This window comes from Marinicella marina, from assembly GCF_030065545.1.
Lineage (GTDB): Bacteria > Pseudomonadota > Gammaproteobacteria > Xanthomonadales > Marinicellaceae > Marinicella > Marinicella marina.
Genome location: NZ_JASJNC010000010.1, coordinates 1 through 167,645, shown reverse-complemented (window position 1 = coordinate 167,645; position 167,645 = coordinate 1). Strand labels below are relative to the sequence as shown.

147 protein-coding genes and 10 tRNA genes are annotated in these 167,645 nt (G+C 43.7%); 65 read left to right on the top strand and 92 right to left on the bottom strand.

The features are described 5' to 3' along the window. Positions 1–93 precede the first annotated feature (93 nt). The 7 genes from QNI24_RS14725 to QNI24_RS14695 form a co-directional block, all read right to left on the bottom strand. Positions 94–405: a transposase gene (locus QNI24_RS14725; protein ID WP_267177686.1), complete on the bottom strand. Its 312-nt coding sequence runs from the start codon at positions 403–405 to the stop codon at positions 94–96. Between the two features lie 141 nt (positions 406–546). Then, positions 547–879, bottom strand: coding sequence for a hypothetical protein (locus QNI24_RS14720; RefSeq protein WP_267177165.1), 333 nt, complete (start codon positions 877–879; stop codon positions 547–549). A 110-nt stretch (positions 880–989) separates the two neighbouring features. Further along, positions 990–1,643, bottom strand: coding sequence for a hypothetical protein (locus QNI24_RS14715; RefSeq protein WP_267177166.1), 654 nt, complete (start codon positions 1,641–1,643; stop codon positions 990–992). 263 nt (positions 1,644–1,906) lie between these two features. Beyond that, entirely contained in the window at positions 1,907–2,728 is an 822-nt protein-coding gene (locus QNI24_RS14710; protein WP_267177167.1) for a hypothetical protein, read from the bottom strand. A gap of 501 nt (positions 2,729–3,229) precedes the next feature. Beyond that, complete coding sequence (locus QNI24_RS14705; RefSeq protein ID WP_267177168.1) at positions 3,230–3,859, bottom strand: hypothetical protein; 630 nt, start codon at positions 3,857–3,859, stop codon at positions 3,230–3,232. 300 nt (positions 3,860–4,159) lie between these two features. Next, the gene (locus QNI24_RS14700) at positions 4,160–5,725 is read right to left on the bottom strand and encodes an amidohydrolase family protein (protein WP_283708757.1); all 1,566 of its coding nucleotides are present in this window, start codon (positions 5,723–5,725) and stop codon (positions 4,160–4,162) included. A gap of 70 nt (positions 5,726–5,795) precedes the next feature. Continuing rightward, positions 5,796–6,953: a DJ-1/PfpI family protein gene (locus tag QNI24_RS14695; RefSeq protein WP_267177170.1), complete on the bottom strand. Its 1,158-nt coding sequence runs from the start codon at positions 6,951–6,953 to the stop codon at positions 5,796–5,798. A gap of 292 nt (positions 6,954–7,245) precedes the next feature. On the opposite strand from QNI24_RS14695, the gene QNI24_RS14690 reads away from it, so the two are divergent. The 5 genes from QNI24_RS14690 (at position 7,246) to QNI24_RS14670 (ending at position 12,122) form a co-directional block, all read left to right on the top strand. After that, positions 7,246–7,938: a response regulator transcription factor gene (locus tag QNI24_RS14690; RefSeq protein ID WP_267177171.1), complete on the top strand. Its 693-nt coding sequence runs from the start codon at positions 7,246–7,248 to the stop codon at positions 7,936–7,938. 3 nt (positions 7,939–7,941) lie between these two features. Continuing rightward, on the top strand, positions 7,942–9,222 hold the full coding sequence (locus tag QNI24_RS14685) for a sensor histidine kinase (protein ID WP_267177172.1): 1,281 nt from the start codon (positions 7,942–7,944) through the stop codon (positions 9,220–9,222). Positions 9,223–9,575: 353 nt separating this feature from the next. Then, positions 9,576–9,893, top strand: coding sequence for a hypothetical protein (locus QNI24_RS14680; protein ID WP_267177173.1), 318 nt, complete (start codon positions 9,576–9,578; stop codon positions 9,891–9,893). 174 nt (positions 9,894–10,067) lie between these two features. Further along, positions 10,068–11,828 (top strand): hypothetical protein, encoded by a 1,761-nt coding sequence (locus QNI24_RS14675; protein ID WP_267177174.1) that lies wholly within the window; start codon positions 10,068–10,070, stop codon positions 11,826–11,828. A 69-nt stretch (positions 11,829–11,897) separates the two neighbouring features. Further along, the gene (locus tag QNI24_RS14670; RefSeq protein WP_267177175.1) at positions 11,898–12,122 is read left to right on the top strand and encodes a hypothetical protein; all 225 of its coding nucleotides are present in this window, start codon (positions 11,898–11,900) and stop codon (positions 12,120–12,122) included. 88 nt (positions 12,123–12,210) lie between these two features. On the opposite strand, the gene QNI24_RS14665 is transcribed toward QNI24_RS14670, so the two are convergent. From QNI24_RS14665 to QNI24_RS14650, 4 genes are all read right to left on the bottom strand, one after another. Next, complete coding sequence (locus tag QNI24_RS14665; protein WP_267177176.1) at positions 12,211–13,533, bottom strand: hypothetical protein; 1,323 nt, start codon at positions 13,531–13,533, stop codon at positions 12,211–12,213. 44 nt (positions 13,534–13,577) lie between these two features. Next, entirely contained in the window at positions 13,578–14,585 is a 1,008-nt protein-coding gene (locus QNI24_RS14660; protein WP_283708756.1) for a hypothetical protein, read from the bottom strand. Further along, positions 14,572–16,506 (bottom strand): energy transducer TonB family protein, encoded by a 1,935-nt coding sequence (locus QNI24_RS14655; protein ID WP_267177178.1) that lies wholly within the window; start codon positions 16,504–16,506, stop codon positions 14,572–14,574. Before QNI24_RS14655 ends, QNI24_RS14660 begins: the two co-directional genes overlap by 14 nt. A 299-nt stretch (positions 16,507–16,805) precedes the next feature. Beyond that, on the bottom strand, positions 16,806–17,042 hold the full coding sequence (locus QNI24_RS14650; RefSeq protein WP_267177179.1) for a hypothetical protein: 237 nt from the start codon (positions 17,040–17,042) through the stop codon (positions 16,806–16,808). A gap of 199 nt (positions 17,043–17,241) precedes the next feature. Between QNI24_RS14650 and QNI24_RS14645 the strand changes: the two genes are divergently transcribed. Together QNI24_RS14645 and QNI24_RS14640 are read left to right on the top strand one after the other, a co-directional pair. Further along, positions 17,242–18,186 carry a hypothetical protein gene (locus tag QNI24_RS14645; protein WP_267177180.1) on the top strand — a complete coding sequence of 315 codons (945 nt, stop codon included), beginning with the start codon at positions 17,242–17,244 and terminating at the stop codon, positions 18,184–18,186. 24 nt (positions 18,187–18,210) lie between these two features. After that, positions 18,211–20,568, top strand: coding sequence for a beta propeller repeat protein (locus QNI24_RS14640; RefSeq protein WP_267177181.1), 2,358 nt, complete (start codon positions 18,211–18,213; stop codon positions 20,566–20,568). Positions 20,569–21,076: 508 nt separating this feature from the next. Here QNI24_RS14640 and QNI24_RS14635 read toward each other — a convergent pair. Then, a complete protein-coding gene (locus QNI24_RS14635) occupies positions 21,077–21,313 on the bottom strand; it encodes a hypothetical protein (RefSeq protein WP_267177182.1) in 237 nt (78 codons plus the stop codon). Positions 21,314–21,441: 128 nt separating this feature from the next. Between QNI24_RS14635 and QNI24_RS14630 the strand changes: the two genes are divergently transcribed. Both QNI24_RS14630 and QNI24_RS14625 read left to right on the top strand, forming a co-directional pair. After that, on the top strand, positions 21,442–22,812 hold the full coding sequence (locus QNI24_RS14630; RefSeq protein WP_283708755.1) for a hypothetical protein: 1,371 nt from the start codon (positions 21,442–21,444) through the stop codon (positions 22,810–22,812). Between the two features lie 171 nt (positions 22,813–22,983). Beyond that, the gene (locus tag QNI24_RS14625) at positions 22,984–24,507 is read left to right on the top strand and encodes a glycine-rich protein (protein WP_267177184.1); all 1,524 of its coding nucleotides are present in this window, start codon (positions 22,984–22,986) and stop codon (positions 24,505–24,507) included. A gap of 103 nt (positions 24,508–24,610) precedes the next feature. On the opposite strand, the gene QNI24_RS14620 is transcribed toward QNI24_RS14625, so the two are convergent. From QNI24_RS14620 to QNI24_RS14605, 4 genes are all read right to left on the bottom strand, one after another. After that, positions 24,611–25,666: a hypothetical protein gene (locus QNI24_RS14620; RefSeq protein ID WP_267177185.1), complete on the bottom strand. Its 1,056-nt coding sequence runs from the start codon at positions 25,664–25,666 to the stop codon at positions 24,611–24,613. A gap of 6 nt (positions 25,667–25,672) precedes the next feature. Beyond that, complete coding sequence (locus QNI24_RS14615) at positions 25,673–26,254, bottom strand: hypothetical protein (protein WP_267177186.1); 582 nt, start codon at positions 26,252–26,254, stop codon at positions 25,673–25,675. A gap of 92 nt (positions 26,255–26,346) precedes the next feature. Then, entirely contained in the window at positions 26,347–28,071 is a 1,725-nt protein-coding gene (locus QNI24_RS14610) for a tetratricopeptide repeat-containing diguanylate cyclase (RefSeq protein ID WP_267177187.1), read from the bottom strand. 188 nt (positions 28,072–28,259) lie between these two features. After that, on the bottom strand, positions 28,260–28,589 hold the full coding sequence (locus QNI24_RS14605; protein ID WP_267177188.1) for a hypothetical protein: 330 nt from the start codon (positions 28,587–28,589) through the stop codon (positions 28,260–28,262). 160 nt (positions 28,590–28,749) lie between these two features. Between QNI24_RS14605 and QNI24_RS14600 the strand changes: the two genes are divergently transcribed. From QNI24_RS14600 to QNI24_RS14570, 7 genes are all read left to right on the top strand, one after another. Then, a complete protein-coding gene (locus QNI24_RS14600; protein ID WP_267177189.1) occupies positions 28,750–29,019 on the top strand; it encodes a hypothetical protein in 270 nt (89 codons plus the stop codon). Between the two features lie 95 nt (positions 29,020–29,114). Further along, entirely contained in the window at positions 29,115–31,466 is a 2,352-nt protein-coding gene (locus tag QNI24_RS14595) for a TonB-dependent receptor (protein WP_267177190.1), read from the top strand. Between the two features lie 296 nt (positions 31,467–31,762). Then, positions 31,763–33,352 (top strand): peptide chain release factor 3, encoded by a 1,590-nt coding sequence (locus tag QNI24_RS14590; protein ID WP_267177191.1) that lies wholly within the window; start codon positions 31,763–31,765, stop codon positions 33,350–33,352. A 69-nt stretch (positions 33,353–33,421) separates the two neighbouring features. Further along, positions 33,422–33,498 (top strand) — tRNA-Met (locus tag QNI24_RS14585). A 105-nt stretch (positions 33,499–33,603) separates the two neighbouring features. Further along, complete coding sequence (locus QNI24_RS14580) at positions 33,604–34,095, top strand: chalcone isomerase family protein (protein ID WP_283708754.1); 492 nt, start codon at positions 33,604–33,606, stop codon at positions 34,093–34,095. Next, positions 34,095–37,118: an amidohydrolase family protein gene (locus QNI24_RS14575; protein ID WP_267177193.1), complete on the top strand. Its 3,024-nt coding sequence runs from the start codon at positions 34,095–34,097 to the stop codon at positions 37,116–37,118. The genes QNI24_RS14580 and QNI24_RS14575 overlap by 1 nt, the downstream gene beginning before the upstream one ends. Continuing rightward, entirely contained in the window at positions 37,115–38,380 is a 1,266-nt protein-coding gene (locus QNI24_RS14570) for an amidohydrolase family protein (RefSeq protein ID WP_267177194.1), read from the top strand. The genes QNI24_RS14575 and QNI24_RS14570 overlap by 4 nt, the downstream gene beginning before the upstream one ends. A 62-nt stretch (positions 38,381–38,442) precedes the next feature. On the opposite strand, the gene QNI24_RS14565 is transcribed toward QNI24_RS14570, so the two are convergent. The 22 genes from QNI24_RS14565 to QNI24_RS14460 all read right to left on the bottom strand — a co-directional run bounded on the left by QNI24_RS14565 (position 38,443) and on the right by QNI24_RS14460 (position 57,771). Further along, positions 38,443–40,347, bottom strand: a complete 1,905-nt coding sequence (locus QNI24_RS14565; protein ID WP_267177195.1) for a SurA N-terminal domain-containing protein — start codon at positions 40,345–40,347, stop codon at positions 38,443–38,445. Between the two features lie 142 nt (positions 40,348–40,489). Further along, positions 40,490–40,566 (bottom strand) — tRNA-Asp (locus tag QNI24_RS14560). 5 nt (positions 40,567–40,571) lie between these two features. Continuing rightward, positions 40,572–40,647 (bottom strand) — tRNA-Val (locus tag QNI24_RS14555). Between the two features lie 12 nt (positions 40,648–40,659). Next, entirely contained in the window at positions 40,660–40,932 is a 273-nt protein-coding gene (locus QNI24_RS14550) for an HU family DNA-binding protein (RefSeq protein ID WP_267177196.1), read from the bottom strand. 241 nt (positions 40,933–41,173) lie between these two features. Further along, positions 41,174–43,588, bottom strand: a complete 2,415-nt coding sequence (gene lon, locus QNI24_RS14545) for an endopeptidase La (protein ID WP_267177197.1) — start codon at positions 43,586–43,588, stop codon at positions 41,174–41,176. Positions 43,589–43,593: 5 nt separating this feature from the next. Then, positions 43,594–44,853 carry an ATP-dependent Clp protease ATP-binding subunit ClpX gene (clpX, locus tag QNI24_RS14540; RefSeq protein ID WP_267177198.1) on the bottom strand — a complete coding sequence of 420 codons (1,260 nt, stop codon included), beginning with the start codon at positions 44,851–44,853 and terminating at the stop codon, positions 43,594–43,596. A 158-nt stretch (positions 44,854–45,011) separates the two neighbouring features. After that, on the bottom strand, positions 45,012–45,614 hold the full coding sequence (clpP, locus tag QNI24_RS14535; RefSeq protein WP_283708753.1) for an ATP-dependent Clp endopeptidase proteolytic subunit ClpP: 603 nt from the start codon (positions 45,612–45,614) through the stop codon (positions 45,012–45,014). A 4-nt stretch (positions 45,615–45,618) separates the two neighbouring features. Beyond that, on the bottom strand, positions 45,619–46,923 hold the full coding sequence (gene tig, locus QNI24_RS14530) for a trigger factor (protein WP_267177199.1): 1,305 nt from the start codon (positions 46,921–46,923) through the stop codon (positions 45,619–45,621). Positions 46,924–47,105: 182 nt separating this feature from the next. Next, a tRNA-Leu gene (locus QNI24_RS14525) sits at positions 47,106–47,190 on the bottom strand. Between the two features lie 30 nt (positions 47,191–47,220). After that, positions 47,221–47,296: transfer RNA gene (locus QNI24_RS14520), tRNA-His, on the bottom strand. A 14-nt stretch (positions 47,297–47,310) separates the two neighbouring features. Next, positions 47,311–47,387 (bottom strand) — tRNA-Arg (locus QNI24_RS14515). 19 nt (positions 47,388–47,406) lie between these two features. Further along, positions 47,407–47,483: transfer RNA gene (locus QNI24_RS14510), tRNA-Pro, on the bottom strand. Positions 47,484–47,617: 134 nt separating this feature from the next. Continuing rightward, positions 47,618–47,695 (bottom strand) — tRNA-Arg (locus tag QNI24_RS14505). Positions 47,696–47,786: 91 nt separating this feature from the next. Continuing rightward, positions 47,787–47,877, bottom strand: a tRNA-Ser gene (locus QNI24_RS14500). 180 nt (positions 47,878–48,057) lie between these two features. Beyond that, a complete protein-coding gene (gene csrA / locus QNI24_RS14495) occupies positions 48,058–48,273 on the bottom strand; it encodes a carbon storage regulator CsrA (protein WP_267177200.1) in 216 nt (71 codons plus the stop codon). Positions 48,274–48,388: 115 nt separating this feature from the next. After that, on the bottom strand, positions 48,389–51,007 hold the full coding sequence (gene alaS / locus QNI24_RS14490) for an alanine--tRNA ligase (protein ID WP_267177201.1): 2,619 nt from the start codon (positions 51,005–51,007) through the stop codon (positions 48,389–48,391). 107 nt (positions 51,008–51,114) lie between these two features. Then, a complete protein-coding gene (kdsB, locus tag QNI24_RS14485) occupies positions 51,115–51,882 on the bottom strand; it encodes a 3-deoxy-manno-octulosonate cytidylyltransferase (RefSeq protein ID WP_267177202.1) in 768 nt (255 codons plus the stop codon). Next, on the bottom strand, positions 51,879–52,862 hold the full coding sequence (gene lpxK / locus QNI24_RS14480; protein WP_267177203.1) for a tetraacyldisaccharide 4'-kinase: 984 nt from the start codon (positions 52,860–52,862) through the stop codon (positions 51,879–51,881). The genes kdsB and lpxK overlap by 4 nt, the downstream gene beginning before the upstream one ends. Continuing rightward, a complete protein-coding gene (gene msbA / locus QNI24_RS14475) occupies positions 52,855–54,630 on the bottom strand; it encodes a lipid A export permease/ATP-binding protein MsbA (protein ID WP_267177204.1) in 1,776 nt (591 codons plus the stop codon). Before msbA ends, lpxK begins: the two co-directional genes overlap by 8 nt. A gap of 6 nt (positions 54,631–54,636) precedes the next feature. After that, positions 54,637–55,062 (bottom strand): ExbD/TolR family protein, encoded by a 426-nt coding sequence (locus QNI24_RS14470; RefSeq protein WP_267177205.1) that lies wholly within the window; start codon positions 55,060–55,062, stop codon positions 54,637–54,639. Next, on the bottom strand, positions 55,059–55,667 hold the full coding sequence (locus tag QNI24_RS14465) for a MotA/TolQ/ExbB proton channel family protein (RefSeq protein WP_267177206.1): 609 nt from the start codon (positions 55,665–55,667) through the stop codon (positions 55,059–55,061). Before QNI24_RS14465 ends, QNI24_RS14470 begins: the two co-directional genes overlap by 4 nt. Positions 55,668–55,785: 118 nt before the next feature. Beyond that, on the bottom strand, positions 55,786–57,771 hold the full coding sequence (locus tag QNI24_RS14460) for an SDR family oxidoreductase (protein WP_267177207.1): 1,986 nt from the start codon (positions 57,769–57,771) through the stop codon (positions 55,786–55,788). Between the two features lie 81 nt (positions 57,772–57,852). Between QNI24_RS14460 and QNI24_RS14455 the strand changes: the two genes are divergently transcribed. Continuing rightward, the gene (locus QNI24_RS14455) at positions 57,853–58,110 is read left to right on the top strand and encodes an acyl-CoA-binding protein (protein WP_267177208.1); all 258 of its coding nucleotides are present in this window, start codon (positions 57,853–57,855) and stop codon (positions 58,108–58,110) included. Positions 58,111–58,131: 21 nt separating this feature from the next. After that, entirely contained in the window at positions 58,132–58,758 is a 627-nt protein-coding gene (locus QNI24_RS14450) for a TetR/AcrR family transcriptional regulator (protein ID WP_267177209.1), read from the top strand. 12 nt (positions 58,759–58,770) lie between these two features. On the opposite strand, the gene QNI24_RS14445 is transcribed toward QNI24_RS14450, so the two are convergent. From QNI24_RS14445 to QNI24_RS14425, 5 genes are all read right to left on the bottom strand, one after another. Next, positions 58,771–60,372 (bottom strand): hypothetical protein, encoded by a 1,602-nt coding sequence (locus QNI24_RS14445; RefSeq protein WP_267177210.1) that lies wholly within the window; start codon positions 60,370–60,372, stop codon positions 58,771–58,773. Then, positions 60,369–61,916, bottom strand: coding sequence for a hypothetical protein (locus QNI24_RS14440; protein WP_267177211.1), 1,548 nt, complete (start codon positions 61,914–61,916; stop codon positions 60,369–60,371). Before QNI24_RS14440 ends, QNI24_RS14445 begins: the two co-directional genes overlap by 4 nt. A gap of 41 nt (positions 61,917–61,957) precedes the next feature. Then, on the bottom strand, positions 61,958–63,511 hold the full coding sequence (locus QNI24_RS14435; RefSeq protein WP_267177212.1) for a hypothetical protein: 1,554 nt from the start codon (positions 63,509–63,511) through the stop codon (positions 61,958–61,960). Between the two features lie 61 nt (positions 63,512–63,572). Then, positions 63,573–64,628: a saccharopine dehydrogenase family protein gene (locus QNI24_RS14430; RefSeq protein ID WP_267177213.1), complete on the bottom strand. Its 1,056-nt coding sequence runs from the start codon at positions 64,626–64,628 to the stop codon at positions 63,573–63,575. Continuing rightward, positions 64,625–65,437, bottom strand: a complete 813-nt coding sequence (locus tag QNI24_RS14425; protein WP_267177214.1) for an SDR family oxidoreductase — start codon at positions 65,435–65,437, stop codon at positions 64,625–64,627. The genes QNI24_RS14430 and QNI24_RS14425 overlap by 4 nt, the downstream gene beginning before the upstream one ends. A 77-nt stretch (positions 65,438–65,514) precedes the next feature. On the opposite strand from QNI24_RS14425, the gene QNI24_RS14420 reads away from it, so the two are divergent. From QNI24_RS14420 to QNI24_RS14400, 5 genes are all read left to right on the top strand, one after another. Beyond that, positions 65,515–66,693: an acyl-CoA dehydrogenase family protein gene (locus QNI24_RS14420; RefSeq protein ID WP_267177215.1), complete on the top strand. Its 1,179-nt coding sequence runs from the start codon at positions 65,515–65,517 to the stop codon at positions 66,691–66,693. Further along, positions 66,690–67,385, top strand: a complete 696-nt coding sequence (locus QNI24_RS14415; RefSeq protein WP_267177216.1) for a TetR/AcrR family transcriptional regulator — start codon at positions 66,690–66,692, stop codon at positions 67,383–67,385. Before QNI24_RS14420 ends, QNI24_RS14415 begins: the two co-directional genes overlap by 4 nt. Further along, positions 67,382–68,383 (top strand): phosphotransferase family protein, encoded by a 1,002-nt coding sequence (locus QNI24_RS14410; RefSeq protein ID WP_267177217.1) that lies wholly within the window; start codon positions 67,382–67,384, stop codon positions 68,381–68,383. The genes QNI24_RS14415 and QNI24_RS14410 overlap by 4 nt, the downstream gene beginning before the upstream one ends. Before the next feature lie 41 nt (positions 68,384–68,424). Then, entirely contained in the window at positions 68,425–69,177 is a 753-nt protein-coding gene (locus QNI24_RS14405) for a glucose 1-dehydrogenase (RefSeq protein ID WP_267177218.1), read from the top strand. 128 nt (positions 69,178–69,305) lie between these two features. Beyond that, complete coding sequence (locus tag QNI24_RS14400) at positions 69,306–70,535, top strand: DUF3011 domain-containing protein (RefSeq protein WP_267177219.1); 1,230 nt, start codon at positions 69,306–69,308, stop codon at positions 70,533–70,535. Positions 70,536–70,602: 67 nt separating this feature from the next. On the opposite strand, the gene QNI24_RS14395 is transcribed toward QNI24_RS14400, so the two are convergent. The 9 genes from QNI24_RS14395 to QNI24_RS14355 all read right to left on the bottom strand — a co-directional run bounded on the left by QNI24_RS14395 (position 70,603) and on the right by QNI24_RS14355 (position 79,735). Then, positions 70,603–70,959, bottom strand: coding sequence for a hypothetical protein (locus QNI24_RS14395; protein ID WP_267177220.1), 357 nt, complete (start codon positions 70,957–70,959; stop codon positions 70,603–70,605). Between the two features lie 33 nt (positions 70,960–70,992). Next, positions 70,993–71,733, bottom strand: coding sequence for a DUF6090 family protein (locus QNI24_RS14390; protein ID WP_267177221.1), 741 nt, complete (start codon positions 71,731–71,733; stop codon positions 70,993–70,995). A gap of 44 nt (positions 71,734–71,777) precedes the next feature. Continuing rightward, on the bottom strand, positions 71,778–72,521 hold the full coding sequence (locus tag QNI24_RS14385) for a hypothetical protein (RefSeq protein ID WP_267177222.1): 744 nt from the start codon (positions 72,519–72,521) through the stop codon (positions 71,778–71,780). Position 72,522: 1 nt separating this feature from the next. Continuing rightward, positions 72,523–73,290 (bottom strand): DUF6090 family protein, encoded by a 768-nt coding sequence (locus tag QNI24_RS14380; RefSeq protein ID WP_267177223.1) that lies wholly within the window; start codon positions 73,288–73,290, stop codon positions 72,523–72,525. Further along, the gene (locus QNI24_RS14375; protein WP_267177224.1) at positions 73,291–74,022 is read right to left on the bottom strand and encodes a hypothetical protein; all 732 of its coding nucleotides are present in this window, start codon (positions 74,020–74,022) and stop codon (positions 73,291–73,293) included. Next, on the bottom strand, positions 74,022–74,801 hold the full coding sequence (locus QNI24_RS14370) for a DUF6090 family protein (RefSeq protein WP_267177225.1): 780 nt from the start codon (positions 74,799–74,801) through the stop codon (positions 74,022–74,024). Before QNI24_RS14370 ends, QNI24_RS14375 begins: the two co-directional genes overlap by 1 nt. Positions 74,802–75,077: 276 nt before the next feature. Further along, complete coding sequence (locus QNI24_RS14365) at positions 75,078–76,400, bottom strand: hypothetical protein (RefSeq protein ID WP_267177226.1); 1,323 nt, start codon at positions 76,398–76,400, stop codon at positions 75,078–75,080. Positions 76,401–76,412: 12 nt separating this feature from the next. Continuing rightward, complete coding sequence (locus QNI24_RS14360; RefSeq protein WP_267177227.1) at positions 76,413–77,198, bottom strand: outer membrane lipoprotein-sorting protein; 786 nt, start codon at positions 77,196–77,198, stop codon at positions 76,413–76,415. Next, positions 77,195–79,735, bottom strand: coding sequence for an efflux RND transporter permease subunit (locus QNI24_RS14355; RefSeq protein ID WP_267177228.1), 2,541 nt, complete (start codon positions 79,733–79,735; stop codon positions 77,195–77,197). Before QNI24_RS14355 ends, QNI24_RS14360 begins: the two co-directional genes overlap by 4 nt. Before the next feature lie 117 nt (positions 79,736–79,852). Here QNI24_RS14355 and QNI24_RS14350 point away from each other — a divergent pair, with 117 nt between their 5' ends. The 3 genes from QNI24_RS14350 (at position 79,853) to QNI24_RS14340 (ending at position 83,629) form a co-directional block, all read left to right on the top strand. After that, positions 79,853–80,167, top strand: a complete 315-nt coding sequence (locus QNI24_RS14350) for an ArsR/SmtB family transcription factor (RefSeq protein ID WP_267177229.1) — start codon at positions 79,853–79,855, stop codon at positions 80,165–80,167. 129 nt (positions 80,168–80,296) lie between these two features. Then, positions 80,297–81,199 (top strand): dienelactone hydrolase family protein, encoded by a 903-nt coding sequence (locus QNI24_RS14345; protein WP_283708752.1) that lies wholly within the window; start codon positions 80,297–80,299, stop codon positions 81,197–81,199. A 243-nt stretch (positions 81,200–81,442) separates the two neighbouring features. Further along, positions 81,443–83,629, top strand: a complete 2,187-nt coding sequence (locus QNI24_RS14340; protein ID WP_267177231.1) for a carbohydrate binding family 9 domain-containing protein — start codon at positions 81,443–81,445, stop codon at positions 83,627–83,629. A 127-nt stretch (positions 83,630–83,756) separates the two neighbouring features. Here QNI24_RS14340 and QNI24_RS14335 read toward each other — a convergent pair whose 3' ends face one another. From QNI24_RS14335 to QNI24_RS14310, 6 genes are all read right to left on the bottom strand, one after another. Further along, entirely contained in the window at positions 83,757–84,347 is a 591-nt protein-coding gene (locus QNI24_RS14335) for a LysE family translocator (protein ID WP_267177232.1), read from the bottom strand. Positions 84,348–84,471: 124 nt separating this feature from the next. Next, positions 84,472–84,945, bottom strand: a complete 474-nt coding sequence (locus tag QNI24_RS14330; RefSeq protein ID WP_267177233.1) for a hypothetical protein — start codon at positions 84,943–84,945, stop codon at positions 84,472–84,474. Positions 84,946–85,069: 124 nt separating this feature from the next. Further along, positions 85,070–85,432, bottom strand: a complete 363-nt coding sequence (locus tag QNI24_RS14325) for a hypothetical protein (protein ID WP_267177234.1) — start codon at positions 85,430–85,432, stop codon at positions 85,070–85,072. 103 nt (positions 85,433–85,535) lie between these two features. Continuing rightward, positions 85,536–86,081, bottom strand: coding sequence for a hypothetical protein (locus QNI24_RS14320; RefSeq protein WP_267177235.1), 546 nt, complete (start codon positions 86,079–86,081; stop codon positions 85,536–85,538). A 119-nt stretch (positions 86,082–86,200) separates the two neighbouring features. Continuing rightward, positions 86,201–86,836 (bottom strand): signal peptidase I, encoded by a 636-nt coding sequence (gene lepB, locus QNI24_RS14315; RefSeq protein WP_267177236.1) that lies wholly within the window; start codon positions 86,834–86,836, stop codon positions 86,201–86,203. Positions 86,837–86,971: 135 nt separating this feature from the next. Then, positions 86,972–87,328, bottom strand: a complete 357-nt coding sequence (locus QNI24_RS14310) for a hypothetical protein (RefSeq protein ID WP_267177237.1) — start codon at positions 87,326–87,328, stop codon at positions 86,972–86,974. Positions 87,329–87,545: 217 nt separating this feature from the next. On the opposite strand from QNI24_RS14310, the gene QNI24_RS14305 reads away from it, so the two are divergent. Beyond that, positions 87,546–88,508, top strand: coding sequence for an integron integrase (locus tag QNI24_RS14305; protein ID WP_283708751.1), 963 nt, complete (start codon positions 87,546–87,548; stop codon positions 88,506–88,508). Between the two features lie 158 nt (positions 88,509–88,666). Here the strand turns inward: QNI24_RS14305 and QNI24_RS14300 are convergent, their stop codons facing one another. Genes QNI24_RS14300 through QNI24_RS14290 form a run of 3 tightly spaced genes read right to left on the bottom strand, consistent with a single transcriptional unit; the run spans position 88,667 to position 90,859 of the window. Further along, a complete protein-coding gene (locus QNI24_RS14300) occupies positions 88,667–89,224 on the bottom strand; it encodes a zf-TFIIB domain-containing protein (protein WP_267177611.1) in 558 nt (185 codons plus the stop codon). A gap of 56 nt (positions 89,225–89,280) precedes the next feature. Beyond that, the gene (gene radA / locus QNI24_RS14295) at positions 89,281–90,645 is read right to left on the bottom strand and encodes a DNA repair protein RadA (RefSeq protein WP_267177612.1); all 1,365 of its coding nucleotides are present in this window, start codon (positions 90,643–90,645) and stop codon (positions 89,281–89,283) included. Beyond that, a complete protein-coding gene (locus QNI24_RS14290; protein WP_267177613.1) occupies positions 90,638–90,859 on the bottom strand; it encodes a glutaredoxin family protein in 222 nt (73 codons plus the stop codon). The genes radA and QNI24_RS14290 overlap by 8 nt, the downstream gene beginning before the upstream one ends. A gap of 14 nt (positions 90,860–90,873) precedes the next feature. Here QNI24_RS14290 and QNI24_RS14285 point away from each other — a divergent pair, with 14 nt between their 5' ends. The 4 genes from QNI24_RS14285 to fghA all read left to right on the top strand — a co-directional run bounded on the left by QNI24_RS14285 (position 90,874) and on the right by fghA (position 94,596). Next, positions 90,874–92,253 carry an L-serine ammonia-lyase gene (locus QNI24_RS14285; RefSeq protein ID WP_267177614.1) on the top strand — a complete coding sequence of 460 codons (1,380 nt, stop codon included), beginning with the start codon at positions 90,874–90,876 and terminating at the stop codon, positions 92,251–92,253. 35 nt (positions 92,254–92,288) lie between these two features. Further along, positions 92,289–92,492: a hypothetical protein gene (locus tag QNI24_RS14280; RefSeq protein WP_267177615.1), complete on the top strand. Its 204-nt coding sequence runs from the start codon at positions 92,289–92,291 to the stop codon at positions 92,490–92,492. Positions 92,493–92,639: 147 nt separating this feature from the next. After that, positions 92,640–93,752, top strand: a complete 1,113-nt coding sequence (locus tag QNI24_RS14275) for an S-(hydroxymethyl)glutathione dehydrogenase/class III alcohol dehydrogenase (protein ID WP_267177616.1) — start codon at positions 92,640–92,642, stop codon at positions 93,750–93,752. 7 nt (positions 93,753–93,759) lie between these two features. After that, complete coding sequence (fghA, locus tag QNI24_RS14270) at positions 93,760–94,596, top strand: S-formylglutathione hydrolase (RefSeq protein ID WP_267177617.1); 837 nt, start codon at positions 93,760–93,762, stop codon at positions 94,594–94,596. Positions 94,597–94,656: 60 nt separating this feature from the next. On the opposite strand, the gene QNI24_RS14265 is transcribed toward fghA, so the two are convergent. Both QNI24_RS14265 and QNI24_RS14260 read right to left on the bottom strand, forming a co-directional pair. Beyond that, positions 94,657–95,961, bottom strand: coding sequence for a type II toxin-antitoxin system HipA family toxin (locus QNI24_RS14265; protein ID WP_283708750.1), 1,305 nt, complete (start codon positions 95,959–95,961; stop codon positions 94,657–94,659). Next, positions 95,961–96,305, bottom strand: coding sequence for a helix-turn-helix transcriptional regulator (locus QNI24_RS14260; RefSeq protein ID WP_283708749.1), 345 nt, complete (start codon positions 96,303–96,305; stop codon positions 95,961–95,963). Before QNI24_RS14260 ends, QNI24_RS14265 begins: the two co-directional genes overlap by 1 nt. A 331-nt stretch (positions 96,306–96,636) precedes the next feature. Between QNI24_RS14260 and msrA the strand changes: the two genes are divergently transcribed. Further along, positions 96,637–97,134, top strand: a complete 498-nt coding sequence (gene msrA, locus QNI24_RS14255) for a peptide-methionine (S)-S-oxide reductase MsrA (RefSeq protein ID WP_267177620.1) — start codon at positions 96,637–96,639, stop codon at positions 97,132–97,134. A 4-nt stretch (positions 97,135–97,138) separates the two neighbouring features. On the opposite strand, the gene QNI24_RS14250 is transcribed toward msrA, so the two are convergent. From QNI24_RS14250 to QNI24_RS14190, 13 genes are all read right to left on the bottom strand, one after another. Beyond that, positions 97,139–98,095 (bottom strand): TraB/GumN family protein, encoded by a 957-nt coding sequence (locus tag QNI24_RS14250; RefSeq protein WP_267177621.1) that lies wholly within the window; start codon positions 98,093–98,095, stop codon positions 97,139–97,141. A 103-nt stretch (positions 98,096–98,198) separates the two neighbouring features. Then, positions 98,199–99,827, bottom strand: a complete 1,629-nt coding sequence (gene pruA, locus QNI24_RS14245) for an L-glutamate gamma-semialdehyde dehydrogenase (protein WP_267177622.1) — start codon at positions 99,825–99,827, stop codon at positions 98,199–98,201. A gap of 132 nt (positions 99,828–99,959) precedes the next feature. Beyond that, the gene (locus QNI24_RS14240; RefSeq protein WP_267177623.1) at positions 99,960–100,934 is read right to left on the bottom strand and encodes a malate dehydrogenase; all 975 of its coding nucleotides are present in this window, start codon (positions 100,932–100,934) and stop codon (positions 99,960–99,962) included. A gap of 73 nt (positions 100,935–101,007) precedes the next feature. Beyond that, a tRNA-Pro gene (locus tag QNI24_RS14235) sits at positions 101,008–101,084 on the bottom strand. Between the two features lie 71 nt (positions 101,085–101,155). Then, entirely contained in the window at positions 101,156–101,509 is a 354-nt protein-coding gene (locus tag QNI24_RS14230; RefSeq protein ID WP_267177624.1) for a MerR family transcriptional regulator, read from the bottom strand. Then, on the bottom strand, positions 101,487–101,795 hold the full coding sequence (locus QNI24_RS14225; RefSeq protein WP_267177625.1) for an integration host factor subunit alpha: 309 nt from the start codon (positions 101,793–101,795) through the stop codon (positions 101,487–101,489). Before QNI24_RS14225 ends, QNI24_RS14230 begins: the two co-directional genes overlap by 23 nt. Next, positions 101,792–104,167: a phenylalanine--tRNA ligase subunit beta gene (pheT, locus tag QNI24_RS14220; protein ID WP_267177626.1), complete on the bottom strand. Its 2,376-nt coding sequence runs from the start codon at positions 104,165–104,167 to the stop codon at positions 101,792–101,794. The genes QNI24_RS14225 and pheT overlap by 4 nt, the downstream gene beginning before the upstream one ends. 11 nt (positions 104,168–104,178) lie before the next feature. Next, on the bottom strand, positions 104,179–105,177 hold the full coding sequence (gene pheS, locus QNI24_RS14215; RefSeq protein ID WP_267177627.1) for a phenylalanine--tRNA ligase subunit alpha: 999 nt from the start codon (positions 105,175–105,177) through the stop codon (positions 104,179–104,181). Positions 105,178–105,295: 118 nt separating this feature from the next. Continuing rightward, positions 105,296–105,652 (bottom strand): 50S ribosomal protein L20, encoded by a 357-nt coding sequence (rplT, locus tag QNI24_RS14210; protein WP_267177628.1) that lies wholly within the window; start codon positions 105,650–105,652, stop codon positions 105,296–105,298. A gap of 16 nt (positions 105,653–105,668) precedes the next feature. Next, complete coding sequence (rpmI, locus tag QNI24_RS14205) at positions 105,669–105,863, bottom strand: 50S ribosomal protein L35 (protein ID WP_267177629.1); 195 nt, start codon at positions 105,861–105,863, stop codon at positions 105,669–105,671. Positions 105,864–105,976: 113 nt separating this feature from the next. Further along, the gene (gene infC, locus QNI24_RS14200; protein ID WP_267177638.1) at positions 105,977–106,501 is read right to left on the bottom strand and encodes a translation initiation factor IF-3; all 525 of its coding nucleotides are present in this window, start codon (positions 106,499–106,501) and stop codon (positions 105,977–105,979) included. A gap of 79 nt (positions 106,502–106,580) precedes the next feature. Beyond that, positions 106,581–108,488, bottom strand: a complete 1,908-nt coding sequence (thrS, locus tag QNI24_RS14195) for a threonine--tRNA ligase (protein ID WP_267177630.1) — start codon at positions 108,486–108,488, stop codon at positions 106,581–106,583. 100 nt (positions 108,489–108,588) lie between these two features. Then, positions 108,589–109,317 carry a pyridoxine 5'-phosphate synthase gene (locus tag QNI24_RS14190; protein ID WP_267177631.1) on the bottom strand — a complete coding sequence of 243 codons (729 nt, stop codon included), beginning with the start codon at positions 109,315–109,317 and terminating at the stop codon, positions 108,589–108,591. 326 nt (positions 109,318–109,643) lie between these two features. Between QNI24_RS14190 and QNI24_RS14185 the strand changes: the two genes are divergently transcribed. Further along, complete coding sequence (locus tag QNI24_RS14185; RefSeq protein ID WP_267177632.1) at positions 109,644–110,399, top strand: hypothetical protein; 756 nt, start codon at positions 109,644–109,646, stop codon at positions 110,397–110,399. A 76-nt stretch (positions 110,400–110,475) separates the two neighbouring features. On the opposite strand, the gene QNI24_RS14180 is transcribed toward QNI24_RS14185, so the two are convergent. Next, on the bottom strand, positions 110,476–111,324 hold the full coding sequence (locus tag QNI24_RS14180; protein WP_267177633.1) for a tryptophan 2,3-dioxygenase: 849 nt from the start codon (positions 111,322–111,324) through the stop codon (positions 110,476–110,478). 369 nt (positions 111,325–111,693) lie between these two features. Here QNI24_RS14180 and pdhA point away from each other — a divergent pair, with 369 nt between their 5' ends. The 7 genes from pdhA to QNI24_RS14145 all read left to right on the top strand — a co-directional run bounded on the left by pdhA (position 111,694) and on the right by QNI24_RS14145 (position 118,161). Beyond that, entirely contained in the window at positions 111,694–112,776 is a 1,083-nt protein-coding gene (pdhA, locus tag QNI24_RS14175; protein ID WP_267177634.1) for a pyruvate dehydrogenase (acetyl-transferring) E1 component subunit alpha, read from the top strand. Further along, positions 112,718–113,749 carry an alpha-ketoacid dehydrogenase subunit beta gene (locus QNI24_RS14170; protein WP_458368013.1) on the top strand — a complete coding sequence of 344 codons (1,032 nt, stop codon included), beginning with the start codon at positions 112,718–112,720 and terminating at the stop codon, positions 113,747–113,749. Before pdhA ends, QNI24_RS14170 begins: the two co-directional genes overlap by 59 nt. Further along, positions 113,746–115,080, top strand: coding sequence for a dihydrolipoamide acetyltransferase family protein (locus QNI24_RS14165; RefSeq protein WP_267177636.1), 1,335 nt, complete (start codon positions 113,746–113,748; stop codon positions 115,078–115,080). Before QNI24_RS14170 ends, QNI24_RS14165 begins: the two co-directional genes overlap by 4 nt. Before the next feature lie 208 nt (positions 115,081–115,288). Continuing rightward, complete coding sequence (locus QNI24_RS14160) at positions 115,289–115,870, top strand: HvfA family oxazolone/thioamide-modified RiPP metallophore (protein WP_283708748.1); 582 nt, start codon at positions 115,289–115,291, stop codon at positions 115,868–115,870. Between the two features lie 16 nt (positions 115,871–115,886). Next, the gene (locus QNI24_RS14155) at positions 115,887–116,741 is read left to right on the top strand and encodes an HvfB family MNIO-type RiPP peptide maturase (RefSeq protein ID WP_267177559.1); all 855 of its coding nucleotides are present in this window, start codon (positions 115,887–115,889) and stop codon (positions 116,739–116,741) included. Beyond that, the gene (locus tag QNI24_RS14150) at positions 116,719–117,480 is read left to right on the top strand and encodes an HvfC family RiPP maturation protein (RefSeq protein WP_267177558.1); all 762 of its coding nucleotides are present in this window, start codon (positions 116,719–116,721) and stop codon (positions 117,478–117,480) included. The genes QNI24_RS14155 and QNI24_RS14150 overlap by 23 nt, the downstream gene beginning before the upstream one ends. A 15-nt stretch (positions 117,481–117,495) precedes the next feature. Next, complete coding sequence (locus tag QNI24_RS14145; RefSeq protein WP_267177557.1) at positions 117,496–118,161, top strand: HvfX family Cu-binding RiPP maturation protein; 666 nt, start codon at positions 117,496–117,498, stop codon at positions 118,159–118,161. Between the two features lie 29 nt (positions 118,162–118,190). On the opposite strand, the gene QNI24_RS14140 is transcribed toward QNI24_RS14145, so the two are convergent. Beyond that, positions 118,191–120,878 carry a serine/threonine-protein kinase gene (locus tag QNI24_RS14140; protein ID WP_267177556.1) on the bottom strand — a complete coding sequence of 896 codons (2,688 nt, stop codon included), beginning with the start codon at positions 120,876–120,878 and terminating at the stop codon, positions 118,191–118,193. 2 nt (positions 120,879–120,880) lie between these two features. After that, positions 120,881–121,408, bottom strand: a complete 528-nt coding sequence (locus tag QNI24_RS14135; RefSeq protein ID WP_267177555.1) for a sigma-70 family RNA polymerase sigma factor — start codon at positions 121,406–121,408, stop codon at positions 120,881–120,883. Between the two features lie 153 nt (positions 121,409–121,561). Between QNI24_RS14135 and QNI24_RS14130 the strand changes: the two genes are divergently transcribed. Both QNI24_RS14130 and QNI24_RS14125 read left to right on the top strand, forming a co-directional pair. Next, positions 121,562–125,464, top strand: a complete 3,903-nt coding sequence (locus QNI24_RS14130) for an Ig-like domain-containing protein (RefSeq protein ID WP_267177554.1) — start codon at positions 121,562–121,564, stop codon at positions 125,462–125,464. Between the two features lie 146 nt (positions 125,465–125,610). After that, the gene (locus QNI24_RS14125) at positions 125,611–127,767 is read left to right on the top strand and encodes an endonuclease (protein WP_267177553.1); all 2,157 of its coding nucleotides are present in this window, start codon (positions 125,611–125,613) and stop codon (positions 127,765–127,767) included. A 63-nt stretch (positions 127,768–127,830) separates the two neighbouring features. On the opposite strand, the gene dgt is transcribed toward QNI24_RS14125, so the two are convergent. After that, positions 127,831–129,327 carry a dGTPase gene (gene dgt / locus QNI24_RS14120; RefSeq protein ID WP_267177552.1) on the bottom strand — a complete coding sequence of 499 codons (1,497 nt, stop codon included), beginning with the start codon at positions 129,325–129,327 and terminating at the stop codon, positions 127,831–127,833. A gap of 134 nt (positions 129,328–129,461) precedes the next feature. Between dgt and QNI24_RS14115 the strand changes: the two genes are divergently transcribed. The 3 genes from QNI24_RS14115 (at position 129,462) to QNI24_RS14105 (ending at position 132,008) form a co-directional block, all read left to right on the top strand. Then, positions 129,462–129,902 (top strand): universal stress protein, encoded by a 441-nt coding sequence (locus tag QNI24_RS14115; RefSeq protein WP_267177551.1) that lies wholly within the window; start codon positions 129,462–129,464, stop codon positions 129,900–129,902. A gap of 120 nt (positions 129,903–130,022) precedes the next feature. Beyond that, on the top strand, positions 130,023–130,781 hold the full coding sequence (locus tag QNI24_RS14110) for an endonuclease/exonuclease/phosphatase family protein (RefSeq protein WP_267177550.1): 759 nt from the start codon (positions 130,023–130,025) through the stop codon (positions 130,779–130,781). Positions 130,782–130,784: 3 nt separating this feature from the next. Continuing rightward, complete coding sequence (locus tag QNI24_RS14105; RefSeq protein ID WP_267177549.1) at positions 130,785–132,008, top strand: phosphopentomutase; 1,224 nt, start codon at positions 130,785–130,787, stop codon at positions 132,006–132,008. A gap of 18 nt (positions 132,009–132,026) precedes the next feature. Here QNI24_RS14105 and QNI24_RS14100 read toward each other — a convergent pair whose 3' ends face one another. Then, positions 132,027–132,638, bottom strand: coding sequence for a rhomboid family intramembrane serine protease (locus QNI24_RS14100; RefSeq protein ID WP_267177548.1), 612 nt, complete (start codon positions 132,636–132,638; stop codon positions 132,027–132,029). Positions 132,639–132,949: 311 nt separating this feature from the next. Further along, entirely contained in the window at positions 132,950–133,849 is a 900-nt protein-coding gene (locus QNI24_RS14095; protein ID WP_267177547.1) for a LysR family transcriptional regulator, read from the bottom strand. Between the two features lie 115 nt (positions 133,850–133,964). Here QNI24_RS14095 and QNI24_RS14090 point away from each other — a divergent pair, with 115 nt between their 5' ends. The 3 genes from QNI24_RS14090 to QNI24_RS14080 are packed head-to-tail and all read left to right on the top strand — an operon-like array spanning position 133,965 to position 136,203. Then, positions 133,965–134,351, top strand: coding sequence for a DoxX family protein (locus tag QNI24_RS14090; protein WP_267177546.1), 387 nt, complete (start codon positions 133,965–133,967; stop codon positions 134,349–134,351). Beyond that, entirely contained in the window at positions 134,348–135,187 is an 840-nt protein-coding gene (locus tag QNI24_RS14085) for a pirin family protein (protein ID WP_267177545.1), read from the top strand. Before QNI24_RS14090 ends, QNI24_RS14085 begins: the two co-directional genes overlap by 4 nt. Before the next feature lie 29 nt (positions 135,188–135,216). Then, entirely contained in the window at positions 135,217–136,203 is a 987-nt protein-coding gene (locus tag QNI24_RS14080; protein WP_267177544.1) for a glutathione S-transferase family protein, read from the top strand. An 83-nt stretch (positions 136,204–136,286) separates the two neighbouring features. Here QNI24_RS14080 and QNI24_RS14075 read toward each other — a convergent pair whose 3' ends face one another. Together QNI24_RS14075 and QNI24_RS14070 are read right to left on the bottom strand one after the other, a co-directional pair. Beyond that, entirely contained in the window at positions 136,287–137,552 is a 1,266-nt protein-coding gene (locus QNI24_RS14075) for a hypothetical protein (protein WP_267177543.1), read from the bottom strand. Positions 137,553–137,567: 15 nt separating this feature from the next. Continuing rightward, positions 137,568–137,828 (bottom strand): hypothetical protein, encoded by a 261-nt coding sequence (locus QNI24_RS14070; RefSeq protein ID WP_267177542.1) that lies wholly within the window; start codon positions 137,826–137,828, stop codon positions 137,568–137,570. A gap of 198 nt (positions 137,829–138,026) precedes the next feature. Between QNI24_RS14070 and QNI24_RS14065 the strand changes: the two genes are divergently transcribed. The 3 genes from QNI24_RS14065 to QNI24_RS14055 all read left to right on the top strand — a co-directional run bounded on the left by QNI24_RS14065 (position 138,027) and on the right by QNI24_RS14055 (position 142,991). After that, on the top strand, positions 138,027–138,596 hold the full coding sequence (locus QNI24_RS14065; protein WP_267177541.1) for an ECF-type sigma factor: 570 nt from the start codon (positions 138,027–138,029) through the stop codon (positions 138,594–138,596). Continuing rightward, positions 138,593–141,448: a serine/threonine-protein kinase gene (locus tag QNI24_RS14060; protein ID WP_267177540.1), complete on the top strand. Its 2,856-nt coding sequence runs from the start codon at positions 138,593–138,595 to the stop codon at positions 141,446–141,448. The genes QNI24_RS14065 and QNI24_RS14060 overlap by 4 nt, the downstream gene beginning before the upstream one ends. 394 nt (positions 141,449–141,842) lie before the next feature. After that, complete coding sequence (locus tag QNI24_RS14055) at positions 141,843–142,991, top strand: DUF819 family protein (RefSeq protein ID WP_267177539.1); 1,149 nt, start codon at positions 141,843–141,845, stop codon at positions 142,989–142,991. Positions 142,992–143,059: 68 nt separating this feature from the next. On the opposite strand, the gene QNI24_RS14050 is transcribed toward QNI24_RS14055, so the two are convergent. The 3 genes from QNI24_RS14050 to QNI24_RS14040 form a co-directional block, all read right to left on the bottom strand. Next, positions 143,060–143,821 (bottom strand): glycerophosphodiester phosphodiesterase family protein, encoded by a 762-nt coding sequence (locus QNI24_RS14050; protein WP_267177538.1) that lies wholly within the window; start codon positions 143,819–143,821, stop codon positions 143,060–143,062. Further along, the gene (locus tag QNI24_RS14045) at positions 143,796–145,943 is read right to left on the bottom strand and encodes an acetyl-CoA hydrolase/transferase C-terminal domain-containing protein (protein WP_267177537.1); all 2,148 of its coding nucleotides are present in this window, start codon (positions 145,941–145,943) and stop codon (positions 143,796–143,798) included. The genes QNI24_RS14050 and QNI24_RS14045 overlap by 26 nt, the downstream gene beginning before the upstream one ends. 103 nt (positions 145,944–146,046) lie before the next feature. After that, positions 146,047–146,778 carry a TIGR04219 family outer membrane beta-barrel protein gene (locus QNI24_RS14040; protein WP_267177536.1) on the bottom strand — a complete coding sequence of 244 codons (732 nt, stop codon included), beginning with the start codon at positions 146,776–146,778 and terminating at the stop codon, positions 146,047–146,049. 362 nt (positions 146,779–147,140) lie between these two features. Between QNI24_RS14040 and QNI24_RS14035 the strand changes: the two genes are divergently transcribed. The 9 genes from QNI24_RS14035 to QNI24_RS13995 are packed head-to-tail and all read left to right on the top strand — an operon-like array spanning position 147,141 to position 154,548. Beyond that, the gene (locus tag QNI24_RS14035) at positions 147,141–147,617 is read left to right on the top strand and encodes a Na+/H+ antiporter subunit E (RefSeq protein WP_267177535.1); all 477 of its coding nucleotides are present in this window, start codon (positions 147,141–147,143) and stop codon (positions 147,615–147,617) included. Continuing rightward, a complete protein-coding gene (locus QNI24_RS14030) occupies positions 147,614–147,898 on the top strand; it encodes an MrpF/PhaF family protein (RefSeq protein ID WP_267177534.1) in 285 nt (94 codons plus the stop codon). The genes QNI24_RS14035 and QNI24_RS14030 overlap by 4 nt, the downstream gene beginning before the upstream one ends. Next, positions 147,898–148,227 carry a monovalent cation/H(+) antiporter subunit G gene (gene mnhG / locus QNI24_RS14025; RefSeq protein WP_267177533.1) on the top strand — a complete coding sequence of 110 codons (330 nt, stop codon included), beginning with the start codon at positions 147,898–147,900 and terminating at the stop codon, positions 148,225–148,227. The genes QNI24_RS14030 and mnhG overlap by 1 nt, the downstream gene beginning before the upstream one ends. Then, the gene (locus QNI24_RS14020; protein WP_267177532.1) at positions 148,227–149,243 is read left to right on the top strand and encodes a Na(+)/H(+) antiporter subunit B; all 1,017 of its coding nucleotides are present in this window, start codon (positions 148,227–148,229) and stop codon (positions 149,241–149,243) included. The genes mnhG and QNI24_RS14020 overlap by 1 nt, the downstream gene beginning before the upstream one ends. Before the next feature lies 1 nt (position 149,244). Then, a complete protein-coding gene (locus QNI24_RS14015; RefSeq protein WP_267177531.1) occupies positions 149,245–149,595 on the top strand; it encodes a cation:proton antiporter subunit C in 351 nt (116 codons plus the stop codon). Beyond that, positions 149,592–151,073, top strand: coding sequence for a monovalent cation/H+ antiporter subunit D family protein (locus tag QNI24_RS14010; RefSeq protein ID WP_267177530.1), 1,482 nt, complete (start codon positions 149,592–149,594; stop codon positions 151,071–151,073). Before QNI24_RS14015 ends, QNI24_RS14010 begins: the two co-directional genes overlap by 4 nt. Continuing rightward, positions 151,070–152,560 carry a monovalent cation/H+ antiporter subunit D family protein gene (locus tag QNI24_RS14005; protein ID WP_267177529.1) on the top strand — a complete coding sequence of 497 codons (1,491 nt, stop codon included), beginning with the start codon at positions 151,070–151,072 and terminating at the stop codon, positions 152,558–152,560. The genes QNI24_RS14010 and QNI24_RS14005 overlap by 4 nt, the downstream gene beginning before the upstream one ends. After that, a complete protein-coding gene (locus QNI24_RS14000) occupies positions 152,550–152,861 on the top strand; it encodes a hypothetical protein (RefSeq protein ID WP_267177528.1) in 312 nt (103 codons plus the stop codon). Before QNI24_RS14005 ends, QNI24_RS14000 begins: the two co-directional genes overlap by 11 nt. Further along, positions 152,848–154,548, top strand: coding sequence for a Na(+)/H(+) antiporter subunit D (locus tag QNI24_RS13995; RefSeq protein ID WP_283708758.1), 1,701 nt, complete (start codon positions 152,848–152,850; stop codon positions 154,546–154,548). The genes QNI24_RS14000 and QNI24_RS13995 overlap by 14 nt, the downstream gene beginning before the upstream one ends. Positions 154,549–154,657: 109 nt before the next feature. On the opposite strand, the gene QNI24_RS13990 is transcribed toward QNI24_RS13995, so the two are convergent. Then, the gene (locus QNI24_RS13990; protein WP_267177526.1) at positions 154,658–156,052 is read right to left on the bottom strand and encodes a cryptochrome/photolyase family protein; all 1,395 of its coding nucleotides are present in this window, start codon (positions 156,050–156,052) and stop codon (positions 154,658–154,660) included. Between the two features lie 98 nt (positions 156,053–156,150). Between QNI24_RS13990 and nhaA the strand changes: the two genes are divergently transcribed. The 3 genes from nhaA to QNI24_RS13975 all read left to right on the top strand — a co-directional run bounded on the left by nhaA (position 156,151) and on the right by QNI24_RS13975 (position 158,241). Beyond that, the gene (gene nhaA / locus QNI24_RS13985) at positions 156,151–157,356 is read left to right on the top strand and encodes a Na+/H+ antiporter NhaA (RefSeq protein WP_267177525.1); all 1,206 of its coding nucleotides are present in this window, start codon (positions 156,151–156,153) and stop codon (positions 157,354–157,356) included. Positions 157,357–157,504: 148 nt separating this feature from the next. Beyond that, a complete protein-coding gene (locus QNI24_RS13980) occupies positions 157,505–158,020 on the top strand; it encodes a DUF2975 domain-containing protein (protein ID WP_267177524.1) in 516 nt (171 codons plus the stop codon). Positions 158,021–158,022: 2 nt separating this feature from the next. Then, positions 158,023–158,241, top strand: a complete 219-nt coding sequence (locus tag QNI24_RS13975) for a helix-turn-helix domain-containing protein (protein ID WP_267177523.1) — start codon at positions 158,023–158,025, stop codon at positions 158,239–158,241. A 2-nt stretch (positions 158,242–158,243) separates the two neighbouring features. Here the strand turns inward: QNI24_RS13975 and holA are convergent, their stop codons facing one another. The 4 genes from holA to QNI24_RS13955 all read right to left on the bottom strand — a co-directional run bounded on the left by holA (position 158,244) and on the right by QNI24_RS13955 (position 162,821). Beyond that, on the bottom strand, positions 158,244–159,248 hold the full coding sequence (gene holA, locus QNI24_RS13970) for a DNA polymerase III subunit delta (RefSeq protein WP_267177522.1): 1,005 nt from the start codon (positions 159,246–159,248) through the stop codon (positions 158,244–158,246). A gap of 8 nt (positions 159,249–159,256) precedes the next feature. After that, complete coding sequence (locus tag QNI24_RS13965) at positions 159,257–159,742, bottom strand: LPS-assembly lipoprotein LptE (RefSeq protein ID WP_267177521.1); 486 nt, start codon at positions 159,740–159,742, stop codon at positions 159,257–159,259. After that, on the bottom strand, positions 159,739–162,180 hold the full coding sequence (leuS, locus tag QNI24_RS13960) for a leucine--tRNA ligase (RefSeq protein ID WP_267177520.1): 2,442 nt from the start codon (positions 162,178–162,180) through the stop codon (positions 159,739–159,741). Before leuS ends, QNI24_RS13965 begins: the two co-directional genes overlap by 4 nt. 116 nt (positions 162,181–162,296) lie before the next feature. Beyond that, positions 162,297–162,821, bottom strand: a complete 525-nt coding sequence (locus QNI24_RS13955) for a peroxiredoxin family protein (protein ID WP_267177519.1) — start codon at positions 162,819–162,821, stop codon at positions 162,297–162,299. Between the two features lie 198 nt (positions 162,822–163,019). Between QNI24_RS13955 and QNI24_RS13950 the strand changes: the two genes are divergently transcribed. Both QNI24_RS13950 and QNI24_RS13945 read left to right on the top strand, forming a co-directional pair. Then, positions 163,020–163,562 carry a lipocalin family protein gene (locus tag QNI24_RS13950; protein ID WP_267177518.1) on the top strand — a complete coding sequence of 181 codons (543 nt, stop codon included), beginning with the start codon at positions 163,020–163,022 and terminating at the stop codon, positions 163,560–163,562. A gap of 199 nt (positions 163,563–163,761) precedes the next feature. After that, the coding region (locus QNI24_RS13945; RefSeq protein WP_430539213.1) for a beta strand repeat-containing protein at positions 163,762–167,645 on the top strand (3,884 nt) is incomplete at its 3' end.

The window sequence follows — 167,645 nt, the reverse complement described above, 5'->3', positions numbered from 1 at the left end:
ACCAGTCATAAAAACCACTGGTTGAAACTCCCATGACTTTGCACAGGGTTTTTATGCTGTAATTTTTACTTTCAGCTCGGATGAATGTGTACTTCACTTGAGCTCTTTGGCAAAGTACACGGCGGCCTTTTTTAAGATTTTAACTTCCTCACGAAGGCGTTTATTTTCTTCACGTAACTTGGAAGCTTCACTCTGGTTTTCTTTAAGTGGCCTTCCTTTTTTGCCTGAGAAGGCTTTGTCACCTTTAGCCATCAACTGTTCTTTCCACTTGTATAGCTGATTACGTCTGATTCCTAGCTGTGTGGCTATTTCCGATGATGGACGTTCTGATTCATCCATCATCCGAATGGCTTCAAGTTTGAACTCCTTGGTGAAGGTTTTATATGGTTTTCTTTTTCTTGTCATTTGGATACTCCTGGTAGACTATTGTCTACTAATAAATGTATCCGTCAAACTATGGCAGGTTCAGAGCCGTTGTTTTTTAGTGGAGGTATTTCTCTGTGATGGGCAGCGCCCATCCTACTTGGGTAGATCAAAATCAATTTTTTATTTTTCTTGTTCTTCAGTACTTTTGTTTAAAGAGATTATTAAGCTGATAATAATCAAAACCACAGATGAGGAAAAATAAACACCTATCTCACCTGATGAGTAGATGTTGAATTGAAAAAAGATATTTAATAGAACATGAGCTGCGATCAGAATTAATGACAAGCTCTTGCCTGCATTGTTGTTGTAAATAGACAGAATGAGAGCAATTACAGATGCAATAATCAGAGGCCAACAAAATAGAAAAATAATTAGTCCAGTAGGGTCACTGGCCAAAGCTGGAAAAGATGCCAAGATTGCCGTTATTATCAGTGTTGGTTTCGCTTTATTCATTTTGGGTCAATGTGTCGTAGAGTTTGATATTGAACAATGTGGCTAGATGAAAACTCCATTTTATTGTGATAGACGATTGAGGGAACTTCATCATTATGATTTCTATGCGATCAGTCTGACTTATTTTTATTGTTGATGAGATTTAATATTTCTTTGTGTTCAATCAATCCATTTTTGTACTCGGCACATAGATCGTCTTTCACTTCTTTTACGTTCCATTGGTCACTGTAATAAACTAAATAATCTGGCGAAGTGGTCTTTATGGTTTTATGATTGATTAAATCAAATAAAAACAGTTCCTTTGACTCTATGCAATAAGTTTCAGTCGGTGAAAAGTCATAACTTGATTTTAGGTCGTATGCTATGAACTGGTTTTTGAAGGTATTTTTATCGTAAATTGTCTCGGTAGAACAATCCATGTCCTCTACTCGGTCGTTTTGCTGAGCATGAATTTCACTTTTTGAGTTAATGAACTTCAATTCATTGTTTTCTCGAAGTGCATAGACCCTAATTAACGGACTATCAAAATTATTCCACCGCAAAACATGCAATGAAATATTATTCTCATTATTGAAAAAAGTTTTTAACTGCATATTTGTTGCAGACAAATCAAACTGATGATCCAACTCAACTGGTATAATTTCTTTGTTCAGTAGTTTGTTTATTTTATTATCTGTGAAAACCTCACTACAGCGCCACACCGACCCTGCACCCAAACAATCTATAACGTTTAATAACAACAACAAAAGTATTAATAATTTCACTATAAAGCCTCCAGGCATTATTCAATCGCCTTCATTCTAAGTTACTCAATATTATAAGGCACTGTATCCTTTCTTTTATTCAGTGGAGGTCAGAGGTGTTTATTTTGATGGGAGTCATAGGTATGTGATGGGCAGAGCCCATCCTACCATGCTAATACAATTAATTTGTTTATAGAAATTTAAGGTTTAAGTGTTATCCTTGAGAACCTTTCCTAATCATATAAAAGGTATATAACCCCCACTTATTCATAATGAAAAATTATTTATTTCCTGTTTTCAAAAACTGTTTTCGCCTTACTTTTTAGCATTTCTTTAGATTCTGTACTTAATATACTTTTTTCTATTTCTTCATATAAAGTTTGAAGATTTTTTAATCTCTCTTTGGTTTCTGCAAAACTCTCAGGTTTTTCAATTATTGCTTTTTGTATCTCCATAATCCCAAAATAAAAACTACAACTATTATGATATTCATTTAAATCAATGATAGCTTCCCAACTTGAATACTTATCATAATATTCATCCATTTTTAGCTTAATTTTAGCCTTGATTGCACTTCTGGCTTTATTTGAAGCTTCAACTATGCTGTGCGCGAGTGTTTGCAAATATATTTTATTATTTATTTGAGCTTGTGTGCCGGAAGCAAATGCAGATGCAGCAGCAAAATTAGTCTTAGCTGCAGCTTTATCTGTTATTGTTGATAAAATGGCAGTCAGGTCAGCAAAAACACCAAATCCAAGATTCATCAAGTTATAGTTCTGAATGATATTTTCATGGTGTTCATTACAGTAAATATCTGAAGTTGACATCACACGACTAATAAATGAATTACGTTGGTTTTTTATATCATCATTTTGGCTATTTTTGGTTACTTCTTCACTGGCTTTTCCTCCACTGGTCTGACTTCCACTTTTCTGGCTTCCAATGGTTTCTTTATAATCTAAAAACTCTTTAATATAAGCATCAAAATCACTTTGACTAAGAATTATCGTCTCGGTATATAAATCTTCTGGACTGTAAGGATTTCTTTGGTTTTTAGTACATGACACCAATATTAATATAATCACTATGTGTAAAATAAACTTCATATTTTCCCCCGATGTAAAATACAACACATATTATTTATACTGTAATATACTATTTATTACCACGTTTTATTGCATATTCTTCCATATGAGCCATTTTATTTTTTTGTGTAGCACGCTATATAATCTTTCTAGAAAAGAAGTTTGGGTTCGGCTGGGTAGAGCTTGTGATGGGCAGAGCCCATACTACCTGGCTTGAGTCAATGGTGGGCAAAGCCCATCCTACTGTGTTTGTTATGCAAAATGGATGTCGGCCTTTAGCGGCAATTCTTAAGGGTTAAGCTATTTCAGCTTGATAAGAATCTCTTGATGGGCAGAGCCCATCCTACCTGGCTAGGTTCTATGGTGGGCAGAGTCCACCCTACCAAGTGAGGTTGTGCAGAATTGATTTACATTTCCTGCCGTTTTGTTCGGCCCCAATCCCGGATCGGGGTCCGGGATGACCTGAGGTGGCTCTGAGGTGGGTTGAGCGCATCCTGCTTGCTGCTCGCTTTTGTGCTGCTTTTAGTTTTCGGATTCGATGACTTCTATGTCGTTGAGTTTGACGCGACCGTTGGTGAATCTGAATTCATATTCGTAGGTGAATTGATGTAATTGTGTTCTTACGAAATCGCCTGGCACGTAGTCAGGCGAGACAAAAATCTCTGGCAGTCCGCTTTTTCCAATGGTGATGCGTCCTCCAGAGTATATTTTTACCGTGCTTGGGATGTGCCCCTTAATCCGTGAACCTCCGACTCGGATGTTATTTCGCCATTTTTCTCGATTCTCAAGAGCGGCTGCTTTACCGTAGTTCTCGATCAGTTCTGCCAGAAGGTTGGTTGCGTTTTTTTTCTCTTCGGCTGTTAGGTTGTTTTCAAGTGAGGTGATTAAGTCTTCAATACCCTCGCCATTATCAATCATATTCAAATCCACCAGTTGAAACCAGGCAAGTGCTTTCACCATTTCTTCTTTCTTCAGGTGTTTATAAGCGATGGCCGCTTGGGCGTAGGGGTTTCCCAGTTCAGCTGCTTTGATGAACATGCGCATGGCATCGTTGGGGTAGCCATCGGTTTCGTCTTTCATCGCTTGCTCTAAATAGGCTTGATCAGGCGGAATAAGCTTGCCATTGTCATTGAACCTCATTTCATTTGCCATGAGGTCACCACTAATGATTCCCAGAAATACAACACACAGTAATAACTTCATAATTGATTCTTTGGATTAATGAAAATGACAGTATGGTGCAAAATATCTGAATTTTTGCTGAATGGTGGTTAAATCTTAATAGGCAGGGTTTATTTGCTGAAAATTGTCACTTCTACAGTTGTAACTGAATGGAATTGGGTAAATCTTGGGGTTTTGGCTGTATTGTTGTGGTTAATTCAATTAAATAATTAACAGGGTCAGAGTCGTTGATTTTTGCAGCAGAGCTGTGAGGTCGATAATTAAAAGCAGTTAATCTGCGAGTTGCACCCGCATCAATGGGCTCATCAGCATCTGTACCAATAGTTTGGTGTTGAGGTGGATGGAGCTGGCCATTTCGGTGGTGTAATGATCCAGGGCCATCAGGGCCTGGTGGTCATAGAGGTGGCCATTGAACAGCACGGCTTCGATGGTTTGGGTGTTTTTGATGTTTTCTAGGGGGTTGTCATTCAAGATGACTAAATCGGCTCGCTTACCCGCCTCTGCGCTGCCGGTGATGGCATCGACGTCACTGAATTGGGCGGGCCACAAGGTGGCGGCTTTCAGTGCTTTGGCGGTGGGCATGCCAGCATCGACCAAATTCTGTAGCTCTTGATGGACGCTGAGGCCGCTGTAGACCAGGGTATCGATGTTGTCGGTGCCGACCAGGATTTTGATGTTGTTGGTGCGGGCTTGTTTGATGTGGGTTTCGATCAGTTCATAGTAATCCTGGTGCACAAATCTGCCTTGTTTATCCAAACCGTTGCTGGCTCTGTGTAAATCCGGTTGCCAGATCAGGGTTTTTACTAATGTGGGGATGTATTTAAGGTGGGCCTGATTCTCAAGATCAATGCCGCTGGATTGGGCACTCATTTTCAGGGTGGTCAGGGTTGGTACCCAGGCGGTTGGACTGTTAGCCATGGTTTGCATCAGTTGTGCACATTTTTGTGGGTCTTGGTGATTGATGATGTCTCTGATTTTATCGGCGTTATAGGCTGATATGGGGTCTTCCAGGTTTCGGAAAGCTGCGATGTCCTGATAACACTCAAAAGCAAACAAGCGGCCATGTTCTAGGCTGGTCATGTCGCTGTCCAGCGCTTGTTTTAAGCTTACTTTGAGTGGTTTGTGTCCGGCCAGTTGCATGCCTTTTTCAGCCGAAGCCTTAGCCAGCCAGCTGAATTGTTCGGTGCTTAATTCGCTGTAGGTTTTGATGAAATCGACACCTTGCTGGGCATAAAAATCCACCATTTTCTCAGCGTCATCGCTGGTTTTTAAGTGGAAGTATTCAGTAAAACCGGCGGGCACTTCGTTACCGCCGTTGGTTTGGTAGCTGCTTTGGCGGTGATACGCGGGAGACACGCCCTGCCCGGCTGCAGCCTGCTGTGACCACCTTCTTCGGTCATCCGGACAGGCCCAATATGAATCATCTTGATCTAAACAGCCAGACATGTCGCGCACGGATGTCACCCCATAGCGAATAAACAGGGGATGGTGTATGTAGGATGATATTTTCAAACTGTGGGTGTGCATGTCCCACAGGCCGGGCATCAAGTATTTCTCGCTGCCATCAATTAACTGATGTGCACGGAAGTCTTGCGGCCGCAATGCAGCATCAATGTGTTCAATGAGGCCAGCCGTAATGACGACGTTTTGGTTCATCCTGATGCGTTCATTCTCAACATCCACCACATGGATGTTAAGAATGAACAGGTCATTGTCAACGGCTTTTACCGCAGGCGTTTTCAGCGGCATGAGGTAAAAATACACCGCCAGTAAAACCATCACCACAACCACAGTCAGCAGCAAGAAAGCGGTTTTTTTAAGTGTTTTTAACGTCATCATTCACTTTCCTCTGCTTTTTTTTTGACTGTGATTGTTTAAGCATCATATTTACTTGAGCCCTGAGTGATTATAGTTGTTCCATCAAGGTTTGGGCTTCGGTTAAATCTGGGTTGTTGGCCACCAGATCTGTCAACAAACTTTTAGCCTCAGCTGTTTGTTGTAGTTTGAGGTGTGCTTTGGCGATTTGTAGGTCAAGTTTCGGGTGGTTCATGTCTTTTTGTGCCAATTGCATCAAGGTTAGAGCCTGTTGGTACTCGACATCCGATGCTGCTGCTGTGAAATACATGTAACCGTACATCCCCATTATCATGGGCTGATAACTGTCGGTGTTATCGCGGTATGTTTTGATGGCTTGTTCATTGCCCTTTAGAATCTCAGCGACCAGTTTCAGGGTCAAATCATCACTGTATTGGTTACCGCCATTTGGTGTGATGCCCATCGAAACCAACATGGCCTGAGCGGTGTCGACTGTTGAGGCTGGGTTTTGTCCGGTCACCAATCGTTGGTCAATGGCCACATGGCTCAGCATCATCGGACTGCTTTGAAACTGTGCCTTTCGCTCTTTGAGTTTATCTTCCAGCAGAAAATCAAAGTGTTTAACCCACTTTTTGCCAAAGGTTTTTTCTTCTTCATTGGTGAAGCCATTGACTTTTTTACCGGCGACCAAGTAACTGCCATCATCCAACTGCACATCGACCAAGGCTGCTGGTCCATGGCACACGGCGCCGACGCTGCCACCTGACTGATAAACCGAAGCGATGATTTGTTGAAGATTTGTATCATAAGGCAGGTCAAACATGGCACCTTTACCGCCGACTACAAACACCGCTGCATATTCTTGGCTGTTGACCTCTTTCAATGCCAAGGTATCAGCCAGCTGATTCATGGCTTTTTGATCTGCCATGAAGGTTTGGTTGTAGTCTTTTTTGGCGTCGTATTGATCGGCCTCAACAGCCCCACCCTGAGGACTGGCGATGTCCACAGCGACGCCGTTATCGCGGAAGGTCAAATAGGCTTTAGACAGTTCATCAAACTCAAAACCGGGTTGGGTTTCGCCTTGGTTTTCACCGTAGCCACTGAGTACCATCAGAACTTTTGGCTTATTTGGATCCAACTGAGCTTTAGCAGGTTCGGCTGCGGCCTGAAAACTGGGGCTAATTATCACCACCCACAAGGCAGCAAGCCATATCGATAAACTTTTATTCTTTCTACAAGTGCATGTCATTTGTCTGTTCCTGGATTGAAAATAACGACTTTATGACGCCATCTGTGAAACCCTTGTTAAGTGGATTTCACATTCATTTCACATTTTCGGGTGTGAACTGAGCGAACGAAACACAGGATGTAAGATGGCTGCTGACACTGAAAATTTCCTGATACCAGGTACTTACGTCAGAAAGTAATTATCTGGCTCTGCTTGGCTGTGCCTCAGTGTGCATGAGGTTATAATCAGGTCAATTGAGCCAATACAGTCCTGTGCTGTTGACCATAATCATAAGCCGAGACAACCATAACTGATGCAAGCTGAACACAATTTATCCGTATTAGTGATTGAAGACCAAAGAGAAATAGCCCATAACATCAGTCGCTATTTTGAACAGCTGGGTTACCTCACGGATTTCGCCTACACTGGCACACAAGGTTTAAACCTGGCTTTAGAAAACTATTATGATGTGATTATTCTAGATGTGATGTTACCGGGTTTGGATGGCCTGATGGTGTGTTCAGTGATACGCCAAAAATCCAAAAGACACATTCCGATCATCATGTTAACCGCCCGAGACACACTGGATGACAAGATTCAGGGATTTGAAAATGGCGCCGATGATTACCTGACCAAACCTTTTGAACTCAAAGAGCTGCACCTGCGTTGTCTGGCCCTGGCTAAGCGCAACGGCTTCAACAAAAGCAGCGTGATCACCATCGGTGATTTGTCAGTGGACTTACAACAACAAACCGCTCATCGCGGTGGTACTTTGCTTGAATTGCATGCCATGGGGTTCAAGCTGTTGGCATTAATGGCTGAGGCTTATCCCCGCGAAGTGACCCGCTCTGAAATCAGCCAAAAACTGTGGGGTGACGAGCCCACGGAATCAGATGCCATACGCAGCCACATTTACCAGTTGCGTACAGTGGTGGACAAACCCTTTGAACACGCCATGATCAAAACACACCACGGCATCGGCTTCTCACTGCAGGCAGCAGATTGAATCATGGTCAGCACCAATCAAACAACCAGCCTAAAAAACATCATCATCCGAAACTTCATTGGATTCGCGGTGTTCAGTGCTTTGTTGTTCAGCGCCGTTAATTTTACGATTGCTTATTCGATTGAAGATGAGTATTTTAATTTACACCTCCAAGCCGAAGCAGACTATTTGGCACAACACCACGCCGAGCATGGGGTGTGGCCAAAGCCCAGATTTTCTTACATGACTTTTTATGCCACCAGCACTGATTTCCCTGATGAGATCAACCGAATCCTGGCGGAAGAACCACAGCGGGTTGAGCTCAAAGGCGCCAATGGTCGTTATTTTCACATCCACCGCTTCAATCAGCACAAAGGGCCTTTTTTAATCTCAGAAGTCAGTGACATGTTGATGGTGCGATCGCACACTCGCTTTATCATAACGGCATTGATCATCATCGCTGCATTGGTCACGTTACTGGCCGTATACTTTGCCTTCAGGCTGGCGATGAGAACCGCCAAGCCGATGAGTCAACTGGCTGATTCCGTGGCCTTGTTGAAACCCAATAAATTGCCTGAAGACTTTCCATCCAACCAACCCGAGAATGAAGTCAGACAATTGGCTAAAGCCATTCAACAGTTGATCACACGGGTCACCTTTTTCATCAGCAGAGAACAGCACTTTACCCGCGACGTCAGTCATGAACTCAGAACCCCCATAGCGGTGGTCAAAAGCTCAGTTGAGTTACTGTTGCAACAAGCCGGACAACTGAACAAGCAACAACTGGAAACACTCCGTCAGATTGATTTTGCTTGCGTTCAGATGGAACAAACTGTGGTGACCTTGTTGTCGTTGGCCAGAGAGAAAACCCAGCAGCCTGTTGCTGCCATTAAATTATTACCGGTGGTTGAAAAAGTGGTTCTACAACAGTCAACACACCTGCAGGATAAAGCGGTTGATGTGGTTATTGATGTCACTGCAGAGGCCCAACTCCTGATGCAGGAGGCTGAACTGGTCATTTTATTATCCAACTTGGTTGGTAATGCCTTTCAACACAGCCAGGAAGGAAACGTCACCATCCGATTTCAGGGCAGTGAGCTGACCATCACTGACACCGGCAAAGGCATTGATCCCGCGCTTCAACCGCATGTCAAAGAACCTCTGATCAAAGGTGCCGACAGCTCGGGTTTTGGGATTGGCCTGTCTTTGGTCAACAGGCTTTGTGAGCATCAGAACATATTCTTTGAAATCAGCTCCAATGACCAAGTAACCACAGCCAGTTTAAAGAATATGCCTATTAAATAAATCATCAAAATCGATGGGGTCAGATCAATTAGGTTGTAGACGTTGATTGTTCCAGGGTGATGACTTTAATCAATCATTCAAAGATCAACGAAATAAAAGCCGCTGATCTTTTTTTTGCACTAAAAATCTAACAAAGCTTTGTTGAAATCCGCTAAAGAGATTAAAACCCGCACTGCCTGGCTTTGTGGTGATTGTTTTTTTGTTGCTGAAAATTGTCACTTCGGTTGTTGTTATTCGCTTTTTTACAAAATTTCAATGGCTTATGGCTGCATCAGTGCAATTAATTCACTTAATTACTGGGTGCGGGGGAATGGGTTCTATAATGGTTGGTTCACTTCACATCAGTTAAATCAATGAAAATAGCTTTATCGTTCATTTTGTTGTTGTCATTGGCTTCATCGTCATTGGCCACAACCACTGCCGCCAATAGCGATGCAGCAAAGCGGGTGAAAGCTAAGTTTCTGGTCAGTTACAAGGATATGTGTGTCACTGGTGGTCAAGAACAGCAGTTAGATCAAGCAACGATTGAAACAAAGTGTGCTTGCCAAGTGAAACAGTTTGATGAAAACCTAACGGGTGATGAAATCATCCGCCTGTTCTCATCATCAGACAAATACCTCTACCCCAAATTAAGAAACAAAGCCAACACTCTGATTAAGCAGTGTGGTTGAACTTCATATTAATTCATAGTGAGCAACAAGAAAGTGGACTTGGCTCAGCCTGGATAAAAATACTCAAAGTCTTAATTTTATTCTGATATTTGTGATTTTTAGGTTTTTTATAATATGAGTCAACACATTGTTATAAAATGCCTGTATAAGTAAAAAACTAGACGGATCTATATTATGAAAATAACAATCAAAAAACTGATAATATCACTATGCATAGTCTTAACGTTCAACGGCTTCGCCCAACAAGCACAACTCAGCCCAACCGAAATTAAAAGCTCAAGCAGTATCTCATTCGATACTAACTTAAGACCTGAACCTTCAGATAACTCGGTTGAGAGTAACTTAATTGGTAGAGCAGTATCTATTTCGAATAATCGAATTGCTGTCGGTGCACTGAGTACACAGAATAAAATTTCTACAGGTGCTGTCTACATTTTTGAATTTGATGGTAGTAATTGGACACAAACCGCAGAAATCACCCAGAATGACAGTCAAGATGATGATTTTTTTGCAGGGGCTATCAGCCTCGATGGTGATCGACTTGCTGTTGGTGCGTATGGTATGGATGAAACGGAAGTCAACGCAGGTGCTGTTTATGTCTATGTTTATGATGGAATGAACTGGATTTTAGAACAAAAATTCAGCCCAAACATACAAGTTCAAGATGAATACTTTGGTATTAGCATTAAACTCCAAGGTGATCGTATACTGATTGGTGCTACAAGCCTAAACAGCACCGGTGCAGCTTATGTTTTCGAACTTGAAAATGACAGTTGGACCGAACAACAAAAAATAATATCTACTGATATTGAACCCAGTGATTTGTTTGGTTTATCACTGGACCTAGACAATGATCGGGCAATTATTGGCGCCTACTACAACGACACTTTTAATGGTGCCGCTTATGTGTTTGATTATGATGGTAAAACATGGACAGAAACTGAAAAAATCACCTATGACCTATTCCCAGGCGCAGATTATTTTGGGCGTGCTGTCAGCCTCTCAGGTGATACAGCCATGATAAGTTCGACATTACATGATAATTCGGGTGGTGCTGTGTATGTTTATGAGTTGATTGATAATGAATGGCAACAAACACAAAGGCTTAACCGCTTGGTTGGTTCAAGTTTTAATGCATTCGGTGTTAATATTGATTTAAAAGATGACTTGGCATTGATTGGCGCACCCAGATTTGAAGATGATTTAATTGAATATGGGGCAGCCTATGTCTTTAAAAAAACAGGAACGAGCTGGCAACAAATTGCACTGGTTCGAGACGTCAATAGTGGTCATGGTGACAGATTTGGTCAAAGCATTGGCCTGAGCTCGGAAAAAGTTGTGGTTGGTGCCACTGTGGCCAACACCAACGGCCCCGCCTCAGGTGCTGCACAAGTGTTTGATTTAGATGATAAGTTGATTTTCCTCAATGGATTCAATGAAGCTGCACTCGATTGTTTCGGTGTGGAGCGTCCAATGGGGCTTATTCCCGTGAATGGCTCATATCAATTCTTTAATGATGGTTTTGGTTTTGGGGAGTCAACTAACAGCCGATTCTTAGCTCCGGTCAGCACCAATGAATACCTTTCATTGGCTGAATTTTCATTTTCCGATGCAGACACAAGAAGACGAATTGTTTTCAACGACGCGCCTACGTCCGAAAATCTCATAGATGAAGCCACCATATCAATCAGTCAATGTCCTGGAGATTTCACTGAGTCAGCAACGTGTGTCATACCAGTTAACAATAATAGTAATGTATTCTTCTCAACTCGACCTTCTGATCTTGGCGATCCCCTGTATTGTGTTTTAGATCCCGAAAAAAGCTATTACTTCAACTTGATAATGTCCCCTGATCCCTTTAACACAATTCCCAGCTGTGATGAGCCAACTGACACCCAGTGTTCTGCTTTTTATGCAGAAGCTTTAATGAACTGAAACTCATACAAAAGTAAAAAATGACTAAATAACAGTGAATGGCAAACTCTATATTCAATTTTGCTGTGGGTGAAAACTAAATTTCTGGTCAATTACAAGGATATGTGTATCACCGGTGGCCAAGAGCAGCAGTCAGATCAGGTAGCCACTGAAACCAAGTGTGCTTGCCAAGTGAAGCAATTCGATGAAAACCTAACGGGTGATGAAATCATCCGACTGTTCTCGTCATCAGACAAATACCTCTATCCCAAATTAAGAAGCAAAGCCAATAACTTGATTAAGCAGTGTGGTTGAACACTGAATGAGATTCTGAACCAAAGCAACTCACTGCCCTTCCCTCAATTCATCAAGCATTCTGGGTATCATTTCTTGGTTTATATTTTCAATTCGAACCGATGATATTCAGGCACCTGAACCGGTCGTTATTTTCAGATAAACCATCATAACAAAGCTTACCATCCTTGATAAAAGGTGCGCTTTGATCGAAATGGTTTAAGTATGGTGTGTATCCTTGTTGGGCTTTTTCAATGACTTTTTCGGCTGTGCCTTGTTCTGTTATGGCCTGCAGCAGTTGAATCTTCATGTTAAGTTCAAAAAAAGCGGTTTTCAGCTTGAGGTAGGTTCCTGAATGACCGTCTATGAACAGCTGGTGGATACCACTGGCTGTGTTGCGGATTTTGTCATCTGGGACTTTAAAATCAAATTGCTGGTGTTGGTTTTTAAATGCTTGGGCATCGAGTTCATCCAGAGCCAACAGCGGCTTAACTATATATGTGTAATCATTGTTGAGGCTTAAATTGGGCTTTGAGATTGCGATTATAGCTGCTGAATTTATTACACTTAATATTGGGTCATTCTCAGCTGATTGACCATAGAGGCGATCGTTGTAGGCCATCAGCATTCGATAATTTCTGGCTCTCTGAGCCATTAAAGTCGGCTTCAATGACATTTGTTGTTCAGTGAAGGGTGTCACTACGGCTTTTACAGTTGTTGCATCGATCTTCCTTTTTTGTATCAAAAAACTCAGTATGTCTATGCTCCTATTGAACATTTGAAGCGTAAATAATTTTGGCATTGCATTTTTTGAGGTTACCAGCCAACTTTTTAAAGTTTGGTGTTCTATCAATAGCTGATCGATTAATTGCCCCTTATCATTGAAGGCTTGTTGAATGACTGCCTGATGAAAATATTTTTGTAGGAAAGCCACATACCTCAGTTGCATTGAGGTGTTTTCTGCAAGAAATTGTGGAACTTGTTGGTAGTGCTGGTATTGGATCAGCTCAAGGTATGTATTCAGGTAGGCGCTGTCTTGATCGTTATGGCCTATTTGCTCTCCTGCCTTGAACTGTCGGTAACAATGTTCGTAACCATGCTGACAGGTCAACTCAATGTCTGGCACATGTAGTTCACCTGGCCTGGGTTCTCGCTGGTCGCCAAAGGGCTCAGCATTTTTGTATTCCAGCATGCTTTGGTATTCATCGAGACCTGTTTCATACGGGGTTTTTGAACCAGTCGCTAGGCCCATCAAATAGATATAGGCATTATTTTCAATCTGATCAGGGGTTTGGTGAGCCAGTATTTCTTTGACTTCTTCACGCAATTTATCATCCACTCCAATCAAAGCAATTGATTTACCCGTGTTCCAGATTTTTAAGAAAGCAGCTTTCTCTTCATCGGTGTAAGTGCGTTCAGCATTCAGATTCATGCTGATGAGCAACATAACAGGTGCCAGTATGTGAGCAACCTTTATCATTGGTAAAGTTCTGCGAATAATTCTTGTGACTTGATTTCTTTCTGCCACAGGCTTTCTATGGCGTAGTCGTAATTCATAATGAAGTCATCGTCTTCACTGTAAAAGTTAATTCCATCCATAAACCATTTGTCCTTGTTGTTGTTCAGTATATTCAGCACTTTGCGGCATTGATCAAGGTATGAAATAAAACCATCAACTGTCTCCACTAGTTGGTCCAATGTGTAATCTGGGGAATATATGAAGTTTTCTACTATTTGTTTATGAACTTTTGGAGGCAAGTCCAGTGGTCTCAATCGCTGATTAATCTCTGCTTCCATTTGTACCATCAGCGCTTTGTACTCAAGACTGGTATCGATTGTGTTTTGAATGATTTTTAGCCTATTTTCATAAACCACAGGGTCGGCTTTAAGCATGGATGGATCTAAAACATCTTTGACCATAAATTGTTCCAGATTGATGTACCAATTATCAGTGACTTGCATGATTTCTTTGAGGTAGTCTTGTTCAATTAACAACACTTCCTTATCAATGCCCTCTGCATTTTCTAGTTGTTTAGAAATACCAGAGAATAGATTTTCAGAGAATCGTTCATAAGCAACACCGGCATCATCGAAAGACAGGCGCTCATTTTTGATGGTTTCATCAAAATCAGTTACCGCTTGTTGCATCTCTTCAGCTGCTTGGTTAATTTGGTAAGCTTTGTAGTAGGATGTCAGCAGACTGAAAGATATATATAAGACCATCAAGTTAAAGCCCCACTCGCCAACTCGGTCGTTCTTCATTGAAAACAGCCAAAGCAGATAACCCACAATGATGCTTAGTATGGCTGCGCCTAGGATTTTGCCCAGGGTTCTACCAAGCAAATAACTGCTGAATTCATGAAAAGTAAACAGTAATATAAAAGCCAATGCGATGTAGCCAAATAAAAACACATAATTTAATTGAGTAAGAAAAAATGCTTTGTGCGGTGACTCCTTTAGTTCATTGAAGTTACTTTTTTCCATCATTCATTAACTTTTCAAGTGAAATTCTTTGCTGTTTTCTGTCTTGCCAAAAAACCAATTCATCATAATGTGTGATTCGATCGACTCCATCGTATTCATAGTGTGAAATCAGTTCACCCGTGTGAGAATCTATAAAGGTAATTTGATTGGTGCCGATAACTAATATTGGGTTATTGGGATCGTGGTTTTTCTGTGCCAACTGGAAGGCGTTTCGTCCCGTATTGATGAGTTGTTCATCGCTTAAATCTTTGGCATCAAAACTGGTGACATAACTGGTATTAATCCTCAACACAAAGACACGTTCACTGCCATTATTAAGAAATATGATGTTATCAGTGTCTTTAAAACTCTTTCCAGCATAAGACGTGTCATAACTTTCTGGGACTTTGATTGTTTTATTTTTCAAAACATTTGGGTGCTGCTGTCCAAATTTCAAACCGCCAAACCTGGATTTTTCAGTGGCGATTATTTTTCGTTCAGTCATGTCAGCCAACGCCAGTGCGGAGCCATGCTTTTCAGTTAAATAGAATTTACTCAAATCAGCGTTGGCATATGCCCCGGCGACGTTAAATGGAACAGCCAACTCAATGCGGTTTTCAGGTTTGAATATATTAAACTCAACAAACTTTTTATCGGCATGAACGATCAAACTTTCATCACCTGTCGTGCGATCCACCTCCACTAAATTATAATCACCTACTTTGTATTCGTTTTCAGTCAGAAGCGTAAAAATCCCTTTTTCAAGTTTGGCCACCTTCAAATGTTCACCATCCTCAGCAACTCCCATAACGACCCAAGCTTTGTTCTCACCGATGTCATGAGCAAACCCAGAATGCTTTGTGGTTTTAAAATCGCCAATGTATTCCAGGTCACTGAGGCGCAAAAACATCCGTCGAAATGTTGGGTCGTTTGATTCATATGCATAAGTGATTTCCAAAATGCCATCCAAATAATGAATGTCTTTGATTTTGGTTCTGACTGGAATTTCTTTGATCACACTGAAATCATCTGTGTCGATGATTTTCATAGTTGTTTTAATGAATTTACCTTTTACAGTTGAAACTTTTCGGGCCCAAATGTATTGACCATCTTGTGATGAAAGTGCCAAGCTATTCTTTTCAAGCTTTGTATCGTATTGTGTTAATTTTCCACTCGGTCCATCGATGGTGATGAATTTGGGTTGTTTTTTTCCAACCAAAGCCATTAATTGGTTGTCATTTTTATGGGTAAAAAATATGTCATATCCAGGGCCTGACTTAGTTTGTGATACGTGTGGTACATCAACGTCATGCAGCAACTCCAAACCTATTCTGTTGTAAATTTTTACTTTGGCTTTTTTCTTTGAGGTGCTGTGGTAATAAAATACATAGGGGCTGGATGGTGAGCCTGCCATTAATCCCCAATCCACATCCGAATCAGGCATGATTATTTTTTTGATTGTCTGACCAGATGCTTTCTCAGTCACTATCATGGTGCTTTTATAATCACGGTTTTTTTTAAATCGATTCAAGCTAATACTGATTTCATCTCCTGAATACTTTTCAAGGTCATAACCAGCATCAAATTGGCGATCATTTTTACCTTCAAATTCAATAGTTTGGGTGGCAAAAATTCTGACTGGTTTGCCATTCACTGTATGTGGTTTGAATTTAAACTTCAAAATAGCAGCAAGCGCAACCCTGTCATAAAGTTTTGCTGGTTTTGATTCAATGACATAAGGGTTTTCAACCGCACCTTTTTCGGTGATTTCAAACTTGATGGTGACGAAACCTTCTTCAATGTTATTGGCGTTCATGCCTTTGGGTAACTCAGGTGTAACACGCATAATTGGTACCACTTGCGTGACTACATCCTCTGCCGCGGCTGAATGGTTTGATAAGGTTACTGTCAGCAAAACTAATATAAAATTAATTCGATTCATCCATTTCATCCTTTAATAATCGAGGTGTCCATTCTACTTAATTAAAAAAATAGATGCGATGCTATATTGATGATTTTCATGCTTGTTGAGAAAATACTCACAACGTTTACAGTGTATGAATCACCATCATCTGAATATTTTCAGAACAATGAAATGAAGTCAATTTCATAATAGGCCCTTATTAAGCGATGATTTCATTCCCGGATAATAAGATCCAGCTGACTTCGGCTTATGCAGCAGCGTATTTTGTGGCATGTGGGTGCTGTGGCGAAGTCAGTTGGAAATGGCTTTAACTACCTTCAATTCAGTTCAATTAATTCGAGTTCTAAATCTTCATCATCTGTGGCTGATGTGATGCTTTGACCGTTGACGTCGATGTCGGCAAAGTTCAGGCCGGCAATCATCGACATGTTGATGCCCAGCTGGACGCCAGAGGCTTCCATGTCGTGGTGTATTTCTTGTTGGGTTTTTGATGCGGCAATGGCCAAGTACTGCGCGGTGGCTTGTGGGCTGAGCTTAATGACGAGTTGTTGCATGGCTGTTCTCTGTTATTTGAAAACTTGATTATCCCTGCGCCCGTTCGCAAAACTTGAGAATACAAAATTTTTTTTCATGACTATTTGCAGATTGTATTTTCACGCACAAGTGATAATATGAACATCGGATTAATTCGGAATTAAACTAGGTAAATTCCCAGAATAATCTTTCTTATCAACAATTTCAAAAGGAAATCCGATGAAAAAAATTATGACTTTATTAAGCATTTTTGGCATGAGTACTGCTGCCAACGCTGATGAGCCTGTTGAACTGAGGACAGGTATCATTCTTGACCAATCATCTCAGACTGTAGTTGCTATGTTACCTGAAAAAGGTATTACAGCTATTGATGTAACCAGCGGCGAGACCAAATGGTCTTCGGCGATCGCAGATAAACCTTTGGTCATTAAAAACGGCCAGATATTGAGCCAACAACAAGTCAATAAAAAAGGGTTGCTGGCGCTGGTTTATCAGTCCGTAAGCAATGGCAGTGTAACAAATACTGTTGAGGTAAATTTACCACGCGATGTGATGGCCAATGTGGTCAATACCACCGGCACAGATTTTAAAATTGCCATGAATCAAGCCAGTCAGGGTAATCAGCTCGAATGGTCTTTCAGGGGTAAGAAAGTCCGTGGTGCAGCGCCTGATGTTGATGAACTTATCAACCAAGGTGTGAACCTTAGCTCAAGCGAACCAGGCATCAAAACTGGTTTTATCGGTATTGATTTTAATAATGCAGCAGCCACAACCTCTGCCACAAACATAACCAGAAACAAGAATAGCAGAGCCATTGAGCAACGTGTTTTACCACAAATTACTGGACGCCAGTTCCTGTCGCAAGACGGCAAGCATGTTTTGGCCAGTGTTCGTGTACCCAGTGATAGAGAAATGAAATACAACTGGGGTATTTACACCCGTTCGGGAGAGTTATTAAGTTCTTTACCTGCTGATTATTCATATGCACCTTTTGTGGTTACTGGCAATCTGATGTTGTTCATTGCGCCTGAAACAGGTCGTGTGGTTGACAACAAGTTAACCAATAACGCGCCGATGTTAACTGCGATTAACTTGCAGAACCAACAAAAAGTGTGGCAAAACGCAGTGCGTTCAACCAAATATTTCGGTCAACTTCCACAATAACGTCAAACTACAAAGGATCTTAAAATGAATATAATCTCAAAAATAAAAATTCCTGTGATTGGTTTGACTATGCTGTTCACAGTCAACCAAACCATGGCACAAACCCTAACCAAAGAAGGACCCTCGCCTTTTGCTGGCGGTCAATCTGAGGCAGATAATGACAATCAAGTTGGAGCGGTTAATGCCATTGCGGCCCACCCTAGCAACCCAGATATCATTTATATTGGCACGGTCAATGGCGGTGTTTGGAAAACCACCAACGCAACCGTCAATACTTCCAACCCCAGTTGGACCTCACTGACCGATTTTCAGGCCTCTTTATCAATTCAGTCATTAGAGTTTGATCCAACTGATCAAACCAGTGAAACACTGGTAGCAGGTATTGGTCGGGTCAGTAGTTATGGCCGCCTCGGTGGCGCCAGAACTGGCTTATTACGAACCACTGATGGTGGTGCCAACTGGACTGCTCTGACCGCATTAACTGGCTTGAACATAGCTGGCATCGCGCCTCGGGGTTCGGTGATTGTGGCAGCAGTTGACAATGATGATTTTGGCTTCAACTGTAACAGTACAGGTATCTTCAGATCTACTGATACAGGTGCGACATTCAACCAAGTCACCAATGGTATTTCTGGAGGCAGTGTAGATGCACTGGCTTCTGATCCCAGTGATGACAGTATTTTATATGCCAGTATCGTGCGCGCGACCAGTGATTGTGGTGGCACTACAGGTATTTATAAAAGTACTGACACTGGCACCAGCTGGACTAAAATCAGTGATGCGGCAATCGACAGTGAATTGGTAGATTCAACTGGAACACATGTTGAAATTGCTGTGGGTGAGAACAACAATGTTTTCATTGGTATAGCGGCCAATGGCAGTCACAGCGGCATGTTTTATTCAGCTGATGGCGGTGCCAATTTCACCGCGATGGATTTACCAGGCACCATGGAGCCTGATGATTTCTTCGGTATCCACCCAGGTGGTCAAGCCTCGATTCATATGTCGATGGTTGCGGATCCAAACAATGACACATTGGTTTATATCGGTGGTGACCGACAGCCCTCTGATAACAACGATGGTTCAACAGGCGGTTTTTCGTTTCCAAACTCAATAGGTGCACAAACATTCAGTGGCCGCTTATTCCGTGGCGATGCTTCAGCTGAAAGCGGTTCACAATGGCAGCCTTTGACTCACGTAGGCACAGCCAACAACACCTCAGCTCATGCTGATTCACGTGACATGATGTTTGCGGCCAATGGCAACCTTTTAGAATCTGATGATGGTGGTATTTATGTCAGAACTTCACCAGAGGATAACACCGGTGATTGGTTTTCATTGAATGGTGACTTACAAAATACTGAAGTTCACTCAGCTGATTATGACAGCAATGCCGACATTCTTGGAGGTGGCGCCCAAGATAACTCACAAGGCAGTCAGATCATCTCTGGCGTGCCAGTTTGGGACGTCTTACTCGGTGGTGACGGCGGTGACTTTGATGTCGATGTGGACACACTGTCAGGCAAAGGACAATCGATAAGGTATACCAGCGCGCAAAACCTGGGTGGCTTCGTACAAGTTATCTACAATGCGGATAACAGTTTTGCTGGTTTCAGTTTCCCCGCATTGACAGTTGTCAGTGGTGATGACAACCCAATTCCACAGTTTGTACAACCTGTGGCTATTAACTCGGAAAACCCAAGTCGCATCGTTTTTGGCTTCAGTAACCGAGAAATTGATGGCGATAATGACGGTGATGATGGTGGTTTATATGAATCATTTGATCAAGGCACAACCATCAGTCAGTTAAGCCCCAATGGCATCCAGGCTTTTGCCTTTGGTCCGACCTCTATTGTGGCTGGTGCACCGGGCAATGAAGAACAGCTGTATGTTGCTGCTGATACTGATCTGTATCGACGCACCACTGCTGGACAGGATTTGGTTTCTGTGTTCAGTTCTGCTGATTTATTAGTAGGTGTTTCACAACACACTGTCAATGCTGATGAAGCAGCTATTGTTGAATTATTCGGCGGTGTTCACATCACTGACGACGGTGGTGATAACTGGACCGATGTCAGTGGTAACTTAGATACATTCAATCCTGGCAGGCTGTGGACTGTCGCGAGGGTGGCCAACCCATTTGGTGGAGATGATGCCCTGCTGGTTGGTGGCGATCGTGGGTTGTTCATCGCTGATGAAGCGTCAGGCTATACGCAATGGTCAATTCTGACCACTGATTTACCCAATGCCTTGGTGATTGGATTGAACTATAACCCAGCTAACAACGAGTTATTCATAAACACCATCGGTCGAGGCACCCTGTCATATGAAAATTTATTTGACGGTAATGACCTGATCTTTGCAGATGGGTTTGATGGTTAAATCATCTTAAGTATTGCAATAAATAAACAGCCAATATCTTCAGGTGTTGGCTGTTTTTTTGCAGCAAAATTAATATATCTTAGAGAAGCAAGTTGGCCGGAAAAGTTTGCTTGTGAACTTCAGACTGCGATCAGCGTTTTTTTATCTTTGGTATTTAATCCCAGCGCATGCATGGCGGTGTATACCGTCAGTTGAGAACGCTGCGGTATGTCCAGAAATCGTAGGGTTTGTCTCAGGAAATAGGCGCCTTATTACCAGAGTGTAAACAATACGCATGGCGTTTTTTTTACACGATTAATTTGGTCAAACCGGGCCATGCTCCAACATCATTACTACTCATCTAACACAGCTGAACGAATCTAATGTCACCTGATGCGATAATCAAGAGAGCTGGATGCCAGCCTAAGATTTAAAAAATCCAGCTGACTCCGGCTTATGCAGCAGCGTATTTTGTGGCATGTGGGTGCTGTGGCGAAGTCAGTTGGAAATGGCTTTAACTCATTTACTTTCAATTCAGTTCAATCAATTCGAGTTCTAAATCTTCATCATCTGTGACAGATGTGATGCTTTGACCGTTAATGTCGATGTCGGTGAAGTTCAGGCCGGCAATCATCGACATGTTGATGCCCAGCTGGACGCCAGAGGCTTCCATGTCGTGGTGCATTTCTTTTTGGGTTTTTGAGGCGGCAATGGCCAAGTACTGCGCGGTGGCTTGTGGGCTGAGCTTAATGACGAGTTGTTGCATGGCTTTATCTCTTAAGTAAAAATGTCATTATCTGCTGCGCTTTTCGCAAATCATGAGAATGGTTTTATGAATTTATTACTTTTCATGTTTTTTTCATGTTTTTTTCGGCTTTTTTTCAGGTATAAAAAATGGCGTTTATATACGCTGGTATTTTTTATCAAGAAGGAGTCTGTATGTATCAGCAAATATTAAAACAAGTCATTAGGGGCAGCCTGTTGCTATGCCTGTCAGGCGCATCAATCGCCGGAACACCCAACGCGCAAGCAACAGTTTTTGAGGTTGGTTTTGATGATTTGGTAGCGGGGACATTTTTAGGTGAAGGCGGTTCAAATGAAGGCGAACCGAGTGATTTAAGTGCATTAACGGCAGAGGTCTTTGAGGAAGGTCCCAATGATAATGCCATAATGGTTACCTATGAAACGCCCTCTAACAACGCTTCAAACCTGCGATGGGATTTCATAGGTGGTGATGAAATTACTGAGGGCTTGGTGCGAATAGCTTTTCAATTCACGCCTTCGGATTTAGATCGTTATAGTTTTGGTGTCAGAGAAGGCGGTGGTTCATCAAGGATTTTCTTGGGAATGAACTATTTCGACAACGGTACATTTTCAGCCAGTGATGCAGCTGGCAGTATCACTTTGATTGATAATAACTACGATGCTGATGTAGTTCAAAATATAGAAATTGAATTTGATATGGATGTGGGGACCAGTCAAATGACTATTAACGACATTGTTTTATTCTCAGATCGCGAGCACGGTATTGATGACCGTGGCGTTGGGCGCTTAAATACCGGTTACTCAGGTTCTGCAAACAACACACCTTTTACCTTAGATAACATTGAAGTGCGTGCGGTGATTGATTTACCTTTGGTATTGGATGTTGATCTTGAGGACAAAGTGCTAGGTGATGCCATTGGTACAGGCGGGCCTAATGAGAATGAACCTGTTACTATTTCATCGAACATATACACAGAAGTGGTTGAACTGGGGCAAGATAACCAAGGGCTTTACCTTGAGAAGTTAGCTGGTTCTGCTGTGTCTTCACGATGGGAATTTCTGGGTGGCAGTGAATTCTTAACTGGTTTGGTAGTGGTTGAAGTTGATATGTTGTTGGATGGCACTGGCAGGTATGTATTTAGACTGAGAGAGAATGGTACATCTGGCTCTTCATTTTTTAATATGTCCTTTTCAGAGACGGGAAATATTTCAGCCAGTGATGCCAATGGCTTTGTCGGTATTTTAGGGACCTACCAAGCCAATGAGTTGTTTGTTATTAAACTGGTGTTTGATATGGACACGGGTCGATACTCGGTATTTCTTGATGGTTTGATGGTGGTTGAAGACCGCGAACATGGCGTCACCTCTGGCAGAGGTATAGGTGCTGTGCTCGCTGGTTTCCAGTCCAATGCCATTGATAACAGTTCAATGATCATTGATAACCTGCAGGTTGGGGCCGAAGACTATTCTGACGTTATATTCAGTGATGGCTTTGAGTAAAATACAACTTTCTAAATGATTCAATCAGCACCCCTTTTTGATTATTAATTGGGGTGCTTTAACAGACAAATGTTTAATTGTTTTTTTGAATTTTCCTAGAATTTGATTTATTATTACAAATAATGCAAACAGGTGTTTGTATTAAATATCTATAAATAAAGGGGAAATAAAATGAAACAATTATCTGTGTTCATCACGGCTGTGCTGATGATGGCATTTTCTAATCTAGCCTATTCACAACAAACATTCGATTTCACTGGTGCGGCACAAACTTATGACGTACCCAACGATGTCAACTTACTCAAAGTAGAAACTTGGGGTGCCCAAGGTGGTGGTTCTGAGGCCTGTGATACCAATGAGAATCAAGACGATGGCGGCCTGGGTGGTTATGCAGTTGGCTATCTGATGGTGACACCGGGTGAAACATTAAATGTTTATGTCGGCGGCAAACCGGGTCAAGTTAATGGCACAGGCTCACCTGGCGGCTTCAATGGCGGTGGCGCCAGTGGCCAATACGGTGGGGCCGGAGGTGGTGCCTCAGACATCCGTATGGGTGGCAGCGCGCTGGAAGACCGTGTGGTGGTGGCTGGCGGTGGCGGCGGTGGTAACACCGGCTGTCCTGATCACGGTACTGGCGGTGCTGGAGGTGCTTTGATAGGCGGTGATGGCATTACATTTTTAAATCGTGTGCCTGGCCTCGGCGGCACCCAAATGGCAGGTGGTGCTGCAGGTGACAGCCCAGGAACTGCTGGCACCCTGGGTCAAGGCGGCGGTACATCAGGTGATGACTATCACATTGGTGGCGGTGGCGGTGGCTACTACGGTGGTGGCGGCGCCTATGCAGCAGGCGGTGGTGGTGGTTCATCATACATTGATGGCCTATTGAACGGCAGCACTGAAGGGGGTGTCAATACCGGTAACGGCAAAGTGGTTATTACCGCACTTGATCCTTATGAATTCACCGGTACACCGCAAGTTTACGAGGTGCCAGAGGGTGTAACATATGTCAAAATGGAGACATGGGGCGCCCAAGGTGGTGATTCTGAGGCCTGTAATGTAGCAGAAAATCAAGCCGATGGCGGCCTGGGTGGTTATGCCGCGGGCTATTTATCGGTCACACCTGGTGAGTTACTGTATGTTTATGTCGGTAATAAACCGGGTCAAGTCAATGGCACAGGTTCACCCGGTGGCTACAATGGCGGCGGCGCGAGTGGCCAGTACGGTGGCGCTGGTGGTGGTGCAACTGATATCAGACGCGGCGCCACAGAATTAACAGATCGCATCATCGTCGCTGGCGGTGGTGGCGGCGGTAACACCGGCTGTCCTGATTATGGCACTGGTGGCGGTGGCGGTGGCTTAACCGGTAATGATGGTGTGCAGTTAGAAGATTTTGTTGCCGGTCTGGGTGGCACTCAAATCGCTGGTGGTACTGGATCAGGTGACAATGGGTTTGATGGGTTTGGTGAAGATGGCTCTCTGGGCCAAGGCGGCAATGGCACCATTACCCCGTATCACTTTGCCGGCGGTGGCGGTGGCTACTATGGCGGTGGTGCAGCTTATGCTTCTGGCGCTGGCGGTGGTTCATCCTACATAGATGGACTAGATGCTGCTGAAACCATTGGCGCTGTGAATGCCGGCGATGGTTTCGCGCTGATTACACCAGTGGATTTGATTTTTGAGGATGGTTTTGAATAAACCGAATCAGAGTCACTTTGTAATACAAAAAACCCAGTGCTTCAACACACTGGGTTTTTTTGTGGGTGAATAAGTGATGAAAGGACTGGGTTAAAAGGTTCGTTCAGCGCTTTTTAACCTCGGTAATTAACCCCAATGCATGCATGGCGGTGTATACCGTTAGCGGGTAGCGCTGTGGTATGTCCAGTAGCCGTGCGGTGTGTCTCAGGGAATAGACGCCTCTGGACCATAACGAAATGATGCGCATGGCATGTTTGAATACAATCAGTTTGGTTAAATCAGGCCAGGCAGTGATTTTCACCGGGGCATTGAAGTTGGTGTCTTGGGGGATTTTCCCCTTGCTGGCATTGATGCTGCTGAGCCAGACAAAAGGTTCATAATCAAAGGGATACAAATTATCCAACCGGCCTTTTCTCAGTTTAGGAATAAACACCTGGGTGTCTTTATAAAATGGAATTTTATGGATGTTAACAATTTCATCAGCGCTCTTATCGTGGTAAATGATTTTATCTTGGGCATTGACGAAGAAGGTGCCGTAGACAGTTTTGATACAGGCTGGCTTTTTCTTTTTCTGTGATAACAAAAAACCTTTGCCAAGGTAATGAAAAAAGTAATTCTCAGGATTGAATAATACCGTATGCAATTCACCAGCTTCATCAAAATCAATATCTGTATTAAGGCCAACGTATTTTTGGGCATAATAACGGTTGGTCTCGAAGCGAATTTGTTCGGGATTAATCGCATTGGATAAGTGGGTGTTGTAAATCAACTTGGCAGATTTTTGTTTGTTTTTGCGTTGCATCCTGACTTTCAATGCGACATAAAATGCATCTTTGACACGAAACAAATATTCGCTCAAGTTACGGTTTCTGATTGGTTTGTGAATAACTGTGATTAGGTCAGTTTCTTTCCAGTCCGCCAGTTCAGTTAAAACAATCAGCGGTATTTCAGCAGTTTTCAAACGCTCAACCAAAGCTTCAATGGCTATGCCCTCATCGGCTTGTTCTTGGTTATAAAAACAAACATCAGCTTGCATGGCATCAGCGATGACCTCAATTTGATATCCGGGCTTGTTGAATCGGGTGAGTATGAGTTTTTTAGAAATTTGATCGAAGTTCTGAAAACTGATTGTAACTTGCTTGGTTTTGCTATCAGCCATGCTTTTTTATACCCCTTCGGACGAAGATTTTAAGGCAAAGGTTGATTTACCACGACTGCTGTCACTGATGCCAGGAGCCGCAAAATACAACAAAGACTCAACCAACAAACTCACTTCTTTTTTACTTTTAGGGTCAATACTGAAAACCGGTGCTGCTGCATCTAATTCAACCAAACAGGCCCTCACCTGCTCTTCAGCCAGTTTTACCGCGGTGTAATCTTGGCCTGAAACGGCCACAACCAGGGCATGGCGGCGCAGGTAATTAATGTGCTTGGCCAACATATCAGCAAAACCAAACAAAGCATCCTCACTGTCTGCATTCAATAGCACCATCATGCCTTTGAATTCTTTGTTGGTGGGGCGATTGATGTAGTCAAAAAGTTCTTCACTGTTACCGCCGTAAAAATCAAGGCGGTGATCTTCATCCACTTCCAAGGAACCGAAGCGCATGGGCACCACGATTTCAGTTTTTCGATCTGGACCGATGTATTTGTGTGTGATTTCGCCCTCAGGTCCAAAACTGATGCATTGAATCAACTGTTTTATGTATGTGGGTTCGCCAGTTACAACGATGTTATATGGTTTCATTAATGAAGTATTGGTGGGTTACGATTTTGAATTTCTCATCCTACTCAGGTGGGTTATTGTAAGGCTGAATCATTGATGCTGACAATATTTTTTTATTGGCTGATTGTCAGTTGGTTTCTACCATTAGATTTACTGCTATAAAGTGCTGCATCTGCTTCATCCAACCAAGCATCAATCGATGTCCACACTTGATAGGGACTGAGCCCTGCACTCGCTGTGATTGATAACTCTGGGTGCGAGTCAATGGTTATGTCATTGATTTTTTGTAACAGGTCTTCAATCAAAACCTTTGCTTCCTGACCACTTAGTTCAACCAACATGATGAGGAACTCCTCCCCACCCCAACGGGCACAGCATGCTCCTTTTGGTAACCATGCCAGCATGGTTTTTGACAGCTCAATCAAAACTTGGTCGCCCATTGCATGCCCATACTCGTCATTGATCTGCTTGAACCAATCCACATCCAGCATGACGGCATGTTGTTGTTCATTCTTTGTTGTTGAGTTGATCGCACTGTTCATTAAATTCATCATTTCACGCCTGTTGTATAGTCCAGTCAGTGCGTCGGTTTTGGCTAATTTTTCGTTGGCCTCTTTGGCCTCGCGCATGGCTTCCAAGGCATCTTGCGTGTGATGTTGTTGTTGGTGCAGTGCTGAGAGCACTTGTTTTTTGCTGCGCAATAAATAAAGTGCCACCAATAACATGATGATCAGCACGGCCAAACCTGCCATAGTTAACCTTTGGTTGGCTAAATAGAGTTTGTTTTGTTGCCTTTCAAACTGCAGTTGGTTGCGGGTTTGTTCAACATCATTAAGCGCCCTGACTTCATCCAGTTTCAGGGTCAGTATTTCAGCATTGATGGATTCTACCTGCTGCAAATTTTCTGCAGAAACAGTCAACGCTTTTTCATATTGATTGGTAGATTGGTACAGTTCAATCAGTGCTTTGCCCAAATTCAACTGTGATTGTGACAAGCCTTGTTCAGCTGCCATCAGGTAAGCACGTTGGGTGACACTGATAGACTCTTCAAAATCACCTTGTTGTTTAAGCATGTATGCACCAGCCTCTAAACACCAAACCAAATAACTTTTTAGGCTTTCTTCACTGGCATACGCTAAACATGCAGCATATGTCTCAGCTGCTTCGTCAAATTTATTGGTATCGACTAACAATTCAATTTTATTGACTGTGGCTGACATGTAAGTTGTGGGGCGGTTAAGTTCAATCGATAGTTGCAGGGCTGATTTCAGATATTCTTCAGCTTGAGGGTACTGCTTGAGCTCAATATGAACCGCAGCCAAGTTGTTGTTTACTTTGGCTATGTCATTCATCGACTTGATGGCCTTAAAATTTGCTAAAGCCTCGGTAAAAAAATTCAGCGCCAGTTGATGTTCACCGGAACGTAAGTGAATGGCAGCGATCATGTTGGTGACTTGGGCTTGGGCTGCTGTCAAACCATTGTCTTCTGATATGATTTTTGCTTTGAGTGCATAACTCATGGCTTGATCAAATCCACCCATGCGATAAAAGTTTTGTCCCATCAAACGCATAGTCAATTCTTTGATGCGGTTATCTTCTATTTCATCAAAAGCTGCTTCAACAGCGATTAAAACTGTTTGCGATTCTGCGAAGCGGTTTAAATAATACAGTGCTTTGGCTTTTATCACTTCAATGTGCCTGAGCGTTTCAATGTCGTATTTTGAAACTTCCATTGCATCGACTTTTGCCAACAACTGATCAGGCGCTTCATATGCCAAAGCATTGAGATTCTCAAACTGGATATTTTCCGAGGCACATAAAGGGCTTATGACAGTCAACAACACCAGGCACATCAAAATGTGTCGGGAACAGCTTGAAAAAATAATAATTATCGAGGTAGTAGTAAACCCTACGGCATTCATAATCCTTTGGTCTTTCTCTATTTACTTCTTGTGGGTAAAATCGCTTGTTCTTCATAATATCATATTTTTTTGCTGCTCAGTAAACATCAAGTTTGGTGTTTTCATCAACCAATACTTTTCAACATTTTCATACTGAAATTAAATATCACACACAAGTGACCTGGCGGATTATGACTGAGGGTGATGGGCTTGTGGGTTTGGGCCAGTTTAGAGGCCCGCACGTCCCTGATCAATTTATCCAATGCATACTTCTTTAAATCTTTTTTCTTGAACATGATGCTCTCACCACGCATGCCATCAAGCTGCCAGGTTTGGTAACAGGCTGGGATGTCGTTGAAGGTACCATGGTGCTCGAATTGAATGGTATTGGCCACCCGATCAACTGATTGATTGGGAATGTGTGGTTGTATTCTTGCTTGGTTTTTGGCTCGCATATGCTGCTCCTTTGTTATCTTTATCAATAATATAGCCAGCTTAGATAACGATATTCTCAAAACATGAGAACGGCCTTAAAAATAGGCCTAAAGTCATGAATTTGACATAAATACGACATCGTTTATTGAAAATATTCACAAATAACTCCAAAATGGCGGTATGAATACAAAACTGATTCACAGCATTATTTTTGCCTTGTTGTTGGCTCTGACTGCGCACGAAGCGCATTCGGCAGTGTCACACGATGTGGAAGCCTGTGAAGTCTGTATCCATGTCCAGTCAAATGATGATGCTGTGCCCGCCTCGGCAGCCACTTATTTGTCAATGGAAACCGCCATTGCCATCAAGTGTAGCGGCAACTTCAATGCATTCATCAAACCAACCACTCAACATACTGATCTCATACGTGGTCCACCACAACACTCATAATTCACAAATCAACAAAACCGATTAATTGATTGTGCCTAAGGGCATGATTTTGTGTATTTTTTACAAACCGACGTTTGTATTTTTGAGAGAACAACATGAGAAACTTGTTACTGTTAACCCTATTTATCAGCCCTGCTTTGTGGGCGCAAGACAGCAGCGATCTTAATGGTCGTATCACCAATAACCAAGACCAGGTATTCAGCAATGTCCTGGTTCGTATCCAAGGCACTGAACTTGAAACAACCACTGACCAAGCCGGTGAGTTTACTTTTGAAAACTTGGCAGAAGGTGCCTATGAGTTGGACATTGAAATCAACCGTGCCAAACATTACAACACCGACATCAACCATGACGGTCAAGCCTTGTCGATTAACATCGATGCCCTGCGTTTAGATGATTTGGTGGTCACCGCTAATCCACTTGAACACAACCAATTACGCATGACCACACCTGTGGCGATCTTGAGCGAAGAGGACTTGGTCTTGGATCGCGGTTTATCGATTGATCAAACGCTGAATCGCATCACCGGAGTGAATTCCGGTAGCTTCGGTGTGGGAGCGGGTCAAGTTGTGATTCGAGGTCAACAAGGACCGCGTGTTACCATCCTTAATAACAACATCACCAATCAAGATGCTGCATCTGTCAGCCCAGACCACTGGATCACCACAGAACCTCTGCTGGCCACCCAAGTCGAAGTTTTGAAAGGCCCCGGTACATTACTGTATGGCGGCGGTGCCGTAGGTGGTGTGGTTAATGTCGTTGATGAAGTGATTCCGACACAAAAGATTGATGGCATCACTGGCGGTATTGAAGGCCGTTTCTCTGACAGTACTTTGGGTGAACAAACAGGTGTTTTCACCATCAATGGCGCATTAAGCGACGAATGGATGGGTCACTTCAGTTATTTCAACAGCCAAACCGATGATTATGAAATTCCTGGCTTTGCTGAATCAGAAATTTATCATGAAGCCGAGGAAGGACATGATGAAGACCACGAGGAAGGTGAACACGATGATGAAAGAGAAGGAGAAGACTTCGGCGTGTTAGAGAACTCATCACTTGAATCAGATGGTTTCAATGTGGGCTTATCACGCGTCACAGACCGTGGTTACTGGGGTATATCATACTCTGACTATAACCGCAATTATGGCATCCCTGGTCATGAGCATGAGCATGGTGAAGAAGACCATGACCATGATGATAACGTGGCCAAAGGTGAAGACGATGATGACCATGAGCATGACGAAGAGGAAGAAGAAATTGTCCGTATTGATTTAGATAAATCAGTATTTAACATCAAAGGCCTACACCGCTTTGACGATGACAGTTTTATCCGTCAATTCAGAACCCATTACTCAAACACCGATTACATGCATGTGGAGTTGGAAGGTGATGAAATCGGCACCATGTTCGATAACCAGGCCGATGAATTCCGCTTCGAAATGACCCATGGCACTATCGGTGGCTTTGAGGGTGTTTGGGGTTTTCAGTGGACCAACCGTGATTTCTCTGCCCTGGGTGAAGAAGCTTATATTCTGCCTACTGAAACCCAAATCTGGAGTTTATTTGCCATTGAAGAGCGTGACTTTGATAACTGGCATGCTGAGTTTGGCTTGCGCTACGACAACCAAACCATCAGTTCTGATTTCTTCCCTGATTTTGATGACGATGCCCTGAGTATTTCATTGGGTGCTACTTTTGACTTAAACGATCACTGGACATTGCCCATCAATCTCACATCAGCCAGCCGCATGGCCACAGCTGAAGAATTGTTTTCTAACCAACCATTGGGTGAAGAGCTGGTGCCTCACTTAGCCACTGATGCCATTGAAATTGGTAACTTAGACTTAGAGCATGAAGTCTCGAACAATTTCGACATTGGTTTGAAATACCGCAACAATGGCTGGCGCTTCAGTGGTGCTTTGTTCTATAACCAACTGGATGACTACATTTTCTTGCGCAACACCGGTTTGGAAGAAGATGAAACCAGAATTTTTATTTATGCCCAACAAAACGCCACTTTCACTGGATATGAGTTGGACTTGGGCTACCAGTTTGAGGACAGTTTCGCTAACCAATGGGATTTCAGGTTATTTGCTGATGGTGCCGAAGCTGAGCTGAACACCGGTGAAAATGTACCACGCATTCCCAGTGAACGTTATGGCCTTGAGGTTAATTGGAATCGAGGCGCTTGGAATGTCGGCATCAACCACACCCGTGTGACTGATCAGAACGATGTGGCTGATTTCGAACTACCCACTGAAGGTTATGACTTATTAGACTTGAACGTTAATTGGGTCTACTACCATGACCGATTTGAGACTTTGGTGTTTCTGCGTGCTGATAACTTGTTGGATGAGGAAATACGTGAACACGCTTCGTTCATCAAAGACATTGCACCACGTCCAGGTCGCAGTATCACTGCTGGTTTCAGGCTGACGTTCTGATAAGCCAATTGTCCATTCAAGGGGCTGCCTGACATGGCAGCCCTTTTTTTTGCTAACAGATTTATGTTGATCTGATTCGAATTAAAAGCCATCAATCATATCGTCGGCTGAATATCTTAGCTGTTACTGCTGATAAAACAGCTGAATTCAGCATTAATTATTTCGAAACATTTATGGCTCCCAGGTAATCAGTACCACCGCCTGGAGAAAAGACCCAAAAATCTTCAGCAATCGGCCGTGCCAGCCAACGCGAACTCTGATAAAATGCGCGGCTTGATTCAATGAGGGCGTGTCACATGTCAGAGCAACAAGCTGAATATTTAAACCGCAGGACATTTGCGATTATTTCGCACCCTGATGCGGGTAAAACCACCATCACGGAAAAGATTCTGTTGTTTGGTGGTGCCATTCAGGTCGCTGGTTCTGTCAAATCTCGCAAAGCCGATCGACATGCCACTTCAGATTGGATGGCGATGGAACAAGAACGTGGTATTTCTATCACCTCCTCAATCATGCAATTCCCTTACAAAGGCCGCACCATGAACCTGTTGGATACACCGGGTCATGCCGACTTCTCTGAGGACACCTACCGCACACTGACTGCGGTTGATTCAGCACTGATGGTGATTGACTGTGCCAAAGGGGTTGAGGAAAGGACCATCAAACTGATGGAAGTTTGTCGCTTGAGAACCACCCCCATCTATACCTTCATCAACAAGTTAGACCGCGAAGGCAAAGAGCCGATTGATTTGTTGGATGAGGTTGAAGACGTATTGAAAATCAAATGTGCCCCCATCACTTGGCCAATTGGCATGGGCAAACGACTCAAAGGGGTTTATCACTTTATCAATGATGAAGTGATGTTGTATGAAGCCGGTAAAAACTACGAAACCCAAGAGGCTGTCATTATCAAAGGTTTGGACTCCAAGGAACTGGATGAGGCCTTGGGCACTGCTGCTGATGAGTTTCGTGAGGAAGTTGAACTGGTAGAAGGTGCATCGCATAAGTTTGATTTGGATGCCTACCTCAAAGGTGAACTATCACCGGTGTTCTTCGGTTCAGCGATCAATAACTTTGGGGTGCAACCGCTACTGGATTCATTTGCTGAGAATGCACCAGCACCACAACCACGCGCCACCACCGAACGAGTGGTTGAGCCGGATGAAAAAAAATGTGCTGGTTTTGTCTTTAAAATTCAAGCCAATATGGATCCCAATCACCGTGATCGCGTGGCATTCATGCGTATTTGTTCAGGGGTCTTTAAACAAGGTATGAAATTAAAAAATTCCCGCACCAACAAAGACATCAAAATACCCAATGCCCTGACATTCATGGCTGAAGAGCGTGGCACAGTAGAAAAAGCCTATCCTGGTGACATCATTGGCATCCACAACCACGGCACCATCAGTATTGGAGATTCTTTCAGTGAAGGTGAAGTCATGCAATTCACTGGCATCCCCAGTTTCGCTCCTGAGTTATTTCGCCGAGCCAGACTCAAAGACCCATTGAAGCTCAAGGCACTGCAAAAAGGACTGGCGCAATTGTCTGAAGAAGGCGCGACCCAGTTTTTTCGCCCATTAATCAGCAATGAGCTGATTCTGGGTGCTGTCGGTGTGTTGCAGTTTGAAGTGGTGGCTTACCGCCTGAAACGCGAATACAACGTCGAGGCGATATTTGAAAATGTAGAAACCCGCACCGCTTACTGGGTGGATGCCGACGATGATAAAAAGATGCAACAGTTCCGCAACAAAAATGAAGCGAATTTAGCTGAGGATGCACATGGTCACTTGGTTTATTTGGCACCATCAATGGTTAACTTACAGTTGGCACAAGAGCGTCACCCAGACATCAGATTCCACAACACCACAGAAACATTGAAAGTATAAAAAACCACTATTTATTTCAATTAAAATCTTGACAAAAAGCGTGATTGATAAGAAAATTCGCGCTCTCGTGGCTATATAGCTCAGCTGGTTAGAGCACAGCATTCATAATGCTGGGGTCGGTGGTTCAAGTCCACCTATAGCCACCACTTCTTTTTATCCCATTCACAGAGTGATTTTTAACTGATACGATTGTTAAATCAGCGCAGATGCTTTTATAATGATGTATGAGATTTTTTCTGCTGTCTGTATTAATGATCAGTTGCCAATCGGCCTATGCGACCCAATGGGTCAAACTGGGCGAAGCTGAAATCAGTTGGGGCTATAAAACGCCTTACCGAATCAATCTGATGGCACCCAAGGGCATACACGACCTACAAGACATCCGCAGTGGCACCCAAATGGTTCAATTTGAGATTGAATGGCTGGCTCCTTCGACCTCACAAGCAGAAATTCAAAAACACTTCAAAGCATTGATTGAGGGACAGTTAGAAGGTCCTGAATCAATCAAATTCAACCAAACAATCATCAATAGATTTTTAAACAAATTGCCACAAGCTGATCGTTTTGATCGCTGGCAGTTAACTTATTCTCCCGATGCAGGTACACAAGTCCAGATAGAAGGAGAAAAAGTTCACACCCTTATTGGCTCAGAAATCAACCGCGCCTTGCATCATGCGTGGATGTACCGTGACCCAGTGACCACCTCTAAACTTTTAACTCGCTTACTCAAATTAGGTAAATAATGAAACTTAAACTGAAACCATTTGTTTTGGCTGCGCTCGCGTGCAGCACAAGTGGTCAGGCAACATCAATTCCCACTGATGTCACCAATGGTAATGTGGATAACCGCAATACCATTATGGCCTTGACCAACGCCACCGTTCATTTGAACGCCAATAAAACCATAGAAAATGCCACTTTGTTGATCCAAAACGATCGCATATTAAATATTTCTAAAGGCAATAACCCACCCGCAAAGGCCACCATCAAAGACTACAGTGGCATGCACATTTATCCGGGCTTCATTAATCTTGACAGCAATGTAGGCTTGCCTGCTGCTGCCAAACGCGAAGCTTTCAGTTGGGGTGGCCCTGAAACCATTAACAGCACCACCCAAGGCGCTTACAACAGCAACGAAGCCATCAAAGCATCATACGATGCGGCAGAATTCTTCACCACCGACAGCAAAAGCAATAAAAAAATGCGAGCCCAAGGCTTCACCAATGCACTCAGCCACCGCAAAGACGGTATCATGCGGGGTACAGCGGTGTTGACCCATTTGGGTGACCAACCAGAGGAACTCAGTGTGGTAAAGGCTAAAGCAGCTCAACACTATTCATTCAATAAAGGTTCATCGAAACAAGATTACCCCATCTCTTTAATGGGATCAGTAGCACTGATTCGACAAACTTGGCTGGATGCTGAATGGTATGCACAACAAAATGACATGTTGGATTTTGATTTAGCCGCCATCAACACCAACAACAAGCTACCAAAAATAATTACCACAGCCAACTGGCAACAAACCTTACTGGCAGAAAAAATCGCCAATGAATTTGGTACCAAGTTTGTGGTGAAAACATCAGGAGACTCATACCAAAATCTGGCTGCCGTCTCAGCCACTGAACAAACTTTGATTGTGCCTTTAGGACAACCCAAAGCACCTCAGATCAATGATGAGTTAGACGCTTGGAATGTCAGTTATCGAGATTTGAAGAAGTGGGAAGTGGCCCCCTTTAACCCCGCTTTGTTGGAACAACAAGGCGTGTCTTTTGCTTTGGTACCCAGCTCATCTCCCCAAGGTTTAGACAGCTTTTTGAAAGACTTACGCACTGCACATGAGCATGGGTTGAGTGAGGCCGGCGCGTTACAGGCCATTACCTCAGTTCCTGCACAAATACTTGGCAGAAATGACCTGGGCTCTCTGGATGAAGGACACTATGCCAACTTTGTGGTAACCACCGCACCACTGCTGCACAAAGATGCAATGGTGGCTGAAACCTGGACCGCTGGCATCAGACACAGCATCAAAGGCCTGCCTAAAATGAAATCAGGCCATTATCAACTGACACAGGGTGATAAAAGTTATCAATTTAACTTAACCACTGAAAAAGGGAAAATCAAGTTAGCTGCCAGTGATGAAGAGGATGAAGTGAAATACAACATCAAAGCAGCTGGCAACTTTGCTACTTTGACTGTAACTGATGAGGATGATGAACAGCAGTTTTTTGGCGCCATTGATAACCGTGCGTTTGTAGCGGTTGATGCCGATGATTGGCAAATGACGCGATTGGGTGATGTCAAAGTATCCGACGATGATGATGCAGATAATGACAAGGCCAAGACCACGCCCAGTAGCAAAGAATTACCCAGCATCCCCTTCCCTTTCAATGCGTATGGCTTGATTGAAGGCGATGATAATGACTCGGTATTGATCAAAAATGCCACAGTTTGGACCAATGAAGATGAGGGCATTTTAACCAACACCGACGTATTGGTAGTCAACGGCAAAATAAAAAGTATTGGCAGTGACTTGTCTGCCAAACAAGAGCAGCGTGTCATCGACGGCACAGGCATGCATTTAACCAGCGGTATTGTTGATGAACATGCACACATAGCATTGCTTTCAGTCAATGACATTGCAGTTAACTCATCTATGGTCAGAATGAAAGATGCCATTAACCCACACGATGTCAATATTTACCGCAACTTAGCAGGTGGTGTAACCATGGCTCAGTTGTTACATGGTTCTGCCAACCCAATTGGAGGTCAATCGGCTTTGATCAAACTTAAATGGGGTGTTGAGCATCCTGAAGATTTATTGATAGATGGTGCTGAGGGCTTTATTAAGTTTGCTTTGGGTGAAAATGTCAAACGTTCACGCAACCAAGAATCCATCCGCTACCCCTTGACTCGAATGGGTGTGGAACAGGTTTATCGTGATGCCTTTACCCAAGCCCAGGCTTATGAGAAAGCTTGGAAAGATTACAACAAGCTCAGTTCACGGGCCAAGAAAAAAACCACAGCGCCACGCAAAGATTTGGTGATGGATGCCACTTTAGAAGTGATCAATCAAGAAAGGTATGTGTCCTGCCATTCCTATGTACAGTCTGAAATAAATATGCTGATGCACGTGGCTGAGGATTTTGGCTTTAATGTCAATACCTTCACGCACATCCTAGAAGGTTATAAAGTCGCTGATAAAATGAAAGCACATGGTGTTGGTGCATCTACCTTCTCAGACTGGTGGGCATTCAAATGGGAAGTCAACTACGCCATTCCCTACAACGCAGCCCTGATGAACAATGCAGGCGTTGTCACTGCGATCAATTCAGATTCAGCAGAAATGTCACGCCGCTTGAATCAAGAAGCCGCAAAATCAATCAAGTACGGTGGTTTATCGGAACAAGAAGCTTGGAAACTGGTCACCTTGAATCCAGCTAAATTGTTGCGTCTTGATGATCGCGTAGGCAGTATCAAAGTTGGCAAAGACGCTGATTTGGTGTTGTGGTCGGATAACCCACTTTCAATCTATGCCAAGGCTGAGAAGACTATGGTTGAAGGGGTGGTTTATTATGATCGTGAACAACAAGACGAAATTGAACAAACCATTGCAGCAGAACGCAGTCGTCTGATTGACTTGACCAAAAACAGCAAAGGTGCCAAGGCACCATTTCAATCCAAGCCGATGAAAACCTATGAATGTGAAAGCATCACTGGGCACCAACACATCGACCACCTATTCTTTACTGGAGCGGTTCAATGAAAAAAACAATAATGACAATGGGCCTGTCTTTGATGGCCTTAACTGCACAAGCTTTGACCCCAGCTCCTGGCAAAGAGGCTGTTGATAAAATCTTTATCAATGCCCACATCCACGTTGGTAATGGCAAAGTACTTGAAAACGCTCAACTGGCCATGAAAGACGGCAAAATTGTGCGTGCTGGTTACTACAAAGCCCCATTGACAGGCAATGAAATTGACTTAAAAGGCAAACACATCTACCCTGGCTTTATTTTAGCCAACACCAACCTTGGTTTGGCTGAAATCGATGCAGTACGGGCTTCTATTGATGGCCAAGAAACAGGCCAGCTGAATCCCAATGTACGCAGTATTGTGGCTTACAACACCGATTCAGAACGCATACCAACCATGCGCTTCAACGGTATTCTATTGGCACAAACCACTCCCACTGGCGGACTGGTCAGTGGCACCTCATCTGTGGTGCAGCTAGATGCTTGGAACTGGGAAGATGCTGCCGTTAAAATGGATGATGCCATGCATGTAAACTGGCCAGCTGAATGGGCCAATCGATTTGATTGGAGTACCTTCACCATGCAACTGAGACAAGACAAAAACTACCAACAAAAAGTTGAACAAATCAAATCACTGTTCAGCGACGCCAAAGCCGACAGCAGCAACAACAACATCAAACTTAATGCAGCCAAAGCAGTACTGGCCGGTAAGAAAAACGTCTTTATTCACAGCAACAACCCCAAAGCGATAATAGAAGCCATCCGTTACTTTCAAGCATTGGGCGTAAAGCACCCTGTTTTGGTGACGTCCCAAGGCGTAGAGCCAATCATTGACTTTATCAAAGCAGCTGGTGTTGGTGTCATTTTGGATTCTGTCCACGCTTTACCACAAACCACTGATGACTCAGTGGACAATGCCTATGCGCTGGCTGCAAAGCTGAATGAGGCAGGTATTTTAACGGCCTTGAGTTACCCAGGCTCGATGAGCTCTAGGAATTTGGCGTTCACTGCTGGTACCACGGTTGCTTATGGTAATGACAAAGAAACGGCATTGAGCATGATCACTTTGAATGTGGCTAAATTATTAGGCATAGATAAGGATTATGGCTCACTTGAGCTGGGTAAGAGTGCGACGTTTTTTATCAGTGAGGGTGATGCCTTGGACATGCGAGGAAACTTAATCAAAGAGGCCTATATTGATGGCAGGCCGATTGAGTTGCACACAAGACAACAACAGTTATACGAAAGGTACCAAGAAAAATACCAAGATTAAAAAATATTGGTAAACAAAAAAAAGGAGCCAATGGCTCCTTTTTTTAGGGTTTGAATAAATAATTAGAATTGATTGGCTTGACTCAACAAGTTCTCATTGATAACCACATCTGCGTTTTGACGCAGCGCTTGGATGATCAATTGTTGTTCGTTGGTTTTGATGTTACGAGTCAACTGAGCCGCTTCAGTTGTGATGTCTTCAATGGCATCTAAATCAGCTTCTTTGACTGCCAATAAATTAAGCACAACCGCATCATCTGCGTTACCATCTAATACATGAACTGATGTTTCACCCGCTGCTGGGCGACCCAGATCAAAAATACCTTTGGCCAAGTTAAAAGGTAAAGAGGAGCCGGTTCTTGTGACTGCTTCATTGGTAACTAACTCCAACTCTTTGGCTGTCGCCAGTTCGCTTAAGGTTGACTCACCACTCTCGACTTGGGTAAGGATTTCATTGGCTAAGGCATCTGCCGCTTCAGCGGCTTTTTGATTGGTCAATGCAACAACTATTGAATCCTTGACTTCTTCCAATGGCTTCAATGCCGCAGGTTTCAACTCATTCAAGTGTAAAAATGCCACGTGGGTGTCATTGATGTAAATCATTTCAGAATTCAAAGTGCCTTCTTTGACATTAACCGAGTACGCTGCTTCAATAAAATCTGGATTTGCTGCAATACCTTCACCACCAGCACGGGTGAATAACTCAGTGGTTTTAAGTTCATAACCATTGTTTTCAGCCACTTGCTCTAAACCACTTTGTGCATCCAATACATCGACAGCTAAACTGGCAGTAGTATCAACAAATAATGCATCTGCTTCTCTGGCTTGCAAAGCACTAACGATCTCATCTCTGACTGCTTCAAAAACTTCCAACTCTGGGGCTTTGATTTCATTCAATTGAATGATGTGGTAGCCAAATTGAGTTTTCACCGGGTCTGAAATGGTGTTTACTTCCATAGCGAATAATGCCTCATCAAATTCAGCAACCATGTCATCGGGAGAGACCCAACCTAAATCACCACCGTTAGATGCTGAACCTGGGTCTTGAGAATATGTTTCTGCCAATGTTGCAAAATCTTCTCCAGCAGCTAATTTAGCTTGGATTTCTTGTAGCAAAGTTTCAGCATCGTCATCATCATTGAGTAGAATATGAGCCGCTTTACGCTGTTCTGGTAGACCGTAACCTGCTTGGTTATCTTCATAGTATTGCAAGGCATCCGCTTCGTCTATTTCGATAGTGGCAGCCACGTCATCAGCCAATAATTCAATGTAATTAACTGACAGCATTTCTTCTGTCATGTATTGGCTCGAATTATCTTGGTAGTAAGATTCAATCTCTGCATCGGTGACCTCTACAGTTTCTTTGAACTGTTCGGGGGAAACAGTGATGTATTCAACACTGCGGGTTTGTTTGTTCAACTGAGCCATTTGTTTGGCTTCTAAAGGGGTAATGAATGATGATTGATCAAACATGCCAGAAAGCACTTGGCTGGCTTGTTCAGCTGCTAATTTAGCCTGAAGACTTTGTGCGGATTGGTTGGTCTGCGCCAGAAAGGCAGCATACAATGTTTTATCAAAATTACCGTTTGCATCTTTGAATGATGGCGCCTCTTCAATGGTTTCTCTGAGTTCTTGAGCGGTTACCGTGTAACCATTTTGGTTAGCAACCTGACGCAGAAGCTCGCTGTTTATCATTGATTCTAAGTAATTTCTTCTTAAGATTGGCGAATCAAAATAGCTGGGATCAAAACCCTCACCAAATTGTTGCAACATGCTTTGGCGGTAATTTGAAAATCCAGTTGTAAATTCTGAAAATGAAATGACTTCACCATTGACCGTAGCCAAATCATCACTGCCTGATTGATTGAAGTAATCTCCGACACCCCACAGGGCAAAAGCCATAATCAACAAACCCATTACTATGGTCATGAACAAACCAGAAGATTTTTTTCTAATCCAAGTTATCATAATAAATCACTCTTGAAATTTTTCTAATTTTGAACTGTTAATCAGTCACTAAAGTATGAAATTGATTGATTACAGTTCAACAGAGCCATGCTCTTTTTTGTTATAAAAAAAAAGGGTGTCTTAATGACACCCTTCTCTTGTGTGGCGGAGCGGACGGGACTCGAACCCGCGACCCCCGGCGTGACAGGCCGGTATTCTAACCAACTGAACTACCGCTCCGAATCTGGTGGGTGCTGAGGGGATCGAACCCCCGACCCTCGCCTTGTAAGGGCGATGCTCTCCCAGCTGAGCTAAGCACCCGATTCAGGGGCGTTAGTTTACAGCGTCTTTTAACGCTTTACCAGCTTTAAATGATGGAATTTTAGCTGCTGGAATTTGGATGGTGTCACCTGTTCTTGGGTTACGACCTTGTCTTGCTGCACGCTCTTTAACAGCAAATGTTCCGAAGCCAACAAAAGTCAATTTTTCGCCTTTTTGTAAAGATTCTGTGATAGTTCCAACAACAGCATCAAAACAGTCTGCAGCAGTTGATTGAGATACGTTAGCACTGTCAGCAACAGCTTTGATAAAATCTTGTTTTTTCATTCTAAATCTCCTTCGTTTAGTGATTGTTATTAAATGACATATCGTCAAGAAAGGCGCATTGTATAACAGTTTGCGCGTGTTTTGCTAATAATATTTTAATATTTTTTTTGACTTTTATTACAGCATATTTATGAACCATAACTGGCTCTCAGAAGCAAGCATTTTATCTTCTCAATCAGGGGGTTTATTTAGCCGGAACTGTTAATAAAAATATTAAAAAGAAGCCATTAAGCACTCTCACTTAATGACTTTTCTCATTATTGATATTGGTGTCATTGTTAATGACTTCAACATCCTTGCTTTTTGTTTCAATTGGCTCATCTATGGTTTCAATGTGCTTGATTTTTTGCGATAAAGCCAAGGTCAGCACTTCATCAATCCATTGTACTGGAATGATTTTCAAATTTTTGGTGATTTGTTCAGGCATTTCAGCCAAATTCTTTTCATTTTCTTTAGGAATGATGACTGTTTTGATACCGCCTCTCAGCGCTGCCAAAAGCTTTTCTTTCAAACCTCCTATTGCCAGTACTCGACCACGCAGAGTGATTTCACCGGTCATAGCAATAGCAGATTTAACAGGGTTATTGCTCAATGCCGAAACCAGTGCTGTACACATACCAATACCGGCACTGGGTCCATCTTTAGGAGTGGCTCCTTCGGGCACATGGACATGGATGTCATGTTTGCTGAATTTAGAGACATCAACACCAAACAAAGCCGCTCTGGATTTGACCACTGACAAAGCTGCTTGGATGGATTCTTTCATCACGTTGCCTAAATGACCGGTCAAATTCAATTTGCCATTACCTGGATATACAGCCGCTTCGATCTGCAATAAATCTCCACCTACTTCAGTCCAAGCAAGACCTGTCACTATACCCACTTCATCGGCTTTCTCAGCCACACCAAAACTGACTTTTCTGACGCCCAAATAATCATTCAAGTTTTTAACTGATACGCTGATGCTTTTTAGCGATTTTTCAGTCAGTAATTGTTTAACGGCTTTTCTAGATATCTTGGCAATTTCTCGCTCAAGGTTTCTGACCCCTGATTCACGGGTGTAATAACGCACAATGTCTTTGATTGCTGCTTTGCTCAGTTTCACTTCAGATTTCTTTAAACCGTGTGCTTTGAGTTGTTTTGGTAACAAATAGCGTACGGCAATTTCAATTTTTTCTTCTTCTGTGTAACCAGGGATACGAATGATTTCCATGCGATCACGCAATGGTGCAGGAATATTCAATGAATTTGCAGTGGCTATGAACATTACTTCAGACAAATCGAAATCCACTTCTAAATAGTGATCGGTGAAATGACTGTTTTGTTCTGGATCCAGTACTTCTAAAAGTGCTGCCGCAGGATCGCCCCTGAAATCACGTGACATTTTGTCCAGCTCATCCAAAATCATAACCGGGTTACATTTTTTGGTCTTAGCAATGTTCTGTATGACTCTGCCAGGCATAGAACCAATGTACGTTCTGCGGTGTCCACGTATCTCTGATTCATCTGATACACCACCCAAGGAAAAACGGCTGAATTTGCGGTTTGTCGCTTTGGCAATTGATTTACCCAGTGAAGTTTTACCCACACCTGGCGGTCCTACCAAACACATGATGGCACCTTTCATTTTAGGGGTTCTTTGTTGTACCGCTAAATATTCCAGAATGCGCTCTTTGATTTCATCCAAACCATAATGATCCTCATCCAAAACTTTTTTCGCATAAGCCAAATCAAGTTTCAGGTCACTGCGCTGTTGCCATGGTAAACCGAGGATCGTTTCCAGGTAGTTTCTGACCACAGTCGCCTCAGCTGACATAGGGGACATCATTTGTAATTTCTTGAACTCAGAATCAACTTTTTCACGGGCTGAATCTGACAGTTTGGTTTCAGCTATTTTCTTTTCTAAATCAGCAAACTCAGAATTGGAATCATCGATATCAGTCAATTCTTTTTTGATTGCCTTCATTTGTTCATTGAGGTAATACTCGCGCTGATTTTTCTCAATTTGACCTTTGACTCGGCCACGAATTTTTTTCTCCATAACAATCAATTCAAGCTCTGCTTCAATCATAGCCAGGATGTGTTCTAAGCGTTCCTTTTCATCCAGCATTTCCAACAAACGTTGTTTTTCTTGGTGCTTAATCACCAGGTGGGCTGCGATGGTATCAGTCAGTTTTGACAAATTATCAATGTTGCTGATGTTGTTTGTGATTTCTTTGGGAATTTTTTTGTGTTTGCGAACGTAGTCTTTGAAACGTTCTTTCAGTGCCCTTCTTAAAGCCGTGCCTTCGCTGTCAGGCACCGCATCGGCGTTGCGCAATTCTGTGTAATTGGCCTTGAAGTAATCGGTGTCCTCTAAATCTTTGATTTGCACCCGCACCTTACCTTCGATCAGCACTTTGTGTGTGCCATCTTGCAGCTTAACCATTTGCAGGATTGATGAGAGCGTCCCAATTTCATAGACATCATCGGCCTGTGGGTCATCAATTTCAGACTGTTTTTGTGCCACCAAGACCACTGGTGAATTGGTTTTCATGGCACTTTCCAATGCCAATACCGATTTTTCACGGCCTACAAACAGTGGCACCACCATGCCGGGAAAGATCACCACATCTCGCAAGGGTAATACTGATGCTTTTTCTTGTGGGTTTGTCATATTTTTTACTCAGTCTGTTGGTTGGCAATCTTGCCATAAACTAAATAGGGTTTATTGCCATCTTCAATCACTGCACGATCGATAACGACTTTTTCAATGTTTTCTTGATCGGGTAATTCATACATGATGTCCAGTAATGCCGACTCCATGATGGTACGCAGACCTCGCGCTCCTGTTTTTCTTGCTAATGCCAATTTCGCGATGGCATCGTATGCATCTTCTCTGATTTCTAACTCCACACTTTCCATATCAAATAAACGCATGAACTGTTTAGAAATGGCGTTTTTAGGCTCTTTCAGAATTCTGATCAGGGCATTTTCATCCAATCGTTCTAAAGTGGCAGATACAGGCAAACGGCCAACAAATTCAGGAATCAAACCATACTTAACTAAATCATCTGATTCCAGACCTTTGAATATCGCCAACTCAGCTTCGCTTTCAATTTTTGATGAAACTTCAGCAGAGAAACCAATACCGGTTTTGACTGAACGCTCTTGAATGATTTTTTCTAAACCTGAGAATGCACCGCCACATATAAATAAGATGTTTTTGGTATTAACCTGTAGAAATTCTTGTTGTGGGTGCTTACGGCCACCTTGAGGTGGGATTGAAGCAACAGTGCCCTCAATCAGTTTCAACAAGGCTTGTTGCACACCCTCTCCTGATACATCACGGGTGATGGATGGGTTCTCAGATTTACGCGAGACCTTATCGATTTCATCGATATAAATGATGCCTGATTCAGCTTTATCCACATCATAATCGCAATTCTGTAACAACTTTTGAATGATGTTTTCCACATCTTCACCGACATAACCGGCTTCGGTCAGCGTGGTTGCATCAGCTATGGTAAAAGGCACATTCAAAATTCGAGCCAATGTTTCGGCCAATAATGTTTTGCCCGACCCTGTAGGACCAACCAATAATATGTTTGATTTTGAAAGTTCAACCTCTTCAGCTTCAGCGTGGTTGGAGCGAATGCGTTTGTAGTGGTTGTAAACAGCTACAGCCAGTACTTTCTTAGCTGTTTCTTGGCCGATCACATATTCATTCAATAATTCATGTATTCTTTTAGGAGTCGGCAAATCTTCCAGACTTTCTGACAAGCTGTCTTCCATTTCATCGCGAATGATTTCATTACACAAGTCAACGCACTCATCACAAATAAACACGCTGGGACCAGCGATTAATTTGGTGACTTCTTGCTGGCTTTTGCCGCAGAAACTGCAATGTTTAACTTCTTCTAAGCTTTTGGTTTCACTCATTTAGTAAAATTCTTTTCAAGTTGTAATAGAGATATCATACAAAAATTGTATAGCTATGCCTATAGCGTAACCACTAATTTTGTATTGTCTTGGACTATATAAGGATAATGAGCTGTTATTCAAGGATGATAACAGCTCATATGACGTGATTTGTGATGTTATCTGGCGTCTACAACTTGATCAATCAAGCCGTAGTCTTTGGCTTCATCAGCACTGAGGAAGTGATCGCGGTTGGTGTCTTCTTTGATTTTATCAACTGATTGACCTGAATGTTTTGCCATCAGCTCATTCATTTTTTGTTTGATCTTCAGAATTTCACGAGCCTGGATATCAATATCAGACGCTTGGCCTTGAAATCCGCCTGAGGGTTGGTGAATCATCACCCTAGAATTCGGTAGTGCAAAACGCTTACCTGGCGCACCAGCATTCAACAAAAAAGCGCCCATACTGGCAGCTTGACCAATACACATGGTGCTGACGTCAGGCTTGATGAATTGCATGGTATCGTATATTGACATACCTGCGGTAATGACCCCACCAGGGCTGTTGATGTACAAACTGATGTCTTTGTCTGGATTTTCGGCCTCTAAGAATAACAATTGAGCCACCACCAAGTTAGCCATGTGATCTTCGACCTGGCCAACCATAAAAATGATGCGCTCTTTCAGCAGTCTTGAATAAATATCAAATGAACGCTCTCCGCGAGCGGTTCTTTCGATAACCATTGGGACTAAATTCATTGCTTCTTCGATATTTTTCATAGGATTAAGCCGCTGGTTTCATCAGATCATCAAATGACTTTTTCTTTTCTTTCAATTGCACTTTTGATTCAACCCATTCCATCACTTGAGACTCAATCACACTCTGTTCAATGCTGGCCATCAGTTCTTGGTTTTGGTAGTACATTTGAACCACCTCTTGTGGTTGTTCAAATGTTTGTGCAATTTCATTGATTTGTTCACGAACCTTAGCAAAGTCAGTTTTGATGTCTTCTTTCTTCGCGATGTCTTGGATGATTAACGTGTTCAAAATGCGGTCTTTGGCCGCATCAACAAAATCAGCCGCATCACGCAATGGCGCATCTTCTTGACCCATTTGCTTGGCACGTTGTTGTTCTTGTTGAGCCATATGCTGGCTCTCTTTGGTGACCATTGATTCAGGCAACAAAGTGTCTTTACAAGCATCACGCAGTTCTTTTAAAGCATTGGTTTTAAAAGAGTTGTTTACAGTTTGAGTCAACTCACGCTCTAAATTTTTCCTGATGTCATTCCTGAAGTCTTCTTCTTCACCGCTTTCAATACCAAAAGATTTGATGAATTCCTCATCAACTTTAGGCAGTTTGGCTTTGCGAACGTCAGTGACTTCGAAACTCATTTTGGCTTTTTTACCAGCCAAATCAGCCACATTAAAATCTTCTGGAAATTCCAATTCAAGCTCAGCAGACTCTTTGGCTTTCAGGCCAACGACCGCATCTTTCAATGCATCAGGAATTTTGCTTTCGCCTAATAAAATACCCATTTTTTCAGTTCCTTCATTAGGGTAAGTGACCTCTTTGCCTTTGGCACTGTATTCGATGGTCACTAAATCTTTATTAGCAATTTTACCTTTACTTTCTTTCCAATCTTGCTTTTGTTTCTGTAGGTTTTTAATCATGCCATCAATGTCTTTATCTGTGACTTCAGCTTTGATTTTTTCTACCTTTAACTGGTCCAACTCAATGGCTGGAACTTCTGGCATCAATTCAACTTTTGCTTGAAATTCGAAACCACCATTGTCGGTATCATCTGCTTTGGTTACTTCAGGTGCGGCAATGATTTCCAGCTCATTGTCCTTGATGGCTTTCTCGATAGAGTCTTGCATCAATTGGCCCAAAACTTCTTGTCGGGCATGCTGACCAAATCTTTGTTGTAAAATATTTTTAGGAACGCGGCCTTGTCTGAACCCTTTCAAACGAACTTCTTTACCAAGTTCAACTAACTTTTTATCAACTTGCGGTTGAATATCGTCTGCTTCCAAAGCAACATTAACTATACGTTCTAAACCTTCAGATTGATCAATTGAGATTTGCATCTTAACTCCACATGTAAAACATAATATAAGAACTGAAATAAACCGCAAACTTCATTCACAGATGTGAATAAGTCACGGTTAAAACGGTTCATTCAACTTTTATTATTGCGCAGGAGGTTGTAAGTACGGTGAAATCCAAACCTCACATGGCAAAAAAACAGATTACTCTGTCATCATATATTTGGTGCGAAAGGAGAGACTCGAACTCTCACATCAAAAGATACTGGTACCTAAAACCAGCGCGTCTACCAATTCCGCCACTCTCGCATGATAATTATTAATGATGAGGAATGAATATGGGGTGGCTGATGGGGCTCGAACCCACGACAACCAGAATCACAATCTGGCGCTCTACCAACTGAACTACAGCCACCATAGTCGACCGTTTGGCACGCCCGGCACGACTCGAACGTGCAACCCTCGCCTTAGAAGGGCGATGCTCTATCCAGTTGAGCTACGGGCGCGTAACGGTTTTCTGTAAAATGGTCGGGGTAGAGAGATTCGAACTCCCGACCCACTGCTCCCAAAGCAGTTGCGCTACCAGGCTGCGCTATACCCCGACATATTCACTCATTTCATCAAGCTGGCGAATTTTAATACCTAAAACCGCCAAGTTCAACGATAAAATGAGGTTTATTGCCCATATTTCAATGGGCGTCTGATTAAAACATGACATTTCAAATCAAACTAAAAATGGCGCGCCCGGAAGGATTCGAACCTCCGACCACCTGGTTCGTAGCCAGGTACTCTGATCCAACTGAGCTACGGGCGCTCAAGGGTTGCGAATTATGTTGCTTTTCGGCGACGAAGTCAACAACAATTCTACACAATTTTGTGACACATTAAAACATCACAAATTGTAATGGCGGAGAGTGAGGGATTCGAACCCTCGATACGCGATTAACGTATACTCCCTTAGCAGGGGAGCGCCTTCAGCCGCTCGGCCAACTCTCCGGATTATCTCAAGATATGTAAAAAAACTTTACTAAACAATAACCAATCAACAATTAGAACTGTTATGTTTGAATGTATCAAACACATCCATACTTATCATCAATGGGTTCAGTTAAAACATCCTTGAGGGCGAGTATTTTAATTCAATAATTATTGAATGCAACCTTAAAATAACTTTTGTTATTGGTTGCCTAGGTTATCTTCATCTATTGCTGGTTCAGCATCACCACTTTGTTCGTTTTTGATGCGTTCATAGATTTCTTCTCTGTGCACTGCAATTTCTTTTGGTGCATTGATTCCGATTCTGACTTGATTACCTTTTATACCTAAAACGGTAACTGTCACGTCGTCCCCAATCATCAGTGTCTCACCGACTCTGCGGGTTAAAATTAACATATTATTCTCCTTTTGTTATTGTTCAGTTCCTCGGGTAGAACTGAAGACACAAGCTGTCACACACACAACCCACATCTTTTTAAATTAGACTATATTTACCAGTAAATGAGAAGTGTTATTTCAAATTTACTTGAACAGCCTCTAAAGTTTGGCCTATGGCCTTGGTCAATTCAGCTTCATTTGCTTCACCGCCACCTTGAGCAAAATCAGGTCTACCGCCGCCCCTGCCGCCAATGTGTCCTAATACTTGTTTAATCACATCTCCAGCCTTGACTGTCTGAGTCATTGCTTTGGTAACACCAACCAATACCTGGGCTTTGCCGTTGGTTAGGTTGGCTAAAACTACCACACCTTGTTCAAAGCGACTTTTAAAACCATCTATGGCGTCTCGCAACACATCAAGATCGGAATTGTTAAAGACATGTTGCAAGTAATTGACACCATCAACTTCAACCACTGATTGATTGATGTCACTCAAAGATTCACTGGCTTGCGCTTTCAAAATATCATTCAATGATTTTTCTAGCTGCTTGTTCTGACTTAACAAACTTTCAACAGCCGCATCCAGATTAGCTGGTTGCACATTGAACCTTTGGCTGAGGGCTTTCAACTGAGCAGCTTGGGTTTGAACCAAAGCAATGGCTGCATCTCCAGTCACTGCCTCAATACGCCTAATACCTGAGGCCACTGCCGTTTCTTCAATGATTTTGAATAAACCAATTTCACCGGTGCTGTTGACATGTGTACCACCACATAACTCTACAGAAAAACCACCAAAATCCATAACTCGGACTTGATCGCCGTATTTTTCTCCGAACAATGCCATTGCCCCATACTCGATGGCTTGATCGTAGCTCATTTCAACATCTTGAGCGTGAAAATTTTGTCTGATTGCCTCATTCACCTCGCGTTCGACTTCAGCCAGTTCCTCTGGGGTTATGGGCTGATCATGAGAAAAATCAAAACGCAATTTATCAGCGTTCACCAAAGAACCTTTTTGTTGCACATGATTACCCAACGCTGCGCGTAAAATTTTATGCAACAAATGCGTGGCCGAATGATTCAATATAACTTTTTGCCGATATTCGCCATCAACTTCAGCCTGCACTGGCGTGCTGTTATTCAACACCCCCGATTCAACTGTTATGTGATGCAAGTGAAATTGTCCAGCTGCTTTTTGGGTGTCTGTCACTTTGGCAGAAAACTGACTGTTCTTAAGCTGTCCAATGTCCCCAACTTGCCCACCTGATTCTGCATAGAAAGGCGTCTGGTCCAAAACCACCACGCCAGTCTCACCCTCATTTAAATGATCAACAGCTTGGTTGTCTTTCAGTATCATTTTGACTTTAGCGTCACCAGCAAAACTCTGGTAACCAGTGAAAACAGTGGGTTTAAGCGCCTGTATCAAATCAGCTGATATTTGATTACTTTGGGTAAATTGTTTGCTCGATCTGGAACGTTCTTTTTGGCTTTGCATGTTGGCAATGAAAGCCTCCTCGTCGACCAACCGTCCATCCTCACGGGCCACATCTTGGGTTAAATCGAAGGGAAAACCAAAAGTATCATACAATTTAAAAGCAACAGCACCACTGACATCAGCACCAGGAGGTAACTTCTGCGTGGCTTTTCTGTATTCTTGCATGCCTATATCAAGGGTCTCGGAAAACTTTTGTTCCTCTTTTTTCAACGCTTTTTCAATGCTTGCTTGTTGTTCTATCAATTCAAGATAATCCTCACCCATAACTGCCTTCAATGGCTCGACCATTTGATAAAAAAACAAGCCTTGAGCGCCCAATTTATGACCATGCCTGGCAGCCCGTCGAATGATGCGCCTTAATACATAACCCCGCCCTTCATTCGATGGCATGACACCATCAGCTATCAAAAAAGCACAAGTCCTGATGTGGTCTGCAATCACTTTCAATGATGGGTCACCCAAATCTGCAGCACCGGTTAATTCAGCCGCACGTTTAATCAGGTGCTGGAACAAATCGATGTCGTAATTATTGTGCTTGCCTTGCATGATGGAGGCAATGCGCTCCAATCCCATACCGGTATCTACACAAGGGTTCGGCAAAGGCACCAGCGAACCATCTGCCTGTTTATCGTATTGCATGAAGACCAAATTCCATATTTCGATATAGCGATCGCCATCTTCCTCTGGCGTACCTGGCGGACCTCCTTCAATGGCCTCACCGTGGTCATAGAATATTTCAGTACACGGGCCACAGGGACCAGTGTCACCCATTTGCCAGAAATTATCTTTGGCGCCTATTCGAGATATTTTATCGGCTGGGAAACCAATTTCATCGCGCCAAATACGTTCCGCCTCATCATCTTCCTCAAACACCGTCACCCACAGTTTCTCAACCGGTAAATTCAGCTCTTTGGTCAAAAAGTCCCAAGCATATTGGATGGCCTCACGTTTGAAGTAATCACCAAAGCTGAAGTTACCTAACATTTCAAAAAAGGTGTGGTGTCTGGCGGTATAACCGACTTGGTCAAGGTCATTGTGTTTGCCACCAGCTCGAACACAACGTTGTGAGGATGTCGCTCGAGTGTACTGGCGTTTTTCAGCACCCAGAAAAACATCTTTAAATTGAACCATGCCTGCATTCACAAATAACAAGGTGGGGTCGTTGCCGGGAATGAGTGAGCTGCTTTTAACAGCCTGATGCTGTTGCTGCTCAAAGAACTCAATGAATTTCGCTCTGATTTGTTGGGTTGTTAACATAGTTTAATGACGTTGAAATTACGCCAGAAATTTTATTGAACCGTCGTTCAATATACAACCTTTAATGCGCACGATGTGGCTGTTAAACACAAATAAGTTAGATTCCATTAACTGTTTTCGAACCTTTCTACATCAGCGGGGGTATCTATACCATGAGGCATGGGTTTTACAGCTGCAGCAGCAACAATGATTTCATGGTGCTCAAGGGCCCGTAATTGTTCCAATGACTCAATTTTTTCCATTTGACCAACTGGCCATTGGGTGAAGCGATGCAAGAAACTGGTTTTATACATATACAAACCAATGTGGTGTTTGTATGTCACTCCCTCAGGCAAATGACTGATGTTTTCAATCGGTTGATTGAACTGCTTTTGTGACCATGGAATCGGCGCCCGACTGAAATAAAGGGCACGATCGTCAGCGCCAGTGACTAACTTGACCACATTTGGGCTGAATAAATCAGCCACTGAGTTGATGCTCTGGTACAAGGTGCCGATACTGGCATTGGGGTGTTTTTTCACCACATCAATGACTTGTTGTACATTGGCCTGTGGCACATCAGGTTCATCGCCTTGATAATTGAGCACCCAGGTTTCATCACTCCAGCCCATGATGGCCGCACATTCCGCCAATCTGTCAGTACCAGTTTGGTGGTCTTTGCGGGTCATCACCACATGATGACCATGTGACTCAACCAGACTGGCAATGCGCTGATCATCTGTGGCAACTACCACAGCACTGGCACCCAGTTGATTGGCCGCATCAACGGCCCACAAAATCAGCTCTTTGCCTTTCAGCTTGATCAGTGGTTTACCGGGCAAGCGACTGGAGGCATACCTGGCAGGAATACACACGACAAACTCAAAATCACTCATTGCATCACCTTTTGAATCAAATCCTTAACCGCAGCTTGGGTTTTTTCCGGCACCACAACTCGCATGGTTACTACCCAAACATTATCCAACTTCATGTCCTCACATTTGACCGCATCTTTTTCAGTGATCAACACTGTGGTGTCTTTATGTGGATCAAAATCAGTGGCTTTGATGTCGTGGTGATCGGGTAAAGGGTATTTAATGATGGCCATACCAGCGGCCGATAACATCGAGAAAAAACTGTCAGGGTTGGCAATACCAGCCATGGCCACCACCTTTTTGTTTCTGAATTCAGTGATTTCTTTGGTCACGCTGGGGTGATTGAGTTGATGAATTTGATCAATGGTAAATTCATAATGATGTTGTTGTTCCACCACACCTTTAAACACCACCAAATCCACCTCATTCAATCGCTCCAACGGTTCTCGCAGTGGGCCTGCTGGTATCATCAAGTGATTACCGGTGCGCCATTTGGCATCCAGCATGACAATTTCAGCATCTCTTTGCATGGCGTAATGTTGCATGCCATCATCAGCAACTATAACGTTGACTGAATAGTTTTGAATCAATGATTTAGCGGCTTTGACGCGGTCTTTACCCACCATCACAGGCAGCTTGGTTTTTTTCGCCATCAACAAAGGTTCATCACCGGTGGCTGCGGGGTTGGCGTTGGCCGTCACGAACATCGGCTCCACCTTGCGCTTACCGCCATAACCTCTGGAAATGATGCCCGGTTTGTAGCCGGCTTGTTGTAATTGTTCAACCAACCAAATCACCAAGGGTGTTTTGCCACCGCCACCGGCTGTGATGTTACCCACCACTATAATCGGCACTTTTAGCTTGTGGCTTTTTAATAAACCAATGGCATATAATTTTCTCCTAAAAGCCACCAATTTTGCAAACACAGCTGCAGCTAACTTAGTAAAGAATCCAACATCCGCACCACCATACCAACGTTTCCTGATTTTATCTTCATTCATGCTGTGTCTTAGACCCAATGCTGAGGTTGTTTTGGCTGCTTTGTAGGTTGGCGTAAATACCTGACTGCTGGATCAGCGCTTCATGGGTACCGATTTGGGCCACCCTGCCCTGATCCAAAACCACCACTTTGTCTACATTTTCTATGGTGGAAAGTCGATGAGCAATGACCAAAGTGGTGCGATCCGCCATCAGTTGTTCCAGTGCATTTTGGATGTGTTTTTCTGATTCCGTGTCCAATGCCGAAGTGGCCTCGTCCAGGATCAAAATCGGCGCGTCTTTCAGGATCGCCCGTGCAATGGCTATGCGCTGCCTTTGTCCTCCAGATAATCGCGTGCCATTATCACCCAACTGGGTATCAAAGCCATCAGGCAACTGCTCAATGAACGACAGTGCATTGGCCTTTTCTGCCGCCTGCCTGATAGCTTCATCATCACAGGACTGTTGCGACCCATAAGCAATGTTGTTGCGCACCGAATCATTAAACAACACCACATCTTGAGAGACCAAAGCAATCTGCGATCGCAAACTGGGTAAACTGAATTGTTTGATGTCTTCACCATTGATCAGAATCTCACCAGCTGAAACATCATAAAACCGGGGCACCAGATTCACCAATGTGCTTTTTCCACCGCCAGAAGCGCCAACAAATGCCACACTCATACCGGACTCAATGTCTAAATTGATGTCTGTTAAAGCTGTCGTTTCATCGGCATAAGAGAAATCCACATGATTGAATGACAACGCCATTGTTCCCGCCTGAAGCTGCTTACTGCCCCCATCTTTTTCTGCCCCCTCATTCAACACCATCATGACACTGTCAGCCGCAGCCATGGTGGTTTGGATGGTTGAGAAAACAGCGGATAAGTTTTTAATAGTAGGTAGCAGCGCCAGCATGGGCAATAAAAATGACATAAAATCTTCGGTGCTCATGCCAGATTTAGCAGCCAAATACATGATCAATGCCAAAGTGAAAGCCACTAACATCAAATTCACCGAAGACATCACTTCTTGGGTCGCTACTATCTTGACTTGTAATTGGCGGTTGCGTTTGGTGTCTTTATTAAATTGGGTGGTTTCTTTTTCGTGGCCATCATAAATTTTAACAATCTTATGACCCTTGACCACTTCCTCGACGGTTTGCGTGATGTCAGCAATTGAATCCTGGATGCCATGACCAATCTTACGGAATCTTTTGTTGATGAGACGAATGATCAGAGCAATCAAGGGGAAAACCACCAAGGTTATCAAAGCCAACTGCCATGAATACCAGAACATCACGCCTAAATAACCAACGATACTCAACAGCTCCCTGATGATCATGACAAAATTCTTAGACACACCATTGGCCATTTGTTCGATATCAAAGGTAATTCTTGAAATCAAGCCACCGGCGGAATGTTCATCGTAAAACTTTTGCGGCAAGACTAAATATTTCTGAAACACTTTGCGCCTCAAGTCATTGACTATTTTTCGTCCCACCCAGGTGAAACCATAGGAGGACAAAAAACTGCCAAATGAGCGCACCAAAAAGATAGCCACCACAAACAGCGGCAGATACTTAATCCACAGCGGATCCTGCTTGGAAAAGGCATTTTCTAATATGGGTGATAATGCAGCCATGAAGAACGCCCGGGTACCTGCATCTATCGCCGCACCTAATATGGCAATGATGAAAATCAACCGGTAAGGTTTGACGTATTTCATCAAGCCCCAATAAGTTAAATCACTGTTGGGATTTCTTTGCGGACGCATTTTAGGCTGCTTCATGGCAACTTATGGGTTTGATTTGGGTTGGGTTGTTGCCATCGAAACTTTGCTGAATCCCATGGTGCCGAGCACGTCCATCGCCATCACCACATGTTTATGTGCCACATTGGCATCAGCACGAATGATTACTGGCATGTCTCGGACATCAGCAACTATATTTTGCAAGGCATTTTTCAACGATTGGCTTTGTGCATTGACCAGTTCGTTGTTGTTCACGAAGAACACCCCCTTTTCACTGATAGAGATCACCAAGTCTTGTTGTTCTGACACGCTGGGCTGGTTGCTCGCCTCGGGCAATTCAATTTTAAGTTTGGCTTGTTTTTCGAAGGTGGTTGAGACCATAAAAAAAATCAACAACAAGAACACCACATCAATCAATGGCGTCAGATTGAGTTTGTTGTTGCCTGTGGTCTCTGAGGCACTGAATTTCATGACTTCTCTTGGCTGATTGAATCAATGAGTTGCATCACTTGTTGTTCCATAACAATGGTTTGGTCAGATATTTTGTTCTTAAAGTGACGATAAAACAGCACTGCTGGGATAGCCACTATGAGGCCAGCAGCTGTGGTGGTTAAAGCTTGTGATATACCGCCAGCCAGTTGGTTGGCATTACCAACCCCAAATTCCATGATGTTAGCAAACACCTTCATCATACCTATGACGGTCCCCAACAGCCCCAACAAGGGTGCCACTTCACCAATGGCATGGAGCCAATTGAGTGGCTTTTCTAACTGGTGTGATAAATGGCGACCAGCATCCTCAACGGCTTCTATGATTTGCTCTCTGGTTTCATCGCGCTTGCGCAATGCCACCGCCATCAAATGACCCAAAGGTGAGGTGGCGGCCAATTGATCGATGTGTTTATGATCTAAATGCTTCTTCTTTGACCAGTCTATGACTTGAGCCGGCAATTCTTTGGGAATGATTTCCTTATCTCGCAGCGACCAAAACCTTTCGCCAACAATCATCATGGCCAAGGCCATTAAGACCAACAAAAAGATCATCACCACACCGCCGCTACTGACAATTTCAAACACTCAACATACTCCTATTTATCGCACACTCAATTGCTGTGTATTGTATAGACACTGAAAGAAAAAATCTGTAAAGAAAACCAGCGATTAACTTTACAGATTCTATTTCAAACTTTTGTTGTTACCAGTGGACACCACGCATCAAACTGGCAAACGCCATCTGCTCTGGTGACACCTCTCTTGGTGCGCCACCTTTTTCACCTCTGGCTGCTGCCGAATCCGGGAACATATTGAAAGCCGTGTTCATCATCACTTCCATTGATTTTGGCGCCACCGCATGCATTACTTGGGCAAAAATACCCAAACGTGTAGCGACCCTTTGCGGACGTCTGATGATGGCATCTTTGATGAAAAGCGCTGACTCTTCAGGTGAAATGGTCGGCACGTTGTTGTACATTTTTGTTGGCGCAATCATAGGGGTTCTTACCAACGGCATATTAATGGTGGTGAACGCCACATTGAGGTCATTATACTCAGCCGCAGCACATCGAGAAAATGCATCCAATGCTGCTTTTGAAGCCACATAAGCAGAAAATCTTGGCGCATTGGTCAGTACCCCAATCGATGAGATGTTAATCACATGTCCGGATCTTCGCTCACTCATTCCAGGCAAAAAGCCCATAATCAGGCGCAATGAACCAAAGTAATTCAAATCCATGGTGCGTTCGAAATCATGAAAACGATCGTATGATAAAGCGATTGAGCGACGGATTGAGCGTCCAGCATTATTCACTAATATATCCACACCGCCTAAATCTTTGAGCACTTCCTTAACCAGCTTGTTGGCCGATTTTTCATTGGCTATGTCCGCGGTGTAAGAAGACACTTTTGCGCCCCGCTTTTTCAAGGCTTTGGCAGTTTCATCTAATTTTTCTTGTCCACGAGCCACAATAATCAAATGGGCACCAGCATCAGCCAACATTTCAGCCACAGCCAAACCAATGCCAGAAGTGGCACCAGTGACCATGACGCGTTTGTCTTTAACGCGTCCTGTGAGGGACTTGTCTATGAACAAGTCCGGATCCAGATTTCTCTCCCAATAATCCCACAAACGCCAAGCGTATTTCTTCAGCTTAGGTAATTTAATACCTGACCCTTTCAGGGCTTTTTGTGTTTCACGGTCATCAAATCGAGTTGGATAATTGATGAATGTCAGGATGCCTGGTGGAATTCCCAAATCTTTAAATACTTGTGAGCGAATGCGCTTAACCGGTGACAGCATCATCAATCCTTGTTTCACAGCACCTGGAATAAAATTAAAAATTCTTGCATCCACACGCATGTTCATCTGCGGCGCATTAGCTGCTTCCGCAAAAATATTCAATACATTACCGATGCGCTTGGGATTTGAATCGGTGATATGAAAGCAGCCACCGTCTAAACCTTTCTGATGCGAAATGTGATCCAACACATCAACCACATAATCTACCGGCACCATATTTAACCGCCCACCTTCAACACCCATCATCGGCATCCATTTTGGAAAAACATTACGCATTTTTTGGATGAGTTTGAAAAAATAGTACGGCCCATCAATCTTATCAATTTCTCCGGTTTTAGAATGACCCAACACCATCGCCGGACGATAAATTCGGTATGGAATCTGACATGTGTGCCTGACCACGCCTTCTGATTCGTGCTTGGTTTTGAAGTAAGGATGATCCAATTCCTCTGCCTCCTCAAACATGTCCTCTCTGAATACCCCAGGATACATACCAGCAGCGGCAATTGAAGAAACGTGATGGAAGCATTTGGCATTGATGGCTTCAGCCAGATGTACCGCATGCGAAGTACCATCCACATTGGCTGCCATCTGCTCGTCCAAACCCGCTTTCATGTCATATATCGCTGCCAAATGATAAAAGTGCTTGATTTTGCCTTTCATCATGTCTCTGTTCTTTTTACTCACACCCAAACTGTTTTTAGTCAAGTCACCAGTGATCATATCGATGCGCTTCATCGGCGCATCCATCTCTTCTAACATTTTCTTCAATTTGGTTTTAGAACCTGAGCGAACCAACAGGTAAATGTGACCCGTGCGTGCAAAAAGTTTCTCTAACAAGTGTCTACCCAGAAAGCCTGTGGCACCCGTAATGAAATATGACATTAATTTTCTCCCGTGTTTTGATTGACCGATTTATAAAAATCGTGTCAAATAATGAGTATTCAATTTTTTGATTATCATACCATGACTGAATTAAATGATGCATTTGAGAATGCACAGATAGACGTAAAAAAATTAAGCCAACGACCCGATGACGCTACCATGTTAAAGCTTTATGCGCTATATAAACAGGGTTCAGTGGGTGATGTTCAAGGTGATAAACCAGGTTTTTTTGATTTTGTTGGCGCCGCTAAATACGAAGCTTGGGAAAAAGTAAAAGGCACTGACAGCGAAGAAGCAAAACAACAATACATCGACCTAGTTAATAAACTGTCTGCTTGATTGGGTTTCATTCAATAAACAATGAAAACCAAGGAACGTATACTGGCCACCGCATTGGTCCTCTTCAACGAGGAAGGAGAGCCCAATGTAACCACCAATCACATTGCTGATGAGATGGACATCAGTCCGGGTAACCTCTACTACCACTACAAAAGCAAAGACGACATCATCTGGCAGATTTTTCTGCAATATGAGGCCAAAATCAAATCAGTCTTAGAATCTTCTGAGTTGAACCATGCGTCGATGAAGGACATGTGGCTGTACCTCAACATGGTGTTTGAAGTGATTGTTGAATACCGCTTCCTCTACCGAAATTTAATTCAGTTGATGAATCGGATTGAGTTTCTCAAAAGGCATTTTCGTCATATCCTGGCGATGAAGTCACAAACGGCTTTGCGCATACTGGAACAGCTGCGGACTGAAGGCATCATCAAAGCAGACCAGCGAACCACTGCCAATCTGGCTGACCAGATTGCCCTGACCTCAACCTTCTGGCTGAACTATTCAGTGGCTATTTTTGATGACAGTTTCGATGAACAGAAGAAACTGTCACATGGTATTTTTCACATCCTGCAAATGATCACACCATTCCTGGATGAGAAAACCCGACAATTTTTGGACGAACTGTCTGAAGAATTTTTATCTTAAAGTCATTCTAGCTCACTCTAATCTAAACAATTGAAACATTGGCGAGCTTCGGTCAATATCAAAAAATGAGTCAAAATATGAAATTGAGTCATCTGTTGTGCCAGTATAAAATCTAAACTTTTTAAAACCCATGTCAGAAAAATTGATTTTCAGGTTTCTTTCATTTTCATTTGCTGAAAAACTAGTTCCATAGCAAAAGTCATAATCTGGATATACCAGACCAGGTACTGGAACGAAGCTTTTAATACAATTTATCGAAACATTAAAATATTGATTTTCAAATATTGGTTCAGGCCGGGGAGAACAAGAAAAACCATTAGAATAGACAACAGAATCAAAATACATAGGATTGGGCGGACTCTGACATCCATTAGGGTAATCAGCAAAGATATTCCAAACTGATGAAATTGATCTCTCAGTATCCACCAGAACCCACTGACCAAATTGGGCAGGAAATGCATAAGGTTTAAGCGTAGGTTGAAAAATTTTTGTTTCAAACAATTCCACCCCAAAATTATAGTTCTGCATATACTTCGGTTCTGAACCATCTATACTGAACGTCGCCAACTCCAAGCCCTCAAGTTGAATTTCCAGCGTTTGAGGCTGCCCTTCAAAAGCAGCACTTTGTGGCGTCTCACTTTCAATCGCTGTGCCGTTATTGGGCGAAACCAACTCGGCAACCATCAGCCCGTTTTCATCAAACTGACCCGCCGCGTTTTGCCACTTCGGCTTGCCATTTTCATCGTAGCTGTAAATAATAACCACGGTGTATTCTCCCTGCGTACGCAGCACCAAACCACTGCCGTTTTTAGGGTCATCGGCTGGCCGCCAATGACCGTCATTGGGTTGCAAGCGACGATCATTTTTGAGGCGAAAAGCTTGGTATTTTGGTTCACCACCAAATGATTTTAAAGTCAAAACATTTGTTCCTATGTCAGAGGCACTGACAAATAAGTCTTGTATATCTTCAATTGTATTAACTAACTTGCATGAAGAGGGACTTGATTGATCACTAATAACGACACATTCCATTTGCCAGTTTTGAGTGCTTGGGTGACTGCTAACAAAACTGACATCTAAAAAAGGCAAAGCACCAATACTGCCTGGGTTTAATTGAGCTTCACCAAAATTCAACAAATATGAATCACCAATATTTTTATTTGCTAACACCCACTTACCGGTTAAATCTGGAAAATCAAATGTAGAAGTTGTGCCAAAATGGTTTGCCTGAATGTTTTTTTGTTCTGATTCATCAATCTGCATGGTCGCCAATTGACTGCCTTGAAACTCAAGCCTTAAACTGCTGGTCTCATTTGCAAAGAATGCCGCTTGTGGATTATCTAGCAGCAGATTCTGGCCGTTTTCTGTTTGACTTAGTTCTACCTCTAACACACCCGCCTCATCAACCACACCCGAGCCAATGTACCAAACATTCTGCCCGCTATCATCATAGGAAAAGACACTGATCAACGTGACACCATTTTGAGTGGTCAACATCAAGCCACTGCCAATCGCCGGGTCATCTTCAGTGGTCCAAAGGCCATCGGCTGGGCGTGTTTGAGCTTGTAGAAGGACGCTTATCAAAAATAGCCCAATGCAGAAGATTTTTTTCATTGCAGCATAAACATCTGTAAAAAGTTTGCATTCCTGTCCGGTGCCTCATCCGCATCGAAATACATGCGAAATTGATTCACACCTAAATCTTCGAAATATACCTTGGTGAATTTTTCTTGGCCCAAATCAGTCATCTGGCCATAACAATCTGGTGAAATCAATTCTTCGAATATCACAGTTTCACAATTGAAGGTAAAATACTCAATGGCTGATATGAAACTGTCTTCCAAAGTAGCCGAATATAATAAGAAAGGGAAAGTCGGTGGTATTGGCGAAATGACAGCCCTTGAATCAGCCAGAGAGAACACTTGAGAACCCGTGAAAGCTGTATTTTGGTTAACTAAAACCCCATGAGTTCTTGGGTAGGGAAATTGAAAAGGCTCTCCATTGACTTCGAAATGTTCGGTGGCATTGTTATCACCACCAAAATTATAGTTCTGCATGTACTTGGGCTCAGACCCATCAATACTGAATGTCGCCAACTCCAAGCCCTCAAGTTGAATTTCCAGCGTTTGAGGTTGCCCCTCAAAAGCAGCACTTTGCGGTGTTTCGCTTTCAATCGCTGTGCCGTCATTGGGCGAAACCAGCTCGGCAACCATTCGACCGTTTTCATCGAACTGACCCGCCGCATTCTGCCACTTCGGCTTACCCTGTTCGTCATAGCTATAAACCACAACAACAGTGTAATCACCTTGAGTACGCAGCACCAAACCACTGCCGTTTTCAGGGTCATCGGCTGGTCGCCAGTGACCATCGTTAGGCAACAATCGACGGTCATCACTGAGGCGAAAAGCCTGGTAGACTTGGCTGGCACTACCATCTGAAAAATTTCGTGTTAGTTGCATTTGTTTGGCCCCTAAATCATTGTCAAATACAATCAAATCATTCAAATCACTGGCCTGATCTGGAGAAAACACACAATAATTATTGCCCGAAAGGTTACTGCTGACGTCCACACAATAAATTCCCCAACCTGAAGTTTGTGGGTGAATGCTTTGATAGTTAACGGGAAAGGCTGGTGGTCGGATACCCGGTGACACAGTGACTCCAGGTTCAATATCCAACACATAAGATGAATTATTTTCTGCACTGGCTATCACCCATTTGCCAATTGGGTTAGGCACGCTGTTGCTGGCACTGATACCAAAATGATTGGATCGAATCAGTTTGGGTTCGGACCCATCGATTTCCATTGTGGCTAATTGGCTGCCTGTAAAAACCAATCTTAACCGTTTTTCAGTGGCAAGAAATGATGCAGATTGTGGATTTTCTAACAACAGGTTTTGGCCATTTTCTGTTTGACGCAGTTCTACTTCTAACACACCCGCCTCATCAACCACACCCGAACCAATGTACCAAACATTTTGCCCGGTATCATCATAGGTAAAGACACTGATCAATGTGGTACCGTTTTGGGTGGTCAACATCAAGCCGCTGCCAATGGCGGGGTCATCCTCAGTGGTCCACAAACCATCAGCTGGAGTGATTTCAGCCATCGCAAAAGGGCATAACATGAACAGAAAACAAAACAGCGTACATTTCATTGTTAATTTCTCCTTTATCAACTGGTTGTCTGGTTGACTTTTCAGTCCAGACGAATCAGTTCATAGTAATGATTTTCCTCATTCGGAAAGGGCTCTTCACCAGAGGTCAAGGTGATTTTTTTGTGGCCAAAATTGCTGTATTTTGCATGCAATGACTGCATGTAATCGCCGCCCAAATAGGCACCCCCGCAAAAATCTCTTGATGAACCATCAAAGGCCAGTTGACAGATCAACCTCACACCGTAAGGCGTCAAATAGCCGCCAGAGGTATTAAAGACTCCCTCGAACTGCAACACCCCAGGCCCAAAGTCAGATGCCTCACTGGTCAAATCAAGATTCATCGCAGAGCTCAGTTCATTGCCTCTGGTATAAAATAACCAGCGGCCTTGAGGTGAGGGAAACTCATAATCAGTGCCAGCAACCTGATAGTTTTCAGTTTTTAAACTGGGCCTACCAAAATTGATGGTTTGAATGTGTTTTGGCGCAGAGCCGTCAATACTGAATGTAGCCAGTTCTGTGCCTAACAATTGAATGGTTAAGCTTTTTTCAACCGCAGTGAAGGCCGCAGTGACTTTGCTGTCACTTTCTATTGGCGAACCACCTGAAGCACTTCTTAATGTTGTTTGAAACAAACCACTGGCATCAAAGCTGCCACTGGCAATTTCCCAACTTGGTAAACCTTGTTCATCGTAACTATAAATCACAACCACAGTTATATCACCTTGTGTCGTCATCACCAACCCACTGCCAACCTCTGGATCATCTTCTGCTCGCCAATGGCCATCACTGGGTTTTAATGTGTTACCGTAATTAATTCGTTTACCCAGAAAGGGGTTATCATCTTGATCAGTTTTCAGCACCATGGCTTCATTGCCTAGCTCGGCAAAATCAACTTTCAATGACGGCAGCTCATCAACACTGCGATCCAAGACACAGAATGATTGCGCAGCTGGCAAGGTGTTTGGCAAAAATTGATAGGGACAGCTCAAAACCCATCCGGCACTGCTGCCATGCGTGCTGGTATAGGTGCGTTGAATGAAAACACCCTCTGATGTGCTTGCATCTGCCGCCAATGACAAGATGAAAGACTCTTGACCAGTCAATTGACCGAAAGCCCAATTTCCAACCGGGTCTGGGACTGAGTAACTACTGCCATCATATAAATTGTGGTGCTCCGTTGGCCAGAATGCATGTCCAAATGTGAGTGGTTGCATGGATTTATTTTCACTGCCATCAATGGAAAAACGGGCTGTTTCAGAGCCTTCAAAATAAATCTCCAGCTGTCGAAAATCAGCTGAAAACTCCGCCGATTGTGGATTCTCAGAAAGGATGTAACTGCCGTTCATGTTCTCTCTGAGTTCTGCCGAAAACAATCCATTCTCATCAACTTGTCCAGCTGCGATATACCATTTAGGCTGCCCTTCAGCAGAGTATGTATAGACACTGAGCAAGGTGATATCACCTTGGGTTAACAACACAAAACCCGAGCCGATATCAGGGTCATCGGTGCTGCGCCAGAAGCCATCTGCTGGTTTCAAAGCAGAATGAGCCAAGTTGAAAAACGCCAACAGTAAAATAGCCAATAATAATTTCATCACTCAATCCCTTAATCTAATGGATAGACATTCTAGCAAATTGCCAGCTATTTTTCTTGTATCACTTGAGCAACTCAGTCCCTGGCAGTTTCTCGATCAAATCAGCACCCAACAACATACTGGGTGTGTGGTAGCCAGAAGCGCCCGCGCGCCTGCCCAAAAGCGCATTGGCGACATATACCGCGCCATCGGCAGTCACTTCGTAACCATTATTGACTTTGATGCGAAATGTTTTACTTTCACCCGCGGCATTTTTAACTTCACCCCATACATGGGTTTTCAGTTTGGCGCGGGTTTTTTCATCGGGCCCTTTGACTTTGTTCTCAACCCGCTTTTTCAAGAAATTCTGCACAAACCCTAAACCCAGAATGGGCTTGAACCAGTTCATTCTTTTCAGTTGTTTCACCATGCCAGGTGAGCCGGGGATATACACTTCTATATTTGGTATCTGGGTGTTGTGGTAGGCGGTTGAAACATCACCCCAAGGAATGGTCATGGCCAGTTTTTCACCATCACCAAAATCAATTTTACGGGTTTTGGCTGCCAAAGGTACCGTAACTATTTCACCGTCTTTGCGTACTTTACCGCCTTGGGGTAAAGCTTCCACTGAGGTTTTCGCTGTGCCAGGACTGAAACCTGACCGGGAGTCAAAACCCAGCGCCAGGTGCGTGGCATCAGGCATCATGGTTTTTAACGTGGCAGCGACACAGTCAGTGGGGATCACATCAAAACCAACACCAGGACACAGCACCACGCCGCTCTCTTTGGCAGCTTGGTCCAATCGCGCTGCAGCCTCAAAGACATCAATTTCACCGGTGATGTCTATATAATGTGCTTGGTTTTTCAAACAGGCTTTCATCATCACATCAGCCGTTTGTGAGAAAGGCCCTGCACAATTCAATACCAAGTCCATTTCTTCTATCAATATGTTTGATTTTTCCAAGGTTTCTATACTGAATACCTGAAAATCTAGATTGTGTTTGGCAGCCAATGCCTTGACCTTATCCCTGCTGCGACCTGCAAGCACCGGCCGCATGCCAGCACTGACTGCTTTTTCAACAATCAATTGACCTGAATAGCCAGTTGCACCATAAATCATCCACTTTTTTTTGCTCATTTAAACATCCTCTTAATCATCTTGACTTTTTGTTTGAAGAAATAGTTGGGAAACCACCTCGATAGGCGGTATTGCCATTTGGTTTGACTGTCACACAGCACCATGAATTGTTTGCGTTCGACTGCATCCAGAATCATATTAGCCACATCATCAGCAGTGTACTTAGACTTTTGCATCCAGCGATTGATTTGATTCTTGACTTTCTCATCGGTGCCATGCATTGATGATACTAAATTAGTTTTAAAAAACGCTGGGCAGACCACACTGACATGGATGTCATCATCCGCCAGCTCACAGCGCAAGGTCTCACTCAGGGCATAAACGCCTGCTTTGACCACGTTATATGATGCCACACCAGGTGCCAGCGCGATGGCTGCAAATGATGCCACATTAACAATGGCTGCATCGGAACTCTTGCGCAAGGCCGGAATAAAGGCCTGACAACCTCTGACCACGCCCATTAAGTTGATTTGCCATTGGCGTTCCCATTCTGCCTCAGTGCTGAACTCGACATTGCCTTGGGAACCAACACCGGCATTATTAACCATCACATCCACCTGACCGAACTCGGCAAGTACCAATGTTTTGAGTTGTTTCAAATTCTCACTGCCTGACACATCACAATCAAAATAGTGCGCATGTTGTCCTTGTGCCTTGATGGCTTCGACCACCTCTTGCCCTGCTTCAACCTGCACATCAGCCACTGCGATGTCATAGCCCCTGCGGCAAGCTTGAAGCGCCAAAGATTTACCCAGACCACTGGCAGCACCAGTGATTACCATTACTTTTTTATTTGTAGTATTATTCATGTTTTCATCTTATCAAGAAAAGCGAACATTTGCTCGCTTTTGTTGTATAATCAAGCAAAATTTAACCGAGGAATCGCATGTCGCAAACAGATTTTGATGCTTTTTTAAAACGCATTGATGCCATCGTAAAAAACCAAATCATTCCATTGGAACCCTTGTTGTTGACCCAACAATGGGAACAACTATACACCAAAATGGATGCCATCCGACATGAAGTTAAAAAACAAAAATTATGGGCTCCTAATTTGCCGGCATCAGTGGGCGGCATGAATTTAACCACTGAGGAGCTGGGTAAAATCGCTGAAGTCAGCGGCCAATCCCCATTAGGCCATTATTGTTTTGGCTGCCAAGCACCTGATGCGGGTAATGCCGAGTTACTGCATTTGTATGCCAATGATTTCATTAAGGAAAATTTTTTACTGCCATTGGCCAATGGCGACATCCGCAGCTGTTTTGCCATGACTGAACCAGACACGGCTGGCTCCAACCCCACCATGCTGGATGCCACTGCTGAACTGGTTGATGGCCACTGGGTCATCAATGGCAGGAAATGGTTTACCACTGCAGCCGATGGCAGTCAATTCACCATAGTTATGGCAGTCACAGAACCGGATGCACCCAAACACCTCAGAGCCAGTATGATCATTGTTCCATTGGACAATCCAGGCTACCACAACATCCGCAACATTCCAGTGATGGGCCACGAAGGCTCTGGTTATTATTCACACAGTGAAGTGGAGTTCACCAACTGTCGGGTACCTGCCAATCACTTGATTGGTGAACGTGGCCAAGGTTTTAAAATGGCACAACAACGCCTGGGACCTGGTCGCATTCAGCATTGTATGCGCTGGCTCGGCATCGCCAGAAGGTGCTTTGAAATCATGTGTAAACATGTCAAACAAAGGCAAATAACACCACAGGCCACATTGGCAGACCAGCCAGTGATACAGACCAAAATCGCTGAATCTTTTGCTGCCATGAATGCGTCACGGGCCTTGGTTTTAGAAACCGCAAAAATCATCGATGATGAAGGCTGGAGTGCCGCTAAACACCACATTTCCATGATCAAATTTGAATGCGCTAACATGTTACAATTAGTCACGGATAATACATTACAGTCCATGGGAGCGCTGGGCATGACTGATGACAGTATTGTGGCATTTTTCTACCGTGAGGAGCGTGCCGCACGCATTTATGACGGCCCAGATGAAGTTCATAAAATATCATTGGCAAAAAGCCTACTGAAACAATTTTGATCAACCTCAGCTACGAAACATTTAACCAAGACTTCAACACCTTGATTGGTGATGAGTGGTCGTGTCTTTTTGATTTAAACCATCAAAAACTCAATCTTAAAAACCGCAACATCGCCACCAAAAAATTTAAACTGATTATTGAGACGGTTTTTAAACTATCCAATGAAAAAGGCTTTCAGGCCATGACCATGCGCGACTTGAGCCAAGAATCAGGTATCAGCATGGGCGGCTTGTACAAGTATTTCAGTAACAAAACTCAAATTGTGGAAATGATTCATGCCGCCATGGTTCACATGGCAGCCACTTGTTTGCACTTAAACGATGAACACAGTGAAGACCCTATTTTTGAGTTGAACGAATTGTTAGCCCGACACATTTACATCAGTGAGCGGCTGAAAAAATGGTTTTATTTTGTCTTTATGGAAGCCAAATGCTTGGAACGTCCATTGGTCGAAACCATCATTGCTTCAGAACAAGCCATGGAAGATGCGATATTAAAACGCATCGTCAAAGCCAAACAACAGAACTTCTGCCAGTGTACCAATCCTGATTTTGTGGCTGCGATGTTAAAAGTGATGTTACAAGAATGGTACCTTAAATCATGGAAGTACATTCAGAAAGACATCAATGCCGATCAATACGTAGCCAATCTGCTACTCAGCGTATACCAATTATTGGGAGTGAAATCATGACACCTGAAGAACAGGCAAGCATCAGTCAATTTTTGGCTGCCGAACTGAACACCACAGAAGACTTTGTATTTAAAGCTTTCAAAGGCGGGGCTTCAAACCTCACATATTCGGTCAAAGCCGATCAACACGAATGGATCATGCGTACTTCACCACCTGGCACCAAAGCCAAAGGGGCGCATGACATGAACCGGGAATATCATCTTTTAAAGAAACTTCACCCAAACTTTGACCTGTGTCCAGAAGTGGTACTGTTTTGTGGTGATGAGACGATTTTCCCCAGAGAATTTTATTTGATGAAACCCATCAACGGCATCATCATCAGACAACAACTACCAGCAGTTTATCAAGACGCAGATTTAAGTCTGCTGTGTAAAGAGTTAATTGATGTTCATGTCCAGCTGCACCAAGCGCCAACCACAGAATTACAAAACTTCAACAAAGGTCCAGGTTACATAGAACGACAAATCAGCGGTTGGGTTCACCGCTACAGCCGGGTCACCCCAACCGCTGACATCGCGCAACCAGTCATCAAGTGGCTCAGCAATAACATGCCGCAGGATAACCGCGACTATACCTTGATTCACAATGATTACAAATTTGACAATGTAGTTTTTGACCCAACCAATACCCACAAAATCATCGGCGTTTTGGATTGGGAAATGACCACCATTGGAGATCCTTTGATGGATTTGGGCTGTTCTTTGGCCTATTGGTTCGAAGCCAATGACCACGAGGCCATGCAAAAAATCAGCATGATGCCCACTTATTTGGATGGCATGATGACACGCGATGAGTTAGTGCATCAATACAGTTTAAGTAGTGGTTTGACGATTGACGACTACCACTTTTATTACATTTATGGCTTATTCAGGCTGGCTGTAATTGTACAACAAATATTCTACCGTTATGAGCGTGGCCAAACAGACAACCCTGCTTTTAAGCCCATGGGTATGATCAGAGACCTGATTCTGAAACAGGCCCTTGCTCATTTGAAATAGATCCCAGAATAACAATAAACCCTAATACTTAAGAGATAACAATGACAGAATTCAAAGACAAAGTAGTGCTCATCACAGGAGCCAGTCGCGGTATCGGTGAAGCCATCGCCCACCAATTTGCCGCCCAAGGTGCTCATGTGGTGGTCTCATCCAGATCACAAGAAGGCATTGATAAAGTGGCCAACGCCATCAAAGCCGATGGTGGGAAAGCCTCTGCCATCACTTGTCATAATGGTGAGCATGATTCTAGAGAAGCACTGATCAGCCAAACAGTTGAACAATTGGGGCGCATTGATGTGATGATTAACAACGCAGCAGCCAATCCCTACTTCGGCAATGTTTTGGACATGGGTTTTGCTGCAATTGAAAAAACCATTGAAGTTAACATCGAAGGCTACTTTCACATGTCTCAACTGGCAGGCAGGGTCATGCGCGAGCAAAAATCCGGTGTGATCATCAACACTTCATCAGTCAATGGTCGCATCACCGGTTACAACCAGTCACTTTATTCGGCATCCAAAGCCGCAATTATTTCGATGACTGAATCATTCGCCAAAGAATGTGCCGCCTTTGGTATCAGAGTCAATGCGGTCTTGCCCGGTTTAACTGACACCAAGTTTGCTTCTGCGTTGACTCAGAACGATGCCATGTTGAAGATGATACTGCCACAAATACCACTGGGTCGAATGGCCCAACCTGAAGAAATTGCGCCGGCCTATTTGTTCTTGGCATCCGATGCAGCCCAATACATCACCGGCGTCTCTTTGCCTGTTGATGGTGGTTATTTGGTTTAAATAATCAAATTCCTCACTGACTAGCAAGCAACAACAAGTTAAGGCTAACTTTAAAATTGTTTACAAACTAGTCCCCACAACCCAGCAGATGGGGCTAAAATAATTGGCATTCATTGATGGAGTTAATTATGAAAAAGCATTTGATTTGGGGACTGGTTTTATTTTCAGGGTTGGTTTTTGCTGCTGATGAAGAAAAAAAAGAACTGGCCAAACTCTCAACAGAAAATAATTCAACCGAGGAACAGTTCAACACCAGTAAGAACAGCAAAAGCTGGGGCAATACCAATTACAACCGCGGTGATCGCTTTGTTTGTGAATCAAACCGCGGCCAAAGACAGCACTGTCGTGCCGACACCAACGGTGGTGTCAGGCTGATCAGACAAATCGGCTACAACTCCTGCCAAGGCAATTGGGGCTATGATTATTATGGCGTGTGGGTAACCAATGGCTGTCGCGGTGAATTTCAAATAGACCGCTATCAAGATTATTATGGCCAAGAGGATGATGTGGTGCGCTGTGAATCATACAGTTACCGCCGTCAAACCTGTGCCACCAACCTACAAGGCGCTGAGGTACAACTGATTCACCAATTAAGTAACCGCAGCTGCCGCGGCAACTGGGGTTTCAACCGCAATGAAATTTGGGTCGCCAATGGCTGTAAAGCTGATTTTCTGATCATGCGAAATAACTACGGCTCCGGATCAAACTATGGTAATGGCGTGGTTGAATGTCGCAGTTTTGGCACTAACATTGAACACTGCCAGGTGCCTGAACTGCAAAGTATTGAGTTGGTCGAGGAACTGGGTAATTCATACCGTGATTCTTGTCGCGGAAACTGGGGCTATTCAAGTCATGGCATCTGGGTAAGAAATGGCTGCCATGCCCGCTTTCAAGTGGTTGAATACGAATCTCGTAATGATCGACCCAACTACCCAAATAACCAAGGCCGCGAAGTGGTTTGTGAATCTAATTACAGCCAAGTTCGAACCTGTCGTGCCGATACCTCTGGACGCGTGGAGTTTGTTCAACAGTTATCCAACACCAGCTGTGACCAACGCTGGGGTTATGATACCAACGGCATTTGGGTCAAAGATGGTTGTCGTGCCAGGTTCATGACTTACCCTGGCAATGCCGGCATTGTTAACCAGCCTCCCCAACGTGAATCATTCAACATCAAGTGTAAATCACGCAAGAACAAAGTCAAAATATGTGACACCGATGGGCCCTTTCGTGATGTTGAATTCAAACGCGAAATCAGCAAAGGCAAGTACCCCTGCGAAGGTAATTGGGGCATCAACCGACAAGGTCAATTATACGTGACTAACAACTGTTACGCTGAATTCAGAATACACAAGTAATTTCGGTTGATTAATACACAAAAAACCCGCCAATCATTAAGCGGGTTTTTTTATACCTTAACACGCCTCATTGATGAGACATACGGGCGTTGTGCCAGTAAACCCAAGTCAACAAGACCGGTATGATTAACTCCTTCAGTGGAGCAGCGTATCCGAGCAAACTATTGAGGCCTGACAAGTTGGCATACAGAAAACCAATCAAAGTAAAAATAGCCAGCCACATAGAGACCAATCCCACGCGCTTGAACATGATCACCAGCATCAATGAAAAAATAAGCCACAAACGCACTGAATTTTCATAAGACCAACTTAAAACGGCGGCGGCAGCATCATCTTCGGACACCAAGCCAGCATAAATTTTAAAGGTGTGATAAATGATCAAAAAGGTGGCCAATAGCCATATGATTAAGTGGTTTTTTTGCATTTAATTTCTCTTGATTTAATTTTTTCTATTATCTTATTGCGATTCAAGTGCCACTTTTAACAACTGCTGAAAAGCTTCAACCTTGACTTTAAAATCAATTAAACGATGATTAATCGATGTATAAAAGCCCATGGTGTTTATGAACCGATTTCTAAAAGAGGCATCTTTACACACCTCTTCGAAAGGCTTGTCTAACCTAAAGCCCCAACCAGAATAATCTTGAATTGAACTGACATCATTGGAAAAATACGCATCAACAAAGGGGTGCCGATTAATGTGGTGAGCCCACATATTATTATAATGACTGGTCAGTTGCTCTTCCTCCTCTTGAATGTCAGCGATGTAATCACCAAACCCCTCTCTGAGCTCAACTGATAACAGCACTTGATAACTGTTTTGAGCAGCCAACTGATCGGCCACAACAGTCACAAAATTAGGTTGAACATCTTCAACAAAATCAAACAACAACCTTTCTAATGCCGCCTGACCTTCTGCCGAATAAGTACAAGTATCCAATGACTCACGCCCTGCACTCATGTCGCTGTTATTTGCTTGGTAATGATCTAATATTTTATCAATGCTGCTGATGTTTTGACTCACTTCTCGGTTAAGGCGTTCCAATGCAGCAACCATGCCTTTTTTGTTGTTTTGTGTTTCGTTCCAATTGGCCACTTGGATACCAATAAATACACCAACTACTACGATGATGAAGTCGATAAAGACGGCGAACCAGTTTTGCTCAGTGACGTGTCTAGTGATTCTTCTTAGTAGCATGATTATCTAAAGATGATGTTTTATTCATAAAATTAACTTTAATCTCAGCTCTGGTAACCCTTTAATGTGTTCAAGTATTGATTCAATCTTGTTTGTATTTCTAGCATATAAGCCACATAAATTTGCTGTAAGACCTCTACGCCAGACAGTGAGCCAATAATTTCCGTGTTATTACAGAGCTTCTCCACTGACAATAATTCATAACGATCGAGTGAATAAGGTTCAGTCGAGTAAAGGGGTTTGTCTCGACCTGAGTTAATGGCCAGGCCTGATTGTGTATTGATCAGCTTTTCTACTTCCTGAACGGTTTTGATGTAACGTTGCCATTGTCGGGATAAAAACTGCATTTCATCGGTGGTATTTTGCACTTCATCTCTGAGGGTGTCTGCAGTGATGATGGCCAGTTCACCGGTGTTCAATGCTTGAGTAGCAATGGGCAGTGAAAATCTTGGTGGTGGAAAGTCGCCCACTGACAGCACCGACTCCTTCATTTTGTCAATTTGATTGCTGCATGCTTGCTTATCTTGAACAGCCAAAGCAAATTGAGTTCGTTGTTTTAAGATATTCTTATGGGTTTCAATATACATCTGTAACTTAACTTCAACATCTTTGACCTCTTCATACAATCGATCAACCAGAAACTCTGCTTTTGCTTGATTCTGTCGCTCAGCATTCCAATTGGCCACTTGGATGCCAATAAACACCCCAACGACCACTATCAGAAAATCCAGAAAAACAGCAAACCAGTTTTGGTCTTTAACGTGTTCGGTTATTCTACGAAGTAGCATCTTATCGAATTTCCTTTTCTACTTTATCGATCAATTTCAATGTTTGATTACTAGTTTGTTCAAACTGTGCTTTATGTAACACAGTGTATTCAAGCAATGTTCTGAGCACCGCCTTGAGTTTGGGATTGTCCTGTATCATGCCAATTAAATCTTTTTCTGGAATTTTAATAAATGGACTCAGGCCAAATTCCTGACCAACAAAAATAGTTCGGTCACGAAACTTTTTATAGGTAGTTACATTTGAATCTCGCAATGAATTCCAATGCTGTGTATAGCTTTGTAGGTTACTAATGAGGTCCTGGTTTGAAATAATCTTTAAATCACCAGCAGCAATCAAAGAGCTGAAAGCTGTATTGGATTGTATGGGATAAAAATGTACACTCACCAGTTTCCAGAGTTGGTTTTTTCGATCTTCAGGAATTAATTCGTGGGGTGATAAAAGTAATTCTTGACCAATTAATGATGAATTAACAACAGGTATGGAAATTTTATCTAAAGGGATAAAACCAGCTTGTTCAAGCATATAGTTTGAAGTGTCTATATTAATTTTTGCCATGGCTGATGCTGATTCCAACATAGTTAAATCAAGCTTTAGGTCATCAAGTATTGCTATAAGCACCTCTTGTTCCCGTTCGGCTTCCACCCTGGCCTCATTCCAATTGGCCACTTGGATACCAATAAAAACACCGACTACTACAATGATAAAATCGATAAATACCGCAAACCAGTTTTGCTCGGTGACGTGTTTTGTTATTCTTCTTAAAAGCATTTATGGGTGACTCAAGTTAAGTGATTGATCGATTAATTGATGCAGCTTTTCAATCTGTTCAGACCAAGGAATTAGTCTTTTATTGATGAATGCATCGGCAATGTCCATATTTTCACTGATGGCATTGATGAATCGATTATTGGCATGTAATGCTTTCAAATTGCAATGACGAACCAATCTTATTTCATCTGCATCTCCTCTACTGGCTCGCTGCTTGATAGAATTTGAAAACTCATTTGTGATGTTGATAATTGAGCTCAGAGTCAGGTCTTGAAAACGAGTCAATAGTTCACTTCTATTTTGTAATTCCAGTATGCCATTTCGTAATGCAGCATCATCCAGTATGTTAACTTTCCCAGTTTCCAATAACTCTTTGATGGTGTTCAAAAATGGCAGATCAATCAAGATATTGATTGAAGATGGAAGCGCACACTCAATGTATTCATCAGTTAACTCACTGCCGTCTTCATTCATGATTTCAATCATGACTAAACTTGCTTCAAAATCTCGAATTCGACGCCTGATTGATTCTTCGACAAAAGCTTGTGCAAATTTAATGTCCTCATGCATGCGCTCGAGATACACCTTTTCTGCTTGCTTTTCCCTCAGCGCCTCATTCCAATTGGCCACTTGAATACCAATAAAAACACCGACCACAACGATGATGAAATCGATAAATACGGCAAACCAATTTTGGTTTTGGACGTGTTGGGTTATTCTTCTTAGTAACATCAGTTGGCTCCTCTGAATTTCTTGAGGTTATCAGTTAACTCTGGGTAATAATTTTTCAGACTGTATAAGCTGGCTTGTAGCTGAGCCAACCTCAGCCTTAAGTAAGGCAAAAACAATTCATGCGTTCTGATGGTAGCAGCTGCATCAGCAACCAAGTCCTCATTTAATAAAGGATCACATGGGTAGTCTATGGAATCAATGATGCCTTGATAGTCGAGTGGCTCAACATTTTTGTCACCACAGTGAATACTCAATGCCATTTGCACTTCACTGTGGATGTGCATGCGGAATATTTCTCGGTATTTAGACTCATAGCCACTGGTGTAAATGGAGTCATAAAAAGGAAACTCATACACAGCGATGGCGGTGTCTCTGAGTAACTGATCTTTGATGAGGTCCATCTTGCCGATTGAGACCAGTTCATCATAGGTAGACCGGCGTCTGGTGATGATATTGATCTGAGATGCCCGATAAGCCGCAATCACCAAATCAATGTCTTTGAGCTGTTTACCCGATTCCAAATCAGCTAGAACCCTTTCAGCGTTTTGTTGCACATCGGTGTAGTACTCAATCATGTATTCAAAATCCCAAGCTTCCTCAAAGATGTCATCCCTCAATCGTTCCGTGAAGTCAGCAGAAAGTTGGTTTTCCAGCCTGGTTTCATTCCAATTAGCCACTTGGATACCAATAAAGACACCCACTACTACGATCAGGAAGTCGATAAAGACGGCGAACCAGTTTTGGTTTTGAACATGTTGTGTGATGCGCCTGAGTAACATCACCTATTGCCTGTGAGATTTATGCACATGAAATCATCATCTCCGATGTGCGGTGAAGCAACGAGAAGTGGGTGCATCGATGCCATCCAACACCCAATCAGCCAGGCACTGACTGGATATGCTGTTCCGACCCGAAACACATTGCGTCGTTTCAGTTCGCTGAACAAGCTACTCATCAATCACTACAATAAAAACACACACTACATTTCCCCTCATCCCATAATTATAGCAAGGAATTATTAGGCTGCGGTGGTTAAATCATAGACCTTAAATGAATCAGAATTGGTAACGGATGCGGGTATACCAGTTGCTGGCATCTTCAAACTGACCAAAGAAGGTGTGATTATCTTGACCTGTAAATAAGTTACCGCCCAGGGTGAATTGCCATTGGTCGTTGTGCCGGTAGTTGACCGATGGTCGCCAATAACTGTCCTCATCGGTGGGTGAGTAAAAAACGAACAAAGACCATGTGAGCTTGTCTTGCATCGCTTGGTAGGTCAAACGATTGGTGATGACATAGCGATTTTGTTCTGGCTCAAATTCCGGGTTGAATGAATTGTTTATCAGCGTAACGTGATTGTCGGTGTGTTCCAGGTAAATCTGCGAACCCCAATTCAACTTCTTGACCAATTCCATGTTATACCCGACCAAGCCTCGCCATTGTGAATTAGGAATCAATGCTTGGTTACCTTGGCGGTCTTCTCTGGCTTGATGATGGCCTATTTCCAAGTTAAATATGCCTATGCCCAAAGCCGCTTGGTAACTGGCACCAAAAACATTTTTCTGAGGAAAAAAGGCATCGCCATTGGGGTTGATACCAGTGGGTGATTTTTCGATGCCATGATAACCATACAGTGCGAACTGATGGCCGTTGATGTTCTTGAATAACCGCAAGGCAATTTCTGTTGTTGAAGGGTTTTTCGGATTGATAACTTCACCACCCCCCACTTGCGATGAGCGCAAGGGAAAAAACAGCGAAAAACGTTCGCCATTGATAAAGCGGTCTGGTTCAGCTTTCGGAGTTACGACTAAATCCACGTTGGCGATATCGAAATAGCTGGTGATGCGTAATGCGTCAGCTGGTGCCTTGAGGTAATTGTCATCACGCCCTGCAAAAAACGACACCCAATCTTTCGGAAACAAGTCATTGATAAACAGTAAATCACCGGTGCCCCAAGTGCTGATTTGGCGGCCTAATTGGAAATCAGTTTGACCGAATTTTGAAAACTGCACATTGAGCTCACGCAAATCAAATTGTGATGTTTGCAACACATCATCGTACCAAACATCATGTGCCCAATTAAAATTGAAAGCATCATGTTCATACTCAAGTTCCTGATGCCACCTAAATTCACTCAATACCTGCTGACGAGCAAACAATCGATCGCTGTCCAATCGATCACCATAGGCCAACTCAAGAAAGCCAGCGTGTTGCCAGGCTGATGGCTCCTCATCCCAGTCATCGCCCCAGTCATCACCCCAATCATCTTGTTGAATATCAGTTCCGGCTTGCTCAGTGTCAACATCCTTTTGAGTGTCTTGGGCAAAGGCATTGAAACCACTCAAAGTGAGCAGCCCAATAACAATCAGTTTCAGCATCACCACAATCGCTTATTTAGGTGGGTTTCGTAACGAGCGTGTGGTGAACATACCATCAGCCATCTCTACATCATAACTGGGTCTTCTGAACTCTAATAAAGTATAACCGTTGCTCCTCAGGTCACTGACTTTGGATTTCATCACCGTTGGGTGGCCTTGTACAATTGCCACTTCCACCACCTCCACCTGTCGATACACTTCACCGGCTTGGTTGCTGTATGCGATTTTCATTGGCAAGAATGTTTGTTTGTCTATGTTCAACTCGTAACTGACAAACTCAACTTCAGCCGGTGCTTTGGGGGTGCTTTTTATCACGTAATACTGGTCAGTTTCAGACACCAATTGATGCTCATCTGCAGCTGGGTGGCGCCCAGAGACATCTTCATAAAAGAAATTGGCACCAACAAAACTGGTGCGGTTGTCACTGGCTGAAATCCTCTTCTCTAAATCCAATGCTGGTAAGTACAACCACCGATCATCATCGCTACCGGCTTTTTTGTGTACCAAGAACACCGTGCCTCTGACATCTGCTGGTCGAGAAAAAACCACCAAAAAATTTTGATCACCGTTATCCTTGCCATCTTCCACCACATCTTGTCGATAAATCACAAACTGGCGCAATTGTTTGTTGCCCTTGGCATCAACAATGATCATCCTTGCATCACTGCGACCATTTTCACCTGCATAGAACGAGGCTAAGTTGGCTTTTTCGATGATTTGATCCACTTTCAGTTCAGCGGCAGTAACCGCGATAGTGCTGCAGAGAAGAAAGCCCAATAAAAATAATTTATGCTTCATGATTCACTCCGGAAAGCCCAAGTTTTTAATAAATTCAGTACCGCTGGCAGCATCACCAAGGTAACCAAAGCCGAGACCGCCATGATGCTGGCTAAAAACACCCCCACGGTGATGTAAGGTACCAGTGGCGCCAACAACAGCGGTGTGAAGCCGATGGCTATGACCATGGCATTCTTACTGATGGCAGCCGCTGGCTCCTCAAACATCTGTACCATGGTGGCTTGAAAGTCATTGGTCGTTGCATGGATGTCTCTGGCCCGTTGTAAAAAGTGTATGGCAAAATCCACCGACAAGCCCAAAGTCAGTGCTGAGAGCACCGCAATTGGCATGTCATAGTCTTTGCCCACCCAACCAATCAAGCCGTAGATAAACGAGATGGTCAGCGTCAACGGTAACATCGCCAACAAACCAAAGAGCAAGCTCCTGAACAAAACCACCATCATCACAAACACCACCACAAAGGCACTGATTAGGCTCATACCCATACCAGCCACCATTTGTTCTTGCCAAACTTTATTCAAATAGGCTTTGCCAGCCCATTGCACGCTGATATTTTCTGGCGGCGGGTTTGTTTCAGTAAATTCACGCATGTAATCCACCACCCGGCTCATGTCTTGGTTATCACCACTGGCTAACTGTACCCAAATCACCGTACTGGTGTAATCTTGACTGACAAAATGCCATAAATCTTGTGGCCGGTGTGATGATTGGTATTGTAATAAGGTTTGTGCCACACCGGATTGAGATTGTGGTAGTTGGTAGGCATCCTGGCCGCCGCCTTGAAGCTCACGTTTCACCGTTTTAACCAAATCTGCCAAAGAGTTGGATTTACCCACCCAGCCTGAGTTTTGTAAACCTTGTTGTAAAGCCGCGACATAAGCCAAATGAGGCGGTGATTTGAAAACGTTGATGTCACTGACGGTTTGTTCAATCACGCTTATTAACTGATCCAAGCCAGCGGCCTCATCCTCATCAACTGCAAACAACTGATCTTCGGCCCAAAATAACAATTCATTCAGGCGCTCTGCCAGGCCACCATTGGCTTCACTGTAGGTTGATTTGGCTTGTTCAAACCATGGCATACTGACAAATTCTGCCTCTAACACCGCTTTGAAATCCTGCTCAATGGCCTTTACATCAGCCTCTAACACCAAATAAGCATCATAGGTCCCAGCAAAATGCGCATTCAGCACTTGATCAGCCACCCTGATGGGGTGATCGGCTTTGAACCAACGCACGGGGTTGTCGTTGATTTGAATTTTCATGATGCCCCAAACACTGATGGCCAAAGTCAACAAAAAGAAAAACAACACCGACTTACTGTGCGCCAAACCCAAACCACCGAGTTTTTTAATCAAGGCCGACAGGGCTGACTCACTGTGGTGCAACTGCTTCAAACCAGCCAAAGAACTGGGCTTTAACACAATCAAATAAGCTGGGATGAATAAAATTGTCAGGATAAAAGCCAATAAAATACCACCACCGACAAAAGCACCAAAGATCTGTACCGGTGGAATCGGCGTTAACATCAAAGAGAAGAACCCGATGGCTGAGGTGACACTGGTGAACAGCATGGGTTTGAATAAATCAGCCACCACACGGCCTATCACACCGGCTCTGTCCTCATCGTCATGGTAACGCTCAACAAAATCCGACATGATATGAACCGAGTCCACCACCGCAATCGGCATCAAAAATATGGCGATCATGGAACTCATGATATGTACCGTATAACCCATACCAATCATGGTTCCCATCACAGTAATCACGGTCACCATTGCCACTATCATCGGCGCCGCAATGAATTTAAAGTTGCGGAAGAAATACCACAACATCACGAAAATCATCAAACCTGCCAACGGTGCTGAAATACCCATTTGAATGAACATCTGGTAACCAAACGTATCCTCTGCCACCGGTAAACCAGTGATGTGGTACTCATCGTCGGAAGCCGTGTCATCAATGATACTCTGGATTGTTGTGGCGATGCGGTGGCTTTCATTCTTATCAGCAATCGGCACATAGATACTGGCTGCTTTTTGATCAGCAGAAACCAACGTGTTTTGCAACAAAGGCAGGCGTGCCACTTTCGCGGCCAATTCTGCCGCCTGTTTATCATTGACGGGCGGCTCTTTCATAAGCCACTCAAAGCGGATACCACCACCTGATAGTTGCTCATCATTGACCTGCGAAATGTTGTCCACGGTTGAAAGCGACATCAAATCATAATCAATCACACCGGTTATTTGTATCACTTGCTCAGTTATTGCGTGCAGCGCTGTCAATGAGCTTTGGTTATAAATACCTTGTTCGTGTTCACTGACAGCACCCACTACAATCATGTCATGTAGGTTGAACCTGGCTTTGACCTGGTTATGAAACTGTCGTGACACTTGGTCCTCTGACAGCATGTTTTCAGGATCAGTATCAATCTGAATCATCGGTATCAAAGCTGCGGTTACCGCCGTTAATAACAGCAACATAAAGAAGATCAGTTTGGGCTTTCTCAGGACGAATTGTGTGATTTGTTTTTGCATGGTCGCTATTATAAATGAATCACTGGCATTGTATATAAGTATTTTCTAATATTTAAAAGTTGTTTATTCAAGCCAATTGGTGCAAAATACCTGCCTTTATGAACCCAGTAAGGACAAATGCAACTATCAATTGATGAAATGATGGCTCATTCCGGCTCAGCATCTGAGCTGTTGAAGTTAATTTCTAACCAACAGAGGTTGTTGATACTGTGTTTGATTCATGACAAGGAAATGTCGGTATCTCAACTCAATGAAACCCTGCCACAATTGAGCCAATCAGCATTGTCTCAACATTTGGCCCAATTAAGAAAAGCTGAACTGGTTAAAGTACGGCGCGACGCCCAAACCATGTACTATTCATTGACCGACAGCAAAGCCGTCCAAATCATTCACCTGTTGCATGAGTTGTATTGCAGTGATGACTGCCCTTAACACCTCTACCTCTTACAGCCTGTCACAACACCATTCATTCTGACATTAATATTAATTCCAACATTTACATTTTTCGTTGACATCGCCTGTTGTAATATCGCTTTGATAATCAGTACAACAGGATAAACAATGAAAATGACAGAAGAAAAAAACCAACATCATCACATCCCACAAGAAGCCTTTGACTGGTATGACGAATATGCCCATGGCGGCATGGATCGCAGGACGTTCATGAACAAATTAGGCACATTGGCAGCACTCGGCTATTCCATGACCTTTCTGACCTCGGCCTTGATACCTAATTATGCACTGGCCGAACAAGTCTCTTTCAATGATGATGACATCCTTGCCACTTATGAAACTTTTGATTCACCTGACGGCCATGGCAAAGGCCAAGGCTATTTGGTCAAGCCAACCACTGAGAAAGCCAATTACCCTGTGGTGCTGGTGATCCATGAAAACCGCGGCTTGAATCCTTACGTCAAAGACGTGGCCAGACGCCTGGCCAAGGCGGGCTTTGTGGCCTTCGCACCGGATGCGCTGTTTCCTTTGGGCGGTTACCCCGGTAATGATGATGAAGGCAGAACCATGCAACGAAGTATGGATCGCGGCAAGATCCAGAATGATTTTGTAGCCGCAGCCAATTTCTTGAAAGCACACAAACTCAGCAACGGTAAATTGGGCGCTGTGGGGTTCTGTTTTGGTGGTTACATTGTCAATTATTTGGCCGCTGTGGACAGTGACTTATTAGCTGCAGGTGTACCCTACTATGGCACGCCAGCCAGTAAAGAGCTGCGCAGCAACATCAAAGCCCCTTTAATGATTCAATTGGGCGAATTGGATGAACGCGTTAATGCCTCATGGCCCGAATACGAAGCAGATTTGAAAGCCAATAAGGTCGACTACCAAATGCACATGTATGCGGGCGCGCACCACGGTTTCCACAATGACTCAACAGGGCGTTATGATGAGGAGAATGCCGAATTGTCATGGCAACGCACCTTGGCTTTTTTCAAAGATAAACTCAGCTGAAACCAAAGAATGGTATCAGGAAGGTCTCGGACATGAACCTTCCTGATTACTGCTTATGAGAAAACCATAAAACTTCAACAAATACCCACCCCAAATAGCCAACTACAAAAACGCCTAAAATAATCCGTTACCTTTGGGGGATAGGATGCGTTTATCCCTATAACTTACAATGCCATGCGCTTAGGACACACTTCGTAGAAAATGCTTAGATTTTTGGGGCTCACATTCATATCATTCCATGCAATGGCACAAACCATTGACACCCGCATCGACCCACAAAAAATACCTGTTATTGATGCCACCTTCCAAATTGATGGCAAGTTAGACGAACCCGAATGGCAACAAGCCCTCATCATTCCGCTGACCATAGAAGCCTCGCCGGCTGAAAACATCCCCGCCATGGTCAAAACCGAAGCCTATTTGATTGATCGCGGCGACAGCTTATTGGTTGGCTTCAGGGCGGAAGAACCTGAACCTGAAAAAATCAGGGCGTTCTTGCGCGATCGTGACTCGGCCTTTGATGATGATTTTGTGGGTGTGATTTTGGACACCTATAACGACGAACGTCGCGCGCTGGAATTTTTCGTTAATCCTTTGGGTGTTCAAATGGACCTGATTTTAACTGATAACTCTGAGGACTCATCATGGGATGCGATCTGGGACTCGGCCGGTAAGATCACTGAGTTCGGTTATGTGGTAGAAATGGACATCCCCTATAACGAATTACAAATGCCCGATTTACAGGGTGAAAAGACTTGGGGCATTTACGTGCAAAGAACCCACCCCAGAGATGTTCGCCGACAGTACCGTTCAGTACCCAATGACCGCAACAACAACTGCTTCCTCTGCCAAACCCCAAAATACAGCGGCTTTCACAACGCCGATCGTGGCCTGGATCTTGAAATCACCCCAACGCTGACCGGACTGTCATCTCAAAGCCGCGAAGTCACAGAAACCGACTATGGCCCCAGTGACACCGACTTTGAGGCCGGCTTGGATGTCAACTGGGGCATCAACTCAAACCTCACACTCAACGCCACACTCAACCCTGACTTCTCCCAAGTAGAGGCCGATTCAGCGCAATTGAATGTGAATAACAACTTCGCCCTGTTCTTTCCTGAGCGCCGTTCCTTCTTTTTAGAAAATTCAGATTATTTCGATTCGAATATGAACTTGGTCTACACCAGAAACATAGCTGACCCAGATTATGGGGTGCGCTTGGTGGGTAAATACGATGCCAATGCCTACGGCTTTTATTACGCCAAAGACACCATCACCAACCTACTCATACCTGGTACCCTAGGCTCTGGTTTCACCACTTTAATGACCGAATCAAATAACTTAGTCGGCCGATACCGCCGCGATTTTGGTGAACATGCTTCCACCTTTGGCGCCACCATCACCAGTCGTGAAGGCGGCCAAAACAACCAAACTTACAGCAACACCGTGGCATCAGCTGATGTTAATTACCGCCTCACACCCAAAGATTCATTTCGGGTCCAATTCGCCCGCTCTGAGACTGAATACCCTGATGAAATCAGTGAATCGAACGACCAGCCCGATGAATCGTTCACTGGCCAATATTACCTGGCCCAATACAACCACAACGGTCGCAACTGGCGCCTCAACGCCTTTCATGAGAACAAAGACGATGGCTTTCGCGCTGACAGTGGCTTCATCAGTCAAGTCGGCATCAAGCGCTCGGTGATTGGCGGTGGCTATCAATGGATCGGCACCAGTGACACCACATGGAACCAAATAGACATCTACTCAGATTGGGACATCACCCATGACCAGAACGACCAAGTGCTTGAAAAGGAGTTTGAAGGCAGAATCAGTATTGACCTGCCCTTACAAACCAACATCAGGTCAGGCTTGGGCGTGCGCGACCGCTTCTGGGACGACCAACTGTTCAGAGAAAACTTTCAATACGCCAACCTGCACATGAAGCCCGTCAGCGGTTATGACTTTGGTTTGCATTTGAACCGCGGTCATGCGGTGGATTTTGCCAACAGCCGCTTGGCCGACTCAAAACGCATTGACTATCATTTTGGTGGCAACTTTGGCCGTCATTTCAACTACCGCGTATCCTACGTCTATAATAACCTATCGATTGATGGCGACCACATTTTCACCGCCAACCAATACGACATCAGATTGTCCTACCAGTTTAACCTCAGACAAAGGCTGCGCCTGGCCCTCATCCACACCGATGTGAACCGCGATTTAAGCCTGTATAACGAACCCGATGACTTCAATAAAAACAGCGAAAACCTCTCTACCCAACTGATTTACTCCTACAAGGTCAACCCCAGAACCCTGCTGTTCGTCGGTTATTCCGATGCCGGCACCGAATTCGACGACATCGAATCTTTCGTCAAAACCGATAAAAATGTGTTCGTTAAGTTCAGTTATGCTTGGAAGCGGTGAAATTAAGCAACCTTTATATATTTACTTTAACGCCCGACTAACGGGCAAATTGTTGCTTGGCTATAATTGTGACGAAGGAACAAAGCCAAGCGTAATTTGTCCCTGTTTAATTGCTTGTTAGGCGAATTTACATCAATGCATAGACTACAGCTATTACCATAAAAATGGCGAATACTATGCGAATTGCTCTTGCTTGTTTAGGATTGGAGAATATGGGTCGTAGTAGACCACCAAACATTAACCAGACAGTATCAACTAAAGTAGCCACAATAAGACAAGTTAAGCCAGTTACAATGTAACCAATAGTCGTATCTGAGAAAGGTAACAAGAACTGGGAAAAAATAGCTAAAAATGCCGCGTAAGCTTTTGGATTTAGTAAATTAAGAATAAAGCCATCTTTAAAGTTTGGAGCAGATTGAGCTTTATGAGAGTTAACTACAGGCGTAGAAGCGATTTTAAATGCGATATATAAAATGTATGCCCCGCCAACGACTTGGCATGTAACGCGAAAACTTGGAAACTGAGAAAACAACGCAGCCAATCCAGCGGTAGCACCAACAATTGCGACACTAAGTCCAACTAATATACCAGCTAAAAATGGAATACCTTTTTTAACGCCGAATGTCGCCCCAGTGGCCGCTAACGCCAATGGTGCTGGTCCGGGTGAGCCAAGTAAGAGTGCCGTAGTTGTGATTAATACAATAAATGATTCTACCAATTATCAATTCCTTTAAATACACCTAGATTAGAGGTTCGCCTAACGCCGAGTTAAGGGGCCAAGCAAGCTGTTTGCTTGGTCCCAGTGTGTGCATGCTTTTTGCACGCACGGCTTGAACGACTTGTTATAACTTGTTTGGCCATAAAATTGTTTCATTGTCAGATTCAAAGAGATAACTGCATTGCATTTGGGATAATTTTTTATAATCAAACCAAAACATGATACCAATTGTGTCATACATTAATAATTCATGCTCTGGAATTTCCTCTGATGACCAATCTTCAAATCTTGCAATTTCATTTGTATGCTTCGTTATAATCTTTTTGATTTCGTCTATTTCTACACCAAATAAGTTTTTATTAAATAATGTATGACCACTTCCCATGATTGTGATAGTGCCTAAGCGCCAATTGTCATCTTTGTTAAATGTGAATGTTAGATTTCTGTTCGTATACCACAGCTCTCTATTCCAGTCCCCTGTACCTTCAACGTATTCACTTTCATCAACTCGATCAGGTTTGCCTAGACTGGATATGATTTCCTTTTCTAGCATTCCAAATTGTACATTTCCAATTCCATTACCAGGTAAAATTTTCATTATTTCTTTTTAGTTATAACGCCTTTGTCAGCCGCGTTTTGGTTGTAGCGGATTTTTGTGCAAAAGTGGCCGAAGGTCATGCACAAAAAGGAGTGAAGACCAAAACGTCAACTGGACAAACTTGTTAGGCATGTTTAGTTGCATACCCTTTAAAAACGACACTTAAATATGAACCTATTTCATTGAAGCCAATTACCACATGATGAAAGCTAGAGATTTCCTCTTTGCTAATTTCTCCAATAGATACGAGATTATTGATTGTTTGAGAATCTATAATTTCTATCGCCCCATCATATTGGAAAATCTTCGAATCTAGTTCGTCTTCCACTAAGAACTCAAAATGAGATACCTCGGAGAAAACAATTTCACAAGCCCGATTTTCAAATGACTTAAATTGAACCAATAAGGAATACTTGTCCCATTTGATAATTGGACCTTCTTCGGTATCAGCAACAGAAAAAGGAAGTCTAAAGCTACGTGTCTGCATGTTCTTGATGCCTAACGCCTTACTAATGGGCGCATAAATGCTTGGCTAAAATTAGCGACGAAGGAGCGCAAGCCAAGCGTTTTGCGTCCTTTTGAGTAACTTGTTAGTTACCATTTTCACGGAACTTGGCAATTCTTTGTTTTGCTATCTCGAACGAATTACCTTCCCAGATATCTATTTTGCTACCTTCAGCGAAATAGTTATCAAGAAAATTCTGAGCAAAATGCCAAGGGTGGTACTCCCAGCCGTTATTTTTAGCATTGGCGGAATTACGAATCCATAGATCCCAAATTGCCACTTCAATTGTATCTGATAAGTGAAGTTGCTGTTTAACGTAAAGCCTCCAATCTCCATTAGTTGATTCGAAAAAGCTTGGGTGTTTCAAGTTAAACTCTTGAAGGGCAACTTCAGTTTCATTTGGCAATTTTTCCAACACGCTAATGATATAGAGTTCAAAGAAGTAATCTAATGGTTGCTGTGCCTTATAATGAGGAGCCAAAGTGCTCATTACATCATCATATGACTTAGGGTATTCAGGCATTTTAGGTGGAATATAATGCTCTTGGTTCAATTGATTTCCCTTTTCAATGGCTTCAACACTAAAGCCAGCCAGTACAACGGCTAAAAATAATACTCGCAGATTTAGCATATGCTTCCTTTGGTAACTAACGCCCGCAACAGCGGAATATTTGGAGTGGATTGGTTTGTGCCAGCATAGCTGAAGGCACAAACCAAGTAACGGAAAATATTTCCGACTGCTTGCGTTTGTTATGCGCTGGGTGGGGCATAGGATTCTAGCGGTCTATTTCCGTGAATAACCTTACCTTTAATCTGACCTCTTGAGATTAATCCGATGAACCTAGAGTCGGCACTATTATCTCTGTTATCGCCTAAAATGAAATACTTGCCTTCTGTGACCTTAATAGGTTCGAGGGAGGTTATTTTTCCTTCACCCGGCGTGAATGTGATCAAATAAGAAGTGCCGTCAATTTCTTCGCTCAGCACTATTTCTCCAATCCCGTTTTTATCAGGGACATTACCGAAAAAACTTTTAGGCTCAATGTTCTGACGGATTTTTTCACCATTGAGATAAACAACGTTATCTTTAATGCTAACTGTATCCCCCGGTATTCCAATAATTCGCTTAGTTGCAACTACATTTTTTGGAATATCAAAATACATAATTAGATCGCCCCTCTTGGGCTGACCCGTTTCCAACAAGACTATATCTGTATGAGGGAGCCTGAAGTCATAAGCGAGGTGATTAGAAACGACGATATCGTCATACCAATACGTAGGAGCCATAGACGGCCCTGCGATAGTAAACGCTTTGACATAGGCAGAACTTATGCCCAGAAAAAGCAATAGCAAAAGACTGGTCTTGAATGCCCTAGAAATTTTCATGTTGTTGATCTCCTTTTGGCGCATAACGCCTATATGTGGGGCTTTTGCTGCGGGAGTGGAGTTTTGGCGTAAAATGGCGAAGCCATGCCAAAACGGAGCGTAGCAGTAAAAGTCCCTACGATATACTTGTTATGTTTATTTTGTCCAAACATTAGTAATATTCTTTACGTATACATTTTCAGGGTCATCCTCATCACGAAAAAGGTACCCAGAGTCTTCTAGTATTTCTTGATCTATTAGCTCATTTAATATCTGTTCAGTTCGATCTGGATAAGAGAAACCACTATCACGACTACCACTTTTAAAAGGCCAATCATCATATGTGTCAGATACAAACTGAATTTGGTCGCCTTGGTTTTGTAAAAGATACCACGTAACTATTGAAGACTGAGCAAAGTTCCCAGCCAGCTCTCTCTTTTTACTGCCGTTCAAATGACTAAAAGAAATCATTTCTTTTTTTGTTTCATTTATCAGAACGTATTCGACACCCATTGGGCTCCCTTAAACATAACAATTTAATATATGTGCATTAATGCTGTATAACGCGATATTTGCGTATTTTAATGCACTTAGAAATCATGAATCTTAGCATAAGTCATTGATTTCTTACAAAGTAGGGATTTAATGTATACACATATATCCAGTTATGGGCGGATATATTTGCACGAATGCATTAATTTACGCTGATTACCGGGTAAACGTGCATTTTATGAAATTATTAGATCGTGTTGCATTAAAAATAAAATTTTTACATTACAGTGAAAATACAGAATTAACTTACATTTATTGGATAAAGAAATATATTGTTTTTCATGGCAAAAGACACCCACAAGAAATGGGGAAAGTAGAGATTGAAATATTTCTAAGCCATTTAGCCAAAGAAAGAAATGTTTCAGCAGCAACTCAAAATCAAGCGTTCAATGCTTTGTTATTTTTATATAATCGAGTATTAGGAATTTCACTTGAGGGCGAAAAAATCAATGCATTGAGAGCTAAACAAAGGGTGCATATACCAATTGTTTTAAGTCCAAATGAGGTTAAAAGCATCATCGATTCTTTCCCAATAAACAATTATCAATTAATCTTAAAAACAATTTACGGATGTGGCTTAAGGTTGTCTGAAGCTTTAAATTTAAGAATTAAAGACATTGACTTCAGTTACAATCGATTGATTATATGGGACAGTAAATCATTATCTGATCGGACACTTCCCTTACCAAAGGAGCTGTTTAAACCGCTTAAATGCATCATTAATGAAAACAAGAATCAACACAATATTGATATTAGAAATGGATTTGGCTCTGTTGAAATGCCCACTGCATTAGCTAGAAAATACCCTAATGCGCACATGGAATTTAAATGGCAGTATGTTTTTCAAATGTCAAACATTTCACGTCATAAAAAATCAGGTATATATAGGCGCCATCATGTATTAGAGAGCACTTTTAGTAGGAATCTCAGAACAGCTGTTTTGAAGTCACAGGTAAATAAAAAGGTAACGTCACACACTTTCAGGCACTCATATGCAACACACTTACTTCAAGCTGGCCTTGATATAAGAACCATACAAGAACTTTTAGGTCACAAACGTTTAGAAACGACCATGATCTACACTCATGTAGTAAAAGAACTTAGCGAAAAAAATCGTTTTAGCCCTTTGGATTATCTTTAAATATACCGACCAAAGCAAATATTCAATTAATTTGACTTAAGTTTGTTGCATAAAAAATTCGACTTTGCTTTGCCGCCCTCAAAATGACACCTATACTAAGCCCATAATAATCAAATTAAAATCATTTAAAATGGTATTAAACCATTTCCTAGAGCCCATTATTTCGATATTGAATAGGGATCTTCTGCCAACAGGTAGGCACGCAAATCTGCTTTGTTGGGCTGGGCATTCAACCACGCCCTCATGGCTTTCACTTTTTCGTATGATTCAGTACCAAACTTGGATTCATAGATGGCTGCTAAATTATCGGAAACGCTTTGTTTTAGTAATCTATTTTGCCATTGTTGAGTGACGATATTGTTCAATGCGCCTGCCACACCCTCTGATTTGAGCAGCTCCCATTCGCCCTTATCCAACCAGATGCCCCCAACAGCTTTGCTGTAATCCAATCGATGCTTGGTTTGGGCGGTGACTTTGTACTTGGTCATTATTGCGCCGGTGACAGGGCACATCAGTGCCTTTGATGAGTCTTGTGATAAATCTTCTGACCATTGGGCATCACCAGAAATTTGCTGTTCGAGGTTGTTTTCTTTCCATGCAACAAAGTCTTCGACAAGTATCCAATCACCGCCACACTTTGAACAGGTGTGGGCCCTGAAAAGACCATCGATGAAACTGGGTTCCAGCACGCCAAAATTACAACTTGTACAATTCATTTTCTTTCCTCAAAAGTGGCCTTGATGGGTAAAGCCCATCCTACACTAATTTAAAATCACACCAAATCCACCACTTCGCTGACCTGATCAACGGTGATGATTTTGATGTTCAAGTCTTTGACCCATTTACCGGCGTTGCCTTTGGGGATGATGGCGGTTTTGAAACCGTGGTTGGCGGCTTCTTTCAGGCGGTCCTCGCCGTTGTGTACGGGACGCACTTCACCGGTCAGACCAACTTCACCGAAGACAATGGTGCCTGCTGGCAGGTAACGGTTTTTGAAACTTGAGATGATGGCAATGATGATCGCTAAATCCGCCGCAGTTTCGGTGATTTTCATGCCGCCTACAGCGTTCAAGAACACATCGTGGTCGTGTATGGCTAAATGGCACATGCGATGAAGAACAGCCAACAACATAGCCAACCGATTGTGCTCAAGACCGACCGATAAACGGCGCGGATTACCCAAGGGGCTCTGATCAACCAATGCCTGAATTTCCACCAACAACGGTCGGGTGCCCTCGCGGGTACACATCACCACCGAACCGGCTTTATCGGCTTGGCGCTCGCTCAAGAATATGGCCGATGGGTTTTCGACTTCTTTGACTCCGGTCTCGGTCATGGCGAACACGCCGATTTCATTGACCGCTCCAAAACGATTCTTTAAAGCACGCAACACACGGTAGCGGCTGTTACCATCTGATTCAAAGTACAACACGGTATCGACCATGTGTTCCAGCATGCGTGGGCCCGCGATGGCGCCATCTTTGGTCACATGACCGACCAAAATCACAGTGATTTTGCTTTGTTTCGCCATTCTGACCAATTGGGCCGCAGCTTCTTTCACTTGTGAGACCGAACCCGGGATGGCGGTCAGTTGTTCACTGAATAAGGTTTGGATCGAATCAATCACCACCAAATCAGGTTTTTTCTGAAGGGTGGTGGCGATGATGGCTTCGACTGAAGTTTCTGCCATACAGTCCAAATCATCAGCCCTTAACCCTAAGCGACTGGCGCGCATGGCGATTTGGGACAAAGACTCTTCACCGGTTACGTACAAAGGTGTAATCACCTCAGCAATCTGTGCTGAAACTTGCAGCATCAAGGTGGATTTACCGATACCCGGATCACCACCCAATAGAATCACTGAACCCGGTACGATGCCACCGCCGAGCACACGATCTAATTCTTTGATGTGTGAGGAAGTGCGCTGTTGTTGTTTGGTGCTGATTTTACCCAATTTTTGAATCGATGAATCACCCGAGTAGTTGGCGTAGCGATTGACTTTAGCAGTACCAGTGGTGGCTGCAATTTTAATTTCATCGATACAGTTCCATTCTTTACACGCACTGCACTGCCCTGACCATTTAGAGGTGGAGTGACCACATAAATTACAGACAAACTGGGTTTTGGCTTTAGCCATTGACTAACTCCTGGGCTTGGTCGGTGGTGAAAGGCCAGTTCAACTCTGTATCGCCATTGGAGAGTACTGGAATGCGGATGTGGTAGGCTTTGATCAGTTCCTCAGAGGTATCAATATCAACCTCAGTAAAAGCGATTCCGGCAGCCATTAACTCTTCTGCTGCATACTCGCACAACGGGCACTCAATTCTGCTGTATAATTTCAATTTTTTCATGTGCGTAGTTTATCATGGCAGTCAGTGTATTTGACCTCTTTAAAATAGGCATAGGCCCCTCCAGTTCACACACCGTAGGACCGATGCGTGCAGCCAATATGTTCATCGCTCAAGTGATGTCACATAACTTAGCTGACAAAACCCACAGCATAGTTACTGAACTGTACGGTTCGCTCAGTCACACCGGTCGTGGCCATGGCACAGATAAGGCCATCATCCTGGGTTTACTGGGTGAAGAACCAGATCAAGTGGACCCAGATGCCATTCCAGGCATGCTTGAACAAGTCGATGTTGAACAACAAATCAAGGCCAATGACCAACTCACTCTGGTGTTCAAAAACAAAGTGCATTTGAAGTGGCACAAACGCAAAAAACTGCCCCTACACTCCAATGGCATGCAATTCACTGCATTGGATAAAAATGGCGATGAGTTATTGCGCAAAGCCTATTACTCAGTCGGCGGTGGTTTTATTTTAGCCCACAGTCACTTGGCCAAAGAACACATCATGGAAGATGATTCGGAGTTACCCTACAAATTCACCTCGGGTGATGAATTGATTGAGCTTTGCCATGAGCATGACATGACCATTGCACAAATCATGTATGTGAATGAAGAAAAGTGGCATGACAGGACGCAGATTGATGCCAAGCTGGATGAAATCTGGCAAGCCATGGAATCATGTGTCCAACGCGGTATCAAAGCCGATGGTGTTTTACCCGGTGGACTTAAAGTGGCCAGGCGCGCACCAAAAATATTCCGTGACTTGGATAAACGCTCGGAAAAAGACTTATCCGATCCATTGACCGTTTTGGATTGGATTAATATGTACGCACTGGCGGTGAGTGAGGAGAATGCAGCAGGTGGACGCGTGGTTACCGCACCCACCAATGGCGCAGCTGGCATCATCCCCGCGGTACTGCATTACTACAAAGAATTTGTTCCAGATTCAACCCAACAAGGCATCCGTGATTTTCTATTAACGGCTGCGGCAGTTGGTATTCTTTACAAAACCAAAGCTTCTATTTCTGGTGCTGAAGTGGGCTGCCAAGGTGAAGTGGGCGTGGCTTCCTCCATGGCTGCCGCTGGATTGGCTGCGGCCCTGCACTTATCACCCGATGAGGTTGAGAACGCCGCTGAGATTGCGATGGAACATAACCTGGGTCTGACCTGTGACCCGATTGGTGGTTTGGTACAAATCCCTTGTATTGAACGCAATGCCATGGGCTCAATCAAATCCATCAATGCCGTGCGCATGGCCGATCGCAATGATGGCGCGCATACGGTGTCATTGGATAAAGTCATCAAGACCATGAAAGAAACCGGTGATGACATGAAAGAACACTACAAAGAAACCTCTCGTGGTGGCTTAGCAGTGAATATCATTGAGTGTTAAAAGTAATTAATTACTACCTACAAAATAATTAAAAAATGAGCAGAATTAAAGTGATCAGGAAAGGCGACGGAACCGCCATTCAAAACAATTCAAAACAGTTTGTTTTCGTTAAGAACGGCGTAAATTTCTCTCTGTCGTTTGAACAAATGAAGCAAATGGCTGAATTGTTCAATGGATTAGAGGACGGCACCTTGATAAAAATTGACCCATCCTCTGAGGATATGGCTCGCGGCGAATAACCTGATAATTGAAACAATAACGCCTATCAAGGTGTTTTTCTGAAGGACAGCTAATAAACACAGAAACAGCTGGATTCAAAAACACAGTCTGCTCAACATTCACAAGTTCCATGTTAGAATTTGGCTTTTTTTAATGGAACCAATCTGATGAAAATGCGTGCGGCAGTTGCTTGGGAAGCTGGTAGAAACTTATCCATAGAAAACATCGATATCGAGGGACCTAAAGCCGGTGAGGTCTTAGTGAAAATGGTGGCCACCGGTGTTTGTCACACCGATGCTTACACCTTATCAGGTGAAGACCCTGAAGGTATTTTCCCATCTGTTTTGGGTCATGAAGGCGGTGCTGTGGTGGTCGAACTGGGTGCCGGCGTGACATCAGTGGCTGTCGATGATCATGTCATCCCTTTGTACACCCCAGAGTGTGGCGAGTGTAATTTTTGTACTTCTGGAAAAACCAATTTATGTCAGGCCATCAGAGCCACCCAAGGCATGGGTTTGATGCCTGATGGCTCATCACGTTTATCGATGAATGGCAAACCCATTTACCACTACATGGGCACCTCAACCTTTGCTGAGTATGCCGTGGTACCAGAAATTGCTTTGGCTAAGATCAACAAACAAGCACCTTTGGATAAAGTCTGCTTGCTTGGCTGCGGCATCACCACGGGCGTTGGTGCGGTACTGAATACCGCCAAAGTTGAGCCTGGTTCAACAGTCGCTATTTTTGGTTTGGGTGGTATCGGTTGTGGTGTCATTCAAGGTGCTGCAATGGCCGGCGCCAGTCGCATCATCGGTGTCGATATCAACCCTGACAAATTTGAGTTCGCACGCCAAATGGGTGCCACAGAATTTGTGAACCCCAAAGATTATGACCAACCGATTCAAGAAGTACTGGTGGATTTGACTGATGGTGGTGTGGATTATTCTTTTGAGTGTGTCGGTAATGTTGATTTGATGCGCTCTGCTTTGGAGTGTTGTCACAAAGGCTGGGGCGAATCGGTCATCATCGGTGTCGCTGGCGCTGGACAAGAGATTAGCACCAGACCGTTTCAATTAGTCACGGGTCGCGTTTGGCGCGGTACTGCCTTTGGCGGGGTCAAAGGCCGCAGTCAATTACCTGGCATGGTTGATCAGTACATGGCTGGTGAGCTGAAAGTGGATGAGTTTGTGTCACACAAAATGCCGCTTGAGCAAATCAATGATGCTTTTGATTTGATGCACAAAGGCGATGGCATCCGTTCAGTCATCACTTTCGATTGAGGCGAGCATGGAACTTAAAAACCAACACAAATTACATGGCGGTGAACTGAGTTTTTACCAACACCAATCAGCGGTCAACAAATCACAGATGGGTTTTGCGATTTATCTGCCACCACAAGTACGCACTGAGAAAGTGCCGGTACTTTATTTCCTTTCAGGCTTAACCTGCACAGAAGAAAATTTCATGATCAAATCAGGCGCCCAGCGTTTCGCCGCTGAATATGGTTTGGCCTTGGTCACCATGGACACCAGCCCCCGTGATTTAGGTATTGATGGAGAGGATGAGACTTATGATTTTGGTTCAGGTGCTGGTTTCTATTTGAATGCCACCGCGCAACCTTGGGCGGAAAATTACCAGATGTATGATTATGTTACCCAAGAGCTGCCGGCACTGATAGAGAAGCACTTTCCTGTGTGCAGCGAGCGGCGCAGTATTTTTGGCCATTCGATGGGCGGCCATGGGGCCTTGACCATTGCTTTGAAAAACCCTGATTCATACCAGTCTGTCAGTGCCTTTTCCCCTATTGTGGCACCCAGCCAAAACCCTTGGGGACAGAAAGCATTCAAAGGCTACCTGGGCGATGACACCAGTCAATGGTCACAATACGACACGGTTGAGCTGATCAAAACCTGTCAACATAAACTGCCTTTATTTATTGACCAAGGCTCTGATGATGAGTTCTTGGCTGAATATTTACAGCCTGAAAAACTGCAAGCAGTTTGTGCAGAACACAAGCACCCGCTGAACATGCGCCTACAAACTGGCTATGATCACAGTTATTATTTCATCAGTAGTTTCATCCAAGACCACATCAAATACCATGCCGAGGCCTTGAACAGTTAACGATTTGGGCCTTAGGAGATTTGATATCAGGCCCACATTTTCACAAATCCAATCAGTGATTCAGATGTCCAAGCGCAAGTTTTCATGTATGTTATTTGCAAACAAAGCATCAACCTCCACTTCCTTGGCAAACTTGTGCCAACCTGAGACCACCTCCAGCACCTCATCAATGATTTCATTTGCTGAGCCAAAATTACCAATCAATTGTGCCACCGCCAATAAATCTTCGCGCTGGAAATCATCACGCTTACCATTCAGACTCATTTGATGTGAATTAACCCACGGCGAGCCTGGCTTGTAGCTATAGGCCACATCAAAGGCTGGAGCCAATCGCCACGAGGCATTGCGATCTGTTAACAGAAAACCAAAGTTTTTGGTGTGGTCATCGTGATTCCTGGCCACCACATTAAATACCATGCGGCGGAATATTTCTATGGCATCTGCTCGAGGCAAGCGCAGTTGTCTGGCCACTGACAACAGCTCCTCATAACTGAATAAGCCCGGCTGCTTGTAATCGGCATGAGCCATTCCACACAAAGAAACATAATGACATTTGTGGTGCCCAATTCGGTCAAATCGTTGGGTCATGAAATGCGCACGCTTACCCTCGATAAACAACTCACTGTAACTGATGTCGATGCCAGCTGCTTGGGCCATCAGGTAATAGGCGTATTCCATGCGACCATAGCCTTGCGGGTCACCAAAAGTTTCTTGGTCGGTTTTATATTCCTCCACACCATCGAACTTTAACAGGAATTGGTCGAAACCTTCAGGTGCTTCGACTTGACCAGAGCGAATTACGTTACGTTCTTTATTGATGGCAATCAAAGCTTTGGCCCGCGCACCGCCAGCTGATGTACCCACTTGTAATATCGCATGCATGGCCTCGGGTTCCGCTTCATTGATTAGGTTTTGCTTGAGGCCGGCACGTTGGTTCAAAACCTTTTGCGCCATGGCCACCAAAGACGCCATTTCTAACTGATCGGCTGGCGAATAATCGCGCTGCAACATCGGTAAAAATTCCAATGCCCCCATACCCCTGGTACCGGTATACAACAACCGTTCGACCGGAGAAAAAGAAGCCACGTCACGCCCCTGCCGGGTCAACCAAGCATTGATCACGGCATGACCAAAATCATCTGGCAAAGCATCAGCAAATACCCCAGGCAAGCCTTTGAAAGTATCGAAATTCAAGCCAGAAAAACTGTATTTCTGTGGCCCCAATGGCATTTTTAAGGGCGCTATTTCAACCCCAGACTGGCGCCATTGAGGTGCGTATTCGAACACGCTGATGCGAGAATCGGGTTGATAGACCAATGCGCCAACTAATTCGTCCCACATTCTGATTTCTGCCAAATGTGTCATTACCAACCCTGATCATCCAATGACTTTGATTGGGCGTTTTCATCTTGGCGTTTGCTGGATGCGCGTTGTCGCTTTCGACCTTGTAATTTCAGCTGTTCTATCGGACTAAAAACAGTCTCAGGTATGGCTTGGTTCAGTGCTTCAAGGCCACCCAAAAACCTCAGTACTGCGATGACATTAACGAACTTAGCCTCACCAGTTTCTAAGCGCCTGTAGCTCAATCGCGACAAACCCACTTCATCGGCCACTTGTTGTTGGGTTAAATTTTTCTCTAAGCGCAGCTGTCGAATGCGTTGGCCTATTTCTGCCGCCACAGCGGCATCATTCATCGATTCAAATAACATTATTCTTAATATGGATAGTTTTCTATACATAACAACTAAAAAATCAACTTAATGTTATCATTTACATACATTAAAATCAATTAGATTTTTCTGCAATGGCATGTTATATAGACATTAAGGACAATATAAGTATTTAATGTATACTTTATTTACCATAATAAAGATTATAACAATTATTGATATCTTCAGAACAAATGCGCACTTTAAATCGACAAACACAGCACTATAATAAATACCAGACAGTCTCAGTATCATTAAAACCAAGAAATATAAATTGAGTCACAATGATTATCAGGCTGATAAACAGACTTAACCACAACGAAGCATAGATATGAGTAAAGAAATAGCAATTTTGGCCGGCGGATGTTTTTGGGGCATGCAAGATTTAATTCGCAAAATGGATGGCGTACTGGATACCCGCGTTGGCTACACCGGCGGCGATGTACCAAACGCCACTTACCGCAACCATGGCAGTCACGCTGAAGCGATTGAGATAGTGTTCGACAATGAAGTAATCAGCTATCGAGATATATTGGCATTCTTCTTTCAAATTCACGACCCCACCACCCTCAATAGACAGGGCAACGATGTCGGAGAATCATACCGTTCGGAGATTTTTTACACCTCTGATGAACAGCAAAAAATCGCCTTAAAAACCATGCAGGACGTTGATGCAACAGACTTATGGCCTGGAAAAGTAGCCACAAAACTCTCAGCAGCCAGCGACTTCTGGGAAGCCGAACCGGAACATCAAGATTACTTGGAAAGAATTCCGAATGGTTACACCTGCCACTTTATCAGACCAGACTGGGTGCTGCCCGAAGCTTGATGGATTATTCCAATATGGGCTCTAGTTGATAGCCCTGATCAGCCAAAAATGCAAGCACCCCACCCTCACCAACCATGTAGCTGGCATTGATGGAGATAAAGGTGGGTGCTTCTTGCATCCACTCAACCATCACCTGAACCCATGGCTTAATATCCATGCCAAAAACATAACGATCAACGCGCTGCGCATCCACGTAGTCATTGGTCAAAAATATGCGATACAGTTTCATCAACTCGTCCAGGCGTTCGTCGCGGTAATAATTGAACTTCATTTCTTTAACCAAAGAACGCTGACTTTCAATGTCCTCAATGTACATGATCAAACTCTCTGGGCTGACAAAACCTGAAGCCAATATAGACTGCTCGAACAATTTACGGTCGTTGACTGAACCTATTTGGCTGTTTTTTTTGCTGTAATGGTCAAACAACAACTGATCAAAAGACCCCAAACGATTACAGTCATTGATGAATGAATGCATCGAGGCGAAGAACACCTCAAAAGCAGTCATGCGCTTAACAACCGGCTTCACTCTTTTGGCCAGATTAACCTTTAAATCCAAATGTGAACTGATCAGCTTCAACAATTTTTTCCGCTTTTTACGGTCTTCAATTTTGTATATTGGAACACCTCGTTCCATGTCCTCATTGGCCGCTAAATCGGCATAGTAATCATCATCAGACAAATAAGTAATGAAGTTTTGAAGCAATAATTGATCGGTTTCAATGATGGCCCGCTTGACTTTGTTTTTAAAAATAATTTCATTCCTACACAAAAAATGCCAGTTGCCAAATACATAAGAAGGTTGTTCAAGTCCGTTGCCCGTGACTTTCCACAAAACAGAATGAGCGTAATTGGATGGTGGGGCCGATTGTTTCTCTTCAAGCGCTGATTGAGACACCTGAGCAAAAGAAAATTCATTCCAAAGAACAAGTATCAAAACGGTGATTTTAATGAATCCCATGGTCATTCCTTTCGGTGGTTGGTCATTGCTCTGATTGATACATCTGTGTTGAAAGAAGCGACTAAAAAGGCCGTTAACCGGCCTTAAAACACAATGTCATCAATCAGCCCAAAAACGGATAACGATAATCTGTGGGTGGTACAAAGGTCTCTTTGATGGTTCTGGGTGACAACCAACGATACAAGTTCAAAGCACTGCCTGCTTTGTCATTGGTACCCGAAGCACGACCACCACCAAAGGGTTGTTGACCAACCACAGCGCCAGTGGGCTTATCGTTGATATAAAAGTTACCAGCAGCATTACGCAAGCGATCAGACATGTGAGCAATCATGAATCGGTCCTGGGCAAAAATAGCACCGGTTAAAGCATAAATAGAGCCTTGATCGCACAAATCCAAAGTGGCTTCAAAGTCAGCTTCATCATAAACATAGATGGTCAAAACCGGACCAAAAATTTCTTCTGCCATGGTTTTGAATTTGGGGTTGGTAGTAACAATGACAGTTGGCTCAACAAAGTAGCCTTCAGATTTATCACAACCACCACCGACGATGATTTCAGCATCAGACGCACTGGCAGCAAAATCAATATAGGACTTGATCTTATCAAATGAACGCTCATCAATGACTGCATTGATGAAATTACTGAAGTCCCTGGTGGTGCCCATTTTGAACGATTGAATGTCTGCAACTAATTGCGACTTCACCTCACTCCAAATAGATGACGGTATGTATGCCCTTGATGCGGCAGAGCATTTTTGTCCTTGGTACTCAAAAGCACCGCGAGCCAAAGCCGTAGCAACCGCAGTGGGGTCAGCGGACTGATGTGCAAAGACAAAATCTTTACCGCCAGTTTCACCAACCAAACGTGGGTATGAGTGGTACCTACCGATGTTACCACCCACTTCAGCAAAAATGTGCTGGAAGGTGGGGGTTGAACCGGTGAAATGAACACCAGCCAATTCTGCCCTTGGCAACAAAGCAGCACCTGCCACCGGACCATCAGAGGCCACCATATTGATGACGCCATCTGGCAATCCAGCTTCTTTGAACACCTTCATGATGACATAAGCTGACAACATCTGAGTACCCGAAGGCTTCCAAACCACTGTGTTACCCAACATCGCTGGGGTGGCGGGCAAATTACCGGCAATCGCGGTGAAGTTAAATGGTGTGATGGCCAGCACAAAGCCCTCTAATGGACGCCAATCCAACTGGTTCCAAACACCTGGCGAGGAAACTGGTTGCTGCGCCATGATTTGTTCATAAAAGTAGGCATTGAAACGCAGAAAATCAATGAACTCACAAGCCGCATCAATTTCGGCCTGAAAGCAGTTTTTCGACTGGCCGTGCATGGTGGCAGCGTTGATCATATTGCGGTAAGGGCCGGCAATTAAATCAGCGGCTTTTAAAAATACCGCAGCCCTGGTCTGCCAAGGTAGGTTAGCCCAATCATGTTGTGCTTTGATGGCTGCATCGGCGGCGGCATTCAACTCTTTTTCACCACCGTTGTGAAATTGGCCAAGGACATGTTGGTGGTTGTGTGGCATAACCACATTTTCGACTTGACCAGTCCTGACCTCTTGACCACCAATGTAACAAGGTATCTCGGCTTGTTCATTTGACATGCTGTCCATGGCTTGTTGTAAAGCAATGGTTGCCTCACTATCAGGACGGTATTCGTTGATGGGTTCGTTTTTAACTTCTGGGGTTTGTGGAATGTTGGCGCTGATCATGGAACTAACCTCGAAAAAAAACTGAATTATACAGATTAAATCATTGCAGTGCATCAAGTGCGAAATGATTCAATCAAGGCAATAAAAAAGCCGCATCAATGTGCGGCTTTTAAAACGGCTTTATTAAGTGGCTTAAAACAAGTGTTCTACAGCAGCACGTTCCTCACGCAACTCAGCTTCGGTTGCATCGATGCGGCTTTGTGAGAAATCACTGACCGGCAAATCTTGCACGATGGTGTATTCACCGTTGGCACAGGTAACCGGGTATGAAAAAATCACACCTGGCTCAACGCCGTAACTGCCGTCACTGGGAATGGCCATTGAGACCCAATCTCCAGCTGCTGTGCCTAACGCCCAGTTGCGCATGTGGTCAATCGCAGATGAAGCAGCCGATGCCGCACTTGATGCGCCACGGGCTTTGATGATGGCTGCGCCACGTTGTTGTACAGTTGGGATGAAGTCATCGACATACCAATCATTATCAACACCTGAAAGCTGTTCACCGTTGATTTCAACTTGTGAAATGTCAGGGTATTGGGTTGATGAGTGGTTGCCCCAAATGGTCATGCGTTTGATGTCATTGGTTTGTGCATCAAATTTTGCAGCCAGTTGGCCCAAAGCACGGTTGTGATCCAAACGGGTCATGGCGGTGAATTGTGCTGGGTTGATGTCTGGTGCATTCTGTTGTGCAATCAGTGCGTTGGTATTGGCTGGGTTGCCGACCACCAATACTTTGATGTCTTTGGCTGCATGGTCATTCATGGCTTTGCCTTGAACCGAGAAAATTTTGGCATTCGCTTGCAACAAATCACTGCGCTCCATGCCTGGACCTCTTGGCATGGCACCGACTAACAAGGCATAATTTGCATCCTTGAAAGCGACATTGGCATCATCAGTAGCCACCACGCCATGCAACAGTGGAAAAGCACAATCTTCTAATTCCATCACCACACCTTGAACTGCATTCATCGCTGGTGGTATCTCAAGCAGGTGCAAGATGACCGGCTGATCTGGACCCAGCATGTTACCTGCTGCAATTCTGAATAATAATTGGTAGCCAATTTGACCGGCAGCTCCGGTAACTACGACACGTACTGGTGATTTCATTGATGTCTCCGCATGATTGTAAAATCAATTTCCAATTTCATTGAGGAAATTGATGGATTTATTAAAGAGAAAATGGTCGGAACGAGAGGATTCGAACCTCCGACCCCTACAACCCCATTGTAGTGCGCTACCAGGCTGCGCCACGTTCCGAATGTTGCGTATTCTATCACATGAAAGTAATTTTTGAAGCTAAATGATGAACCCAATTTGGGCGCAGTTGGTTATTTCAATAAATCCAGGATTTCTTCCAGTTCTATCCGTGTTTGTTGAATCACTTGATAAGATTTACTGGCTTCTTTTTCAGAAACTTTGCCATTGAGTTTTTGTCTGGCACCCGAAATGGTGTAACCATGATCATACAACAAACTGCGAATCTGCCTGATCATCATCACGTCATTTCTTTGGTAATAACGGCGATTACCACGACGCTTGACTGGATTCAGGTTATCAAATTCATTTTCCCAATAGCGCAAGACATGTTGTTTCACATCACACAGCGTGGATACTTCACCGATGGTGAAATATCTTTTTGCAGGGATGGGCGGTAGGGACTTATTGTGACCTTGATCCAGCATATGTTTCTATCGTATTCCTCAATTTTTGACCCGGCTTAAAAGCCACTACCCTTCGCGCTGAAATAGGAATTTCCTCCAACGTTTTGGGGTTTCTACCTGGCCTTGACTTTTTATCTCTTAATTCAAAATTACCAAAACCTGAAAGTTTAACGCCGTGACCAGCCAGTAATTGTGCTTTGATTGTCTCAAAAAACACACTGACAAATTCACTGGCTTCACGCTTATTCAATCCCACTTCCATATAGAGAATCTCAGCTAAGTCAGTTTTGGTGACGGTATCGGTCATGATCTAATTTCTGCATTAAGTTGTTCAGCTAAAAAGGATACCGCTTTTGATACCAGTTTGTCTACTTCTTTATCTTCTAAAGTTCGATTATTTTCCTGAAAAATCAGAGCCATGGCGAGACTTTTATATCCTTTTTCAATATTATCGCCCTTATAAACATCAAATAAACAAAGCTTATACAGCAAAGACTCATCAGCCCTCAAGCTGGCTCTCACCGCAGCCGCAACCGCTGCCCAAGTGACATCATCTTTGATGATAACTGCCAAATCACGTCGCACTTGAGGGAATTTTGACACCACCTGCCAAGCCGGTAATTTAATCTTTTGGATGTCGCTGACATTCAATTCAGCCACATACACCTCTTGTTTGATCTTCATTTTCTGACAAACCGAAGGATGAACTTGACCCAAATAACCAATGATTCGGCCAGCTGATTTAATCGCTGCTTGTCTGCCTGGGTGCAAATAACTATGATCAGATACCTCAAACGACAATTCATCGATACTGTCTGACAACAAGGTCTCCACATCACCTTTGAGTGTGAAAAAATCAACTTTGGCATCATCCGCAGACCATTGTTCGGGAGACTGTTGACCTGTCTTGGCCATTAACAAGACATCGTCCTGTTGAATTTCAGCGGATTTGCTGAATACTTTACCCAGTTCAAACAATGCCAACTGCTGTTCTTGGCGCGCCAAATTGGCTTTGATGTTGCCCAATACACCAGGTAATAAATGCGTTCGCATAACAGCCATTTCTTTGTTCAAAGGATTGGCCAAGCCAAAAACATCTTGTTGTAAATCCAAATCACTGAGCTGTTTTTCACCGACAAAAGAGTAATTAATTACTTCTTGATAAGACATGTCAGCCAATTGTTGTTTGATGGCCCTGAGTTGTTTCATTTGTTCAGGGATTACCCGAATCGCATCGGTCGATGACAACCGGTGTGAAGGCATTTGGTCATATCCTACCACCCTGACCACTTCCTCAATTAAATCTTCACTGATGGCCAGATCAAAACGCCAAGATGGCGATTGCACTGTCCAAACAGTGTTATCGAAGGTGCATGCAAAACCCAAGTCATTGAATATTTGTGTGACTTTTTCAGTCTCCACAACAAAACCCAGTACCTTATTCAAATGATCAACTGACAAAGTGATGGTTTGTTGTTGTGGTACATCTTGTTCTGAGCGCACCATGTTGATTGGTGCTACTTCGCCGCCACATATTTGAGTGATTAATTCTGTTGCTCTTTCCATCGCTGCAGTTTGTAATGCCCAATCCACGCCACGTTCAAAACGCAAACCAGATTCAGTATGAACGGCCAATTTTCGTGATTTGCCCATGATGGTAGCGGGATCAAAATAAGCTGATTCCAACACAATGTCTTGGGTTTGATCATTGACACCACTGCCTAAACCACCTATCACACCGGCCACAGCCAATGCTTTGTTTTCATCAGCAATCACCAAGAATTCTTCGCTCAGTTGAGCCGTTGACTGATCCAAAAGCTGAATTTCCTCGTCCTTATGAGCCATACGAACAATGATTGAACCATCAATTTCAGCGGCATCGAAGGCATGCATGGGCTGGCCCATTTCCAACATCACATAATTGGTTACATCTACCACTGGGTGGATTGATTTGATACCACTGCGCCTGAGGCATTCCTTCATCCACAAAGGTGTGGTTTGGGTGTTATCAATGCCTTTGATGACACGACTGGCGTATATCGGACATTGGGCTGGTGCTTTTAATGTCACTTCAACCTTATCATCACAGCTTGGTTCGATTGTGACTGCACCAGGTGTTTTAACTGGCAAATGGTTCAAAGTCGCTACTTCACGTGCCACACCACGAATACAAAAACAATCAGCCCGATTGGGGGTCAGGTCAATATCAATGACTTGGTCATTCAGGTCCATATAAGAAATGACGTCCTCGCCAACCGGTGCATCAGCTGGCAGTTCGATGATGCCATCAGACTCTTGACTGATACCCAGTTCCACCTCGGAACAAAGCATACCCTGTGATTCAACACCACGCAGTTTAGATTTTTTGATTTTAAAATTACCCGGCAACACGGCCCCAATTTTCGACAGGGCTGTCTTCAGTCCTACACGGGCGTTTGGCGCGCCACAGACGATTTGTAGTGTTTCATTACCGGCATTGACTTCACATACCTTTAATTTATCAGCATCTGGGTGTTTCTCACAGGCCATAATCTCAGCCACTACCACCCCACTGAAATCACCAGCAGCGGGTTCAACACCATCCACTTCCAAGCCTAACATGGTTAATTGCTCCATCACCTCGGTGGTGGATTGGTTGTAATTAACCCATTGTTTTAACCAATTTTCACTGAATTTCATTGTTCTTTATCCTATGACTGAAACTGGCGTAAAAAGGCCATGTCGTTTTCAAAAAAGTTTCTTAAATCTTGTACACCATAGCGCAACATGGCGAAGCGCTCCACGCCCAAACCAAAAGCAAAACCGGTGTATTTCTCAGGATCTATGCCGCCTGATCGCAACACATTGGGGTGAACCATGCCACAACCCAATACTTCCAACCAGTCAATGCTGCCATCATCTTTTTTCCACTCCACATCCACTTCTGCTGAAGGCTCAGTGAATGGAAAGTAAGAAGGCCTCAAGCGGATTTGTAAATCATCTTCAAAGAAAGCATTCACAAATTGATTCAGCACACCTTTTAATGATGCAAAGGTCACATCCTCACCAATCACCAAACCTTCAACCTGATGGAACATAGGCGTATGGGTTTGGTCAGAATCACTGCGGTAGACTTTTCCAGGTGCAATGATTTTAATCGGTGGCTCCATGGTTTTCATTGCCCTTATTTGTACCGGTGAGGTATGGGTTCTTAGTAAATGTCCGTCAGGAAAATAAAATGTGTCATGCATTGCCCTGGCTGGGTGATGCGCTGGAAAGTTTAAGGCTTCGAAATTATGAAAGTCATCTTCAATTTCAGGACCAGTGACCACATCGAAACCAACTTGCGAAAACAAATCAATGATGCGTTGCATGGTTCTACTAACCGGATGTATACCGCCTTTGCCATTTTGGCGTCCAGGCAAAGTCACATCAATAGACTCCGCCATTAACTTGGCATTCAATTCCGCTGCCATCAAGGTATTCTTTTTCTCTTGGATCGCTGAAAACAGTTGGCCTTTGGCTTGATTAATGGCCTGCCCCGCTGTTTTTCTCTCTTCAGCTGGCAACTGCCCCAACTGTTTTAACTGTAAGGTTACTGTGCCTTTTTGACCCAAGTATTGAACCCTGACATCATCCAATGCCTGAACGGAATCGGCCTGCTCAATCTGAGCCAAGCCATCGGTTACGATTTGTTGCAAATCACTCACTTTATTTCTCTGTAATGGTTGTTATTTATGATTTATGTTGCTGCATAAAAAAAGGAATCAGTTATACCACTGATTCCTCTTTTTGATCTTTCTTTGACTGTCCCGAAGGACGGTCTGTTTAAGCCAGTGCGGCTTTGGCTTGTTCAACAACAGCAGCGAAACCTGCTTTGTCGTGCACAGCCATGTCAGCCAGAACTTTACGATCTAAAGAGATATCAGCTTTTTTCAAGCCGTTGATAAATCGTGAATAGCTCATGCCATTGTTTCTGGCACCGGCGTTGATGCGGGTGATCCATAAGGCTCTGAAAGTTCTTTTTCTGGCTTTGCGGTCACGGTAAGCGTACTGACCCGCTTTGATGACTGCTTGTTTAGCAACGCGGTAAATTTTACGGCGTGCGTTGTAATAGCCTTTGGCTAATTTAAGAACTTTTTTATGTCTTTTGCGTGCTTGAACGCCTCTTTTAACTCTTGCCATGTTATATCTCCTTTAATTATGCGTAAGGTAAAAGTCTTTTCACTGAACTTTCGTCAGCTTCATGAACCATGGTAGTACCACGTAAATTGCGTTTACGCTTGGTACTCATCTTAGTTAAAATATGACTTCTGAAAGCTTGCTTTCTTTTGAAGCCATTGGCGGTTTTTTTAAAGCGCTTCGCAGCACCTTTTTTGGTTTTCATTTTAGGCATAATGCCCTCCTGTTTTCATTTATATACTCCAGCAAGTAGCCAATAAATCGACTTTTTTCATACTTGACTCACTGGTCAGCTAATTATTTTTTTGGGAATTTAAACCCCTATAATTATTTGTTGGGCTTAGGCGCCAACAACATAATCATAAATCGACCTTCCATTTTCGCTGGTCGTTGTTCAACAACCACTTCATCCACTAAATCTTTCTCTAACCGGTCCAACATATCAGAACCGATGTCTCTGTGTGCCAATTCACGTCCTCTGAACATGATGGTCACTTTGACCTTGTTGCCTTGGCCAATAAATCTTCTTAAATTTCTGAGCTTGACTTGGTAATCCGCTTCTTCAGTGTTGGGCCTGAACTTGACCTCTTTTAACTGAACTTTCTTTTGTTTTTTCTTGGCTTGTTGGTTCTTTTTGGCTTGTTCAAACTTGAACTTGCCATAATCCATGATTTTACAAACTGGTGGTGCCGCTTTGGGAGATATTTCTACCAAATCCAATCCGGCTCCTCTGGCCCTATCTAAGGCTTCAGCTGTTGTAATTATTCCAACCTGTTCTCCATGTTGGTCTATAAGCCTAACTTCAGGAACCCTTATTTGTTTGTTCCTGCGTACTTTGTCATTTCTAGCGATTAGTCAATCCTCCAATGTATTTAAATTTGTTTAAGCATGATGTGATTGAATTCTCTCAATCCTAAAACATTTAAACGCTTTATTTCTTTTCGTTGATTTGTAAGTTCATTAGCTGAGCCAACTCATCAACTTTCATAGAACCTAAATCTTGACCATCATGTGATCTGACCGTGATGGTTTCATTTTCAAGCTCGTTGTTACCCACAATAACCAAATAATTTACCTTGTTTAATGTGTGCTGGCGAATTTTATAGCCGATCTTCTCGTTTCTCAAGTCATAAATCGCCCTAAAACCCTGATTTTTCAAAGTTTGTCCCACTTTTTGTGCATATTCCGACTGTTGACCCGTGATATTGAGCACGGCAACTTGAGTTGGCGCCAACCAAAGCGGCATGTTTCCGGCATGCTGTTCTAGCAAAATACCGATAAACCTTTCAAATGAACCCAGTATAGCGCGATGCAACATCACTGGTGTGACGCGGTCGCCATTTTCGTCAATATAAGTGGCTTCCAATCTGTTGGGCATGGAGAAATCCACTTGAATGGTGCCACATTGCCACACCCTACCTAAACAGTCTTTCAAAGAAAATTCAATTTTGGGTCCATAAAAAGCACCTTCACCTGGCAACTCCTCCCAAGCTATGCCTTTATCGTCCAAGGCATCAGCCAAAGCTTTTTCGGATTTATCCCAAACTTCGTCACTGCCGACACGTTTTTCTGGACGGGTTGAAATGCGATAGATGATTTCATCAAAGCCAAAATCGGCATAAACTTCATGTAAAAAATCAATGAACTCAGAAACCTCAGCACCAATTTGATCTTCTTGACAGAAAATGTGCGCATCATCTTGTACAAAACCACGTACCCGCATTAAACCATGCAAAGCCCCTGACGGCTCATTGCGGTGACACGAACCAAACTCAGCCAAACGAATCGGTAAATCACGGTATGATTTAAGTCCTTGGTTATAGACTTGAACATGACATGGGCAATTCATTGGTTTAACTGCAAATTGGCGGTTTTCTGATTCTACGCTGAACATGTCATCACCAAATTTATCGGCATGACCTGACTTTTCCCATAAGGTGTATTCAACCACTGATGGGGTGTTAATCTCTTTGTAATCCCTGGCGTTGAGTTTTTTTCTCATGTATTGTTGAACGGCTTGATAGATAGACCAACCACGCTCATGCCAAAACACCATGCCAGGCGCCTCTTCTTGGAAGTGAAACAGGTCCATTTGTTTACCTAGCTTTCTGTGGTCACGTTTTTCAGCCTCTTCCAGCATGTGTAGGTAAGTTTTCAAATCCTTCTTGTCATGCCAAGCGGTGCCATAGACCCTTTGCAGCATTTCATTATCACTGTTACCGCGCCAGTAAGCGCCAGCGATACTCATTAACTTGAATACTTTTAACTTGCCGGTATTGGGTACGTGTGGCCCACGACATAAATCAACAAATTCGCCCTGCTTGTATAATGACAACACTTCATCCTCAGGTATGTCTCTGATGATTTCAGCTTTGTACTTCTCGCCCTTCTTTTCAAAAAAATCAACCGCTTCGTTTCGAGACATCTCAAAACGCTCAACTGGTAATTTTTCTTTGACAATTTTTTTCATCTCAGCTGTGATTTTTGCCAAGTCATCTTCATGAAAAGGGTCTTTTGTTGCAAAGTCGTAATAAAAGCCATTGTCTATCACCGGGCCAATGGTAACCTCAACCTTAGGAAATAAACGTTGCACAGCTTGCGCCATTAAATGTGCTGCGGAATGACGCAACACCTCTAGACCATCATCCGTGTTACCTGTCACTATGGTCAAATCAATGTCTTTATCAATCAAGTGAGTCAGATCAACCATCTCACCATCAACACGCGCTGCCAAAGCTGCATTGGCTAAACCTGGCCCAATGTCTTCAGCCACTGCGGCTACGGTAAGTGATTGTTCGTATTTACGCTGAGATCCATCAGCCAAAGTTACAGTTATCATGTCAATTTCCAAGCCTTCAGTTGTCTTGTTCTGAGGCGTAAATTCAAGTCGCACAAAAAAGAGCGAGATTATAGCATGTCAAAGGGTTAAAAAGTACCTATCAAGAGCGGCAAATAGCCAGATAGCGCTGAATCACATCAGCCACCCCAAACTCCAGGGACTCAATGGTCAAAGCATGGCCAATCGAAACTTCCAAGATGTCAGGAATGGTCAGAAACTGAGTTAAATTATCCAAGTCCAAATCATGACCTGCATTGACTCCTAAACCCAAGGCTTGAGCCAGTTCCGCGGACTGCTTGTATTGCATCAGTGTGCTTTGATAATCACCCTCAGCATAAGCGTTGGCGTAGGACTCTGTGTATAATTCGATGCGATCAATGCCAGTTTGACTGGCTGCTTTGATTTGCTGCTCATCAGGGTCGATGAACAAGGAGCTCCTGACCCCAAACGATTTCAATTCTGCAGCCAATGCAGTTATCCAATCAGCATGTTCGGCCAAATCCCAACCGTGGTCTGAAGTCAATTGGTCAGGGGCGTCGGGCACCAAAGTGCACTGATCTGGCTTTGTTGCTGCCACCAAAGCCATAAATTCGACCGATGGATAGCCTTCAACATTGAATTCAACATCTGGGTATTGTCGGCACAACTCACTCAAATCTCGCGTGTCTTGCCGCGTGGCGTGTCTTTCATCTTGGCGCGGATGAACTGTGATGCCATCAACACCCATAGCAATCAACTTTTCAGCGTAGGCCAGGACATTGGGGTAATCTCTGCCTCGTGAATTTCTGAGTAAGGCTATTTTGTTTAAATTTACACTGAGCGCTGTCATATCCAACAATGCCATTCAAATCGTAAATTTTAACCCATGCAGGCATGAAATGAGAATGAAAGTTTGGTTAGAAGTGATGACTGTTTGAATAAGGAAGTTGCGAGAACAATACAGAGAGAAAACGTCAACCCACAAAACTCTGTATTGCCTCGCTGGTGTAGGTTAAATTAATAGCCCACGATTTGGAGATAAATTTGACCTCCCCCTGTTCGTTTCACATTTTGCGAAATGAGATAAAACTGATGTGAGAACATACAGGTTGGAGATGATTTTACATCAAAGGACACTGGTGGTATTATTGCGTACAAATATGCGCGCAAAATATTATGAGTTCTGACAAAAGACATTTGGTACAACTTCAAAAAGCCCTCATCCCAGTGAGTAAAATGGTCATTAAATTTGGCTTGCAATACCACGAATTCAGGGCCAACAGCCAGAAAGCCTACATCAAAGCAGCCGAGGAACTGCTAGAAGATGCAAACATAAAACCAACCATTCAAGCCATTGCAGTGAAGACTGGTATTGACCGCAGGGTGATTGCAGAATTCAATAACAACAAAAACCAAAACAATGACGTATTGAACAAGATGGACATGATCATTGTGGCTCTACAACAAACCAAAGCCAAGAATAAACGCCTAACGCACGCCAAATTAACCACATTGATTGACAACATTTACGGTAACCACATCCGAGCCAAAGCCGTGATCACAGAATTAATCAGCAATCAAATCATCAGCAAGTCGGAAAATAAATACCTCATCACTGACAGCCTCAATCAACAGTTGATGCAACAAGCGGAACTGGCAGAGGAAGTGGACATAACCACCAAAAGGCTGTTTCAAACTTTCTATAAGAAAATGTTCGCCACTGATCTGAAACAAAACCTTAACCAGGCTTCGATCTTCTCCAGCAAGATTCCGCACAGCAAACACGATGAAATCAATCAAATCATCGATAAAAAAATGCGCGCGTTTCAACAGGAAATGAAGGCACTGATTCAACAGCATGAAACCAATGTACCTGAAGGCACCTACGCCAACGTCGGTTTTTCACAATTTCAATTTGATTCTAGTGAATAGTGGCTACAATGATTCGCCTGACCCGTTCATAAACTATAACAGAATCAATTATTACCAAGAAAAGCTGCCGTCAAAACTAAAGTTCAGTGCGCAGCTTGAGCAACTCTGGAAAAAAAGTTAACTCCAAGGCTTTTTTCAAAAAACTCACCCCAGATGATCCACCAGTGCCTTGTTTAAAGCCAATGATCCGCTCTACAGTTTTCATGTGCCTGAAACGCCACAATTGAAAGGACTGTTCGACATCCACCAACTGTTCACACAGCGCATACATGGCCCAATGTTGGTCAGGGCGTTTATAAATGACCACCAACACATCCATCAAATCCTGATTAAACACATGGGGTTTGCGCAAGTCACGCTGAACCAGTGACTCAGGCACAGAATACCCCTCATCGAACAGGTGTTTTATAAAAACATCATAAATACTTGGGGCAGCCAGAACATCCTGCAGAATCGCCCTGGATTCCGAATCCTCCGGAAAAACCTTGACCATGTTTTTGTTTTTATTGCCCAACAAAAATTCTACCTGCCGATAATGCACCGATTGGAAGCCAGATGCATTGCCGAGCACATGCCTGAATTGGGTGTACTCACTGGGGGTTAGCGTTTCTAACACCGCCCATTGTTCGAATAATTGTTTTTGTATTTGTTTGACCCGAGCCAAGATTTTTGAAGCCCGACCGAGTCTTTTTATCTGAACACACCTGATGGCCTCAGTTAACTCGTGAACAATTAATTTCATCCACAGTTCAGAGGTTTGGTGCTGAATAATGAACAACATCTCATCATGGTGTTCGGGATCACTCAGTGGCTTCTGCGCAGAGAACAAAGTATCCAGACACAGGTAACCGCCATAATTTTTTCTTTCTGAAACATCTAATTTGATGCCGTCCTCCAATGGACGGATATTTTTTCTCTCTTTCATTCAGTCGAACCCATATTTGTAATGACTGCTCCCAATAATAGAGTAAACAGTCTATTTTTTCCTTAGATTTGTTGCCCTTGCCATTTAATAAAAGGTTTCATTCCTATATAATACAGCCCGCTTTGCTGGCGTAAATCTAAACCAGTTTGAGCGCATTATAATGAAGATGGCGAGTTAATTAAGCATTTAATCATACATAAATGCTGCATATTGAAGTGGCTTTGACACAAATACAGCCGACTTTAAAACCTCCCATCCCACGGGCACACATCCAGAATAAAACAGGCAACTGGTTGATTCATGACCGGTTTGGTTATCTGTTTGAATGGCGTGACCCACCACTGTAGACCACATTTTCGGAGAGTGAAATTGACCACAGTCGCATCATTTAATATCGATTATTTGCAGTACCTGACACCCAACGGTGATTTAGTTGGCGATAAGAAACCCAAAGTAGCCACAGACTTTGAACACCTCAAATCCATTTATGAGTTGATGGTACTGACCAGAACTTTTGACGCCAAAGCCGTTGCCTTACAGCGAACAGGTAAATTAGGCACCTATGCTTCCAGTTTAGGTCACGAAGCGGTGCACATTGCGATGGGCGCTGCCATGCAAGAAGCAGATGTTTTTGCCCCCATGTACAGAGAATATGGCGCACAATTTTATCGCGGCGTGAAGCTGTCAGAAGTACTACTCTACTGGGGTGGCGATGAACGTGGCAGTAATTTTTCAGGTCCCCAACATGATTTTCCATGGTGTGTGCCTATCGCCACACAATGCACCCATGCAGCTGGTGCTGCTTTGGCCTTTAAATTGCGCGGTGAGAAACGTGCTGCTGTCTCAGTGGTTGGTGACGGCGGTAGCTCCAAAGGCGATTTCTTAGAAGCCATCAATGCTGCCAGTGCATTCCAATTACCAATGGTGATGATGATTGTTAACAACCAGTGGGCGATTTCAGTACCCCGTAAGAAACAAAGCCAAGGACGTACTTTGGCACAAAAAGGCTTGGCCGGTGGCTTGCCATCTATCCAAGTAGATGGCAACGACTACATCGCCGTTTACACTGCGGTCAAAGCCGCATTGAAGCGCGCTTATGAAGGCAAAGGCGCCTCTGTTATTGAGGCAATCACTTACCGACTGAGTGACCACACCACAGCCGATGATGCTTCACGCTACCGTCCTGATGATGAAGTGGAAAATGCCAAACAATTTGAACCAATCAAACGCATGCGTAAATACCTGACCTCACAAGGCCAGTGGAATGAACAACTGGAAAATCAGCTGATCAACACTTGTAAAGTTGATGTGGATGCTGCGGTTGAGGAATACCAGAACGCTTCTGACTTATCAGTGGCTGACATGTTTGATCACATGTATGAAGAATTACCGCATGATTTGGCTGAACAAAAAGCCTATGCCCAAGCTATGGAGGAGAAGTCTAATGGCTAAGATTACAATGGTTGAAGCGGTCACAATGGCCTTGGCACACGAATTAAAAAACGATAAAGATGTGGTTGTATTGGGTGAAGATGTCGGTATCAATGGCGGCGTATTCAGAGCCACCAATGGCTTGGCACAAACTTTTGGTGAAGACCGAGTGATTGATACCCCCTTGGCAGAGGCGATGATTGCAGGCATGACGGTTGGTATGGCCACACAGGGCATGAAGCCAATTGCTGAAGCACAATTTATGGGCTTTATTTATCCCATGGTTGAACACATCATTTGTCATGCAGCCAGAATGCGTAACCGCACCAGAGGCAGATTAACCTGTCCGCTGGTGATCAGAGCACCTTATGGCGGCGGTATCCATGCACCCGAACACCATTCAGAGAGTACCGAAGCGATGTTTGCTCACATGCCTGGTATCAGGGTGGTGATTCCATCTTCACCTTCAAGAGCCTATGGTTTGTTACTGGCTGCCATTCGCAACCCAGACCCAGTGTTGTTCTTGGAGCCCAAGCGTGTATACCACCTCAACAAGGAAGAAGTTGAAGATGACGGTGAAGAATACCCATTAGATATGTGTTATGTTGATCGTGAAGGTGATGATGTGACCCTGATTACCTGGGGTGCGATGATGAAAGAAACCATTGAGGCCGCCAATATCTTGGCTGAGCGTGGCATTTCGGCTGAAATCATCGACGTGGCAACTGTCAGTCCGCTGGACATGGATACCATTCATGAGTCGGTGGCAAAGACCGGTCGATGTGTGATCATTCAGGAGGCAGCGAAACACTGTTCCGTTTCCTCAGAGATTGCAGCCAATTTAGCTGACCAAGGCTTGTACAATTTGAACGCACCAGTTAAACGTGTGACGGGTTATGACACCATCATGCCGTTGTTCAAATTAGAGAAAAAATACATGCCATCAGTAGACAGAATTTTAGATAAAGTAGAACAAGTTTTGGAGGTTTCATGAGCATATTTAATTTACCCGATTTAGGTGAAGGCTTGCCTGATGCAGAGATTGTTGAATGGCATGTCAAAGTTGGCGATCAAGTCGAAGTTGATCAAGCCATGGTGTCCATGGAAACCGCCAAGGCAGTTGTCGATGTGCCAGTACCAATGGCCGGCGTGGTCAAAAAACTCTATGGCGAACCCGGTGATGTGATTGATACTGGCGCGCCTTTGATAGAGTTTTCAGTAGACGGTGAAGCGACAGCTGATAGCAGCGAAGCCGAGAGTGAAGCCGACTCGCCTGCAAAATTACGTGCTGAAGCCGAACAAGTGCTGATGGATTTGGATGATGACAGCGCCAAACAAACGGCATCACCTGAAGCGCCAGCGAAAGAAGAAGCCATTGGTACTGTTGTTGGCCAGATGGAATCATCTGATGCCGTGGTTGACAGCATGACTGATTTTGGCGGCAAAAAAGCCGCTCCTGCCGTGCGTGCTTTGGCCAAAAAGTTAGGGGTTGATTTGTCGACAGTTGAAGCCACGGGCACTGGCGGGGTGATTCGCCCTTCTGATGTGAAAGCAGCAGCCGCCAATCCACCAGCCCAAAAGCCAGCCTCTGCGCCTGCTAAATCAGCACCCACTCAAGCAACGCCTAACAAACCAGCGGTCACTCAAGCAGCAAAACCACCAGCACCAGTCAATAAACCAATAGTTGATGATAATTGGCAACAGGTCAAAGGTTCACGCAGAACCATGGCCAGAGTGATGCAAAATTCGCACGCCAATATTGTACCTACCACCATCATGGATGATGCCGATATCAACAATTGGCAACCTGGTGAAGACATCACTGCTCGACTGATACGTTCATTGGTGGTTGCAGCACAAGCTGAGCCCACTTTGAATGCTTGGTTTGATGGTGACAAATTATCCAGAAGATTAATCAGTCATGTTGATGTGGGTATTGCTGTTGACACCGAAGACGGTTTGTTTGTGCCGACCATGCGTAATTGTGATCAGATGACGGCTGGCGATGTTCGCAACGCCATGAACAACATCAAGGAACAAGTCAAAACCCGCAGCATCCCGCCAGAAGACATGAAAGACTACACCATCATGTTATCAAATTTTGGGGTTTATGCGGGCCGTTATGCCACACCTGTTATCACGCCACCTTGTGTTTCTATTGTGGCAGCTGGTAAATTGCGCCATGATGTGGTGCCTGTTTTAGGTGGTATGGAAGCACACAGAATCATTCCCTTGTCATTGACTTTTGATCACCGAGCAGTCACTGGTGGTGAGGCGGCCAGATTTTTGGCAGCCATGATCAACGACTTAAATAAGAGCCGATGATTCATTAATTTTTCATTAATTTGAAATCAAAAACGTCCATTTCGTTGAATTGGGCGTTTTTTTTTGTAATATTTTTTAATGGCGATGGTCATATTACTGTGCTTATAATAAACACAGAAATGATTGCAGCATGGTCAAGTTCAATTGATTCAAATGTGAATACATTTCAATAATAAATTAAACATTCATTCCCTCGGAGGAGATTTTTATGAAAAACTTTAAAATAAAACCTGTTAATGCAGCCATTGCTGCCGCTGTAACTGTAGTTGGAGCTGGCGCTTTAATGAGTGGTTCTGATAACCCATTTGGTCAAACTGACCTGAGCGATGGTTACCAAAACGCCGATGGTCGTATTGCCAAAGCCGATGGGTCTGGAGAAGGCAAATGTGGCGAAGGCAAATGCGGCGGCGATAAGGCCGAAGGCAAGAAAGCCGAAGGCAAATGTGGTGAAGGCAAATGCGGTGGCGAGAAAAAAGCCGAAGGCAAATGCGGTGAAGGCAAATGCGGTGGCGAGAAAAAAGCCGAAGGCAAATGCGGTGAAGGCAAATGCGGTGGCGAGAAAAAAGCCGAAGGCAAATGCGGTGAAGGCAAGTGCGGCGGAGAGAAAAAAGCCGAAGGCAAGTGCGGTGAAGGCAAGTGCGGCGGCGAGAAAAAAGCCGAAGGCAAATGCGGTGAAGGCAAGTGCGGCGGCGAGAAAAAAGCCGAAGGCAAGTGCGGTGAAGGCAAATGCGGCGGCGAGAAAGCTGAAAAAACCGAAGGCAAATGCGGCGAAGGTAAGTGCGGCGGCTAAAAGCAGGTAATCTGAAATGAAAAATTTAGAAATTTCAGGTGCCGGTATCGGATTGAGACGGGGACTGGTGTCCCCGTTTCAAGCTTATGGTGACCTCAATCCAGTTCAGTTCATGGAGGTGGCACCAGAAAACTGGATGACCGTTGGCGGTAAAGCCAAGTATGACTTTCTCGCTTTTGCAGAAAAATACCCCATGATTTTGCACGGCTTATCCTTATCAATTGGTGGCCCGGATGAATTGAATGTGGCTTTTGTTAAGTCATTGAAAAAATTCAAAGAATCCATCAAAGCCCCAATTTACTCTGAACACCTTTCATACTGTACCGATGGTGGTCAACTTTATGATTTAATGCCAATCCCATTTACTGAAGAGGCTGCCAACTATGTGGCCGAACGTGTGATACGGGTGCAAGATATTCTGGGTGAAAGGATGGCATTAGAAAACGTTTCCTATTACCTGACCCAACCAAACCCAGAAATGACTGAAATTGAATTTATCAATCATGTCATTAAAAAAGCTGACTGTTTGTTGCACTTAGATGTTAACAACATCCATGTCAACAGTGTCAATCATCGCTACGACCCATTTGATTTCCTGGATCAGCTACCCACAGATCGAATCGCCTACATACATGTAGCGGGTCACTACAATGAAGCAGAAGATTTAATTGTTGATACGCATGGGGCAGCAGTGATCGAAAAAGTGTGGCAAATCCTCGCATACACTTACAAAAACTACGGTGTATTTCCGACTCTACTGGAGCGTGACTTCAACTACCCGCCAGTAGCTGAACTATTGGCTGAAGTCGAGAGAATCAGTCAGTTACAACAAACTTACAGCCAAAAAAATGAGCAACAAGCCATCATTTAAACAAGCTCAAGTTGATTTCGCGGCGCACATCAGGGATCCGCAAAACAACCCAAAACCTGCGAGCATAGAAGATCGGCGGATGAAAATCTATCGTGATTTATTTATCAGCAGCATCGGTGGCTTATTGGCCGGTTCTTTTCCTGTTATCCGTTCTCTTTATACGGATGCCAGCTGGGAATTATTGGTCAGAAAATACTTTAAAAAAGAGCACAACAAAACCCCACATTTTCCTGAGATACCGCGTGAATTCGTGACATTTCTACAGACCAACCCCGAAGCTGACCCAAATAAACCATTCCTTTACGAATTGGCACATTACGAGTGGCTTGAGCTGCATCTAGAAAAGCACAGCATCGAATTGAAAAGACCAGCAGAACCGATTTCAGCAGATCAACTGATGAATGAAAGCCCTGTCATCTCGCCCTTGGCCAGACTCAACAGTTATGCCTTTCCTGTCCATAAAATCAAAGCATCTTTTCAACCCACACAAGCTGCTGAAACACCTATTTATTTGACTGTATGGCGAGACCAAAACTTTCAAATCCATTTTTCAGAAATGACGCCATTTTCAGCGTTGTTACTTGAAAAATTAATGAATAATAAATCCGACAGCGGACATCAGGTTTTGCAACAACTGGCCATTCAACACCAACACCCTGACCCCGAACAATTTATCAACTTTGGTGAACAAGTAATCACTCAATGGTTGCAGCAAGACATCATCATTTCAATTAAATAAAAAAAGGAGCAAACAATGGCATTAAATTCATTGCAGAACCTATGGGTTCAGCTAACCAGCAGACTTAATTCAGTAGGACAATGGGTACCACCACTGTTAATTCGGGTGATCCTATTTTGGGAGTTTTATGAAGCCGGCACGCAAAAAATCAATGGTGAAAACTGGTTTGCTGGCATTCAAGACAGCTTCCCTTTTCCATTCAACCACATTCCTGCTGATGTGTCATGGTTCATGGCAGCCTGGGGAGAATACCTCTTTGCCATTTTGTTGTTGTTGGGTTTGTTCACCCGGTTTGCAGCTGTTTCATTATTGGTAATTACGGCCGTTGCAACAGCCGCTGTACACTGGCCTGAAAGCTACTCATCATTGGGCCAATTGTGGGAAGGCTATGCCATTACCAACAAAGGTGCGGGCAACTTTAAGTTACCGCTGTTATTTGCCATCTTGTTATTACCACTGATTTTCTCAGGCGGCGGTAAGTTCTCTCTAGATCATGTTCTGACTCACTTTTTGGGTGGTGATGCCAAGCACCCAATCACCTCGGACTTTGTTTCTAAAGGCTTGGGTCTGGTGGTGCTGGGTTTACCGCTGTTCTTCGTGATGCAGTCAATAGGCATCGCTCTGCTGGTGGTTGGGGTGGTTTTAATCATTGCAGACCGCTTTATTACACCAACTGGCTAATCATTTTCAATGGCACATGAAAAAAGCCGTTAGTTTGCGGCTTTTTTTGTTTCCTCCCGCCAAGCTGTGATGTTTTCATTTATCTGTCTACGTCCATCTGAATCAGACATGTAAATGTGTTTGGATTTTTCAGCAGCTGACAATAACCATTCGAATGCCAGCTCATCAAAGCCACATGTTTTTAATAATTGACTGATCCAGATTTCAGCACCTAGACGGCGCCAACCGGTGGCAGACTCTTTTGCTAAATCTGTTTCTATGCTTTTGATTAATGCAATGATACTTTGACAGCTTTCATCAGAGTTACCGGACCCAGCAACATTGGCTATATGGATTATTTGGTTGTATAAATTACTTCTGTTGTGGGCTTTAAAAACCGGCATGACCTCTGTCAGTATCTGGGCAGAGTCTTGATGTTTATTCAGCTTGGCTAAAACCCGAGACAAATTGGCCTTTGCTGTGGCAGCGCGAATCAGGTTTTCTGGGTCTAACTGAATTCGTAACTCGATTGACTTTTCATAAAGTTCCGAAGCTTTTTGAAATTGACCCAAATCTTCGTAAACATAGGCCAAGTTATTTATCATTCTAGCAGTCTCAAAATTATTTCCCCCATAAAATGATGTGTATACATCAAGTATTTTTAAATAGATAGAAGCAGCATCTGAAAAGTAACCTCGGTCATGCAGGAAAGCGCCTTGGGCTGATAAATTAGCAGCGTATTCAGGGTGGTTTTCAGAATAAAGCGTTTTGCTTATCTTTAACAATTCATCCAATACAATCCTGGCCTCATCATGCCGGTCCAAACGCATCAATCTAACAGCTTGACTGTTGACTCGTTTGAGGTAAAAGGGGTGTACTTTGCCCACCAACTTGGCTGTCAGGTCCCTGGACTTTTCAGCAAATGCCAGCGCTCGCTCCTTATCAGAGTATTTAATCGCCTCACCCCATACATGATAAAATCGACTCATCAGCTCAGTGTCATTCAAGTGCTCTTCCGTCAAGGTCGAAAAGGCGGCTGATAGAATATTAGCTGACTCCTCTCGCTCTCCACGTTCAGTAGCCACTGTGGCTTTTCGGGTCAAATGTATGATTGCTTCTCTGCTACCAACCAATTTGGCTGCTGTTTGATCCGCTTGAATAAATATCTCCTCACTTTTTTGTATTTCATCATTGCGAAAATACATCAATGCCAACTGTCCTTGGGCAGCCAACAAACTCATGTCATCCCCGATCTTCTCGTAGTTATCTACTGCTTGTTTATAATACGAAATGGCTTTAGGGGTATTTTGTAGATGGTGGTGAATGGATGCCATGATACCTGACAATGCAGCTTCAACACTGGGCTGATTGGCCACGCCTGCAGCTAATTGACGTTCACCTTGTTCTAAAACATCATTTAAACTGATGTCTTTCCCGCCATGGCCCAATGGCGAAACCGACTCAAACAAGGTGGTTAAGAACTCTGTGGTTTTTTGTGCAATCAGAGCCTGTTGATTAGCAAAATCTCGCTCAGCTTCTAACCTTAAACTGTTCTTGTACATGAGGATGGGTAATAACGTCATAAAAGTCAACACTGCCAACACCAAACCGCTTGATAATGGGTTGCGCTTGAATAATTTACCCAATCGGTACCACCGACCATCACCACTGGCTTTTAACGGTTTATTCTGCAGGTAGTTATTAACATCCAGTATCAAATCATCGGCATTGGAATAGCGTCTTTGCGGTTCTTTTCTGATAGCCTTCATCACCAAATTATCCAAGTCTCCTTGTAATAATTTTGCAGCAAAACCAGTCGATTTATCAGTTGCAGTTACTTCACTGGGTTTTGGCGGTGTTTCAGCAGTTATTTCCTTAACAAAAGCGGCTGGGGATTCGGTGTTGTGTTGAGCCTTGTGATCAGTCAATATTTCATACAGCAATAAGCCCAAGGCATATACGTCTGTGGCGGTTGTGACATGTTCTCCGGAAATCTGTTCTGGTGTTGAATAAGCGAAAGTCAACATCACATCACCTTGCGTTTGGGTGATGTCATCATCAACCAACTTGGCAATACCAAAATCAAGTAATTTCACCACCCCGTCAGCCGTTATTAAAATATTGGACGGCTTGATGTCGCGGTGTATTACACCTTTAGAGTGAGCATGACTGACTGCCTGACAAACTTGTAAAAAACAGCGCAAATTTTCATCTAGGCTTGCTTTGTTTTTTTTCAAATAAGCCAACATCGGCACACCATCAATCCATTCCATAATCATATACAAGCGTCGGTTGGTTTGACCTCCGCCAAGCAAAGTAGCGATGTTAGGATGTTGCAGACTTGCCAAGACCTCTCGCTCTGCTTGAAAGCGTTGTAACTCTTTTTCTGATGCAGTCACTTTGATGAATTTCACAGCCACGTGATGGTCGAATTCACCATCATCTCGATTAGCTAACCAGACTTCGCCCTGCCCTCCTTGTCCAATCTTTTTGAGTAATTTATATTGCTCAATTAACTGTCCTTTTTGAATGTCATCAACGTTTAAACTACTTTTCAGCTCATTGAGCACACTGTTTGAAATGGCTTCGTCAATATCACCTGAAAAACCCAGCAATTCAATTACTTTGGCTTTGACTGATTCACTGTATTTACTGTTTTGGATGTGAGCTGCTCGATCATTCTCTGCCAGGTCCAAACATTCATTGAACAGCCTTTTAATTGATTTGCCATCAGCCATAATTAATCTAACCTTCCTGCATTCTCTAAATATTTATGAATGACCACCCGACCAAACTTCAAATCTCTCTCTAAGGTTGCCAAGGAAATTGACAAACAGGCTGCGGCTTGCGCTTGAGTTAGTTCAGTAAAGTAAACCAATTCAATGGCCTGGGCACTGCGGGTTTCCAGTTTTTCAAGGTATTCAAGCGCTTGATTAAACACATCAAACTCCACCACCAACTGTTGGGAAACACCCAGAGACTCTGTCCATACCATGACATCTGCATTGTTTTTTTTGGTGTTTTTATGCGTCGCGTGATTCAATAATACCCGTCGCATTTGCCTGGCAAAGGTGTAGTAATAATGTTTCTGGTCATTAAAAGATAAATGGCTCGGCAGTAACTTTGCAAACGCTTCATGCACCAGGTCCGTTGCTGATAAGGTGTGGTCAGTCCTTTCTTTGGCAATCAGCTTTCGCGCCAGCTGCTTTAATTGCAGATAAATAACTTCATCCAAACCCTCTTTTTCATTGCCCAAATCACTGTTCATATATTTACGTTATCACGAACTTTATATTTTTTTCAAAAAAAATGAGGGGTTTTTGATGCAATCTTGCTTATTAAGCTAACACGTAATTTTTTATGGCTTTGGTAGTGACCAAACTGAGCTCAGAGAGAGCAACATCAACTGGGAGAAACAAAGATGAAAACAGCACATAAATTGAAAATTTTAATATCAACAATTTTACTCACTCATGCCAGTACTGGTATGAGTGAATTGGAAGACAACGAGGCATACCGCAATGCTTTTCAGGCTTGGGCAGCCTCACATGTGGCACTACTTCCTACTTCTTTTTTGCCTGGACCGATAGGTACTGCGGCTGACTTGGCTTCCATTCCAATTGATGTGAGGATCAAAACTTTACCAGCGTATTTCATAGCCCCGACACCCAATGCGGTCGCCCCCAACAGTCCTGATGGCTGTCATTACGACTTCAGTTTGCCGCAGAAAACATCCACTTATGAAAACCTTTTTGGTCTCGCTGATATCACGCCTTTGAGCCAGAACTGGGGGGCTTTCAGTAACCAACAACCTCCTGTGGTTGAGCATGCCAATGCACAAGTTGAGGTCAGGGTTGCGCATGAATACCTGAATGAATGGACTGAATCAGACAAAATTGTTGTGTTTCCATCAGGCGATCACCGCATCCAGTGGGGGGCCTATACCCAAATCGATCCATTGATAGATGTTACGCTACCTATAGCTATTTTTATTGCTTCCAATGAGATTAAGTACCTTGATTCTTTTTTTTCACTGCAAACAGATCCCAGAACCGCTGCCAGGGCGGCTGAAATTGGCGGTTTATTTTTAATCAATGCGGGCATTGAATTGGGGTTGTTAGCTGCCGGGCAAGTTGACAGCAACCTGCCCTTTGACTCAGCAGCACACACTCAAAACAGAAGTTTCACTGTTTATGACATCAATCCACCAGAGATAAGCACCACAGACGCCAATCCAGATCCTTTGGAGGCGAACAGTTTTGGTGGGGAGTTGTGGTCGGTTCATAAAGACGTATTTCGTCAAACCATTGATGCATCTGACCCATGCAGCCAAATGATACTGGTCGGTAATGATGCGCCATTCAAATTACCCTTAGGTACCACAGAAGTCACTTGGCAAGTCTTTGACACTGGACCATTGGGTGGCGGGAATCCAGGAGTTGCTACAGTTTCTCAATTCATAACCGTAGAGGACACACGTGCACCAATTATATTGGCACCACCCAGTCGTGTTATTGAATCCAATACAGCAGCGAGCACCGACGATTTCGATGTCGGCAATGCAGTGGTTTTTGATGTCGCCGACCCTAACCCTGTCATCAGTAACACCATTGGCAGTGGTTTTGAGACAGATACCAGAACAGAGGTGGTTTGGACTGCCACAGACAGTTCAGGCAACAGCGCATCAAAATCACAATGGATTACAGTCAAAACACCGGGCACCAATACCGCTCCCAGTGTTGAAAATATTGCGGCCAGTGGTTTGACATCTGAACCCATCGACTTGACCCTCAATGGTTCAGACAATGATTTTCTGTCAGGCCGATTTGATCCACTGAAATTCACCATCATCAATGAACCAGAGAATGGATTTTTTGTGGCCCCTCTGGTGCCCTATTTTATTGAAGATTATCGGGTAAGACCAGGAAGCACCGTAGGTGACATTCTGAACAATTCACCCAACCCTGCCGCTGAATTAGATGTGGCGTTTTGTGATAACAACCAAGACATACCAGTGAACTTTGTTTATCAATCAGAATTTGTTCACGTTGATGATTCTGGTACATCTTATGTTCTTGATCGGTATTGGCGTTGTGGCAATGGTTTACCGACCACCTCACCGAGACTTTCTAAATGGGCAGAAGATGGTTCACTGAGTCATCAAATTGATATCAACTCATCAGTTAAACGCATCACCATGGATGCAGATGGTTTCCTTTATGCGGTAACACCAGGCACCAATTCAGATGCTTTATTTTTAAATAAACTAGACGCGGATTTAAATGGCATAGACAGCTGGAAACTTGACAGCATTCCTGCCAGTTTAGGTAACCCGAGATTACTTGGTGCGACTTATGACAGTGATACGGGGCTTATTTTTGCAACAGATAAACGCCGTGTTTATATCTTTGATGGTGCTGATGGTCAGTTTGTCCCCGCATTTTTGGGCACCTTAAAAAATGCTGAGAACTTTTTATCAGGAGAACCCTCGGTTGCTGGCAGCAGCAGTCGAGGTTTTTATATTGAGATTGATTCTGTTGGAAACTTATACATTGTTGACTCTGGCGCCAATAGAATTCACAAATTCAATCCAACCAGTTACGACGGTGTAACCATCAATATTGGTGAGCATATTGGCTGGTTGGGACGCTGTGAAAGTGGACCAGGTTGTGATGATGAAAATCAACGCAGCATTGGCTACAGTTGCAGCGCCAATACACCATGTGATGACTTAATTGCTGACGGTAACAACTGCGGTGGTCAAATTGCTGGTGCTTGTACCAATGGCAACGGCCATGGTCAATTCGATACACCAATTGGTATGACCTTGGACCCCAGCGACATCCTCTATGTTACTGATTATGAAAACTCCAGGGTTCAACGTTTCACCCCCCTGGGTGACTTTGCTGGTGAAGCGGCATCCAGTTGTGATGGATCTTGTTTTGTTCTTGGTGACATGGGCCGACCTTTAGATATCAGTGTCAACTCCAGCCAATTTTATGTGTTAGATAATGACCGTGAATTGATGCACGTTTTTGAAACGGCTCCCTTCAAAGAAATCACAGAAAACAGTGTGGTAGTCACTTATGCATCAAATAATGACTTTCAAGGAGTTGACACCTTTTCTTTTATCGCTAATGATGGCCTCATCGACAGCAATCAAGGTTCAGCCACTTTGAATATATCACGAAATTTCAGGCCTCCAGAAGCCATTGACAGTGCATGGACATTAGATGAGGATACAGCTCTCAATCTTGCCCTCTCAGCCACTGATCCTGATGGTATATTAGGTATAGACTTCAATGGCCTTGACACACTCAATTACAGCATAATAGATCCCCCCATTTATGGCTCTCTGACTGGGTCAGGTCTGAACAGAGTGTATACCCCTGATGAAAATTACAGCGGTACTGATACATTCACGTTTAAGGTTGATGATGGTGTGTTTGATTCAGAGACAGCTGTTGTTACAATAACAGTCAATGAAGTGAATGATGTGCCTGAGGTGAGTTTCACTGATGAAAATTCACGCATACTGCCGACAAAACTATGGCCTCTATTGGCCGGAAAAGTGGCTGGCAATGACATCCAAGCAGGTTTGGGCTATCCGCTACCACTGATTGCAGAGTATGTCGACCCTGATGCCAACCAAAATCACTTTTTGCAAATTAACTGGGGTGATGGGAATACCGATAGTGGCAGCACCACAACAACTGTCACTGATCCTGAGAATCCACCTGAAGGGCCATTAATGACCAACACCTTCAATGCTGTAGGACAGATCTTTACTGACCACACTTATCTAACACCAGGAAACAAAACCATCAGTCTGCAGGTATTTGATGACAACGCCGCTGACTCAGCTGTCGCAACAGCTGAAATCAATGTGATTCCAATGGTCGATTTAACCTTGACAGAAGAGACGGTTGACCCAGAGGATTATCCTGAACCTGGTGCCACCACCTCTGTCACCATTGAATTAAGAAATGTAGCGCCTGCTGAACCCGTCGTTGGGTTGAGTGCGACCAATGTGATGTTTTCTGGTGAACTGCCAGAGGATGTAACGTTACTCGGCATCACCACTTCACAAGGTAGTTGTCTCTCAAAAGATCAAATAAGCACCTGCCAAATAGGCAATCTGGCCTCAGATGAACTGGTAGAAATTGTGGTTACCATGCAACCTGATCCGCGGTTTAATCCTTTCGATGCTGGTTATGTCATTAATGCCAGCAGTAATGAACCAGATGCCTCAAAAAATAATTTAAAAGTGATTCAAATACCGATTAAGTTTGATGATGAAATTTTCATCAATGGATTTGATTAAATCGCTCCGGTAATTCATAAAAAAAGCTGCTTTGGCAGCTTTTTTTATGCGCACACTATAAATTTCTTAACAGAATAATCATTTCGTCACAATTCAATCGAGAAATACATGTAAAATGCGCGCCAGTTATTAAAAAGAGAGACTGTATGAAGTATGTATTTTGCCTGATAATGGCGCTTTCAATCCATCAAGCCAACGCCGGTGGCACTTCGGAACTAGCCAATGTTTTGATTTCTGAAGTGGCCGTTACACCAACGGCAGGTGAGTTCATCGAGATACACAATGCAGGCCAAGTTGCGGTCAGTTTAACCGACGTATACTTGACCGATGCCACTTTCGCACCGAATGATCAGTTTTATTACAAAATCGTTGAAGGCGGCGGCGGTGGTGGCGGGTTTGCTGATTTTTTTGCCCGCTTTCCAGACGGTGCCACCATTGCCGGTGGCGAATACCAAACCATTGCGCTGAATGGTTCAACCAACTTCAACAGTACTTACGGTGTTCAACCCACCTATGAATTGTATGAAGATGACGCTTCAGCCGATGCCATCCCCGATATGCTGGAAGCCACTTTTGAATCCATCAACAACCAAGGCGGCTTGAGTGGTGGCGAGGTGGCTGTCTTGTTCTATTGGGATGGTGTTTCTGATTTGGTTCAAGATATGGACTATGTGGTTTGGGGGGATAAAAATGAAGCTGTAGATAAATCAGCACAAGCAATTGATGGCCCAGATGTTGATGCCAATGTTTCGATTTATGAAAACGAAACTTCTGTGGCTGATCAAGCCGTCATCAGTACCAACTCACACAATGGTGGACAAAGTTGGCAGCGCATCGACTTGACCGAGGGTGCGGAGGCTCAAACCGGCGGCAACGGCATCACTGGTCATGATGAAACCTCTGAAAACCTTGACTTCACATTTGGTGAGGACGTCCCTACTCCCAACGCGGCAACCAACATCACACCGCCTGTGGCACAATTTGTTATCAATGAGATAGACTCGCTTTCACAAGGCAATGATTTCATTGAGTTATTAGGCAATGCCAACACCAATACGGACGGTTACACCCTGGTTTTATATGATGGCATGACTGATGAGGTATCGGCCGTGATCAGTTTGGATGGTTTGAATACGGATGCCAATGGTTATTTGTTGGTCAATCAAGAATTGGACTCAGGTGCAGATGCTGTGGCCCTGTATATTTCTGATGCCATGAACTTCATGGTGGGTGATCCAATCACTGCCACCGACCTCATGGATGCCATCGTTTATGACACCGGCCAAGCCGATGATGCTGAGCTTTTGACATTATTAAACCCTGGTCAACCACAGGTCAATGAAAACGCCAACGGCAACGCATCAACTGAATCATTGATTCGATGCACCAATGGTTCAGGTGGTCAATTGAACACCAATTCATTCAAAGCCTTCACCCCATCACCAGGTGCTGAAAATGCCGACTGTGTGACCTTTGATGATTATTACGCCACGGCTGATAACACCAATGCACAAACTTTAAGAGATTCACTGCATAACATCATTGATGACCATGTGGTGTTTCCATATTCTTCAGGTGCTGAAGACACTTGGGACATCTTATCCATCGCTGATGAAGACCCACAGGTTCCAGGACAAGTGTGGATGATTTACAGAAACAATAATTACACTTGGCAAGGTGGCGGTCAACAAGCATACAACCGCGAACACACCTGGCCTCAGTCATACGGTTTCAGTTCAGGTGCTTTGGGCGATGACAACGCAGCACGAACAGACACCCATCACTTGATGCTGTCTGATGTCGGTTACAACAGTGACCGTGGTAATTTGTATTTTGATGACTGCATCAGCGGTTGTACCAGTCGAACGACTGACGCGCATGAAAACCCCAACACCCCACAAATGGATACCATAGGTGGCGGAGCCAATGATGTTAATTTGTTTGACGGCAACTCATTTGAGGTTTGGGACTTCCGCAAAGGCGACATTGCCCGGGCCATGTTTTACATGGACGTGCGCTATGCTGGCGACGTTTCAGGTGAAGTTGATTTGCAGTTGACTGATAATGCTTCGTTGATTCAAACCGGTGCTCCATTCATGGGTTTGTTGTCGGTGTTATTAGAATGGCACCAAGCTGATCCAGTTGATGATGTTGAAAGAAACCGCAATGACTTCATTTTCACCAAACAACTCAACCGCAATCCGTTCATTGACCACCCTGAGTGGGTTGAATGTATTTTTGTGGTTGGTGGACAATGTGCCACTGGTGACAACGATTTGATCTTTGCAGATGGTTTTGAATAAAACTTAAGTAATATAAAAACTAAGGCCGGTATATCCGGCCTTTTTTTATCAATTTCATGATTATTAACGTGCAGCGGTTAACAGCTGGTATTCGTCCAAGGCACTGTGATCAGTCATTGCACTGATGTGATCTTGCAGCAATCGACAGCGGTAGTAAAATTCCCTCATGGCATCACCAGGCATTGCTTCTGTGCTTTTTAAATAAGCTTTGATGATTTTTTTATCAATCCGATTGAGCAACAAAGTCTGATAGCTCATGCCCTCGCTTTTACCACTGGCTAAAGCCTGAAAATTCTCAGCCGGCGCCTTCAACAAACCACCATAAATATCCAGTAAACCTGTGATGATGCGGTGGCCTTGCAACTCCAAATCCTGTACTTCCTGGTGATTAAAGACATACCGAAATCCAACTTCTTTGAAGGTTTTAACGATTTTTTCAGCGACACTGCCATCTTCCAACAATGCTTGATTCAAGTTGCCAGTATAGACACCATCAATGTGCTCAATAAAACGCTGGGCCGCATGATCAACCAAATGATGAATCAGGTTGACCCTTAATTTAACAAAATATTCGTGGTTGTGATTGATGGTGTCTTTCTGGCCTGCAGCACTGGCCATCGACAACACCGCATCGAAACTATTGTGGTTACCCATGAAAGACAAAATATTTTTATTTGTGGGGTCACCACCCTGCTGGATAAACACTTTGGCTAAAAGCCTGGTCAATTCATCCAGGCTCAAAATGCCCTTTTCTACCGCATCTTCTAAATCAGCCAAACAATAAGCAATGTCATCTGCCGCTTCCATGACATAAGTGAAAGGATGTCGATGCCCATCCTCAATCCTAAGCGCGGTCAACATATCACCAATAAATGCTTGCTCAGACAGATAAAACCCGGGCTTTTTCTTCAAGTAGCTTAAGTCTTCAGTGTTTTTCGGCTTGGGTTCGAATGCGGCACGGGTGTATTTCAAAATACTGGCTGATTGGGCATAGGTCAGATTCATTTGTTGTAACGAAAATGTCAGTCTGATGGCCTGTGCATTGCCCTCAAAGTGTTTTAAATCAGCCATCAACTTTTGCGCCAGTTGTTGATCTTTGGCTGTGTCAAACGATGAATGCCCATCCAAATTTTCAACAAACCATTGCGCAATGGCGGCCTCACCGAAATGGCCAAATGGCGGGTTACCAATGTCATGCATTAAACAAGCCATTTCCACCAACGATTCAACCGCCGGCTGCAATCCCTCTAAACCATACAGCGCCGCTTGATCACCGAGTTTTTTATACAGTGTTTTAACAATGTAGCGGCCGTTTTGTTGTACTTCCAGTGAATGGGTCAACCGCGAGCGCACAGCTGCATTGCGTTCCAGAGGAAATACTTGAGTTTTTTGTTGTAAGCGGCGCACTGAAGGTGAATTGATTATGCGTCCTCTGTCTGACTCCAGAGCCGATTCAATTTGACTTATGGTGCTTGCACTTGTTTTTTTCGAATTAAAAGGCCGTTGAACATTGAGTTTAAGCCTGAAATTGATAGGTTGATCTGAATTGTGGTTACTCATGTGTTTATTTTAATACATCCACCAACCATCTAAGGCAACTTTTGTTGGCCCTCATCGGGCATAAGATTGACTTCAATCAAAAATAACAACAGCAGCAGATGCTAGAATGTACATAACTGATATTTGGAACAATTATGTCGCTCTACCAAAAAACCATCGTTGCCATTGACCCTTGTGTTGAATCCAGTGATTTGATTGAAAAAGCCATTGCCATAACCGTCGATAAAAATAACATTACCTTGGTCCATGTGATGGAGATTATGTGTGCTCTTCCCACCGCACCCTATGCGCCAGTGGTGTTAGACACCAGCCAAATAGAATCCCAAGTTAAACAATCAGCCATCAACCACCTCAAAGCTTTGACTGAGAAACATGATTTACAAGCCGATGCATTTAAGATTCTCAGCGGCAGTACCGCAACCGCCATCAAAGACCATGCTGAGGAGAACAGTTGTGATGCCATCATTATTGGTTCGCACGGTCGTCATGGTCTTGGCTTATTGCTTGGCTCCACTGCCAGTGGCGTTATTCATGGCTGTGGCTGCGATGTTTTGGTTGTGCGTTTAAAAGAATAATACTGTTACCAGCCGGCTTGTGAATGATTGATTCTTGGATTGATATAAAATTCAGCTAAGTCAACAACATGATTGCCTGATTTGAGGTAAAATTGTAACTTTAGAACTTATCGCTTACTTTTGCAGCAGATCAAGGTAGTCACCTACAACATTCACCGCGCCATCGGCATCGATCGGAAATTTGCCCCAGAGCGCATCATCGACATTCTGAATAACTTTGATGCTGACATTGTGCTTTTACAAGAAGTTGATGAGGGGGTGCCGCGCTCTAATGAATTGAATTTAGCTAAAGTATTGGCAGAATCATGTGGTTACCCTTATTTTGCCTTAAGTCACAATGTAACCCTAAAAAAAGGACGATACGGTAATGCCACCCTCAGTCGATTACCCATCATCAGACAGAACAACATCGATTTGACTGTTGCCGATAAAAAGAAAAGGGGCTGCCAACACACCACCATAAAACTGAACCATGAATGCGGCAAGAAAAATGAATTAGAGCTGTTCAATTTGCACCTTGGTCTGTCTGCTCGAGAACGTGAGAAACAAGCTGGCATTCTGTTTAAATCAGTTGAATTTGCAGCCATCAAAAACAAACATAACTGTATTGTTGGTGGCGATTTCAATGATTGGCGCTCCATGTTGAGGGCGCTGTTCATCATCGGTAAGGATTTTCAATGTGCCACCGACAGAACCTCATTCAGGGGCGCTGAGATTGCACTGAAGACCTACCCCTCTTTTGCCCCAAGGGGCGGCCTTGACCGCATTTACTACCGCGGTAGATTGCAATGCACGGACGTGGGCAGCACCAAAATGCGAATTGCTAAAGTAGCCAGCGATCATTTACCGGTATTCGCCCGTTTTGAGGTGGATGTATAAAACATGAAAAGAGCGATTATTTTAGTCATGGACTCATTGGGTATTGGAGCCAGTGAAGATGCACACATGTATGGTGATGAGGCAGCCAACACCTTAGGCAGTATTGCGACTCAGTGTGCAGCCGGTTTGGCTGATAATGTGGACAGGCAAGGCCCGTTAAAAATCCCCAATCTGATGCGTTTAGGGCTTGGCGCTGCACAAACAGCCAGTTCAGGTGAAGCATTGCAAGGCGTTAATGAACCACAGCTGATAAAGGCCAGTTACGGTTTTGCCATCGAACAATCTAAAGACAAAGACACACCCAGCGGCCATTGGGAAATGGCTGGAGTACCGGTGCCATTTAAATGGGGCACTTTCCCGAAAACTCAGCCTTGTTTTCCCGCTGAATTAATTGCCCAGTTTATAGAACAAGCTGATTTACCCGGTATTTTGGGTAATTGTCACGCATCAGGTACTGAAATCATAAAAAGCCTCGGCGAGGAACACATCAAAACTGGTAAACCCATTTGTTACACCTCTGCCGATTCGGTGTTTCAAATTGCTGCACATGAAAGACATTTTGGACTGCAGCGTTTGTTAGAAATCTCTGCCATTGCCAAAGAATTGGTTAATGAACTGAACATCACACGAGTCATTGCCAGACCATTCGTTGGCGAGACTGCAACCACATTTCAACGCACGTCGAATCGCAAAGACCTGACCACACCTCCCATAGATACCACTTTGTTGGATGCTTTAAAAGCAGCCGGTGGTGAAGTGGTATCGGTCGGTAAGATTGCTGATATTTTCGCTGGTAGAGGCATCACCCAATGTGTCAAAGGCAATGACAACATGGCATTGTTCGATGCCATGTTGGACTGTTTAAAAACTGCAGAAGATAACACGCTGGTGTTCGTTAACTTTGTCGATTTTGACAGTCATTTTGGTCACCGCCGTGATGTGATTGGTTATGCCAAAGCGCTGGAAGCTTTTGATGCCAGACTGCCCGAGTTAGAACAAATGATGCAAGGCGATGATGTCGCCTTGATTACTGCTGATCATGGCTGTGACCCGACTTTTCCAGGTTCTGACCACACCCGTGAGCATGTACCGGTGCTATTTTTTGGCCCCAGCGTCAAAGCACAACTGGTGGGAGCCAGGCAGTCCTTTGCTGATATGGGACAAACTTTAGCCAGTCATTTCGGCCTTGCAGCCCTTAAACATGGTCAAGCCATCAAAATCAATTAAGTTTTCTCTTCTTGTGTTTCAAAATGTCGGATTAAACAGCTGGCTGAAAAACACTTGGATCAATCTGGGCTCTAATATTAAAGTCACTATGACACCATACAAGGCACCATATAAATGCGCCGAGTGGTTGATGTTATCGTTATTTTGTTTACCGGCCCAAATGCTGTACCAAACATAAGCCACAGCGAAGACAATCGCCGGAATCGGTATGGCGGCAAATAAATACAGCAATTCCCACGGCGCGAAAAGAATAAAAGCAAACAACACCGCAGAAACCGCACCCGATGCCCCCAAGCTCATGTAGTTGCGGTCATTTTTATGCTGAAAATAAGACGGTAACATGGCCACCACAATGGCGCCCAAATAAAAAATCACAAATCCAGCACCACCAAAATACTGCCGGTAAAAGCCTTCTAAATAACCACCAAAAAAGTAAAAAGTAAACATGTTGAACAACAAATGCATGCCATCAGCATGGATAAACCCATGGGTGACAAAGCGTTCAACCTGTCCTTCTTTGATCGCGGGTGACCAGAATATCAAGCGTTCCATAATCTGGCGGTTTTGCCATGCCATGTAAGAAATCACGCATGTGACAATAATAATGATGATGGTCTGATTAATTTCCATGATGGCTCGATTGAATTTTGAACAGCCAGTTTAACTAGATTCAATTTTATGTACAAGCCCGCTTAGCACTGATTCTGAATAAGCGACAAACGGTCTATTTGAACAACATAATCAAAAATTTAAACCCATGGTTTTGATCAATAAAAAGCACTCAGTAAAAATATATTTATTTTTGTGTTATTACAAACTGCTGTGGCATTATTGAATTGCGTGACTTCCCCTGTTTCTTTCATTACAGAAACTTATTTCCCCAAGTCCAAGAAAATCAACTAGTCACTGATATTTACTTGCCTATCTCATAACTCATTTCATTATAAAAATTCATAACCAGCAAAATAATTTGCCAAAAACTCAATCAGCAATCTGACTCTTCGGGGAAGGTGCTTGTTGGGCGGGTAAATGGCATATATGTTGAGTGGATTTTGACAAATGTAATCAGGCAACAATCGAACCAATTGACCGCGATGAATCGCAGCACTACAAATAAAATCAGGCAACAGCACCAAACCTTGTCCATCTATTGCTGCATCACACATGAACTCACCGTTATTTGCAATCATGGCAGTGGGTAAGTTAATTAAGTGGGTTTTACCTTGCTGGTCTTTGAACTCCCAGTTATTTTTGGCCTGGGCGTATTTGAGCTTGTAATGTCCTTGCCTTAAGTCATTGGGTGTTTTTGGTCTGCCATGGCGTTGCAAGTATTTTTCACTGGCACACAAAATCATGTGAGTTTGTGCAATTTTCTTCGCCACCAGGTTTGAGTCGACCAATTGCGACACCCGCACTGCCAAATCAAAACCTTCATGCAATAAATCCACCTGACGGTCATTGAAGTCAACATTCAGTACCACCTCAGGATGTTGCTGATTGAAAAACCTCAATGGCTGGCTCATATGCATCAAACCAAATGACTGCGGCACCGCCAATTTGATTCTTCCTGCCAGCGCTTGGTTTTGATTCTTTACACCTGCCTCGGCTGCCGCCATTTTTTCTACTATTTCGATGGCGGAGTGATAATACTGATGGCCTGCATCGGTGAGCGATTGTGTGCGTGTAGTGCGTTGGATTAATTGCACACCTAACCTGCTCTCTAAACGGCTTAGCCTCTGACTGACAGCTGATTTTACTGTATTAAGTTGTTCTGCTGCTGCGGAAATACTGCCTGCCTCTACAATCCTGATAAATGTATTCAAATCTTCGATATTTTGCATAACTGCATCATAACATTGTTCTTATTTACTGAACAATGTGTTTTGAGAACGACTGTTTTTAAATTAAAACATAAACCATACAATGGCCATATCATTTTTTTTAATAGGAAAAACCATGAATCAATTACAACAGTTAAGCCCTTTGGTGGGTCGAATTTTTATCAGTATCATTTTCTTAATGGCAGGCATCAATAAGATCACTGCCTATGAAGGTACTGCAGGCTACATGCAAGCCATGGGCGTTCCCAGTATATTATTACCGCTGGTTATTTTCACGGAAATTGCCGGTGCGATAGCTATCATATTGGGTTTCAAAACCAGAACAGTGGCATTTTTGATGGCTGGTTTCAGCGTTTTATCAGCCATATTCTTTCACTTTGATTTCAATGACCAAATGCAGTCAATCAGTTTTATGAAGAACATAGCCATAGCGGGCGGCTTTCTTTTTCTGGTCGCTTTTGGACCTGGTGCAATGGCCATAGACAACAGGAGTAAACAATGACTACCTACAACCAAATCAAAAAAATCCATCGAGGCCTGCCGGCCTCTGATGGGGCGGGCGTAAAACTCACTCGCATCATAGGCAACCATCAATTACCTGATTTAGATCCTTTTTTATTACTGGATCATTTTGGCTCTGACCAAGCTGATGATTACATTGCTGGGTTTCCAGCTCATCCGCACCGGGGATTTGAGACCGTGACATACATGCTCAAAGGTAAAATGAGGCACCAAGACAGTGTCGGGAATAACGGAGTGATTGAGGATGGTGGCATCCAATGGATGACCGCAGGTAAAGGCATCATTCACTCAGAAATGCCAGAGCAAACCAAAGGCATACTCTCTGGCTTTCAACTGTGGGTTAATCTGCCTAAGGAAGCCAAAATGACTGCACCGAAATACCAAGAAAATACCGCGGCAGAGATACCCGTAGAAGCGCATGACAATGGCACAACAATAAAAGTGATAGCCGGCAAAACCAAACAAGGTACCACCGGTATCATCGAAAACAATTACGTGTACCCAAATTATTGGGATGTCAGTATGCCGGCTGAAGCACAGCTCAATGAACACATCGATGCCGCACACAATGCCTTTGTTTATGTTTATGAAGGACAGATTCAGTTGGCTGACCAGCAGGAACTGAATGCCGGCTATTTGGCTATTTTGACTCCCGGTGATGAGCTGATGATACAAGCCACAGACGATGCCAGTTTTATTGTGGTTTCCGGCCACCCCTTGGATGAACCGGTTGAGCGCGCTGGACCGTTTGTGATGAACACCAGAGAGCAATTGCAGCAAGCCTACGCCGATTACCAAGCGGGTAATTTCGCATGAATTCAATGATTTTAATTTAGGAGTATAAAATGGGATTATTAGTCGATGGAAAGTGGCAAGACCAATGGTATGACACCGATGCCAATGGCGGCAAATTCAAAAGAGAAACATCGAAATTTAGACATTTTGTGACTGCTGATGGCAGTGCCGGCCCCACCGGTGATGCCGGTTTCAAGGCTGCAGCCGGTCGCTATCATTTGTATGTATCGCTGGCATGTCCTTGGGCCCACCGCACTTTGATTTTCAGAAAACTGAAAGGTCTTGAAGATTTGATTGATGTGTCAGTGGTTGATTACTTGATGCAGGAGAACGGTTGGACTTTTCAGGTCAGTGATGCCGAGGATGAGGATTTGATTGGTGACAAGCTCAACCAGCGTGATTTGATGCACCAAGTTTACACCACAGCCAATGACACATACACCGGTCGTGTGACGGTGCCTGTTTTGTGGGACAAACAGCAACAAACCATAGTCAGTAATGAGTCTGCCGACATCATTCGCATGTTCAACAGTGCTTTTAATGACCTCACAGACAATCATGACGATTATTATCCAGAGGCACTCCATGCTGATATTGATGCCATCAATGAACGGGTTTATAACGACATCAATAATGGTGTTTACAAAGCAGGCTTTGCCACCAAACAACAAGTTTATCAAGAGAATGTGGTCAGCCTGTTCATCGCTTTGGATTGGGTCGAGGGTTTGCTGAAGCACAAGCGGTATTTAACCGGTGATCAAATCACTGAAGCGGATTGGCGTTTATTTACCACTTTGGTGCGTTTTGATGCAGTTTATGTGGGACATTTTAAATGTAACCTCAAGCGCATCGCAGACTACCCCAATATCAGCGGCTACATGCGTGAGCTGTATCAAATTAAAGGGGTGGCTGAAACCGTCAATATCAGGCACATCAAGAAACACTATTATATGAGTCATGAAACCATCAATCCTACAGCTCTGGTGCCACACGGCCCTGAATTAGATTTTGATTTACCTCATGACCGAGATAAATGACTGTAAACAACCATGCTGTAATTAGGTTGTTACCTGCGAAAAAAAACCAGTCCCAAACGGGACTGGTTTTTTATAGGGGTGAATCAGTAAATCGTTAACATAATCGCACCGCCAATCTCTGAACCAGTGGTGGTGTTATAACGGGTACAGCGCAGCACATCAGAACTGGATCCCTGGGTGCAATTAACACCCCGCTCACCTGTACCCAAAACGCTGAATTGCCAAAAGCGATCACTGATGCTGGTCGGAAAATCAATCAAACACTCACCAGGGGAACCGCCTGCTGAGATGGTGATGGCAGCATTGTTGATGCCGTTGTATGACTGAGCAATACTGGGACCAGTTGAAGTGCAGTTGGCCCTGAGCATGTATTTCACCATGCCGTTACCGGTCGCTGATTGTTTGACATCACCAGTGACATGTAAACCATTGGTAGGAGGTGTAACAAATCCACCGACTGCTGTGCCGCCATTGGCATCCACTGTCAATTTGGATGATGAATTAACACGAACACGAAAAACATCACCGTCATCAGTACCTTCAATCATTAAGTCAGCCGCAGGTGAAGTCGTGCCAATTCCCACGAGACCGGAGTTTGTTACCGCCATTTTGGGATCATTTTGTATCGTGAAAAGTAAATTTCCAACAGCATTACCACCATTGGTACCTATTTCAAAGTCTTCATCATTGACACCAGCACCGCTGACAAAAGAACCTACATAACCACGAACAGCTCCATTTTCCCTGAATCCAACATACATGTTATTGCCACCATCGAAAACAGTTGCCAATGAATCATCCGTATCTATATGTAATGATGCTGTGGGGCTGGTTGTCCCAATACCAACATCTCCACTGTATGAAATCGTGGAACCTGAGATTGTCCAAGGTGAACTGGTGCCACCAGCTGGCGCCATAGGCACCCATTGAAAGCCATTAAAAGTTAAGACTTCACCAGTCATGGCATCACCGTTGGTTAAGTTGGTGGCCAAAGGCACAGATTGAATGGTTTGTGACCCCATCAAAGTATAAGCACCACCTGATGATGAACGAACCTCAACGTCAATAGCGACATCTTCAAATCCATCAAAAGCGTCGATATCAAAGTCCACATTTAACCTAAACAAGCCATCAATCACCTCTCTATCAAGGTGTTCAGAAATGTTACCAAAAGGCTGACCATTACCATCCCTCAAGGTAAAACGAAAATCATACATGCCGTTGGCAGGGGTGCCATTTTCTTGCAGTTCACCTTGGTAAGTAAAAGAACTATCCACCTGAGCAAGTGCTGCAGTCGTAACTAAGCTCATTAAACCAGTTAATAAAAATAAATTAAGGTATTTTCTCATCTTGTTCTCCAGGGTTTATTCAAACCCACTCCTAAAAATTAAATCGTTATTTTGTTGCCAAAAACCACCATTGAGTGCATATTCATCCTCGGTCATCTGCACCGTGGCATCAACCTGGGCAATGCTCCCATTCAATTGGTAAGCACCGTTTTCTAAGGTTCCCCCGCCACTGTTGATGGTGTTTTTGGTTATTTCATATTGAGCAAAAGCAGAACTAAAAGTCATACCTAAAATCAATATCATTACTTTCTTACGTTTGTCATTTACATTTAACATTGCATATACTTTCCTTTTTTTAAATTGGCTTACTTATAGATACGAAAAAAAAATGCGACAGTGCCAAAAAATATAAAATTAATTCCCATTTGAAGAAGTGATTGATTTGCGCCAACCATGTTTTACATAGATAGGCGATTGTTGTAGGATGTAAAAACATTGAATTCCTACCCCTAAAAATAAATAGAAGCGTCAACCATGCAACAGTCAGTTACTCAGCTATTGAAGCTGCCAAAAACAGCAGATAATGAAACATTGAACAAGGTATGTGAACTGCTCTATTCAGACATCAAAAGATTAGCCCACAGTCACATCAATAAATTACCACCTAACAGCACCATCAGCCCCACCGTGTTGGTGCATGAATGTTTTTTAAAACTGGAAAAAACGCAACAGTTAGATTTGCAAAATAAACGTCATATCATGTGTATTTGGGGTAAGTGCATGCGCCAATTCTTGATTGACTATCACCGCTCAAAGAACACCAACAAACGCAAAGGTGAACATGTTGACAATGGCATCACTTCTGTTATTGGCGAACAAGACATAAACATCGAACTGATGGATTTAAACAAGGTCATGATTCACATTGAAAAAATCAATCCTGAATATGCCGAGTTGGTGGATTTGAAATTATTTGCAGGGTTAACAGTTGATCAATTGGTCGAAGCATTGAATATGCCTAGGCGAACATTGATGAGAAAATGGAGTCAGGTTAAATCATTAATTTATGCGCTGTTAGAAGAAATGGAGGTGATTAAAAAGTGAAACAAGCAACACAAGTATGGATAAATGCCAGCGAAGCCTTTGCCCAACTTCAAGAAAAACCTGAAGCGCACTGGGATGTTGAATTAGCACAAATGAAATTAGATCAACCAACTGATCAAATTGTCAAAAAGTTAATCGGCTGGTCCAAAACAAATGGTGCTGAACTGGAAAATCTGGTTGGCTCAGCTTGGCAAGAAACTTATCCCCTAAACAACAGCTTCAAATCAGGTATGGTTATTGATGATTATCTGTTGATTGAGCAAATAGGCCAAGGAGGAATGGCGATTGTTTTTAAAGCCGAAAGGGTTAATTCAACCGTACAAAAAAAAGTCGCAATAAAAATATTTAATCACCATCAATTGTCGCCAAAACTGATGGATGGTTTCAATAACGAACAAGAAATATTGGCGCGGTTAAATCATCCAAACATCATTTCAATGCAACACAGTGGCACCACCAGTGAGGGCGTACCTTATATGGTCATGGATTATGTGTCAGGCTTTCAAACCATCGACCAATACATTCAGCACGAGCAACCATCAATTCGCCTCATTGTTGAGTTAATTAAACAGGTTGCCGATGCAATCGCCTATGCCCACAGCCATTTGGTGGTCCATCGCGACTTGAAACCGAATAATATTTTAATCGATGAAAACAAGACCATTAATATCGTTGATTTTGGTATTTCTCGATTGCTCAAAGCAGACAGCATTGACCCAAAATCAACCACTACTTTCGCCCTTACTCCAGACTTTGCTGCGCCTGAACAAATAGCACATAACCACATCAGTTTTCAATCGGATGTGTTCTCACTAGGCGCTGTACTGCTTTCTTTACTCACCAAGCGCCAGCCATTTGAACCTGATCGACTCATAAAGCAGTGTGCTGAAGATGAAAAGGCAATCAAAAAACAATTAAGCCAACTCAGCATCAACCAGGACCTGAAAAACATCATAAATAAAGCGCTTCAATCCGATCCGAAGAGGCGTTATCAATCGATGAATGGGATGGCTGAGGATTTATCTTACTGGCTTAAGAACAAACCAGTTAAAGCCACGGCTGATTCTTGGTGGTACCGGCTTAAAAAATTCTGTTTGAGGAACACCGCTTTATCCGTGTCTTTGGCAACATTATTCATCACCGTAACAGCTGGGGTTATGGCGCTGATATGGCAGTTTAACCAAACCCTGCAAGAATCTGAAAAAACCAGGCAAGTTAAGGATTTTATGCTACAGACCTATTCTGTAGCTGACCCTGACTTTCATCAAGGCTTGGATTTATCAGCCAAAGACTTATTGAAAAACGCCAAAAGTCTAGTCATTAACGATCAGCAATTAGAAACAGAAATTCGAGTTGAGATGATTGAGGCCCTTGGCGTGGCATACGGACAACTTGGCGCCTATTCTGAAGCTGTAGAACTACTCAAACAAGCCAATCAATTGTCAGCAAACAGCAGCAATGCATCCTACCTGGCGCATTTCCAAATGTTAGCAACTGACTGGTCAGAGGCTGAGAATACATTGGCAAACAACATGAAATACATGAGACAAAATCAAGAAGATTTTGCTCGTGCACTGCGCGTTCAAGCAACACTTCAATCAAAGCAAGCTAAATTCACAGAGTCAGATCAAACACTCATTCAACTCAAATCATTGGAAGCAATAAGTCCAGAAGGCCAAATGGCTAACATTGTCATCGAATCCGGTGTGCTTTTTGATCAATCAGAATTTGATGAGGCCATCGACCTGCTGGAGAAGACCATTGAACAAAACAAAAGCCAATTGCGCAGTACCAGTTCTGCAATGATGAACCTGAAATATGAGTTAAGTGACCTGTATCAACAAACCGGCGCTAAACAAAAATCGCTGGACTTATTAGATGGCCTGATGGCAGATCAGGCTGCTATTCTTGGTCAATCACACCCCTCATACCTGAACTCCATGTTAGTGAAAGTGAGTGTACTTCAATCATTGGGAGAAATTGATCAGGCAAAACAACTGGCTTCTCAAGCGCTTGAGTATGTGGTTGATGAATATGGAGAAAATCATCTAACCACCTCAAAAGTGTTACAAGTACAGGGGATTCTGGATGCCGCACAAGGCAATTATGACGTTGCATTAACAAACCTCCAAAAATCAGCCGAGATTTATAAAAACCGGCGCGGTGAAGATGATCCGCTCTACTTGGAAATCATGGTTGATGTGGCGAACCTGATGAAAATAGAAGGACAGCCTGATGACGCATTCGAGTTATTACAATGGGTGTACGACAAACAATCTAAGATTCTGGAACCAGAGCATCGTTCTCTGATTTACAGTGCTTCCATATTGGGTCCAATGCAAGTAGAACGAGGCAATTTCGAACAAGGCATTGCGCTCATAAAGTCAGCCGTTGATAACGCTTTAATCGAATTGGGTGAACAGCACCCAGAAACTGCCAACGCACTTTTTTCGCTGGGCCGTGCGTACAGCACTGCTGGCCAACATGATAAAGCAATCGAAACATTTTTAATATTTGAAGAAAGAGAAATATTTTCAGAAAATGACCAACGCAAACCAGTCTTTACTCGGGTTGTGGCAAAAGAGTATGTTTTATTGGGTCAGCTAGACCAAGCAGAACAGTACGCCAGGATGTCCCTCAATTTACACCTCAATATGTTTGGCGAAGAAGCTGTCAGCACGGTCCGATCTAAACTGTATTTGGCAATCGTTTTAGCAAAAAACAATAAAACTGAAAGTGCCCTTGATATGGTTCAAGCCATTGAGCAACAAATTGCTCAGCAGAACATTGAAGAACAATCGCTCAATGAGTCTTTGCAAGAGCTCAAGGCTAAACTAGTAACTGAAAATTAAGTGCTGTTGCTTCAACCATCAACTCAATATAAATAGGACAAGTTATAACTTCAAGAAATCTGTATAGAACCCTGAAACCCCATATTTATTCTGCAGCTTTAGCAAAGCAGATTCTCTGTTGATGGTATATTCAAAAATACGATGCCCCTGTCGCAGTTTTTGCAAAGTGCGATTTTTTACTGGTTCACAAGTTCCAGCTTGGAAACTCATAGGAATCTTATCTAGGGATTAAAGTACTTACAATTAAGTTCGGTGCTTAAATAATTGCTGTGTCAAACCGTTTAGTTTGATATAACAGTTAATTTAATTCGATTAATTCTTTTTTTACATCAAAGTTTATAAATAGAAAGAATCGATCTATATAACTGTAATTTTAAAGGCTTAGCGATTGACCATGGCATTTACCAACAACCCCATATATGTTTTAACCGTCATTTGTTTCACAGTGATTCTGGCGGTTTATGGTGGTAAGACTGTTTGGGGCAAAAAGGTCGGGGCCGCATTGTTGGTGATTCTCATTGCTGCCATCCTGGCCAATTTGAAAATCATTCCATCAGCATCCAATGGCATTCCACTGTATTCGGGCATATTCAAATACGTAGCACCCATTGCCATCTTCTACTTGTTACTCAATGTCAATATCCGCTCAATCAAACAAGCTGGATTACCGATGATTGGTTTGTTTTTACTCGGATCCATGGCCACCACTTTGGGTATTTTGTTGGCTTGGACATTACTGAGCCCAGGTGGCGTTTTTGGAGCTGACGGTGAAATCATTGCTGGTATGCTCACCGGCACTTACACCGGTGGCAGTGTTAATTTTAATGCGGTGGCATTGGAGTTTGGCTTTCAAGAGAAAGGCGCGCTGTACGCGGGTGTAATCGCGGTTGATAATGTGGTAACTACACTCTGGATCATGGTCACTTTGGCCATGCCCGTGCTATTGAATGCCATTTGGCCAGGTAAAAAAAATGACCACAACAAGGCTGTCACTGCTGCCTCATCAACTGCACACCCTGGTGATGAAAGTATTGATTTAGAGTCTTTGATGTGGCTGCTATTTTTAGGCCTTGGCAGTTTTTTCTTGGCCGAATTGTTCAAAATGATGGTGCCACAGGTGCCTTCAATCCTGACCTTATCAACCATGGGTATCCTGTTGGCACAAACCCAATTTGTCTCGAAGCTCAAAGGCAGTCATAACTTGGGCTTGTATTTGGTGTTTATTTTCTTGGCGGTGATAGGTGCACATTGTGAACTTTCTGCGGTAGTGGCGCTGAAAGATTTGGGGCTTACCTTATTGGCTTTTACCGCACTGGCGGTGCTACTGCATGGTGTGGTGATTACCTTACTGGGTGGGTTGTTGTATCGTGATTGGCAAATGATTGCAATAGTCAGCCAAGCCAACATCGGTGGCGGCACCACTGCCATCGCCTTGGCAGAGACTTTCAAACGTCAAGAACTGGTACTTCCTGCTATTTTAGTAGGCACATTGGGTAACGCTTTGGGCACTTATTTGGGCTTTTTGGTAATTTATATTCTTTGATTTTCAGCCTGTTTGGTGCCGATAAAGTGAAGCAAGTACTGCGGGCATGGTTTGTAGCAGATAAGCTCTTATTCAGCGACTAAAAAATCCGTGTAAAAACCAGATACACCGTATTTATCAGACAAGCGCTTTATACTGCTTTTTTTGTTAATGGTATAAACAAAAATACGGTGACCTTGGCGCAGTTTTTGCAAAGTGCGACTTTTGGCTTGTCGAGAACGCATTGACACCGCAAATAAATCCATATTTTCAGCTTCATCAAGCACCGATTGTTTGCTGCCTTTGTATTGATACAAAATCCAGATTAAATCTTCAAACCCCTTTTTTTTCAAAACATTGTATTCCTCTGGCTGGTAAAACTGAGGAATCAGCTGGTCCTTTATTTCAGGGTATTGAGCAATGATATGTGTAATGCCTATGAGGTTGTCGTCTTTGATGTCAGTGATGATTCTTACCTGCGGCTTATCTGCCAACCAGTCAACCAAAGTTACCAAAGTACATGAACGAAAAGTCGGGTGTTGGGCAACCATTTGCTCAAATTTTTTGCGGCTCAAAGGCGCTTTGGTTTTTTGTTTGAAAAGTTTTTTATAGGTTTTATCCCAATCATGCAAACAAACCAACTGTCCATCGTTGGTCCAAGAAAAATCCATCTCAATGTACCTAAAACCTTGACGGTAACTGTTATCAAGTGCCTCAATGGAGTTGCTGTAGGCGACACCTTGAAAGCCTCCACCAGCATGGGCAATCATCAGCGGTTCGGCTTTGCTGGCATCAGTCATGATGAAAAGCAATACCCAAAACAGCTTAAGTACGGGTGTGTTTGAGCGCATACACCAATAGTTTCGCTGACAGTTTTTCTTTAAAATCGGCCCCGTCTGACAAACCCATCATGGCCAAGTAAGGCCGTTCAGCAGCACTGGCTTTGGCAAACAATGCTTTGCTGATGGTTTTCAAAGTCGCATACTTATTGCGGGTATTGACCTTCAGCCATTTAAGCGCTGAAATAATGGTCTTTTCATCGGCGGTAAAGTCCTCACCGAATGGATAAGCGGGAAAATAGCCTTGTTGTTGGAATTGTTCAAATTGTATTTTGATGCGTTCAGGGTTGTTATGTCTGAATGCATCTGGCACTTGCCATGATGCACTGAGCTTATGCTGTGCCACTGCTTGGGCCCGTAAAGACTCTTGAAAACGGCTGTCAGCGATACAAATCATTCGCTTGATACAGGTTTCATCAGATTGCCCACGCAAATCTGCGATGCCATATTCAGTGATAACGATGTCACGCAAGTGCCTTGGGATGGTGCAATAGGTATATTTCCAAACGATGTTAGATTCGACCGTATTGCGCCCATTGTGTACACTGCGCAACATCAAAATTGAGCGACTGTCTGCCAATGCATGGGCCATTGCCACGAAATTATATTGGCCACCCACTCCACTGACCACCTGATGATTATCTAGGGTGTCAGATGCAGCAGCGCCCAACAAATCTACTTTCATGCAAGTATTTACAAAACGGGCTTTGATGCGCTGTACTCGGTCCAATGCTTCGCCACCATAAAGTTCATTGATTTGACTCACTGGCGTCATTTGAAATAATTTTTGCTGTTCGGTATCAAGGTTTCTGAGCCAAGCATAAAAGCGTTTAGAGCCCATAAAGAAGGCAGCGTGCAAAACAGCACCTGCTTTTAACTTTTGATCCAAACATGTCTGTTCGATATCACTAATCTGGGCATCATCATGTAAATCCGCATGGAATTGAACGCCATTTGGGGCTTTGATGATACCCTTATCAAAACTTAATTCGGCTTTGAAAATACCTATTTTCTGTAATCTACTGAATTGTCGCTGTGTCATACGTGCATCAATAATGCCTCGTTGCAACAAAAGCTTTAACACCCCGGCATTGACCTTTTCATCCAACACTTTCTGATTAACGAGGTCTTGAATCTCAGCATCAGGGTACACTTTTCGAGTCAGAATGCCGGCATCGAACAAGTGCGCAAAACCTTCTACAAACATTTCACTGGCAGCATACAAACCCTGCTCAAAAAGGCCTGTTTCTCCCACTGTTTCAATCAATGATGCATGCTTGGTGGTGATACCTGATCGGGTCAGCAAATCTTGATAAGTTGAGTTATTCTGGTGACGCAGTTGTGTGCTGTAAACCAATGCATCAGATAATGAACCTATGCCTATCTGTAACGTACCACCGTCTTTGAGCAAGGTGCTGGCCAATAAGCCAATGGCATAGTCAGTGGCATTGATTGGCTGGGCTGGCATAGCAAAAGGCTCAAAATAATGTGCCGGTTCATCAATGATGACATCGAAATAACTGGCATCTAACTCAGCTTGTCCACCCAAGAAAGGCAATGATTCATTTACCATCGCTACGATGAGTGGTCTTGGCTGTTGTTTTTCCTCAGCTATTCGAGTGATGTCCAAGGTCAAATCTGGGTTACAACTGAGACTGTACCGCACGCCGGCTTCATCACGTTTGACTGCCACCATTTGCAGAATCAAGTTAACTTTTTGATCAACCATGTCCCGGGCAACATGGGTGTAATTGCTACTGACATAGTTCTGCTGTGCTGTTCTTGAACGCAACATTTTGCCTGATTGCATATAAAATTCACGAACCGAAATATTGGCAGCCAAACGGTTGTGTTTTACAGCATCGATGTAATTGAGTTCTGGATAGTCACCAAAAAAGCGCTGTGAGAATGATTGCAAAAAGCGACGTTCCAGCAGTGAATTACCGTGTGGAATTTCCAAAGATAAAGCAGTGAAAATTTCTAAGTTCAAAGCCGGATTTTCCACCGCATGTTGATAAATTGCGTTAATCAATGGATTGGGTTTCCCGATACCCAAAGGTGTACCCAACACCCAGTGATTACCTAAACGTTGGTGGATCAGGTCGATGGTTGGTTTAAAAAGTTCGTTGTTCATGCTGCTTTATTGTGTCTTACATAGACATTTATTGTAACCACAAAGCACCTTTGATCAGTTGCTTTTATTGGCTGAGGTCACAATTATATCCTCAAGCCGCTTTTTAGAAATCTAAATGCACACCCAAATACACACCATCGGCTTTCACATCACCCCGAAATGAACTGCTGTTTTGTATGTCCACATCAAGCATGCGATAACCCACCTCTGCGCCTAAGCCTAGTTTATGTCTGTACTTCAGCGCCAGATCTAAATCAATCACTTCACTGTCATCCAATGTCAAAGCCTCCAATGAGGCTGCTGCCGAAAAGCCACTGAATGGTAATTCAAATTGTGCTTTACCATAAAGCATCGGAATCCATTCTTTGAAATTGGCCTCATCATCAATCAAATCTTCGTACTGAATGCGACTGTAACCATCAAAGTATTTGGCGCTTAAACCCAAATCCAAATTGATCCAGTTGTCTAATAGTTCATAGTATAAAATCAAATCACTGTGTGATAAATCAATGGCCCCTCTGGCCATCACCACCTCGCCACCCAGAAAATCAGGCGATGACAAGGGCACTGCGCCTCTTGCTGTCAATGGGTTTTGTTGTACTTTGATGTTTGGCAAAAACGGTACGGGATGCTCTAAAGTTACGAAAACGCTGAGTTCATTGTTGTCTTCAAAATTGATTTTGGCTTGGGCTGCAGTATCTAGCGGGTCGCTGATGCTGCCGCTGGTATCAAAGTTCCAATGGTTGACCCCCACTTCAAAACCAATCACCTCCGCCGCTGCGAACTGGGCTGCTGAAAATGATAACAATATCCATATGGTTTTTTTAAAATTCATCGATGTTTTTCCGTATTATGTGCGCTCATTGTAACTTAAAAAATAGCCGCTTGGGATGCCAAGTTAATGCTCACTGGCTAACACATCGTCAGACTAATTTGCTGTGATAAGTTGTTTTTGCTCAGCAATTGTTCAGAGACAATTTACTATCACCACCAAAGTGAGTAAAATACGCCGAACTATTTTCATAACGAAGTGGTTGTTTGAATCAAAAAAACAAACCAATAATGACCACTTGAAGTTGAAAAATTTCTTAAATCAATCAACGCACTTACACGGCACAACTGCTGCCAACAAAGTGAAACTGATTGCCCCTGAATCCAATGATGACGGGGTTGAAAATAACAACATTCGGAGTATTGATGCGACAAACTATAAGTTTATCAATTACATTGGCATTGTTCTGGCTGGCAAATTCTGGTCACTACAATGCCTTGTTGCTTTCCTTGGGCGCGTTGTCAGTCATTTTTGTGGTTTACCTGGCCTACCGCATGGATGTACTTGACCACGAAACGCAACCTTTGATGCAACTAACCACCAAACTACCCTCATATTACACGTGGTTAATCAAAGAAATTATCCTGTCAAACATCAAAGTGGTCAAACACGTTTGGCTGGGCCAAGAAACCATCAAACCGGCCCTAAAAACCATCAAAAGTAATCAAACCACTGATGTCGGTCGGGTCATCTATGCCAATTCAATAACCCTGACACCCGGCACAGTGGCGATTGACCTGAATGATGATGAAATTTTAGTTCATGCTTTGATGCAAGAAGACATCGAAGCGCTCGATGAAGGTGAGATGGATCGACGAATATGTCGTTTGGAGAAGTCATGATTACTGCAGCCATCATCGCCATCTTCGTAGTAATGGTATTGTCTATCATACGTGCCATTGCCGGCCCCACTTTTTATGACCGCATTTTAGCCGTTAACATGTTTGGTACCAAAACGGTTTTGATGATTGCTTTACTGGGTTTTGCCATGGGTCGACCGGAATTTTTAGACATCGCATTGGTATACGCTTTGATTAATTTCATCAGTGTGATTGCGGTATTGAGGTTTTCTAAATCCATTGGCTTTCAAGAACCTGAAAATCACCCTGAGGAGCGTCGATAATGGATATGTTTTTAGCTATAGCCAGTGGCATTTGTTTACTTTTAGGCAGTTTTTTGATTCTTACAGGTGGTATAGGCCTGATACGCTTCCCAGACTTCTTCACCCGCATGCATGCAGCGGGCATCACTGACACACTGGCCACCACATTGATATTGGTTGGTCTGATGTTATTGAACCCCGGAGCCCTGGTGGTGTTCAAGTTGGTCGCCATCTTGCTATTGATTTTGTTGATCGGCCCAACCGCCAGTCACGCACTGGCAAAAGCAGCCATACGCAGCGGGCTCAAGCCACTGGTTAAAGAACTTAAAGATGAAGAGGAGATAAAATAATGGAAGCAATTATCGACGTTGTTCTACTGTCTTTTCTGGTTGCTGTGGTCATTGCCATTGTGTGGATGAAGGATTTATTTACTGTCGCCATGCTCGCAGGTATTTACGGTTTGTTAACTGCAAGTTTTTTTGTCGCCATGGATGCGGTGGATGTGGCCTTCACTGAAGCCTCAGTGGGTGCAGGCATTTCCACCTTACTGATGTTGGTGGTGATTGCCAAAACTGGACGCTATGAACGCCCTGTCAGACACAAGCCATGGCTGGCTTTGGTGGTGGTTTTGGTCACTGGCGGATTGCTGATTTATGGCACCTTTGATATGCCTTATTTTGGTTCAGCCCAAGCGCCTGCACAGTTGAATGAAACCACGGCACACTATATTGATGACTCTTTCGAGGAAATCGGCATACCTAATATCGTGACATCGGTATTAGCCAGTTATAGGGCCTTTGATACTTTTGGTGAAGTGGTGGTGATTTTTACTGCTGGCATTGGCATCTTGGCTTTGCTATCAGGACCAGCCAGGCGCGAGGAAGATGCGGACATTGATGCCATCAATGAAACCATGCACAAAGAACACATGGTTTTGCGTATCGTCGCCAAAATTTTAATCCCTTTTATTCTTATTTTTGCTTTGTACGTGCAATTTCATGGTGATTATGGGCCTGGAGGTGGCTTTCAAGCGGGTGTGATATTTGCTGCTGCCATTATCTTATATTCCATGCTGTTTGGCTTGGACACGGCACGTCAAGTCATCAACCAAGCTTGGGTGCGGTTGATTGCTGCTATTGGTGTTTTATTGTATGGCAGTGTCGGCATGGTCTCGTTCCTCAATGGCGGCACCTTCCTGGATTATAACGTCTTGATGGAAGACCCCATAGCTGGCCAACACCTGGGCATCATTCTGATTGAGTTGGGGGTGGGCTTGACTGTGACTGCGGTGATGACCATCATTTTCTTTAATTTTGCCGGTCGCCAAGTGCCGGTCAAAAAAACTGATAACAACCAAGGAGCATAACGTGTTAATAGGTCTATACAACTATTGGATTGTTGTGGCATTAATGATGTTGGGCTTCTTCATCATCATTGCTCATGGCAATTTAATCAAAAAATTGGTTGGTTTAAGTATCTTCCAAACTTCAGTGTTTATTTTTTACATCAGTGTGGCTAAAGTCGAAGGTGGTAGCGCGCCAATTTTAGCGGCTGACACTTCGGTTTACTCCAATCCTTTACCTCATGTTCTGATTCTAACCGCCATCGTGGTGGGTATTGCTACCACAGCATTGGGCCTTGCTTTGACCATGCGCATCAATGAAGCGTATGGCAGCATTGAAGAAGAAATCATTCAAAAACAAGACAATCAATCGTGACTTTACATTTACCGATTTTACAAGTAATTGTGCCACTGATCGCGGCACCTTTGTGCATGTTCTTAAAACAATACCCCAAAGCGGTGTGGTTGTTTTCTTTGCTTGCTTCCGCATTAACCTTGCTGATCAGTGCCTTGTTATTACAGCAAGTACTGACCTCCGGCACCATTATTTATGAATTAGGGGGTTGGCAGCCACCTTGGGGCATTGAGTATCGCATTGATCAGTTGAATGCCTATTTGCTGTTAATCATAAGCGCTATCAGCACCATCGTATTGGTGGCCGCTCAGACCAGCATTGAAAAAGAACTTGAGTCTTACCGCCAAAGCTACTTTTACATGCTCTATTTGTTATCATTGGCGGGCATGCTCGGCATTGTGGCCACAGCTGATGCATTCAATGTGTTTGTGTTTTTGGAAATTTCATCATTATCGGCTTACGCCTTGATTGCATTGGGTAAAGATCGACGTGCATTGTGGGCCTCTTACCAGTATTTGATTATGGGCACGGTTGGTGCGACATTTATTCTGATTGGTATTGGTCTGATGTATCAAATGACTGGTACGCTGAACATGAATGATTTGGCCCAACGTCTACCTGAGGTGGCTGAAACTCGGACGGTATTTGTTGCTTTTGCCTTTACCGTGGTCGGCATTTGTTTGAAGTTAGCCTTATTTCCATTGCACTTATGGCTGCCCAATGCTTATGCCTATGCACCATCAATCGTCACCGCGTTTTTTGCTGCCACTGCCACTAAGGTAGCGATATACCTGTTAATTCGCTTTACCTTCTCAATCTTTGGGCTGTCCTTCTCATTCACCACTCTACCACTGCAAACATTATTCCTGTTGCTGGGATTATTGGGTGTCTTCATTGCTTCAATGACCGCCATTTATCAGAATAACGTCAAACACATATTTGCTTATTCCAGTGTCGCTCAAGTGGGTTATATGATTGTTGGACTCAGTGTCGGTAGTGCTTTGGGTTTGACCGCTACCTTGATTCACTTATTCAACCATGCTTTGATGAAAAGTGCCTTGTTCTTGGCCTTGGCTGCTGTGATGTACCGCATCGGCAGTGTACAGCTCAATCAGTTCCATGGGTTAGGCCGACAAATGCCTCTGACCATGGCTGCTATTGTAGTTGGTGGATTAAGCTTGGTCGGCGTGCCGCTGACAGTTGGTTTTGTCAGTAAATGGTATCTGGTGTTGGCAGTGATTGAAAATGGTTGGTGGCATGTGGCCTTATTAATCCTGCTTGGTTCACTATTAGCCATCATCTACCTATGGAAAATCGTTGAAGCCGCCTACTTTAAACCGCCTGTACACGAGGCTGGCACGATCAAAGAAGCCCCCTATTCCATCCTTATCCCGGTTTGGGTATTGATTTTTGCCAACTTATATTTTGGGATTGACACGCGTTTAAGTGTCGAAGTGGCGCAGTCTGCAGCGCAAAGTTTATTTGGAGTTGCCCCATGATGCTCTCTTACCAGACCATGTTACAACTTGCCGTGGTCATGCCTTTGTTGGCCATTCCGTTGATATTGATTACCAGGAACAAGCCCAATTTGCGCGAAGCATGTTCAATTGGTATTGGCTTGATCTTATTTTATTTGGTAATCAACCTTTACCACGGCGTTACCCAAGGCGAAGTCATCAGCGCCCAATGGGTTGAATTGGTGCCTGGCTTGGGCATCAATTTTTCGATTGAACCCCTCGGCATGCTGTTTGCTTTGATTGCCAGTTTCTTGTGGTTGGTGACAACTGTTTATGCCATTGGTTACATGCGCGATCACAACGAACAAAACCAAACCCGCTTCTTCTGCTTTTTTGCTTTTGCTATAAGTGGCGTTATGGGTGTGGCCTTTGCCGCAGATTTGTTCACTTTATTCATATTTTACGAGGTCTTGACCCTATCAACTTACCCCTTGGTGACCCATGCAGGCACCGATAAAGCCAAAGCCGGTGGTCGGGTTTATTTAGGCATCTTACTCAGCACTTCTATTGTGTTCTTCCTGTTTGCCATCATCAGCACATGGTTTGTGGCTGGCACTTTGACTTTCACCGCAGGCGGTGTCTTTGCTGCTGATGTCAATCCTGTTATCGCAGGCGCCATCTTGGTGCTGTTTATTTTTGGCATCGGTAAAGCAGCCATCATGCCCTTCCACCGTTGGTTACCAGCTGCCATGGTGGCACCGACTCCTGTCAGTGCCCTGTTACATGCTGTGGCTGTGGTGAAAGCCGGTGTATTCACCATTATCAAAGTTTGCTTGTTTATTTTTGGCTTAGACTTATTGGCGATTTTACCCAGTACCCAATTTTTACTCTATTTGGCAGGCATCACTGTTTTGTTATCATCTTTGATAGCCATGCGCCAAGACAACCTCAAAGCACGTTTGGCCTATTCCACGGTGAGTCAATTGGGTTACATCACCATGGGTGCCTTACTGGCCACTTCAGCTGGCATCATTGGTAGCTCGATGCACATTGCCATGCATGCCTTTGGCAAAATCACCCTATTCTTTTGTGCCGGCGCCATTTTGGTGGCAGCACATAAGTCTAAAATCAGCGAAATGCACGGCTTAGGATGGCAAATGCCTATCACCATGACGGCCTTCTTCATTGGTAGTTTGAGTATCATTGGCGTGCCTCCCACCGGCGGCACTTGGAGTAAATGGTTCCTTTTGGTGGGCACACTAGACAGTGCTCAATACTTTTTGATGGCGGCATTGATGATCAGTTCTTTGTTGAACATCGCTTACCTGCTGCCGATTCCTTTCCGGGCTTTTGTACCAAAAGAGAAAATGTCACGTGAAGGCATTCAAATCAAAGAAGCGCCTTTGCCTTCTTTACTGGCTTTGTCATTGACCGCCTTGATATGTTTGGTTTTGTTTGTCTACCCACAACCACTCTACGAATTAGTAACTTCAGTCTTTTCAACTGCAGAGGCAGCTTATGGAAAATAATAAAAAATACCTGTTTGATGACCCCAAAAACGTCAAACGCTTATTGAATGGTTTTTATGTCTGTTGCATTGTTTTGTTGTTGCTTGACTTTGTGATTCATCGCCACACTTACCACAGCTGGGAGGAGCTCTGGGGCTTTTACCCCTTGTATGGTTTCGTTGGCTGTGTCGTTTTGGTTTTTGTCGCCAAATGGATGCGCACTTTTCTCATGCGTGACGAGGACTATTATGACAAATTAGAAAATCCTGACATCAAACCCGACAACCAAGTAACCAAAGGTGATCATAATGTGGATGCTTGAGATACCGCCGTTCGTACCTTTCTTCATCGGTGCTGTTTTGGCAGCAGTGACTCGTGGTCCATTGCGTGGCGCCATCATGGTCTTGATACCTGTACTGAGTGCCATTCATTTGTGGATGGTGCCTGAGGGCATACATCTGCAGTTCAATTTCTTAGGCTATGAACTGACGCCATATCGATTGGATAAACTGAGTGTGATGTTTGGCTATGTGTTTCATATTGCGGCCTTTTTGGCCATCATTTACGCCTTACATGTGAAAGATACCGTACAACAAGTGGCTGCCATGATGTATGCTGGTAGCGGTTTGGGAGCGGTCTTTTCTGGTGATTTATTGACCCTGTTTGTGTTTTGGGAATTACTGGCATTCACTTCAGTTTTCTTGATCTGGGCCCGTCGCACTGAACGCGCTTACAAAGCGGGTATGCGTTACCTGATAGTACAGGTACTTTCAGGTGTGATTTTATTGGTTGGGACTTTGTTTTACCAAGCCGAACATGGCACATTGGCCTTTGAGTTCATCGGTCTAAATGGCATCGCTGGTTGGCTGATATTCATTGCATTTGGAATCAAATGCGCCTTTCCAGTGGCCCATAACTGGCTTACTGATGCCTACCCTGAAGCCACGGTAACCGGTACGGTTTTCCTCAGTGCATTCACCACCAAAGTGGCTGTTTACACCCTTGCTCGCGGCTATCCTGGAACTGAACTGCTGGTTTACATCGGCGCAGCCATGGCCTGTTTCCCAATATTTTTTGCAGTGATAGAAAATGACTTACGACGCGTACTTGCTTACAGTTTGATCAACCAAGTGGGTTTTATGGTTGTTGGTGTAGGTATTGGTACCGCGCTGGCCATCAATGGTGCAGTTTCTCACGCCTTCAATGATGTCATCTTTAAAGGCCTGTTGTTTATGTCCATGGGTGCCGTGTTAAAGATGACTGGTCGCATCAATGGTTCTGACTTGGGTGGATTATATAAAACCATGCCCAAAACCACAGTGCTTTGTATTGTGGGTGCGGCATCTATTTCGGCCTTTCCATTATTTAGTGGCTTCGTCAGTAAATCGATGGTGATGACAGCGGCCTTGGAAAACGGTTTTGATTGGATTTGGTTGATGTTGCTGTTTGCCTCTGCCGGGGTGTTTCACCATGCGGGCATCAAAATCCCTTACTTCGCCTTCTTTGCGCATGATTCAGGGTTGCGTGCTTCAGATCCACCAACCAATATGATTATTGCTATGTCAATAGCCGCAGCATTGTGTGTCGGTATTGGTGTATACCCTGCGGCCTTGTATTCATTGTTGCCATATGACACTGGCTACAACCCATACGATGCCACGCACATATTGGCACAAACCCAATTATTGTTCTTTTCTGCCTTGGCCTTTGTTTGGTTAAACTTGAAAAATTTATACCCACCAGAATTGCCATCAACCAACCTTGATGTTGATTGGACTTACCGACGTTTGATGCCTGCCATCATTAAACCAACCATCGTCATGATCAGTCGTGTATATGCGGCAGCAGCCGGATTCATTTCGGGTGGAATCAATTGGGGTATCAATTTCTTGTCTGAGAAAAACAGTAAACTCAATGGCATGATATCAAGTAATCACCCAGCTGGCAGTATGGTGCTGTGGGTGGTGGTCATATTGGCAGCTTACTTGTTGTTGACATTCTTTAAGTAAAAACCTACACGAATCATTCAATTAAATTGGGAGAACTTTTAACAGTTCTCCCTTAACGTGGGATCATGCGTTTGGGCACACGAATTCCTTTGGCATATGGGTTTGGATGTTATTTGCGTGCTTTGAACCAGTCCAGTGCATTTGTTCTGGCTTGTTTGTAATCGATGGCAGGTTGAGGGTAGCCGCACTCATCCCTGGTGGATTTATCTGGATCGTGAATTTTCTTTACATCAACATCGACCAATTCCTTGACGTAGGTTTTGATGTAAGTACCATCGGGATCAAACTTTTTTGATTGAGTTGTTGGGTTAAAAATCCTGAAATACGGTGCCGCATCACAGCCTGTGGCTGAAGACCATTGCCAACCACCATTGTTGGATGCCAAATCACCATCCAATAAATGCGCCATGAAATGCGCTTCACCTTTGCGCCAATCAATCAAACATAACTTAGTCAGGAATGAAGCCACAATCATGCGCACTCGATTATGCATCCAGCCTTCTTGTTTTAACTGACGCATACCAGCATCAACTATCGGAAAACCGGTTTTCCCTTGCTGCCATTGTTCAAACAATTCATCATCATCCCGCCATTCATCAACCGCGTCACTCTTGAAAGTTTGGTGTTTGGCCAACTGGGGATATGTGGTCAGTAAGTCATTATAAAAATCTCGCCAAACAAGCTCAGAAACCCAAGTGCTGCTGAAGGCTTTTTCATTATGTTGTTTTAATGCATGGGCCAAGCCTTGTTTGGCGCTGAGCACACCCAAGGCAAAATAAGGCGATAAACCACTGGTTCCAGAGATGGCAGGATAATCTCTTTCATCATCATAATCATTATCAGCAACAAACGCTTTCAGGCGTTCATTAGCTGCTGCCTCACCAATGGGCCACAGCTGAGACAAATGATCATCCAGGTTGATTGCTTCAAGTAAAATTGATTCTGACTCAACCTGAGCCGATAAATCCTTGTTATCAGTTAACTCACCAGGAATACTCAATGGTAATTCATAATCTGCTTTGACACGCTCGATGTATTTGTTTTTGTATGGTGTGAAGACATGGTACATTTCGCCATTGTCTTTGGTTACTGTGCCTGGAGGCAAGAGGTAATTGGCATGGTACTGACGGACCTCAATTTCACTGTTTTGAAGTTGCTTGATGACCGCCTTATCACGTTGGATTTCATTCAACCAATAGGAGCGATTAAAATAAACTGCATTAATATCAAACTGTTCAACCACTGTGGCAAGAACAGCAGGTACATCATTGAATGTGGGTACAGATTTTACCAACAATTCAATGTTGATTTTTTTTAACCTTTTTCTCAAATCTTTCACATGAGATTTGATAAATTCATACTTTTGCGGCGACTCGCCATGTACTTGGTGTTGTTTTGGGTTAAATATATACAATGCCAACACATTTTCGTTGTTTTTGGTGGCATGTGTTAGCGCGGGGTGATCAGCCAGTCTGAGGTCGTTTCGAAACCAAACCAAGTTCACAGTGGTAGCCTCAAATCAGGTGTTATATTCATGTTTTTCTGCTTGAAAATAAGATGATTATAACTATATCAATACGCAATCAAATTTAAGTGAAAACTATGCCAAAAGCTGCTGCTTCGTTTATTAGAAATTTTTTCAAAATGGAATCTTCGGCGGGAATACTGTTGTTCCTGTCTGCCGTACTGGCCATGATCATCGCCAATTCAGGCCTTGCTGGCTACTACAACCTCTTATTGGACACCCCTGTTGCCATACAGATAGGCGCCCTTGATATCAATAAACCTTTGTTGTTATGGATTAATGACGGCCTGATGGCTGTGTTTTTCTTTCTGGTGGGCTTGGAATTAAAACGCGAACTGATTGATGGGGAATTGTCAGATAAGAAAAACATTGTTTTACCAGGTTTAGGCGCCATCGGCGGCATGCTGTTTCCCGCTTTGGTCTTTTTCTGGTTTAATAAAGATGACCCACAAGCGCTACAAGGCTGGGCCATTCCCGCAGCGACCGATATTGCGTTTGCACTGGCTGTATTAAAACTGCTTGGGCCCAGAGTTCCGGTCAGTTTGAAAATTTTCTTAACCTCTCTGGCAATTTTTGATGACATCGGCGCGATTCTGGTAATTGCATTTTTCTACACTTCGCAAATTTCAACCACTGCCTTGTGGGTGGTAGCAGCATGCGTACCCGTGCTTTATGCCATCAACAAGAAAGGTGTCGAAGCGACCAGTACTTACATCTTGATAGGCGTAATCATGTGGGTAGCGATGCTGAAATCAGGTGTTCATGCCACATTGACAGGGGTTATTTTAGCCATGTTCATACCCATGAAGTCTAAGGAAAACCCTGAATATTCACCATTGAAGTCCTTGGAGCATAACCTTCACTCAGCGGTCGCTTATATCATTCTGCCCATTTTCGCATTTGCCAATTCAGGTCTGAATTTATCAGGTGTTGGTCTGGAACAAATGTTACATCCAGTACCATTAGGTATTGCATTGGGCTTGGTGGTCGGTAAGCAAGTGGGCATATTCTCGCTGTGTTGGATAGCCATCAAGTTAGGCTGGGCTGCGATGCCAGACCGCAGTAATTGGGTCGCCATTTACGGTGTATCCGCCTTGTGTGGAATTGGCTTTACCATGAGTTTGTTCATTGGCTCACTGGCCTATGAAGAAACACAGTTTGACATGGTTTTTGATGAGCGATTGGGCATCATTGTTGGTTCCATGATATCAGCAACCATTGGCTTCTTTGTACTGAAAACTCAGTACGGTAAAAATGCTGCTGAAATCGAATCCAAGTCATAATTCTAGATAACGACCGATCAAAAAGCCAACCATCGTGGTTGGCTTTTTTTGTGCCACAAGTAATAGTTTTACTAACTTCACTATATATTTATTGTTTATCAATAAATTTATAGCTATAATCAAAATATTATTAACTCGGTAACTGTCTATGAAAACCCAAACCATATTGAATATCATGTTCTTCCTTGCCTGGTTTGTCTTTATCGCCTTATTGATCAAAACCGGTGCTGTTGTAACTACCTATACCATCAGCTTATTCAACAGCGATGCGGCCAAGCACTTGTACTTTGATATGGACCTGTCGATGTACTTATCACACAGCTTGATGCATTACAGCATCCTTGCACTGACTAAGGTATTGTTGTTCAGTGCCCAAGCCTATGTGGCTTTCCTGGTGACAGAATTATTGAAAGATTTTAATTTGAAAAACCCATTCAGCCAAACTGTGGTTCACTTGATGGAACGCATTTGTTTTTCTATCCTGTTTATTGCCTTCCTCACAGTGTTGCACAATGGACACATCAAGGCTCTGGAGCAGGTGGTTGGTGTGGGTGCCAATGGCAGCGATGATGCGTACTTATTATGGGCAGCGATGGTTTATGTTATGGCCCAGGTATTCAAGCGTGGCATTGAAATACAAAACGAAAATGACTTCACCATATAACCATGGCTATTATTATTAACCTAGATGTCATGATGGCCAAAAGAAAGATGTCTTTGAATCAGCTTTCTGCAGCAGTTGGCATCAGTTTATCTAATTTATCCATCCTCAAAACAGGTAAAGCCAAAGCCATCAGATTCAGTACACTTGAGTCAATATGTGAAGCTTTGGATTGTCAGCCAGGTGATTTATTAGCATACCAATTCAGCTCTGATGATGAGTAGATTTATTGCGTGAAGTGCACCATCCACTTCTCCATCGCCAACCAGGCATTGCCGGGTAAGCGGCCTTTAATCATTCGATCGATGTCGCTGAGCGCCTTCAATGAGGATTCCCAGTGGGCCAAGGGCGCACTGTTAAGGACCTTTTGAATGATGGGTTGTCGGCTTTGCCAAATACCCATCCTTCGATAATCAGCGGCGCTGACGTTGCGTTGTTGGCTGCGAATAAAAGCCAGTTCACACAATGTCCTGGTTTCTCTCTCCAACGCCCAATGCACCACCACTGCAGCCACATCATTTTTTTCTAACGAACGAAGAATTCTGATGGCCCTGCTGGCTTGTTTGTCCAACAATGAATCGGTGAGCCTGAACACATCAAAGCGTGCGTTATCTGCCACCAAACCGGCGACATCACGGCCAGTAACCATCTGCTCAGCATAACGCATTTTAAGCTTTTCCAGCTCTTGGGCAGCGGCCAACAAATTGCCTTCCAAGCGCATACTTAACAGCCCAATGGCATCTTGATCCACTTGTAGTCCAATTGATTGACAGCGTTGCCTGATCCAATTAGGTAATTCAGTGGCTTTGGGCTGATAAACCCTCAAATACGCACCTTTATCAATGATGGTTTTAACCCATTTGGTTTTTTCATTACCGACGTTCCATTCATCACAACGAATGATTAGCATCACATCAGTTGGCATTTGTTCCACAAACGACACGATGCTGGCAGAACCTTTGGTACCTGGCTTGCCACTGGGCATATGCAGCTCAATAATACGCTGTGTCGCAAACAGTGACATGTTACCTGCACTGTTCTGCAATTCATGCCATTGAAATGATTTGTCTACCAAATGGCTTTCTCTTTCAGAAAAACCTTGCGCTGCCGCGGCTGCTTTAATAGCATCACCGGCTTCTTGCAACTGCAAAGGCTCATCACCAACCAATAAATAAACTGGCAGCAACTGCTGTTTCAGTTGTGCGGCCAATTGGTTGCTGTATAACTTCATCAGTCGCTTTACTGGATTGAGGATTGGTTGGCAATGGCTCGAATGATGCTTTGTGCCATGTCCTCGTACATTTGTTGTCGCAACACTTGTTCTTCGCCTTGAGCACCAGCTATTTGACCAATATCAAAAGCATAATCTCGAGACAAATTCAAAGTCTGTTCGGGCACCGCAATTTTTTCCAAGAATTGAACCGAAAAAACCACTTCATAATCCAACCTATACTCTTGTACCCGGTTGTTGGCACCAATTGACTGAACCTGCTTCGTCAAGCTGTCCTTGCTGATGATAATTTGAGCCGAAGCGCTTGTGGCATCCTCCACCAAATTAACGCCTTGATTAGATAAGGCCACTGCCAATGGTCGATACAAAGGTGAGGTGATGCTGTGCTTGATGTGAGTCTTGTTATAGGCATTGTCTAATTCAACTGCAGTTTTGAGTTGGTAACCACAACCGAAAAGCAACAAAGACACAAACAGGCATGAAATAAGTCTCATGAAACCACCACATTGACCAATCGTTTCGGTACCACAATGATTTTACGGACGGTCTTATCAGCAATGAATTTTTGCACATTCTCTTCCGCCAAAGCCAAAGCTTCAATACCCTCTTTATCCATGTCAGCTGGCACAGCCAATTTCGCTCTTAATTTACCGTTGACTTGCACCACCATTTCAATTTCATCTTGAACCAAGGCCGTTTTATCTACCACTGGCCAATCGGCATCACAAAGTAAAGCTTCCTCGCCCATCATTTGCCACAAAGCTTGCGTCATGTGCGGCGCAAATGGACTGAGCATTTTCATCAGACTGTACCAGCCCTCATGACGAATCGCCATGCCAGTGGGACTGTCGTCATTGAACTTAGAGAGTGCATTGGTGAGTTCCATCATGGCAGCAATAGCGGTGTTGAAGGTTTGGCGGTCACCCACATCTTCTGTCACCTTGGCAATGGTTTGGTGAGTTTTGAAACGCATTGCTTTTTGCGTTTTGTTCAGGTCATTACCCATGCTGTGCGTTTGACCAGCAGCGGCCTCAATGAACTGAGTGACTTGAAACCACACCCGATTGAGGTAACGTGCGGCACCTTCAACGCCTTCATCAGACCATTCAAGCGATTGTTCAGGAGGCGCTGCGAACATAGAAAACAAACGCACTGTATCAGCACCATAACGATCGATTAAATCTTGTGGATCCACGGTATTGCCTTTGGACTTTGACATCTTGGCACCGTCTTTCAACACCATGCCCTGGGTCAATAAATTGGTGAAAGGCTCATCTGAATTCACCAGTCCCTGATCACGCAATACTTTGTGATAAAAACGCGCATATAGCAGGTGCAAGATGGCATGCTCGATGCCACCAATGTATTGATCTACTGGCAACCAATGGTCAGCTTCGTCACTCAGCATGCCACCACTGTACTGAGGACAGGTATAGCGGGCATAGTACCAAGAGGACTCCATGAAAGTATCAAAAGTATCTGTTTCACGGGTAGCTGGCTTGTTGCATATGGGGCAGGTGGTTTCATAGAATTCTGGCATCTTCTTAATCGGTGATCCACCGGTCTCATCAAACACCACATTTTCCGGTAATTCAACCGGAAGTTGATCTTCAGGTACCGCCACCGCGCCACAATCATCACAATAAATAATTGGGATTGGGCAGCCCCAATAACGCTGACGAGAGACACCCCAGTCACGCAAACGGTAATTGATTTGTACCCGGCCGCTGTCATTGGCTTTGAAGTGTGTTGCCATCGCGTCAAATGCGGTTTTAAAATCCATGCCATCGTATTCGGCGGAATTCATCAGCACACCTTTTTCGGTGATTGCAGCCTGACTCAAATCACCTTCAGCATCAATCACTTGAACAATCGGCAGGTCATATTTCTGGGCAAATTCGTAATCGCGTTGGTCGTGGCCTGGAACTGCCATCACCGCACCTGTTCCATAAGTCATCAGCACAAAGTTAGCGACCCAAACCTGGACTTTGTCACCCGTTAATGGGTGGGTGGCATCCAAACCGGTGTACATGCCTTTCTTTTCCATGGTGGCCATGGCCGCTTCATTGCTTTGTTCTTTGGCGCACTGTTTCAAAAAAGCAGCTAAATCTGTATTTTCTGCCGCAGCTTGCAATGCCAGCGGGTGTTCTGGCGCCACCGCCATGTATGAAACACCATATAAAGTGTCAGGTCTGGTGGTATAAATGCTGACCTCACCAAAGCCATCGACCTGAAAGTCCAGCTCCAGACCTTTGGATTTACCAATCCAATTGCGCTGCATGGTTTTAACCGAATCAGGCCATCCAGGCATGTGATCCAATGACGCCAACAGTTCTTCAGCATAATCAGTGATTTTTAAGAACCATTGAGGAATGGATTTCCTGATCACCTCAGCACCTGAACGCCAGCCTTTGCCATCCACCACTTGTTCATTGGCCAATACGGTCTGATCCACAGGATCCCAATTAACCACAGCATCTTTGCGATAAACCAAGCCTTGCTCATACAATTTGACGAACATCCACTGTTCCCAACGGTAATAATCTGGTTGGCAGGTGGCCAATTCACGTGACCAATCAAAAGCAAAACCAAGGCGTTTGAATTGTCCCGTCATTTCCTTCATGTTGGCGTAAGTCCATTCAGCCGGTTCTTTGTTGTGCTTGATTGCGGCATTCTCTGCAGGTAAGCCAAAAGCATCATATCCTATCGGCTGTAAGACATTTTTACCTTGCATTTTTTGGTACCTGGCAATCACCTCGCTCAACGTGTAGTTTCGCACGTGTCCCATGTGCAACTTGCCACTGGGGTAAGGAAACATGCTGAGACAATAGTATTTTTCTTTGTTATCGTCAGGTTTGACTTCAAATGATTTGTGCTCATCCCAAAGTGCTTGGGCCTGTTGTTCAACTTCTTGCGGGTTATATGTTGTCATTCAATTTCCAATTATTGCAGCGGTACAATTAAAGTGTTTCAAAGCGGAAATTATAAGGTTTCAAGCGTTGTGGGTAAAGCGGTGATTCACCTGTTACATCAGCAGCTGGTCATTACCTACCAAGTCCGAACACGCATACCTAACTCTGTGCTGTAGCCCATCGATTTAGATGCCAGCTTGCCAGCCTCATCAATCACGTAATAAGTTGGAAAACCGACAATTCTATACGCTTGCATTTGTGCTTCATTGCCAAGTAAAACTGGTACAGTTAAATCTAAATCAGCCACAAAAGTTTCTACCTCAGCACGATTCTCATAAGACAAAGCCACCATCAATACGATTAATTCATCTTCTGTTCTTGTCGCTCGCAGGTCGTTGAGGTTGTCAGCTGAAAGTCGACAGACGGTACACCAAGGTGCGAAAAAATAAACCAAAACCGCTCTACCTTGATAGTCGCTCAATTGGTGTGATGTACCATCCAACGCAATCAACCGAAAATCAGGCGCTGTTTGTCCAGCTGCAGCCAGAGAGCCTCGGTTTTGCCACCATGAAAAGGCCAGCAAAAGCAAAAAAATCAACACCGCATCCATCAATATGGCGTTGTATTTGTTTTTCCTTAAGCTTTTAATTTTTTTTAACATACCTAAATAATTTATCAATCATGAAATAAGACCTCAATAAAGATTTAAATCATGCATAAAGTCTGGCTAATATTGAAGGACTGCTAATCAGCTCTATTATAAAACCCATCATGCTAGGAATTATAGGTCTGAAAAATACTTGACCTGATATTCACACCTTTGAGCCTAAACTAGCCGCATTAGTTTTAAAAATTCAACATGAAAAAAATAATCAGCTTAGGAATTGTTATTGTGGTATCTCTTTTTGCTTTTCAATCTTGTCGCCAAGGCCCACCCATCAGAATGGCAGAAAAAGTCAATCTGGATTTATTTATGGGAGATTGGTTCGTTATAGCCAATATTCCTACCTTTATTGAAAAGGGGGCTCATAATGCCATTGAGACCTATGAGCGCGAGGATGAAAACGTCATCAATACCACATTCTCCTTCAATAAAGATAGCTTTACTGGTCCTAAGAAAGAGTATAACCCCACCGGTTTTGTGCAAGACGACCCGTCGAATGCTGAGTGGAAAATGCAATTCCTGTGGCCCTTTAAATCCGAATACATCATTGTTTATGTCGATCCAGCCTATGAATACACCATCATTGGTAGAACCAAGCGAGATTACGTTTGGATTATGGCTCGAAAACCACAGATTGATCAAAGAGAATTGGAACGATTGATTCAAATTGCTGTGGATGAAGGCTATGACCGGAATGCGATTCAATTGGTGCCACAAGAGGCTAACAAAAAACCGTAATTGTTTGATTGTGTTGAAATTTGAGTAGTGACATATTTTGTCATTACCTGCCTTTTAGAAATTTACAAAAACAATCCAGACAAACAAAACTGTGAATAATGTCACAAATAGTAAAATTTCAATCTTTTTGAAGTATACGGCATTTACAACACTACATTATATGGTATAAATCGCATATTATTAAACTAGTGTGTGTTTTATGAATAAGATATTTTTCTGTGCCTTAGTGGTTCTTCCCTTATTATTCAGTTCTGTAGCTCAATCTCAGGTTGACAGGAACTTTACTAATCGCTTCAATACCGACACCAATGGCGCCATTGAAATCATAGGTAACGTTTTAATTACTTGTGACGAAGCAACAACTGCTGACTGTGCTGATCGGCAGAATGGCACAGTAGCAAGCAATAATAACATTCAAACAAGGTATGTAAATGTTGACCCAACTGCTGGTTTCAATAATTCATCATCAGCAACTTTAACATTACCTGCCAACTCAAATGTGTTGTACGCGGGATTATATTGGGCCGGTAGAAGTGGCAACGGCAATGATCGCAGAACAATTCAAATCAGAAGGCCTGGTTCTGCAAGTTACCAGGCAGTCACTGCCCCAAACAACCAAACTGATGTCTTTTCTAACCAAGGCAGCAACAACAATCGCCCTTACCAAGCAACTGTTGAAATCACTTCAATTGTTGCGGCAGGTGGATCAGGTACGTATACGGTTGCCGGATTGGTTGCTAATAACGGAGCCGATGGATTGGGTTTCTATGGCGGTTGGTCAATTGCTGTAATCTATGAAAACAGTTCTTTGCCGTTCAGGCGGTTAACATTATTCGATGGTGCTGCCAGAGTAACAGACACCACCAACATACCAATCACAGTTTCAGGACTTCTGACTCCATTAAGCGGGACTTATTACACCGGCATAGGCGCATTGGTTTGGGAAGGCGATCAAAATATTTCAGGGGACCAATTTATTTTTGAAGGCAGCAACGTCGATTTTCCACCACTGAACCCACAAAATAATTTTTGGAACAGCTCTATAACAAAGAACAACGCGCGTATTACTTCAAAAACACCTGATTATGTTAACCAACTGGGTATGGACATCGATTTTGTAGATGTCAGCACACTAACCTCAAATTGGGGCAATGGTGAAACTGAAGCAACAGTAGAGTTTGTAACCAACGGTGACTCTTATTACCCACATTATCTGGCTTTTGTTACTGATTTAAACGTTCCTGATTACAGTTCTTCTTTGAATAAAACCGCTGTTGATGTTAATGGTGGAGACATAGGGCGCAGTGATGTAATCTCATACAATATCACTTTTACCAATGACGGTCAGGACAGCTCAACCAATACTGTGGTTACTGATCCTATTCCCAACAACATGACATACGTACCAGGCAGTTTAGAAATCGTCAGTTCTGACGCTGGTCCAACTGGCCCATTATCTGATACCAGTGGCAATGATGCTGGAGAATATGATGGCGTAAATAATCAGGTAGTTATTCGCGTAGGCGATGGAGCGAATGGTACCAATGGTGGAACAATTGCACCTGGTGAGCAAGTCGTTGTCAGTTTTGACGCTGTCATTGATGCAAATGCACCCACGGGTGACATTATCAACACCGTAACCATAACTGCCAACTCATTCCAATTACCAACCACCGAATTTGTTTTCAATGATACTGAAACAATTACTTTAACAGATGTAACCCCACCAACCATTGGTGCTTGTACTGTCTCACCCGATCCAGCCAATGATGGTACGCCTTTAACGGCTACTTGTACTGGCGTTGAGACGGGTGCTGTGGTCACCATTCCTGGTTACGTTTGTGCTGCTGAGGCCGGTAACGAAGTGGTCTGTACCGCAACCGCTGGCCAAAACGGTGTCGATGGTGATGAAGTGGCCACGGCCACCGATGCAGCCGGCAACACAGCAACCACACCTGCACCATTCACTTTAGATAACACCGCTCCAACGGCTGCTGTGTGTACCGTTACACCAAACCCAGCCAACGATGGCACTGCCCTGAGTGCTACTTGTACTGGTGTTGAAACCGGCGCAACAGTATCTATTCCAGGCTATAGCTGTGGTGCTGAGTCGGGTAACGAAGTGGTTTGTACCGCCACTGCTGGTACTGGTCCAGGTCAAGTCAGTGGTGATGCTTTAGCAACCACCACCGATGCCGCCGGCAACTCAGCTACATCTACCGCTGCTTTCACCCTTGATAACACCGCACCGACCATTGGTGCTTGTACTGTCTCACCCGATCCAGCCAATGATGGCACGCCTTTAACGGCTACTTGTACTGGCGTTGAAACCGGGGCAACAGTATCTATTCCAGGCTATACCTGTGGTACTGAATCGGGTAACGAAGTAGTTTGTACCGCAACCGCCGGCCAAAATGGCGTCGATGGTGATGAAGTGGCTACCGTTACTGATGCGGCCGGAAACTTCAGCAATGCCGATGCTTTCTTTACCTTAGACAACACTGCACCAACGGCTGCTGTGTGTACTGTAACTCCCGATCCAGCCAATGATGGCACCGCCCTCACCGCCACTTGTACTGGTGTTGAAACCGGCGCAACAGTATCTATTCCAGGCTATAGCTGTGGTGCTGAGTCGGGTAACGAAGTGGTCTGTACCGCAACCGCTGGCACTGGCCCAGGCCAAGTCAGTGGTGATGCTTTAGCAACCACCACCGATGCCGCCGGCAACTCAGCTACATCTACCGCTGCTTTCACCCTTGATAACATCGCACCGACCATTGGTGCTTGTACTGTCTCACCCGATCCAGCCAATGATGGTACGCCTTTAACGGCTACTTGTACTGGCGTTGAGACGGGTGCTGTGGTCACCATTCCTGGTTACGTTTGTGCTGCTGAGGCCGGTAACGAAGTGGTCTGTACCGCAACCGCTGGCCAAAACGGTGTCGATGGTGATGAAGTGGCCACGGCCACCGATGCAGCCGGTAACACCGCTACCACAGCTGTACCATTCACTTTAGATAACACCGCTCCAACGCCTGCTGTGTGTACCGTAACACCAAACCCAGCCAATGATGGTACCGCCCTGAGTGCTACTTGTACTGGTGTTGAAACCGGCGCAACAGTATCTATTCCAGGCTATAGCTGTGGTGCTGAGTCGGGTAACGAAGTGGTTTGTACCGCAACTGCTGGCACTGGCCCAGGCCAAGTCAGTGGTGATGCTTTAGCAACCACCACCGATGCCGCAGGCAACACCGACACATCAACCGCAGCGTTCACGCTTGATAACACCGCACCAACCATTGGTGCTTGTACTGTTTCACCCGATCCTGCCAATGATGGTACGCCTTTAACGGCTACTTGTACTGGCGTTGAAACCGGGGCAACAGTATCTATTCCAGGCTATACCTGTGGTACTGAATCGGGTAACGAAGTGGTTTGTACCGCAACTGCTGGCCAGAATGGTGTTGATGGCGATGAAGTAGCTACCGTTACTGACGCTGCTGGCAATACCAGTAATGCCGATGCCTTCTTTACCTTGGATAACACTGCACCGACCATTGGTGCTTGTACTGTTTCACCCGATCCTGCCAATGATGGTACGCCTTTAACGGCTACTTGTACTGGCGTTGAAACCGGGGCTACCGTAACCATTCCAGGTTACGTTTGTGCTGCTGAGGCCGGTAATGAAGTGGTTTGTACTGCAACCGCTGGCCAGAATGGTGTCGATGGTGATGAAGTGGCTACTGCCACCGATGCAGCCGGTAACACCGCTACCACAGCTGTACCATTCACTTTAGATAACACCTCACCAACGCCTGCTGTGTGTACCGTAACACCAAACCCAGCCAATGATGGTACCGCCCTGAGTGCTACTTGTACTGGCGTTGAAACCGGCGCCACTGTGAGTATCCCAGGTTATACCTGTGGTGCTGAGTCGGGCAATGAAGTGGTTTGTACCGCAACTGCTGGCACTGGCCCAGGCCAAGTCAGTGGTGATGCTTTAGCAACCACCACCGATGCCGCAGGCAACACCGACACATCAACCGCAGCGTTCACGCTTGATAACACCGCACCAACCATTGG

Excerpts from the sequence above, each read along its gene's own strand:
- QNI24_RS14725 (WP_267177686.1), bottom strand. The coding sequence starts at position 405 with ATGACAAGAAAAAGAAAACCATATAAAACCTTCACCAAGGAGTTCAAA.
- QNI24_RS14720 (WP_267177165.1), bottom strand. The coding sequence starts at position 879 with ATGAATAAAGCGAAACCAACACTGATAATAACGGCAATCTTGGCATCT.
- QNI24_RS14710 (WP_267177167.1), bottom strand. The coding sequence starts at position 2,728 with ATGAAGTTTATTTTACACATAGTGATTATATTAATATTGGTGTCATGT.
- QNI24_RS14705 (WP_267177168.1), bottom strand. The coding sequence starts at position 3,859 with ATGGCAAATGAAATGAGGTTCAATGACAATGGCAAGCTTATTCCGCCT.
- QNI24_RS14700 (WP_283708757.1), bottom strand. The coding sequence starts at position 5,725 with ATGACGTTAAAAACACTTAAAAAAACCGCTTTCTTGCTGCTGACTGTG.
- QNI24_RS14695 (WP_267177170.1), bottom strand. The coding sequence starts at position 6,953 with ATGACATGCACTTGTAGAAAGAATAAAAGTTTATCGATATGGCTTGCT.
- QNI24_RS14690 (WP_267177171.1), top strand. The coding sequence starts at position 7,246 with ATGCAAGCTGAACACAATTTATCCGTATTAGTGATTGAAGACCAAAGA.
- QNI24_RS14685 (WP_267177172.1), top strand. The coding sequence starts at position 7,942 with ATGGTCAGCACCAATCAAACAACCAGCCTAAAAAACATCATCATCCGA.
- QNI24_RS14680 (WP_267177173.1), top strand. The coding sequence starts at position 9,576 with ATGAAAATAGCTTTATCGTTCATTTTGTTGTTGTCATTGGCTTCATCG.
- QNI24_RS14675 (WP_267177174.1), top strand. The coding sequence starts at position 10,068 with ATGAAAATAACAATCAAAAAACTGATAATATCACTATGCATAGTCTTA.
- QNI24_RS14665 (WP_267177176.1), bottom strand. The coding sequence starts at position 13,533 with ATGAATCTGAATGCTGAACGCACTTACACCGATGAAGAGAAAGCTGCT.
- QNI24_RS14660 (WP_283708756.1), bottom strand. The coding sequence starts at position 14,585 with ATGGAAAAAAGTAACTTCAATGAACTAAAGGAGTCACCGCACAAAGCA.
- QNI24_RS14655 (WP_267177178.1), bottom strand. The coding sequence starts at position 16,506 with ATGAATCGAATTAATTTTATATTAGTTTTGCTGACAGTAACCTTATCA.
- QNI24_RS14650 (WP_267177179.1), bottom strand. The coding sequence starts at position 17,042 with ATGCAACAACTCGTCATTAAGCTCAGCCCACAAGCCACCGCGCAGTAC.
- QNI24_RS14645 (WP_267177180.1), top strand. The coding sequence starts at position 17,242 with ATGAAAAAAATTATGACTTTATTAAGCATTTTTGGCATGAGTACTGCT.
- QNI24_RS14640 (WP_267177181.1), top strand. The coding sequence starts at position 18,211 with ATGAATATAATCTCAAAAATAAAAATTCCTGTGATTGGTTTGACTATG.
- QNI24_RS14635 (WP_267177182.1), bottom strand. The coding sequence starts at position 21,313 with ATGCAACAACTCGTCATTAAGCTCAGCCCACAAGCCACCGCGCAGTAC.
- QNI24_RS14630 (WP_283708755.1), top strand. The coding sequence starts at position 21,442 with ATGGCGTTTATATACGCTGGTATTTTTTATCAAGAAGGAGTCTGTATG.
- QNI24_RS14625 (WP_267177184.1), top strand. The coding sequence starts at position 22,984 with ATGAAACAATTATCTGTGTTCATCACGGCTGTGCTGATGATGGCATTT.
- QNI24_RS14620 (WP_267177185.1), bottom strand. The coding sequence starts at position 25,666 with ATGGCTGATAGCAAAACCAAGCAAGTTACAATCAGTTTTCAGAACTTC.
- QNI24_RS14615 (WP_267177186.1), bottom strand. The coding sequence starts at position 26,254 with ATGAAACCATATAACATCGTTGTAACTGGCGAACCCACATACATAAAA.
- QNI24_RS14605 (WP_267177188.1), bottom strand. The coding sequence starts at position 28,589 with ATGCGAGCCAAAAACCAAGCAAGAATACAACCACACATTCCCAATCAA.
- QNI24_RS14600 (WP_267177189.1), top strand. The coding sequence starts at position 28,750 with ATGAATACAAAACTGATTCACAGCATTATTTTTGCCTTGTTGTTGGCT.
- QNI24_RS14595 (WP_267177190.1), top strand. The coding sequence starts at position 29,115 with ATGAGAAACTTGTTACTGTTAACCCTATTTATCAGCCCTGCTTTGTGG.
- QNI24_RS14590 (WP_267177191.1), top strand. The coding sequence starts at position 31,763 with ATGTCAGAGCAACAAGCTGAATATTTAAACCGCAGGACATTTGCGATT.
- QNI24_RS14580 (WP_283708754.1), top strand. The coding sequence starts at position 33,604 with ATGATCAGTTGCCAATCGGCCTATGCGACCCAATGGGTCAAACTGGGC.
- QNI24_RS14575 (WP_267177193.1), top strand. The coding sequence starts at position 34,095 with ATGAAACTTAAACTGAAACCATTTGTTTTGGCTGCGCTCGCGTGCAGC.
- QNI24_RS14570 (WP_267177194.1), top strand. The coding sequence starts at position 37,115 with ATGAAAAAAACAATAATGACAATGGGCCTGTCTTTGATGGCCTTAACT.
- QNI24_RS14565 (WP_267177195.1), bottom strand. The coding sequence starts at position 40,347 with ATGATAACTTGGATTAGAAAAAAATCTTCTGGTTTGTTCATGACCATA.
- QNI24_RS14550 (WP_267177196.1), bottom strand. The coding sequence starts at position 40,932 with ATGAAAAAACAAGATTTTATCAAAGCTGTTGCTGACAGTGCTAACGTA.
- lon (WP_267177197.1), bottom strand. The coding sequence starts at position 43,588 with ATGACAAACCCACAAGAAAAAGCATCAGTATTACCCTTGCGAGATGTG.
- clpX (WP_267177198.1), bottom strand. The coding sequence starts at position 44,853 with ATGAGTGAAACCAAAAGCTTAGAAGAAGTTAAACATTGCAGTTTCTGC.
- clpP (WP_283708753.1), bottom strand. The coding sequence starts at position 45,614 with ATGAAAAATATCGAAGAAGCAATGAATTTAGTCCCAATGGTTATCGAA.
- tig (WP_267177199.1), bottom strand. The coding sequence starts at position 46,923 with ATGCAAATCTCAATTGATCAATCTGAAGGTTTAGAACGTATAGTTAAT.
- csrA (WP_267177200.1), bottom strand. The coding sequence starts at position 48,273 with ATGTTAATTTTAACCCGCAGAGTCGGTGAGACACTGATGATTGGGGAC.
- alaS (WP_267177201.1), bottom strand. The coding sequence starts at position 51,007 with ATGTTAACAACCCAACAAATCAGAGCGAAATTCATTGAGTTCTTTGAG.
- kdsB (WP_267177202.1), bottom strand. The coding sequence starts at position 51,882 with ATGAGTGATTTTGAGTTTGTCGTGTGTATTCCTGCCAGGTATGCCTCC.
- lpxK (WP_267177203.1), bottom strand. The coding sequence starts at position 52,862 with ATGAATGAAGATAAAATCAGGAAACGTTGGTATGGTGGTGCGGATGTT.
- msbA (WP_267177204.1), bottom strand. The coding sequence starts at position 54,630 with ATGAAGCAGCCTAAAATGCGTCCGCAAAGAAATCCCAACAGTGATTTA.
- QNI24_RS14470 (WP_267177205.1), bottom strand. The coding sequence starts at position 55,062 with ATGAAATTCAGTGCCTCAGAGACCACAGGCAACAACAAACTCAATCTG.
- QNI24_RS14460 (WP_267177207.1), bottom strand. The coding sequence starts at position 57,771 with ATGTCATATTTCATTACGGGTGCCACAGGCTTTCTGGGTAGACACTTG.
- QNI24_RS14455 (WP_267177208.1), top strand. The coding sequence starts at position 57,853 with ATGACTGAATTAAATGATGCATTTGAGAATGCACAGATAGACGTAAAA.
- QNI24_RS14450 (WP_267177209.1), top strand. The coding sequence starts at position 58,132 with ATGAAAACCAAGGAACGTATACTGGCCACCGCATTGGTCCTCTTCAAC.
- QNI24_RS14445 (WP_267177210.1), bottom strand. The coding sequence starts at position 60,372 with ATGAAAAAAATCTTCTGCATTGGGCTATTTTTGATAAGCGTCCTTCTA.
- QNI24_RS14440 (WP_267177211.1), bottom strand. The coding sequence starts at position 61,916 with ATGAAATGTACGCTGTTTTGTTTTCTGTTCATGTTATGCCCTTTTGCG.
- QNI24_RS14435 (WP_267177212.1), bottom strand. The coding sequence starts at position 63,511 with ATGAAATTATTATTGGCTATTTTACTGTTGGCGTTTTTCAACTTGGCT.
- QNI24_RS14430 (WP_267177213.1), bottom strand. The coding sequence starts at position 64,628 with ATGAGCAAAAAAAAGTGGATGATTTATGGTGCAACTGGCTATTCAGGT.
- QNI24_RS14425 (WP_267177214.1), bottom strand. The coding sequence starts at position 65,437 with ATGAATAATACTACAAATAAAAAAGTAATGGTAATCACTGGTGCTGCC.
- QNI24_RS14420 (WP_267177215.1), top strand. The coding sequence starts at position 65,515 with ATGTCGCAAACAGATTTTGATGCTTTTTTAAAACGCATTGATGCCATC.
- QNI24_RS14410 (WP_267177217.1), top strand. The coding sequence starts at position 67,382 with ATGACACCTGAAGAACAGGCAAGCATCAGTCAATTTTTGGCTGCCGAA.
- QNI24_RS14405 (WP_267177218.1), top strand. The coding sequence starts at position 68,425 with ATGACAGAATTCAAAGACAAAGTAGTGCTCATCACAGGAGCCAGTCGC.
- QNI24_RS14400 (WP_267177219.1), top strand. The coding sequence starts at position 69,306 with ATGAAAAAGCATTTGATTTGGGGACTGGTTTTATTTTCAGGGTTGGTT.
- QNI24_RS14395 (WP_267177220.1), bottom strand. The coding sequence starts at position 70,959 with ATGCAAAAAAACCACTTAATCATATGGCTATTGGCCACCTTTTTGATC.
- QNI24_RS14390 (WP_267177221.1), bottom strand. The coding sequence starts at position 71,733 with ATGCTACTAAGAAGAATCACTAGACACGTCACTGAGCAAAACTGGTTC.
- QNI24_RS14385 (WP_267177222.1), bottom strand. The coding sequence starts at position 72,521 with ATGCTACTTCGTAGAATAACCGAACACGTTAAAGACCAAAACTGGTTT.
- QNI24_RS14380 (WP_267177223.1), bottom strand. The coding sequence starts at position 73,290 with ATGCTTTTAAGAAGAATAACAAAACACGTCACCGAGCAAAACTGGTTT.
- QNI24_RS14375 (WP_267177224.1), bottom strand. The coding sequence starts at position 74,022 with ATGTTACTAAGAAGAATAACCCAACACGTCCAAAACCAAAATTGGTTT.
- QNI24_RS14370 (WP_267177225.1), bottom strand. The coding sequence starts at position 74,801 with ATGTTACTCAGGCGCATCACACAACATGTTCAAAACCAAAACTGGTTC.
- QNI24_RS14365 (WP_267177226.1), bottom strand. The coding sequence starts at position 76,400 with ATGCTGAAACTGATTGTTATTGGGCTGCTCACTTTGAGTGGTTTCAAT.
- QNI24_RS14360 (WP_267177227.1), bottom strand. The coding sequence starts at position 77,198 with ATGAAGCATAAATTATTTTTATTGGGCTTTCTTCTCTGCAGCACTATC.
- QNI24_RS14355 (WP_267177228.1), bottom strand. The coding sequence starts at position 79,735 with ATGCAAAAACAAATCACACAATTCGTCCTGAGAAAGCCCAAACTGATC.
- QNI24_RS14350 (WP_267177229.1), top strand. The coding sequence starts at position 79,853 with ATGCAACTATCAATTGATGAAATGATGGCTCATTCCGGCTCAGCATCT.
- QNI24_RS14345 (WP_283708752.1), top strand. The coding sequence starts at position 80,297 with ATGAAAATGACAGAAGAAAAAAACCAACATCATCACATCCCACAAGAA.
- QNI24_RS14340 (WP_267177231.1), top strand. The coding sequence starts at position 81,443 with ATGGCACAAACCATTGACACCCGCATCGACCCACAAAAAATACCTGTT.
- QNI24_RS14330 (WP_267177233.1), bottom strand. The coding sequence starts at position 84,945 with ATGAAAATTTTACCTGGTAATGGAATTGGAAATGTACAATTTGGAATG.
- QNI24_RS14325 (WP_267177234.1), bottom strand. The coding sequence starts at position 85,432 with ATGCAGACACGTAGCTTTAGACTTCCTTTTTCTGTTGCTGATACCGAA.
- QNI24_RS14320 (WP_267177235.1), bottom strand. The coding sequence starts at position 86,081 with ATGCTAAATCTGCGAGTATTATTTTTAGCCGTTGTACTGGCTGGCTTT.
- lepB (WP_267177236.1), bottom strand. The coding sequence starts at position 86,836 with ATGAAAATTTCTAGGGCATTCAAGACCAGTCTTTTGCTATTGCTTTTT.
- QNI24_RS14310 (WP_267177237.1), bottom strand. The coding sequence starts at position 87,328 with ATGGGTGTCGAATACGTTCTGATAAATGAAACAAAAAAAGAAATGATT.
- QNI24_RS14305 (WP_283708751.1), top strand. The coding sequence starts at position 87,546 with ATGAAATTATTAGATCGTGTTGCATTAAAAATAAAATTTTTACATTAC.
- QNI24_RS14300 (WP_267177611.1), bottom strand. The coding sequence starts at position 89,224 with ATGAATTGTACAAGTTGTAATTTTGGCGTGCTGGAACCCAGTTTCATC.
- radA (WP_267177612.1), bottom strand. The coding sequence starts at position 90,645 with ATGGCTAAAGCCAAAACCCAGTTTGTCTGTAATTTATGTGGTCACTCC.
- QNI24_RS14290 (WP_267177613.1), bottom strand. The coding sequence starts at position 90,859 with ATGAAAAAATTGAAATTATACAGCAGAATTGAGTGCCCGTTGTGCGAG.
- QNI24_RS14285 (WP_267177614.1), top strand. The coding sequence starts at position 90,874 with ATGGCAGTCAGTGTATTTGACCTCTTTAAAATAGGCATAGGCCCCTCC.
- QNI24_RS14280 (WP_267177615.1), top strand. The coding sequence starts at position 92,289 with ATGAGCAGAATTAAAGTGATCAGGAAAGGCGACGGAACCGCCATTCAA.
- QNI24_RS14275 (WP_267177616.1), top strand. The coding sequence starts at position 92,640 with ATGAAAATGCGTGCGGCAGTTGCTTGGGAAGCTGGTAGAAACTTATCC.
- fghA (WP_267177617.1), top strand. The coding sequence starts at position 93,760 with ATGGAACTTAAAAACCAACACAAATTACATGGCGGTGAACTGAGTTTT.
- QNI24_RS14265 (WP_283708750.1), bottom strand. The coding sequence starts at position 95,961 with ATGACACATTTGGCAGAAATCAGAATGTGGGACGAATTAGTTGGCGCA.
- QNI24_RS14260 (WP_283708749.1), bottom strand. The coding sequence starts at position 96,305 with ATGTTATTTGAATCGATGAATGATGCCGCTGTGGCGGCAGAAATAGGC.
- msrA (WP_267177620.1), top strand. The coding sequence starts at position 96,637 with ATGAGTAAAGAAATAGCAATTTTGGCCGGCGGATGTTTTTGGGGCATG.
- QNI24_RS14250 (WP_267177621.1), bottom strand. The coding sequence starts at position 98,095 with ATGGGATTCATTAAAATCACCGTTTTGATACTTGTTCTTTGGAATGAA.
- pruA (WP_267177622.1), bottom strand. The coding sequence starts at position 99,827 with ATGATCAGCGCCAACATTCCACAAACCCCAGAAGTTAAAAACGAACCC.
- QNI24_RS14240 (WP_267177623.1), bottom strand. The coding sequence starts at position 100,934 with ATGAAATCACCAGTACGTGTCGTAGTTACCGGAGCTGCCGGTCAAATT.
- QNI24_RS14230 (WP_267177624.1), bottom strand. The coding sequence starts at position 101,509 with ATGCTGGATCAAGGTCACAATAAGTCCCTACCGCCCATCCCTGCAAAA.
- QNI24_RS14225 (WP_267177625.1), bottom strand. The coding sequence starts at position 101,795 with ATGACCGATACCGTCACCAAAACTGACTTAGCTGAGATTCTCTATATG.
- pheT (WP_267177626.1), bottom strand. The coding sequence starts at position 104,167 with ATGAAATTCAGTGAAAATTGGTTAAAACAATGGGTTAATTACAACCAA.
- rplT (WP_267177628.1), bottom strand. The coding sequence starts at position 105,652 with ATGGCAAGAGTTAAAAGAGGCGTTCAAGCACGCAAAAGACATAAAAAA.
- rpmI (WP_267177629.1), bottom strand. The coding sequence starts at position 105,863 with ATGCCTAAAATGAAAACCAAAAAAGGTGCTGCGAAGCGCTTTAAAAAA.
- thrS (WP_267177630.1), bottom strand. The coding sequence starts at position 108,488 with ATGATAACTGTAACTTTGGCTGATGGATCTCAGCGTAAATACGAACAA.
- QNI24_RS14190 (WP_267177631.1), bottom strand. The coding sequence starts at position 109,317 with ATGACAGCGCTCAGTGTAAATTTAAACAAAATAGCCTTACTCAGAAAT.
- QNI24_RS14185 (WP_267177632.1), top strand. The coding sequence starts at position 109,644 with ATGAGTTCTGACAAAAGACATTTGGTACAACTTCAAAAAGCCCTCATC.
- QNI24_RS14180 (WP_267177633.1), bottom strand. The coding sequence starts at position 111,324 with ATGAAAGAGAGAAAAAATATCCGTCCATTGGAGGACGGCATCAAATTA.
- QNI24_RS14170 (WP_458368013.1), top strand. The coding sequence starts at position 112,718 with ATGATTTGGCTGAACAAAAAGCCTATGCCCAAGCTATGGAGGAGAAGT.
- QNI24_RS14165 (WP_267177636.1), top strand. The coding sequence starts at position 113,746 with ATGAGCATATTTAATTTACCCGATTTAGGTGAAGGCTTGCCTGATGCA.
- QNI24_RS14160 (WP_283708748.1), top strand. The coding sequence starts at position 115,289 with ATGAAAAACTTTAAAATAAAACCTGTTAATGCAGCCATTGCTGCCGCT.
- QNI24_RS14155 (WP_267177559.1), top strand. The coding sequence starts at position 115,887 with ATGAAAAATTTAGAAATTTCAGGTGCCGGTATCGGATTGAGACGGGGA.
- QNI24_RS14150 (WP_267177558.1), top strand. The coding sequence starts at position 116,719 with ATGAGCAACAAGCCATCATTTAAACAAGCTCAAGTTGATTTCGCGGCG.
- QNI24_RS14145 (WP_267177557.1), top strand. The coding sequence starts at position 117,496 with ATGGCATTAAATTCATTGCAGAACCTATGGGTTCAGCTAACCAGCAGA.
- QNI24_RS14140 (WP_267177556.1), bottom strand. The coding sequence starts at position 120,878 with ATGGCTGATGGCAAATCAATTAAAAGGCTGTTCAATGAATGTTTGGAC.
- QNI24_RS14135 (WP_267177555.1), bottom strand. The coding sequence starts at position 121,408 with ATGAACAGTGATTTGGGCAATGAAAAAGAGGGTTTGGATGAAGTTATT.
- QNI24_RS14130 (WP_267177554.1), top strand. The coding sequence starts at position 121,562 with ATGAAAACAGCACATAAATTGAAAATTTTAATATCAACAATTTTACTC.
- QNI24_RS14125 (WP_267177553.1), top strand. The coding sequence starts at position 125,611 with ATGAAGTATGTATTTTGCCTGATAATGGCGCTTTCAATCCATCAAGCC.
- dgt (WP_267177552.1), bottom strand. The coding sequence starts at position 129,327 with ATGAGTAACCACAATTCAGATCAACCTATCAATTTCAGGCTTAAACTC.
- QNI24_RS14115 (WP_267177551.1), top strand. The coding sequence starts at position 129,462 with ATGTCGCTCTACCAAAAAACCATCGTTGCCATTGACCCTTGTGTTGAA.
- QNI24_RS14105 (WP_267177549.1), top strand. The coding sequence starts at position 130,785 with ATGAAAAGAGCGATTATTTTAGTCATGGACTCATTGGGTATTGGAGCC.
- QNI24_RS14100 (WP_267177548.1), bottom strand. The coding sequence starts at position 132,638 with ATGGAAATTAATCAGACCATCATCATTATTATTGTCACATGCGTGATT.
- QNI24_RS14095 (WP_267177547.1), bottom strand. The coding sequence starts at position 133,849 with ATGCAAAATATCGAAGATTTGAATACATTTATCAGGATTGTAGAGGCA.
- QNI24_RS14090 (WP_267177546.1), top strand. The coding sequence starts at position 133,965 with ATGAATCAATTACAACAGTTAAGCCCTTTGGTGGGTCGAATTTTTATC.
- QNI24_RS14085 (WP_267177545.1), top strand. The coding sequence starts at position 134,348 with ATGACTACCTACAACCAAATCAAAAAAATCCATCGAGGCCTGCCGGCC.
- QNI24_RS14080 (WP_267177544.1), top strand. The coding sequence starts at position 135,217 with ATGGGATTATTAGTCGATGGAAAGTGGCAAGACCAATGGTATGACACC.
- QNI24_RS14075 (WP_267177543.1), bottom strand. The coding sequence starts at position 137,552 with ATGAGAAAATACCTTAATTTATTTTTATTAACTGGTTTAATGAGCTTA.
- QNI24_RS14070 (WP_267177542.1), bottom strand. The coding sequence starts at position 137,828 with ATGTTAAATGTAAATGACAAACGTAAGAAAGTAATGATATTGATTTTA.
- QNI24_RS14065 (WP_267177541.1), top strand. The coding sequence starts at position 138,027 with ATGCAACAGTCAGTTACTCAGCTATTGAAGCTGCCAAAAACAGCAGAT.
- QNI24_RS14055 (WP_267177539.1), top strand. The coding sequence starts at position 141,843 with ATGGCATTTACCAACAACCCCATATATGTTTTAACCGTCATTTGTTTC.
- QNI24_RS14050 (WP_267177538.1), bottom strand. The coding sequence starts at position 143,821 with ATGCGCTCAAACACACCCGTACTTAAGCTGTTTTGGGTATTGCTTTTC.
- QNI24_RS14045 (WP_267177537.1), bottom strand. The coding sequence starts at position 145,943 with ATGAACAACGAACTTTTTAAACCAACCATCGACCTGATCCACCAACGT.
- QNI24_RS14040 (WP_267177536.1), bottom strand. The coding sequence starts at position 146,778 with ATGAATTTTAAAAAAACCATATGGATATTGTTATCATTTTCAGCAGCC.
- QNI24_RS14035 (WP_267177535.1), top strand. The coding sequence starts at position 147,141 with ATGCGACAAACTATAAGTTTATCAATTACATTGGCATTGTTCTGGCTG.
- QNI24_RS14030 (WP_267177534.1), top strand. The coding sequence starts at position 147,614 with ATGATTACTGCAGCCATCATCGCCATCTTCGTAGTAATGGTATTGTCT.
- mnhG (WP_267177533.1), top strand. The coding sequence starts at position 147,898 with ATGGATATGTTTTTAGCTATAGCCAGTGGCATTTGTTTACTTTTAGGC.
- QNI24_RS14020 (WP_267177532.1), top strand. The coding sequence starts at position 148,227 with ATGGAAGCAATTATCGACGTTGTTCTACTGTCTTTTCTGGTTGCTGTG.
- QNI24_RS14005 (WP_267177529.1), top strand. The coding sequence starts at position 151,070 with ATGATGCTCTCTTACCAGACCATGTTACAACTTGCCGTGGTCATGCCT.
- QNI24_RS14000 (WP_267177528.1), top strand. The coding sequence starts at position 152,550 with ATGGAAAATAATAAAAAATACCTGTTTGATGACCCCAAAAACGTCAAA.
- QNI24_RS13995 (WP_283708758.1), top strand. The coding sequence starts at position 152,848 with ATGTGGATGCTTGAGATACCGCCGTTCGTACCTTTCTTCATCGGTGCT.
- nhaA (WP_267177525.1), top strand. The coding sequence starts at position 156,151 with ATGCCAAAAGCTGCTGCTTCGTTTATTAGAAATTTTTTCAAAATGGAA.
- QNI24_RS13980 (WP_267177524.1), top strand. The coding sequence starts at position 157,505 with ATGAAAACCCAAACCATATTGAATATCATGTTCTTCCTTGCCTGGTTT.
- QNI24_RS13975 (WP_267177523.1), top strand. The coding sequence starts at position 158,023 with ATGGCTATTATTATTAACCTAGATGTCATGATGGCCAAAAGAAAGATG.
- holA (WP_267177522.1), bottom strand. The coding sequence starts at position 159,248 with ATGAAGTTATACAGCAACCAATTGGCCGCACAACTGAAACAGCAGTTG.
- QNI24_RS13965 (WP_267177521.1), bottom strand. The coding sequence starts at position 159,742 with ATGAGACTTATTTCATGCCTGTTTGTGTCTTTGTTGCTTTTCGGTTGT.
- leuS (WP_267177520.1), bottom strand. The coding sequence starts at position 162,180 with ATGACAACATATAACCCGCAAGAAGTTGAACAACAGGCCCAAGCACTT.
- QNI24_RS13955 (WP_267177519.1), bottom strand. The coding sequence starts at position 162,821 with ATGTTAAAAAAAATTAAAAGCTTAAGGAAAAACAAATACAACGCCATA.
- QNI24_RS13950 (WP_267177518.1), top strand. The coding sequence starts at position 163,020 with ATGAAAAAAATAATCAGCTTAGGAATTGTTATTGTGGTATCTCTTTTT.